This window comes from Paracoccus sp. pheM1 (genome assembly GCF_018499825.1).
GTDB lineage: Bacteria > Pseudomonadota > Alphaproteobacteria > Rhodobacterales > Rhodobacteraceae > Paracoccus > Paracoccus versutus.
In genome coordinates this window covers 330,027-553,929 of sequence record NZ_JAGXCX010000001.1, presented here as the reverse complement: position 1 = coordinate 553,929, position 223,903 = coordinate 330,027, and the positions used below count along the sequence as shown (strand labels likewise).

Below are 223,903 nucleotides of genomic sequence, written 5' to 3'. Positions count from 1 at the left end.
GCCCGCGCCACCGGCGCCGATTGCGTGGCGCTGGACAATTCGGTCAGCGCCGACTGGGCGGCGGCCGAGGTGCAGAAGGACGGCTGCGTGCAGGGCAACCTGGACCCGCGCCTGCTGGTGACGGGCGGCGACGCCCTGGTGGCCGAGACGCGCCGGATCGTGCGGGCCTTCTCGCAGGGGCCGCATATCTTCAACCTCGGCCACGGCATCACCCCCGAGGCCGACCCCGAGAACGTCACGCGGATGCTGGAGGCGATCCGGGGCTGATGGGCGAGGCCGGGGCTTGAGCTGGATCCTCGCCACGCTGCTCGCCGCCGCGGCCCAGACCGGGCGCAACGCGGCGCAGCGGCGGCTGACCGCGGAACTCGGCACCATGGGCGCGACCGCGGTGCGCTTTCTCTTCGGCCTGCCCTTTGCCGCGCTGGTCCTGGCCGGCATGGCGGTGCTGGTGCCAGTGCCCATGCCCGATGCGGCGGTGCTGGGCTGGGCGGCGCTGGGGGCGGGTTCGCAGATCGCCGCCACCGCGCTGATGCTGCTGACGATGGAAAGCCGCGGCTTCGGCGTCACCACCGCGCTGATCAAGACCGAGCCGGTGACGCTGGCGCTGATCGGCGCCCTGCTGCTGGCCGAGCCGCTGGGCCCGGCGCGCATGGCGGCGATCGCCACGGCCACGCTGGGCGTGGTGCTGATGTCGGGGGCCGACTGGCGGCGCGGCGGCTGGCGCGCGGGCGGCCTGGGCATCGCGGCCGGGGCGCTCTTCGGCCTCTCGGCCATCGGCTTTCGCGGCGCGATCCTCGCCCTGCCCTTCGGCGCCGAGCCGGTGCGGGCCGCGACCGTCCTGCTGCTCAGCCTGGCGCTGCAAAGCGCGATCATGCTGGCCTGGCTGGGCGCCGCCGACCGCAGGGCGCTGGCGGGCATCGCCCGGCACTGGCGCGGCTCGCTGGGCGCGGGCGCCCTGGGGGCGCTGGCCTCGCTCTTCTGGTTCCTGGGCTTCGCGCTGACCGCGGCTGCCAATGTCCGCACGCTGGCCCTGGTCGAGGTGGTGATGGCGCAGCTCGTCTCGGGCCGGCTGTTCCGCGAAGGCATCTCGGGGCGGCAGATGGCGGGCATGGCGCTGATCGTGCTGGGCGTCGCCGCGCTGATCGCGGCAAGCCACGGATAAGCCCGCCCGCCTGCGCCCCGAAAGACCCCTGCGCATGACGAACGCGCGCGCGCCGCATGGGTATTTGGAGAACAGAGAAGATCGGGGCCGCACCCGGCTTCTTCTTCTTCGTTGCACAAATACCCAAATCGCGGCGGCGCCACCGGATCGGCCTTTCCGCCCCTCGCGCCGCGGGCTAACAAGGGCGCATGACCCTGCCCGCCCTTTCCCCCGATCAGGCCGAAGCCTGGGATGCGCTTGCCGCCGCGCTCGAGGAGTCCGGCATCGACCTCGTCTCGGAAGAGATCGCGCCGCCGAAGCCCGGCAAGGGCCGGGTCATGGCGGTGATCGGCAAGGCCGGCTCGGGCAAGACCCTGCTGCTTGCCGAGCTGACCAAGGCACTGAAGGCGGCCGGGGTCGATGTCGTCTCGGGCGACTACGAGGGCAAGAAGCGCAAGGACCGCCGCACCGTCGCCATCCTGGCCCCCACCAACAAGGCGGCCTTCGTGCTGCGCATGCGCGGCGTGCCGGCGACCACCATCCACCGCATCCTCTATACCCCGGTCTACGACCCGGAATACGAGCGCATCGCCGACTGGCTGACCGGCGTGGGCGAGCGCCCTTCCGTCGAAGGGTTGATGGAGGGGCTGACCGAGGCGGCGCTGGACCGGGCCAAGGCCTTCTACGACCAGCATGCCTCGATCCCCGGCGCCCTGGCCGCGGCCGGCCTGCGCGGCTCGGACTTCATCCGCGGCTGGAAGCGGCGCGAGGACGGGCTGGACATCGGGCTGGTCGACGAGGCCTCGATGCTGGACGAGCGCCAGTTCGAAGACCTGCGCGAGATCTTTCCCCTTCTGATCCTGTTCGGCGATCCGGCGCAGCTGGCCCCGGTCGGGCAATCGGGCGAGATGGTCTTCGATCGGCTCGCGGCCTCGCAGCGGCTGATGCTGAGCCGCATCCACCGGCAGGAGGGCGACAGCCCGATCCTGGACCTGGCCCATGCGCTGGCCGATCCCAGGCTGGAGTTCGACGCCTTCGAGCGCATGATCCGCGAGGCCGCCGCCCGCGATCCGCGCGTGACCTGGGCCGAGCGGGTCGAATCCGACCTGATGGCGCAAAGCCCGGTCCTGGTCTGGCGCAACATCACCCGCATCAAGCTGATCCAGGCCTTTCGCTCGGCCTATGGCGCGCCGGGCGATGCGCTGCTGCCGGGCGAGCCCCTGATCTGCGACGGGCTGGAACTGCCCTTGAAGCACCGCAAGAAGCGCATCGACCTGGAGGCGCGCGGGCTGATCAAGGGGGCGCAGGTGGTCTATCTGGGACCGGGGCGCAAGCCCGGCTTCTCGCGCCTGCATGTCGTGGGCGCCGAGGAGCCGCGGCTTTCCGCCGCCAGCATCGTCAAGATCGAGATCCCGGATGTCGAGGAGCCCTTCATCCCCTTTGCCGCCCGCATGGGCGCGACCTTCCTGCATGGCGCGGCGGTGACGATCCACAAGGCGCAGGGCAGCCAATGGCCCGACGTGCAGGTCTTTGCCCCCGACATCGCCGCCGCCGCCTGGTCGGGCCGCTCGGAAGCCGGCATCGCGCTGTGGAAGCGGCTGGCCTATGTCGCCATCACCCGCGCGCAGGAGCGGCTGCATTGGGTGGTGAAATCGCGCCTCGCCCGGCCCTCGGCACCGCTGGGCATCGAGCACCTTGAGGCGCCGGCGGCCGTGCTGGAACTGGCCGCCGAGCCCGAGGCCTAGGCGCGCCGCGACAGCTTGCGCGCCGCCGTGTTCGGGCGCAGCTGGATCATGCGCAGCTCCAGCGCCTCGGCCAGCGCCTCGCGCGGGATGCCGGTTTCCTGCGACAGCCGCAGCAGGCCGAAATGCACCCGCGCCAGTTCCTGGTAGTAGCGGGTGAAGCTGTAGTTGATCGAGGCCCCGGCAAGCGCGCCCAGCACCGGCACGGCCTGCGCCGCCAGCTTCTGCGCCAGCGAGGCGGACAGCCGCGGCGCCACCCGCGCGATCAGCGCCTGCACGGTCTGGCCGGTGATGGTCATCCGCGCGGCCAGCAGCCCCAGGTCGGTGCCGTCGTCATCCGAAAGCGGCCCGGCCGAGGCAAAGACATGCAGCGCCTCGCGCCGGGCCTCGTCCGAGACCGGGTCGAAGCCGTGCTCGGCGGCGATGTCCATGATCGCACGCAAGAGCAGCGTCACCGTCACCGGCAGTTCCAGCGCCGCGCCGCCGATCCCGGCCAGCCCGCCCACCGCGCCCGAGGTGGTCGAGAGCAGGCGGTTGAACAGGTCGCCCCGGTCCCGCAGCACCCCGCGCGACCGCGAGGCGGCGTCGAAGGCGCGGTTCAGCGCCGCCAGCGTAAGCCGGTCCATGCGCCCGCGCACCGGGGCCGGAAGGCGTTCCAGCAACCCCTCGGCCTTGCCGCCGATGGCGGTCAACAGCTCCATCGCCACGCCGCCCGCCTGGAGATAGCGCCGCGCCAGCCGGTCGATCGCCGCATGCACGGTCGGGTCGTCGATCGGCGGCAGGACGGTTTGGCGGACGGGGATCTGGCTTTGTTCGGTCATCCTGTGGATACCCTACGATGTCATGGCTGTGCTAGAACTGGGCACTGGCAAAGGAACCCGCAACCCGTGCCGCGGGTTCCTGTGGCGAATCGGCAGCCCGCCGCCGGAAGAACGGGACGCAAGAACGACGCAAGAACAAGGACAAGGAAGACCGCCATGAACATCCGCCGCACGATCCCGGCCGTGACCCTGACCGCCGCATTGATGCTGGGGCCGGCTGCCCTGGCGCAGGAGAGCGGGGCGCAGGAGACGGGAACGCAAGACACGGGCACGCAAGCGACGGCCGAGCAGCCGGCAGAGCAGGCGACCGCCCAGGCCGCGGCGCCCGAGATGGGGCTGACGCTGGCCGATCTGGGCAAGGACCAGGGCCTGACCGCGGCGGTCGAGAAGATGGCCGAGGGCCACCAGATGCCCGAATGGCTGCGCGAGGGCGCGGTGATCTCGCCCAGCCAGAAGGTCGCCTTCGGCGGGCAGGAATACCTGGCCATGACCGCCTGCAAGCAGCACGACTGCGGCGAAAACCAGTTCGCGGTGCTTTACGCGCCCGCCGGCGGCACGGCCTATGGCGTGCTTTCGGTGCGCGATGGCGAGGGGGCGGAGCTGCTGACCTGGCTCGGCATGGCCGGCGGGCCCGAGACCATCGACGGCCGCACCATCCTTTATGCCGCGCTGACCGGCAGCCTGGCCAATCACCCGCAGGATTTCCTCTATGCCGAGTGATCGGGCGGCGCGACCTGGGCGCAGCCCTCGCGGCGCATCTCGCGCTGGCCGGGCGCGGATTCGCCGGTCTCGCGCTCGACCAGGCCGGTGACGCCCGCCCAGGCGCCGGGCACCAGCTCCAGCCCCAGCACGCGGTCGGGGTTGGTGGGCGGCGGCATCTCGACATCTTCGAGCTTCCAGAAGTCAAAGCGTTGATAATAGGGCAGATCGCCGACCAGCATCACCCGCTGCCAGCCCATCTCGGCCGCGCGGGTCAGGCTTTCGCGCATCAGAAGCGCGCCCAGCCCCTCGCCCTGCGTCGTCGGATGCACGGCGACCGGGCCCAGCAGCAGCACCGGCCGCCCGGCCACGCGCACCGGCCAATAGCGGATCGCGCCCATCAGCGCGCCGAAATCGTCGCGCAGCATCAGGCACAGCGGCCCGACCGGCGCCACCCCCTCGCGCAGCCGATAGGAAGACAGCGCCGTGCGCCCCGGCGCAAAGCACAGGTCCAGAAGCGCCTCGACCTCGGGCGCGTCGGCGGGGGTTTCGGGGCAAAGTTCGTACATCCTGCCTCCGGTGCTGGGGTCGGGATTCGGGTGGTCTGGGCGCGGCGCAGGGACCGCGTAACATGCAGGCGCGGCCGCGAAAACCGCCTGCGGGACCGGGGCGGCAAAATTCGCCGGACTGTCGCAAGGGCGGGCGGGGGCGGGCGGGCAAGGCGGCAAGAACGCTTGACGCGCCGCGCGCATGGGGTCACTTCTGGGCCCCGCATCACTGAGCGACCAGCGAGGCACGCCATGTTCTACCGACCCCAGGACGGCCACGGGCTGCCGCACAATCCGCTGAACGCCATCGTCGCGCCGCGGCCGATCGGCTGGATCTCGACCCGCGGGCGGCAGGGCGACAACCTGGCGCCCTATTCCTTCTTCAACCTGACCGCCTATGTGCCGCCGCAGGTCATGTTCGCCTCGACCGCGGCCAAGCCGGACCGGAACGGCACCAAGGACAGCGTGGCCCAGATCGCCGAGTCGCGCGTCTTCTGCGTCAACATCGCCGACGGGCCGCTGAAGGACCAGGTCAACGCCAGTTCCGCCGCCCTGCCCGCCGGGGTGAACGAATTCCAGGCCGCCGGCATAGAGCCCGCCGAATGCCACAGCATCGACTGCCCGCGCGTGGCCGGCGCCGCCGCGGCGCTGGAATGCCGCGCGACCCGCATCCTGCGGCTGGCGGGCGAGGCGAACTACATGGTGCTGGGCGTCGTCACCGGCATCCACCTGCGCGAGGATTGCCTGAAGGACGGCCGCTTCGACCTGCGCGCCACCGGCTGGCTGTCGCGCATGGGCTACAAGGACTACACCATCACCACCCAGACCTTCGAGATGGAGCGCCCCTGATGGAGAACCGGCCCGAAAAGCGTCGCCGCGACACCCGGACGGTGCGCGACTATATCCGCACCATCGTCGATTTCCCGCATGAGGGCATCCTGTTTCGCGACGTGACCACGCTCTTTGCCGATGCGCGCGGCTTTCGCATGGCGGTGGACCAGATTCTGGCCGCCTATGCCGGCGAGGCCATCGACAAGGTGGTCGGGCTCGAGGCGCGCGGCTTCATCCTGGGCGGCGCGGTGGCGCATCAGCTTTCCGTGGGCTTCGTGCCGATCCGCAAGAAGGGCAAGCTGCCCGGCGCCGTCATCAGCCAGGCCTATGCGCTGGAATATGGCGAGGCGGTGATGGAGATCCATGACGACGCGCTTCGCCCCGGCGAACGGGTGCTGATCGTGGACGACCTGCTGGCCACCGGCGGCACCGCCGCGGCCGGGATCTCGCTTTGCGAGCGGCTGGGGGCCGAGGTCGTGGGCTGCGCCTTCGTGATCGAGCTGCCCGAGCTGGGCGGGCGGGCGCTGCTGGAGGGGCTGGGCCACGAGGTCCATGCCCTGACCAGCTTCGAGGGCGCCTGATCCCTTGCGAGGCGCCCCTGCCGGGGTTAGGTGAAGCCCATGGACAAGAAACCGCCCCTGATCCTTTACCTGGCCGCGCCGCGCGGCTTTTGCGCCGGCGTGGACCGCGCCATCAAGATCGTCGAGATGGCGCTGCAGAAATGGGGCGCGCCGGTCTATGTGCGCCACGAGATCGTGCATAACAAGTTCGTCGTCGACAGCCTGCGCGACAAGGGCGCGGTCTTCGTCGAGGAGCTGGACGAGTGCCCCGACGACCGGCCGGTGATCTTTTCCGCCCATGGCGTGCCCAAGGCGGTGCCGGCCGAGGCGCGGCGGCGCGAGATGGTCTTCGTCGACGCCACCTGCCCCCTGGTCAGCAAGGTCCATGTCGAGGCCGAGCGCCACCACGCCGAGGGCCTGCAGATGGTGATGATCGGCCATGCCGGCCACCCCGAGGTGCTGGGCACCATGGGGCAATTGCCCGAGGGCGAGGTTCTGCTGGTCGAGACGGTCGAGGACGTGGCCGGGATCGAGCCGCGCGATCCCAAGCGGCTGGCCTTCATCACCCAGACCACGCTGTCGGTCGACGACACCGCCGCCATCGTGGCCGCCTTGCAGGCCCGGTTTCCCGGCATCAGGGGGCCGGCCAAGGAGGACATCTGCTATGCGACGACCAACCGGCAGGCCTCGGTCAAGGCCATCGCCGGGCAGATCGACGCGCTTCTGGTGATCGGGGCGCCGAACAGTTCCAACTCGCGCCGGCTGGTCGAGGTGGGCAGCGCCGCCGGCTGCGCCTATTCCCAGCTGGTGATGCGCGCCGACCAGATCGACTGGCGCGCCATCGAAGGCGCGCGGGCGGTGGGCGTGACCGCCGGCGCCTCGGCCCCCGAGGTGCTGGTGGACGAGGTGGTCGCGGCCTTTCGCGAACGCTACGACGTGACGGTCGAGATGGTCGAGACGGCGCGCGAGAATGTCGAGTTCAAGGTGCCGCGGGTCTTGCGCGAGGCCTGAGCCGGGCTTGCCGGGCGGTGCCGTCGCGGGGGGCGCTGCCCCCGGCCCTGCGGGCCTCCCCCGGAGTATTTTGGGAACGAAGAAAGGGTCGGGATGAAGCTCTGGTCGATGCCGTCATCCGGCAACAGTTACAAGGTTCGGCTGGCCCTGGCGCTGCTGGGGCGCGATTGCGAGATCGTGGATGTCGAATATCTGACCGAGGCGCTGGCGGCGGCCAAGGCGACGGGGCGGCTGCCCTTTGGCAAGGCGCCGGTGCTGGAGCTGGACGACGGGCGGCTGTTGCCGGAATCGAACGCGATCCTGTGCTGGCTGGGCGAGGGCACGCGCTTCGTGCCGCAGGACGCCTTCGAGCGCGCCGCCATGCTGGGCTGGATGTTCTGGGAGCAGAACCAGCACGAGGGCGTGATCGCCGTGCGCGCGGCCTTGCAGGTCTATCCGCAGCGCCGCGCGCAGGCGACGCCCGAGCACATGGCCGAATTGCTGGAGCGCGGCCATGCGCTGCTCCAGGTGATGGAGGACCGGCTGGCCGGGCATGACTGGCTGGTGGGCGATGCCGTCAGCCTCGCCGATATCTGCCTTTACGGCTATACCCACACGGCCGGCAGCCTGGGCGGGTTCGACATGGCGCGGTTCCCCGGCATCGGGCGCTGGCTTGGCCGCATCGCCGCCCTGCCCGGCTACAAGGGACTGGAGGCATGAGCGCGCTGTTCGCCTGGACCGACGGCGCCTGCAGCGGCAATCCCGGCCCCGGCGGCTGGGGGGTGCTGATGCGGGCCATGGAAGGCGAGACGGTGCTGAAGGAGCGCGAGCTGTCGGGCGGCGAGGCAGAGACCACCAACAACCGCATGGAGCTGATGGCGGCGATCTCGGCCTTGGAGGCGCTGACCCGGCCGAGCGAGATCACCGTGACCACCGACAGCGCCTATGTGAAGAACGGCGTCACGCAATGGATCCACGGCTGGAAGAAGAACGGCTGGCGCACCGCCGACCGCAAGCCGGTGAAGAATGCCGAGCTGTGGCAGCGGCTTGACGCGGCGCAGGCGCGCCACAAGGTGCGCTGGGAATGGATCAAGGGCCATGCCGGCCATCCCGAGAACGAGCGCGCCGATGCGCTGGCGCGGGCGGGCATGGCGCCCTTCAAGCCGGCCAGGGCCGCGGGATGAGCGTCGAGGCGCTGGTCCCGCTGCTGGATTATGCCAGCGTGCTGGTCTTTGCGCTGACCGGCGCGCTGGTGGCGAGCCGCGGGCAGCTGGACGTCGTCGGCTTCATCTTCTTCGCCACGCTGACCGGGATCGGCGGCGGCACCCTGCGCGACCTGGTCCTGGGCCGGGCGCCGGTGTTCTGGGTCGGGCGGCCCGAGCTGCTGCTGCTGACCGCCGGCGCGGCGATCATGGTGTTCTTTACCGCGCATCGGCTGGAGAGCCGCTACCACGCCATCCTGTGGCTGGATGCCTTTGCCCTGGCCGTGGCGGTGCCGGCCGGGGTCGGCGTGGCGCTGGAGGCGGGGGTGAGCCCCGTCGTCACCGTGCTGATGGGGGTGATGACCGGCACCTTCGGCGGGCTGATGCGCGACGTGGTCGGGAATGAGGTGCCCCTGGTGCTGAAGCAGGGCGAGCTTTACGTCACCGCCGCCTTTGGCGGGGCGGTAGCGGCGCTGCTGTTGCTGGCGCTGGGTGCCGGGCGCGGCTGGGCGCTGATCGGCTGCGCGGCGGTGGTGCTGCTGCTGCGCGCCGGGGGCCTGGGCTTCGGCTGGCGGCTGCCGGTCTACAAGGCGCGGCCACCGCGGACGTGACCGGCCTCAGCGGTCGGACCAGATTGCCATCTCGGTGCCGCCCGGCTCGCGGAACTGGAAGCGGCGGCCGCCGGGGAATGCGAAGATCGGCCGGGTGATCGCAGCCCCCGCCTCGGTCACGCGGGCCAGCGCGGCTTCGAGGTCATCGGTGCGCAGGATCACCAGCGGCGGCGCCGGGGGACCGGCGGCGATGCCGCCCGCAAGGCCGGCATCGGCGAGTTCCTGGTAGTCGGGACCGTAGTCGTTGAAGCGCCAGCCGAAGGCTTGGCCGAAGAAGGCTTTCGTGGCCGGCAGGTCGGGCGAGCTGAATTCGAGATAGTCGATCTTCATCGGGAAGCCCTTTCGGATGTTCCCGTTTTGTTTACACCTGCGCGCGGCCTAGCGCAAGACCGGGGGGCCGGGACGGCGTTCGCGCAGATCCTCGACCCCCATGCGCAGCCCGGCGCCGATGCGATGCGCAAGCGCCGACCAGGCTTTGGCCGTCTCGAGCGGAAGGGTGCGGCGCAGGGTTTCGTCGAAAAGCATCAGCCAGGGCGCGAAATGCTGCGCCTTCACGTCGCCCGTGCGCATGTGGACCTGCATCGGATTGCCGTCATAGCCGCGCTCGTAAAGGATGGCATTGCGCCAGAAGCGGGCGATCTTGGCCTCATGCTCGGGCCAGTCGGCGACATGGGCGGCGAAGACCGGGCCCAGCACCTCGTGCCGGCGCACCGCGGCGTAGAAGGTGGCGACGACGCGGTCGATCTGTTCGGGTGTGACGTCGAAACGGGGCGGGATCATGCGCCGGATATGGACCCCTGCGGCCCGCGCTGCAAGCCTGTCACGGATCGCGCGTGCCCGAAAGCGGCGGGATCATGGTGCCGGCGACCAGATGCGTCAGCCCGCGCCGCAGCAGCGGCAGGGTCGAAAGCGGCGCCAGGACCAGGTCGCGCAGCCAGGGCAGGCCGCGGCTGCCCGACTGATACATCGGCGTGAAGGCCGCGCTCATCGCCTGGTAGATACGCACATGCCAGCGGCGCATGGCGGCGTAATCCGGCAGGGCTTCCGCCAGCGGGCGGCGCAGCGCATGGGCCAGCGCAAAGGCGTCGAGCAGCGCCATGTTCGCCCCCTGCCCCAGCTGCGGGCTGGCGCGATGGGCGGCATCGCCGATATGGACCAGGCCCGGCGCAAAGGGCCGGCGCAGGGTGCCGTGGCTGTAGCGCGCCGGCGTCATCTGCGCATGGTCGCGGATGGTTTCCAGGAAGGGCGCCATCTGCGGCCAGAGCGCGGCGACCTGGGCGCGCCAATCCGCGACCGGGGTTTGCGGCCAGCGGTCCAGCTCGGCCAGCGGCATGGACCAGAAGACGGCCGCGCGCAGCGTCGGGTCGCCGGGCAGGCAGCCGATGGGCAGCACGCCAGCCATGCGGCTGGCGGCGCGGTAGCGCTGGCGCAGCTGGTCGCGGGGGAAATCCGTCTCGGGCCAGGGCACCGTGCCCCAGATCGCGCCATAGCCCAGCGGCCGCGCCCGTAGCGGCGACAGGCGCGAGCCGGCGCCGCTGGCATCGACGACAAGGTCGAAGGGGCCGAAATCGCGCCCATCCGCCAGCGCAAGGCGCCGTCCCGCCCCGTCCGGCGGCGCCGCGGCGATCTCGGCCCCGGTCACCACCGGCAGGCCGAGCGCGGCGACCCGGTCCCAGAGCAGCCCGAACAGCGTGGCGCGATGGATGCCGCGGCCCGGCGCCGCGGCGGGATAGGAGACGTCCAGCACCTTGCGGCCCCGCGCCTCGTGCCCGAGCATCCGGGCGATGGGGCTGGAGAGGCGGCGGGTTTCCTCGCCCGCGCCGATCCGGTCCAGCACGGCCAGCCCGACCGGCTGGACCACCAGGCCCGAGCCCAGCGGGCGCGGCGCGGCAAAGCGCTCGAACAGGGTGACGGCATGGCCCTCGCGGGCCAGAAGGGCGGCAGAGGCCAGGCCGCCGATCCCGGCGCCGGCGATGGCGATCCTGTAGCTCATGGCCGCTTGCTGCCCGAGCCGGGCCGCGGGTGCAAGCCGCGCTTGCAGGGTTCGGGGCGGTTTCCTATAACCCGCGCATGTTCAGCAGGGCGCGGATCTTCCGAATTATTCGCCCGGCGGCGTAGGGAGCCCTCGCCGCCGGGTCATGCATGCCTGCCCTGCCACCGAAGGATTCCCGCCAGATGAGCGACACCACGACCGAGACCCAGGCCGCGACCGATTACCGCGACACCGTCTTCCTGCCCCAGACCGATTTCCCGATGCGCGCCGGCCTGCCGCAGCGCGAGCCCGAATGGCTGGCCCGCTGGGAGCGCATCGGCATCTACGACCGGCTGCGCGAGAGGGCGGCGGGGCGCGCGCCCTTCATCCTGCACGACGGCCCGCCCTATGCGAACGGCAACCTGCATATCGGCCACGCGCTGAACAAGACCATCAAGGACATCATCGTGCGCAGCCACCAGATGATGGGCCGCGATGCGCGCTACGTGCCCGGCTGGGACTGCCACGGCCTGCCGATCGAATGGAAGATCGAGGAGAAATACCGCAAGGAAGGCCGCGACAAGGACGCGGTCGACGTGGTCGAGTTCCGCCAGGAATGCCGCCGCTTTGCCGAGCATTGGGTCGATGTCCAGCGCGAGGAGTTCAAGCGGCTGGGCATCACCGGCAAATGGGACGATCCCTACCTGACCATGGACCATCACGCCGAGGCGGTGATCGCGGCCGAGTTCATGAAGCTGCTGATGAACGGCTCGCTCTACCAGGGCTCGAAGCCGGTGATGTGGTCGCCGGTCGAAAAGACCGCGCTGGCCGAGGCCGAGGTCGAGTATCACGACCATACCAGCCACACCATCTGGGTGCGGTTCCGGGTGGAATCGTCGCAGGGTATTTGGGCAACGGAGAAACCCGCCAGCGTGGTGATCTGGACCACCACGCCCTGGACCATTCCGCAGAACCGGGCCGTGGCCTATAATCCGGGCGTCGCCTACGGGCTTTATCGCGTGGGCGCGGTGGCCGAGAATGCGACGGCGAAAAGCGGCGAGTTGCTGGTGCTGGCCGATGCGCTGGCCGAAAGCGTGCGCGCTGCGGCCAAGGTCGAGGAATGGGAGCGGGTCCGCGACGTGACCGCGGCCGACCTGGAGGGGCTGGTGCTGGCCCATCCCCTGCGCGGCGTCGAGGGCGGTGCGGGCGAATGGGACTATGACGTGCCCATGCTGCCGGGCGAGCATGTGACCGAGGATGCCGGCACCGGCTTCGTCCATACCGCCCCCAGCCATGGCGACGACGACTATCAGCTTGGGCTGCGCTTCAAGCTGCCGATGACCTATAACGTCGAGCCGGACGGCTCCTATCGCGCCGACCTGCCGCTGTTCGGCGGCCAGGCGATCATCGGTGCGGACGGCAAGGAAGGCCCGGCCAATGTCAGCGTCATCAAGCAGCTGGCCTGGGCCGGCGCGCTGCTGGCCAAGGGCAAGATCAAGCATTCCTATCCGCACAGCTGGCGGTCCAAGGCGCCGCTGATCTATCGCAACACGCCGCAATGGTTCGCGGCCATCGACCATGCGCTGGCCGACGGCATGGGCGAATATGGCGACACCATCCGCACGCGGGCGCTGACCAGCATCGACAGGCTGGTGAAATGGTGGCCGCAATCGGGCCGCAACCGCATCCACGCCATGGTCGAGAACCGGCCCGACTGGGTGCTGTCGCGCCAGCGCGCCTGGGGCGTGCCGCTGACCTGTTTCGTGAAGAAGGGCGCGAAGCCCGGCGACCCGGAGTTCCTGCTGCGCGACCAGCGGGTGAACGACCGCATCATCGAAGCCTTCGAACGGGACGGCGCCGATGCCTGGTATCGCCCCGGCTTTGCCGCCGAGGTGCTGGAGGGCGTGGCCGATCCGGCGGATTACGATCAGGTCGTGGACGTGCTGGACGTCTGGTTCGACAGCGGCTCGACCCATGCCTTCGTGCTGCGCGACCGCGCCGACGGGGCGCCGGACGGCATCGCCGACGTCTACCTGGAAGGCACCGACCAGCATCGCGGCTGGTTCCAGTCCTCGCTCTTGCAGGCCTGCGCGACCAGGGGCCGGGCGCCCTATCGCAACGTGGTCACGCACGGCTTCACGCTGGACGAGAAGGGCATGAAGATGTCCAAGTCGCTCGGCAATACCATCGTGCCGGCCGAGGTCATCAAGCAATACGGCGCCGACATCCTGCGGCTCTGGGTGGCGCAGACCGACTATACCGCCGACCAGCGCATCGGCCCCGAGATCCTCAAGGGCACCGCCGACAGCTATCGCCGGCTGCGCAACACGCTGCGCTTCATCCTGGGCAACCTGGCCGGATTCGACGAGGCCGAGCGGGTCGAGGCGGCCGAGATGCCGGAACTGGAGCAATGGGTGCTGCACCGGCTGGCGCAGATCGACCAGCAGCTGCGCAAGGGCTATGACGGCTTCGATTTCCAGGGCGTGTTCCAGACCGTGTTCCAGTTCGCCACCGTGGACCTTTCGGCCTTCTATTTCGACATCCGCAAGGACGCGCTTTATTGCGACGCGCCCGATGCGCTGCGCCGGCGGGCGGCGCGCACGGTGCTGGACCTGCTGTTTCACCGGCTCGTCACCTGGCTGGCGCCGATCCTGCCCTTCACCATGGAGGATGTCTGGCTGAGCCGTTTCCCCTCCGAGGATGACAGCGTGCATCTGCGGGACTTCCCCGTCACCCCGGCGGAGTGGCTGAACGAATCCCTGGCGGCGAAATGGGACACCATCCGCCGCATCCGCCGCACCGTGACCGCCGCGCTGGAGATCAAGCGCACGGACAAGGTGATCGGCGCCAGCCTGGAAGCCGCGCCGGTGGTGCATGTCGAGGAGCCCGAGGATCTGAAGGCGCTGAAATCGGTGGATTTCGCCGATATCTGCATCACCTCGGACCTGAGCCTGACCGCCGATCCGGCGCCGGGCGAGGCGTTCCGGCTGTCGGACGTGCCCGGCATCGGCGTGGTCTTCGAGGCCGCGGAGGGCGAGAAATGCCAGCGCTGCTGGAAGATCCTGCCCGATGTCGGCAGCCACCGCCATCCGGGCACCTGCGCCCGCTGCGATGCGGTGCTGGCCAAGGGGTGACGGTCCCGCCGATGGTTCCCGGCAGCGCCCTGCCGGCCGGGAACCGTCGCTCGCGGCTAGCGCAGCCAGAGGCCGGCCTTCTTCAGGATTTGCCGCGTGCGGCCTTCGTTCAGCGGCATGCGGCGGTCAAACATGGGGCGGATGCGGTCCCGGCCGGTTCCCTCCAGCACGATCTGCCGCGAGGGCGCCCATGCCTCGGCCAGCGGGGCCAGCCGCGGATCGCGCAGCAGCGTCTCGACCGTCTCGACGACCAGGTCGCTTTCCCTGGCATAAAGCAGCGGCAGGTCGCGATAGTGACAGGTCACGTCGCCGTCGAGCCCGGCGAGGCCGGGGCCCGGCCGCCCGCCACCGAGTGCGTGGATCACCAGCGGAAGCGCCACCTGGTCCAGCAGCACGTCCAGCTTCTGGCTGGCCAGCGCCTCGCCGGGATCCTCGCGGATCGCCAGCGCCCAGTCCAGGAAGCGGCGGCCGAATTCCTGCGGGTCGGCGCCGAAGAACCAGCCGGCGTTGAAATACAGGTAACGCTCCCAATGCTCGTCGGGCTGGCTGGTGTCCAGCGAGCTTTCGTAATCCAGCCCGAAACGGTCATAGAGCGACTTCCAGATCGCGCCATAGCCCGGACCGTAAAGCGGCGGCTCGGGCCATGTCGCGCTGCGGCGCATCGAGGCCGAAGGGCGCGAGAAGTCGAAGGGCAGCCGGTCCAGCGGCCCGGTCACCAGCGTATCGCTGTCGAAGAAGACGAAGGGCTCGCCGGGCGGCAGCACCGACAGCGCCTCGATCTTGTTGCCGAAGGGATAGCTGGCGCCGAAATGCCGGGCGGTGAAGGGCAGGATCTCGGCTCCGAAATCCAGCAGCGCCAGGCGGATCGGGGCCGGTATCTTGGTCCGCGCCCCGGTCCAGGCACCCTCGGCACTAGGTTCCGCGACGATCAGCCGGCCGCGCCAGTCGGGAGCGTGGTGGCGCAGGCTGGCGGCGAACAGCGCCGCCTCCATGCCCAGGCGGATGTCCTGGCCGATCAGCAGGATATTGAAGGGGCCGGCCGGCACCGGCGCGGGGGCCCTGGTCTCGGCCTTGGTCTTGACTGCCGGCTTTTTGCGCTTCGCGGCGCGTTCGGCCTGGCGCAACTGGCGCTGGGCTTCGCGCTGGGCGCGGTTGGCGGCCTGCTGTGCGGCCCGCCTGCTCGTCGGGGGCGGGTCCTCCCGGTCCTTGTCTTTTCCCTTGTCCTTGACCACGTCACACATACCCATCTTGCGAATCTTTACCGCGACGGGTTTAGCAACAGGACGGGGTTTCGTTCCAGAGGTGAATTCGGTTTTCCCTATTCAACCACCATGCGATATGGCGGGGAAAGAATAGGGAACGGAAACACCCTTGAATTGCACGAAATGCAGAAACTCGGCAGAAACCTCACCAAAAAGGCAGGTTCCCGCTCAACGGCTTTCATTGCAGGGTGACTTCAGCCGTTGAACGATTTCCACTTTTACAGGTACGGCAAGACCGGGTGAGACGTGGGCACCGTGCTCATCCGGTCGCTCTTTATTCGAATTTGACATTCTACCCGAGACTTGTCGATCATTTCGATAAAACCATGGCGCTTTTCCGCCGATGCTCTTGTGCAGGTTTATTGAATCGCGCGCCCTGCAACCGCACCGGCCAAGGATGTGTCGCGCGCATCGGCCGGGGCCCGGCACCGCCTTGCAGTTGAAATGACGGCATTCGGCTCGCCTATCGTCGGCCGGCAGTCCCTGCCCGTTGCCCAAGGCCGGTTTCCGCCATTTCCCGGCCGGGCATTTTCCCTTTCCAGATCAGCCCGTTTTCCCGGAATCCGGCGGAGGCACAGCAGAGAGGCGGCGAATCCTGCGGCAGATTTCCGGCCGCATGCGGGAACCTCCTGCACGGAACGGTCGTTCAATTCCCACATGCAAACCTAATCCGCTCGAAAGGAGTGCCGATGAACTGGGATATCATCGAAGGCAAATGGAACCAGCTCAAGGGCAGCGTCAGGGAAAAATGGGGCGACCTGACCGATGACGAACTGACCGAGATGGCGGGCAGGAAGGACAAGCTTGCCGGCAAGCTGCAGGAAAAATACGGCTGGACCAAGGAAAAGGCGGAAGAGCAGATCGACCACTTCTTCCGCGACAAGGTCTGACCCCGCTTTCACCCAGGTCCGACGACCCTCGGGGCCTCCGGTTCGCGCCGGGGGCCCTTTTCTTGCCACGGCCCGGCGGGATCAAGAACAAAATGCGAACAAATCCCCCATTGAACCTCTTGCGCGGGCTTCCTATCTTGTCTGCCAGCAGGGGGCGCAGACTGCCTGTCTTTAGGGGTTGCGCCTCTTGGCGAGAAAGGACTGATTCCATGAACGAATTCGCCCAAACCACCCATCCGGTCCTGCCCTTGCGGGACATCGTGGTGTTTCCGCACATGATCGTGCCGCTGTTCGTCGGGCGCGAGAAATCGGTGCGGGCGCTCGAGGCCGTGATGGAGCAGGACCGCCCGATCCTTCTCGCAGCCCAGAAGGATGCCGCGGTCGACGAGCCCGCCGCCGAGGGGATCTTCCGCACCGGCGTTCTGGCCAATGTGCTGCAATTGCTGAAACTTCCCGACGGGACCGTCAAGGTCCTGGTCGAAGGGCGCGAACGCGTCACCATCACCGATTTCGTGCCGAACGACGCCTATTTCGAGGCCCGCTGCGAGATGCTGCCCGAAGAGCCGGGCGACGAAGAGACGCTGGCCGCCCTGACCCGCGCCGTCGCCGAGGAGTTCGAGCGCTACGTGAAAGTGCGCAAGAACATCCCCGAAGAGGTCGTCTCGGCCGTAGCCGAGGCCCGCGATGCGGCGCGCCTGGCCGACCTGGTCAGCGGCCATCTGGGCATCGCGCTGGACAAGAAGCAGGAACTGCTGGAAACGCTGGTGACTGCCGAGCGGCTGGAAAAGGTCTATGGCCTGATGCAGGGCGAGATGTCGGTCCTGCAGGTCGAGAAGAAGATCAAGTCCCGCGTCAAGACACAGATGGAGAAGACCCAGCGCGAATACTACCTGAATGAGCAGATGAAGGCCATTCAGAAGGAGCTGGGCGACGGCGAGGACGGCTCGAACGAGATCACCGAGCTGGAAGAAAAGATCGCGGCGACCAAGTTCAGCAAGGAGGCCCGCGAAAAGGCCGAGGCCGAGCTGAAGAAGCTGAAGTCGATGTCGCCGATGTCGGCCGAGGCCACGGTCAGCCGCAACTATCTCGACTGGCTGCTGGCGCTGCCCTGGGGCGTGAAATCGCGCATCCGCAAGGATCTCGGCAAGGCCGAGGAGGTGCTGGACGCCGATCACTACGGCCTGGAAAAGGTCAAGGAGCGGATCGTCGAATACCTGGCGGTGCAGAACCGCTCGGCCAAGCTCAAGGGGCCGATCCTGTGCCTCGTCGGGCCTCCGGGCGTCGGCAAGACCTCGCTGGGCCGTTCGGTGGCCCGCGCCACGGGGCGCGAGTTCATCCGCATCAGCCTTGGCGGGGTGCGCGACGAATCCGAGATCCGCGGCCACCGCCGGACCTATATCGGCTCGATGCCCGGCAAGATCATCCAGGCGCTGAAGAAGGCCAAGACCACGAACCCGCTGATCCTGCTCGACGAGATCGACAAGATGGGCCAGGATTTCCGCGGCGATCCGGCCAGCGCGATGCTGGAGGTGCTGGACCCCGAACAGAACGCGACTTTCGTGGACCACTATCTCGAGGTGGAATACGACCTGTCGAACGTGATGTTCGTGACCACGGCCAACAGCTACAACATGCCGGGGCCCCTGCTCGACCGGATGGAGATCATCCCCCTGGCCGGCTATACCGAGGACGAGAAGCGCGAGATCGCGCGCCAGCACCTGCTGCCCAAGCAGATCAAGGCGAACGGGCTGCGCAAGGGCGAGTTCTCGGTCAGCGACGAGGCGCTGACCCATGTGATCCGCTACTACACCCGCGAGGCGGGCGTGCGGTCGCTGGAGCGCGAAATCGCCAAGCTGGCCCGCAAGGCGGTGACCGAGATCCTCAAGGGCAAGGTCAAGTCGGTCGAGGTGACGCCCGAAAAGGCCGAGGAATACCTGGGCGTGCGCCGCTATCGCTATGGCCTGGCCGAAAGGGACGACCAGGTCGGCGTGGTGACGGGCCTGGCCTGGACCCAGGTCGGCGGCGACCTGCTGCAGATCGAGGCGCTGAAGCTGCCCGGCAAGGGCCGGATGAAGACGACCGGAAAGCTGGGCGAGGTGATGAAGGAATCGATCGACGCCGCATCCTCCTTCGTCCGCTCGATCAGCCCCGAGCTGGGGGTGAAGCCGCCGAAGTTCGAGAAGGTGGACATCCACGTCCACGTCCCCGAAGGCGCGACGCCCAAGGACGGGCCGTCCGCGGGCATCGCCATGGTGACCTCGATCGTGTCGGTGCTGACGCAGATCCCGGTCCGCAAGGACGTGGCCATGACCGGCGAGGTCACGCTGCGCGGCAACGTGCTGGCCATCGGCGGGCTCAAGGAAAAGCTGCTGGCGGCGCTGCGCGGCGGCATCAAGACCGTGCTGATCCCGGCCGATAACGAAAAGGATCTGGCCGAGATCCCGGCCAACGTCAAGGAAGGGCTCAGGATCATCCCGGTCAGCCATGTGCGCGAGGTGTTGCAGCAGGCGCTGGTGCGGATGCCCGAGCCCATCGAATGGGACGAGGCCGCCGAGGAAGCGGCCGAGGCCAGCCGGCTGGCCGCGACCCGTGACCAGGGCAGCGGCGGCGCGGCGGTCGCCCATTGACACAAGCAACCGCGCGGGCCATCCCGCGCGGTTTTTTCTTGACCGAGGCTCCATCAGAAAGGAGTTCGCTCATGGCAAGATCGGAGGGAAAACCGAAAAGGGAAAGCACCGCCGAGCCTGAGCCGGCAAGGGTTCTGCAAAAGCGGCAGCTTCTGGCCCAGGTCGCGCGGCGGACCGGCCTGCGCAACAGCGAGGTCAAGGCCGTCGTCGAGGCCACCCTGGCTGAGCTGGACGAGGCGATTGCGGCGGGCATGACGCTGGCGCTGCCGCCCTTGGGCCGGGCGCGGATCAGCCGGCGCAACGACAGATCGGGCGGCGAGGTCATCACCCTGCGCCTGCGCCGCCGCGCCGCCGGCGAGGCATGATTTTTCGTCCAAAGCCTCTTGCAGCCCGCCGCGGCTGCGGCTATCTAGCGCGCATCGGGCGATTAGCTCAGCGGTAGAGCGCTTCGTTCACATCGAAGATGTCAGCGGTTCAAATCCGTTATCGCCCACCATGATTCCCAGCGACTTAGGCCAGCGCATACGAAGCGCGCCTAGGTCGGCTGGATCCCTCCTCCCCCAGGCAGCAGGACGGCCGCGCATTTTCGCAGCCCCCGCCGGTTGTTGACGGCGGCGGCTCTGTCTAGCATCGCCGCGGACGATCGGGGCAACAGGGGCATGCCATGAAGCTAGGGACAATGTTCGCGGCCTTCGCCATCGCCGCCGGCCTGGGCCAGGCCGCGACGGCGCAAGAGATCGCGTTCTTCCGCATCGGCACCGGCGGCACCGCCGGCACCTATTACCCGATCGGCGGGCTGATCGCGAATGCGATCTCGAACCCGCCCGGCTCGCGTGCCTGCGAGGAAGGCGGCTCCTGCGGGGTGCCGGGGCTGGTGGCGACGGCGCTGGTCACGAGCGGCTCGGTCGGCAATGTGAAGGCCATCGACGGCGGCAGCCTGGAGGCCGGCTTCAGCCAGTCCGACGTGGCCTATTGGGCGCAGACCGGCACCTATGAGGGGCAGGATGCCGATGTCGCCACGCTTTCGGTCGGGGCGCAGCTGGTGACAAGCGCCGACCAGCCCGAGGTGCTGGTCCACGGCATCACCCAGGCGCTTTACAACCAGACCACGCAAAGGCTGCTCGCCGCCGGCCATCCCAGGGGCAGGCTGATCACGCTGGAGAATGCGACCCAGGGCGCGGGCATCCCCTTCCATCCGGGCGCCGAGCGTTTCTACAGGGAAGCCGGCCAGCTGGAATGAACCGGGTCGCGAACGGCGATGCCCGCGTCCGTGGGCCGGCGTTTGCCTTGCCAAATTATTTCCATTATACATGAATAATGGAAAAGAATCGCGTTCTCGACACGCTCGCCGCCCTGGCCCATGACATCCGGCTGGATGTGTTTCGCTTGTTGGTCCAGGCCGGTCCCGAGGGTCGGACGGCAGGCGAGATCGCGGATATGCTGAACATCCGCGCCAATACGCTGTCGAACAACCTGACCGTCCTTGCCGCGGCGGGGCTGGTGCATTCGGCGCGCGAGGGCCGCTCGATCCGCTATTTCGCCGGGATCGAGGCGATGCGCGGGCTGCTGGCCTTCCTGATGCAGGATTGCTGCGGCGGCCGGCCCGAGCTGTGCCAGCCGGTTCTGGACCAGATCGCCCGCAACGGCCGGAGGCCCGCCATGACCGACCATCCCTATCACGTCCTTTTCCTCTGCACCGGCAATTCGGCCCGCTCGATCCTGGCCGAGGCCATCCTGAATGCCGAAGGCGAGGGCCGGTTCCGCGCCCATTCCGCCGGCTCGTTTCCCAAGGGCACGGTCCATCCCCTTGCCCTGCAACTGCTCGAGCGGCGGGGGCATGACACGGCCGGGCTGCGCTCGAAAGGCTGGGACGAGTTTGCCGGTCCCGAGGCGCCGCAGATGGATTTCGTCTTCACCGTCTGCGACGATGCGGCCGGAGAGATCTGCCCGGTCTGGCCCGGCCAGCCGATGACCGCGCATTGGGGCCTGCCCGACCCGGCCGCCGCCACCGGCACCGAGGCCGAGCGGCACTTGGCCTTTGCCCAGACCTATCGCGCGCTGAAGAACCGCATCTCGGCCTTCGTCAGCCTGCCCATCGCCTCGCTCGACCGCCTGTCGCTGCAAGGCCATGTGGACCGGATCGGCCGGGCCGCCGATACCCGCGCCGAAGGCTGATCGCCGGCCTGTCGCAGCGCGGGCCGGCGGGGCCACGATCGTCGCAATCGGCACCCCGCGCCGCCATAGCCTGGCCCCGGCGGATGCGCGGCGCATTGGTGAACGGCCCCGGCGACCTTCGCGTCCATCGCCAGGAACACCCGTCGGCGTGCGGACGAACGGCCGGTGACGCTGGCGCCGGTGGCCATCGCCCGAACGCCTTGCCCCAGGGGACCGGGATCGCCATCCGTCACGGTCCCGCCGGCAGCCCGCGCCGGGGTTCAGAACCGCCAGCCCCCGGCAAGCCGGATGCTGCGCCCCATCTCGTAAAGATTGGTCACGCCGCCCGACACGCTGTAGGGGGTGGAGTGATCCAGATAGCGCTTGTCGAAGATGTTCTGGATCGCCAGGCTGTATTCCTGCCCTTCCGCCGGCCGCCAGACCACCGACAGGTCATGCACGGCATAGCCCGGCAGTTCCTCGAGCGCGGTGAAGGTGGCGGGCAGGTCGTCCTCGGCCAGGACCAGGATGCTGGTCCAGGCGAATTGCAGGTCATGCGCGGCCATGGCATGGGCAATGTCCAGCACGAGCTTGTCGCCCTGGGGCGCCACGCCGTTCGACCAGTCGCCCGGCCCGACCGGAACGCCGGCGTAATCGACATCGGCGCGGGAATAGCTGAGGTCCAGGCTCCAGTCGCCCCAGTCCCGGCCAAGCCGCGCGGTAAAGCCCCGGCTGTCGATGTCGCCGCCGCGCGTCCGGGCATAGGGCATGCCGCGCTGCCCGCCGTAAAGGATCGAACCCTCGATGCGGGTGTCGAAGAGGGTCAGCCCCGCGCGCCATCCATTGGCGTCGAAGGCGGCGCCGATCTCGGTGGTGCGGGCGCGTTCGCCCTCCAGCGTCGGGTCGGTGGCGGCGGCGTTGATCCCGCTTGTCAGCTGCGTTCCCGGCACCGGACGGACGCCGCGATGCGCCTCGGACCACGAGGCGAAAAGCGACAGCCCCTGCGCCGTTTCAAAGCGCAGCCCGACATTCGGGCTGAGGTGGTCGCCGTCATAGACGTTCCCCGCCAGATCGGCCAGCGAGGTGCTGTCATAGCGCAGCCCGCCCGAGGCCAGCCAATGCCCGGCAAAGCCGTATTCGGCCTGCAGATACAGGCCATGCGTCTCGCCCGTCTCCGAGACGCGCGGGCCCGAGCCGGCGCGGCCGCGCGACTGTTCCCTCGTGTAGTCATAGCCATAGGTCAGCACCAGCGCCCCCAGTTCCGAACGGTTGCGGATATCCAGGCCGCTGGTCAGCCACTCGCCCTCGGACGGCGAGGCGGTCACCCGCTTCAGCGCGCTGCGGTTGTCATAGGCGCGCAATTCCAGGTCGATCAGCGGGTTGCCCGCCGGAGCATAGGAATAGCGCAGGCTGGTGGTTTCGCGGGTGAACTCCTGGTCCTGCGGCTCGGCATCCGGCAGGCCGAAATTGGCCTGCGTGGCGCGCATGCCGTTATCCTCGCGCCGGTTGTGGGTCAGGGCGATCTCGTGGTCCGGGGCGGGACGGAAGCGCAGCTTGACCAGGCCCTCGGCGGGTTCGTCGTCGCTATAGGGAACCGCGTTGCCGCCGCCGTCCTTGTAATTGCCGGCCCAGGTCTTGGACCCATAGACCAGATAGGAAAAGCGCTCGTCCGGCCGGCCGTAGAAGCCCAGGGACGGCGAAAGCCGGTCGCCATTGCTCTGCCCGGCGAAACGCAGCATCACCCCCTGCCGCTGCCCCGGCAGAAGCAGATCCTCGGCATCCTTGGTCTCGTAGCGGATGGCGCCGCCCAGGGCGCCCGGACCGGCCAGCGCGCCGCCGGTGCCCGCCTCGACCTCGACCCGCTTCAGCATGAAGGGGTCGATGCCCATGTTGCCGTTGTGGCGAAACAGGTTGCCGCTTTGGCGGGCGCCGTCCACGGTGACGTTGAGGCTGGTTTCCTCGATCCCGCGGACATAGACCCTTTGCGCCGTGCTGCGGTCGGCGCCGCTGACATGGACCTCGGGCTCGGCGGCATAGAGATCGTTGAGCGTCAGCGGCTGGCGCTGCGCGATCCTTTCATCGGTCACCGTCTCGCCGTCCGCGTCGGTTCCGGCCTTGAGATAGATCGTTTCCAACCGCACCGTGTCCTCCTGGGCCGCGGCAGAGGTCATCGCCAAGGCCGAAGCCGTGGCCAGCCCGGCGGCCAGGGCAACCCGACACCCTTTTCCCGAAATCAACCTTTTCACAATCATCTGTTCCTTCGCCTCCGGCAAACCCGATAAATTTTCTTGGGTATGCAGGCTTGTATCAGCCGGGCGGGGGGCGGTCTGTTTCGCCCCGGCCAAAAGCCGTCGAGAAACGGACAGGGCGCGATCAGGATCCCGGACGGCGGCCGCGCCCGGTCGGGGCGGCGCTGTCGCGCAGGAAGTCCGAGGGGGTCATGCCCGTCACCTTGCGGAACATGGCGGTAAAGGCGCTCTGGCTGGCATAGCCCAGGTCCAGCGACACGGCCAGCACCGACTGCCCCTCGGCCAGGCGCGCCATCGCCTCCATGATCCGCAGCCTTTGCCGCCATTGCCCAAAGGACAGCCCGGTTTCGCGCAGGAACAGCCGCGCGAGCGTGCGCGCGCTCATATGCGCGGCATCGGCCCATTGCTCCAGCGACCGGCCGTCCTCGGGGTGACGCACCATCCGGTCGAGCAGCGGCCCCAGCCGGTCGTCTCCGCTTAGCGGCAGGTGCATCGCCGCCACGTCGCGGGCGCTGCGGATCTGGTCGGCGATCACCTGATGCACCCGCGCATCCGCCCCGACCGGCAAGGCCTCCGCCCCGCGGCCAAGCGCATAGGCGATCAGCTCGGCCAGCAGCGGCGAGACGGTCATCACCTTGGCCCGGCCCGGCATGTCGCGGCAGATCCCGGCATCGACATAGGCGTTATGCACCTCGGTCGCGGCAATCCCCTCGACATAATGCAGCACGCCGGAGGGGATCCAGATCGCCTGTCGGGGCGAGGCGGTCCAGATCTCGCCCTCGGTCCAGATCCGGCAGCGGCCGCTGCGCGGGAACAGGAACTGGCCGCGGGCATGGGCATGGGGCTTGCAGGCCTGGCCCTCGCGCAGGCGGGTGATGCGCAGCAGCAGCGGCGCGCTCCAGCTGTCGATCTGGCGCAGGCGCCCGAGTTCGGGGCCGGCAAAAGCGGTCGTCCGGTCCTGGGCAAAGCCTGGCATGGTCGCGGGATACCTCCTGATCCGCCATGCCTAGAATACCTGAGTGTTAAGGTGAATCATTTCGGGCAGCGATGACTTGTCGCGCCCCGGCAGCCCCCGCCTAGTTCGATCCCAGGTGGCGCAGCCCGTGGGTCACGTCGGCGCGCACGGCAAGCCGCAGCCCCGGCTCGTCCCCCGCCCGCAGCGAGGCCAGGATCATGCGGTGATGGCGCGGCGGCTCGTTGCGCTTCATCCGCCCGTAAAGCGCCCGCATGGTCGGGCCCAGCTGCAGCCAGACCGTCTCGACGATGGCCAGCATCGCCGGGGCTTGGGCGCGCAGGTAAAGCAGGCGATGAAACTCCAGGTTGGTGCGGATATAGCCCACGGCGTCGTGCCGTTCGGCCGCCTCGCCGATGGCGGCGTTGATGACGGCCATGCGCTCGATAAGGGCCTGGTGGGCGCGCGGCAGGGCGCGGGCGGCCAGTTCCGGCTCGATCAGCCCGCGCAGGGCGGCAAGCTCCTCGATCCGCTCGACCGACAGTTCCGGCGTGGCGATACGCCCCGAAGAGGACAGCGACAGCGCCCCCTCGGCCCCCAGCCGCCGCACCGCCTCGCGCGCGGGCGTCATCGAGACGCGATGCTCGGCCGCGATGCCGCGCAGGGTCAGGGGCAGGCCCGGCGGCAGCTCGCCCAGCATGATGCGCTGGCGCAGGTTGCGATAAAGCCGCTCATGGGCCGAACTTTCCGAGGAACGCGAAGCTGTCATGCGCCATCTGTGATCACAAATGCCGTCGTCGTCAAGCCGCCTCGATCAGGAACGAAAGCGCCAGGCCAGCAGTTCATGCCCGTGCCGGCGCAGCCAGTCGCGATGGCGGGCGTAATCGGGCATCAGCCGGCCGGTTGCGGTCCAGAAGGCGGCCGAATGGTCCATGTGCAACAGATGCGCCACCTCATGCGCGGCGACATAGTCCAGCACCTCGGGCGGCGCCATGGCCAGCCGCCAGGAAAACATCAGCCGCCCGTCATGGGTGCAACTGCCCCAGCGCGAGCGCGTGTCGCGCAGCGCCAGCGCGCGAAACCCGCGCCCCAGCGCCGCGGCATGGCGGTCGCAGGCCCGGCTTAGCCGCGCCTGCGCCAGGTGCTTCAGCCAGGCCTCGACCAGCAGGCCGGCGGGACGGCCCTGCGGGACCAGCAGCAGCGCCTCGGTCAGTTCCACCCGCCGCCCGTCATGGGGCACGATCCGGCGCGGGCGCCCCTCGACGGGCAGCAGGGCACCCGGTTCGACCACGCAGAGCGGCGGCATCCCGGCGCGGGTCTGCCGCAGCCATTCGGCCCGCGATTCGGCAAAGGCGCGGCCGTCCGACAGGCTGGTGCGGCTGGGCAGGGTCAGCACCACCTCGCCCCCCGCGCGCGCTACGCGCAGGGTCATGCGCCGCGCCCTGGACGAGCGCCGCAGCGTCACCGGAATGTCGCCTCCGACCAGAATCCTGTCCATCCGTTCCCCCATCTTGCGAAGGGCCGCGCCTCTGCCCATCTTTCCCCCGCACCGCCGGCCGGCCGCAAGGGGGAAAAGGCTTTGACACCCTGCCCCGGCTGTGGCAGGGGACAGCGGATTTAGCTGAACGCGGCAGAAAGAGAACAACCATGCCCAAAGAGGAATGGGGCACGAAACGCCTTTGCCCCCATTGCGCGACGCGCTTTTACGACCTGATGAACGACCCGATGACCTGCCCGGCCTGCGGCGCGGAATTTACCGTGGAAAGCCTGACCAACGGTCGCTCGCGCTCGCTGATCTCGGAAAAGACCGCTGCGCGCGACGCGGACCAGGCCGACCTGGCCGAGGACGAGGATCTGGACGACGACGCCGACACCGGGGATCTGGACGACGATCTGCTGGACGATGACGACGACGATGGCGACATGTCGCTGGACGACATCGCCGACGTGCCGGACAGCGACGACGAATAGTTCCGCGTCCTGACCAACCAGAAGGCCCCGGAGCGCGACCGCGCCGCCGGGGCCTTCCTCTATTGGGCCATGGCAGGCTCCGGCGGGTATCGTCGATCTTGGCCCGGCCTTCGCCGGGCGGTGCGGCCATAATGAGGGCACGCGCCCGCCCAGGGGCTGGCGTAGGCTTAGCGGCAGGGATCAGCCGTTGCCTTCGCCACCATCGCCGCCGGAATCACCGCCATCGGAGCCGCCATCCGAACCGCCGTCGGAGCCGCCGTCCGCGCCGCCATCTGCGCCCCCGTCAGAGCCCCCGTCAGAGCCGCCGCCATCCGCCCCGTCGGAGCCGCTGTCGGAGCCGCTGTCGGAGCCGTCCGAACCATCGCCATTCTCTCCGGTTCCGTCGCCAGTCCCGTCGCCGGTCCCGTCACCCGTATCGCCGCCCGTATCACCCCCGGCATCCTCGCCGGGTTCATCACCGGCGCCGGGCCCATCCTGGGTTTCCGAGGCGGTCGGCCCGCCCTTGCCGCTTTCGTCCGGTTCGGCGCGAAGTTCCACGCCGTCCACAGAGATCAGGCTGCCATTGGCGATGCTGTAGACCAGTTCGGTGGGCTGGCCGTTGCGCTGCGCATTGATCGTCAGGATCGGGCCCTCGCGCAGGATATGCACATCGCTGAAGCCCTGCGCGATCAGCGTCCGCGCAATCTCCTGGTCATTGTCGAGCTGCTCCAGCAACGGGTAATCCGGCTCGAGAACCGCGCCCACCGGGGCGCTCGGCTCGACCGCAGCGCCCGGCGCGATGGCGGTGTTGCCCGAGGGCGTCTCGATGACGGTGGTATCGCCTTCGATCACCTCGCCGCTTTGCGCAAGCGCGGTGGAGCCCATGATGGCGCCAAGCGCCAATGCCTTGCCGCCGACCAGGGCGGTCGTCAAACTGCGTTTCAGCATGACTCTTACCTCCTTCATGCTCATCGGGTCTAAACCCCGGCAAGCGGGAAAGGGTTTCGTCGCGCCGGATCGCATCCGCGTCATCCCGCGCAGCTGCGTATCGTTGTCGCACCCCCTTGAAACCGTTTTCGAGAATCGCCGACCGGGGCGAAAATACCCTCGACGGCGCGGCGCCCGGAGCGGTTGGCAGCGCCGTCACCCCTGCCGATCCGCCAATCCGGCAGCGGGCGGGAAATCCGTCCATATCGTGGAAATATCAGGCGCCTGACGCCAATTCTCTGCAGAATTCGGGCAATAACTGCCCAAAAAGTCAGCTTCTCATGCAGCACCCCGTGGGGCATCACTGGGCCTGTTCGCGTTCCGATTGTTGTCTCTGGCGGATTGCAATCAGTTATCGATTGCCTGGGAGGTTTGTTGTGAAAAGTATTCTGTTTGGAATGAAGGCCGACTGGTCGGCAGCTTTGGAGCGCAGCGCGCAGGCCATCGGCATCCAAAGCCATATGGCGGATCTTCGCCATGCCGATCTGTCCAGCTATGACGCCGTGGTCCCGCTGACCCTGTGGGACCGCGATTTCCTGGATCAAAGGCGTGCCGGGGGCGAGATGTTCAACGCCCTGTTCCCCAGCGCCACGGCGCAGGAAAACTGCCATGACAAGCTTGCTTTCAACCGGCTGATGGCCAGCGCCGGCCTGGGTGATTACGTCCCGGCCATGTTCGCCGATCCCGGCAACCTTCCGATTGGCGAGCCCATCATCGTCAAGCGCCGCAAGGACGAATGGGGCAAGCTGTCGCGTATTTGCTGCCTGACCCCGGATTCGCCGCTGGTCTACGATCCCGAGCAGGAATTCCTGCAGGAATATATTCCCGGCACGACCGAATTATCCGCATATCTGCTGATGCGCGACGGCCGGATCGCTTTTTCCCGCACGGCCACATTCGACATGCCGGACATGCCGCATGTGAAGGGGATCAATACCGGGCACAAGAGCCTGGTATGGCAGGAAGGTTCGCGCCATGGGGATCTGTTCACGGAAATCCTGGACAGGGTGGGGTTTGCGAATGGCGCCTGCTGCATCGACTATCGCGAAGTGGACGGCAAGCCCAAGATCTTCGAGATCAATCCACGGCTCGGCGGGTCCATCACCGGAAATGCGGGCAGCTATTTGCAGCATTACCTGATTGCAGCTTGCGGCAAGCGCCTGCTGCCTGCGCCCGCCCCCGAGCCGCTGCAAGCGGCGGCGTGACCGGCCGCCCGCTTCTGCATATCCCTGCCCTCGGCCGTTTGTTTCGGCCGGGGGATCGCCGTCAGATCGCGAAGATGTCGTCCGCCACCTGGGCCACGGTCAGGTTCTGGCCGTTGACCACGATCCGGTCGCCGTCGCCGAAGTCGATGACCACGCCATTCGCTGTCTTTTGCATGTGGTCGCGGATGAAGGCGGCGGGGTTCGCGTCCAGCATGGCATCGTCGATCAGCAGCCGGTCGATGCCACGCTGATAGCCGTTGATCGTATCGGCGCCATGGCCATCCTGGAAGATGAAGACATCGGCCCCGGCCCCGCCGACCAGAACGTCGTTGCCATAGCCCCCATGCAGCGTGTCATTGCCATCGCCGCCGATCAGGCGGTCGTTGTCTCCTTCCCCCCTGAGCCAGTCATTGCCTGCACCGCCGTCCAGCCTGTCAGCACCGGTTCCACCCAGCAATGTGTCGAAACCCGCCCCACCCAAAAGCGTGTCATTGCCGGCATCCCCACGAATCTGGTCATGTCCGGCGGCCCCATCCAGGGTGTCGTTGCCGTTGCCACCTTGCAGGGTATCGTTGCCGTAACCGCCATGCAGGGAATCGAAGCCTTCGCGACCGATGAGCCGGTCGTTACCCCCGCTACCGTTCAGCGTGTCATGCCCCGCCTTGCCGTCCATCCAATCGTGACCGTCCCCGCCCGACGCAACATCATGCCGGGCCGTCAGGCGATAATCGTCGTTGCGCGGCGTGCTTTGCGTCGGGCCGGGGGTGACGAAGACCTCGCCGTTGAAGCTTGCCAGCCAGTCGGCGCGGGACTGCATCGACAGGTCCGCGCCGGGATTGGCGACGCGGGTGAAGGTGCCGGTGTCGACGCGCACCTGCCCGTCCGTATCGGCAAAGTTCTGCGTCGCCATCAGCACCTTGTAGTCGCGGCCGTTCACCGTCAGATAGCCGACCTCCAGCCCGATGCCGATAAAGGCCGCATCGCTCATGATGTTCTGATAATGGCCGGAACTGTTCATCAGGTTCTGGTGCAGCTGGCGGATCTCGTCGCGCAGGTCGGCCTCGCCCTGGATGGACACATAGGCGATGTTCTCGGCCGTCATCCAGTTGCCCGCCAGGTCGAAGCCCGCCGCCTCCATCCGCTCGCGCGAGGAAGAGCCGCCGCGGCCGGTATGCGAGAACACATCCGTCTCCAGCATCCAGCGGCTATGGCCCTCGGCCGAATCGTTGAGCCGTTTTTCGATGGACAGCGCGGGAAGCCCTTCGGCCCGGCGAGCCTGGTTGACCAGGCTGACGAAGTAGCGCTCGTTTGCAGATGCAAAGGACATGGTCGTTATCCGCCTAGCGAGAATTCATCTCATGAAATGCAGCTTCAGGGAGCATATCAGAGCCTGGGCGGAATCAGAACCACCGCCAGGGCAGGACGGCGGATATCAGCCAGCCGCCCCGCCGCCAGGGCCGGGCGCGCAGGCATCGCCCGGACCTGCGCCGCCCGAACGCCGCAACCGGCGGACCCGTTTGATCTGGACCAAGGCCGGGGCTAAGCTCGCCACGCGCACCGTCACCTGGACATGAGAAATGATGACCGATCCCTCCAAGCCCGTTGTCGCGGTGACCGGCGCCAGCCGCGGCATCGGCCATGCCATCGTGCGCCACTTCCACCGCCAGGGCTGGAACGTCATCACCCTGGCGCGCACGCCCTTCTCGACCCAGTGCCCCTGGGCCGAAGGCATCATCCATCACATCGAGGTCGACCTGTCCGATCCCGGCTCGATCACCGACGCCGCCGACAGGCTGAAACGGATGCTGGACGGGCACGGGCTGTCGGCCCTGGTCAACAATGCCGGGATTTCCCCGAAGTGCGGGGACGGCGGGCGCATGGGGGCCTTGGTCACGCCGCTGGCAACGCTCCTGAGCGTGCAGCAGGTCAATCTGGTCGCCCCGCTGCAGCTTTGCCAGGAGCTTCTGGAGCCGCTGAAGGCAAGGCAGGGCGCGGTGGTCAACATCACCTCGATCGCGGGCAGCCGGGTGCATCCTTTCGCCGGCGCGGCCTATGCCGTTTCCAAGGCCGCGCTCTCGGCCCTGACCCGCGAGCTGGCCTATGACCTTGCCGAATACGGGGTGCGGGTGAACGCCGTCGCCCCCGGCGAGATCGAGACCTCGATCCTGTCGCCGGGCACCGACAGGATCATCGAGGCGCAGGTGCCGATGAAGCGCCTCGGGCGCCCGGAAGAGGTGGCGGAGGTGGTCTATTTCCTCGCCAGCGGGCAGGCGTCGTATGTCACCGGCAGCGAGATCCACATCAACGGCGGCCAGCATGTCTGATCCGGTCGCGGGGGGCTGCCGGACAGGCGGAAACCCCTGGGCTCCGGCCGTCACACCCCGGCCCGCGCCTCGGGCAAGACCCTGATCCGGCGGCGCTTGGCGTCGGTTTCCGGCGGCAGGCCGCCATGAAAGACAAGCGCGGGCAGTTCGGCCCCCAGTCGCCGCGCCAGCCCGGCCAAGCTGGTTCGCAGCGCCGGCTCGACACCCGGCGCGGCTGCGTCCAGCCACAGGTGCAGCATCCTGCCCTGCTGGACGACCCGATAGTCGCGCAAGGGCTGCGGCAGGCAGGCGATGGCGGTTCGAATCGCCTCGGACGCGACCATGCGCGGCCCCGTGGCCGAGGGCCACCACAAGACATCGTCCTCGCGGCCTTCGATCCGGGCGATGCGCTGGCTGGCGCAGCCGCAGGGGCAAGGCTCGGGATCGGGAATCAGCACGTCGTCCAGGCGATAGTTCAGGATCGGCAGGCTTTCGCGCGTGAAATCATGGATGACCGGGCAGAAGGCGCCGCTTGCCGCATCGATCACGTCGCGGTCGATGCGCAGCCAGCGTTCGTTCAGGTGCAGGTGGCCCAGCCGGCAGGTCATCGCCAGGACGCCCTCGGTCGCCTGGTAGACCTGGTGGACGCGGGTGCCGAAGGCGCGTTCGATCAGCGCCGCATCCTCGGGGGACAGCGTCTCGGCGACCGAGATCACCCGCCGCGGCGACAGGGCCAGCCCGCCCGCCGCCTGCCGCTCGGCCAGCATCGCCAGGATGCGCGCGGGCGCGATCAGGACGCTGGGGTCCAGATCGGCCAGCCGGGCCAAGTGGTCCTCGAAGGGCGACAGCAGGTCGAAGAAGGCAAAGCGGACCAGCGGATTCGACAGGCTGCGATAAAGCGCATTGTCGGCGCGCATGAAGAACGCCACGCGCTGGCGCCGCCACAGTTCCGGCCAGTAGCGCCCCAGCATGATCGCGGCCCAGAGCCGCCTTTCCCGCGGCGTCGCCAGGAACAGCCCGCGCTGGCCCGAGGTGCCGGTGGACAGCCCGACCGAGACCTTTCCGATCAGCGGGCGAAAATCGCGGCTGGCCTCGGCCCGGATGGCCACCTGCATCGCCGCGTCATGGTCGATGCCGCAGGTGTTGATGGCCGAGAAATTCGCCATCAGCCGCGCCTTGTCCATGCGCGGCAACGCCTTTAGCGGCAGGTCGGCCATGCCGCGATAGAAGGGCGAGCGCGGCATGACCCGCGCGCGGAAGCGGTGAAAGGCGGCGGCGTGATGCGCCTCGATCTCGGCGCGGCAGGAAAAGCCGCGGCCATGGCGGCTGTGCAGGAATGCGGTCAGGCTCATCTGGCGGTCTCGGGGCAATGCGAGGGGTCGATGGTGATGTCGGGGCGGCGCAGCATCAGCGCGCGCAGCCGGGCGAAGGTCCGGCGATAGGCGGGGGCATCGCCCAGGCGCGCCAGCACCGAGCCGGGCGGCAGCCGGTTTGCGCGCAGCTGCGCCCGGCCATAGGCGGCATCGGCGACCAGGAAGCGCGCGGCCTCGGGCAGCCAAATCCCCATCTGGCCGGTGCCGTGGCCCGGCAGCGGCACGGCGATCAGCCGGCCGTCGCCCAGCAGGTCATGGCCTTGCGGAAATTCGGGCAGGCCCGTCGGGACCGCCACGCATGCCTCGACCGGCTGCGGATCGCGCGCCAGGATCGCGTCGCGCAAAAGCGGCGGACAGGCGGCGCGGATGCTGGCCAGATCGCCGAGCGCCCGCAATTCGGCAATCGCCGCGGCCGAGGCCGTGACCGGGATGCCGGCCGGCAGGTCGATCAGCCCGGCGCTGTGATCGGCATGCATATGGGTCAGGAACACCAGATCCGGCAGGCGCGGCAACCGGCGCAGCAGCTGTTCCTGCGCCGGCAGCCGGACGGGGGTCAGCCAGCGATAGAGCCGGGCCGGAAAGCCCCGCGTCGCCGCGAAGAAGGCCGGCCCATAGCCGGTATCGACCAGCACGCAGGCGCTTTCCGTCTCGACCAGCGTGGCCAGCGCCGGGAAGGTGGCGCCGCCCAGGCCCGGCAGTCCCGCGCCCCAGGCCGGGGCGCGGCATTCGCCGATCTTCAGCGTGGTCAGGCGAAGCATTCCGCCACCCCCTCCTGGAAGCCGACCCGCGGCCGATAGCCCAGATCCCGCCGCGCGGCCGAGATGTCCAGCGTCAGGCTGCTGCCCAGGGACGCCACGGCCTGCAAGGTCAGCCGCGGCTCGGCCCCGCCGCGCATCCGGGCCACGGCCTCGGAGGCACCGGCCAGCCAGCGCGCCGGCCCCTGCGGCAGCGGCATGCCGCGCAGGCGCAGCCCGGCGCGATGCGCGATGATCTCGGCCAGGTCGCAGAACCGGAAAGCCTCGCCCGAGGTGATGTTCCACACGCCCCCGCGCGGACCCGAGGCGGCCAGGATCATCCCCCGCGCCGCATCGTGCCGATGCGTCAGGTCGATCAGCGCCCGCCCGCCCCGGATCATCGGCAACCGGCCGCGCCGCATCGCCTCGATCACCCGCGGCAGCAACGCCCGGTCGTGGCGGCCGTAGATGGCACGCGGGCGGATCGCCGTGCAGCCCATGGCCCCGGCATGGCCCAGCACCATCCGCTCGGCCATAAGCTTGCTTTCGGCATAGAGCGACAGCGGGCGCGCCGGCAGCGGCGCATCCTCGGCCACGTCCAGCCTGTCGGTGCCGTCGGCATAGATGCTGGGCGATGAGGCAAGGACGAAGCGCTTGACCCCTGCCCGCTCGGCCGCGTCCAGCAATCGCTGGGTCGCCAGCACGTTGTCGGCATGGAACTCGGCCCGCGTGCCCCAGGCCGAGCTGCGCGCGGCGCAATGGAACAGCACGTCGATGCCGTCGAGCAGCGGGCCCAGATCGGCGCTGACCAGATCGGCGGCGCGAAAGCCGGGCAGCGCCGCGGGCTGGCGCGCGGTGGTGCTGACGTCCCAGCCATGCATCGCCAGCTGCTCGACCAAGGCGCGGCCCAGGCAGCCGCTGGCCCCTGTCACCAGCGCGCGCATCAGAACCGCACCATCGTGCCGCCGAGCGAGATGCCGGCCGAGGTGCCCATCAGCAGCGCCGTATCCCCGCGCATCAGCCGCCCCGAGCGCACCGCATGATCCAGCGCCGTCGGGATCGAGGCCGCGATCTGGTTGCCGGCATGGGCAAAGATGTCGATCACCCGCTCGGGCGGCAGCCACAGGTTGCGGGTCGCGTGCTGCAGGGCCTGGGCGCTGGCCTGGTGCGGGATGACGCAGGCGATGCCGTTCAGCCCCACCTCGGCCTTTTTCAGCAGCCTTTGCAGAAAGCGCGGCAGATAGCGCGAGGCGACCTTGAACGCCTTGCCCCCGTCCATGTGAAAGCGGTCCTGGCCCGGCGCGATGCCGCGGGCCGGATTGACCCGCGTGCCGCCCGCCGCCAGCACGCAGGCGTCATGGCCATGGGCATAGGTCTGGAAATCATGCGCCAGCACCGCGCCCTTGCCGCCCGCCTCGACCACCACGGCCGCGGCGCCGTCGCCAAAGATCGCGGCAGCCTCGGGCCGGTTCCAGTCCAGCCCGACCGAGGCGATGTCCGAGGAAAACACCAGCGCCCGCCGCACCCGGCCGCATTGGACATGCATGGCCGCAAGATCCAGCGCCTGCAGGAAGCTGAGGCAGGTCGCGTTCACGTCGAAGGCCGGAATGCCGGACCGGCCCAGCCCCAGCCGTTCCTGCACCAGCGTCGCGGTCGAGGGGATCGGCTGTTCCATCACCCCGCAGGCGCCCAGGATCATGTCCAGATCCTCGGGCTTGCAACCCGCCATCTCCATGGCGCGCCGCGCCGCCTCGGCGCCCATGAACGAGGTGGTTTCCTCGGGCATGGCGACATGGCGCGAGGCGATGCCGAAGCGCGCCTGGCATTCGCCCTGCGCCCATCCCATGCGGTCGTCGATATCGGTCGAAGGCAGGACCGTGGCGGGCAGGTAGCTGCCGGTCCCGGTGATTGTGAGATTGATCGGAGACATGTGAGGCACCATTATTGAACGATGTTCATTAACATTGACAATCGCCCCGATTCCTGTCAAGCATATTTTTGAACATAGTTCAGGAACACCATGGCCAGACCCAGACGATATGATCACGACGCCCTGCGGACCCGTACGATCGAGGCGGCGAAGCTGCTTTTGGAGGAAGGCGGGCCGGCGGCGCTGACCGCCCGTGCGCTGGCCAGTGCGGTCAAGACGACGCCCGGCACCATCTACAACCTCTTCGACAGCATGAGCGCGGTGCTGCAAGAGGTGAACCGGCAGGCGCTGGTCGATCTGGCGATCGCCGTGGATGCGGTGCGCGAGACCGAGCCGCGCGAACGCCTGCTGGCGCTGGCCGAGGTCTATGTGACCTTCATGCTGGATCGCCGCGCGGTCTGGCGGGCGCTGTTCGAGGGGCCGCGCATCTCGAACAATTTTCCCGACTGGTATCTGGCGCAGATCGACGGGCTGATCGGCCGCATCACCCAGCCGGTGGCGGCGCTGAAGCCCAAGGGCGACCCGCGCCTGCTGGCCGAGCAGCTGCTGCTGTCGGTGCATGGCATCGTCGCCCTGGCGGCCATCGACCGGCTGGACCTGATCACCAGGCAAAAGCCCATGGACCTGGCGCATGCCGCGGTCGAGCGCATGATCGCCGCCATCCGTGCCGGGGCCGAATGATGCCCCGGACGAGGTTGCAGAACCGGCCATGCGCGGGGCGCTGATCCTGGGCTCGGCCCGCTGCGGCTCGACGCTGGTGTCGCAGATCCTGAACGCGCATCCGGCCGTCCTGTCGGTCTCCGAGCTTTTCGCCGCCGCCGGGCATAACGCCTTTCGCCCGCGACATCTGGACGGCGCGCGGTTCTGGGCGCATATGGCCCGGCCCTCGCGCGCCATGGCGCAGGTGGCGAACCCCGATGCCGCGCCCTCCGAGTTCCTTTACGGCCGCGTCCCGCACCCCGCGCATGACCCGTGGCATTGCCCGCCGATCCTGGCGGTCACGCTGCCGCATCTGAGCGAAAACCCCGATGCCCTGTTCGATGCGCTGGCCGGGCAGATGCGCGCGCGGGCCCCGGCCCCGCTGGCCGCGCATTACCGCGCGCTTTTCCAGGCGATGGCCCAGCAGATCGGCGGGCGCGAGATCTGGGTGGAACGGTCAGGCGGGTCGGTGGTGGCCGCGGCGACGCTGCGCGAGATGTTTCCCGATGCAGCGCTGGTGCTGCTGGCGCGCAACGGGCCGGACACGGTGCTGTCGATGCGCGACTATCCCGCCGCGCGGCTGGCGATCTGGTGCTGGCGCAGGCTCGGGCCGCTGGGCCTCGACCTGCTGCACCCGCGCCGGCATTTCGGGCGCGGCGCCCTCTGGCCACTGGTCGCGGCGATCAGCGGGCCGTCCGGCGTCCGGCGCATCGTCGCCCGCCGTCCCGGCCTTGCCGAAACCGGGGCCTTCTGGTCGGCCCTGACCATCCGCGGCCTGCAAGGGCTGCGCGGCGCCCGGCCGATGATCCTGCGCCACGAGGATCTGTGCCGCGACCCCCGCACCTGGATCGAAAGGCTGGGCGCGCATCTCCAGGCCGGCGCCCCCGCCGCATGGCTCGACCGGGCCGCCGCCATGCCGCAGCTGCGCCCGTCGCGCCTGGCCGCCCTTTCCCCTGCCGAGCGCGAGGCGCTGGAACGCGCCTGCGCCCCCGGCGAGGCGGCGCTTGCCGCCTTCCGCTCCGGCGCGGGTGCTGAAGCGGCTTCGCCCTCGTCCTAGCCGGGAAAGCCAAGGGCGGCCGCCTTTGCGGCGGCAAGAATGGTTCGCCGCCTGTGGGCGCCCGCCCGGCATATCGGCAAGGCCGGATGCTCGACCGGCCTAGGTTTGCAGCCCGTGCGGTGGCCGCCCCGTCACCTTCCGCCAATATTCATCGGCCCGCTTCTCGAAGGTCGCGGCGTCGCGGGCATCGCTTTGGTAAAGCGTGCCGGGCGGGATCGGGGAATAGTCCTGCTCGACCCAGCCGCGCGGGTCGTCGTGGGGCAGGACATAGCCGGTGTGGCCAAGCGCCTCGGCCCCCTTGTAATGCGCGTCGCGCAGGTGCAGCGGCACCGGGGCGGGCGGGGTCGAGGCGACCAGTTGCAGCGCCGCCATGATGCCGCGGCAGGCCGAGGCCGATTTCGGCGCCCGCGCCACATGCAGCGCGGCATGGGCCAGCACGATCTGCGCCTCGGGATAGCCGATCTTCTCGACTGCCTGCGCCGCGGCCACCGCCGTCTGCAGGGCGGTGTTGTCGGCCAGCCCGACATCCTCGGACGCATGGATCATGATGCGCCGGGCGATGAAGCGCGGATCCTCGCCGCCATGGATCAGCCGCGCCAGCCAGTAAAGCGTCGCGTCCGGGTCCGAGCCGCGCATCGACTTGATGAAGGCCGAGACCACGTCGTAATGCGCATCGCCCGAGCGGTCGTGGTTGATCGGCGCTGCCGCATAGGCTTCCTCGATCATCGCCTCCGTGACCGGCCCGTCATGGCCAAGCGCCAGGCTTTCCAGCGTGGTCAGCGCGCGCCGCGCATCGCCACCCGAGCGGCCGGCGACCAGGCGGATCTGCTCGGGCGTCATCGCCACGCCGGGCAGGTGATCCAGCCCGCGCCGCACCACCTGTTCCATGTCCTCGATGGAGAGCGGCTCCAGCTTCAGGATGGTCGAGCGCGAGACCAGCGCCGGGGTCAGCACGTGATAGGGGTTGCCGGTGGTCGCGCCGATGAAATCGGCCGTGCCATCCTCGCAGATCGCCAGCAGGTCGTCGGTCTGGGTCGCGGAAAAGCGCTGCACCTCGTCGACGAAGATCAGCAGCGGGGTCATTCGCGCCTCGTCCGCCAGGCGGCGGATGTCGGCGACCCCGGCACGGGTGGCGTTCAGCGGCCGGAAGCTCTTGCCCAGCATGGCGCCCACCGCCCGCGCGATCGAGGTCTTGCCGATCCCCGGCGGCCCGTAGAGGATGACGCTGCCCAGCGCCCCGGCCGCGATGCGGCGGCGCAGGATCGAGCCGGGCGCGGTCAGCGCCTGCTGCCCGATGACCTCGTCCAGCGTGGCCGGGCGCAGCGCCGCCGCCAGCGGCATCCGGCCCTGGCGCGGGGCGGCGTCGAAAAGATCGCTCATGCGGATTCCACCATGTGCGTGTTTTGTTCCGGGTAACAGGAAGGCCAAGCGCTGGCAATGAAGCTTGCCCCTCGCCCTGCGGCTTCGACCGAGGCCACCCTGGACCCGGCCACGGACGATCCCGAGGGGAAAGCCCAGGGCCGCATGATCCGCAGACATCTTCGTCCCATTCCCGGCGCATGCGGGCCGAACGCCCGGAAAGCCTGTCAGGCCCGGCTCAGCTTTCCTCGGTCAGGGCGGCCACCGGATCGGCACCCTCCCTGCGCTGCTCGGCCCACACCTGCCGATGCTCGATGATCCGGCTCACCGTCAGGCGGCAGGCCTGGTCGGAGGCGTGCAGCGGCCGCGCCGCCCGTATCTTCAACGAGGCCATCGCCCCGCCGGCCGGCAGGACCTGCCGCTTGTGGGCGGCGACAAGGCCGATGGGCCGGTTCTCAAGCAGGAATATCTCGAGCCAGGCGCCGTTATACGCATTCTCGAAGCCGATGACCGCACGGTCGGCGCCAAGGGGATAGACCGCGATCGCGTCCCCCTGACCCGTCTGCGCCGCTGTCGTCGCAGGGACCAGCGCATCCGCGATCTCATAACGCCCGAGCAGCCAGCGCATGACCAGTTCCGGCTCGGCCCGCAGGGCGGCGGGCAGATCCTCGGCCCTGCCCGACAGGAACGCGGGAAGCAGCGCGGTGTCGAGGCAACGCCATTGGCCGGTCGCCTCGCAATGGAATGTCAGCAGAAAACGCATCGTCAGCATGCCCTTTGTTCTGTTTTCGCTGCCGGCGGGTCACGGGCAGGACTTAGGCACGGGGACCGGCGCCCGCAAGGGGGCGGCCGCGCCGTTGCGACATCCTGCCCGAATCGGGTCGGACAGCGCCGGCAGATGCGGCACCCGGCGACGAACACGTCGGGCCGGGTGGCCGACAGTAGCGTGACGGGAGGGGACAGGCGGCTTTCCCCGTGATAGTCACGCCTTCCAAGGAGCAAGGCGGAATGCAGGACAGCACAGCGGAAAGCCCCGACCAGATCCCGGCGGTCATGGCCGCGCTGAAGGACGTGTGCGGAGAGGCGCTGCTGGCGCTTTACCTGCACGGATCGGCGGTGTCGGGCGGGCTTCGCCCGCAAAGCGACATCGACCTGCTGGCCATCGTCGCCCAGGGCCTGGCCGGGGATCGGCGGGCCAGGCTGCTGGCGGCCCTGCTGCGGATTTCCGCCCGCCATCCCGCCAGGCCCGGCGGGCCGCGTTGCATCGAGCTGCTGGTGGTCCGCGCCCCGGACCTTGCCCATGGCTTTCCGGCCAGGGCCGAGTTCCTCTATGGCGAATGGCTGCGGGGGGATTTCGAGGCGGGCGAAAGCCCCCTGCCCAGCCGCGATCCCGAATACACGCTGCTGCTGGCGCAGGCGCAACGGCAGGCCAGGCCGCTTTTCGGCCCGCCCGCAGCCGAAATGCTGCCCGAAATCCCCCTGGGCCATATCCGCCGGGCCATGCGCGATGCGCTGCCGGCGCTGCTGGCGGGACTGCCGGGGGACGGGCGCAACGTGCTGCTGACGCTGGCCCGCATGTGGCACACCGCCAGCACCGGGGCATTCGTCGCCAAGGACGCGGCCGCGGCATGGGCGATGCCGCAGATCCCCGACCCGCAGGATGCCGCGGTGCTGGATCATGCCCGGCGGGCCTATCTGGGCGAGGCCGCGGAGGAATGCTGCCTTAGCGGCAACGAAGCGCGGCGGCTGGCGCAGCACCTGCGGGATCGCATCCTCGCATTGCTGTGATCGCGGGCGACCCGTCCCGCGGCCCCCGAGATGCGGCCTTGCCCGGTTTCGGGGTTGACCGGCGGCCTCGGCCGCGGAAATCCTGCGCGGGTGAACCAGTCGCCGCTTGCAGGAATCCCCATGACCAATTGCCGCCCCATCTTGCTGTCGGACGATCACGTCGCCCGCGTCGCCTCGGCCCAGGGGCCGCTGCACGATCCGCGCTGGCGCATGCTCGAGGATGCCGATCTGGACCTGCTGGCCGACCGGCTTACGCAGGACCGGCCGCGGCCGATCCCGGTCTTTGCCTATGGCTCGCTGATCTGGAACCCCGGCTTTGCCGTCGGCGCCCGGCGCCGCGCCACCGCCATCGGCTGGCATCGCCGCTTCTCGATCTCGCTCGAGCATTTCCGTGGCACGCCCGAGCGGCCGGGGCTGATGCTGGCGCTGGCCTCGGGCGGCAGTTGCGAGGGGCTGGTCCTCGACATCGCCCAGGGGACCGAGGCGCAGTCGCTGCGCGCCATCCTGCGGCGCGAGCTTGTCGCCCATGAACTCTCGGCCAACGCCTGCTGGATCGAGGTCGAGACCGCCCGCGGCCGGGAAGAGGCGCTGACCTTCTATGCCGACCCGATCGGCACCCAGCTTGCCGAGCTGACGGTCGAGGATCAGGCGCGGCGGCTGGCCCGCGCATCGGGGGCCGCGGGATCGGGCGCGGAATACCTGCTGCGCACCGTCCGCGGGCTGGCGGAACACGGCATCCATGACGACTATATCTGGACGCTCCAGCAGCTCGTGGCCGAAGAGATCGAGGCCGGGGCGGATGGCGCGGACGAATGACCGCCGGGCGCTGGCGGCGAACCCGCGCGCGACGGGCGGCCGCGGTCAGCGCAGCAGCCGCCGCTGGAACGCCGGGTCCGGCAAGGCGCACATGTCCGCCCTGCCGAACAGGCGATAACGGTTGCGCGCAAAGCGCCGATAAAGCCAGTTGCGCAGCCCGCGCGGCAGGATCCGCAGCGGCGCGGCCAGCCTGCCGGGCCCGCCAAGCCGCCGCCCGGCATAGAGGACCGCATCGCAATCGGCATGGGCGATGCCGTCCTCGATGAAAAGCCAGCTTGCGGGGTCTTCTGCCTCCAGCCCGTAATGGCGCAGGAGCGCCGCGCCAAGCGGGGTCTGGACCGGGCATATCCGCACCTTGCCCGAACGGTCGAGCCGGTGGATCATCCGCGCACCCCAGCTGCAAAGCGCGCATTCCGCATCCATCACGGCCAGGGGCGCGGAAGCGTCGAAACGCGGCACCAAGGGATCGTCGCGAAAGGAATAGGGCGCGGTCATGCCGCCAGCATCGGCCAGGGACGGCGGCCGGGCAAGCCCCTTCGTGCCCGCCGGTCGTCCAGCCGCGGAGGGATGCCCAGGGGGCCGGACCATGGCCCTGCCGGCGGGCATGAAAAAACCCCGCGGCAAAGCGGGGTCCGTTCATCGATGGCAATAGCCTCAGGCGCCGCGGGCGATCCGCTCGATATCGCCGCGGGTCAGGCCGATATCGTTCAGTTCGCGGTCGGTCAGCCGGGCCAGTTCGCGGCGGGTGATGCGGGCGTCGTTCCAGGCGGCGATCATTGCGGTCGCGCGGGCAAAGACCTGGCCCAGGCCACCGGCAGCATGGTTATGGCTCATTTCGACAGCGGACATCTCGGCACCTTTTTCATCTTGCCCATCCAGCGGGCATGTTGCGGACAAGGCGGATATAGGCTGGGCAAATCGCGGAAAGTAGCCGTGATCCCGGCAAAGCCGCTATGCATTCTGCGCCGCAGCATAGACACCCAGCGCAGGGCCATGACCCCTGCCGAAGGCGCGACCCGGCCGCAGCCCAAGCCGCAGCCGGATCGCGGGCGGCGCTACTGCGACGCGCCCTTCAGCCTGGCCGCGAAGAACGGCGCCAGCACCGAGATCGCCTCATCGACGTATTCCCGGCCGTCATAGAGATCCATGTGGTTGGCGCCCTCGACCACGTGGAAGGCCTTGTCGGCGCTGGCGGCGCGGCCGAAAAGATCCTCGCTCATCCATTTGCTGCCGGCCTTGCTGCCCGCCACGATCTGCATCGGCTGGGTCAGGTAGATGTCGGCCATGTGATAGGCGTCATAGGGGATGATCTGGTTCAGGCTGCGCAGGGTGGCGAAGCCCGGCGCGGTCGGGCATTGCGCGCGCGGGGTGTGATAGTATTCCCAGGCTTGGCGCAGTTCCTCGTTCGGCGCATCCGCTTCCTGCAGGGGCGCCAGCGGCATCGTGGCGCTACCGCCCGCGGCGTCCGAGGTCCGGGCGTTCGAGCCCGCCTCGATCAGCGGCAGCGCGTCGCTGGACTGGACGTCGTTGTCCCAGCCGTTGCGGAACATCGCGCCGATATTGACCGCGCCGACCGTGCCGATCGCCTTGATGCGGCGGTCCTGGATCGCGGCATTGGCGGTATAGCCCGCGCCCGCGCAGATCCCCATCGCGCCGATCCGCGCCCGGTCCACATAGGGCAGCGTCACCAAGTGGTTGATGACGGCGCTGATGTCCTCGGTGCGGATATGCAGGTTTTCCAGCTGGCGCGGGGTGCCGCCGCTTTCGCCCTGGTAACTGGCGTCATAGGCGATGGCGATGAAGCCCCTCTCGGCCAGCCGGGCGGCATAAGTGCCCGCCGCCTGCTCCTTCACCCCGCCGCCGGGATGCGACACGACGATGGCAGGCCATGTCCTGGCCGCGTCGAAGCCTTGGGGAAAGTGGACGACCGCCGCCATGGTGATCGCCGGGTTGTTGCTGTTGGTGAAGCTGATCCTGGTTATTGTCCGGTTCCTTTCGTGGTCGAGATCACCCTCGATTACGGCCTGGCCGATGTGGTGGCGGATCGCTTCGACGCAGGCGGCCGGCTGGGCGGCGAGATCGCCAGGGACATGATCGCGGTGCGGATCGGGCCGGACATTCCCATGGCCATCGTAGGGTCGCCCGACTACTTTCACCGGCACGCGCCCCCGACCGCTGCGGCGCAGCTGGTGGACCACCGGGCGATCAACCTGCGGCTGCCGACCAGCGGCACGCTGAACGGCTGGCGGCGGCCGGGAAACCCGCGTCCGGGTCGAGGGCCCGCTGGTCCTGACCAGCATCGACCTGATCCGCGATGCGGCATTGGACGGCCACGGCCTGGCCTATCTGCCGCTGGACCAGGTCCGGCAGGATCTGGACGACGGCCGCCTGCGGCGCGTCCTGGCCCGGCTGACGCCCGACCTGCCGGGCTATCACCTGTATTATCCCCGCCGCCGCCATGCCTCGTCGGCCTTCACCCTGCTGGTCGAAACCCTGCGCTGGCGCGGGTGATGGCGTATCGACGCCCCGAAAGCCGCACGCCGGACGATCCGGGCCCATGCCGTTGCCACAGGCAGCAGGCCCGTCACGGCCCCTGATCCCCGGCCGCTTCGTTTAGCAGGCAATCGGCCACCTCCGGCGAGAAATACCGGCGGCGGCCTTCCAGAAGCAGCGCGTCCGGCGTCGCGGGATCGCGGCCGAAGGGCGCCATTCCATGCCGGGCCAGCACCCTTGCGCAGCCGATCCAGTCGCCCTCCGGCACGGGCCGGTTCAAGGACGCCCAGCCCAGGGTGCCGGACACATCGTCGCCGAACCCCTGCCCGGCCCGCCAGGACGCGCCATGCTGCAGAAGGAATTCGGCAAGGGCGCTATCGCCGCGGAAGACGGCGTGGTTCAGCGCGCTTGCGTTCCAATCCCCGCCGCGCGCCTCGATGGGCCAACCCAGCTCGACCATCAGCCGGACGGCATCGCCGGCGCCCTCGGCCGCCAGATCCGGCAAAAGCCGCAGCCGGGCCGGGTCCAGGCGGGCGACCAGTCCGGGGTCTTGCGACAGCATCCGCCGGGCCTTGGCCGCATCGGCGCTGGTGCAGGCGGCGATGAAGCGCTCTTCAGGCGACAGCGCGTCCGGCCGGCCCAGCAGGGACGCGACCTCGGGCAGGCCATAGCGCAGGGCCAGCGCGGCCGCATCGGTGCCATCCCCGGTCCGCGCTCCGGGATCGACGCCTGCCGCAAGCAGCGCCCGGACATGCGCGGGCGAGCGGCGCCGGCGGATGGCATGGAACAGCAGGGCGCCGCCGCGCAGCTCGGGCGCGGCGGCGGCATGATCCAGCAACAGCCGAAGCCGCGCAATATCGTCGAAATCAAGGCAGCGGAACAGCGCATTGGTGCCGGTGACGACCGCCCCCGCCGCCAGCAGCAGATCGGTGCAGCCGAGGCCCTCGAGCGAATGGTAAAGCGACTCGCCGTCATTCGGATCGGCGCCGGCCTCCAGCAGCAGGCGCGCAAGATCGGCGTCGTGATTGCGCCCCACGGCGCCGTAAAGCGCGGAAAGCGGCAGGCCGGCGTCCGGTTCCCGGACCGAGGCGGGCGGCCAGCGGCTGCCGACCCGCTGGTCGGGATCGGCACCGGCGGACAGAAGCAGCCCGACCACAGCGTGGATGCGCGGGCGGAATGCCGGCAGCTGCAACAGCCCCGAATGGGTCGCGGCAACCAGAGGCGGCAAGGACAGCGGCCCCGCCGGCCGATGCACCCAGCCCGCATCGGCAAGGATCGCGCGGCGCACCGCGGCGACATCCCCCGCGGCACAGGCGATGATCGGGAAATCCAGCGGCAGCCGGGGCTGGTCCTGCAGCAGCCGCGCCGCCAGTTCCGGGCGCGCATTGCCGGTGCCGCCGGCAATATCCCCGGCATAGGCGAAGCGCGCGAAAGCCTCGGCAAGCGCGCCGGGCTCCAAACCGCGCGGCCGCGCCGCCTCGACAAAGGCCTTCAGCGCCGCCCAGGACGCGAAGCCATGTTCCCGCGCGATGCAGGATTGCGCATCATGCAGCCGGCAGCCTGCCGCCGCGACCTGCGCGTCGCCGCGCCCCCTTGCCGCAGGCAAGCCGCGGCGCAGGCGGTCAAGCGCGCCGCCATCGCCCGCGCGGCAAAGCCGCAAAAGCTCCTTAGCCTGCCGTTTCAATTGATCAAGATCGGGTCGTTCGGGAAGAACGCTCATGGAACCCTCGGTGCATCCGATGCCGACGACCCGCAATCCGGCAGCACAAAGGTTCGTTCGACGATCAGGCGTCGGGTCAAGTGAGCTCGGCCCTTTCCGCGGGTCTGGAAGCGGCTTGGACCGCTGGCCGCAGATTAGGTCGCGCAGGCGGGGCTGTCAAACGGCGGGAAATCCGCCGCACCCCTTGCGACGGCGCGTGGACTGGCATCCCGCGGGAAATCCGCCGCACCCCCTGCGACGGCGCGTGGACTGGCATCCCGCGGGAAATCGGGCTAGAGCGGCAGGCGTGCGGCAGGCAGCTTCCGGCCCCTGGACCCAAGGGCAAGGCCACCACCCGGATGCAAGGAAAGGGCGGCGGCCCGATCCGCAAGACTCCCGGAAAAACGGAAGGAGACCTCATGCGACATTCATCCCTGCGACTGGCCACCGCCCTGGCCGCATCGCTGCTTTGCGGCCTTGCCGCCCATGCCGAACAGGCGACCCCGGCGCCGCAGGCCGATCCGGCCGCGGTCCGGCAGGACGCCCGGATCAGGACCGCCGCCCTGGAGCAAGGGCTTTACGAACTGGTGCATTCACCCCGCCAGGGCGCGCTGTTCGCGGCCTCCGCCGGCGGCTTCGGCGAGAATGCGGCGCCTTCGCGCATCCTGCGCCTCGACCCCGAGACCCTGGCCGTCCAGGCCGAGATCCCGCTGGACCGGAAGGGCTTCGGCCTTGCCAACGACGACGCGGCCGGTCGGCTTTATGTCGGCGCCGGGCTGGACGCCGCCGTCATCGTCATCGACACCGCCGACAACAAGGTCGTCGGCACCATCCAGCTTGCCGAGAAGATCAAGGACGAGAAAGGCGAGGGCGCCTATCCCCACCATTTCCGCGAACTGGCGCTGGACCCGGCGAACCATCGCCTCTATGCGCCGGGCCTGCACCCCACGGGCTCCAGCCTCTATGTCGTCGATACCGAGGCGATGAAGGTGGAAAAGGTCGTGCCGGGCTTTGGCTACAACGCCACCGGCATCGCCATCGACCCCGCGGCGGGCCGGGTCCATGTCTCGAACCTGCAAGGCCAGCTCTTCGCCGTCGATACCGGGACGCTGGAGATCGTCAGCACGGTCGAGACCGGGGCGGACCAGCTGCTGAACCTTGCGCTCGACGCCGAGGGCGGGCGGCTTTTCGCCACCGACCAGGGCCATCCGCGCGTCATCAAATACCGCGCCGAGGCGCTTCCCGACTACCAGCCCAGGGGCGAGGGCAACCAGGTCTTCGTCTTCAGCACCAGGGACGGCAGCGAGATCAGGCGCATGGCCAGCGGCGAGGGGCCGGTCGCCCTGCGCTTCGACGGCGAGCACCGGCGGCTTTACGTCACCAACCGGGCCGAGGGCAGCATCAGCGTCTTCGACACCGACAGCTATGACCTGCTGGAAAAGCTGGAGACGGGCGCGCATCCGAACAGCCTGGCCTTCGACGCCGGGCAGAACGCGCTGTTCGCGACGGTGAAATCCGCAGAGGGCGCGCCCAAGAACAGCGACGAGAGCGTGGCGCGCATCGACCTGTGACCGTCCGCGCAAGGGCATCGGGGGCCGGATCATCCCGGCCCCTTTCCATTGGGCTTGGCCGGCACGAGATCCTGGAACCTTGCGTGCAGGGTCAGCCTGCGCAGACCCCGCCGTCCGAAGAACGCCTCGCGCGATGCGCGTCAGGCCGGCGGAGCCCGCAAGATCGCCAGGGCATTTTCCGACGGAAACCTTCGAAATCGACGCCAAAGAACCACAGTCCGGGAAAGGATGCGGCGCAGGATCGCCCCACCGTTCAGCGGGGATCGGCGTCGATGGCCGCCAGCACCGCATCCGCGCTTTTGCTGTTCACGGCCAGGCGCACATCGTAAAGGATCGCCAGCCGCAGCAGCGATTTCACGTCCACGTCATGGGGCAAGGCGGACAGCGGGTCGATGAAGAAGATCAGGTTCTTCAGCCGCCCTTCGGAAATCATCGCCCCCAGCTGCGCATCGCCCCCCAGCGGGCCGCTGAGAAGCCGGGTCACATCAAGCCCCGTCGCCGCATGGATCCGCGCTCCGGTGGTGCCGGTGGCGACCAGCGACAGCGGCCGCAGCCGGTCGATCCGCTCTTCGACCCAGGCAATCAGGTCGTCCTTCTTGCCGTCATGCGCGACAAGGGCCAGGTCGGCGTGAATATCCATGCAGGCTCCGCGAGATAGCTGTTGTTAGCGCAATCATATTGGTTTGCCCGCCGCAAGTCGAGTTAATGATGGCAAGCACTTTCAGGGGCGAGCGGTGATGCAGATCTTCCTCGGCGACAGCCATGCCTATCCGGGATGCCGCGCGACATTGCCGGGCGATCTGCCCGCGGCCGGGACCGATGTCGTCATATGCCTTGCCGACGGGATCGAGGTGCCGGGCCGCCTGTCGCCTTGCCCCGAAGGATTCCGGCTGGAAATCGCCAGCCATCGCACCGCGGCAGGAACCTCCATCGCGCGCAAGTCCTGGCTGCTTGGGCGGGACGATGCCGGCTGGAAGATCAAGGCAAGGCTCGCGGACCCCGCATGATCGCCGCGCAGGGATGCAGGGATGCAGGGATGCAGGGATGCAGGGATGCAGGGATGCAGGGATGCAGGGATGCAGGATCGGCGTGACGCCGATCGCCGTCCAGCCCGGCCGACGGCGACCGGAGGCAGTGGAGAGCCGCGGGCGATAAGGCCCGCACCGAGGCCACCATCGCCGAAATCGCCCCGAAAATCGTGGCGCGGGCCGGGCCGCGTTGCGTGCTGGACGCGGGCTCGGCACGCTGGATCAGCGGGTCGCGCTGAAACCCCCGCCGCGGCGTCCGGCATCTGCCGGCCCGGCTCGTCCCGGCGGCGGAGAGCTTGTCGAAGGCCGGGCAAGCCGATCCGTGCCCGGCGGTGTCGAAATCCGCCTGGACAGGACGCCCGGAAAAGACCCTTCCCTGCCCGGCCCTTTCACCCTCGGCTGCGGCGGACCGGATGTCCTGCCGGCGCCGTCACCAGCCGCTCCTTGCACCGGCAAGGAAAGGGCGGCTGGTCGTCTCTTGCCGAATGAGGCGCTCAGCTCAGGTGCTTGCCCTTGGTTTCCGGCGCCCACATGATCGACAGGACCAGGCCCAGCAGCGGGAAGCCCGCCATCATCGTCAGCGTGGCCGAGAAGCCGAAGGTCTGCATCAGCCAGGGCAGCAGGAAGGTCACGCCCGCCGCGGAAATGCGCGAGAAGGCGGCCGAGAAGCCGACGCCGGTAGCCCGGACATGGGTGTCGAAGATCTCGGGCGGATAGACATACTGGATGTCGTTGGCGGCCGGGGCCACGAACATGTAGATGCCGAACAGGCCCAGCACGATCCAGGCGGGCGCTTGTGGGAACAGGCCCAGGCCCAGCAGCGTCAGCAGGATGATGGCAAACGTCCAGATGACGAAGCCGCGCCGGCTCATCCAGTGCAGCAGAAGGATGCCGGCGAACGCGCCCGCGATCTGGATGGCGTTCAGCCACATGTCGACCGAGCCCGATTCCTCGACGCCCAGGGATTGCAGCACCGGCATCATGAAGGTGAAGATGCCGAAGAACGGGCCGACCTGGCAGAACCAGAAAAGGCCCGAATACAGCGATTGCCGCCAGGTCCGGGCAGTGAACAGCTCGCGCGGCGAGGCGTGTTCCGCGCCCAGCTCGATTTCGGGGATGTAGAACTCCTTGCCGAAATGGCGGTCGACGACAGCGCGCGCCTCGGCCTTGCGGCCCCTGGCTTGCAGCCACATCGGGGTTTCCGGCAGGGTCATCCGCAAGACGAAGGTGATGATCGCCGGCACGGCACTGGTCGCCAGCAGCATGCGCCAGTTGTCGCCCTGGTAAAGCGCGCCCACGATGAAGGCGAGCGTGAAGCCCACCTGCCAGCCGATCGAGAAGCTGCCCAGCAGCATCCCCCGCCCCCTGCGGCGCGAGAACTCGGCCAGCACCGACGAGCCGACCGCATATTCGACGCCGACGGCTAGGCCCAGCGCCAGCCGCAGCGCCACCAGTTGCCAGACGTCCTGGACGAACAGTTGCATCAGCGACAGCAGGATGAAGGCGGCAAGGTTCCAGCCGAACACCGGCCGGCGGCCGAAGCGGTCGGCCAGGTTGCCAAAGAACAGCCCGCCCACGAAGATGCCGATCAGCGCGCTCGATGCGATCAGGCCCTGGGCCAGCGCGGAAAGCTGCATCTCGTTTCCGGCCAGCGACAGGGCCGGGCCGACGATGCCCAGGACATAGCCGTCCAGCACCGCGCCGCCCAGAACGGCGGCGGCGGCCAGGACGTGAATGGTTTTCAGCGGCGCCTCGTCGACAGGCAGGCGCCCCTGGGCGTCCCGCACCGCCGGCCCGCCCGACAGTATTGCAATGGCCATCTATCCTCCTCGTTCCGTTCAAGCCCGAGGCTTCCGCTGAAGAGCGGCGGAACCTCGCAAATCCGCATGATCCATGGCTTGCCCACGATGTGGCTCCTCCGCAGGCCATGAAGGCGGTGGCTGGCGCATGGCTTGCCGGCGAATGCCTGGCACCTGGCCGCCAAGGCTATCCCGGCGCCGCTTTCGACGCGCGTCGCCGGCTGCATCCCCATGGCGCACAGGCCGCCCAGCCAGGGTTTTTTCAGCGGATCGGGCGCGAAACCCGCAAGCAATCCCGCTCAAATTTGCCGCGGTTCTTTCGCATCCGTTCTGTCGGATTTGCGCGGTTCGGCGGCAAGCCCCCTATCAGCCAGCATCGTGTCGCCGTCATGCCGGGCCAGAATTGCGAAGATGCGCTCCTCGACCTCGCCACTGGCCGAGCGCAAAGGAATGCCGAGGAAATCCAGCGCCGCCACGTCCTCGGCGAGTCCCGCAAGGATGACGCATCCATCCAGCGGCTGGCGAAGAAGCTGGCCCGCCCAGGCGCCGCGCTCCGCTTCCGCCATGAGGCGGGGTCCGACCGGCTAGGCCTCGAACGCCTGATCGAGACGCTCGGCAGCTGCGCGGCCGTCGCCCCGTCGCCGATCCCAGCCGCCCCGGCGATTGCAGGAAGACCAACCGCCGGCAGCCGGGCGCTTGGCACGGCTGCCGGCGGGCGGGGAAACTCACGCAGATGCGGAGGTGGGCGCTGGCCCATGAGGCCGGCTGACCCGGTTCGGAGACCCCGCAATGGGGCGGAATGGAATAGGGCAATGCGGCTGTATTCTTTCGAAACGCATTGCGTGCGGACAAGGGGATACGCCTTCCCCGCTGCAAATACCTACACGATCGCCCCGGACAGCTCGACCGCAATCGCTGTGCTGCTACGCATAATCAGTTCCAATTCAATCTTGCTATGAACCATGTAATTGGGATCGGGCGCGCCAATCATCGCAAGAATCTCTCGCCCCGCGGTGGCCCCCAATTTCTGCGCGGGGATGCGCACTGTGGTGAGCGCCGGTTCCATCTGCGCCGAGCCGGCAAAGTCGCCGATGCCGATCACCGACAAGGTGGTGGGAATGGCGATCCCCAGCCGCGCCGCCGCATAGATCGCCCCCTGCGCGATCACGTCATTGGCGCAAAGCAAGGCGCTCGGCCGGTCCTGTCCCGCCAGTAATTCCAGGCAGGCGGCCTTGGCCTGGGCGATGCTGTAGGGCACCTCGACCTGCCAGCGATCCTGCAACACGATGCCGGCATCGCGGAAAACAGCCGTCGCCGCCGTCTTGCGGTCACGTGCCCGGTCGTTGTCGAAGGTGGTGGGAAAGACCATGCCGATGCGGCGATGCCCCAGTGCGATCAGATGTTCGGCTGCCATCCGCCCCGCCTCGCGGTTGTCCACCCCGATGCAGGGCAGCGCCGAATCCGGCAGGTAGTTCCAGAGCGCCAGCAATGGCACGCGCTGTTCGGCGATCAGACGGAAGGTGCCGGCGCTGTGATCCAGCCCGACCACCGCCAGCGCATCGACGCGATGCTCCAGCAATTTGCGAACCAGCCGATATTCGGTCTCCAGATCGTAGCCATGCGAGGCCAGGAGCAGGGTGAAGCCCTGCTCGCTGACCGTGTCGTTAAAAGCCTGGACCACTTCGGCGAAGATGGTGTTGGCGACGGTCGGCACCACCAGACCGATGGTGGCGCTGCGCTTGCCATGCATGGCCTGCGCGGCGCGGTTGCGGATATAGCCGGATTTCTCGATCGCCAGTTCGACCTTCTTGCGCGTCGCCGGATGCACCAGATCCGGGTGATTCATCACCCGCGACACCGTCGCCGGTGAAACGCCTGCAAGATTGGCTACGAAAACAATATCTGGCTTAATCATCAGATTTTCCACATATATTTTTGTGAATCATAAAATTTAATGAAAACAGTTGCAAGACTGTTTTCATGGCCTAGGGTCGAAAACCACGGCAAGAGGAGGCCGTGCCAGACCAACATTGCAGACAGGGCGAGCCCCGGTTTTTCCGGGCTGCTGACCTATTCACCTTCCCGGCGGGCGGACTGCCGGGAGCAGGAGCAAATGACAGGTATGAACATCTCGAACGATATTCTTTCGGTCGACGCGGCGATGGTGCGGGCGCGCAGCGCCCAGGCCGGATACGAGGCGGGGGGCAGCCAGAGCCGCTATGACCGGGCTGCCCTTGCCGTCGGCTGGGCCATCATGCAGCCCGAACGCAACCGGCAACTGGCGGAACTGGCGGTCCGCAGCACCGGGCTGGGCAATGTCGCCGACAAGATCGTCAAGAACCATCGCAAGACGCTGGGTCTTTTGCGCGACATCCGTGGCGTGGCCACGCATGGCATCCTGTCCGACGACCCCGAAACCGGCATCGCCGAGATCGCGCGGCCCATCGGCGTGATCGGCGCGGTGGTGCCCTCGACCAACCCGGCCGCGACGCCGGCGAACAACATCATCAACGCGCTGAAATGCGGCAATGCCATCGTTCTGTCGCCCTCGCCCAAGGGGGTGGCCTGTTGCGAGATGCTGCTGGGGTTCATCCATGCCGAGTTCGACCGCATCGGCGAGGACCGCGACCTGGTGCAGATGCTTCCAGGGCAAGGCAGCAAGGCCAAGACCCAGCGCCTGCTGGAGACCGCCGACCTGGTGGTCGTGACCGGCAGCCAGGACAACGTGCGGCGCGCCTATGAAAGCGGCACCCCCGCCATCGGCGTCGGCGCCGGCAATGTGGCGGTGATCGTGGACGAGACCGCCGACCTGGCCGATGCGGCGGGCAAGATCGCCGCCTCCAAGACCTTCGACAATGCGACATCCTGTTCGTCCGAAAATGCGCTGATCGTGGTGGATGCGGTCTATGACGCCTTCGCCGCTGCACTTGCGGCCGAAGGGGGCGCGGTCCTGCCGCCGTCCGAAGCGCCGGGTATCGTGGCCCGGCTCTGGCAGGACGGGCATATGAACCGCGAGATCATCGCCAAGGATGCCGAGGTGATGATCGACCGGCTGGGGCTGGCCGGCAGGGTGCCGCCCGGTACCCGGCTGATCGCGGTCGAGACCGAGGGCATCGGTCCCGACCATCCGCTGTCGGGCGAAAAGCTCAGCCGCATCGCCGCGCTTTACCGCGCGCGGGATTTCGAGCACGCGGCGGAACTGGCGCGCCGCATCCTGAGCCATCAGGGCGCCGGCCATTCGGTCGGGCTGCATTCGCGCGACGCGGATCGCCCGCTGGCGCTTGGCCGCGACCTGCCGGTCTGCCGGGTCATCGTCAACCAGGCGCATTGCTTTGCGACCGGCGGCGCCTTCGACAACGGCCTGCCCTTTTCGCTGTCGATGGGGTGCGGAAGCTGGGGCGGCAACTCCATCGACGCCAATTTGAACTGGCGCCATTTCATGCAGCGCACCCGCGTCGTGCGGCCAATTCCCCCGCGCGAGCCGGCGCTTGACGAGATCTTCGGCAGCTATTGGCAGGAGGCGGGGAAATGAGGCTGGATCCGCTGAACCCGCCGCAGGGCACCACCCGCGACTGGCTGGACCATCGTGCCGCCGACCAGGGCCGGACGATCAGCCATGTCTTTCCCGAGGACGGCTCGGTCCTGACCTGGCGCGAATTGCGCGACGAGGCCGCCCGCATCGCCGGGCATCTGGCCGGGCTGGGCCTGGAGCGCGGCGAAAGCGTCGCGCTGATGATGCCCAATGGCCGCAATGCGGTGCTGGGCCTTTACGGCGCGCTTTACGGCGGCTTTCGGGCCACCATGATCAACCTGATCGCCGGCGCCGATGCCATCGGCTATGTGCTGTCGCATTCCGGCGCCCGCGCCCTGCTGGTCGATCCCGGCCAGCGCGCGCTGCTGGAGGCGGCGCTCGCCGCCCATCCTGCCGCGCCTGTGGTGATCGAGGCGGGTGCCGGCTTCGACTGGCCCGCCGGCTGCGCGCCGGCCGAGCCGCATCCGCATGGCGCCGCGGACGATGCGCTGCTGATGTATACCTCGGGCACCACCGGCCGGCCCAAGGGCGTGGTGCACAGCCATGCCAGCCTGCTGGCCGGCGGCTGGACCACGGCGTTGGCGCATGAGCTGCGGCCCGAGGACCGGGCCTTGTGCGTGCTGCCCATCTATCACATCAACGGGCTTTGCGTGACCATCCTTGGCCCGCTGCTCTCGGGCGGTTCGGTGGTGGTCTGCGACCGCTTTTCGGCCAGCCGGTTCTGGGGCCTGTGCGACCGGCACGAGGCCAGCTGGTTCTCGGTCGTGCCGACGATCATCTCGCATCTGCTGCATGGCGAGGGCGAGCCGTCGCCGGCTGCCCGAGCGCGGCTGCGCTTCGGCCGCTCGGCCTCGGCGGCTCTGGCGCCCGAGGTGCAGTCGAGCTTCGAGCGCCGCTTCGGCATTCCCATCGTCGAGACCATGGGCCTGACCGAGACGGCGGCCCAGATCCTGTCGAACCCGCTGCCGCCGGGCCTGCGCAAGATCGGCTCGCCCGGCCGGGCGGTGGGCAACCAGGTGGCGATCCTGTCGCCCGACCTGCGCCCGCTGCCGCCGGGCATCGAGGGCGAGATCGCCGTGCGCGGCGCCAATGTCATGCGCGGCTATCTGGGCGACCCGGCCGCGACCGCCGCCGCGCTGACCCCGGACGGCTGGCTGCGCACCGGCGACCTGGGCCAGATGGACGAGGAAGGCTACGTCTTCGTCACCGGCCGCCTGAAGGAGCTGATCATCAAGGGCGGCGAGAACATCGCCCCGCGCGAGATCGACGAGGCGCTCTATACCCATCCCGACGTGATCGAGGCCGCGGCCTTCGCCCGCCAATGCGCCCGCTACGGCGAGCGGGTCGAGGCGGCCGTCACCCTGCGCCCCGGCTCGCCGCTTGGCGCGCCCGAGCTGATCTCGATCTGCGAGGAGCGGCTGGGGAAGTTCAAGTCGCCCGAGGTGATCCACCTGATGGCCGAGCTGCCCAAGGGCCCCTCGGGCAAGATCCAGCGCCTGAAGCTGGCGCAACTGACACAATAGCGCCCGAGGGGCAGGAAGGAGGCGTCGTTTCCCAAGAACACGGCCCGCCGCCAGGAGCCCGAAGACCCGCCGGAGGAGGGCGGAGCTTCAACAGAGGACCGCGCAACGGGCCGCAAACGGACGTGCCAACACATCCAGCATAATCCAGGGAGGAGACATGCTAAGGCTTACCCGATTCAGGACGACGGACCGCGTTCTGTTCGTCATCTGCCTGATGTATCTGGTCACCTATATCGACCGGGTGAACATCAGCACCGCCGCCCCCGCCATGCAGGCCGAGCTGGGCCTGTCGAATTTCGAGTTGGGGCTGGCGTTTTCCGCTTTCGCCTATCCCTATGCGCTGTTCCAGATCCTCGGCGGCCGGCTGGGCGACCGGCTGGGACCGCACAAGACCCTGATCATCTGCGGCACCGTCTGGTCGGCCGCAACCGTGATGATCGGCTTCGTCGAGGGCGCGGTCTCGCTCATCATCGCGCGCGTGCTTCTGGGCATGGGCGAAGGCTCGGCCTTCCCGACCGCCACGCGGGCGCTGTCGAACTGGATGCCGGCCGAGAAGCGCGGCTTCGCGCAGGGCATCACCCATGCCTTCGCCCGTTTCGGCAATGCGCTGACCCCGCCGCTGATCGCCTTCCTGGTCATCGCGCTGTCCTGGCGGCATGCCTTCGTCATCGTCGGCCTGATCAGCTTCCTATGGGTGGCGCTGTGGTGGTGGTATTTCCGCGACGATCCCCGCAGCCACAAGGGCATCACGCCCGAGGAACTGGAGGCCCTGCCGGACCAGAGGATCGTGGGCGAGCGCAAGACCCTGCCCTGGGGCCGGCTGCTCAAGCGCATGCTGCCGGTGACGATCACCGATTTCTGCTATGGCTGGACGCTGTGGCTGTTCCTGAACTGGATCCCGTCCTATTTCCTGCACCAGCACGAACTGGACCTGAAGAAATCCGCCATCTTCGCGGCCGGCGTCTTCCTGGCCGGGGTCGTGGGCGACCTGGCGGGCGGCTGGCTCAGCGACGGCATCCTGCGCCGCACCGGCAATGTCGCCCTGGCGCGGATCAGCGTGATCATCCTGGGCTTCCTGGGCGCCTTCGCCTGCATGTTGCCGGTGATGTTCTCGACCGATCTGGTGACGGTGGCGATCAGCCTCAGCGCCGCCTTCTTCTTCGCCGAGCTGATCGTGGCGCCGATCTGGGCCACGCCGATGGATATCGCGCCGCAATACTCCGGTACTGCCAGCGGTTTCATGAACTTCGGCTTTGGCCTGGCCGGGATGATCTCGCCTATCGTCTTCGGGCTGATCATCGACCTGACCGGACGCTGGGATCTGCCCTTTGCCGCCTCGCTGGTCTTGCTTCTGCTGGGCGCGGGCATGGCACTGTTCATCCGGCCTGACCGTCCGTTTCTCGACGATCCAGCGAACGAGGACGCGAACGAAGACAAGGATCTGGACTGCGATCCGCAGATCGCCGGCGCAGTATCGAAATGAAGAAGGGACCTGCCCTGCCGGGCAGGTCCGATCCCCCCGCCACGCCAAACCAAGCCAAGCCAAATGGCATGCGAAGGATCACCCGGAGCAGTTCGATCGATGCCAGGGCCGATGCGAAATGTCTTTCCTTGGGATCGGCATGTTCCCGGTCTGGTCCGGCAGCGAATTATGCGCGTCGCCGTTGGATAATATACTGAAAATGCAAGGAAAATAGAATGAGAATGACCACTGAGGAGTCTTTTGTGAAAGTTCTCCAGCTTCACGGGATCGAGCATGCGTTCGGGATCATCGGCTCTGCGATGATGCCTGTGTCGGACCTGTTTCCCAGGGCTGGGATCACGTTCTGGGACTGCGCGCACGAGACGAACGCCGGGATGATGGCGGACGGGTTCACCCGCTCGACCGGCCGGATGTCGATGGCGATCGCGCAGAACGGCCCCGGCGTGACCGGCTTCGTCACGCCGGTCAAGACCGCCTACTGGAACCACACCCCGCTGCTCTTGGTCACGCCGCAGGCGGCGAACCGCACCATCGGCCAGGGCGGCTTCCAGGAGATGGAGCAGATGCGCATCTTCGCCGATTGCGTCTGCTACCAGGAAGAGGTGCGCGACGCCTCGCGCATCCCCGAGGTCTTGAACCGGGTGATCATGCAGGCCTGGCGCAACTCGGCCCCGGCGCAGATCAACATCCCGCGCGACTTCTGGACCCAGGTCATCGACGTGGAGCTGCCGCAGGTGGTCGCCTTCGAGCGGCCCGCGGGCGGCGAGCAGGCGGTGGCCGAGGCGGCAAAGCTGCTGTCCGCGGCCGAGTTCCCGGTGATCCTGTCGGGCGCCGGCGTGGTGCTGTCGGGCGCGATCCCGGAGCTGGCCAGGCTGGCCGAGCGGCTGGATGCGCCGGTCTGCTCGAACTACCAGCACAACGACAGCTTCCCCGGCTCGCACCCGCTGGCCATGGGCCCCTTGGGCTACAACGGCTCGAAGGCGGCGATGGAGATCATCGCCAGGGCCGACGTGGTGCTGGCGCTGGGCACGCGATTGAACCCGTTCTCGACCCTGCCGGGCTATGGCATCGACTACTGGCCGAAGGACGCCAGGATCATCCAGGTCGACATCAACGCCGACCGCATCGGGCTGACCAAGAAGGTCACGGTCGGCATCCAGGGCGACGCGGCCAAGGTGGCGCGCGGCATCCTGGCGCAGCTCGCCCCCACCGCCGGCGATGCCGGCCGGGCGGAACGCAAGGCGCTGGTGGCGCAGACCAGGTCCCGCTGGGCGCAGGAACTGTCGAGCCTGGACCACGAGGAGGACGATCCCGGCACCGAATGGAACGAGGACGCGCGCAGGCGCGACGCCGGGCTGATGAGCCCGCGCCAGGCCTGGCGGGCGATCATGCAGGCGGTGCCGAAGGAGGCGATCGTCAGCTCGGACATCGGCAACAACTGCGCCATCGGCAATGCCTACCCGAGCTTCGAGGCCGGGCGGAAATACCTGGCGCCGGGGCTGTTCGGGCCCTGCGGCTACGGCTTCCCGGCGATCCTGGGCGCCAAGATCGGCAATCCGGACGTGCCGGTGATCGGCTTTGCCGGCGACGGCGCCTTCGGCATCTCGATGAACGAGATGACCGCCTGCGGCCGCGAGGACTGGCCGGCGATCACCATGGTGATCTTCCGCAACTACCAGTGGGGGGCGGAAAAGCGCAACACCACGCTGTGGTACGACAACAACTTCGTCGGCACCGAGCTGGACCGCGACACCTCCTATGCGAAGATCGCCCAGGCCTGCGGGCTCGTCGGCGTGCAGGTGAAGAGCCAGGAGGAACTGACCGCGGCGCTGCACGATGCGGTCGAGCGGCAGATGAAGAACCGCGAGACCACCTTCATCGAGGTGCTGCTGAACCAGGAACTGGGCGAGCCCTTCCGCCGCGACGCGATGAAGAAGCCGGTGGTGGTCGCCGGCATCGACCCGGCCGACATGCGCCCCCAGCAGGGCGCGGCCTGAGGCGGGACGGCGGCGGAAGGCCGGGGCGTCCCCTGCCTTTCTCCGTTTCCCAAATACCCCGGGGGGGCGCTTGCGCGGCCCCATCGAGGGGCCGCGCAAGCGCGAGGGGGGCAGGGCCCCCCTCGGCGCCCCCGCCCCGCCCGCGGCCCCCATGACACCCCCCGGCGCGCAGCAACAAGCGCCCCGGCCCATCCCCGCATCCCGGTGAGGACGATGATTTCCACCATGATCCCTTCGCGCGGCCTGATCGAGGAAGCCTTTCCGGGCTTCGCCGTCTCGGCGCTGGTCGCGGCCACGGCGCAGTTCCTGTCGGATCATTACGGCGCCCCCGCCATGCTGCTGGCGCTGCTTCTGGGCCTGGCGCTGAACTTCCTGGCCGAGGAGGGCACCCGCACCGCCCCCGGCATCGCCTTTACCGCGCGCACCGTGCTGCGGCTGGGGGTGGCGCTTCTGGGCGCGCGCATCTCGGCCGGCATGCTGGCGGCGCTGGGGCCGGGCGCCATCGCGCTGGTGGCGGCGGGCGTGGTGCTGACCATCCTGTTCGCCCTTGCCGCCAGCCGGCTGGCCGGCCGCGGCTGGCGCTTTGCGCTGCTGACCGGCGGCTCGGTGGCGATCTGCGGCGCCTCGGCGGCCATGGCCATCGCCGCCGTCCTGCCCCGGCACGAGAAATCCGAACGCGACCTGGTCTTCACCGTGCTGTCCGTCACCGTGCTTTCGACCGTGGCCATGGTGCTCTACCCGATGCTGGCCGGGCTTTTCGGCTTCACCGCCCGCGATTCCGGCGTCTTCCTGGGCGGCACCATCCATGACGTCGCCCAGGTGGTCGGCGCCGGCTTCTCGATCGGCCCCGAGGCGGGCGAGACCGCGACCCTGGTCAAGCTGATCCGCGTCGCCATGCTGGCGCCGGTGGTGCTGTGCTTTTCCCTGGCGATCCGGGCGCGCGGGCTTTCGGACCGCCGGGGCGGCAAGGCGCCGCCGCTGCTGCCGGGCTTCGTCATCGGCTTTCTCGCGCTCGCCACGCTCAACAGCCTGGGGCTGGTGCCGCCGGCGGTCTCGGACTTCGCCGGGCAGCTGTCCCGCTGGGCATTGCTGATCGCCATCGCCGCCGTCGGCATCAAGACCTCGCTCGGCAAGATGCTCGAGGTCGGCGCCGGCGCCATCGGGCTGATCGTGGCCGAGACCGTGTTCCTGGGCGTCTTCGTCGTCGCCGGCCTGCATTTCCTGGGGTAAGAGATGAAACCGCTCGAGCGCATCCACCAGACCGCCAAGGCGCTGGACCGCCACATCATCCTGTCCGAGGGCGACGACCCGCGCGTGGCCGAGGCCGCCCGCCGGCTGCTGGCCGAGGGGCTGGCGCGCGTCACCCTGATGGGCGGGCCCGAGATCCCCGGCGCCCGCCGCATCGACCCGGCCGGCGCGCCCGACCTGGCGGAACTGGCCGACCATTGGCACCGCATGCGCGCGGCCAGGGGCATGACCGGCGAACGCGCGCTGGCCGAGATGCGCGACCCGATCCGCCAGGCGGCGATGCGGGTGCGGCTGGGCCAGGCCGACGGCACGCTGGGCGGCGCCGTCGCCACCACCGCCGACACCGTCCGCGCCGCATTGCAGATCATCGGCCGGGCCCCCGATGCCGGCATCGTGTCGAGCTTTTTCCTGATGCTGTCCTGCGGGCCGGGCGCGCCGATCAGGGGCGGCATGATCTTTGCCGATTGCGGGCTGGTGATCCAGCCCGACGCGCAGGAGCTCGCCGCCATCGCGCTTTCGGCCGCCGGAAGCTGCCGCCGGCTGCTGGCCGAGGAGCCGCGGGTGGCGCTGCTGTCCTTCTCGACCGCGGGCTCGGCCGACCACCCGAGCCTCGGGCGGCTGCGCGAGGCGCTGGCGCTGATCCGCGCCGCGGCCCCGGATCTCGAGGTGGATGGCGAGATGCAGTTCGACGCCGCGCTGGACGAGGCGATCCGGGCGAGGAAGGCGCCGGCCAGCCGGCTGTCGGGGCGGCCGAACGTCTTCGTCTTTCCCGACCTCGCCGCGGGCAATATCGGCTACAAGATCGCCGAGCGCCTGGGCGGCCTCACCGCCATCGGGCCCATCCTGCAGGGACTGGCAAAACCCGCAAACGACCTCTCGCGAGGATGCTCCGTCAAAGACATCGTCGACGCAGCAGCCGTAACCGCCGTCCAGACAGCAGAAGCCGGCAATGTCGTTTTTCAGCCATATAGAATACGCAAGCCAGTAGGGAGGTGGCCTTGTGAAGATCGGCGGATTGAAGGAGATTTTTGAGGGGGAGGCTCGGGTCGCCATCACTCCGTCCTCTGCGGGGCATCTGCGCAAGCTGGGGCATGACGTGCATGTCGAGACTGGCGCGGGGGTTCGTGCGGGGTTTTCGGATGCGGCCTACGAGGCGGCGGGCGTCACCGTGCATCCCAATGCCGCGGCGCTGGTCGGGGCGGTGGAGGTGGTGGTCAAGGTCCGGCCGCCGAGCGAGGCCGAGCTGCGGCAGATGCGGCGCGGGCAGACCCTGATCTCGCATTTCTGGCCGGCGCAGAACCCCGACCTCCTGGAGCTGGCGCGCGAACAGGGCGTCACCGCCATCGCCATGGACATGGTGCCGCGCATCAGCCGCGCGCAGAAGATGGACGCGCTGTCCTCGATGGCCAATATCGCCGGCTACCGGGCGGTGATCGAGGCGGCGAACAACTTCGGCCGCTTCTTCACCGGCCAGGTGACGGCGGCGGGCAAGGTGCCGCCGGCCAAGGTGCTGGTGGTGGGCGCGGGCGTCGCCGGGCTTGCCGCCATCGGCGCGGCGGTCAGCCTGGGCGCGCAGGTCCATGCCTTCGACGTGCGCCCCGAGGTGGCCGAGCAGATCGAATCGATGGGCGCGGAATTCGTCTACCTGGACTTCCAGGACCAGGTGCAGGACGGGGCCGCGACCGGCGGCTATGCCGCGCCCTCGAGCCCCGAGTTCCGGGAAAAGCAGCTCGAGAAGTTCCGCGAACTGGCGCCCGGGATGGACATCGTCATCACCACGGCGCTGATCCCCGGCCGCGATGCGCCGAAGCTCTGGACCCGCGACATGGTCGCGGCGATGAAGACCGGCTCGGTCATCGTCGACCTGGCGGCCGAGCGCGGCGGCAATTGCGAGCTGACCGTGCCGGACGAGCGCATCGTCACGGAAAACGGCGTGGTGATCATCGGCTATACCGACTTCCCGTCGAGGATGGGCGCGCAAGCCTCGGAGCTTTACGGCAACAACATCCGCCACATGCTCTCGGACCTGACGCCGGGCAAGGACGGCGTCATCGTGCAGAACATGGAGGACGACGTGATCCGCGGCTCGACCGTCGCCCATGACGGCGACGTGACCTGGCCGCCGCCGCCGCCCAGGGTCGCGGCCATCGCCGCCCAGAAGCCGCGCGAGAAGCCCAGGGAGCCGACCCCCGAGGAGCGGCGCGCGCAGGAGATCGCCGCCTTCCGCGCCCAGACCCGCAGCCAGGTCACGCTGCTCGGCGCGGGCGCGGCGGCGATGCTGCTGGTGGGGCTGTTCGCGCCCGCGAGCTTCCTGTCGCATTTCATCGTCTTCGTGCTGGCGGTCTTCGTCGGTTTCCAGGTGATCTGGAACGTCAGCCATTCGCTGCACACGCCCCTGATGGCGATCACCAACGCGATCTCGTCGATCATCATCGTCGGCGCGCTCCTGCAGATCGGCTCGGGCGGCTGGCTGGTGGTGTTCCTGGCGGCGCTGTCGGTGCTGATGGCGGGCGTCAACATCTTCGGCGGCTTCCTGGTCACGCGCCGGATGCTCGCCATGTTCCAGAAGTCGTAAGGGGAGAGGGCGCATGGAATACGGATTCACCACCGCCGCCTATGTGGTCGCGGCCGTGCTGTTCATCCTGTCCCTGGGCGGGCTTTCCGGCCAGGAAAGCGCCAAGCGCGCGGTCTGGTACGGCATCGCGGCCATGGCGCTGGCGGTGGTCGCGACGCTGATCGGGCCGGGCTACGGCAACTGGGGGCTGACGCTGGTCATGCTGGCCATCGGCGGCGCCATCGGCTGGGTCGTGGCCAAGCGGGTGCAGATGACCGAGATGCCGCAGCTGGTCGCGGCCATGCACAGCCTGGTCGGCCTGGCCGCGGTGCTGATCGGCTTCAACGCCCAGTTCGAGCTCTCGCGGGTGCTGCGCGCCCGCGCCGCCGACGCGGCGGCCGAGTTCCACGGCTTCGCCGCCGTGCTGGCGCACAAGACCCCGGCCGAGATCGCCATGCTCAAGGTCGAGGTGGCGCTGGGGATCTTCATCGGCGCGGTGACCTTCACCGGCTCGATCGTGGCCTTCGGCAAGCTCGCCGGCAAGATCGACGGCAAGCCCCGCAAGCTGCCGGGCGGGCACATGCTGAACGCGGCTGCGGCGGCGCTGTCGCTCTTGTCGGTGATCCTTTACTGCACTGCCGGGGCGCCGGTGCTGTGGCTGGTGCTGATCACGCTTCTGGCCTTCTTCATCGGCTATCACCTGATCATGGGCATCGGCGGCGCCGACATGCCGGTGGTGGTGTCGATGCTGAACAGCTATTCCGGCTGGGCGGCGGCGGCGATCGGCTTCACCCTGGGCAACGACCTCCTGATCGTGGTGGGCGCGCTGGTCGGCTCCTCGGGTGCGATCCTGAGCTACATCATGTGCAAGGCGATGAACCGCAACTTCGTCAGCGTGATCCTGGGCGGCTTCGGCGGCGAGGCGGGCCCGGCGATGGAGATCGAGGGCGAGCAGGTGGCGATCGACGCCGACGGCGTGGCGGCGGCGCTGAACGAGGCGGACGAGATCGTCATCGTGCCGGGCTACGGCATGGCGGTGGCGCAGGCGCAGCAATCGGTCAGCGAGCTGACGCGCAAGCTGCGGGCGCGCGGCAAGAACGTGCGCTTTGCCATCCACCCGGTGGCGGGGCGCCTGCCGGGGCACATGAACGTGCTTCTGGCCGAGGCCAAGGTGCCCTACGACATCGTGCTGGAGATGGACGAGATCAACGAGGATTTCCCCTCGACCGACGTGGCGATCGTGATCGGCTCGAACGACATCGTGAACCCGGCGGCGCAGGAGGATCCGAACTCGCCGATCGCGGGCATGCCGGTGCTGGAGGTGTGGAAGGCCAAGCAGGTGTTCGTCTCCAAGCGCGGCCAGGGCACCGGCTATTCGGGCATCGAGAACCCGCTGTTCTACAAGGAAAACACCCGCATGTTCTACGGCGACGCCAAGAAATCCATCGACCAGCTCCTGCCCATGATCGAGTGAGCGGGCGATCTCGCTGTTGGTGGCGGCGATGCAGCTCGATGCCCTCAGGTGTCTCCGATATATTCTAATAAACACAACGAGTTGCTGTTGTTATGGCTTTGCCGATGGGCAATGCTTTCCCGAAATGAAGTTGCAAGGCGCGTCCTGGAGGAGGGCCTTGCGGACAGCCGGTTGCGCGCAAAGCGCACCAAGCCACGGAGGAAACCCATGTCCGATAGAACCGATTCCACCTCGATCCCGCAGGATGCCGAGGCCCCGAGCGGATCGCGGCGCCGCTTTCTGAAAACGACGGGGCTGTCCGCGCTTGGCGCCATGCTGGGCATGGCCGTCCCGTTCGAGCGCAACCTGCCCGCCGGCTTCGTGCCCGCCGCCCTGGCCCAGGATACCGGCCTGGACCTGATGGCCGGCAAGCAGGGGCTCATCGTGCTGGGCGACCGGCCGCTGAACGCGGAGACCCCGGCGCATCTGCTGGACGACGACGTCACCCCCTATGAGCGGCTGTTCATCCGCATGAACGGCCTCGTGCCGCAGACGGCGCTGGACCAGGATGCCGAGGGCTGGGTGCTGACCGTGGACGGCGAGGTCGAGACCCCGCTGGAGCTGACCATCGACGATCTGAAGTCGCGCTTCGAGACCGTCACCCGCCGGCTGGTGATCGAATGCGGCGGCAACGGCCGGGCCTTCTTCCAGCCCGGAACCTCGGGCAACCAATGGACCGTCGGCGCGGTCGGCTGCCCGGAATGGACCGGCGTGCGGCTGGCCGACGTGCTGAAGGCGGCGGGCGTCAAGGAAAGCGCCGTCTATACCGGGCATTACGGCAACGACGTGCATCTGAGCGGCGACGAGGAGAAGGAGGTGATCTCGCGCGGGGTGCCGATCGAAAAGGCGCTGGAGGAGGACGCGGTCATCGCCTGGGCGATGAACGGCGAACCCTTGCCGGCGCTGCACGGCTTTCCGCTGCGGCTGGTGGTGCCGGGCTATCCGGCCTCGGCCTCGCAGAAATACCTCGACCGCATCCGGGTCCGCGACAGGGAACATGACGGCGCCAAGATGACCGGCGATTCCTATCGCATCCCGGCCTATCCGGTCGCCCCCGGCACCGAGGTGCCCGAGGAGGACATGGTGGTGCTGACCGAGATGCCGGTGAAGTCCATCGTCACCTTCCCGCAGACCGGCGCCGAGGTGAAGGCGGGCGAGGCGGTCGAGGTCCGCGGCCATGCCTGGTGCGGCAAGGGCGACGTGGCCGCGGTGCATGTCTCGCTGGATTTCGGCCAGACCTGGCAGGACGCGGAACTGGAGCCGGCGGCGAACCGCTTTGCCTGGCAGCGCTGGCGCGCGACGCTGACCCTGCCGCAGCATGGCTATTACGAGGTCTGGGCGCGGGCCACCGACCAGGACGGCATCGGCCAGCCGCCGCTGTCGCCGGTCTGGAACCCGCGCGGCTATGCCAACAACATCCAGCACCGCATCGCGCTGGTCGCGGTCGGGTGAGGGGTGATGGCGATGCGCATTATTCTGACGACCGTGGCTGCGACCCTGGCCGTGCTGGTGCTTGGCGCCGGGCTGGCCGTGGCCGAGGCCAGGCTTGACCCGATGCAGGCGCTGGCGGGCCGGCCCGCCGGCGCGAACCCGCTCGACCCGATGACGGCGATCCGTGCCAAGGCGGATGCGGGCGAGGCGCGGGCGGGGAACGAGGAATTCGGCGGCCTGCCCGACGGCGCGGGCGCCGAGGAGACCTATTACCAATGCGTCGCCTGCCATTCGACCGAGATCATCAAGCAGCAGCGCGTCACCGACCACCGCTGGGACGAGCTGTGGCGCTGGATGGTCGAGGCGCAGGGCATGGTCGAGCCCGAGCCGGAAACCAAGGCGCTGATCCTGGCCTATCTCAAGGCGAACTTCTCATCCGAGCGGTAAGGAGATGGGGGCGGACGCTTAAAGGCCGCTGCCATCGCCTGCAGGCTGATCAAAACGGCCAAGCTGAACGCCACAGTCGATCCCCAGGCCTAGGGTCAGGACAGGTTCTCGGGTCAGGTCCAGAAGATCATGGTCGCGGCGAAGGCTAGGGCGAAGAGGGAAACCTTCGGGCAGCGGTCATAACGGGTGACGACCCGTCGCCAGTCCTCGAGTCTGCCGAAACGGGATCTCTCGATCCTGTTTCGGCGTCTGCAGCGTCGCTTATCGTGTTTGACGGGCTTGCCGCCAGACTTCCGGCCCGAGATGCAGGTGTCGCCAAAGCGTTTCCCGGCGGTGTGTAAGCCGGCATGGCCAACTGCCCCCGTAACGGGGGTGATCGGCTTGCCAAACAGCCCCCCCTTTACACTGATGGTCATGATGCCCCCGTAGTCATCGGGGGCACAGTGCGGGATGCTGGTTGTGGAGAGAGTTGCGAAGATCCGTCGGGCGGATTTCCAGGAGCAGAAGACGATCAAGCAGATCTGCCGGGAGTCTTCTTCGGGGCCTGCGTTCGTGGGATCTACGACAACATGAAGACGGCGGTGGATACGATCTTCATCGGCCGCGACCGCGCCTGCAATCGCGTTCGCCTGTTCTCTCGAACCGCTGGCGTTCACAGGCTCACTCCGGCAGATGTGCGGGCACTACCTGGTCGAGCCGCCGTCCCTTGGGCTTGAACCAATGGCGCCTCAATGAATGGCCCTGCACCCCGGCCTCTGGCTGGGACTGCGCCTGCGTGGCGCCATCGGTTCGAGCCCGCTGGCGCAGGGACAGGTCGAGAACCAGGTCGGCGTTGTCCGGCGGCGGTTCTTCGTGCCTCGACCGAAGTCCAAGAGCCATGCCGAACTCAATGCCTGGCGCGAGGATCGCTGTGTTGCATGGGCCAGGTCGCATCCGCACCCGGAGCTTCGCGATCGCACGATCTGGGAGATTCATTTCGGCCATCACGCTGGAGAGGAAATTCTTGTCGATCGAAACCGCCTTGCGCTCTTCAAGCCCGGTTTCGTCGGGCCGCGCTGTGAAGTCGCCGAGAACCACCATCTTCAGAGGCAGTTCAACCTCTGCTTGCCGATCGCCGGTTCCGGGGACAAACTTGGCGTTGATTCGCTCCTTGAGAGCGACCGACACGCCCTTTAACCATTACACATCTCCTCGGAACCCATGCATGCGCATAACGATAGTTAACGCGCCGGCAAGTCGGCCTTGAGTTGCACGAAGCCCGACTTTCCTGTTGATCCGCACCCATCCGCTCGCATGGGCAGATCGAAGGAAACGCTACATATTGTCGTCATACTGAAGATAACTGCATAAATACACCACACATATGGCATACGATGGCATGCAGCCAGTTGCCCGCCCCTGCGCGCTTGCACCGCATCTTCCCATGGGCAGGACGCCTTCCGACGCTTCCGGCGATCATGTCGCCGACTCAGCTTCGATAGCGATGAACCGGATCACCTCGCCTGCTTCGTCAGGCGCAGGAAGTCCGACCCGCGGCGGCCGTAGCCCTCGCGCTTGCGCTCCTCGGCACGCACCAGCGCGAAGAGACAAGCCTCGGCATCCTCATGCTATCGGAACAGGAAGGCTCGAATCTTCCGGTCGTGGCCGCCGATATGGCCGTAATGCCCGGTCAGCGCCCCGTCCCGCGTGATCGAGGGCAGTCAGGAGGGATAGGTCGCGTGAGCCTCGTCGGCGTCGGGATGGGGTCGATCCCCATCTGCTCATGGAAGAAGGCGCGCATCGGCAGGGGCGGATTCGAGATAGCCGACGAGATCAGCTATCAGCGCGTCGTCGCGGTCGCAGCGCTGCTCCAGCAGGAGATGGCCGTGATTTCGGACATCGCTCAGGAGTGCTCGAACCAGCGTTTCAGCGCATCCGGCGGGCGCGGACGGATATGCACGGTCAACGCGGAATTCCCCAGCACCTGTTTGGGAAACTCGTCCGCCTGCATAAAATGCTGATGCATCCAGGAAGCTGGCCCGCCATCCCGCGCCCCAGGCCCCCGCTGCAAAGGGTCCATGCTCCGAAGGGCGCGGACGTTCGGGCGGACGGATCAAAGCCCCAGGCACCAGCGCATGACGGCCTTTTGCGCATGCAGCCGGTTCTCGGCCTCGTCGAAGATGACCGAGTTCGGGCCGTCCATCACCGCGCTCGTCGCCTCGTCGTCGCGATGCGCGGGCAGGCAATGCATGAACAGCGCATCGGGCTTGGCGCACGCCATCAGCGCCTCGTTCACCTGGTAGGGACGCAACTGGTTGTGCCGCCGCTCGCGCGCCGATTGCGGGTCGTGCATCGACACCCAGGTATCCGTCACCACCAGGTCGGCGCCCTCGACCGCCTTGGCCGGGTCGCGCTCGATCACCGCCTGCACGCCCTGGGCGCGGGCGAAGTCCAGCGCCTCGCGCTCGGGGTCCAGCGTCGGCGGGCCGGTAAAGGTGAAGTCATAGCCGAACTGCCCGGCGGCATGGATCAGCGAGCAGCAGACATTGTTGCCGTCGCCCGACCAGACCACTTTCCTGCCGGCGATGGGGCCGCGATGTTCCTCGAAAGTCATCACGTCGGCCATGATCTGGCAGGGATGGGTGCGGTTCGTCAGCCCGTTGATCACCGGGACGCTGGCATATTCCGCCATCTCCAGCAGCGTCGCCTCTTCGAAGGTGCGGATCATGATCAGGTCCACATAGCGCGACAGCACCCGCGCGGTGTCGGCGATGGTCTCGCCGTGGCCCAGCTGCATCTCGCTGCCCGAGAGCACCATGGTCTGCCCGCCCATCTGCCGCACGCCCAGGTCGAAGCTGACGCGGGTCCGGGTCGAGGGCTTTTCGAAGATCAGCGCCACCATGCGGTTCCTGAGCGGCAAATCGGCGTCGGGCGCACCCTTGGGCTGGCCGTTGCGCGCATCCTTCATCCGGCGCGCAGCGTCGATCATGCCGCGCAGGTCTGCCTTGTCGGTGGTATGGATGTCGAGGAAACTGTTCATTTGTGACTGTCTTTCGGATTGATCTGGCAAGCAAGCCGCTTTGCCTGGGGGAGGTCAAGGCCAAAGGCCCCGCGTCGTGGCGGAAATCGACCTCTCCTCATCGGTGCCGCGTCATGATGCGCGCCAGGGTTCCGTCTTCCGAAGGGCGCAGTTCCTCGCCGCGGAAGCCGGCCTTTTCATAGGCGCGGATCGCGCGCAGGTTTCCCGGCTCGGGGTCGATGACCAGGACCGGCGCCTCGGCTAACAATGCATCGGACAGGGCGCGCAGCCAGAGCCCGCCGTGGCCGAACCCCCGGGGGCCGGAAAAGCAGTCGATCGCCAGCGCATCGCCGGGCAGGCCGGCGAAATGCGGCGCGCCCCAGTGATGCGCCGGGTAATACTGGGCATAGGCGATGGGCGCGCCGTCGCAAAGCGCGATGACCTGCCGCATCGCCGGCTCGTCCAGATCCTCCGCGATCCCGGCCAGCTCCGCCTCGGCCCCGCGCCACCAGCGCGCGACCTCGGGTTGGCGCAGCCAATCCGCCAGCATGGGCAGGTCGGCGCGCGTGACCGGCCGGAAGCCGAACCTATCCATCCAGCCTGCCGGCGGCCCGGTCCAGCCGGGCGACCGCCTCGGCGATCTCCGCGTCGCTGATGGTCAGCGGGGGCAGCAGGCGCAGGGTGTTGTCGGCCGCGGCCACGGTCAGGATGCGCTCGGCATAGCCAGCATTGACCAGATCGCCCGGCGCGACCTTGCATTTCAGGCCCAGCATCAGCCCCTGGCCGCGCACCGTTTCGAAGACCTCGGGATGCGCCGCCACCAGCCCCTCCAGCTTCTGCCGGAAAAGCGCGGCCTTGCGGTTCACCTCGGCCAGGAATTCGGGCTGGGCGATGATCTCCATCACCTTGGCGCCCACCGCGCAGGCCAGGGGGTTGCCGCCATAGGTCGAGCCATGCGTGCCCGCCACCATGCCGGCAGCCGCCTTTTCGGTCGCCACCACCGCGCCCAGCGGGAAGCCGCCGCCGATGCCCTTGGCGATCATCATGATGTCGGGGGTGATGCCGGCATATTCATGCGCGAACAGCTTGCCGGTGCGGCCCATGCCCGATTGCACCTCGTCCAGCACCAGCAGCGCGCCGGTCTGGTCGCAAAGCGCGCGGATCGCTGCCAGGTCGGCGTCGGGCAGCGGACGGATGCCGCCCTCGCCCTGCACCGGCTCCAGCATGACGGCGGCGGTGCGGTCCGAGATGGCGGCCTTCAGCGCCTCCATGTCGCCCCAGGGCAATTGCCGGAAACCGGGCATCAGCGGGCCGAAACCCTTGACCATCTTTTCCGAACCCGCCGCCGCGATGGCGCCGGTCGAACGGCCATGGAAAGCGCCCTCGAAGGTCAGGATCTCGTAGCGGTCGGGGTCGCCCTGCTCGCTCCAATACTTGCGCACCATCTTGATCGCCAGTTCCGCGGCCTCGGTGCCGGAGTTGGTGATGAAGGCGGTGTCGGCAAAGGTATGCTCGACCAGCAAATCGGCGAGCCTTTCCTGCTCGGGGATCTGGTAGAGGTTCGAGACATGCCAGATCCGGCCCGCCTGTTCGGTCAGCGCGGCGACCAGGTCGGGATTGGCATGGCCCAGCGCATTCACCGCGATGCCCGCGCCCAGGTCCAGGTATCGCGTCCCGTCCGTCGCGATGGCCCAGGAGCCCTCGCCCCGCTCGAAGGCGATGGGGGCACGGTTATAGGTCGGCAGGACATGCGAAATCATGGAGTTACCCTCTCTGGGAACGGCCGCGCGGCGGCACCATGGCTGACGGAAAGGCAGGCGGGATCGGACGTCGAAAGCGTCAACGTCGGGGACGGGCGATATGGGCGGTCCGAGCGATCATGCCCGTTCGCATAGCGCGGAAGCGGCCCCCGTGCAACGGGGATTTCAGGGCTTCATGCGATAGCCCGAGGCCAGCCAGCGCCAGGCGGTGAACAGCACCAGCGCCACGGCCAGCCCGCAGACCGCCAGCCCGCGCAGCACCGGCGCGTCGGAAACCCCGGCGATGCCGTAGCGCGCGCCGTCGATCAGGTAGAAGATCGGGTTCCAATGCGCCAGCGCCCGGAACGGCTGGGGCAGCGCCTCGACCGAATAGAAGGTGCCCGACAGGAACGACAGCGGCGTGACGATGAAATTGGTGATGACCGCCATCTGGTCGAATTTCTGCGCCACGATCGCGGCCAGCAGCCCCAGCCCGCCCATCAGCAGCGCGCCCAGCACCACGAAGGCCAGCGCCCAGAAGGGATGCGCCACCCCCTGCCCCAGGACCAGCGCCATGCCGGTGGCGATGGCGGCGGCGACGATCAGCGCCCGCGTCACCGCCCCGGTCAGGTAGCCTGCCAGGATCTCGCCCGCCGACAGGGGCGGCATCAGCGTATCGACGATATTGCCCTGCATCTTGGCCGAGATGATGCTGGACGAGGTATTGGCGAAGGCGTTCTGGATCACCGTCATCATCAGGATGCCGGGCCCCAGGAAGGCCAGGTAGGGCAGGCCCATCACCTCGCCCCGGTTTTGCCCCAGCGCCAGCGCAAAGACGATCACGAACAGCGCCGAGGTCATCAGCGGCGCGAAGATGGTCTGCTGCCAGACGCTGAGGAAGCGCATGATCTCGCGCCGGCTGAGCGTGTATAGGCCCAGCCAGTTCACCCGGCCAAAGCGGCGCACGCCCATCTGGCGAAATCCGGGGCGGGACTGGATCGGCTGCATCGGGGCTCCTTGAATTTGCGGGCTCGGATGGGTAAATCTGGCTATCCCCGGATTTAAGGCCGGGTCTTGCGGAATTGAAGCCACTAGCACGAAGAGCGCCGGGACGCATCCCGGTGCAGGAAAGGCAAGCCATGTCCTGGACCGACGAGCGCGTCGAGACGTTGAAACGCATGTGGGCCGAAGGCCAGTCGGCCAGCCAGATCGCCAAGGAGTTGGGCGGCGTGACCCGCAACGCGGTGATCGGCAAGGTCCACCGCCTGGGCCTGTCGAATCGCGCCGAAGAGGGCGCGGACCCAGCGCCCGAACCCGTTGCCGCCAAGCCCGCCCCCGCGCCTGACCCGCGGCCCGCCGCGCCCGAGCCGGCACCAGCGCCCCAGCCCAAGCCGGCCGCGGCGGCCGCCCCTGCGCCCGAGCCGGCACCCGAACCCGCGCCGCAGCCGGCCAGCTTCAACCGCCGGCCCATCGTGCCGGCCGGCCAGCCGCTGCCGCCGCAACCCTCGGCCAACGAGATCAGCCCCGAAGCGCTGGCCTCGGTCCGCGAGGTCGAGAAGCGCGCCCGCAAGCTGACGCTGATGGAGCTGACCGAGCGCACCTGCAAATGGCCGATCGGCGACCCGGCGACCGACAAGTTCTGGTTCTGCGGCCTGCCCTCGATGCCCGGCAAGCCCTATTGCGAGGCGCATGTCGGCGTGGCCTTCCAGCCGATGAGTTCGCGCCGCGACCGTCGTCGCTGAGGTGCCCGATTTCCCCCGGCTCGCCGCGCTGGCCGTCACGCTGGACGGCTGCGGCGATGCGGCCCGCGCGCTGCTGGTGCGCCGCCGCAACCCGCCCGACGCCGGGCTCTGGGGCTTTCCCGGCGGCCATGTCGAGCCGGGCGAGACCGCGCTTGACGCCGCCGTGCGCGAGCTGGCCGAGGAAACCGGCGTCACCGGCCGGCCGCGTGCCTATCTGGACAATATCGACGTGATCGAGCGCGGCGCGGATGGCGCGCTGCGCTTTCACTTCCTGCTGGCGGCAGTGCTGTGCGACCATGTCGCGGGCGAGCCGGTGGCGGCGGACGATGCGCTGGACGCGCGCTGGGTGGCGGTGGGCGACATCCTGGCCGGCCGCCTGCCGCTCAGCGCCAGCGTGCCCGATGTCATCCGCAAGGCGCTGGCCTGCCGGGACGCCTCCTGCTGACCCCGCGGCCCGGCCCGCGGCGAAAACCGTGCGAACCGCTGGCCTTCGCCGCCGGTGCTGGATAAAGAAGCGCCAGAGAACAACAGGACCGGATCATGGCGCGGCATCTCATCACCTCGGCGATCCCTTACATCAACGGGATCAAGCACCTCGGCAATCTCGTCGGCTCGCAGCTTCCGGCGGATCTCTATGCCCGCTACCTGCGGGGCCGCGACCACGAGGTGATGTTCATCTGCGCCACCGACGAACACGGCACCCCGGCCGAACTTGCCGCCGCCAAGGCCGGCAAGCCCGTCGCCGTCTATTGCGCCGAGATGCACGAGATCCAGGCCGAGATCGCGCGCAACTTCGGCCTGTCCTTCGACCATTTCGGCCGCTCGTCCTCGGAACGCAACCACGTGCTGACCCAGCATTTCGCCGGCAAGCTGGACGAGAACGGCTATATCGCCGAGGTCGAGGAGCGGCAGGTCTATTCCATCGACGACGGCCGCTTCCTGCCCGACCGCTATATCGAGGGCACCTGCCCCAACTGCGGCTATGACAAGGCCCGCGGCGACCAGTGCGAGAACTGCACCAAGCAGCTGGACCCGACCGACCTGATCGAGCCGCGCTCGGCCATTTCCGGCTCGACCAACCTGGAGGTGCGGGCGACCAAGCACCTCTACCTGCGCCAGCGCGCGCTGAAGGACCAGATCGCGACCTGGATCGACAGCAAGACCGACTGGCCGATCCTGACCACCTCGATCGCCAAGAAATGGCTGAACGACGGCGACGGCCTGCAGGACCGCGGCATCACCCGCGACCTCGACTGGGGCATCCCGGTGAAAAAGGGCGACAAGCCCTGGCCGGGGATGGAGGGCAAGGTCTTCTACGTCTGGTTCGACGCGCCCATCGAATACATCGCCGCCACCGCCGAGGGCGCCGACAAGCGCGGCCAGCCCGACAGCGCCTGGCGCCGCTGGTGGCGTCTGGACGAGGGCGCCGGGGACGTGACCTATACCCAGTTCATGGGCAAGGACAACGTGCCCTTCCACACCCTGTCCTTCCCGGCCACGATCATCGGCTCGGGCGAGCCCTGGAAGCTGGTCGATTACATCAAAAGCTTCAACTACCTGACCTATGACGGCGGCCAGTTCAGCACCTCGCAGGGGCGCGGCGTGTTCATGGACCAGGCGCTGTCGATCCTGCCCGCCGACTACTGGCGCTGGTGGCTTCTGTCCCACGCCCCCGAATCGGGCGACAGCGAGTTCACCTGGGAGAATTTCCAGCAGTCGGTGAACAAGGATCTGGCCGACGTGCTGGGCAATTTCGTCAGCCGCATCACCAAGTTCTGCCGCTCGAAATTCGGCGAGACCATCCCCGAGGGCGGCAGCTACGGCCCCGAGGAAGAGGCGCTGGTCGAGGCGCTGACCGCCCGCGTCCGCGCCTATGAAGGCTTCATGGACCATGTCGAGGTCCGCAAGTCGGCGGCCGAGCTGCGGGCGATCTGGGTTCTGGGCAACGAATACCTGCAATCGGCGGCGCCCTGGTCGACCTTCAAGACCGACCCCGACCGCGCGGCGATGCAGGTGCGGCTGGGGCTGAACCTGATCCGGCTTTACGCGGTGCTGTCGGCGCCCTTCATCCCCTTTGCGGCCGATGCGATGCTGGCGGCGATGCGGACCCAGGACCGCACCTGGCCGGACGATGTCCGCGCCGCGCTCGAGGCCCTGCCCGCCGGCCACGCCTTCACCGTGCCCGAGGTGCTGTTCGCCAAGATCAGCGACGAAAGCCGCGACGAATGGCAGGACCGCTTCAAGGGCATCCGCGGCTGAAATCACCCCGACGGCCTGCGACAAAATGCCGTAGGCTTGTTGCATTCATGCCACAAACCTTTCCACGGGCGGGCTGACGTCTTGTCCCGTGGTATGGCGGCTGGTTAATCGCCCGCAGTTTACCCAGGTCATGGCGATCCCCCTTGCCCTCTCGGCCCAGGCAAAAAACCGTTCCTGTTGTCGAGAGGTGACGATGCCGTCCTATCAAACGAACTCCCCTGCCCGGCTGCGAGCCAATCGCAGCCTGCGCGCAGCGCTGCTGTCGCTGACGGCGCTTTGCGCCCCTGCCCTGGCCCTGGCGCAAGAGGAAAACGCCGATGTCGTCGTGCTGGACAACATCGTCATCACCGCAGCCGGTTTCGAGCAGAACATCAAGGAAGCGCCCGCCAGCATCTCGGTCATCACCGCCGAGGAACTGCAAAAGGGCAATTTCACCAGCCTGACCGATGCGCTGAAAGAGGTGCAGGGCGTCGTCACCACCGGAACCGCGAACGAATCCGACATCTTCATCCGTGGCCTGCCGGGGCAATACACCCTGATCCTGGTGGACGGAAAGCGGCAAAGCACCCGCGATTCGCGGACCAATGGCAATGCCGGCTATGAGCAAAGCTTCATCCCGCCGATCGCTGCCATCGACCGGATCGAGGTCGTGCGCGGGCCGATGTCCTCGCTTTACGGCTCGGACGCCATGGGCGGTGTGATTAATATCATCACCAAGCCGGTCGCCGACACTTGGACCGGCTCGGTCTCGGTCGAGACGGTTCTCCAGGACGAGGAAGGCTTCGAAAACAGCCGGCAGACCTCGTTCTACGCCTCGGGCCCGCTGGTCGCCGACGTGCTGGGCCTGCAAGTCTGGGGCCGCAAGTTCGACCAGGACGCCTCGTCGATTTCGGGTGGCCCCGGCGGATCGGACGATTACGACTTGGGCGCGCGGCTGACCTGGCATGCGGATGACCAGAACCAGGTGCTGCTGGAGGCCGGCCGCACCCAGATCACCAGCGAAGATTATGGCGACCTGGGTTATCGCGACCATGACCGCGACCACTGGTCGCTGACCCACAAGGGCAGCTACGCGGATCTGGATACCGAACTCAGCTTCTCGCAGGAAACCGGCGAACGCACTTCCTACAGCAGGACCGCGGCCGGCACCGATTTCGTCGAGAACCTGCGTTCGCCGGAAGTGCGCAATTCGGTCCTGGACGGCAAGGCGACCCGGACCCTGTCCTGGAACGGCGAACACCGGCTGACCATCGGCGGCCAGTTCATGCGCACCGAGATCACCGACCAGAACCCCGGCGCCGTGGCTCCGGGCGCGGAACCCCGTGACGAGAAGTTCCAAGGCGACGAATGGTCGCTTTATGTCGAGGACGAGTGGCGCCTGCGCGACGATTTCGCCCTGACGCTGGGGCTGCGCTATACCGACAACGAATTCTATGGCGGCCATGTCGCGCCCCGTATCTACGGGGTCTGGAACGCGACCGAGAACCTGACCGTCAAGGGCGGCATCTCGACCGGCTACAAGACCCCCGAGCTGCGTTCGATCATTCCAGGTTACGCCTATACCAGCGGCGGCGCCGGCTGCGCCAGCAACACGCCGCCTTCCTGCGCCGTCATCCTGGGCAACCCGAACCTGAAGCCGGAAGAAACCCTGAACTTCGAGCTGTCCACCGTCTATGAAGCCGACGCCTTCACCCTGAGCGCCACGGCCTTCCATACGAAGTTCGACAACAAGCTTCAGCAGAAAAGCCTGGGCGTCGGCGACAACGACCCGGCCAACGGCATTGAAGACGGATACTGGACTGGGGGACCGCAGTATCGCGGGACCGACGGCGGGCTGTATTACCGCCGCGTTATCCAGAACTTCAACGTCGATGAGGCCGAGATCAGCGGCCTGGAACTGGCCGGCGATTGGGACATCACCCCGACCCTGTCGGCGCGCGCCTCCTATACCTACACGAAGTCCGAGCAGAAGACCGGCGAATTTGCAGGCTTCCCGCTGGCGCGCACGCCGGAACACATGGCCAGCCTGCGTTTCGACTGGATGACCCCGGTGGAAGGGTTGGATAGCTGGCTTTCCGCCAATTACCACGGCTCGGAAATCGCCTCGGGCCTGCGTATCGGCAGCAACGGCCGCGAAGTCGAGATCGACGGCCAGACGGGGCGCAAATATTCGCCCTACACCACGGTCGACATCGGCGCGAACTACAGGATCAACGAGATGGCCACCCTCAACGCGGCCGTCTACAACGTCTTCAACGAAGAGGTTCGTGAGACCGAGTTCAACACCGTCCAGGAAGGCCGTCGCCTCTGGCTGGGCCTGACGGCGAACTTCTAGGCGTCCCTTTTTCCCGAAACACCTGCCTGCCCGGCTGTGGACTTTCCACGGCCGGGCATGTTCTTTTCGAAAAGCAGGAGACAGGAAGGAACGCGCATGACCCATTGCATCCTGATCGGCGCCCCGGTGGACGAGGGGCAGCGGCGGCCCGGCTGTCTGATGGGCCCGGCCGCCTATCGCGTGGCGGGGCTGGCCTCGACGCTTGCCGAGCTGGGCCACACGGTCGAGGATCGCGGCGACCTTCTTCCCGCCGCCGGCCGCGGCCAGACCTGCGCCAATCCCGCCGTGCATCACCTGCCCGAGATCGTCGCCTGGACCGAGGCGCTGCGCGCCGCCGGCTGCGCCGCGATGGAAGAGGGGATGCCGATCTTCCTGGGCGGCGACCACGCGCTGGCCCTTGGCACGCTCGCCGGGGTGGCGGCCCATGCCCGCGCGGCGGGGAGGCCGCAATTCGTGCTGTGGCTGGACGCGCATAGCGATTTTCACACCATCGAGACCACGGGCTCGGGCAACCTGCACGGCACGCCGCTGGCCTATGCCTCGGGGCGGCCGGGATTCGAACCCTTCCCCGCCTTTCCCGCGCCGATCCCAGGCCGCAACATCTGCATGTTCGGCATCCGCAGCGTGGACGGCCCCGAGCTGGCCGCGCTGCGCGAGACCGAGATCGTCGTGAACGACATGCGCGTGCTGGACGAACGCGGCATCATTGCGCCCCTGCGCGAATTCCTGGACCGGGTCCGGGCCGAAAACGGCATGCTGCATGTCAGCCTGGACGTGGATTTCCTCGACCCCTCGATCGCGCCGGCCGTCGGCACCACCGTCCCCGGCGGCGCCACCTTCCGCGAGGCGCATCTGGTCTGCGAACTGCTGCACGAAAGCGGGCTGATGACCTCGCTCGACCTGGTCGAGTTGAACCCGTTCCTGGACGAACGCGGCCGCACCGCCAAGCTGATGGTGGACCTGGTCGGCTCGCTGATGGGGCGCAAGGTCTTCGACCGGCCGACCCGCAGCTTCTGAGCCCGCAACCTGCGGCCCCCGCCGCGCCCCCGTCGCGACGGAGGCTTGCCAATCCCCCGCCCGCCCGCTAGCCAATTCCCCGGCGCGGGCGTGGCGGAATGGTAGACGCATGGGACTTAAACTCCCTGGGGCGCAAGCCTGTGCGGGTTCGAGTCCCGCCGCCCGCACCATATTCCCGCATATCCTTCCCCCCATGGTCCGGCGGCCTATAGCCTGATCCGCACCACCAATCCCTTCCGGCCCCTGCCGGCGGCATATCCCTTTGCCAGCACCAGTCGCCGCCTGGCCCTCGAAAAGGGGCAAGGAAAAGCGCACCGGTTCGCCTTTCCCTGCCGCCCGAAAGGCCCTTACCACCACGCTCGGGCCTGTCCGGGGGTGCCGCTTGCACCGCATGCCATCCCTACCCCGGCGGCCCTTTCGCGGCAAACGCCAACCACGCGCGATTTTAAACAAATCGCCTTGGTTCCCCCGCCCGGCTCGGCTAGGTTCGCGCCGGAATCCGAACCCAGGAGAACATGATGGCACAGCGCCTCCACCTCGTTTTCGGTGGTGAACTTGTCGATCCCACCCGCACCGAGTTCCGCGACACCAGGGACATCCATATCGTCGGCATCTTCCCGGACTACGCCCAGGCCCATGCCGCCTGGAAGGCCGAGGCGCAACGCACCGTGGACAGCGCCCATACCCGCTATTTCATCGCCCACCTGCACCGGCTGCGCGACGAAGAGCGCGAGGTCAGCCCGACCGAGGAACTGGGCAGCTAGGCCCCCGCGAATCGCGATGCTTCCCGCCGATGCAACCGCGTCCCTGGCGCTTTGGCTGCACCTGCGCCGCCGCGCGGCGCTGGCCGGCGGCCCGGTCGAACTCCCCGAGGCCCCGCCGGGCGAGGGGCCGCTGGTCATGGTGCATCTGGCGGAACAGGCCGAAGAGCCGCCGCAGCCGGGCGCGCTGGTCAGGGCGCTGCTGGCCCGGCGGCCGGGGCTGCGCTTCGCCTTCCTCGGCGCGCCCTTGGCCCCGGACACCCTGCCTGCCGGGCTGCGCGCCGTGACCCTGCCCCGGCCGCAGGATCCGGCCGCGGTGCGCGAGGTGATCCGGGCGCTGCAGCCGCGGGCGCTGCTGGTCCTGGGCGACCAGCTTCCGGCCGCGCTGATCTCGGGCGCGGCCGAGCAGAACCTGCCGGTCATCCTGTGCGAGGCGCGGCTCGTGGCCCATGCCCGGCGCGGATCGTGGCGCGGCGCGGTCAATCGCGGGCTGATGGGCAAGATCGCCCGCATCCTCGCCCCCGACCCGACCGCCGCCGCCGCCGCCCGGCAATTGGGCGCCCCGCCCGGCCGGATCGAGCTGACCGGCCCGATCACCGAGACACGGCCGCCCTTGGCCGCCAACGAGGCAGAGCGGCGCGCACTGGCCCAGATCCTGGCCGGCCGCCACATCTGGCTGGCGGCCTGTCCCACGCTGCCCGAGGCCAAGGCGGCGCTGGCCGCGCACCAGGCCGCGCTGCACCACAACCACCGCGCCTTGCTGATCCTGGCCGGGCTGCCGGCCGAGACGATCCCCCAGGTCCGGGCCGAGGTCGAGGCGCTTGGCCTGGCCGCCGTGCTGCGCTCGGACGACGAAGACCCCTCGCCCGACGATCACGTGCTGATCGCCGAGGACACGCAGGAGATGGGCCTGTGGTATCGGCTGGCACCGGTCTGCTTCATGGGCGGCACGCTTCTGCCCGGTCCGGGCCTGGCGCCGCGCCACCCGTTCGAGCCGGCGGCGCTTGGCTCGGCCATCATCCACGGCCCGCTTACCGAGGCGCATGGCCCGGAATGGACACAGCTCGACGGGGCCTCGGCCGCGCGGCTGGTGACCGAGGCGGCCGGGCTGACGCGCGCGGTCGCAGATCTCTCGGCGCCGGATCAGGCGGCGATGCTGGCCGGCAACGCCTGGTCGGTCAGCACCGGCGGCGCCGCCGTCCTGGGCCGCATCGCCGATACCGTCCTCGAGGCCATGGAGAACCCGCAATGAGCCGCCGCGCCCCCGATTTCTGGTTCCGGCCGCCGGGGCTCAAGGCGCGGCTGCTGGCGCCGCTGGGCGCGCTTTACGCCGCGGCCACCGCCCGCCGCCTGGCGCGGGGGCCACGCACGCGGCCGGGGGTGCCGGTGATCTGCATCGGCAACCTGAACGCCGGCGGCACTGGCAAGACGCCCACCGCCATCATGCTGGCCCAGTTCTTGCAGGACCGCGGCATCGCCGTGCATGTGGTCTCGCGCGGCTATGGCGGCAGCGAAAAGGGACCGCTGCGGGTCGAGGAATCGCGCCACAAGGCGGCCGAGGTCGGCGACGAGCCGCTGCTGATGGCCGCCTTCGCCCCGGTCTGGGTCGCGGACGACCGGCAGGCGGGCGCAAGGGCGGCGGTCGAGGCCGGGGCGCAGGCGATCCTGCTCGACGACGGCTTCCAGGACCCGGCGCTGGCGCATGACCTGGCGCTGGTGGTGGTCGATGCGGCCAAGGGCTTCGGCAACGGGCTTTGCCTGCCCGCGGGGCCGCTGCGCGAGCCGGTGGAACGCGGCCTCGCCCGCGCCGACCTGCTGCTTTCGATCGGCGAGGCCCCGGCCCAGGCGCAATTCGCCGCGGCCTGGGGGGCGCATCTGTCCCTGCCGCACCTGACCGGCCGGCTTGTGCCCCTGCAGACCGGCATGGACTGGCAGGGCCAGCGCGTGCTGGCCTTTGCCGGCATCGGCCATCCCGAGAAATTCTTCGCCACCCTGCGCGACCTCGGCGCAGAGGTGGCCCGCGCCGAGGCGCTGGAGGACCACCAGCCCTTCACGCCGCAGCTGCTGACCCGGCTGGAAACCGAATCGCGGCTGATCGGCGCGCAGCTGGTGACGACGGAAAAGGACGCGGTGCGGCTGCCGCGCGGCTTCCGGCCCAAGGTGCTGGCCCTGCCGGTGCGGCTGCAACTGGAGGACCCGGCGCCGCTTGCCGACCGGCTGGCCGCGCTGGGATTGTGAAAGGCCCCGAAACGGGTCCGGGGCCTTCCGCTTTCTCCGTTCTCCAAATACTCCCGCGGCCGCGCCGCCCGGAGATCGCTCAGCCTTTCTCGGCCAGCTTGGCGTCGATGATCTTCTTCAGCTCTTCCCAGGGCTGGTTTTGCACCTTTTCGCCGGCGATGATGAAGGTCGGCGTGCCCTCGACCTGGTCGGCGGTGGCATGGGTCTGGAAGGTGGCGACCAGGTCCGCGACCTTCTGCTTGTCGTTCCAGCAGGCATCCATCTGCTCGGTCGTCATCCCGGCCTTGGCGCCGATCTTGCGCAGGTTCGCCGCGATCTCGTCGCCCGATTTCGCGTTCAGCCAGTTCTTCTGGTCGTCGAAGATCAGGTCCGAGACGGCATAGTATTTCTCGTCCCCGCCGCAGCGGGCAAGGATGCCGGCCCAAAGCCCGACCGCATCGAAATAGACGTCGCGCTGGATGAAGCGCACCTTGCCGGTATCGATGTATTCCGCCTTCAGCCTGGGCAGGTTCTCGTCATGAAAGACCGCGCAATGGCTGCAGGTGAAGCTGGCATATTCGATGATCGTGACCGGCGCGTCGGCCTGGCCCAGCGCGATGTCGGGCAGAACCTTGCCCTCGGGCGCCGGCTCGGCGGCATTCTCGGCGGGTTTCGCCTCTTGCGCCATCGCGGGCAGCGCGGAAAGGGTCAGCGCGGCCGTGGCGGCGGCGATCAGGGAGCGGCGAAGCAGCATCATGGATTGGCCTTTCGGTCGTTGGCGTCCCGGCGGGACAGGATGTTCAGCGCCAGCCGCCGCATGGCGGCGGACAGCGCGGGATTGTCGAAGCCCGAGGCGATGGCCTCGGCCTGGGCGAGGTCTTGCGGACCCGGCGCGGCGGCGCGGCGCGGCGCGGCAAGGAACGCGGCCTGCCCCTCGGCAAAGCCTTCCGCCCCTTGGGCATCGGCCCCTTCGGCAAAGCCGACGGGCGCGGTCTGGGTCAGCACGATGCGCGAGACGGCGTTGAAGCCGTAGCAGGCGTTCACCCGCGCGCGGATCTGTTCCAGCTGCATGCCGATCAGCGGCGCCTGCGCCCCCGGCACCAGCAGCGTCAGCGTGGCGCCCATGGACTTGCCATGGCTGATCCTGACCGGGCGGGTATGGGCGGCAAGCTCGGGGCCGACCACCTCGGGCCAATGGGTCAGCAGCCGGGTCGCGGCAAAGCCCCGGCCCTCGCCCACCGCCTTGACCCGATGCGCGACCAGCTGGGCCGCGGCCTCGAAGCCGCGCATCCGGCGGCGGGGCTGGGTTTCGGGTTTCTTCTGGGCCATCGGGCGACCATATGGTTTATCTGGCGCGCAGTCTGGACCGCGGCGCGCCCGGATACCAGAGAGACGAGGCTGAAAATTGCGTGACCCCAGGGTGATCCCGACCGAGCTGCTGGCATGGTACGACCGCCACGCCCGCGTGCTGCCATGGCGCATGCCGCCGGGCGGCGGCGCGGCCGACCCCTATCGCGTCTGGCTGTCCGAGGTCATGCTGCAACAGACCACCGTCGCCGCGGTAAAGTCCTATTTCCAGCGCTTCACCAGCCTCTGGCCCACGGTCCACGACCTTGCCGCGGCCGAGGACGCGCAGGTCATGGCGGAATGGGCCGGGCTCGGCTATTACGCCCGCGCCCGCAACCTGGTCGCCTGCGCCCGCGCGGTCGCGGCCATGGGCGGATTCCCCGACACGCGCGAGGGGCTGGCGGCCCTGCCCGGCATCGGCGCCTATACCTCGGCCGCCATCGCCGCCATCGCCTTCGACCGGCCCGAGACGGTGGTGGACGGCAATGTCGAGCGCGTGGTCGCACGGCTTTTCGCGGTCGAAACCCCGCTGCCCGCCGCCAAGCCGGAACTGGTCGCGCTGGCCACCCGCCTGACCCCGCCCCGGCGGCCGGGCGATTTCGCCCAGGCCATGATGGACCTGGGCGCGACCATCTGCACGCCCCGCAGCCCGGCCTGCGGCATCTGCCCGATCATCCCCCATTGCGCGGCCCGCGCGCAGGGCATCGCCGCGGACCTGCCGCGCAAGGCGCCGAAGAAGGCCAAGCCCCTGCGCCGCGGCATCGTATGGATCGGCTTTGCCGAGGGCGCGGTCCTGGTCGAGACCCGGCCGGACAGGGGCCTGCTGGGCGGCACGCTGGCCTTTCCCTCGACGGGCTGGGACGGCTCGGACCTGCCGCCCCCGGCGCCCGCGGACTGGCAGGAGATCGGGCTCGTCCGCCATGTCTTCACCCATTTCGCGCTGGACCTGACGGTGATGTCCGCCCCCTTGACCGCGGCGCCGCAGCGCGGCAGTCTGGCACCGTTCAGCGAGTTCAGACCTTCCGCCCTGCCAGGGCTGATGCGCAAGGCCTGGGCGCTTGCCCGCCCCGAAACCGCAACCGGGTCTGCGACAACCGGTCGCCGTGGCAAGCCATGGCGAAACCCGCCACAGTCCCCCGCGTGACACGCATTTCTCCCGGCTGCTCAAGCCCCGTATCAAGACCGATTATTTCGTTGCCCCCATGCAAACCGCTTTTCGTTCCCGTCTGATCGACGCCCTGCCCTTCTGGCTTTCGCTGGGCATGGTTCCCCTTTTCCTCATCGCCGCATATTTCGGCGGCTGGTGGTTCCTGCTGATGCCGCTCTACGCTTGGTATCTGATGACCATGCTGGACGCGATCCTGGGCCTGAACGAGGAAAACCCCGACACCGAAACACCCGAGGCGCAGCTGTTCTGGTATCGCGCCATCACCGTGATCTGGTTCCCGATCCAGGCGGCGATGATCTTCGGCGCGATCTGGTATTCCGCCCGCAGCGGCCTGACCGGCTGGGAAAGGCTCGGCCTGTTCTTCGGCATCGGCGTGGCATCGGGCACCATCGGCATCGTCTATTCCCATGAATTGCTCCACCAGAAGAACCGGCTGGAGCGCTGGATGGGCGACCTGCTTCTGGCCTCGACGCTTTATTCGCATTTCCGCACCGAGCACCTGCTGGTGCATCATTCCTGGGTGGCGACGCCGCGCGACGCGGTTTCGGCCCGCTACAACGAAGGGTTCTTCCGCTTCTTCCTGCGCGTGCTGGCCGAATGCCCGAAAAGCGCCTGGCAGGCCGAGGCGCGGCGGCTGACCCGTGCCGGCCGGTCGAAATTCGACCGCCGCAACCCGTTCTGGCGCTATGGCGCGCTGCAACTGGCGATGCTGGCCCTGGCGGCGGCGCTTGGCGGCTGGCAGGGGATCTTGCTGTTCCTCTGGCAGGCCTTCGTCGCCGTCTGGCAGCTGGAACTGACCAATTACGTCGAACATTACGGGCTGACCCGCAAGCATCTGGGCGAGGGCCGCTATGAACATGTGCTGCCGCGCCACAGCTGGAACAGCGCGCACACGGCGACGAACTGGCTGCTCATCAACCTGCAACGCCATTCCGACCATCACTACAAGCCCGACCGCCGCTTTCCGCTGCTGCAAAACTATAGCGAGGAAGAGGCGCCGCAATTGCCGATGGGCTATCCGGCCATGACCTTCCTGGCCATGGTCCCGCCCCTGTGGCGGCGGCGGATGAATCCCCGCGTCCGGGCCTGGCGGCGGCAATTCTATCCCGAGATCACCGATTGGCAGCCCTATAACCGCGGCAAGCTGCCGATGCCGCGCGGGGCGCTCTAGCGCCGCCTGCGCAGGCCGCCCCGCCGGTTCCGGCAAAGCTGAAAAGGCCCCGCCCGGCGGCATGCCGCAGGACGGGGCAAGGCGGTCCCGGCCGCACCAGAGCTTGCGGAGCCTCGGGACTTGGCGAAAGCGGAAAACTCAGTGGGCGCGGCCTTCCTCGGCCTCCATCTCGGCGCGGATCTGCTGGCGCAGGATGTCGATGGGCACCATCCGCCCCTCGCGCCGGAAATGCCAATAGGTCCAGCCGTTGCAACTGGGCGCCCCTTCCAGCGCGGCGCCGACCTGGTGGATCGAGCCCTTCACGTCATTGCCGATCAGGCTGCCATCGGCGCGCACCTTGGCCTTGTGGCGGTTGTTGAGCGAATAAAGCTCCTCGCCCGGCCGCAGCATCCCGCGCTCGACCACCTGGCCGAAGGGCACGCGCGGCTCGGCGCGCTTGGGCTTGATGGTGGCGATGGCCTCGCTGTCGAACTTGCGGATGCGGGCAAGGCGCTTTTCGGCCACCTCGCGATAGGCCTGCTCGCGCTCGATGCCGATGAAGTCGCGGCCCAGCATCTTGGCCACGGCGCCGGTGGTGCCGGTGCCGAAGAACGGGTCCAGCACCACGTCGCCGGGGTTCGTGGACCCGACCAGGATGCGGTGCAGCAGCGCCTCGGGCTTCTGGGTCGGATGCGCCTTGGCGCCCTCCGCGTCCTTCAGCCGCTCGCCGCCGGTGCAGATCGGCAGCACCCAGTCGGAACGCATCTGCACGCCCTCGTTCAGCGACTTCAGCGCCTCGTAGTTGAAGGTGTATTTCGCGCCCTCGGACTTGCTGGCCCAGATCATCGTCTCATGCGCATTGGTCAGCCGCTTGCCGCGGAAATTCGGCATCGGGTTGGCCTTGCGCCAGACCACGTCGTTCAGGATCCAGAAGCCCTGGTTCTGCAATTCGGCCCCGACGCGGAAGATGTTGTGATACGAGCCGATGACCCAGATCGCCCCGTCGGGCTTGAGGATGCGCCGCGCCGCCGCCAGCCAGTCGCGGGTAAAGCGGTCATAGGCGGCGAAACCGGAAAACTGGTCCCAATGGTCGTCCACCGCATCGACGCGGGAATTGTCCGGCCGGTGCAGCTCGCCCTTCAGCTGCAGGTTATAGGGCGGGTCGGCAAAGATCAGGTCGACGCTGGCCTCGGGCAGCGCGTTCATGATCTCGATGCAATCGCCGGCGAGAATCTGGTTAAGCGGAAGCGTTCGCGCCGCAGCGCGGGATTTGGTGTCAAGCTTGGTCATCACTGCCTCGGGTTTCGGCTATTGGTTTGCCGATTTGCTGGGGCCGATAATGAGTCACAGCCGATTCGCCGTCAAATTCTTTTTCGAATCAACAGCTTGCAGTTTCTTCTTTACACAATATCTTGTGGACCGGGGCAAAGCTGCGCCTATGATATGGGGTCACGCCCAGATCTAGCAGCGCCTGGCGATGCGCCGGGGTCGGATAACCGGCATTCGCCTCCCAGCCGTATCCGGGATGCTGTTGCGCCAAATCCACCATGATGCGATCGCGCAACAGTTTGGCCAGGATCGAGGCCGCGGCGATCGACAGGCAACGCGCATCGCCGCCGACCACGGCCTGCCCCGGCAGGTCCAGCTCGCGCGGCAGCATGTTGCCGTCGACCAGCACCAGGCAGGGCCGCCGGCGCAGCCCGGCGATGGCCCGGCACATCGCCAGGTGCGAGGCGCGCAGGATATTCAGCCGGTCGATCTCCTCGACGCTGGCATGGCCGACGGCCCAGTCGCAGCGCGCCATGATCAGCTCGGCCAGCACCTCGCGGCGCTTCGCCGTCAGCTTCTTGGAATCGTTGAGCCCCTCGGGAATGCAGGTGACATCCAGGATCACCGCCGCCGCCGTCACCGGCCCCGCCAGGGGTCCGCGCCCGACCTCGTCGACGCCGGCGACGAACCGCGCGCCCTCGCGCAGCGCGGCCTCCTCCAGGGCATAGTCGGGCAGGCTCATGCCTCGACGGTGACGGGGGCGATCGCGACCTCCTCCAGGTTCACGCCCCCGCCCTCGCGATCCACGACCAGAAAATCGGCCGGCCGGTCCAGCGGCGTCAGCACGCCGTGCCAGACCCCGGCGCGCAGGTTCACCCCCATGCCCGCCGGCACCAGGAAGGCGATGGGCGCGCCCGGCCGCCCGCCCTCGTCCGGGGCGACGATCGACAGCCAGGGATCGGGCCCCAGCGGCACGAAGGCCTGCGAGCCCAAGGGATGCCGCTCCAGCAGCGCGCAGTCATAGGGCAGGCTCACCGGCTCGGACCGGAAGATCGAGATGATCGCCTCGCCCCCGCCGCGCTCGACCGTGGCCAGCGCGTGATGGCGCTCGCAGCGCCCGGCGTTGATCATCTTGCTGGGTGCCTCGCGCGGGGTCAGCAACTCGCCGAAAGGGGCGAACTCATCGGCCGTGATCGGCCTTGCCTTGATCGTCGTCATGTTTCTTTCGTGCCCAAATATCCCGGGGGTCCGGGGGCAGCGCCCCCGGCCCGAACTCTACAACCGCCCCATCCGCGGCAGGAAGATGGTCAGCAGGCCCATCAGCGGCAGATAGGAACAGACCTGATAGACGAATTCGATCCCCCTGGCATCGGCGATCACCCCCAGCACCGCCGCGGCGATCCCGCCCATGCCAAAGGCGAAGCCGAAGAAGATGCCGGCGATCATCCCGGTCCGCCCCGGCACCAGCTCCTGGGCAAAGACCACGATGGCCGGAAAGGCCGAGGCCAGGATCACCCCGATCACCACGGTCAGAAGCCCGGTCGCGACCAGCCCGACATGCGGCAGCACCAGGGTAAAGGGCAGGATGCCCAGGATCGAGAACCAGATCACCTTCAAGGGCCCGACCCGGTCGCCGACCAGCCCGCCCAGCATGACGCCCGCCGCCATCCCGCCCAGGAACAGGAACAGCATCACCTGCGCATGCTGGGTGCTGAGCCCGAATTTCTCGATCAGGAAGAAGGTGTAATAGCTGGAAATGCTGGCGGTATAGATGTTCTTGGTGAATGTCAGCAGCGCCAGCACCACGATGGCCAGCGCCACCCGCTGGCGGGTGAATGGCAGGGCCTCGGCGGGACGCGCCGAAGCGGCCTTGCGCCGCCCGTCGGCCCAAGTGCCGATCCGCCACAGGATCGCCGATCCCGCCATGGCCGCGATCGAGAAGATCGCGACCGAGGGCCGGCCCAGCGGCACCACGATGAAGGCCGCCAGCAGCGGCCCCAGCGCCGCCCCGAAATTGCCGCCCAGCTGGAACAGCGACTGCGCCGTGCCGAATCGCCCGCCCGAGGCGATGCGGGCCACGCGCGAGCTTTCGGGATGGAACACCGCCGAGCCGATGCCGATCAGCATCGCCCCCGACAGGAGCACCCAATATTCATGCGCCAGCGCCAGCAGCAGCACCCCGACGAAGGTCGAGCCCATGCCGACGGCCAGCGAACGCGGCATCGGGTTGCGGTCCGTGACCATGCCCACCACCGGCTGCAAAAGCGAGGCCGTGACCTGGAAGGCAAAGGTCATCATGCCGATCTGCCAATAGGACAGCGCGAATTCCTCGCGCAGCAGCGGATAGATCGCGGCCAGCATGGACTGCATGATGTCGTTGATCATGTGGCACAGGCTGATCGCGACCAGAACCGTCCAGGCCGTGGCGGAAACGCCCTGGCCGCGGAACATCGAAGCTTCCGACACGGCAACACCTCTTGAGAATCGCCCGATTTGTCCCGTCCGGCCGGCAAAATGTCAACCGTGGCAGGCGGAACACGGCCGGCCGGCGCGATTGTCCTTGACCCTCACGGGAATTTGCTCTCAAAAACTAAACCAATAAGTTTACTTAAGCCTCTGGTCGGGCGAGACATGTGGCACGGCCTTGTTGCAGCCTCGGTGCCGCGAACCGTTTGATCCAGACGTATCGAGTTCTGCCGCCCCCTCGACGCAAAGACATATTCCAGAGATGATTGAACTTCCCCGCCACCTTGCCCAGGCACTTTCGGCCGAACAACAAGAGCGCAAGCGTCGGAACATGACCTGGCAGGCCGTCCAGGAAGAGGTTCTGACCCGGATCCACGACGGCCATTGGCCCGAGGGCGAACTGATCCCGACCGAGGCCGAGCTGGCGACCGAATTCGGCTGCGCCCGCGCCACCGTGAACCGCGCCCTGCAGACCCTGGCGCAAAGCGGCGTCCTGGAGCGCCGGCGCAAGGTCGGCACCCGCGTCGCCCAGCACCCGCGCGTGCAGATGGTGCGATTCCTGCTGCGGCGCGAGATCGAGGCGGCGGGCAAGGCCTATGGCTATGCGCTGCTGGACTACCAGGAATGTTCGCCCCCGGCCGACGTGGCGCAGGCCATGCTGCTGCGCACCGACGACAGCCTCTTGCGCATCAAGGCCCGGTTCAGCGCCGACGAGGCGCCCTATTGCTGCGAGGAACGCTGGATCAACAGCTACGCCACCCCCGGCCTGACCCGCGAGGCGCTGTTGCAGATGAGCCCCTGCGAATGGCTGCTGGGCCATGTGCCGATCAACCGCGCCAGCATGGCGATCGGGGCGACGCTGGCCGGCTCGGGCTTCGTGGCCGAGGCGCTGGGACTGGCGCCGGGCGATCCGGTCCTGGTCACCGAACGGATCGACTGGCTGAACAACATGCCGGTTTCGCTGACGCGGCGCTATTTCCCGCAACACCACCGCTTCGCCGCCACGATCTGAGCCGGGCGTTCAACCCGAGTTGACCGGCTCTTGCTTGCCTTGCGCGGCACATTTGGCCAAATGTGCCCGACAAAAGCAAAAGACCACAGGCAAACAGAACGGTTCCGAGCATGTTCCCGACCCGACCCCGCACGGGCCTTTTTCCGCATCTCGCGCTGGCCGCGGCCACCCTTGTGCTGCCGCTTTCCGCCGGCTGGGCGCAGACGGCAGCGCCCGCCTCCGGCACCTCGGCGCAGGTCGCGGCGCCCAAGCCCAGGGCCCTGGCCTCGATCACCCCGGCCGAGATCGAGGCGGCCGTCTATGACGGCACCGACCTGCCCGCGGGCCAATCCGCGCTGACCGCCAAGGTGCAGATCCTGCTGGACCGCGCCGGCATCTCGCCCGGCGTGGTGGACGGCTGGCGCGGCGGCATGAGCGAAAGCGCCATCATGGCCTTCCAGCGCCGCTCTGGCCTGCCGATGACGGGGCGCATGGATCACGCGGTCTGGGATCTGCTCCAGGGCTATGCCGCCGCGCCGCTGACCATGGCCTATACCATCACCGAAGAGGACGCGACCGGCCTGGTGGACCGCATCCCCTCGGATTATGCCGAAAAGGCGGCGATGAGTTCGCAGGGCTATACCAGCGTGCTGGAAAAGCTGGCCGAACGCTTCCACATGGACGAGAAGTTCCTGGCCAAGCTGAACCCCGGCGCCCGCTTCCAGCCCGGCGAGACGATCCATGCCACCGTGCCCGCCAAGCCGATCCGCGCCAGCGTCACCCGCATCATCGTGGACAAGGAAACCCGCCGCGTCGCCGCCTATGACGCCAAGGGCAACATGGTCGCGGACTACCCGGCCACCGTCGGCTCGGCCGACACGCCCTCGCCCCACGGCAACCACGTGGTCGATGCGGTGGCGCTGAACCCGACCTATACCTACAATCCGCACCGCAACTTCAAGCAGGGCGAGAACGACCGGGTGCTGATCATCCCGCCGGGGCCGAACGCGCCGGTCGGCAATGTCTGGATCGACCTGTCCGAGCCGACCTATGGCATCCACGGAACCGCGACGCCGTCGCAGCTGTTCCTGAACCAGTCGCATGGCTGCGTGCGGCTGACCAACTGGGACGCATGGGAGCTGGCGCATATGGTCAAGCCCAAGGTGACGACGGTCGAATTCCTGCCCCCCGGCGTGCGGATCGCCGATGTGACCGGGATCTCGCCCGTGGCGGCGGCAACGCAGACGGCGGCGGTCGCGGCCATCGCCAGCACGCGCCCGCCGGCCCGCGGCGACCGGCTGCCGCCGGCCGCGCCCGCGGCAGTCGCCATCCCCGCCGCCGCGACCATGGCCGAGGCCGCCGCCGCGACCGCCGCCGCCGTGGTCACGCCCGAGCCGCTGGTCATCACCCCCGACGTCCCGGCCTCGAACGAGCCGCTGGTCCCCGAGGCGGCCCCCGCCCTGCCCGTCCAGGAAGAGCCGGAATATCCCTCGGACGCGGTGCTGCCGGAAAGCCTGCCCGGACAGGCGCCGGGCAGCGTGACGCTGTATCCCCAAGCCGGGCAGCCCTGAGGATGCGCTGGCTGGCGCCGATTCTGGTGGCGATGGCGGCGCTGCTGACCGCCCCCGCATCGGCGCAGGACGCCCCCGCGCCGCGTCCAGACCACCCCGCCGCCGACCGCCCCGCGCCCCGCCCGGAGGCGGAGGCAGAGCCCCAGGCGGAGGCAGAGGCAAAGGCAGCGCCCGAGCCGCCCGCCGAGGCCGCCCCGGATCCCGAAACCCCGGAGAAAGCCGAGGCCGAGCCCCCGCCCGCAGCCCCCGTCCCGACCGGCCCGCCGGTTCATGCGACCCTGCGCGAAAGCGACTTCGACCATTCCGCCTGCCTGCTGGAGCTGACGCTGCTGGGCGCCGATTACAGCGAGGCGCCGCCGATCCTCGACCCCGATCAGCGCGATTGCGGCATCGACCGGCCGGTCCTGCTGCGCCAGCCCCTGCCGGGGATCGAGATTCCGGGCGGCGCACCCATGCGCTGCGACCTGGCGCGGCACCTGGCGCATTGGCTGCGCGATTTCGTCCGCCCCGCCGCGGCGCTGCTGCCGGGCCAGCCGCGGCTGGTGGCGCTGGAGCCGGGCTCGACCTATCAATGCCGGGCGACCGTCGGGACCGCGGGCGAGAACCTGTCCGAACATGCCTTCGGCAACGCCTTCGACATCGCCGCCTTCCGTTTCGAGGACGGCTCCCGCATCGAGATCGGCCCGCGCCAGGACAACGGCGACTTGCAAGAGGCCTTCCAGCGCGCGGCGCGCGGCACCGCCTGCCTGCATTTCACCACCGTCCTCGGCCCCGGCGCCAATGCGGCGCATGACGACCACCTGCACCTGGACATCAAGGCCCGGCGCGGCGGCTTCCGGCTGTGCCAATAGGGCCTAGCGCCGGGCCCGGCCCAGCTCCAGATATTCGGGATCGAACCGCGCCAGCCGCGCCAGCCTTTGCCAATCGAGAATCTCGACCTCGGCGCCGTTCCAGCGGATCAGCCCGTCCGCGCGCAGGTCGCGCACGGCGCGGTTCACATGGATCGGCGTATAGCCGAGGATGTCGGCCAGTTCCTTTTGCAGCAACGGCAGCACGAAGCGGTGGTCCTGCGCCGCGCCCACGCTGGCCAGCCGCGTGTAAAGCTCGCACAGAAGATGGGCCAGATGCGCGCTGGAGCGCAGCGAGGCCGCCGCGACCAGCCATTGCCGGTGGATCGCCGCGTCGATCGCGGTGGACATCCACAAGAGCCGGGTCAGATGCGGAAAGTTCTGGGTGATCTGCCGCAGCTCGGCGTGATCGACGAATTCGACCTCGGATTCCCCGACCGAGATCACGTCATGTTCCAGCCCGGCCAGCACGAAGGCGTGCAGGTCCACGAAATCCCCCGGAACGTGCAGGGCGGTGATCACCCGCTCGCCCGGACGGCCGACCAGCTCGTGCTGGCGAGCCGACATGCCGCGCAGCATCATGCAGCTGCGCGTGGCCATCCGCCCGCGCGGCACGATCACCTCGCCGGGGCGAAAACAGGCATGCTGGGTCGGAATCGCGCGCAGGCAGGCAATATCGCATTCGGAAAGCAGGTCTCGTCTTTGCAAATATCGGACAAAATATTCGGTGATGGCCATGACGCTCCTCGGCTCGACCGCAGGAGATTGTCAACGCGCCGCGGGCTGCGCAATGACCTCGGGACTCCGGTTAACATTCATCAATCATGCCATAACCCCGCCGGATTCATAGACTTCTTTCGCGTTCAGCCCGGTTTCGGCGCCGCAACGCCCAAAGCCTCGGCCAAAAGCGCGAAGCTTTGCGTCGCATCGGCACCTTGCCGGGTGAAGAAGGCGTCCAGGGCCGGGTAAAGCCGCACCGCCTCGTCCAGCCTGGGGTCCGAGCCCGGCGCATAAAGCCCGGCGCGGATCATCAGCTCGGATTCGGCATAGGTGCCCAGCGTCGCCCGCGCCCGCGCGATCAGCGCGTTCTCGGCCGCGCTTGCCGCCTGCGGCAGGGACCGCGAGACCGAGCGCAGCACGTCCACCGCCGGAAACCGCCCGCGCTCGGCGATGGCCCGGTCCAGCACGACATGGCCGTCCAGCACCCCGCGCAGGATGTCGGCCACCGGCTCTTCCATGTCGGAACCGGCGACCAGCACGCTGAAGATCGCGGTGATGTCGCCCGCCCCCTCGGGGCCCGGCCCGGAACGCTCGGCCAGCGACATGATCAGATGCGAGGTCGAGGGCGGAAAGCCGCGATAGCTGGGGCTTTCCCCCGCCGCCAGCGCGATTTCCCGATGCGCCTCGGCAAAGCGGGTGATCGAATCGGCCAGGAACAGCACATGCCGGCCCTGGTCGCGGAAATACTCGGCCACGGTCATCGCCGCCCAGGCGCAGCGCCGCCGCATCAGCGGCGACTGGTCCGAGGTCGCCGCGACCACGACCGCGCGCGCCATCCCTTCCTTGCCCAGCGTCTCCTCGACGAATTCGCGCAGCTCGCGCCCGCGCTCGCCGACCAGCGCGATCACCACCACATCGGCCGAAACCCCCTTGGCCAAGGCCGAAAGCAGCGTGGACTTGCCCACGCCGGAACCCGCAAACAGCCCCATCCGCTGGCCGCGCACCAGGGGCAGCAGCGTGTCGAAGACCGCAAGCCCCGTATCCAGCCGCCCGCCCAGCCGGTTGCGCAGCGCGGCCGGCGGCGGGGCGGGACGAAAGCCGCGCTCCTCTCCGCCTGCGACCAGGGGGCGGCTGTCGAGCGGCCTGCCGAAAGGGTCGATGATTCGCCCGATCCAGGCATTCGCCGGCGCCAGCATGGGCGCAAAGACCAGTTCGACCCGCGTGCCGATCGACAGCCCGTCCATCGGCCCCTCGGGCAGGATCGCCGCCTGGTCGGAATGCAGCGCAATGACCTCGCCGCGCAGGTTTTCGCCGGAACGCATTGAAAAGACAACGCGATCACCCAGGGACGCGTGGCTGTTCAACCCGCACGCCAGGATCACCCCCGCCTGGATCGCGCTGACCTGGCCGAAATGCCGGGTCAGGCGGACCCGCCGTATCCGCGTCGCGATAGATTGCATTTTATCCATTTCGTCCTCGCTTTTTCCGGCCGGCGCCCCTGCCTCGAAAGGGTTTCTAAACCAGTCGAGGTTAAGACCGGGTTTATCGGAACCTGAGGAGAAGCCTCGATGTTTGACCGTATCGACACCCTGCGGATGGCCAGTTCGCTGACGGCCCATGCCGCCGAACGGCAGAAGCTGATCGCCCGGAACGTCGCCAATGCCGACACGCCCGGCTTCCGGTCACGCGATCTTGCCGGCTTTGCCGAGACCTATCGCAGCCAGGGGGCCATGGGGATGCGCGCCTCGCGGCCGGGCCATCTGGCGGGGGCCGGCTGGGGCGCAGGCTCCGCGCGCGTCGCCGATGCCGGCGGCGAGCCCGCGCCCAACGGCAACTCCGTCTCGCTCGAGGACGAGATGTTTCGCAGCGCCGCCGCCAAGCGCCAGTTCGACCTGTCGCTGGCGGTGACCAAATCCTCGCTTTCGCTGGTCCGCACCAGCCTTGGCCGCCGCAGCTGAGGGGGGCGATCATGACCCAGCCGCTTTCCGCCACCGAACTGGCCGTGTCGGGGATGAAATCCCAGGCCGTGCGCCTGCGCCATATTTCGGAAAACATCGCCAATGCCGACACGCCCGGCTATCGCCGCAAGCTGGTGGCGTTCCAGGAACAGGTCGATTTCGGCCGTCCGACCGGCGCGGTCAGCGCGGGGCCGACCCGGCTGGACCGGCGCGAATTGCCGCGCGTCTACGACCCCGCGCATCCGATGGCCGACGACGAAGGCTATTACGCGGGCTCCAACGTGGACCTGATCGTCGAAATTGCCGACGCCAAAGAGGCCAGCCGCAGCTACGAGGCCAATCTGCGCGTCTTTGAACAATCCCGCCAGATGGGCAGTTCGCTGCTGGATCTGATCCGCCGCTAAGGGGCAATGCCATGATTTCACCGACAATCGCCGCAACCGCCTATGACCGCGCCCGCCATGCCGTCGCCCCGGCCGAGGGGCTGCCGCAGGGCGTGACCAACGCCGCGGCGGATTTCGCCCGCGTGATGGAGCAGGTCGACCTCGCCGCCACCGGCGCCATGACCGGCAAGACCGAGACGCATGAGCTGGTCCACAGCATCGCCCAGGCCGAGATCGCGCTCGAGACCGTGGTGGCCATCCGCGACAAGGTGGTCGAGGCCTACCAGGAAATCCTGCGCATGCCGGTCTGAGGGGCAATCATGGACGAGAACCTGATCTTCGACCTGACCCGGCAGGCGCTGTGGATCGCGGTGCGCATGTCGGCGCCGCTTCTGATCGTGGCCCTGGTCGCCGGCGTCGTGATCGGCCTGTTCCAGGCGCTGACCTCGGTGCAGGAGATGACGCTGACCTTCGTGCCCAAGATCGGCCTGATGCTGGTGGTGTTCTGGGTCAGCATGAGCTTCATGACAGCGACGCTGACCAGTTTCTTCACCGACCAGATCCTGCCGCAGATCGCGGGGTCATAGGCCATGGACAACGCGATCTATGCCGCCCTGACCCGGCAATCCGGCCTGATGCGCGAAATGCGCACCGTCGCCAACAACATCGCCAACGCCAATACCGCCGGCTTCCGGCGCGAGGGCGTGGTGTTCTCGGAATACATGGTGCCGCTGGACGGGCGCGGCGAAACCCTCGCCATGGCCAATGGCCGCGGCCGCATGGTCGATCTTGCCCCCGGCGGCATGACCCAGACCAACGGCCAGTTCGACCTGGCCATCGACGGCGAGGGCTTCCTGATGGTCCAGACCCCGCAGGGCAACCGCCTGACCCGCGCCGGCGCCTTCATGACCAATGCCGAGGGCGAGCTGGTCAACCCCGACGGCTACCCGCTGCTCGACGACGGCGAGGCCCCGATCGTGATCCCGGCCGGGGTCGGCAGCGTCGGGATCGGCATCGACGGCACCATCTCGGCCGACGGCAACCCGATCGGCCGGATCGGCGTCTTCGCCAGCCCCGACCCGGCAAGGCTGCGCCATACGGCAGGCACGCTCTTCGACCCCGGCGGCGCGGTCGAGCCGCTGGACCAGGCGGTGCTGCGCCAGGGCTTCCTGGAGGAATCCAACGTGGATCCCGTGCTGGAGGTCGCCCGCATGATCGAGGTCCAGCGCGCCTATCAGCTGGGCCAGAGCTTCCTTGACCAGGAAGACCAGCGCATCCGCCAGACCATCTCCTCGCTGACCCGGTGAAAGGACAAGCCATGAGGGCACTTCAAATCGCGGCATCGGGCATGAGCGCGCAACAGATGCGCGTCGATGTCATCTCGAACAACCTCGCGAACATGTCCACCACGGGCTACAACGCCCGGCGGGCAGAGTTCGCCGACCTGCAATACCAGCAGGCCACCCGGCCCGGCACGCTGACCGCCGCCACCGGCACCATGGTCCCGGCGGGCGTGCAGCTTGGCCTGGGCGTGCGCCCGGCCAGCGTGGCGGTCATGCTGGCGCAGGGCACCCCGGTCCAGACCAACGGCGACCTCGACATCGCCATCGACGGCAACGGCTACCTGGAGGTCACGATGCCGTCGGGCATCTCGGCCTATACCCGCGACGGCAGCCTGAAACGCTCGGCCGAGGGGCAGGTCGTCACCTCGGAAGGCTATCCGCTGGTCCCCGACATCACCATCCCCGAGGACGCCCGCAGCATCGCGATCAATGCCGACGGCCAGATCTTCGCCTATTTCGACGACCGGGTCGAGCCCGAGAACCTGGGCCAGATCACGCTGGCCAATTTCGTCAACGCCAAGGGGCTCGAGGCGATCGGCTCGAACATGTTCCTGGAAACCCCGGCCTCGGGCGCGGCCCAGGTCGCCACGCCGGGGCAAGAGGGGCTGGGCACGATCCGCGCCGGCTTCCTCGAGGAAAGCTCGGTCGATCCGGTGCGCGAGATCGCCGAGCTGATCAAGGCGCAGCGCGGCTACGAGCTGAACTCCAAGGTGATCACCGCCGCGGACCAGATGCTCGGCACCACGGTGCAGGTGCGCTGATGCGGGGCCTCGTCCTTTTGCTGATGCTGCTGCCGCAAGGGGTGCTGGCCGGATCGGTGGTGGCCAACCGCACGCTGCCTGCCGGCACGGTGATCGCGGCCGGCGACGTCACGCTGGTCCCGGACCAGCAGGGCGGCATCGAGGATCTCGCGCCGGTCCTGGGCCAGCAGTTGCGCGTCATGGTCTACCAGGGCCGCCGCATCGACCCCTCGGCCCTGACCGCGCCGACCCTGGTCGGGCGCAACCAGATCGTCACCATCGCCTATGAAAAGGCCGCCCTGCGGATCGAGGCCGAGGGCCGCGCGCTTTCGGCAGGCAGCGCCGGGCAGGTCATCCGCGTCATGAACAACACCTCGCGCGTGACCGTCTCGGGGCGCGTGGCCCCCGACGGGACGGTCATCGTCCGGCAAAACTGAAAGGCAGCCCATGCCCAAGCACATGTTCCCCCGCCCCGCCCCGCTGATCGGCGCCCTGGCCCTTGCCCTGTCGCTTTCCGCCTGCGGCCGGGTCACGCAGATCGGGCAGGTGCCCGACATGACCGCCCCCGAAAGCAGCGTCGAATTCCAGGCCATGACCTCGTCGGGCCATGGCGTGCAGGAACTGCCCTACAGGGCCGACAGCACGGCCTCGCTCTGGCGCGTGTCGCAGAATTCGCTGGTGGCGGACCGGCGTGCCTCGGACCGCGGCGACATCCTGACCGTGGTGATCGAGATCGACGACAGCGCCGAAATCCAGAACAGCTCGGGGCGCAGCCGCAGTTCGGCCGACAAGGTCGGCATCCCCTCGCTGGCGGGCCTGCCGCAGCGCATCGACCGCATCCTGCCCGAAGGCGCCAGCATGGAGGAACTGGCCGAGGCCAAGGCATCCTCGAGCTACAAGGGCAGCGGCAATATCTCGCGCCGCGACAAGCTGACCCTGCGCGTCGCGGCGACCGTGGTGGACCGGCTGGCCAACGGCGTGCTGCGCATCCAGGGCACGCAGGAGGTGCGGGTGAACTACGAGGTGCGCGAACTGACCGTCAGCGGCTTCGTGCGCCCCTCGGACATCGGGCGGCGCAACGAGATCGCCTATGACCGCATCGCGGGCGCGCGCATTTCCTATGGCGGCCGCGGCCAGATCAGCGATGTCCAGCAGCCGCGCTATGGCCAGCAGCTTGCCGACATCCTCCTGCCTTACTGAAAGGGGGTCGCGGTGAAAAAGCTCCTGCTTATCCTGGTCCCCCTGCTGGCCTTCTTGGGCGGCGCGGTCGGGGGCGACATGCTGGGCGGCTCGAAACCGGCCGAGCCTGCCCAGGGCGATGCCGCCACGGCGGCCGAGCCGGGCGCGGCGGAGACCGGCGATCCCGCCCCAGACCACGGCAGCGAGGACGGCGGCGGCGAGGCGGCCGACACCGGGGCCAGCCTCGACTGGTTCGCCTTTCCCAACCAGTTCTTCGTGCCGATCCTGCGCAACGGCACGCCCTCGGCCATCATGATCCTGTCGCTGAGCGTCGAGATGCCCGCCTCGGCCCGCGCAGAGATCGAGGCGCAGGAACATCGGCTGCGGGACGCCTTGCTGAACGCGCTGATGATCGAGGCGAATACCGGCGGCTTCGACGGCAATTTCACCGCCGAACCGGCCATGCAACGCCTGCGCGCAGCCCTGCTTGCGGCAGGCCGGAAAGCCGCGGGGCCGAATGTCAGGCGCATCCTGATCGAGGATATCGGCCAGCAGATCCAGTAAGGCTCGGCAATCCGGGCCGGCAGCCATGGCCGGACCGTTTCACGCGGGCGCCCAGCCGGCAGCCTGTTTTCGCATCTTCTGGACCCCCTGCACTCGGGCGATGCCTTCCACGACAGCCGGGGCAATGCATTTTTCGGCCGCCAAGTGGTCCTGCAACGGCACGGGATCCGCCAAGCCGGGGCCGGAGAGCGGCTTCGGATAGCCGAGCGGCTCAGCGCTCGTCGCCGGCGGCGGCCGGGCCGGTGCCGGCGCCATTGGCCGGTGCGGCGGCCGTTCCGGCACCATTGGCCAGGGCCATGATCTGGGCATGGCTTCGCGCCAGCTCGCCGCGAAAGGCGTCCCGCACCGCCAGGCGAATCAGCCGGCGGCAGATGCGCCGCTCGGCCGGTGGCAGCAGGCGGCCCTTGCGCAGCCATTTCAGCAGCATCAGCGCCATCAGCGGCGGAAAGAACAGCCGCCCTGCGACCCGGCGATAGACGAACCAGGCGTTGCGATGCAGGTAATACACCTTCCACAGCGGCTGGGGCATCGCCCCCACCGTCTGCGTCGCGCAATCATGCTCGAACTCCAGGTCCGGGGCGAAAAACAACCGCCCGCCGGCCTGGGTCAGCCCCAGCGAATACAGAACGTCGTCGCCATAGATGAACAGCCGGCCATCGGGATAGCCGGCGCGGGCCACCCCGGCGCGGGACACGAAGAAGCCGACGAAGGAGGTGCCGTCCAGGGGCCGCGGCGCCTGCACATCGTAGTCGCTGTCGGGAATGTGAAACGCCGCCCGGCCGCCCCCTGCCAGCACGCGCAGGAAAACCGGCAGGTCGCCGAAGGGGTTGACCCAGGGCCGGTTCATCTCGCAGATCCGGCCGCCGGGAAAGCGCACCGCCGCCGCCAGCGCCTCGGCGCCGGGCCAGCGGCCCTCGGCCAGGCCTTGCCGGAACCGGACGATGGCGCCGGTCGCCGGGCGGGCGTCGTCGTCCATCAGCACCATCCAGTCGGGGTCCAGCCTGCGGCCGGTCTCGCGCATTCCGACCTCGAACCCCAGCGCACCGCCGCCGTTCTGCGGCATCTCGATGACGAGCAGCCGCGGGTCGTCCTGGCCGGCCAGCCATTCGCGCGTGCCGTCGGTCGAGCCGTTCTCGACCACCACGACGTGATCGAGCGGTTCGGCCAGCAGGCGGGTCAGGGTCTTTTCCAGATGCGCCAGCCGGTTGAAGGTGACGACGACCGCCGCGACGACCGGAGGGGAAGGATCAGGCTGGATCAAGACGGGCTCACGGGTTGGCTGGCGGAAGGGGCGCAGAACCGGGGCTTCTTAGCAAGAGACGCGGCGGGGATAAAGCAGCGGCCTGGGCGGCAGGCGGCCGATCCGCGGCAAGCCGCGCAACGATCCGAACGCCGCGGCAGGCGGCCTGCCCGGCAAGCTTTGCCCCGGACAGGCGCCGTCGGGATCGCGGGCCAGCTACTCCGCCTCGCCCAGCAGGCGCAACAGATAGCGGCCATAGGCATTCTTGGCGCATTGCCCGGCCCTGGCCCGCAGCTCATCGGCGGAAATCCAGCCGGCCTGGAAGGCGATCTCCTCGGGGCAGCCGGTTTGCAGGCCCTGGCGGTTTTCCAGCGTGCGCACGAAATTCCCCGCATCCAGCAGGCTGGCATGGGTGCCGGTATCCAGCCAGGCAAAGCCGCGGCCCATCTTCTCGACGCTCAGCTGGCCGTCGTGCAGATAGCTTTCCAGAAGCGTGGTGATCTCCAGCTCGCCCCGGTCCGAGGGACGGACCTCGGCCGCGCGCCGCGGCGCCGTGCCGTCCAGGAAATAAAGCCCGGTGACGGCGAAATTCGACGGCGGCTGGGCCGGTTTCTCGACGATGGCGCGCGCCCGGCCCGCCTGGTCGAAATCGACCACGCCATAGCGCTCGGGGTCGGAAACCTGGTATCCGAAGACCGTGCCGCCCGTGTCCCGCCGGTCCGCCGCCTCTAGCAGCAAGGGCAGGCCGTGGCCGAAGAAGATATTGTCGCCCAGCACCATGGCCGAGGGCGCGCCCGCCAGGAATTCCTCGGCCAGAAGATAGGCCTGCGCCAGCCCGTCGGGCGAAGGCTGCACCAGGTAGTCGAAGCTGAGCCCCCATTGGCTGCCGTCGCCCAGCAGGCGGCGGAACTGGTCCTGGTCCTCGGGCGTGGTGATGATGGCGATCTCGCGGATGCCCGACAGCATCAGCACGGTGATCGGGTAATAGATCATCGGCTTGTCATAGATCGGCAACAGCTGTTTCGACACGCCCATGGTGATCGGATAAAGCCGGGTGCCCGAGCCGCCGGCCAGGATGATGCCCTTGCGGCGGCTGGGTGGGGTCTGGGATTGGGTCATGGTTTCAGCTCCTGCAAGACCTTGGCGAGACCGGCACGCCAGTCGGGGCGACTGATGCCGAAATCCCGCTGAATGGCGGCGCAGTTCAGGCGCGAATTGGCCGGGCGCCGGGCGGGGGTGGAATAATCCGCCGTTGAAATGTCGCTGACGCGGCAGGACAGGCCCGCCTGCGCCATGATCTCGCGCGCAAAGCCGGCCCAGCTGGTGTCGGGGCTGCCCGCGAAGTGATAGATCCCCCCGCGCGAGGCGTCGCCGCGCATCGCGCCCAGCATGGCCAGGCAGGCGGCCGCGATGTCGGCGGCCGGGGTCGGGCCGCCCTGCTGGTCGGCGACGACGCGCAATTCCTCGCGCTCGGCGCCCAGCCGCAGCATGGTTTTGACGAAATTCGCCCCATGGGCCGAAAAGACCCAGGAGGTGCGCAGCACCGCCCATTGCCCGCCGGCGGCGGCGATGCCCTGCTCTCCGGCCAGCTTGCTGGCGCCATAGACGCCCAGCGGGCCGGTCGGGTCGGTTTCGACCCAGGGCCGCTCGCCCGAGCCGTCGAAGACGTAATCGGTCGAGATATGCAGGAAGGGCAGGCCCAGTTCCGCCGCCGCCCGCGCCATGGCGGCCGGCGCATCGGCATTGACGGCGCGGGCCAGGTCGGGTTCGGATTCGGCGCGGTCCACGGCGGTATGGGCGGCCGCGTTCAGCACCGCCGCGCAGCCCGAGGCGCGGATCGCCGCGGCGCAGGCCGCGGAATCGGCCAGGTCGGCCCGATCGCGGCCCAGGAAGCGCGCCTCGGGCGCCAGCCGCGCAAGCTCGGTCGCGACCTGCCCGCTGCGGCCAAAGACCAGCAGGCCCTTCATGCCCTGCCGAGCCTTTCGCCGACACCCTGGCGGGACAGAAGCGGCCGCCACCAGTCCTCGTTTTCCAGATACCATTCGACGGTGCGTGCCAGCCCCTCCTCGACCGTGACCGAGGGGCGCCAGCCCAGTTCCTCGCGGATGCGGGTCGGGTCGATGGCATAGCGCCGGTCGTGGCCCGGCCGGTCGGTGACGAAGGTGATCAGCCGGTCATGCGGCGCGGCATCCGGGCGCAGCCGGTCCATATGCGCGCAGATCGTGCGCACCAGGTCGATGTTCTTCGCCTCGTTCTCGCCGCCGATGTTGTAGCTGCGGCCGATGACGCCCTTTTCCAAGACCAGCAGCAGCGCGTCGGCGTGATCCTCGACGTAAAGCCAGTCGCGGATATTGCCGCCATCGCCATAGACCGGGATCGGCCGGCCGTGCAGCGCGTTCAGGATCACCACCGGCACCAGCTTTTCCGGGAAATGGAACGGCCCGTAATTGTTGGAACAATTGGTCAGCACCACCGGCAGGCCATAGGTCTCGTGCCAGGCGCGGACCAGGTGGTCCGAGGCGGCTTTCGAGGCCGAATAGGGGCTGCGCGGGTCATAGGGGGTGGCTTCGGTGAACTGCCCGGCCTCGCCCAGCGAGCCGAAGACCTCGTCGGTCGAGATATGGTGGAAACGGAACCCCTCGGGCCGGCCCTGCGCGGTCCACCAGGCGCGCGCCGCCTCGAGCAGGTTGTAGGTGCCGGTCACGTTGGTCTCGATGAAGGCGCCCGGTCCGTCGATCGAGCGGTCCACATGGCTTTCGGCGGCCAGGTGCATGATGGCGTCGGGCCGGTGCGCGGCCAGGATGCGGTCCAGCGCGGCACGGTCGCGGATGTCGGCCCGCTCGAAGGCATAGAGCGGGCTGCCGGCAACCGAGGCCACGTTTTCGGGATTGGCGGCATAGGTCAGCGAATCGAGGTTCACCACCGAATGTCCCCGCGCCACCGCCAGCCGGACCACCGCCGAACCGATGAAGCCCGCGCCGCCGGTAACCAGAATCTTCATAATCTCGCCTCGTAATCAAAAGGCCCTTCATAGGTGAAAGGGCTGTCGAACTCGTTCAAAGACGGGGCGGCGGCGTCCTTGGCCGACAGGATCGGCCGGCCGGCGATGCCCCAGTCGATGCCGATACTGTCCCAGACCACCGATCCGTCGCAATCCGGCGCATAATAATCAGTACATTTATACAGGATTTCCGTGTCCGGCTCGCGGGTGACGAAGCCGTGCAGGAAGCCCGCCGGTATCCACAGCTGCCGGCCGTTTTCAAAGGACAGCTCGCAGCCGGTCCATTGGCCATAGGTCGGACTGCCCTTGCGGATATCGACCGCCACGTCGAAAAGCCGCCCGCGCCCGCAGCGCACCAGCTTGCCCTGGGCATGGGGCGGGGCCTGGAAATGCAGCCCCCGCAAGGTGCCCGCCGCCGCCGACAGCGAGTGGTTGTCCTGCACGAATTCCGGCAGGTCCAGCCCCGCTTCGTGCAGGGTCTTGCGGCTCCAGCTTTCGCAAAAGAACCCGCGATCATCGCCGAACCGCCGCGGAACAAGGACCAGGACGCCCGGAAGCGAGGTCTTTTGGATCTGCATCTGTCTCTACCAGATTTGCCTTGCGCAGGATGCGTATGGAGGAACTCCCAAAGGCGCGCAAGCGGCGCGCTGGCGCCGAACCTATGCCTGCGGAGATTAAAATGCACGGGGAATTGCGCGTGACTTCGCAGGCCGGTTCGGCACCTTGTCGGGACAGGAACCAGACCCGCCACCAACGAAGCCCGCGATGCGATACCGTCACGTTGCCACCTATATCGGCCCTCAGGCCCCCTTCGTGACCAACATCACGAATCTGCGGAGTTTTTCCGGGCCGGACGGGCATGCGCTCTACAGCATCACCCATGTCGGCGGCGGCATCGCGGCCTATCGCGTCACCGCGGCCGACCTGCCGATCGAGATGATCGGCGCCCAGCCCCATGCCGCCTCGCTGAGCTACGGCGGCACCCCGGACGCCAGCATCGTCACGCTGAAGGACGGGCCGGTGCTGTTCGGCACCGGGCTGCGCGATGCGCTGGGCGCCGGCATCCGGCTGGACGACCAGGGCGGGTTTCGCGCCGAGGCGCCCCTGGCCGGGCCGGCCGGCCTGCCCGGCGACGTGATCCGGCTGGGCCAGTTCCAGACGACGCAGGGCAATTTCCTGTATTCGGCCCGCGACGGGCAGACCGCCTTCGACATCTGGCGGCAGGCCGCGGACGGCACCATCGCCCATGTCACCCAGGCGGCACTGCCGCTCGGCTCGGGCGTGCAGGGGACCGAGATCGACGACATGCTGGTGGCCACGCTGGCCGACCGCAGCTTCCTCATCTCGGCCTCGGCCACGGGCAATTACGTCGCGGTGCAGATGATCCATGCCGACGGCTCGGTCGGCACGGCGCATATGCTGTGGTCCTGGCACGGCCTTGGCATGGACCAGCCCAGCCACCTGGCCACGGTCGCGGTGGGCGGCGTGACCTATCTGGTGGTCGCGGCGGCGCAAAGCTCGTCCCTGACCACCATGCGCCTGACCTACGAGGGCGAGCTTCTGCCGGCCGATCACGTCATCGACGAACGCAGCACCCGCTTTGCCGGCGCCACCGCGCTTGCGACCGCGACCCTGGACGGCCGCGCCTTCGTCTTCGTGGGCGGGGGCGACGACGGCCTCAGCGTCTTCACCGTCCTGCCCGAGGGGCGGCTGATGCATCTGGCCACGCTGGTCGATACCGACGACCGGGCGCTGGCCGATGTCTCGGCGCTTTCGGCGCTGGTGATCGAGGGCAAGATCGCGCTTTTCGCCTCGTCGCGGCGGGAAAGCGGCATCACGCAATTCGTCTTCGAACCGGGCGGGATCGGCCTGACGCGGGTGGTCGGCGCAGGCTGGCAGTCGGGAACCGAGGGCAACGACATGATGCAGGCCAGCGCCGAGACGCGCGGCCTGGACGGCGGCGCCGGCGACGACATCCTGATCGCCGGCGGCAGCCCGGTGCAGATGACCGGCGGCGCCGGCGCGGACATCTTTGTTGCGGCCGAGGTCAACGGCAAGATCACCATCACCGATTTCGAGCCGGGAGTGGACCGGCTGGACCTGTCCTTCCTGGGCATGGTCCGCAATGTCGGGCAGCTGGGGTTCCGGCCGGAAAGCTATGGAATCAGGATATTTTACGGAAATTCGGTTATCTGGGTCATGACACGGGACAACACGATGCTGCAGGCGAGCGCCTTTGACAATTCGCTTTTCCCCATCGCGCATTACGCGGCCCCCGACATGCGCACGACGGTGGCCGGCACGGCGGGAAACGACACGCTGAACGCGAGCCGCAACGGCTCGGACGTCTTCGGCCATGCCGGCAACGACCTGCTTCTGGGCGGACCGGGGGACGACAACCTCCAGGGCGGGGCGGGCAACGACACGCTGAGGGCAGAGGCCGGTGCCGACACGCTCATGGGTCATGAAGGCAACGACCTGCTCTTCGGCGGAGACGGAAACGACAGCCTCGTCGGGGGGCCGGGCGACGATACGCTCTGGGGCCAGGTCGGAAACGACCTGCTCTACGGCGACGACGGAAACGACTTGCTCTGGGGCGGAGATGGAAACGACCTGCTCTGGGGCGGAAACGGCAATGACAACCTGGCCGGGGGCGCCGGCAGCGACACATTGCGAGGCGACGCCGGCAACGACACCCTCATCGGCCATGAGGGCAACGACCTGTTCTTCGGTGGGAACGGAAACGACAGCCTCGTCGGGGGGCCGGGCGACGATACGCTATGGGGCCAAGTCGGAAACGACACGCTAAGTGGCGACCACGGAAACGACCTGCTCTGGGGTGGAGACGGAAACGACCTGCTCTGGGGCGGAAACGGCAATGACAACCTGGCCGGGGGCACCGGCAGCGACACATTGCGAGGTGATGCGGGCAAAGACACCCTCATCGGCCATGAAGGCAACGACCTGCTCTTCGGCGGAGACGGAAACGACAGCCTCGTCGGGGGAGCGGGCGACGATACGCTCTGGGGCCAGGTCGGAAACGACACGCTAAGCGGTGACGACGGAAACGACCTGCTCTACGGCGGAGACGGAAGCGACCTGCTCTGGGGCGGAAACGGTGACGACCTCATCTATGGAGGCGATGGCAACGATACGCTGCGAGGCGACGGCGGCGATGATCTGCTTCGTGGCGATGCGGGCGATGACCTGCTCTTCGGCGGAGACGGAAACGACAGCCTCGTCGGGGGAGCGGGCCACGATACGCTCTGGGGCCAGGTTGGAAACGACACGCTAAGCGGCGACGACGGAAACGACCTGCTCTACGGCGGAGACGGAAGCGACCTGCTCTGGGGCGGAAACGGTGACGACCTCATCTATGGAGGCGATGGCAACGATACGCTGCGAGGCGACGGCGGCAATGATCTGCTTCGTGGCGATGCGGGCGACGACATCCTTGAAGGAGGATCGGGAAACGACACGCTCCTCGGCGGCAATGGGTACGATATGCTTTGGGGTGGCGACGGCAATGACACGCTCAACGGCGGGGCCGGCCATGACACGCTTTACGGCGATGCAGGGGCGGATGTACTTCATGGCGACGAAGGCCACGACCTGATCCATGGCGGCGACGGAGACGATACGCTGCTTGGCGGGGCAGGCCATGACAGCCTGTTCGGCGATCTCGGCGCCGACCTGCTCGACGGCGGCCCAGGCAACGACGACGTTTTCGGCGGTGAGGGCAACGACACCCTGATCGGCGGGGCCGGCCATGACAGTCTGTTCGGCGGGGCGGGCGACGACTTGCTTCAGGGCGGCGACGGCAGCGACACGTTGGCTGGCGGGGCGGGTTCCGACACGCTGGCCGGAGGGCTTGGGGCCGATGTGTTCGTGTTCTCGGCCGCCGAGGATCTGGACGGCAGCATCGATGTCATCCTGGATTTCCAGTCGAACGAGGACAGGATCGACCTTTCTGGCCTGTGGCTGACCTTCATCGGCACCGATGATTTTTCCGGGCTGGGGCAGGTTCGCGCCGACTGGTCGCAGGCCGGCGCGCATCGGCTGCTGGTCGACCTGGACGGCGATGGCACGGCCGAGTTGACGATCGCGCTGGGCGGGCTGGAGCAGTTGAACGCCTCGGACCTGCTTCTCTAGCGGTCGCGGGGCGCAGCGCATTGCCCCGTGATCGGAGAGGCGCTCAGCAGCCGGTCGACAAGGTCGGGGTGGCGCGCCCTCGCCCCCTCGGCAGCGCATCGCCCGGCCCTGCTGGCCAAGGGATGTCGCGGTCGGCGGCCTGCACGGCGTGTTCCAGCATCATGCGGCGATGATCCCGGAGGCGCTGCGCGCCGTCCTGCACGAATGCCGCATCCGCTTTCCGGTGGCGGTCGGGGGGCGCAGCGCATTGCCCCGTGATCGGCGCCGGGCCTGGAGCCTGCGGTTCAAGCCTGGGCATGGCCGGATGCAGAGGCGCTGCCGGTGCCGGCGGGCCTGGAGCCGATGGGTTCGTGCTCTCGGCGGGGCCGATGCCTGTGCGCCTGCCTGGTGCGCGCTCCGATCCGGCCCTGGGCGGCGAGGGCACGGCACAGGACATGGCGTGCGTCACGGCCCGGATCACGGCCCGGATCACGGAAAGGCGGCGGGCCGGGGCGACGCCGCCCCCGCGCATCATCGTTCGAGGAGTTTCTGGTGGTTTCTCTCGAGCAGGGCGAGGCCGGCGAGCAGGAAGACCAGGGCGATGGCGACGACATAGGCCTGGCTGACATAGCTGGCCTCGTAGGTGGCGTAAAAGCCGCGGCGCATCAGCCCGGTGCAATGGATCAGCGGGTTGTACCACAGCAGGTCCTGCGCCCGGACCGGCATCATGTCGTAAAGGAAGATCACCCCCGAGATCAGGAACAGCGGCCGGGTCAGGATGTGCCAGATCCGCTCCCAGACCGGGAAGGCGTTCATCAGGTAGCAGTTCAGCGTCCCCACCCCGGTGCCCAGCAGCGCCACCAGCAGCAGCGCCTCGAAGACCCCGGCCATGTCCACCGGCCCCGGCAGCTGGTAGGCCAGGAAGATGCCGCCGATCACGATGGCGATCACCGCGACATGGGTCAGCGCGTTCAGCACCACCCGCGCCAGCAGCGCATCGAGGAAAGTCACGCTGGGATAGGCCAGGAAGGGCCGCGAGAAGCGGATCGAGGCGGCGGTCTTGTTGGCCAGGTCGGTGAACATGGCAAAGGGCAGGTAGCCGGTGGCATAGAACAGCGGGAAGTTCGAGCCGAGGCCCGGGCTGCGCAGCGCCATGCTGAACAGCACCGACAAAAGCGCCACGCCCAGCACCGGCTCGAGCACCGCCCAGACATAGCCGCCGGCCGAGCGGCCGTAGCTGGTGGCCATCTCGCGCAGCATCAGGGCCACCACGGTGCGCGGCATGCGAAAGCGCGGCCCGTTGCGCGACGGGCGCTGCGGCCGGCGGGTCGGGCCCGCATGGGCTGCGCCGGCTGGGCTTTCGTCGGCTGGGCTTTCGCCGGCACGGGTCTGGCCGGCACGGGCCTGGCCGGCCGGGCCTTGGGGGTGGCGGATTTCCGGGGCGGTATCGGACATGTGAACGCAAACACTGGTCTGGACGGGCGGCAATATGTAACAACTGCGCCCGAAAGGTAAACCAGCGAAAGCGCACCTGCCCGTGACCACCCCCTCCACACCGGCCGGCGGCAAGGCCGGCCAGCCCGCCGAGCCCGCCACCCGGCAGCCGGGCGCCGCCCTGCCGCGGCAGGCCGAGGCCGAGGCTGTCGCGCCCCGGCCGGCCGCGCCCGCACCGCAATCCGCAACCCAGGCCGCATCCCGGCCGGGGCCGCAAGCTGTCTCGCAGACTACCGCCCAGGCTGGCCCGCAGCGCCCCTTCCAGAACCGGCAGGGCTTGGGCGTGACGCCGCCGAAGCCGCCGGAAGGGGCACGGGAAGGGGCACGGGCGGAGACGAAGCGCCAGCCCGAACCGGCGCAGGACCCGGCGCAGGCGAAGCCGGAGCCACCGCAGGAGGCCGCCCAGGAAAAGACGGCGCAGGAGAGGACGGCGCAGGAACTGGCGCGGGAGCGCAGGGCGGCGCGGGCGCGCCGGCTGGCGGCGCAGTCCCAGGCCAAGCCGCCGGCGCTGCGCCCGCAGGGCCAGCCGATCCCGGTCCGGCCCATGCCGCCGGCCCAGCCCGCCGCCCAGCCTGCCGCCCAGCCGCCCGCGCGCCGGCCGGCGGCCCCCGCCCCGGCCCAGCCCCTGCGCCCGCCCGCCCGCATGGCCGAGCCGCGGCGCCGGCACTGGCTGATCCTGGGATCGTTCCTGGCGCTGGTGGTGCTGCCGAGCCTCATCTGGGCCGGCTATCTCTGGCTGCGCGCCGAGGACCAGTATGTCTCGACCGTCGGCTTCTCGGTGCGCAAGGAACAATCCACCCCCGCCATCGACCTCCTGGGCGGGCTGGCGCCGCTGGCCAGCGCCGGCGGCAGCGCCTCGGACACCGACATCCTCTACGAATACATCCGCAGCCAGGACATGGTCGAAAGGATCGACGCCCGGCTCGACCTGCGCGCCCGCTACGCGCGCGCCTGGCCGCATGACTTCGTCTTCGCCTTCGACCCCGAGGGCCATGTCGAGGAGCTGACCGACTACTGGCAGCGCCAGGTCAAGGTGCTCTACGACAGCGGCACCCAGCTGATCACGCTCAAGGTCAGCGCCTTCACCGCCCAGGACGCGCAGGAGATCGCCGCCGCGGTGTTCCAGGAAAGCTCGGACAAGATCAACGCGCTCTCGACCATCGCCCAGGACGACGCCACCCGCCTGGCCAAGGCCGAGCTGGACAAGGCCCGCGCCGAGCTGACCGAGACCCGCCAGGCGATGACCGCCTTCCGCATGCGCTCGCAGATCGTCGACCCCGAGGCCGACCTCGCCGGGCAGATGGGGGTGCTGAGCGGGCTGCAGGCGCAGCTGGCCGAGGCGCTGGTCGCCCACGACCTGCTTCTGGACAATGCCCAGCCCACCGACCACCGCGTCACCCAGTCCCAGCAGAAGATCGACGCGCTGCGCCGGCTGATCGAGGCCGAGCGGGCCAAGTTCGGCGCCGAGGGCCAGGGCCCGGCCGGCGAAAGCTATGCCCAGCTGATGGCGGAATACGAAAAGCTGGCCGTGGACCGCGAATTCGCCGAGGGCGCCTATCGCTCGGCCCGCATCGCCCATGAGACGGCGCTGGCCGAGGCGCAGCGCCAGGCCCGCTACCTGGCCGCCCATATCGAGCCCAAGGTGGCGCAAAGCGCGACCGAGCCGAACCGGCCCTGGCTCTGGGCGATGATCACCGGCATGCTGCTGGCCGGCTGGTCGATCCTGGTGCTGGTCTATTACAGCGTCCGCGACCGCCGCTAGCGCGATGATCCGGCTCGAGAACCTGACCAAGATCTACCGGCTCAAGGGCCGCGAGACGCTGGTGGCGGACAACCTGAACGCCGAGTTCCCGACCGGGGCCTCGGTGGCGCTGCTGGGCCGCAACGGCGCCGGCAAGTCGACGCTCTTGCGGATCATCGCCGGCACGGTGCTGCCCACCGCGGGCCGGGTGCTGTCGGACGGCACGATTTCCTGGCCGGTGGGGTTTTCGGGCAGTTTCCACCCCGAGCTGACCGGGGCGCAGAACGTGCGCTTCGTGGCGCGGATCTACGGCGTGGACACCGACGAGCTGGTCGATTACGTCGCCGATTTCGCCGAGCTGGGCCAGCATTACCACCAGCCTTTCGGCAGCTATTCCTCGGGGATGCGCTCGCGGCTGGCGATGGGCACCTCGATGGGCATCCATTTCGACACCTACCTGGTGGACGAGGTCACCAGCGTCGGCGACGCCAATTTCCGCGCCAAGTCCCAGCGCGTCTTCGCCGAGCGCATGGCCCGCTCCTCGGCCATCGTCGTCAGCCATTCCATGCCGATGATCCGCTCCATGTGCTCCATGGGCGCCGTCCTGCACAACGCAGGCCTCATCCTCTTCGAAAACATCGAGGACGCAATCAAAACGCACGAGGAAATCCTCAGACTCCCTCAAGCAAGGTGAAAAGGGGGCCATCTCCGCCAAAGGGCGGAGGTGACGACAGGCACCCGGCGCGCTAGAGGGGGGACCAAAGAAGGAGACCGCCATGGATACCAAGGCCCTGATCGCCGCCTATTACGACGCCTTCAACGCCGGCCGCACCGACGAGATGCTGGGCTATCTGCATGACGAGGTCGAGCATCACGTCAACGAGGGCGGCATCCGCCGCGGCAAGGCCGCCTTCGCCGCGTTCAACGCCCACATGACCCGCAGCTATCGCGAGGAACTGACCGACATGGTGATCTTCGCCAACGAGGCGGGCGACCGGGCGGCGGCCGAATTCGTGGTCAACGGCACCTATCTGGCGACCGACGAGGGCCTGCCCGAGGCGCAGGGCCAGACATACGTCCTGCCCGCCGGCGCCTTCTTCACCATCCGCGACGGCCGGATCGCGCGGGTCACGACCTATTACAACCTCGCCGACTGGACGCGCCAGGTTTCGGGGGAGGTTTCGGGGCAGGTCTCGGCGTGATCCGCACCGAATGCCTGACCGGAGAGGCGGTCGCCGCCGCGCTGGACGACCTGGCGCGGCTGCGCATCGCGGTGTTCCGCGACTGGCCCTATCTCTACGACGGCGACCTGGATTATGAACGCGACTACCTGCGCGCCTATCAGTCGCCCGGCGCGGTGGTGGTCGCGGCCTGGGACGGCGACCGCATGGTCGGCGCCGCGACCGGCGCGCCGATGGAGGACCATGCCGGCGATTTCGCCGCCGCCTTCGCCAACCGGCCCGAGCGGCTGGACGAGATCTTCTATTGCGCCGAATCGGTGCTGCTGCCCGAATATCGCGGCCATGGCCTGGGCCACGCCTTCTTCGACGGGCGCGAGGCGCAGGGCCGGGCGCTTGGCCGCCGCTACAGCGCCTTTTGCAGCGTGATCCGCCCCGAGGACCACCCGCTGCGGCCCCAGGGCTATCGCCCGCTGGACGGGTTCTGGCTGAAGCGCGGCTATGCGTCCTTGCCGGGCGCGGTCGCCGGCTTCGAATGGAAGGACATCGGCGAGGCCGAACCTTCCCGCAAACCCCTGCAATTCTGGATGAAAACCCTGTGAGTCGGATCGTGAAAATCGCCGCCGCCGCCTATCCCTTCGACTGGCTGGCGGATCTGGACGCCTATCGCGCCAAGATCTCGGCCTGGGTCGAGCAGGCGGCCGATTGCGACCTGCTGGTCTTTCCCGAATATGGCGCGATGGAGCTGGCCTCGCTGGGCGGGCCGCTGGTCGCGGGCGACCTGGAAGCCTCGCTGCACGAGGTCGCCCGGCACGAGGCCGCGCGCGACGCGCTGCATGCGGACCTGGCGGCGCGGCATGGGGTGCATATCCTGGCCGCCTCGGGGCCCTGTTTCGACGGGCCGCGCCCGGTCAACCGCGCGGTGCTGTTCGGGCCGCGAGGGCGGATCGGCCATCAGGACAAGCAGGTCATGACCCGGTTCGAGCGCGAGGACTGGGACGTGGTCGGCGCCCCCGGCCTGCGGGTCTTTGACACCGAGGTCGGGCGGCTGGGCGTGCTGATCTGCTATGACAGCGAGTTTCCGCTGCTGGGCCGCGTGCTGGCCGAGGCGGGGGTCGAGGTGGTGCTGGTGCCCTCTTGCACGGACACGGTGGCGGGGTTCAACCGGGTCCGCATCGGCGCCATGGCCCGCGCGCTGGAAAGCCAATGCGTCGTGGTGCAGGCGCCGACCGTGGGCGATGTGGACTGGAACCCCGCCATCGACGAGAACCGCGGCGCCGCGGCGATCTATGCGCCCCCGGACGGGCTGTGGCCCGAAAGCGGTGTCCTGGCCGAGGGGCTGATGGACGTACCCGGATGGGTCAAGGCCGAGGTGGACCTGGACCTCGTGGCCGAAAGCCGCCGCAACGGGCGGGTGCTGCCCTTCGCGCATTGGGGCGAGAGTGCAGCGATGCGGCTGGTGGATTAGAACGGGCCGCAACGCCCGCACCATTAACCGAATCTTGGCAGTTTCTGTTGGAGTATCCCCGGCGACACGGGGGTTCTCTGGCATGAGCATGATCTATACGGAAGCGTATCGGACGGCGTTCGATGCTTATCTGCGCAAGGGCATTCCGATTCGGCTGACCCTGAAGCACAGGCTGGGCCGGCAGAGCAATACGTCTGGCGCAGCCGGAACGACGATCGGGTGCGGACGACCCGTCGCGCGAACGATGCCGGGTGTTTTCATGGAACGATCCGCCTGACACCGGCCATCCGGGCGAGGATTACAACTGCCGCTGCGAGGCCGTGCCCTATATGCCCGGCGAGACAGAGTTCGCGTCTCACGAGTTCACGTCCGGTTTCCCGCGCAGTTCCGTTCGGTAGGTAGACCTGGATTTCGTGTTCCACTACTGTTTTGGCGGCGGCCGCGCCGTGACCCTCGATGAGATCGGGCATTTGCGCGGGATTGTCGAGCAGTAGGCGTATCGCGATGGCGCAGAAGGTGCTTTTCGCAGACTTTCGGGGCAGATTGCTGATGCCGCCAGAAAGCAGGGAGCCGGACCAGTTGCTTACGATTTCCGGTTTACTTACGATTTTGGTAGTGTCGCGTTTTCCCATGGCGACGGGACCGTCAAAGGATTGTTCATAGGATGGGCCGAGGATTATGGCGATATCTTCCGTATTTCCGGCGACATCAGTTTCGAATTCACTGACGATTTCGTCGATCCGCTGGATATGAATTTCGAACCTGGGGGCACGCCCTATCACATCAGCGGAAGGTGGTGCACGACTTTCTCGGCAGAAGTGCTCAAGGACCGCAAGCGCAGCATTTACTTTGATCCCAAGGAATCGCGATAATGCTGCGCAAGTTTGGCCGCCACCTGCTTTTGCTTCCGGTCTTTCTTTTCCTGCTGTGGGCGCTGGTCGCCGGTGTGCAATGGGTCAGACACGCGCCCAAAAGCGTGACGTTGCCAAATGGAATGATGTTCAAGCTGGAATACTACTTTCCCGGAGCGCCTATCGCATTGTTCGCTACCGATGGCAGAAAGATTCTGGCGCGCGATATCGAGTTCGTTTGCTTCGATGATCGCTATGTCAGCATCACATCCTACAAACTCGGTGATTCCGGCATTTACGATGCCCAGACCAACGCCAAGGTTCGAGAGGAAGAACAGGACTCCGTGGAATATCTCCTGATGCACGCGCGCCGCAAAGCGTGCAACGGCTATTACACCGGCCTCCTTGGTGCCGTTTTTCTGCTCGATGGCCAGAAATACTCGTCGCTCCTGCCGCCCTGCGAATGGCGAAATCTCGACAATCCGGCGCTGAAGAACCGTGCCTGGTTCGACCGGCCCTGCGATGACAGATCATGGCGGGAGCCGCCCGCCTCATCCGACGCGAACAAGGCGAAGGCGGACGGCCGCCCCGAACCCTAGCCTATTCTGCCACGGCCGGCTCGGCCGGCACCGCCCCTTCGGGCGTCTCGGCGCCCTCGGGCACTGTCGCGCCCTCGGCGGGCACGGCCAGCCGGTTGTCTTCCCACTCGCCCGAGGCGACCTGGCCGGTGGCATAGCGCATCACGCCCGCGCCCTGGCGCTTGCCCATGACGAAATGGCCGGTATAGACGTCGCCGTTGGCATAGGTCGCCACCCCTTCGCCGTCGATCTCGCCCTGCTTCCAGCTGCCTTCGTAGCGGAAGCCGTCCGGCGCGATCAGCCGGCCCTTGCCGTGGCGCAGCCCGTCCACGAACGAGCCGTCATAGGTGGTGCCGTCGGGATAGGTCGCCTGCCCCTGCCCGTGCCGCTGCCCGTCGCGCCAGGCGCCGTTATAGACATAGCCGTCGGGATAGGTCATCCGGCCCTGCCCTTCGTTGCGGCCGCGCTTGAAGCCGCCCTCGTAGACCAGGCCGTTGGCGTATTTGGCGACGCCCTGCCCCTCGATCACGCCCGCGACCCATTCGCCGTCATAGCTGGCGCCGTCCGGGTAGGTGATCAGGCCGCGGCCATGCGGCAGGTCGGCCATCAGCGCACCCTCATAGACCGAGCCGTCGGGATAGGTGATGCGGCCCAGCCCCTCCATCCGCCCCTCGACCCAGTCGCCGGTATAGACATAGCCGTCGGTGCCGGTGAAGGTGCCGACGCCCCAGCGCTTGTCGGCGCGGAAATCGCCCTCGTAGCGGTCGCCGTTGGCATAGGTGGCGACGCCCTTGCCCTCGCGCTTGCCATTGGCAAAGCGCCCCTCGTAGCCGTCGCCCGAGGGCTGGGTCAGCTTGCCCTGCCCGGCCATCTGCCCCGCCGACCAGCCGCCCTCGTAGACCAGCCCGTCCGGCATGGTCAGCTTGCCCTGGCCGGAGCGCTGGTTCGCCCGCATCTCGCCTTCGTAGCTGGCGCCGTCGGGATAGGTGATCTTGCCGAAGCCTTCCTTGACGCCCTGCTTCCAGTCGCCCTCGTAGCGATAACCGTTGGGCTGGGTCAGCACGCCCTTGCCGTCATGCAGCGCGTTCAGGAAGCCGCCCTCGTAGACCGAGCCGTTGGCATAGCGCGCCACCCCCTGCCCGACGATCTGGCCGTCCTGCCAGTCGCCCTCGTAGCTGCCGCCGTCGGCATAGGTGATCTTGCCCTTGCCATGCGGCTTGCCGCCGGCGAAAGCGCCCTCGTAGACCGAGCCGTTGGGGAATTTCGCCACGCCCTGGCCCAGGATCTCGCCCTCGACCCAGTCGCCGGTATATTCATAGCCCGAGGGCAGCCTGTAGGTGCCGCGCCCGTGCTGCTTGCCGTTGCGGAAGGTGCCCTCGTAGACGCCGCCGTCGTCATATTGCTTGGTGATGACCGCCTGCGCGCCGGCCATGCCCGCGCCGGCCAGGATCACCGCGCAGGCGACAAGGGCTGCCTTCATGGGTGCTGCACTCCGCCTCGTTGCTGCTTTTGCCATCGGTTTATCGCAAGGGGCGCGCCGGCGCAAAGCCCGACTTTTCCTTTGCCGCGCCGTCGCCTATCAACGGGGGCAAGATCCGGTAAGGAAGCGCCATGACCGACACGTTCCGCATCACCCTTGGACAGCTGAACCCGACCGTGGGCGACCTGCCCGGCAATGCCGCCAAGGCGCGCGAGGCATGGGCCAGGGCGCGCGAGGCCGGCGCCAACCTGCTGGCCCTGCCCGAGATGTTCATCACCGGCTACCAGACCCAGGACCTGGTGCTGAAGCCCGGCTTCACGCAGGAAGCCATGGCGCATATCGTCGATCTGGCGCGGGATTGCGTCGACGGCCCCGCCATCGGCATCGGCGGCCCCTATGCCGAGGAGGACCGGCTCTACAACGCCTATTGGATCCTCAGGGGCGGCCGGGTGGCGGCGCGGGTGCTCAAGCACGAATTGCCGCACAAGCAGCTCTTCGACGAATGGCGGCTGTTCAACGTCGGCCCGATCTCGGGGCCCTACAGCCTGGACGGCCTGCGCATCGGCAGCCCGATCTGCGAGGACGCCTGGTGGCCCGAAGTGGCCGAAACCCTGGCCGAAACCGGGGCCGAGATGCTGCTGGTCCCGAACGGCAGCCCCTATCACCGCAACAAGCTGGACCTGCGCATGGGCCATATGGTCGCCCGCGTGGTCGAGACCGGGCTGCCGCTGATCTACCTGAACTCGGTCGGCGGGCAGGACGACCAGGTCTATGATGGTGGCAGCTTCGTGCTGAACCCCGGCGAGGACGGCGGCGCGGTCAAGGTCATGCAGCTGGCCCCCTTCGACGAAATGCTGGCCCATGTCGATTTCGCCCGCACGCCCGCCGGTTGGCGCGCGGTGCCCGGGCGCATGGACCACCAGCCCGACGAATGGGAACAGGATTATCGCGCCATGACGCTGGGCCTGAGCGACTACATGCGCAAGTCCGGTTTCCGCAAGGTGGTGCTGGGGCTGTCGGGCGGCATCGACTCGGCGCTGGTCGCCACCATCGCCGCCGACGCCATCGGCCCGGAAAACGTCCGCTGCGTCATGCTGCCCAGCGAATACACCTCGCAGGCCAGCCTGGACGATGCCGCCGATTGCGCGGCGCGGCTGGGCACGCGGCTGGACACGGTGCATATCGAGGGCGCCCGCGACGCGGTGGGCGACGCGCTGGCGCATCTGATGGCGGGCACCCAGCCCGACGCGACCGAGGAAAACATCCAGTCCCGCCTGCGCGGCGTGATGCTGATGGCGCTGTCGAACAAGTTCGGCGAGTTGCTGCTGACCACCGGCAACAAGTCCGAGGTCGCGGTGGGCTATGCCACGATCTATGGCGACATGGCCGGCGGCTACAACCCGATCAAGGATCTCTACAAGACCCGCGTCTTTCAGACCTGCCGCTGGCGCAATGAAAACCACCGCGACTGGATGCTGGGCCGCGCGGGCGAGGTGATCCCACCGCAGATCATCTCGAAGCCCCCCTCGGCCGAGCTGCGCCCGAACCAGAAGGACCAGGACAGCCTGCCGCCCTATGAGGTGCTGGACGCGATCCTGGAAGGGCTGGTCGAGAAGGACCTGGCGCTCAGGGATCTGGTCGCGCAGGGCTTCGAGCCCGAGACGGTCAAGAAGGTCGAGACCCTGCTTTATGGCAGCGAGTGGAAGCGCTACCAGGCCGCGCCGGGGCCGCGCATCTCGACCAAGGCCTTCTGGCTCGACCGCCGCTATCCGCTGGTGAACCGCTGGCGAGACCGGCTCTAGCGCGGCGCGACCGCCCTGCCCCAGCCGCCGAAACCGGGGGCTGGCGCCGCTGGCGCGCAATTAGCCGGGTCTTGCTGCAAGACGACGGTGACGACGGCGCGATCTCGTTCGACGGCATCCGGCGCCTCGGGCAAGGAATATGCGACGGCAGCGGCAAGGCACCGACCGAGCTGGCGGATCAGACCACCACCGCCATGCGCTGCTGCTGGCCGACGCCGAAGACGCGCTTGTAGCGCTCGATCTCGTCCTGCGGGCCGGTGGCCTTTTCGGGATTGTCGGACAGCTTGACGGTCGGGCGTCCCTCGGCCGCGACCGCCTTGCAGACCAGCGAGAACGGCGCCAGCCCGTCGCCCGGCACCAGCCCGCGGAAATCGTTGGTCAGAAGCGTGCCCCAGCCGAAGCTGATCTTGGCCCGGCCGTGGAAGCGTTGGAACAGATCCCGGATCTTGTCCACGTCCAGCCCGTCCGAAAAGATGATCAGCTTGTCGCGCGGATCCTCGCCGCGGTCCTGCCACCAGCGGATCGCGGTCTCGGCGCCCTCGGCCGGGTCGCCGCTGTCGACGCGGATGCCGGTCCAGCCGGCCAGCCAGTCCGGCGCATGGTCCAGGAACCCCTTGGTGCCATAGGTGTCGGGCAGGATGATGCGCAGCATCCCGTCATGTTCCTCGTGCCAGTCGGCCAGCACGCGATAGGGCGCCTGGCGCAATTCCGCGTCGCTGTCGGCCAGCGCGGCATAGACCATGGGCAGTTCATGGGCATTGGTGCCGATGGCCTCGATGTCGCGGCGCATGGCGATCAGGCAGTTCGAGGTGCCGATGAAGCGCTGGTCGCCCAGGCCCTCGACCATGGCCTGCACGCACCAGTCCTGCCACAGGAAGCTGTGCCGCCGCCGCGTGCCGAAATCGGCGATGCGCAGGTCGGGGCCGAGCTTGCGCAATTCCTCGATCTTTTCCCAAAGCCGGGCCATGGCGCGGGCATAAAGCACCTGCAATTCGAACCGGCCCATGTCCTTGAGGACGGCGCGGCTTCGCAGTTCCATGATGATCGCCAGGGCCGGGATCTCCCACAGCATGACCTCGGGCCAGCGGCCCTCGAAGATCAGCTCGTACTGGCCGTCGCGCTTTTCCAGGTGATAGGCCGGCAGGCGCAGGTTCTCCAGGAACTCCATGAAATCGGGGCGGAACATCTGCCGCTTGCCGTAGAAGGTATTGCCGCGCAGCCAGGTGCTTTCGCCCCGCGTCAGCGTCAGGCCGCGCACATGGTCCAGCTGCTCGCGCAGCTCGCCCTCGTCGATCAGCTCGGCCAGGCGGATGCGGCTGGTGCGGTTGATCAGGCTGAAGGTGACTTGCGTGTCGGGCCGGTTGCGGAACACCGACTGGCACATCAGCAGCTTGTAGAAATCGTCGTCGATCAGCGAGCGGACGATCGGGTCGATCTTCCACTTGTGGTTATAGACGCGGGTGGCGATGTCGACGGTCGGGATCATCATGCCAGCACCACCCCCGCCTTGCGCATGTCCTCGCGCGCCGCCTCGCGCGAGCCGTTCAGGTCGATGGCGCGGGTGGCATCCTCGATCACGGTGGCGCGAAAGCCCAGCTTGGCCGCGTCGATGGCCGACCAGGCGACGCAGAAGTCATGCGCCAGCCCGACGAAGGCCAGATCCTCCATGCCGCGGTCGCGCAGGTATCCGGCAAGGCCGGTGGGCGTGCGGTGGTCGTTCTCGTAGAAGGCGGAATAGCTGTCGATCTGCGGCCGGAACCCCTTGCGGATCACCAGGTCGGCGCAATCGGCGGCCAGCGCCGGGTGAAAGCCCGCGCCCTCGGTCCCGATCACGCAATGCGCGGGCCACAGCACCTGCGGGCCATAAGCCATGTCCACGACCGAAAAGGCCGCCGCGCCGGGATGGTTGTCGGCAAAGCTGGCATGGTCGTGGGGGTGCCAGTCCTGGGTCAGCACCACGGCGTCGAAATCGGCCATCAGGTCGTTGATCGGTGCCACGATCTCGTCCCCGCCGGCGACGGCCAGTCGGCCGCCGGGACAGAAATCCAGCTGCATGTCGATGACGATCAGGGCCTTTGCCATGGCGCCTCTCCTGTTATCCCAGGAAAATTGGTAGGCGCAGGCGGCGGGGGCGTCAATGCGGCAACTTGATTGCACCCCCGCGCGGCGCTATGGCCAGCCCATGCTGATCGTCGCCGCGCTTTACCATTTCACCCCCTTTCCCGACCCGCAGGCGCTGAAGCCGCCGCTGGCGAAATGCGCCTGCGCGAACGGGGTCAGGGGCACGCTGCTGCTGGCGGCCGAGGGGATCAACGGCACCATCGCCGGCACGCGCGAAGGCATCGACGCGGTGCTGGCCCATATCCGCGCCCTGCCCGGCTGCGCGGGCCTGGAATGGAAGGAAAGCACGGCCGAGGCCATGCCCTTCGGCCGCATGAAGGTGCGGCTGAAGCGCGAGATCGTCACCATGGGCCAGCCCGACGTGGACCCCACCGCCGCCGTCGGCCGCTATGTCGCGCCGCAGGACTGGAACGCGCTGATCAGCGCGCCGGACGTGGCGGTGATCGACACCCGCAACGACTACGAGGTCGAGATCGGCACCTTCGCCGGCGCCGTCGATCCGGGCACCCGCAGCTTTCGCGACTTTCCCGCCTGGTGGCGCGAGAATGCGCATCGCTTCCACAACAAGCGCATCGCCATGTTCTGCACCGGCGGCATCCGCTGCGAGAAATCCACCAATTTCCTGCTGGGCGAGGGCGTGCCCGAGGTGTTCCACCTGAAAGGCGGCATCCTGAAATACCTCGAGGAAGTGCCGGAACAGGACAGCCTGTGGCGCGGCGAGTGCTTCGTCTTCGACAAGCGGGTCAGCCTGGGCCACGGGCTGCGGCAGGGCCGCCACGAGCTTTGCCATGCCTGCCGCCGGCCGCTCGCGCCCGAGGATCGCGCCCGCCCGGAATACGAGCCCGGCGTCTGCTGCCACCGCTGCGCGGGCGAATATACCGAGGCCGACCGCGCCCGTTTCCGGGAACGCCAGCGCCAGGCCGAGCGCGGCGAGTGCTTTGGCGACACCGTCGAAACGGAAAGCTGAAAAAACATCGTTATCAGTGCGTTAGGGAATATCTCCGTTCCCGCATCACGCCCCATCACGCTGGCTTGAGCGCGAAGCCCCTGTATCGGCGGGCTTTTTTTCGCGCCCCGCATCCCTGCGGCTAACGGGCCGTCACTTGTCCGTGCCGCGACGCCGGCAAGCCTTCCAATCCGGGCGCCGGGTGGTAGGCAGGCGGTCCGAGTTAAATGGAGAACTCACCATGAAGAAAGTCGGATACGCAGCTTTGGTTTCGCTGGTCGCCGGTGGTGCCTATGCGGGTGGCTATGTCCCCCCCGTGGTCGAGCAGCCGGTCGCGGTGCCGCCGCCCGTGACGACCGTTTCGGACAGCGACTGGACGGGCTTCTATGCCGGTCTGCAATACGGCAAGGGCAGCGGCGATCTTGGCAATCGCGGCGCGCTGGCCGATTTCGGCGATTACGACGGCTATGGCCTGCATGCGGGCTATCAGCGCGACCTGGGCCGCTTCGTCCTGGGCGGCGAACTGGACTACAACAAGATCTCGCCCGACGAGAACTATGACGACGGCGACCTGACCCGGCTGCGGCTGCGCGCGGGCGCCGACATGGGCCGTTTCCTGCCCTATGTCACGCTGGGCGCGGCCAAGATCTCGGTCGACGATTTCTCGGAAACCGGGCTGACCTATGGCCTCGGCGCCGATTTCAAGGTCACCGAGCGCTTCACCGTCGGCGCGGAATACAGCCGCAGCGACTTCAAGGACGTGCTGGAAGACGAAACCGGCATCAGCGGCCGCGACCTGGACACCGACCTGGTGCAGCTGCGCGCCTCGTATCGGTTCTGATCCTGCCGCAAGAAGCAAGGCGCCCCCGCTTCGGGGGCGCCTTTCGTTTAGCCGGGCGGGTTATTTCACCTGCCCCAGCCGGCCCGCGGCGATGGCGGCCATGTTCAGGATGTCGTTCACCGTCGAGCCGGTCGAGCAGATCTGGATCGGCAGCGGCACGCCGGTCAGGATCGGGCCGATCACCGTCGCCCCCGCCATTTCCTGCAGCAGCTTGACCGAGATCGAGGCCGAGTGCCGCGCCGGCACCACCAGCACGTTGGCCGGCCCCTTGAGCCGCGAGAACGGGTATTTCGCCGCCTGCGACGGGTTCAGCGCCACGTCCACGGTCATCTCGCCCTCATATTCGAAATCGACGCGGCGCGCGTCCAGCACCTCGGTCGCATGGGCCATCTTCACCGCCCGCTCGCTGATCGGATAGCCGAAGTTGGAAAACGACAGGAAGGCCACCCGCGGCTCCAGCCCCAGCCCGCGCGCGACATGGGCGCCGCGGGTGGCGATGTCGGCCAGATCCTCGGCCTCGGGCCATTCATGGACCAGCGTGTCGCCCATCAGGATGACGCGGCCATTGTGCAGGACCGCGGTGATGCCCACGGCGCCGTCGGCCGGGGTCACGTCGAAAACCGTGCCGATCTGGGCCAGCACATGCGCGTTCTTGCGCGTGGCCCCCGTCACCAGACCGTCGCCATGGCCATGCGCCAGCATCAGCGAGGCAAAGACATGGCGGTCGCGATTGGCCAGCTTGACCGCATCCTCGCGGTCATAGCCCTTGCGCTGCAGGCGGGCATAGAGCGTCTCGTGATATTGCTCCAGGTGGCGGGAGTTGCCGGCATTGACCACGGCGACCTCGCGCGCGGCTTCGCCCAGGCCCGCCGCCTCCAGCTTTTCGCGCACGTCGCTTTCGCGCCCGACGACGATGGCCTGGCCCATGCCGCCGCGCTGCCAGGCCACGGCGGCGCGCAGCACGCGCAGGTCGTCCCCCTCGGCAAAGATCATCCGGGCCTGGGCCTGGCGGGCGCGGGCATGGATGCCTTGCAGGATGGCCGCGGTCGGGTCCATGCGCGCCTTGAGCGACTGGACATAGCCCTCCATGTCGATGATCGGGCGACGGGCGACGCCGGTATCCATCCCCGCGCGCGCCACCGCCGGCGGCACGACATGGATCAGCCGCGGGTCGAAGGGCGTCGGGATGATGTAGTCGCGGCCGAATTGCAGCTTGCGGCCGTAAGCCACAGCAACCTCGTCCGGCACGTCCTCGCGCGCCAGTTCCGCCAGCGCGCGGGCGCAGGCGATCTTCATCTCGTCATTGATGGCGCGGGCATGGATGTCCAGCGCGCCGCGGAACAGATAGGGAAAGCCCAGGACGTTGTTGACCTGGTTCGGATAGTCCGAGCGGCCGGTGGCGACGATGGCGTCGGGGCGGACGGCATGGGCCTCTTCCGGGGTGATCTCGGGGTCCGGGTTGGCCATGGCGAAGATGACCGGGTTCTCGGCCATGCCCCGCACCATCTCCTGCGTCACCGCGCCCTTGGCCGAGACGCCCAGGAACACGTCGGCGCCCTTCATCGCCTCTTCCAGCGTGCGGGCCTCGGTCACGACGGCATGGGCGGATTTCCACTGGTTCATGCCTTCGGTGCGACCCTGCCAGATCACGCCCTTGGTGTCGCACATGATGCAGTTCTCATGCCGCGCGCCCATGGATTTCAGCAGCTCCAGGCAGGCGATGCCGGCGGCGCCGGCGCCGTTCAGCACGATGCGCACATTCTCGATCCGCTTGCCCGACAGCTCCAGCGCGTTTATCAGCCCCGCCGCGCAGATCACCGCCGTACCGTGCTGGTCGTCATGGAAGACCGGAATGTCCATGACCTCTTTCAGCCGCTGCTCGATGATGAAGCATTCCGGCGCCTTGATGTCCTCGAGGTTGATGCCGCCGAAGGTCGGGCCCATCAGCCGCACCGCGTCGATGATCGCCTCGGGGTCTTCGGTGTCCAGCTCGATGTCGATGGCGTTCACGTCGGCAAAGCGCTTGAACAGCACCGCCTTGCCCTCCATCACCGGCTTCGAGGCCAGCGCGCCCAGGTTCCCCAGCCCCAGGATCGCCGTGCCGTTCGAGATGACCGCGACCATGTTGCCCTTGACGGTATAGTCATAGGCGGTCTCGGGCCGTTCGGCGATGGCCTCGACCGGGACCGCCACGCCGGGGGAATAGGCCAGCGACAGGTCGCGCTGCGTCGCCATCGGGGTCGAGGCCACGATGTCGTATTTGCCCGGACGGGGTTCCAGGTGATAGGCCAGAGCCTCTTCCCGCGTGATGCGGGACTTGCGCGGGGTGTTGTCGTCGCTCATCCGGTGCCTCCTCCTCGTGACGTTCCGGCAGCAATAGCGCCAGCCCAAGCGGAACCGGAAGGGGTAAAATGCCCGGCGGCGCGGCTCAGGGTATCATGGCGGCCAGCACCGCGTCGCGATGGCCGTTCAGCGCCGTCGCCGCCGCGACGATGGCAAGCGTGGCGGCGACCAGGTCGTGGCGCGGATCCCAGCAGCCATGCCGACGCGCCAGCCAGACCGTCGCCGGATAGCACAGCACCTGCGCCAGCGCCTGCCCGATCAGCAGCCCCGGCAGGCCGTAAAGCACCGCGCCCCCGGCGACCAGCGCGGAATAGATCGCCGCGCGGGTGGATTGCACGACGAAGAAGCCGCGCGAATCCCCCGCCGCCAGCGCCGCGGATTCATAGCTCAGCGGAATGACCTGCAGCATCTGGATGCAGGCGATGGCGACCAGGATGCCGCCCGCCGCGGCATAGCGCGGGTCATAGAGCAGCTCGACCAGCGGCGGCCCGGCCCAGGCCAGAATCACCGCCACGGCCAGCAGCAAGGCCGTCAGCCCGCCGCGGGTGCGGGCCAGGATGCGGGTGTTCTCGGCGCTTTCGGCCGGCGGGTGCTGGCGATACATCGGGATGAACAGCCGCCCGGCGATGGAGGATCCCAGCATGGCCGGCACCGTCGCCAGGAACAGGCCGATATTGTAGATGCCCAGCTGGTTCAGCGTCAGCACCCGGCCCAGGATGATCCGGTCGCCCTGGAACAGCAAGAAGCCGCAGATGGTGCTGAAAAAGATCCACTTGCCGAATTTCATCACCTCGGCGCGGGCCTCGGGCTCCATCCGCAGCCGGTTGCGGTGTCCGGGCAGGAACAGCCGGAACATCAGCAGCTGGACCAGGGCGCCCAGCACATTGCCCCAGACCAGCGCCCAGACCGATTGCAGGACCAGCGCCGCGGCGATGGTCAGCAGGATGCCGATCAACTGGTTGCCAAGCTCGATCACCGTCAGCCGGCCCAGTTGCAGGTGGCGCGCGGCGGTGTCGATCCGGGTGGGAAGGAAGCCGCCCACGATCATCGAGCAGGCCGCCGCCGGAAACACCCAGCCGAACAGCGGCGCGTCGTAGAACAGCGCCAGCGGCCAAGCCATGACCATGGCCGCGCCGAAGATCATGAAGCCGCGGATGATCTTGAGCGTCCAGATCGTGTCGAGGAAATCCGGCTCGTCCCCGCGCTTGCTTTGCATGATCGAGGGGCCGAATCCCATGTCGCTGAACATGGTCAGCCCGATCAGGAAGCTTGTCACCAGCGCCATCAGGCCGAAATCGTCGGGGCTGAGGATGCGGGTCAGGATCAGGTTCGAGCCGAGCCGCATGATCTGGCCCAGGCCGAAATTGGCCATGGACCATGCGCCGCTGCCCAGGGCCCGCGAGGCAAAGCTGCGACCCGGCGCGGCGGCGGCGGCCTCGCTTCCGCCCTCCTGCCCGCTCATCAGCCCATCCCGTCGGTCGGCATCGGCACGACGCCGGGCGAGGGCAGGCCGGGAACCTTGCCGATCATCCACAGGGCGACCAGCACGCCCAGCACCAGAACCACGACCATGTAGAGGTTGCGCAGCCGGCGCCGGCGCAGGTCGGCCGCCGTCTGGCGATAGGGCAGCGAGATCACCGGCCGGGTGCCGGTGGCGCGGGCGAATTGCTCGCTGCGCCGCAGCACCGGATTCAGCAGCTCCAGCGCAAAGGCCGCGACCAGCGCCAGCCCGACGCTGACCCCCGCCCCCATCACCGCGCTTTTCTTGCGGTTCGACATGGCGGGATATTCCGGCGGCAGGGCGCGCTCCAGCATCACGAAACGCTCGGTCTGGTCGTTTTCCATCAGCATCTGCTGGGTTTCGACCTGGGCCAGCTGGCGCGAGATCTCGTTGTAGCGGTCCTGCAGGCGGCGCTGCTGGCGGGTCATCGCCTCAAGCTCGCGGCTGACTTCGGGGGCGCGGGCGCGGGCGCGGCCGATCTCGGTGCGGCGCAGCGCGATCCCGGCCTTCTGCTCGTTCAGCTTGGTCAGCTGGGCCTGGATCAGCTCGGTCTGGCGGCGGATCACGTCGGGCCCGCCGCTGCCGGTGCCGCTGTTCAGCAGCTTCAGGTTCTCTTCCAGCCGCCGGATCTCGGGATGGTCGGGCGCCAGCGTCCGGCGCGCCTGCGCCAGTTCGATCTCGGCGGTGCGGATCTGCTGCACCAGCGAGGCCGGGGGCCGCATCTCGGCCGCAAGCCCCCCCGCCTCCAGCGACAGCCGTTCGCGCTGCAGGGTCATGATGTCGCGGTCCAGCGCCGTCTCGGTCTCGGTCAGCTGGGCAAGCTGGGTTTGCAGGAACTCCTGCGAGCTGGGCAGCGCATCCTCGTTGCGGGCGCTGAACTCGACCAGCTTGCGTTCCTGTTCGGAAAGCTGCTCGTTCAGGCGGCGTTCCTCGCTGCGCAGGTATTCCTGCGCCTCCAGGATGCGGGCCTGGCGATTCTCGCGGTCGCGGTTGACGACGCTGTTGGCGAAGTCGTTGGCGATGGCGGCCGCGGTCGCCGGCGTCTCGGCCTGGGCGGTGATGACGATGGCGGCCAGGGACATGCGGGAATCGACGGAAACGCCGGGGGCGGCGATGCTTTCGATCCGCGTCGAGCTGCGCAGCGCCACCAGCTTTTCCGACTCGCTCAGCGGGGTGTCGGCGAAAAGCCCCAGCCGCTCGATCACCTCGCGCAGGTTGGCGCGTGCCATCAGGCGCTGTTCGATCAGCTGCACCCGGCGCGAGGCGGGCAGCGAGCTGTCGGTGCCCTGGTCGATGGCGGCCGGCATGTCCAGCTGGATCACCGCCGACGCCTCATAGACGCGGGGCGAGGAAACGATCATGTAGAACGAGGTCAGCACGCCCAGGACCACGATCGTCAGCACCAGCGGCAGCCGCCGCCAGAGCATCGAGATCAGATCCTGCAAGGATTGAATCGGTCCCAAATCTTGAACCCTGTCTTTCGTTGTTCAGTCTTCCGACTTGTTCAGGACCACGCCCATCACCGGCGGCATGCCGACCAGCAGCCTTTCGCATTCCGCCATGTCCGAGGCGGTGCCGCTGCGCCCGTCGGCGACCAGCAGCAGCGCATCGGCCAGCGGCAGGGCGGCCAGCGCCGCATCCTCGCCCAAAAGGGCGGCGGTGTCGATGACCGCGATCCGGGCGGGGTGGCTGTCGTGCAGCTGCCGCATGGCCTGGGCCAGCGCCTCGTCCTGCAATAGCTCGGCCGCGTCCGGCTCGGCCCGGTCGGGGGCCAGGACCGACAGGTTCGGCGCCTCGTCCACGCGCGAGACCAGCGCGCCCAGGCCGCCGCCGCCCTCGCGCAACGCGGCCGAGACCGCCGTACAGCCCGGAATGCCCAGCTGGCCGGCCACGCTGGGCTTGCCCAGGTCCAGGTCGATCAGCGTCACCTGCGTATGCGGCTGGCGGGCCAGCGCCAGGGCCAGGTTCACCGCGACGAAAGTGCCGCCCGCGCCCGGCGTCACCGGCACCACGGCAAGCCTGCTCCAGCCGCGGCTGCGCATCTCGCGCAGGATGCGGGTGCGCAGCAGCGAGAAACGCTGCGCGCTGATCTTGGCATGTTTCGCGTCCATGGCGGCCAAGGCCGCCTCGCGCCGGATGAACTTGCTGGAGACATGGCCCTGCGCCGCATCGGGCGCAGCCTGTCCAACCGGCGTCCTGTCCGGGTCGTTCCCTGTCGCGGGCGTCAAACCTGTTGCCCCTCTGCCTCTGGTGAAACGGCGCCGCCCACGGGGGCGGCGGCCTGCCGGTGACTTTCCCGGCAGCGGCATGGTAGCGTCGGCGCCATGAACGCGACAACCCAAAACCGGCCCGATCCCGACAATGCCCCGCATTTCCCGGTGTCGCGGTGCCGTTTCCCCCCGTTCCGGCCGGCGACCGGCGCCGGCGCGCGATTCTCAGCCGCCGATTGCCCTGCCGCTCGATTCGGCAGCGGCCCATCCGAAGGCCCGGTGCCGGCCCGATGACGCCCTGCACCATCATCCTGCCCGCCCATGACGAGGCCGGCTATATCGACGCCTGCCTCGACCATGTGCTGGCGCAGGACCATGCCGGCCCGGTCGCGCTGGTCCTGGTCGCCAACGGCTGCCGCGACGACACCGCCGCCCGCGCCCGCGCCCATGCGCCGGCCTTTGCCGCGCGCGGCTGGCGGCTGCGGGTCGAGGAACTGGCGCAGGGCGGCAAGATCGGCGCGCTGAACCACGGCGACGCCTGCGCCGGGCCGGGCGTGCGGCTGTATCTGGACGCCGACATCCGCATGGGACCGCGGCTTCTGTCGGGGATCATGCGGGTGCTGGACGTGCCCCGGCCGCGCTATGCCGGCGGGCGGCTGGTGGTGGCGCCTGCCCGCAGCGCGGTGTCGCGCGCCTATGCCCGGTTCTGGCAGAAACTGCCCTTCGTGGCCCAGGGCGTCACCGGCGCCGGGCTTTTCGCGGTCAACGAGGCCGGGCGCGCGCGCTGGGGGGCCTTTCCGCAGGTCATCTCGGACGACACCTTCGCCCGGCTGCAATTCGCGCAGGACGAGCGTTTCCTGGTGGACGAGCCCTATGAATGGCCGCTGGTCGAGGGGTTCGGGCCGCTGGTCCGGGTCCGGCGTCGCCAGGACGCGGGCGTGGCCGAGATCGCCCGGCTGTTCCCCGACCTGCCCCCGCGACAGGGCCATGTCCGCCCCGGCAGGGCGGAACTCGCCCGCCTTGCCGCCGCCGATCCGCCGGGCTTTGCCGCCTATGCCGCCGTCGCACTGGCGGTGCGGCTGGGCCGCAACAGCCAGGAATGGGCGCGCGGCCGCTAGTCGGCGCCGAATTCCTGCACCACCTGCCAGGCAAGCTCCTGCAGCACGGCCGCCTGCTCCTGGGGCACCTGGGGATAGGGGCCGCCGCCGCCGGGGATCCGGTTGGTCAGCCCGACCGGGCTTTTGCCGGTCAGGGTCGCGTAATTGATCATGGCGATGTAATAGCACCCGCCCTTCTCGGTCGGGTGGATGTCGTCGAGGAAAAAGTCGCGGATCGAGGTCGCGCCGGGAACCTTGCCCGCTTCGGCGGCGTCATGCAGCCGCACCATGCCCAGCCCCACCGGGACCAGCCGCATCGGCTCGGCCCCCTCGGGCAGGTCGCGGTTCACATGGTCGGCGATCGCCTGCCACTGCGGCAGATCCGCCAGGATGCGGTCGCGCCAGGCCCTGGTCGAGCCCGGCTCGATGTAATCCCAGGTCTGGTAGAGATAGGGCTTGACCCTGGGGTTCGACTGCCGCGCCAGTTCGACCCATTTCGCGGCATAGCCAAGGCTGTCGTGGTATTCCATCGCCGGGGCCAGCGGCACGCGCTCGGTGATGACCAGCGCCTCGACGGCATGGCCGGGCAGCCATTTGCGCCCGTTCACCCCTTGCGCGTGATGCGCCTCCTTCCACTGCCATTCCAGCGGGGCGCCGTTGAGGATCTGCATTTCCACCGGCTCTTCCAGCAGGCCCTGCATCATGCCGGGCACCGTCGTGCCCATCAGGCTGTGGCCGATGTAGAAAGCCGAGACGCTTTCAATTAAAAATTGCAGGACACCCGCCATATCGACAACCCTCGATTGTGAAATGCTTTTGCCCAGCATCGCATCCCGGCATCGCGAATTCCACCCAATTCAACCGACAGTTGCCAATATAGCGCTGCGACAACCAATACGCCGCACGACCAGCAAAACTCTCGGGTTTCGCCCAATATGTTTACCCTAGGTAAAGGCGGTTCCGCCCGGCCGAGAACCTGCTGTAAAGCATTGTTTTCAAATGAACCTATACTTTTCGTCAGTGTCCAAATTCGTTCTAGTTTTATTCAAATGCCCGGCTATACTGCGAGGGTAGTGATGAGGGCGGGTTTTCAAATGCGGCACACCACGGATTTCGATATCGAGACAATCGACTCGGTCCTGCAAACGGTCGCAAAAGGAAACACCAATCAGCCCCTGGGCGCCCGATCCCTTTACTCCCGCTTTATCAAGCGTCCGCTGGACATCACCGCCGTGCTTCTGGCGGTGCCGATCATCGTGCCGGTGGTGCTGATCCTGGCGCTCGTCATCCTGTGGCACGGCGAGAAGCCCTTCTACACCCAGCTGCGGGTCGGCCGTTCCGGCCGCAGCTTCCGGCTGTGGAAGCTGCGCACCATGGTCGAGGATGCCGACCGGCGGCTGGAGGAATACCTGGCCGCCAATCCCGAGGCCAGGGCGGAATGGGATCTGACGCAGAAGCTGAAGAACGATCCGCGCATCACCTCGACCGGCCGCTTCCTGCGCAAGACCTCGCTGGACGAGTTGCCGCAGCTGTGGAACGTGCTGCGCGGCGACATGAGCATCGTCGGCCCGCGGCCGATGATGATCGAACAGGCCCCGCTTTATCCGGGGGCGGATTACTATCACCTGCGGCCGGGCGTCACCGGGCTGTGGCAGATCTCGGATCGCAACGACAGCACCTTCGCCGCCCGCGCGACCTTCGACGCGCGCTATGCAGCCGATCTGAGCTTCAGCGGCGATGTCGCCATCATCGCCAAGACCGTGGGCGTGGTTCTGCGCTGCACCGGCTACTGAATGGTGCGGCCGCGTCCGGCCCCTATTTCGGCCTGCATCTCGTGCCGCTCGATACACCGGAAACGCCGCCAGGCGACGAAAAGGGTGGCGGCCGTCCCGCTGACGATATAGATCAGCAGCGCGGCCCAGAACGACAGATCGAAGGCAGCAAACCCGATCAGCGCGCTGGCCAAGGCAATTGCGACACCAAGGGTCAGGATGCCAGTCAGAGGCTTTCTCCTCAAATGTACAAATCCTCAGAACAATAGTGCCAAAGAAACCGGAAATCGCTAGACAAACTTTGGTGCGTCTTGCGGTAATATGGCATATCCGCCCATTGTTCAGCAAAAATAGGCGCCAACCAGCCGAAATCTCGGGACGATAACGGGGCGCAAGGGCTTTTCTTCATGGATTAGGGACCGTCAGCTTGCGAATCGGTTATTTGATCAATACCTACCCTCGCCCCTCGCACAGCTTCATCCGGCGGGAAATCGCGGCGCTTGAGAACGAGGGGCTCGAAATCCACCGATTCGCCATGCGCGGCGACGGCGGCGCGCTCAGCGATCCCGCCGACCTTGCCGAACATGCCCGCACCGAGCGGGTGCTGGAGGCCGGGGCCGCGCGGCTTCTGGCCGATCTGGCCGGACGCGGCGCGGCAAGCCCCGCGCAATTCGCCGCCGCCCTGCGGCTGGCGCGGCGCCGGGCGCGAGCCGGCGAAGGCAGCCTTGCCCGGCAGCTGATCTACCTGGCCGAGGGCGCGCGGGTGGCAGGCCGGGCACGGGCGCTGGGGCTTGCGCATGTTCACGCGCATTTCGGCACCAATTCGGCCAGGGTCGCCGCCTATGTGCGCCTGCTCGGCGGTCCGCGCTTCAGCTTCACCGTCCACGGCCCCGAGGAATTCGACAATCCCCAGGCGCTGGACCTGGGCGGCAAGCTGGCCCTGGCCGAGTTCTGCGTCGCCGTCAGCAGCTATGGCCGCTCGCAGCTTTGCCGCTGGGCCGCGCCCGGCGACTGGGACAAGGTCCATGTCGTGCATTGCGGCCTGGACCTGGCCCGCTGGGCCGAACCGCAGACCCTGCCGGCAGGCCCCTTCCACATGGTCGCCGTCGGCCGCTTTGCCGAGCAGAAGGGCTTCGGCCTGCTGATCCGCGCCTTCGCCCTGGCCTGGCGCCGCAATCCGGCGCTGCGCCTGTCGCTGGTCGGCGACGGCGAGCTGCGCCCGCAGGTCGAATCCCTGATCGCCGCCGAAGGCATGGGCAATGCCGTCCGCCTGCTCGGCTGGCAGGACGAGGCCGGCGTGCGCGCCGCCATGGATGCCGCCCATGCCCTGGTCACGCCCAGCTTCGCCGAGGGCCTGCCGGTGGTCATCATGGAGGCCATGGCCTGCGCCCGCCCGGTGATCGCCACCTATATCGCCGGCATCCCCGAGCTGGTCCGTCCGGGCCTGGAAGGCTGGCTGGTCCCCGCCGGCGACGCCGCGGCGCTGGCCGAGACGATGCTGCAAGCCGCCGAGGCTGCGCCCGAGGCCCTGGCAGCCATGGGCGCCCGCGCCCGCGCCCGCGTCATGGAACGCCACGACATCCGCGAATCCGCCCGGCGGCTGGCGGCGCTGTTCAGCCGCGCCACAGGCTGAGCGCCAGCCAGCAGCCCGCCGCCTGCCCCCAGCGCCCGCCGATCAACCGCTCGCCCATACAGGCGCGGAATCGCCGGGGTCCGACCACCGCCGGCACCGCGCGGAAATCCAGCATTTGGCCGGTCAGCGGATATTGCGCCTTGAACATCGCCTCCTTGGCGCAAAAGGCCAGCAGGGCATCCCCCGCGCCCTGCAGGCGAAAGGGCATGACCGTCTCGGCCAGGCCCTGCGGGACGGAGCGGTCGCAGGGTTCCAGATCGACGCCCACGCTGGCCCCGCCCGGCGGGGCGGCGATGGCGATGCAGTAATCGCCGCTATGCGACAGGCTGGCGCGCAGGCCCGGCGGCAGGTCCGGCTGGCGGTCCGGCCGCGCCGCGATCGGCCGGCCGGCGGGCAGGTCGTGCCCCGCCTCGCGGATCGCCGCCCGCAGCGCCATGCGGCCCAGGGCGAACTCGCGCCGCCGCTTGGGAACGGCGCGGGCGATGGCCTCGGCCTCCTGGGGCAAAAGCGGCGCGGGCTCCGCCGCCAGCGGCAGCACCGCGCAGCCGTAGCCCGCAGGCAGCAGGCGCCGGGCCAGCGCGTCGAGCGCGGCGGTCCCGCTCACCGCCCGCCGCGCAACTGCGCCCGCAGCGCCCGGCGCCGGGCCATGGCATCCTCGGCCGCCAGCACAGGCTCGGGCACCACCGCTGCCGGCGTGGGCGCGGGCGCAGGCGCGGGCGCCACCGGGGCGGCGACCGTGCCGAGCGGCGCCAGCGAGGCGACATGCTTCAGAAAATCCGCCATGACCGGGAAGCGGAAGATGTCCGTCACCCCCAGCCGCGGCAGCGCCAGCCGGTCGCGCATGGTCCGGTGCAGCTGGATCGCCAGCAGCGAATGCCCGCCGAGCGCAAAGAAATTGTCGCGCGGGCCGATCTGCTCGACGCCCAGCACCTCGGACCACAGCACCTGCACCGCCTGCGCCAGATCCTCGGTCGGGGCGGCGCTTGCGGCGACAGCCGCAGCGGCGGTGGCGGCCTCGATGGCCGCCGCCGGCGCCGCCCCCGCCGGAGCCTGCGCGACGGCCCCCGGCACCGGCAGATGCTTGCGGTCGATCTTGCGGTTCGGCGTCAGCGGCATCTTCTCAAGCCGCAGGATCCGCCCCGGCACCATATGCGCCGGCAAATGCGCAAGCAGCGCCTCGCGCAGCGCCTTTTCGCACAGTTCGGCCACGCCGGTGACATAGGCCACCAGCCGCTTGTCGCCGGGCACGTCCTCGCGCACCAGCGCCACCGCCTCGCGCACGCCGGGCAGGCTGGCCAGCTGCGCCTCGATCTCGCCCAGCTCGATGCGGAAGCCGCGCAGCTTCACCTGGTGGTCGGCCCGGCCGATATAGTCCAGCCCGCCGTCCTCGCGCCAGCGCACCAGGTCGCCGGTGCGATAGATGCGCGCGCCCCAAGGCGCGGCGCGATCCGCCGGCACGAAGGGATCGGGGCGAAAGGCCGCCGCGGTCAGATCCTCGCGCCGCCAATAGCCGCGGGTCACGCCATGGCCGCCGATCCACAGCTCGCCCTGCGCGCCGGGGGGCACCGGTACGCCGTCGCCGTCCAGCACATAGACCTGGGTATTGGCGATCGGCCCGCCCAGCGTCACCGCGCCGCCGTCGCTCAGGTCGGCCACCGTGGACCAGATCGTCGTCTCGGTCGGGCCATACATGTTCAGCACCCGCGCCCGCGTCGCCGCCTTGATCTCGGCCAGCAGCGAGGGCGGCAGCGCCTCGCCGCCCACCATCACGCATGTCAGCCCGGCCATGGCCGCCGCCACCTGCGGGTCCGAAACCAGGATGCGCGCCATGCTGGGGGTGCATTGCAGATGCGTCACCTTCCAGCGCCGGATCTGCGCCGCGATCGAGAAATCGCCCTCCTCGGGCTCGGCGCCATGCGGGTTCACCTCGGCCCGCAGCCGCGCCAGCAGCGGAAAGCCGGCCATCACCTGCTCGGGCGCGATGCCATAGTCGATCAGGCAGGCGATCTCGCCCACGCCGATGGCCTTCAGCTGCTCGACCCGCGCGATCCCATCCTCGAGGGAGCCGAACAGGCCCGAATCCTCGAAATAGCGCAGGAAGGCGAATTCCAGGATGCCGTCCAGCTCTTCCTCGGAGAGCGAGCCCAGGTCGATGGCCATCGGGTTGGTCATGCCCGCCGGGCGACGGAAGGCCGGGAAGTCCCAGGCATATTGCTTGACCAGCGCCGCGGCGCTCTTCAGGTAGTTCTTCATCGGCTCGCGGGCGATCTCGCGCGCCGTCTCGCGATCCTCGGCCAGGCAGGTATGCAGCATCAGCGTGACGGTGAAGCGCGCCGGATCATGGCCGGCCTCGCGCAGCGCGGCGTGGTAATCCTTGATGCGGCTTTCCACCGTGTCGATGCTTTGCCCCAGCAGGTGGGTCAGCACGTTCATGCCCAGCCGCCCGGCCTCGATCCAGGTTTCCGGGTTGCCGGCGACGGTCAACCACAGCGGCAGTTCCCTTTGCACCGGGCGCGGCTGCGTCACCACGCCGAACAGACTGCCGTCCTTGCGCGGGAACTCGACCGCCTCGCCGCGCCACAGCCGGCGCAACTGCTCGACGCCCTGGGCCAGCGCCGCCTTGTTGTTCGGCGGCGCGTTTTCCGGGCGCAGCACGAAATCGTCCGGCTGCCAGCCCGAGGCGATGGCCAGCCCCGCCCGCCCCGAGGTCAGGTTGTCGATCACCGCCCATTCCTCGGCCACGCGGGCCGGGTGGTGCAGCGGCAGCACGCAGCTGCCGGCGCGCACCGAGATGTTCTTCGTCACCGCCGCCACCGCCGCGCCCGAAACCGCCGGGTTCGGATAGGGACCGCCGAAGGCGTGGAAATGCCGTTCCGGCGTATAGACCGCGACGAAACCGTTCTGGTCGGCAAAGCGCGCACCCTCCAGCAGCAGCTGGTATTTCTTCGGCCCCGGCCCGTCGTCGTTGCCCCAATAGAACAGGCTGAAATCCATGCCGCCCGAAACCTCGCGCCGCGGCTGGGCGGGGACCGAGGACACCGCCAGCCGCGATTCCTCGCCCGCGATCACCAGCCGGAGGCCGCGCGCCAGCGACCAGAAGATCTCCAGCACCGAGATGTCGAAGGACAGGCTCGTGACTGCCAGCCAGGCATCGCCCGGCCGGTGCGGGATCACCGCGTCCATGCCGGCGAAGAAATTGGCGACGTTGCGATGCTCGACCATCACCCCTTTGGGCCGGCCGGTCGAGCCCGAGGTATAGATCAGATAGGCCAGGTTCTGCGGCCCGACGGCGCTGACCGGCGCCGCCACCAGCCCATGCGGCAGGTCGGTCGGGATGCCCACCACCTGCGCGCCATGCGCCGGCAGCCGGTCGGCCAGCCCGTCCTGCACCAGCACCACCCCGGCGCCGCTGTCCTGAATGTAAAGCTCGATGCGGTCGGCGGGATAGTCCGGGTCCAGGGGCACATAGGCGCCGCCCGCCTTCCAGATCGCCAGCGCGCCGATCACCAGTTCGGGCGAGCGGCGGGCGAACAGCCCGACCGGCTGGTCCGGGCCCACGCCCATCGCCACCAGCTTCGCCGCCAGCGCATTGGCGGCGCGGTCAAGCTGGCCGCGGGTCAGGGTGCGATCCTCGAAGGCCAGCGCCACGGCATCCGGGTCGGCCGCGGCCGTCTCGGCGATCAGCCCGTGGATGCAGGCCAGCCGCACCTCGGCTTGGGTGGCGTTGCGGGCGACCAGCAGCGCCTCGCGCTCATCCGCGTCCATCAGGGGGATGTCGCGCAGCGTGGTGGAGCCGGGCAGTGCCAGGCCGCCGTCCAGCGCGCGGGCCAGCCGCTGCGCCTGCGCGGGCGTGACGCGGGCCGGATCATGGTCCAGCCAGGCGCCGGTTTCGGTCAGGGTCACGCACAGCGCCGCATCCCGGACCGGGCCGCGGGCATCCAGGCTGATCGCCAGGTCCGGCGTGGCCATGTCGCGCAGTTCGGGCGCGCGGTGCAGCAGGTCGGCCATGAAGAAGCCGCGCCTGGCCTGTTCGGCGATCTGCGCCGCCAGCGCCTGCCCCAGATCGGCCAGCGTCCGCTCGCCCGGCGCCTCGACCGCCAGGGGCTGCCAGTCGGCGACGATCCCGGCCGCCTCGGGCTGGGCTGCGGGCCGCAGCGCCAGGTCGAAGGCGGCCTGCCCCGCCAGCCGCGCCATCAGCGAGGCGGCCAGCGCGATCCGCGCGGGCCCCGCGCCGGGCATCAGCTGCACGCGCTGGCTGGAACCGGAGCCCTCGCCCGGCAGCACCGCCGGGTTCATCCGCGCCAGTCGCGCGCGCCAGAAACCGTCATGCTTCGCCGCCTGCCCGGCCAGGTCGGTCAGCCGCGCGGCCTCCTCGCTGGAAAGCGGCGGGATCACCGTGCCCACCGGGGGCAAGTCGCCGGCAAAGCGCAGCCGCACCGCCGCGTCCGCCGCCGCGATCAGCGCCGAGGCGCCGTCATGGGACAGCACCGTGCCGGGCGGGGCCACGGCGGGCTCGATGCCCTCGAAACCCGCGACCAGCAGCACGCGGTCGGCCAGCCGGACCTTGGGCATGGCCAGCGGGTTCCAGTAGCCGCCATGGTCAAGGCCGCGCACCAAGGCGCCGATGCGCGCCGCGGCAGCCGTGAAGTCCAGCACCGCCGCCGCCTCGGGGCGCTTGTCGCGGCCGACATAGGTCCGCTGCGACAGATCCTGGCGCTGCCGCTGCGGGCCGGCGCCCTCGAGCTGCGCCACCACATCGGCAAAGCTTTCGGCACCGCGGGCAAAGCAGCGCGCGTTCAGCGTCAGCGCGGTGTCATCCTCGCGGATCTCGAACAGGCGCTGGGTCAGGATGTCGCCCTCGTCCACGCCGCCCTCGATCATGTGCCAGGTGACGCCGTGCTGCGGCTCGGCCCCGATGATCGCCCAGACCGGGGCGTTCAGCCCCGCCAGCCGCGGCAGCGGCCCATCGTGGAAGTTGATCGCGCCCAGCCGGCCGCGCGCCAGCATCTCGGGGCGCAGGATCGACAGGTTGGCGACGCTGAACAGCCAGTCGGCCGCGGGCGCATCGGCGGGCAGCGGCGCATCCTGGTCCTCGACCGCCAGCCCGGCGCCCTGCGCCCAGTCGCGCAGGTCGGGATTGCGCGTCACCACGGCATTGATGCGATGCCCGCGCGCCAGCAGCGTCTCGGCCGCGTGGCGCAGCAAGGATTCGTTACCCACCAGAATCGCGGAAAATTGCGTCATGGCTTACCCTTTTCAACATGAACGGGCTTTGGTTGCGGGCGAAAGGCGTGGCGCGTCAACTGCGCCAGATGGCCCGGCGGCCCATCCGGCTTGCGCCCCGACATAAGGCAGCGCAGGCGGAACACCCCCGCGCCCCCCAGATGGGCGACCGTGGCCCAAAGCGCACCCAGCCGCCCATGATGTTTCTCGAAATAGCGCCGCCGCGAATCGTACCAGTAATCCGGCGCGCGCTTCCATTCCTTCATGCCGGTGCTGACCGATCCGATATGCAGCACCAGGCTTTCGACCACGTAATGCGTCTGCCAGCCCGCCCGCGCCGCGCGGCGGCACAGGTCGGTTTCCTCGTAGTAGAGAAAGAACCCCTCGTCGAAGAGCCCGATGCGGTCCAGCACCTCCATGCGGATCATCATCGAGGCCCCCGCCGACCAGTCCACCCGCCCCGAGACCTGGGGCTGGGGCAGCGAGACGACCTTGCGGCTGAGCAGGCGCGAGATCGGCCCGGTGCGGCTCATCGATTCGAACTCGCCCAAGGCCGAGGGAAAGCGAAAGGCGGTGCTGTGCGGCATGTCGTCGGTGCCGCGCAGCCGCGAGCAGGCGATCCCGACCCGCGGATGCGCGCCCAGGTAATCGACCAGCGCCCGGATCGCACCGGGCTGCGGGATGGCGTCCGAATTGAGCAGATAGACCAGGTCGGCGCGGCGCCCGTCCGGCAGGCCCTGGCGGATGCCATGGTTGTTGCCGGCGCCAAAGCCGCCGTTCCAGCCCGATTGCACCACCGCGACGCGACCCGAAGGCCAGCCGCGCGCCTGCACGCCCGCCTGCATCCGTTCAAACGAACCGTCCCCGGAATCGTTGTCCACGATGGTCAACCCGCCGTCGATGCCCTGCATTTCGCGCAATGCGGCCTCGGCGGCCTGCAAGGACATCTCTGGCGTGCGCCAGTTCAGCACGATGACATGAACGCTGGGCGGGGCTGCATCGGGGTCCATGGTCACTCTGCCGCCTTGATCCTTGCCGGGGCGTCCGCATCGGCATCGCGCAGGATCTCGCGCAGGACCGAGGCAAGGCGGCGCACGTTCGGCTCCAGCACCATGGAATCGTGGTCGCCCGGCACCTCGATCACCCGCAGGTCGGGCATCCAGGGCGTCCAGCCGTTGTCCTCGACCACATAGTCGCGGCCGGAATTGATCCAGCGCCCGCCCGTCACCTTCCAGCGCTTGTCGAGCGGCGGGCGGAACATCGCCACCGGCCCGTCCCAGACCGAAAGCCGCATCCGGGGCAGCGCCGCCAGGAAGGCCGCCTCGATGGCCAGGTCGTGGAAGGCGCCGGTCGCCTCGGCGCCGACCTCGGCCTCGACCGCCTTGGCCTTGCTGCGGCGCTGGAATTCATAGGCCACGCGGTCGCGCAGCCATTTCCAGACGAAGCCCGCGCCCCCCTCGCGCAATTCGCCCAGGCGGATCATCAGCCGGTCCTTGCGGCCGACCGGCTCGCGCAGCGGCAGGGGCGTGTCGAGCATGACCAGCATTGCCACCTCCTCGCCCGCCGCGCGCAACTGCCGCGCCATCTCATAGGCGGTCAGCCCGCCGCCCGAGAAGCCGCCGATCAGATAGGGGCCGGTCGGCTGCACCTGGCGCAGTTCCGCGATATAGTCGCGGGCGGCCTCGGCGAAATCCTCATGCGGCTTGTCGTCGCCCAGCAGGCCGCGCGCCTGGATGCCCCAGAAGCGGCGATCCGGCCCCAGCCGCTGCGCCAGCTGGCGCAGGTTCATGATATTGCCGAACATGCCGGCGACCATGAAGAAGGGCGTGCCCTCGCCCCGCCCGCCCATGTCGACGAGAAAGCGGAACCGCGGCCGGGCCGCGACCGGCAATTCGCGCACGTTGTCGGGCGAGACCAGCTCGCGCGGGCCGGTGCGTTCCTCGACCAGCGCGGCCAGCTGCGCGATGGTCGGCGCCTCGAACAGGGTCGAGATCGGCAGGTCGACGCCGAACGCCTTGCGCAGTTGGCCGAACATGCGCACCGCGATCAGCGAATGCCCACCCAGGTCGAAGAAGCTGTCCGCCGCGCCGACCTGGGCAATGCCCAGCAGCCCGGACCAGATCGCGGCCAGTTCCGCCTGGATGCCCGGCGCCGGGGCGACGAAATCGCTGTCGAGGTCGGGACGCTCGAACCCGCCCTCGGCGGGCGCGGCATCCTCGACCACCCCCGCCTCGGCGATCAGCGCCGGCAGGTCCAGCGACGAGACATAGACCTGAGAAAGCCCGGTCGAGATCGCCCGGCTCAGCATCGCAGGCCCGATGGCGGCCGGGATGCCCTGGCTGATGTTGTGCTGCAAGCGGCGCTCGGCCGGGGACAGGCTGCACGGCGGCTGGCTGCGCGCGGGCGTGGCGGCGATGGCCGCCGCCAGCTTGCGCAGGGCAAAGCCGCGGATTTCGGCGACGACCGTGCCGTCGGGCGCGGCCAGGGTGATGTCGAATTGCGCCATGCCCTGCGCATCGGTGTTTTCGCCCGCATTGCGGATGCGGCTGACCACCTGCGCCGGCAAGGGCGCGTAAAGCCGGATCGCGCCATAGCCCATCGGCACCCATAGGTTCTCGGGCGTCCAGCCCTTGATCAGCTGCATGGCCCAGCCGGTCGCGATGTCCATCAGCGCCGGATGCGCCAGCCATTCCCCGGCCTCGGCGGCGTATTCGGGCGCAAGCGACAGTTCCGCCACGCCCTCGTCGCCGGTGACGCGATAGCGGCGCAGCACCTGCCAGCGCGGGCCGAACGCCATCCGGCCTTCCTGCGCCGAAGGCAGCGCCGCGCCCTGCCCGTCCCGGTCCCACGGCCCGCCGACGGCCAGCGGCTCGGGCGCCGGTTCCTGCAAGCCCGCGACCAGGGCCGAAACATTCGGCTCGCCCTGCGGATCGTCCAGGATATCGATGCGCATGGCATCGCCCTCGGGCGAAACGCGGGTGCTGACCAGCGCGGTGTCGGAAACCAGCACCGGGCGGCGGAATTCCAGGTCGCGGATCGCCAGCGGCAGGCTCAGCCCGCATTCCAGCGCGGCCTCGGCCACCAGCTCGATCCAGCCGGTGCCGGGCATCAGCGCCTGGCCCTGGGCGGTCTTGTGGCCGCCGATGATCCAGTCCTGCATCTTCAGCGCGGTGCGGAACTCGCGCCCGCCCGGCATGGGCAGGCTTTCGTCCAGCAGCGGCCGCCCTTGCGGCACCGCCACGGCCGAGGCCGTGTCCAGCCCCATCGCCCGCGCCGCCATGCCGGCATCGGCCCAGACGCCCCAGTTGACCGCGACAACCCGGCCCAGCGCCTGCGGTGCCGAGCGCGCCACCGCGTTCAGGTATTCGTTGGCGGCGACGTAATCCGCCTGCCCCGCCGGCGCGATCGCCGAGGAGGTCGAGGAGAACAGCACCGTCAGCTTCGCGGGATTGTCCGCCAGCCCCTCGATCAGCGCGCGGGTGCCCAGCAGCTTCGGCGCCAGCACGTCCCAGGCCTCGTCGTCGGTCTTGGCCGCGATCAGGCTGTCGCGGATCACGCCCGCGGCATGCAGCACCACGTCCAGGCTGCCGAAGCGCGCCCGCGTCTCGGCCACGGCGCGGGCCATGTCCTCGGGGCTGGTCACGTCGGCGCGGATCGCCAGCACCTCGGCGCCCAGCGATTCCAGTTGCCGGACCGAGGCCATGACGGCGGGCGAATCCACCCGGCCGCGCGTGGTCAGCGCCAGTTTCGCGCCGCCGCGCTGCGCCAGTTCGCGCGCGATGGCCTGGCCGATGCCGCCGAAGCCGCCGGTGATCAGGCAGGCCGCGCCCTGCGGGATGGCGGCCATGCCGTCATCCTCCAGCGCCACCCGCTCCAGGCTTTGCTCGAACCGCCGCCCGTCGCGCCATGCGGCGACGGCGGCGCCCGAGGGGGCCAGCGCCTCTTCCAGCAGGTTGGCGGCCAGCGCGTCCAGGCCCTTCGCCGGCAGGCGGATGTCCACCAGGCGGGCGCGGATATTCGGCATCTCATGCGGCATGACGCGGATCGGCCCGGCTGCGGTGGCCTTTTCCGGCACCGGGGCGGGTTCGTCCGCGACGCGCAGCGCGTCGTTGCAGATGGCGATCAGGTCCAGCTTTGCATCCGGCAACTCGGCGCCGATGGCCTGGGCCAGGTGCAGAAGGCCGAAGAAGCCGCGCTCCAGCTGGCTGTTGAGCAGGCTGGAGCCGGGGCGGAACTTAGCCCCCTGCGTCACCGACCACAGGTGCAGGATGCGGTCGGGCACCATGTCCTGCCCGGCCAGCGCGGCCAGCAGCATCTCATAGCCCTCGCGGTCGGATTCGACCGGCAGCAGGAAACGGCCGTCGCCGCCCGCAACCGTCTTGTCGGCGAAGGTATCGCCCACCTCGACCACGGCGACGCGCTGGCCGCGGGCGCGCAGCGCCTCGGTCAGGCGCGCGGCAAGGCCCAGCTCGTCGGCAAAGACCAGCCAGGTCCGCGCGCCCTGCGCCACCGGCCCCTGCGGCCCGATCTCGATATTCGGCGAGGCGAGTTTCCACGCCGGACGCCAGCCCCAATCGGCGGGCGCGTCGATCCGGGCCAGTTCCGAGGCCGCCTCGGTCGCGGCATGGGTGGCGCGTTCGATGAAATAGCGCTTGCGCTGGAAGGCATAGCCCGGCAGCGACAGGCGCTGGCGCCGCGCGCCGCCCCAGACCTGGTCCCAGTCGATCTGCCCGCCGCAGGCCCAGAACCGCGCCAGGGCGCCCATGAAATAGCTGTCGTCGCTGGTCGCATGGTCGCGGTGGCGCAGCGTGGAAATCACCTGGTTGGCGGCGACCGCCGGATGCGCCTTGGCCATGGCCTGCATGGCGCGGCCCGGCCCGACCTCGACGAACACCCGCCCCGGCACCTGCGCCAGATGGGCGATGCCATCGGCAAAGCGCACCGTGCCGCGCAGATGCGCGACCCAATAGTCGGGGCTGGTCGCCTCGGCCGCCGTCAGCGGCTGGCCCGAGCGGTTCGAGATGATCGGGATCTGCGGCGCATTCAGCGGGATCGAGGCGAGATAGGCGCGGAATTCGGCCAGGATCCCGTCGAGCAGCCGCGAATGCGCCGCGATCGAGATGGCGATGCGCTGGCATTCCACCTCGCGCGCCGCCATGCGCTCGGCAAAGCGGTCCAGCGCGGCATCGGGGCCCGAGACCACCGACAGGCCCGGCCCGTTCACCGCCGCCAGGTCCAGCCCCAGCTCGGCCAGCTCGGCCGCGAAATCCTCGGGCGCCAGCGGCACCGACAGCATGCCGCCCGCCGGCACCCGGTCGAACAGCAGGCCGCGCAGGCGCACCAGGCCGATGCAATCCTCGAAGCTCATCACCCCGGCGATGCAGGCGGCGGTATTCTCGCCCATGGAATGGCCGATCAGCGCGGCGGGGGTCACGCCCCAGCTGATCCACAGCTGCGCCAGCGCATATTCGGTGATCATCAGCAGCGGCAGCTGCAGCGAGGGCTGCAGGAGCCGCCGGTCCGCCTCGGCCTCGGCCCCCGGCTGGGGCAGCCACAGCGCGCGCAGGTCGGCGCCATGCGCGGCCGCCATGTGGTCGAGGCCGCGGTCCATCCATTCGCGGAACACCGGCTCGGTTTCGTAAAGCCCGCGCGCCATGCCGGCATATTGCGCACCGCCGCCGGGCAGCATGAACACCGCCTCGGCCGGGTCGCCGGCTTGCTGGTGGTCGAAGACCAGCAGCGGGTCGGGATCGGCCAGAAGCCGCGCCGCCTCGGCCGCATCATGCGCGACCAGCACGCGCCGGCGGTCGAACTGCCGCCGGCCCTGCGTCAGGGTAAAGGACAGATCGGCCATGTCCACGGCCGGGTTGGTCGCCAGCCAACCCGCCAGCGCGGCCGAATTGGCGTCCAGCGCCGCCTTGCTGCGGCCCGAGACGGCGATGATGTGGAACGGCCAGTCGGATTCCCCCGACGCCTCGGCCAGGGGCGGCTCTTGCACGATCACATGCGCATTGGTGCCGCCGACGCCCAGCGAGTTCACCCCGGCACGGCGCGGCCCCGGCACCGGCCAGTCCGACAGCCGGTCGTTGACCTGGAACGGCCCGCCCTCGAAGTCGATGGCGGGGTTCGGCGCCTCGTAGCCAAGGCTGGCCGGGATCTGCCCGTGATGCACCGCCAGGGCCGACTTGATCAGCCCGGCGCTGCCGGCGGCGGTGTCGAGATGGCCGATATTGGTCTTGACCGAGCCGATGCGGCACGGCCCCTGCCGCGTGCCGTCCGAAACCCGCGCATAGGCCTGGTTCAGCGCCGCGACCTCGATCGGGTCGCCCAGCGCAGTGCCGGTGCCGTGGCATTCGACATAGCCGATGCTGTCCGAGGAAACCCCGGCCATGACCAGCGCCTCGGCCACCGCCTGCGCCTGGCCCTCGACGCTGGGGGCCAGGTAGCCGGCCTTGGCCGCGCCGTCGTTGTTGATGGCCGAGCCCTTGATGACCGCCCAGATATGGTCGCCATCGGCCAGCGCGTCGCGCAGCCGGCGCAGCGTCACCACCGCCGCGCCGCTGCCGAAGACGGTGCCCTGCGCGCGATGGTCGAAGGCATGGCAATGGCCGTCGGGCGACAGGATCTCGTTTTCCTTGTAGAGATAGCCAAGGCCATGCGGCAGCTCGATGGTCACGCCGCCGGCCAGCGCCATGTCGCATTCGCCCGAGTTCAGCGACTGGCAGGCCATGTGGATCGCCACCAGCGAACTGGAACAGGCGGTCTGCACGCTGATGCTGGGCCCCTTGAGGTCGAAGACATGGCTGACGCGGGTGGACAGGAAATCCTTGTCGTTGCCGGTGTGGCGCAGCAGGAAATGGCCCACGCCATCGACCAGGTCGCGGTTCGAGCAGACGTTCCAGTAGTAATAGCTGCCCATGCCGCAGCCGGCCCAGACGCCGATATTGCCGGCGAAACGCTCGGGCGGATGCGCCGCATCCTCCAGCGCGTGCCAGCAGGTTTCCAGGAACTTGCGGTGCTGCGGGTCCATGATCGCCGCTTCCTTGGGCGAAAGCCCGAAGAACTCGGCGTCGAACTCGTCGAACTGCTCCAGCACGGCGGCCGAGGGGACGTAGTTCGGGTCCGACAGCCGCGCCCGCGACTCGCCCCGCGCGATCAGCTCGGCCTCTGGGATGCGGCGGATCGCCTCGACGCCCCGGCACAGGTTGTCCCAGTATTCGGCGATCCCCGCGGCCCCCGGCAACTGGGCGGCCATGCCGATGATAGCGATATCACCGTCTTCGACGGCGGGTTTGTCAAAGGCCATGCGGTGCCTCATTGAACTCGTGGAATGCCCCTGTGGGCAGCAATGACTTAACAACTGGCGCGCGTATCCGGCATAGCGAATCCCGCGCTTCGGACCAACCTATAAAACCGTCCGCAGGCCTGCCTTTTTAGGCAGAATCCGCTGGACCGCCGGCAGATCGGCCGACTCGCCCGCGCCCTGCCGCAGCCGGCGGGCATTGCCCAGCAGCGCCCCGGCGGTCAGCCAGGTCAGCGGCGTCAGGGTCGCATTCGGGATCAGGTCCAGCATGTTCATCGCCAGCATCAGCGAGATCGCGCCAAGCACCACCATCTCGGCCTTGCGCGGCGGATGCCGGCCGCCCGGCATCGCCCGCAGCAGCGCCAGGATCGGCGTCAGCAGCAGCAGGAACTGCGCCAGGTAGCCGAAGATGCCCCGCGCCCCGATCAGGATCACCCATTGCCCGTCCGGGACCGAGGTCAGCCGGCCGTTATAGGGATCGTAGAACAGCGACCGCCCCCAGCCGCCCCAGCCGAAGGCCGGCCGCTCCATCGCGCGCTCCAGCAGCTCCTCTTCGTTCATCAGCCGGAACTCGAGCGAGCGCCCCCGCTCGGGCGAGATGGACATGGCCAGGTTGACGATGCCCTGCAGCGGCATCCACGAGGTGGTGCGCAGCGTGGGATAAGAGACGGCGGCGGTGGCCACCAGCGCCGCCACCAGCACCATCGTGCGCGGCCGCGCAAAGGCCACCAGCGGCGCCGCCATCAGCGATTGCACCAGCGCCCCCGCCGATTTGCACAGAAAGACGATGCAGGCCAGGTAGACCGCAATCAGGATGTTGCGCCGCGTCGGCTCGTTGCGGGCAAAGGCGATGGCGGCCAGGAAGGCGGTCATCGTCATCAGCGCCACCCACAGCGGATGCTCCAGGAAGACGATGGGGCGATAGCCGCCATAGCGGATGGTCTGGACGAAATCGTGCTGGAAATAACCATAGACCCAGACGTTGATCTGCGGGCTCATCCGCAGTTCGATCAGCATGGGAACGGTATAGCACAGGACGCCCAGCAGCAGGCTGCGCGCCCAGAGCTGGGCGCCCCTGGCATTCCACAACAGCTTGTAGCCCAGGAAGAAGGGCAGCAGCAGCAGCGTCTGCACGATCAGGTCGGCCACGCCCTGGCTGATCGACATGGCCGGCCGATAATTGACGCCGTCGATCAGCGGATCGGGATTGGTCAGCGCCGACAGGATGGGCGCGGCGAAGTTCATCGCCAGAAGCAGCATCACCCAGGGCCCCATGGGCGGCGGCGCGGGCTCGTTGCGGGCGCGCTCCTTGGTGACGAAATAGACCATGATGGCGGCGGCCAGCGCCGGGACCATGTGCTTGTTCAGGCCGGGAAAGGCGGGCACGTCGATCTCGACCAGCTGCGGCAGCAGCAGGTAGCCGGCAAAGATCGACCAGATCATCGCCTGCGCCCGCTCCATGCGCTGGAACAGCACCGCCACCACCACCGGCCAAGTCACCAGCACCATGAAGGCCAATATGGGCATGGCCCGACTCCCGTCCCCGCCTTGTCGACCGGCGGTGCGAAGGACGTTGCAATCCCCTCGCCGCCAACACATCCTGCCGTCGATTCCGGCCGGACCCGAGGGCTTATCATGCATTTCAGCTTTCCCGACGGCAATGCCGTCCGCGTCAATTGTCGGGATTCTTCCGCGCTGCTGGCCGCGGTGCGGCAGCGGCTGGCCGAGAGGCGCGGCTTCGCCATCGCCACGATCAACGTGGACCACCTGCAAAGGCTGGGCGAGGACGCCCGCTTTCGCAGCGCCTACGGGGCGCATGACCTGGTCTGCGCCGACGGCAACCCCATCGTCTGGCTGTCGCGCATCGCCGGCCGGCCGGTGGCGCTGGCGCCCGGCTCGGACCTGGTGCTGCCCCTGGCCGCCGAGGCGGCGCGGGCCGGCCTGCCGGTGGCGCTGATCGGCAGCAACGACGAATCGCTGGCGCTGGCCGCGCGCAGCATGCAGGCGGCGGTGCCGGGGCTGCGCGTCGCGCTGACCCATGCGCCGGGCTTTCCCTTCGACCCGACGGGCGAGGAAGCGGCCCAGATCATCGCCCGCATCCGCGCCTCGGGCGCCCGGCTGTGCTTCCTGGCGCTCGGCGCCCCGCGGCAAGAGCTTTTCGCCATCCGCGCCCGCGACGCGCTTGGCGATGTGGGCTTCGCCTCGATCGGGGCCGGGCTCGACTTCCTGTCGGGCCACCAGCGCCGGGCGCCGCAATGGGTGCGGCGGATCAAGCTGGAATGGCTGTGGCGGATGCTGTCCAACCCGCGCCGGCTGTTCCTGCGCTATGCCAAGGGCTTCGCCATCCTGCCCGGCCACCTGCGCCGGGCACTGGCCATCCGCGGCGAAAACCGGAAATAGGCCCGGCCCCTCAGCCCGGCAGGACCAGCCATCCGGCCTGCGCGGCCGCCAGGCGCACCTGCGCGCCGGGCTGGGGCAATGCCACCCCCGGTTCGTTGAAACGGTCCAGCACCACCTCGCGCCCCGCGGCCCGTGCCCGCAGCCGCTGGACCGAGCCCAGGAACTCGACGCCGGTGATCTCGGCCGGGATGCCCTCGGCGGCGATGCGCAGGCTTTCCGGTCGCGCCGCCAGGGTGATGCGGCCGGCGGGCAAGGGGCGGTCCAGCGCGATCTCGGCCCCCTCGACGCGGACGAGGCCGCGGGCCGGGTCCAGCACCTCGGCTTCGAAACGGTTCAGCGTGCCGACGAAGCCGGCCACGAAATCGGTCGCGGGCTGGTTGTAGATCTGCGCCGGCGTGCCGGTCTGGTCGGCGATGCCCTTGTGCATGACCACGATGCGGTCCGAGATCGACAGCGCCTCTTCCTGGTCATGGGTGACGAAGATGGTGGTGATGGCCAGCTGCTGCTGGATCTCGCGGATCTGGTTGCGCAGGCTGACGCGGATCTTGGCGTCCAGCGCCGACAGCGGCTCGTCGAGCAGCAGCACGCGCGGGCGCGGCGCCAGCGCACGGGCCAGCGCGACGCGCTGCTGCTGGCCGCCCGAAAGCTGCCAGGGATAGCGCCCGCCCAGGTCCGGCAGGCCGATCAGCGCCAGCATCTCGGCCACGCGGCCGGCGCGTTCGGCGCGTGGCACGCCCGCGGTGCGCAGGCCGAAGCCCACGTTCTCGGCCACGGTCAGGTTCGGAAACAGCGCATAGGACTGGAACACCATGCCAATCTGGCGCTGGTTCGGGCGCAGGCGCGTCACGTCCCGCCCGTCGATCACCACCCGGCCCGCCGTCGGCGTCTCGAACCCCGCGACCATGCGCAGCACCGTGGTCTTGCCGCAGCCCGAGGGGCCCAGGAAGGACACGAACTCGCCCTTCTCGACGCCCAGGTCGAAGTCGTGGACCACCCTGGTCGGGCCAAAGGATTTCTGCAGGTGGTCGAGGGTCAGGAAGGTCATTTCGCTTGCATCCGTGTGCCGAACAGGCGGGAGATCAGCTGCATCACCCCCATGCAGCCCCAGGTGACGGCAAAGGCGATCACCGCCAGCGCCGCCGGCTCATAGGCGCGGTTCGCGCCCAGGAGCTGCATGTAGGGGCCGAAGGCGGGACGGTTCAGCAGCGCCGCCATGGTGAATTCGCCGATGACGATGGCGAAGGACAGGAAGGCGCCGGACATCACCGCGCCCAGCACGTTGGGCAGGATCAGCCGGCCGATGATCCGCGCCCAGCCGGCGCCCAGCGATTGCGCCGCCTCGGTCAGCGAGCGCACGTCCAGCGTGGAAAGCCCGGTATCGACGGCGCGATACATATAGGGCAGCGCCAGCGTGGCATAGCCGCAAAGCAGCAGCAGGTTGGTGCCCGACGCGGTGCCGGTCAGCGGCAGGATCGAGCTGGTGTTGTAGAGCCGGATATAGCCGAAGGCCACGACGATGGCCGGAATGACCAGCGGCAGCAGGGTGATGAACTCGATCACCGGGCGCAGCCGCGGCAGGCGCAGCCGCACCCAATAGGCGGTCGGCACCACGATCAGCACCCCCAGCAGAATGGTCAGAGCCGCCATGGCCACCGAATAGCTGAAGGTGGCGCGGAAATTCGGGTCCGACAGCACCGAACGATAGGCATCCAGCGAATATTCCCCGCGCCGCATCCGCAGCGAGAACTCGATGGTGCCGATCAGCGGCAGCAGGAAATACAGCCCGCCGACGATCAGCGCCGCCCAGGACCAGACCCGCCTCATCGCATCCACCGCTCGGCGCGGGCGCGCATGACGACATAGGCGAGGTTCGCCAGCCCGGTGACGACGATCATGCCGAAGGCCATGGCATAGCCCAGGTGCGGGTCTTGCAGCACGTCGCCGCGGATCTGCGCGAACAGCATGATCGGCACGATGGACAGCGACGAGCCGGTCAGCGCATAGGCCGTCGCCACCGCGCCGAAGCTGTTGGCAAAGAGCAGCGCGAAGGTGCCCAGAAGCGACGGGAACAGGATCGGCAGCGCCACCATGCGCCAGTATTGGAAGGTGCTGGCGCCCAAGACCTCGGCCGCCTCGCGCCATTCGCGCTTGAGCCCCTCCAGCGCCGGGGTGATGATCAGGATCATCAGCGGGATCTGGAAGAACAGATAGGTCAGCGTCAGGCCCCAGAACCACAGCAGGTTGAAGCCCATGGCATAGATGTTGATGCCGAACCATTGCCGCAGCAGCATCGTGACCAGCCCCACCCGCCCCAGCGTGGCGATGAAGGCAAAGGCCAGCGGCACGCCGGCGAAATTCGAGGCGACGCCGGAAAAGGTCATCAGCGGCCCCTTGATCCAGCCCGGCACGCCCCCCATCACCACCGCCGCCGCCATGGCAAAGCCGATCAGGCAACCGAGCAGCGCCGAGGCCAGCGAGATCTTGATCGAGATGGCAAAGCTCGACACGATCCGCGGCGAGGCGAGCCCAGCCAGGTTGGCCAGCGTGAACTCGCCCTGCGGGTTCTGGAAGGCGCCGATGACGATGTTCATCGTCGGCAGCACCAGAAACAGCAGCGCGAAGGCGAAAAAGGGCAGGACGCCCAGCCAGTTCCAGCCGATCTGTCTCATTCCGCCTCGCCCGTTCGGGGCGGCCCCGCCGGTGCGGGCGGGGCCGCCGCGCCTTATTCCTGGACCGCCGCGCCGACGGTGGCGTCCCAGCCCTCGGTCACGACCTTCTTGTTGGCCTCCTGCTGCTCCAGCGTCGGGAAGATCGCCTTTTCATAGGCGTCCGCCGGGGGCAGCGCGTCCAGCAGCTCCTGCGGCACCTTGCCGCCCGCAACCAGGTCGTTGAAGCGGATCGGGTGGCAATAGCCTTTCAGCCAGCCCAGCTGGCCCTCGTCCGAATACAGGTATTCCATCCACAGCTTGGCCGCGTTCGGATGCGGCGCATAGGCCGAGATCGCCTGGACATAGACGCCCGCGACCACGCCGTCCTCGGGGATGACGACCTCGACCGGCGGGTTGCCGTTCAGGCTGTCGCGCCAGGACAGCAGGTTGTAGTCCCAGGCGGTGACGATCGGCGTCGCGCCCTGGGCGATGGTCGCCGACTTGCCGATGACGGGGACGAAATTGCCGGCCTTGTTCACCTCGGCCATCAGTTCCATGCCCTTCTGGCCCGAGGCCTCGCCCGGCTCGCCGCCATTCGCGATGCCGGCCGCCATGACCGAGATGATCGCCTGGGCCGAGGCGCGCGGATCGCCCGCCAGCGCAAAGGCGTTCGCGTATTCCGGCTTGGTCAGGTCTTTCCAGCTTTTCGGCGCCGCGTCGATCAGGTCGCTGTTCACGCCAAAGGCCATCACGCCGTAATAATCGCCATACCAATAGCCCTCGGCGTCCTTGGCATCGTCCGGGATCGTGTCCCAGGTCGCGACCTTGTAGGGCTGGATCAGCCCCTCGGCCTTGGCCTGCGGGCCGAAGGACAGGCCCACGTCGATCACGTCGGGCGCCTGCGGGCCCTTGTTGTCCTTGTTGGCGCGGATCGCCTCCAGCTCGTCGGCCGAGCCCGCGTCGGGGTTCAGCTCGTTGACCTGGATCTCGGGGTATTTCGCCTTGAAGCCCTCGATCACGCCGCCATAGTTGCACCAGTCATGCGGCAGGGCGATGGTGGTCAGCATGCCCTCGGCCTTGGCGGCCTCTTCCAGCGCCGCCAGATCCTGCGCCGAGGCGACACCCGCACCCGCCAGCAGGCTCAGCGCGGCCAGCCCCGCCGCGGTCGATTGAATGGTCATTGGTCAACTCCGTTCCAGAACACGCCCCATAGGCGGCTGGATGCCACCTAGCGGCCCCCCGTGACAGTCTTGCGACGGAACTCCCCTGTTGGCAAAGGTTTTTTTCCAGCCTGCCCTAGCCGCCCGGTCAGGGCACCAGCGCCAGCCCCACCTTCATGGCCCGGCCGCCGATGCGATATTCGGCCTCGATCCGGTGGCCGGGCCGGGCGGGATGCAGGCCGCCCAGCGAGCCCAGCGAGATCACCGAGCCAGGCTTCAGCTCATAGCCGCCCTGCTGGACCAGCCACAGCACCACGTCCAGCGGATGGCCCAGAAGCATCTCGCCCGAGCCGGTCGCGACGCTCTTGCCGTCGAGCTTCAGGTTCACCGTCAGCGCCGCCAGGTCGGCGACCGGATCGCGCAGATCCGAGATCGGGATGCCGCGGCCCAGCACGCCGCGCCAGGGCGTCACGCCATAGGCCACCATCAGGGGCCCGGTCGGCACCACGTCCTTTTGCAGCGCCAGGTCGGGCAGCTCGATGAAGGGCCGCACGTCCCGAAGCGCGGCCGCCACCTCTTCGCGGGTGCGGGCCTGCATAATGGCGGAACTGCCCACGGTCACGACCAGGTCGGCCTCGAAGAACGGCTCGCGGCTGCCCGCAAGGCTCAGCCGCGCCCCGTCCGGCAGCAGCATGGGCGCAAACAGCGCGCCCGCCACCGGCTCGGTCACGCCGAAGCGTTCCTGCACCGGCTTCGAGGTGAAGCCGACCTTCACCCCCACCGGCGCGCCCAGCTCGGCCTCCAGCACGCTGCGGAAGCTGGCATAGGCGCAGGCCCCCTCCTCGAGCGTGCGCACCAGGGGGTCGGGCAGGCGCTGGCCGGCGATCCAGCCGCGCGCGGCATTCTGCATCAACGAGACATCCGGGCAGGCCGCGACGGCCACGCCCGCCAATGGCAGCATGATTGCGCCCAGAATCAACGATTTCATCGCCTCGCCCCAAAGACTGTTTTCCGCCAGACGATGCCGCAACAAAGGGCGGCTGTCACCGGGATTCTTGCGTCACCGGCGCAACTTGCCCGCATCCTGTTTGCATCGGCCCGCGCATCCCCTAGAAGAACGGGACCGCAGGCGACAAGGCTGGACATGAGCGACCAACCCACCCCGATGATGGCGCAGTATCTTGCGATCCGCGACGCCAACCCCGGCGCGCTGCTGTTCTATCGCATGGGCGATTTCTACGAGATGTTCTTCGAGGACGCGGTGGCCGCCGCCGCCGCGCTCGACATCGCGCTGACCAAGCGCGGCACGCATCTGGGCGAGCCGATCCCGATGTGCGGCGTGCCGGTCCATGCCGCTGAGTCCTACCTGCTGACGCTGATCCGCAAGGGCTTCCGCGTCGCCATCGCCGAGCAGATGGAAGACCCGGCCGAGGCCAGGAAGCGCGGCTCGAAATCCGTGGTCGCCCGCGACGTGGTCCGCCTCGTCACCCCCGGCACCCTGACCGAGGAATCGCTGCTCGAGGCGCGGCGGCACAATTTCCTGGCCAGCTTCGCCACGGTGCGCGAGGAATCGGCGCTGGCCTGGGTCGATATTTCCACCGGCGCCTTCCGCGTCATGCCCTGCCCGCCGGCGCGGCTGGGCCCCGAACTCGCCCGCCATGCCCCGCGCGAGTTGCTGGCCGCCGAGGGTTCGCGGCTGGACGAGACCGCCGCCGAGGCGGGCGCGGCGCTGACCGAACTGCCGGCGATGAGCTTTGACAGCGCCGCCGGCACGCGCCGGCTCTGCGCGCTGTTCCAGGTCGAGACGCTGGACGGTTTCGGCCAGTTTTCCCGCGCCGAACTGGCCGCCATGGGCGCCATCGCCGATTACCTGGAGCTGACGCAAAAAGGCCGGATGCCGCTGATCCGCCCGCCGGTGCGCGAGGCGCTTGGCGGCGCCATGCAGATCGACGCCGCCACCCGCCGCAACCTGGAACTGACCCAGGCGCTGTCGGGCGGGCGTGAGGGGTCGCTGCTGGCCGCCATCGACCGCACGGTGACGGCGGGGGGCGCGCGGCTCTTGGAACGCCGCATCAGCGCACCATCGCGCGACCTGGGCGAAATCCACGCCCGCCAGGCCGCGGTCGCGCATCTGGTGGACGACCCGCGCCTGACCGCCGACCTGCGCGAGGCGCTGTCGCGCGCCCCCGACATGGATCGAGCGCTGTCGCGGCTGGCGCTGGAGCGGGGCGGGCCGCGCGACCTGGCCGCGATCCGCGCCGGGCTGACGCAGGGCGCGGCCATCGCCGCCATGCTGGGCTGCGACCAGATCGCCGTGCTGGCCGAGGCGGCGCGCGACCTGACCGGCCATGACGCGCTGATCGACCTGCTCGACGAGGCGCTGGTGGCCGAGCCGCCCTTGCTCGCCCGCGACGGTGGCTTCGTTGCGCCGGGCTATGACGACGACCTGGACGAGACCCGCCGCCTGCGCGACGAGGGCCGCGGCGTCATCGCCCGGATGCAGGCCGATTACATCGCCGAGACCGGCGTCCAGAGCCTCAAGATCAAGCACAACAACGTGCTGGGCTATTTCATCGAAACGACCTCGACCCATGCCGAGCGGATGCTGGCCCCGCCGCTGAACGGGCGCTTCATCCACCGCCAGACCACCGCGAACCAGATCCGCTTCACCACGGTCGAGCTGTCCGAGCTGGAAACCCGCATCCTCAACGCCCGCGACCGCGCGCTGGAGATCGAGCGCGAGATCTTCGCCCGCCTGGCCCGCGCCGTGCTGGACCAGGCCGGCCCCGTGGGACAAGCGGCCCGCGCCCTGGCCGAGATCGACCTGACCGCCGGTTTCGCCGACCTCGCCTCGGGCGAGGGCTGGGTGCGCCCCGAGGTCGACGCCAGCCGCGCCTTCGTGATCGAGGGCGGCCGGCATCCGGTGGTGGAGCGTGCGCTCAAGCGCAAGGGCGAGGCTTTCGTCGCCAACGACTGCGCCCTGACCGAGGGCGAAACCCCGGCGATCTGGCTGCTCACCGGGCCGAACATGGCCGGCAAATCGACCTTCCTGCGCCAGAACGCGCTGATCGCCATCCTGGCGCAGGCCGGGGGCTTCGTGCCCGCCCGCCGCGCCCATATCGGCCTGGTCAGCCAGCTCTTCAGCCGGGTCGGCGCGGCGGACGACCTGGCGCGCGGGCGGTCCACCTTCATGGTCGAGATGGTCGAGACCGCGGCGATCCTGAACCAGGCCGACGACCACGCGCTGGTGATCCTGGACGAGATCGGTCGCGGCACCGCGACCTGGGACGGGCTTTCCATCGCCTGGGCGGTGATGGAGCATCTGCACGGCAAGAACCGCTGCCGCGCGCTCTTCGCCACGCATTACCACGAAATGACCAGCCTGTCGGCCCGCCTGCCCGGCGTCGAGAACGCCACCGTCGCCGTGCGCGAATGGGAGGGCGAGGTGATCTTCCTGCACGAGGTCAGGAAGGGCGCCGCCGACCGCTCCTATGGCGTGCAGGTGGCGCGGCTGGCGGGGCTGCCGCCCGCGGTGGTCGAGCGCGCCCGCGACATCCTGCACCAGCTGGAAAGCGGCGAGCGGCAGGGCACCGGCAAGCCCGCCGCGCTGCTCGACGACCTGCCGCTGTTCCGCGCCGCCCCCGCGCCGGCGCCCGCGGCCAAGGCCAAGCCCTCGGCGGTCGAAGACCGCCTGCGCGGCCTCAACCCCGACATGATCAGCGCGCGCGAAGCGCTGGACCTGGTCTATGAGCTGCGCGGGATTCTGGAGGGCGAGGCGTAAACGGCGGGGGCCGGACCGGCGGGCCCGATCCGCTTCCTCGGGTTTTCCCGACCGGGCCGGTGCCGGTCGCAAGGATCATGAAAATGCGCCCTATTTTCGCGTCTTCCGGCGCGAAAATCCGTGCGACGCTTACCAGCCGGTAACGATTGCCGGTCTAGAACGGGGGCGAGCATACAGAAAACAGCGGAAGCCAGAATGCAACTGACATTGCTGCCCCAGCCCGACGGGCTGACGATCCGCGTCGATGAAAAACGCCTCGACGCCGCCATTGCCACCGCCTTCAAGGACCGCGTGCGCGGCATGATCGCCGGCGGCGGCGCGCAGGTGACGCTGGACCTGCGCGGGGTCGAGTTCATGGACAGTTCCGGCCTTGGCGCGGTGATCGCGATCTACAAGGCCATGCCCGCGGGGCGAAAGCTGACGCTGACCGGGCTGACCCCGAATGTCGAGCGGGTGTTCCACCTGACGCGGATGGACACCGTGCTGACGATCCGCAAGTCTGCCGAGATCCCCGCCGCGCGCCCCGAAGGCCCAGAAAGATGAGCGTTTCGCCCGAACCGGCCGGAAAGCGGCTTCGCCAGCCCCCGCCACCCCGCCAACCGATGTTCCACCGCATCTTCCGCGCCGATCCCGCCACGGTGCGCGCCGCGCTGCTGTTCCTGCGCGAAAGGTTCGACGGCAGCGCCGGGGACGAGGTCATCGCCAAGCTGGAACTGGCGTTGGCCGAGGTGCTGAACAACATCTGCGAACACGGCACCCGATACGAGGCGCTGCGCCTGGGCGGCCGGCCGCATGCGCCGCTGATCCACCTGTGCGTCGCGCGCCATGTCGGCGGCATCGCCTGCGCGGTGACGGATGACGGCCGGCCGCTGCCCTCCTCCTGCCTCGACATGCACGACCTGCCCTGGACCGGCCCGCCGCCCCAGGATGCCGAGGCGATCCTGCTGCTGCCCGAGGGCGGCTTCGGCTGGTTCCTGATCCAGGAACTGACCGCCTCGCTGTGCTATTTCCGCGAGGGGCGGCGAAACTTCCTGGCCTTCGTCGTTCCGGTAGCCGATCCGGGGCCGCAAGCCGCGCCCGCCCCCCCGGACGCCTGACCTCAGTTCAGGCCGAATTGCAGCGGATAGCGGCCGTCCTGGAATTCGCCGAACATCTCCGTCACCTCGGGATGTTCCAGCGGCTCGCCGGAATGATCCGGCACCAGGTTCTGCTCGGAGACATAGGCGACGTAATAGGTCGCCTCGGTTTCGGCATAGAGGTGATAGAACGGCTGGTTGCGCGAGGGGCGCGATTCCTCGGGGATGGATTCGTACCATTCCTCGGTGTTGGAAAACTCCGGGTCCACGTCGAACACCACGCCGCGGAACGGATGTTCGCGATGGCGCACCACCTGGCCCAGACTGTATTTCGCGCTCTTGGACGGAATCCGCATCTCACCGTTCCTGTTTGGCGCGGCTCTTACAACCACCGGGCGCCGCTGTCCACCTGTGGGGCCGCAAACCACCTGCCCGCCCTGGCGTTGACGCGAGGGCCGGGACATTCCGCATCGGGACGGGGCCGCAGCGCCGGGCCACAGTGCCCGCCCTATCGACGGCCGTGCCCGCGCTGCGGCTTGGCCCCATCGGCCAGGCCCGCGCGAACCGGCGCTGCGGGCTGCGGGCTGCGGGCTGCGGGCTGCGGGCTGCGGGCTGCGGGCTGCGGGCTGCGGGCTGCGGGCTGCGAATGCCGCAGTTTCACCGGGCCGGCAAGGCCTCGCCCGGCTCCAGCGCCACGGTCGAGATCGACATCTTGGCCGAGCCTTCCTTCACCTGATCGGCATGGGCAAGATAGACCAGCACCTGGTTTTCCTCGTCATAGATCCGCTTGACCCGCAGCGACTTGAAGATCAGCGAGCGCGAGGCGCTGAACACGTCCTCGCCCTTCGGCCCCCGGCGGATGTCGCCGATCGTGACCGGGCCGGTCCGGCTGCATTCGATGGCCGAGTTCGACGGATCCTCGAACCAGTTGCCCTGGCTCAGCCGGTCGATCACCGAACGGTCGAAATAGGCCAGGTGGCAGGTCACGCCCTGCACCTGGGGATCGGCGATGGCCTCGACGATGATGTCGTTGCCGACCCAATCCACGCCGACCTTGCCGACCACCTCGGCCGAAACGGGCGCGGCCATCAGCGCCAGGGCGGCAATCCATGTCTTCATCTCGTTCTCCGGGGCAGCGAAACCGGACCAAGCATGGCAAGCCCGCACCGCCGCCGCAAGCCCCGCTGCCCGCGGCACCCCCAGGCATGGGCCCGGCACCGCGGGCGAATCGCGCCACCCGCGGCGCCCCGGCAAAGCGCGGCGCAAAAGCCGCCCGTCCCCTGCCGGCAGGATCGCCATGCCGGCCCCCGAGAACCGGCCCGCGCAAGACCGGGGCTGACCCGTGCCGGCCGCGCGGGATCCCTGGACACACGCCGCACAAAATCCAAAGGCCGCGCACCGAAACGCCCACCCCGCCGGATAAGGGTTTCCCGCGCTCGGCCGATGAATCTCCACCACCCGGCACGGCGGGCCATCCAGCCGGTCCGGGCCGCGCGGCTCGCCGGACAGCGGCTTCCGCCAGGACCGAAACCCGCGATGCGCTCGCGAACGGTCCGGCCGCGTCAGCCCGATGGCTTCGCCCGATCCGGCCGTCAGCCCCGCTTGAGCCGGCTTTCGATCAGCAGGTCGGCCTCGTCCAGGATCGGATGCGCGACCGAGACGATATGCGCATTCACCCGCTTCAGGTCGCGCAGGATGTCCAGGTGCAGCGAAGAGGTCTGCTGGCTCTCCGCCCGCCCCTCGCGCAGCCGCATCAGGTGGCGCTGCGCCGACATGCGCTCCAGCCGGCGGATCTCGACCTTCTCCTCCATCAGCTGCCGCGCCAGGTCGCGGTCGCGGGTCATGAAGACGGTCTGGGCCAGCCGCAGGTTCTCGATGGTCATCAGGAACAGCCCGTCGAGTTCGCGATAGCCCTCGTCGGAAAAGCGCAGGGCCAGCGCCGCCTTCTTGCGGATCTCGGGGCCGAGCCCCTTGTCGATGATGTCGCCGACATGTTCCAGGTTGATGACGTAATCCAGGATGGTGATGGCCTGGCGCCGCTGATCCTCGCCCGCCTCGCGGCCCAGGCGGGAGAGAAAGCTCTTCACCTCCTGCTGCATGCGATCCACCCGCTCTTCCAGCACGGAAACCTCGGCCAGCGGCGCATCGTCGCCGCGGTCGAAGGCGGTGTGGGCTTGCTGCAGCATCCGTTCGACCACATCGCCGATGGCCAGCGCCGCGCGGCTGGCGCGGGCCAGCGCCACCGCCGGCGTGTCCAGCGCCTGCCCGTCGAGCAGCTGCGCCTCGATCGGCGGCGGCGCCTCATCCTCGTGCAGGATGAGCCCGGTCAGCCGCGTGACCAGCCCCGAGAAGGGCCAGATCGCCGCGGCCAGCACCAGGTTGAAGGCCAGATGCGCCTCGACCGCCAGCCCGGTTTCCGGCAGGGGCACGGCGGTCAGCACCTGCGCCGCCTGGCCCGCCAGGGGCAACGCGACAAGGCAACCGACGGCGCGCACGACCAGGTTGCCCAGGGCGACGCGGCGGGCGGCGATGCCCTGCCCGGCCGTGGCCAGCACTGGCGGGATCGCCCCGCCCAGGTTGGCGCCCAGCACCAGCACCACGGTCAGCGCCGGCTCCATCCCCAGCGACAGCACCAGCATCACCACCGCCAGCGAGGACGAGCAGATCACCGCCAGCCCCGCCGCGATGGCCAGCGCCACCGGCCAGGCATTGCCCAGCATGGCCAGGAAGGTCGCCATGGCCGCGGATTCCCGCAGGGGCTCGGTCGCATGGCCCAGCAGGCCCAGCGACAGCAGCATCAGCGCGATGCCGATCAGCGCGAGCCCGCCGCCCGACCAGCCGCGCCGGGACTGGCGGCGCATGGCATAGCCGGCCAGCAGCAGCACCGGCACCAGCGCCTCGATCCCCGAGGCGACGATCCAGGCGGTCAGCGCCGTGCCCAGGTTGGCGCCCAGCAACACGATCTGGGCCATGCGCGGCCGGATCATGCCGCGATCCACGAATGAGGCCGTCATCAGCGCCGTCGCGGTCGAGCTTTGCAGCCCCAGCGTCGCCACCAGCCCCGAAGCAAAGGCCCGCAGCCCGGTGCGCGTGCCCCGCCCCAGCGCCATCTTGAGCCTGACGCCAAAGGCGCGCACCATCCCGTCGCGGACCAGGCCAAGCCCGAAAAGCAGCAGCGCCACGGCCCCGGCGAGCTGGAAGATGACGGAAAGGGACTGCACGGCGCCTCACCTCCTGACACGCCACGCATGGCGCATAGGGCTGATATTTGGCCCCTCGTGCCAAGGGGTCAATGGATGCGTAGGATTTGAGACATTTCCCGCCGGTGCCCTGGCAAGCCTGCCACAGGGCCGGGCTCAGGGGGCCGGGCTCAGGGGGCCGGGCTCAGGGGGCCGGGCTCAGGGGGCCGGGATCGGCTCGCGCCCCGCCTCGGTCAGCAGATGCAGCCCGGTTTCGTCGAAGACGACCACGCTCAGCGGCCCGCCATAGGCCGCGCCGGTGTCGATGGCCAGGCGGTTGCCGAAATGCGTCACCTGCTTGACCGGGCTGTGGCCATGCACCACCAGCAGGCCGTGATCGCTGGCATCGTCCAGGAAACCCTTGCGGATCCAGACCAGGTCGTGCTCGGTCTGCCGGGCCAGGTCGACGCCGGGGCGGATGCCGGCATGGACGAACAGCGCCTGCGGGACCAGGTGCCACAGCGGCAGCGCATCCAGCCAGCGCAGATGCGCCTCCGGCACGGCGCGCAGCACCTCGGCATGGGTGCGGGCGGGGTCGCGGATCTCGACGCCGTAGGAGGCCAGCGTCTCGGCCGCGCCCAGCGAGGGATGCTCGAGCCAGTGCCGCCCCGAGGCCAGTCCGGGGTCGATCCATTCCGGCTGCCAGGCAAAGCGCGGCAGGAAACGGTCGTGATTGCCCTTGAGGACGATCCAGGGCAGCCCCTCGGCCTGGCCGCGCATCAGGTAGTCGACCACGCCGCGCGAATCCGGGCCGCGGTCCTGCAGGTCGCCGACATGGACCAGCCTGCCGCCGCCGCCATGCGCGGCATCGTCGCGCGCAATCAACTCATGCGCCGCGCGCAGCAGGTCGAGATGGCCGTGAATGTCGCCGATGGCATAGGTCCGCATGCAAGCCCCGCAAATGAAAACCCCCGGAGCCTAGTCCGGGGGTTCGCAAGGTTCAAACCTCGAATTGCAGCGGCCGCACCTGCAGGAACTTGCCGGTGGCGCGCAGCGCCTCCAGCGCCTCGGGCTTCAGCGTCTCGTCGAGGTAGAGGATGGCGATGGCATCGTCCCCGGTCTTGGTCCGGCCCAGGGTGAAATTGGCGATGTTCACGCCCAGGTCGCCCAGGGTCATGCCCAGCGCGCCGATGACCCCCGGCACGTCGCGGTTGCGGGTGTAAAGCATATGCTCGCCGATCTCGGCATCGACATTGATGCCGCGGATCTGGATGAAGCGCGGCTTGCCGTCGCTGAACACGGTGCCGGCGATGGACCGCTCGCGCGTGTCGGTGACGACGGTGGCCTTGATATAGCCGTCGAAGACGCCCGACTTGGCCTGGGTGGTGGTCGCCACCTGCACCCCGCGCTCGGCCGCCATGACCGGGGCCGAGACCATGTTCACGTCCGGGTTCGTGGCCTTCATCACCCCGGCGATCACCGCGGCGTTCAGCGCCTTGAGGTTCATCTCCGAGGCGACGCCGTCGTAAAGCACGTTGATCGCCTTGATCGGCTCGTCGGTCATCTGGCCGATGAAGGCGCCCAGGTGCCCGGCCAGCTTCAGCCAGGGCCCCATCACCGCCGCTTCCTCGGCCGTGACCGAGGGCATGTTCAGCGCATTCTGCACCGCGCCGGTCAGCAGGTAGTCCGACATCTGCTCGGCGACCTGCAGGGCGACGTTCTCCTGCGCCTCGGTGGTCGAGGCGCCCAGGTGCGGCGTCACCACCACGTTCGGCAGGCCGAACAGCGGGCTCTCGGTCGCCGGCTCGGTGGCGAACACGTCCAGCGCGGCGCCGGCGACATGGCCCGATTTCAACAGCGCGGCCAGCGCCTCCTCGTCGATCAGCCCGCCGCGGGCGGCATTGACGATGCGCACGCCCTTCTTGGTCTTCTCCAGGTTCTCGCGCGACAGGATGTTGCGGGTCTTCTCGGTCAGCGGCACGTGCAGGGTGATGAAATCGGCGCGGGCCAGCAGCTCGTCCAGCTCGACCTTCTTCACGCCCAGCTCCTTGGCCCGCTCCTCGGACAGGAAGGGGTCATAGGCCAGCACCTTCATCTTCAGCCCCAGCGCCCGGTCGATGACGATGGAGCCGATGTTCCCCGCGCCGATGACGCCCAGGATCTTGTTGAAGACCTCGACCCCCATGAAGCGGTTCTTCTCCCACTTGCCCTCATGGGTCGAGACGCTGGCCTCGGGCAATTGCCGCGCCACGGCGAACATCAGCGCGATGGCGTGCTCCGCCGTCGTCACCGAGTTGCCGAAGGGCGTGTTCATCACGATGACGCCCTTCTTCGAGGCGGCCGGAATATCGACATTGTCCACCCCGATCCCGGCGCGGCCGATCACCTTCAGGTTGGTGGCGTTCTCCAGCAGCTTCGCCGTCACCTTGGTGGCCGAGCGGATGGCCAGCCCGTCGTACTGGCCGATGATCTCGGCGAGCTTTTCCTTGTCCTTGCCGACATCCGGCAGGTAGTCCACGTCGACGCCGCGGTCGCGAAAGATCTGGACGGCGGTTTCCGAAAGCTTGTCCGAAACAAGAACCTTGGGCATTTCTCTATCCTCTGGATATGCGGGGGCCGGCAGCGCGCCGCAGGCGCTGCAACTCGGCTTCTTTCGTGTCCAAATATCCCGGGGTCCGGGGCAGCGCCCCGGCCCGGCAGCGCGCTCAGGCGACTTCCGCCTGCGCCTCGATCTCGGCCTCGAAGGCATGTTCGATCCAGGGCATCAGCGCCGCGACATCGGCCGTCTCGACGGTCGAGCCGCACCAGATGCGCAGGCCGGGGGGCGCGTCGCGATAGGCGCCGGCATCCAGCGCCACCCCTTCCTTCTCCAGCCGCTTGGCGACGGCCTTGGCGAAGGCGGCGCCGTCCCGGATCCGCGGATCGGTGAACTTCAGGCAGACCGAGGTGGTCGAGGCCGTGGCCGGATCCTCGGCCAGGTCGGCGATCCAATCCTTGCCGGCGATGAAGCCGCGCACGGCCTTCGCATTGGCCTCGGCGCGGGCGACCAGCGCCTTGCGGCCGCCAAGGGATTGCGCCCATTTCAGCGCCACCAGGTAGTCCTCGACGCACAGCATCGAGGGCGTGTTGATGGTCTCGCCCTTGAAGATGCCCTCGATCAGCTTGCCGCCCTTGATCATGCGAAAGATCTTCGGCAGCGGCCAGGCGGGGGTATGGCTCTCCAGCCGCTCGACGGCGCGCGGGCTCAGGATCAGCACGCCATGCGCGCCCTCGCCGCCCAGCACCTTCTGCCAGCTGAAGGTCACCACGTCGAGCTTGTCGAAAGGCAGCTCCATCGCGAAGGCGGCCGAGGTGGCGTCGCAGATGGTCAGCCCGGCGCGGTCCGCGGGGATCGCGTCGCCGTTCGGCACCCGCACGCCCGAGGTGGTGCCGTTCCAGGTAAAGACCACGTCGTTGTCGAAATCGACCTGGGCGAAATCCACGATCTTGCCGTAATCGGCCTTGCGGACCACCGCATCCAGCTTGAGCTGCTTCACGACATCCGTGACCCAGCCCTCGCCGAAGCTTTCCCAGGCCAGCATCTCGACCTTGCGCACGCCCAGAAGCGACCACAGCGCCATCTCGACGGCGCCGGTGTCCGAGGCGGGAACGATGCCGATGCGGTAATCCGCCGGCACGCCCAGCACGTCGCGGGTCAGGTCGATGGCCTCGGCCAGCTTGGCCTTGCCCACGGCGGCCCGATGCGAGCGGCCCAGCGGCGCGTCGGCAAGCATGTCCAGCGAGAAATTGGGGATCTTGGCGCAGGGGCCCGAGGAAAAGCGCGGATTGGCCGGCCGCGCGGCCGGAGCAGTCTTGCCCATGATGTTAGCCTTCCAGCTATGAAGCGCCGCGTTGGGGCGGCGTGTCCCGCTGATGGCCTTAGCGCCGCCGAAGGATTCCCGCAAGAAAAAATTGCAAGCCATGCATGCGACAGTTTTTCGGCATGAATCCGACTGATTGATCCCCCGCGGCGCTTTGGCTAGTGCTGCCGGAAACAACCGCCAAGGGGGCCAGCATGTTCACCGTCACCATCCTTGCCGCGCCCAGCCGCGCGGACCTGTCCGCCGCGCTGGTCGACGACCTGCGCCGCGCCTGGGATGGCGGGCATGTCATCTGGCTGGCCCAGGGCATCGCCGCCGAATTTCCCCTCGCCGCCGAGCCGGCGGATTTCTGGCAGACATGGGAACGGCTGCAGGCCGAGGGCTTCGACCTGGCGATCCAGCCCACCCGCGGCCGGCGCAAGGCGGTGCTGCTGGCCGACATGGATTCGACCATGATCCAGCAGGAATGCATCGACGAGCTGGCCGATGTCGCCGGCGTGGGCGAGCGCGTCGCCGCCATCACCGCCCGCGCCATGAACGGAGAGCTGAACTTCCACGAGGCCCTGCTGGCCCGCGTCGGCCTGCTGGCCGGCCTGCGCGAATCGGCCATCGCCGAGGTGCTGGACAGCCGCATCACCCTGGCCCCCGGCGGCCGGCAGCTGGTGGCGACGATGCATGCGCAGGGCGGCTATGCCGCGCTGGTCTCGGGCGGGTTCACCGATTTCACCGGCCCCGTCGCCCGCGCGCTCGGCTTCGACGAGCATCGCGCCAACACGCTCCTGGCCGAGGAAGGCGTGCTGACCGGCCATGTCGCCCTGCCGATCCTGGGCCGCGAGGCCAAGGTCGAGGCGCTGCGCGACATCACCGCCGCCCGCGGCCTGGCCCCCGCCGACGTGCTGGCGGTGGGCGACGGCGCCAACGACCTCGACATGCTCAAGCTGGCCGGCATGGGCGTCGCGCTGCACGCCAAACCCGTGGTCGCAGCCCAGGTGGGCTTGCGAATCAACCACGGCGACCTGACCGCGCTGCTCTATCTGCAAGGCTACGCGGCCGAGGAATTTGCCGCATAGGGCCGTCGGCCGCCCGCATCACCCCGCGGCAAAAGCGCAGGGCACGGACCCGCACGAACTTGCGATCATGACCCATCGGTGACAGAAGCAGGGGATGAATCCGCGCCTCAAAGCCCTGACCGTCCACCTGCTGACCGCGACCGGAGCGGTGCTGTCCATGCTTGCCCTGCTGGCCGCCGTCCGGGGCGAATGGTCGCAGATGTTCTTCTGGCTGGTCATTGCGCTGATCGTGGACGGCGTCGACGGCCCGCTGGCGCGGCGCTATCACGTCAAGACCAACTGGCCGACCTATGACGGCGTGTTGATGGACCTGATCATCGACTACCTGACCTATGTCTTCATCCCGGCCTATGCGCTGTTCATGTCGGGGCTTTTGCCGGGCTGGACCGGCTGGATCGCGATCATCGCCATCACCTATGGCAGCGTGATCTATTTCGCCGACACCCGGATGAAGACCCGCGACAATTCCTTTGCCGGCTTCCCCGCCTGCTGGAACATGGTGGTGCTGGTGCTGTTCGCGATCAAGCCGGATTTCTGGCTGACGCTGGCCATCGTCGTGGCGCTGGCGATCGCCATGTTCACCAATCTCAAGTTCATCCACCCGATGCGCACCGAACGCTGGCGCCTGGTCTCGCTGCCCGTCACCGTGGCCTGGGTGGGGTTCTCGGTCTGGGCGGTGCTGGTCGATTTCCACCCCGAAAGCTTTGCCCGCTGGGGGCTGCTGCTCAGCTCGCTGTGGCTGATGTTCGCGGGCCTCGCCCAGCAGCTGACCGAGCGGCGGGCTTGATCGCCGGCCGTTTTGCCGGGAAGCTGCGCCCAGGGATCAGCCCAAGGGGGACGGGGATGCTTGCGAAACTGATGCAGACGGCCGCGCTGGCGGCGATTCTGGCCACGCCGGCGCTGGCGGCGCCGGATTCGATCACGCTGGCCATGGTGCTGGAGCCGCCGAACCTGGACCCGACCGGGGGCGCCGCCGCCGCCATCGACGAGGTGGTCTATGCCAATGTCTTCGAGGGCCTGACCCGCATCGCCCCCGACGGCAGCGTCAAGCCCGGCCTGGCCGAAAGCTGGGACAGCGCCGACGGCCAGACCTACACCTTCCGCCTGCGCCCCGGCGTGACCTTCCACGACGGCGCCGCCTTCGACGCGCAGGACGTGGTCTTTTCGCTCGACCGCGCCCGCGCGCCCGACAGCACCAACGCCCAGAAGGCCCTGTTCGAGGGCATCGAGACGGTCGAGGCCCTGGACCCGCTGACCGTCCGCGTCACGCTCAAGGCGCCGGACGGCGGCTTTCCGTTCAAGATGGCCTGGGGCGACGCGGTGATGGTGGACGAGGCCAGCGTGGCAGGGATCGCCACCAGGCCCGTCGGCACCGGCCCGTTCCGCTTCGGCGAATGGCGGCAGGGCGACCATATCCGGCTCGACGCCTTCGAGGGCTACTGGGGCGAAAAGCCGGCGCTGAAAACCGCCACCTTCCGCTTCATCGCCGATCCCAGCGCCGCCTTCGCGGCGATGATGGCGGGCGACATCGACGCCTTCCCGATCTATCCCGCCCCGGAAACCCTGGCGCAGCTGCAGGCCGATCCACGCTTCAAGGTGCTGGTCGGCACCACCGAGGGCGAGACGATCCTGGCCATGAACCACAAGCACCCCGCGCTGGCCCAGGCCAAAATACGCGAGGCCATCGCCCATGCCGTCAACCGCCAGGAAATCATCGACGGCGCCATGTTCGGCTATGGCACGCCCATCGGCACGCATTTCGCCCCCCACCATCCCGATTACGTCGACCTGACCGCGAAATCGCAATACGATCCCGAACTGGCGAAAACGCTGCTGGCCGAGTCGGGCACCCAGATCCCGGCCCTGCGCCTCGCCCTGCCGCCGACGCCCTATGCCCGCCGCGGCGGCGAGATCGTGGCGGCCGAATTGCGCGCCGTGGGCATCCAGACCCAGATCACCAACATGGAATGGGCGCAATGGCTGGAACAGGTGTTCAAGAACGCCGATTACGACCTGACCATCATCAGCCATGTCGAGCCGATGGACATCGGCATCTACGCCCGCAAGGATTATTACTTCAACTACCAGAACCCGGCCTTCGACGAAACCATGGCCCGGCTCGACGCCGCCACCGACCCGGCGGAACGCTCGGCGCTGCTGAAACAGGCGCAGGAAATCATCGCCGGCGATCATGCCAACGCCTTCCTGTTCCAGCTGGCGAAGACCGGCGTCGCCAAGGCGGAAATCGAGGGGCTGTGGGAAAACGCCCCGATGCCCGCAAACGACCTGACCCAGGTGCACTGGACGAAATAGGGGCGTCGAGTCCGGCTTCTTCGTTCCCCAAATACCCAAGGAACGCCGCCACCCGCGCGGCGTTTCAGTTCTTCAGCACCAGGCACCGCCCGCCCAGGCCCCGCAGCCGGTTGCAGAAGGCATGGGCCTCGGACTTCGAGGAATAGCCGATCTGCGCGGTGAAAAGCTTCCTCGGCCCGCCCGAGATCTTGCGATGCACATAGCTCACGCGCTTGCCGCCCAGGATCGGCCGCAGCTGCCGGTTCAGCCGCGCGACCTGCGCGCTGGCCCCCGACTGGCTGGGATGGGTGGCGACGATCACGCCCCAGGGCCAGGGATGGTCGGGGGTCTGGAACTCGCGCAGCTTGCGTGCGCTGGCCAGGTCGATGCAGGCCTGGCGAAAGGGCCGCTCCTTGTCCAGCCGCACGTCCAGCCGCTGGGGCGGATCGTCGCGCCAGATCCAGGCGGTCTGGCCGGTGATCGCCTGGACATAGTCCTGCGTCTCCCAGGGCAGGCCGCCCCCCTGCGAGACGAAGCGCGCGGCACGGTTCTCGCCGCCGTTATAGGCCACCGCGGCCAGGCCGACATTGCCGAAGCTCGCCGTCAGCGTCGCCAGGTAGCGCGCCGAGGCCTCGATGGCCTTGGCCGGGTTGAAGGGATCGTCCAGCCCGACCATCTCGGCGGTGCCGGGCATGAATTGCGCGATGCCCATGGCGCCGACCGGGCTGATCGCGCCCGGCTCGAACAGGCTTTCCTTCCACAGCAGCCGGGCGAGGAAATGCGGGTCGAGCCCGTTCTTCCCCGCCGCCCGCTCGATGGCCGAGCAGACATCGGGCACATAGGCGGCGACCGAAATGCAATAGGTGCCGTCATCCGTGCAGCGCAGCTGGTCCGGGGGCGGCGGCGGGCCATGGACCGCGTCCTCCGCCGCCTGGACGGGGAGGGTAAGGAAAGCGGCGGAAACGGCGGCGGCAAGGGCCAGAACCGGACGGCGCATGGTGAACCCGGATGGAGTGGTCGGATGTCCAATAGCAGGCAAGGCGCGGCTTGGGAACCGTGCCTGCGCGCTTACTGGGCCTTCTTGCCCTTGCCCTTGCCGCCCTGCCCGTTGCCCTTCGCGGCGGGTTTTCCGGCTTCCGCCGCCCTGGCCGATTTGCGCGCGGCGCGGGCGGCCTCTTTCTCGGCCGCCTTGGCCGCCTGTTTCGCGGCCTTGCGCTCGGCCTTCTCGGCCTCCTTCACCCGCTTCTTCTCGGCCCTCTCGGCCTCCTTGATGCGCTTCCTCTCGGCCTTGTCGGGCAGCGGCCGCACCGGGCGCGGGGACTTGGACGGCGCGGCAGAAGCGGGGGCGGCAGGCTCGGCAGCCACATCCGCGGCGGGCTCGGCCTGTTCGGCGCGGCGGCGCTTTTCGGCGGCGGCGCGGCGCATCGCCTGGGCCAGCGCCTTGCGCACCGCCTCGTCCTGTTCGCTTTGCTTCATCGCGCGCAGGTCGCGCTGCAAGGCGGCCAGCGCGGCCTGATCCAGCAGGCGCAGCGCCGCGGTCTGGGTCTGCTCGGCAATCGCATCCAGGTCGCGCGAGGCGGAGGCGGTCGGATCGGCGGGCTTGGCCATGGGCTCTCTCCTTTCAGGCTGGGCGGATCAGGGCGGAATCTGCCACGCCCGGCCGGCGCTGGCCAGAAAAAGAACGCCCCGGCCGTGGACGGGCCGGGGCGGGCATGGGGTCGGAACCGGAAGGCGCGGTTATTGCGCGGCCTGGGCCTCGGCGGTCTGCACCTCGCCCGCGGGCGCCAGGTAGCCGTTGGGCAATTCGACCAGCGGCCCTTCCAGCGCCAGGCTTTCGGCGCGGGTGCGGACCTTGACCGCGGTGCCGCTGGGGATCTCGTCGAACAGGTCCATGATGTCCTGGTTGAACAGCCGGATGCAGCCGGCCGAGGTCGCCTTGCCGATCGAGGACGGGTCCATCGTGCCATGGATGCGATACATGGTGTCGCGCCCGCCCTTGTAGAGATAGAGCGCGCGCGAGCCCAACGGGTTGTCCACCCCGCCGCGCAGCCCGCCCTTGAGCGGGCCGTAAAGCTCGGGCTGGGTGCGGACCATGTTGGCGGTGGGCGTCCAGCTGGGCCAGGCATGCTTGCGGCCGATGGTTGCGCTGCCCTGGAAGTTCTTGCCCGCCTGGCCGACCGCGACGCCATAGCGCATGGCCTCGCCACTGCCCAGCACGTGATAAAGGAAGCGCGCATAGGGATCGACGACGATGGTGCCGGCGCCTTCGGGGCCGTTGTAGGGCACGCGCTGGCGGCGGTTGCGCTCGGTCAGATAGGCGGGGCGGACGGCGTTGATCTCGATCGGCTCGCCGTTGGGGCCGGTATCGGTCCGCGCGCCATAGACGCCGTGGTCGGGCGGCGGTTGGGTCGGGGTCTCGGCGGCAGGCGCACAGGCGGCAAGGCCAAGGCCCACCACCAGCAAAAGCGGAACAAGGCGCATCGTTTTTCCCTTCATAGCGCACCGCGCCCAGGGGCGCGGCGGTGGCAGCTGTGAGATTGCGTCGAATGACGCGCCCGACCCGAGCAGAGGGCGGGCAAGAGTTGCAACCCCTTATCAGCCCTTCCGGTTCTGCGGCGTCAAGCCTTGGACCCGCCGGACATGCGCAATCGTTGCCGAACTGTTGCCCAAACGCGCGATTTTCCGCGCCTGCCGGGCCCGATCCGCGGGATTCGGAACCGGCGCGGGGCCAGCGACGTTGGCTTGCCGATCGGCCAAGCGCCGCAAACCCGCAAGGAAAGGAAGCTTTTCATGACCCTGACCGCCTTGCTCATCACGCTCATCATCGGGGCGATCGCCGGCTGGCTGGCCGGGCTGATCGTCAAGGGCCATGGCGAGGGGCTGCTGATGAACATCGTCATCGGCATCCTGGGCGCCGTGATCGCCGGCTGGCTGTTTCCGATGCTCGGCCTGGGCATGAGCGCCTCGGCCCCCATCCTCGGCACGATCATCTTCGCCACCCTGGGCGCGGTGATCCTGCTGGTGGTGCTGCGCCTCGTCAAGCGGGCCTGACACCGCGCCGCACGGCGAAAGGGGGCCTTTGAAAGGCCCCCTTTTTCCATGCTTGCCGCGATTTTCAGGCGCGGGCGGGTTGCAGCGCCGGCCGGCCCGCGGCCTTGGCGCCGCGCAGGTAACGGGCATAGCCCAGATCCTCGGCCGCGATGTCGGGCTTGCGCCCCGAGATCAGGTCGGCGATCAGCCGCCCCGAGCCCGCCGACATGGTCCAGCCCAGCGTCCCGTGGCCGGTGTTGAGGTAAAGGTTCGGGATCGGCGTCGCGCCGACGATGGGCGTGCCGTCCGGCGTCATCGGCCGCAGCCCGGTCCAGAACAGCGCCTTTTCCGCATCGCCCGCGCCGCCGAACAGCTCGCCCACCGATTTCGCCAGCGTTTCCTTGCGCCGCGGATTCAGGCTCAGGTCGTAGCCGGCGATCTCGGCCAGCCCGCCGACGCGGATTCGGTCGCCCAGGCGGGTGATCGCGACCTTGTAGGTCTCGTCCATCACCGTCGAAACCGGGGCGCGGCTTTCGTCCTGGATGTCGATGGTCAGCGAATAGCCCTTGAGCGGATAGACCGGCAGCTTCAGGCCCAGATGCCGCACCATGCGCGGCGAATAGGAGCCCAGCGCCAGAACATAGCGATCCGCGGTCAGCCGGCCCTTGTCGGTGCGCACGGCGCTGATGCGGCCGCCCTCGGCCTCCAGCGCCTCGATGCCGACGCCCCAGCGGAAGGTCACGCCCGCCGCCACGGCCATCTCGGCCAGGCGGTTGGTAAAGAGGAAGCAGTCCCCGGTCTCGTCCCCCGGCAGGCGCAGCCCGCCGACGATCCGCTCGGCCGAACCGGCCAGCCCCGGCTCGGCGGCGACGCAGCCGTCGCGGTCCAGAACCTCGAAGGGCACGCCATCGGCGCGCAGCACCTCGATGTCCTTGCCGGCCGCATCCAGCTGCTGCTGCTTGCGGAAGACCTGCAAGGTGCCCTGCGTGCGCTCGTCATAGCGGATGCCGGTTTCGGCCCGCAGCTCGCCCAGGCAGTCGCGGCTGTATTCGGCCAGCCGCACCATGCGGCTCTTGTTGACGGCATAGGCCGAAGAGGTGCAGTTCCCCAGCATCCGCGCCATCCAGGAAACCCGCTGCCAGTCCAGCCTGGGCTGGATCACCAGCGGCGCATGGCGCTGGAACATCCATTTCAGCGCCTTCAGCGGCACGCCCGGCGCCGCCCAGGGCGAGGAATAGCCGGGCGAGATCTCGCCGGCATTGGCAAAGCTCGTCTCCAGCGCCGGCCCGTCCTGCCGGTCGATCACCGTCACCTCATGCCCGGCCTTGGCCAGATACCAGGCCGACGTGACGCCCAGGACACCGGCCCCAAGAACGATGATCTTCATAGTCGCGCACCCCCCAAAATCCGAGTCGAGGGCAAGGATAGCAGCCGGCGCGGAAATGAAATCCCGATTCCGGCGGAAAATAGGCTTCATGCATCACATAATCATCGTATCTACGGTATTTTCTCGAATATTCTTCGATCATATTGCGGATAGACGAAAGATCGCCGCGATACGGCAAGAATCGGCCGGCCGGATTGCGGCCCGGCGGGGCTCTGCCTAAGCTTGGCCGGATTGTCCCAGGTTTTTCGGATCATGCCAGCAACAGCCCGCAAGAGCCCCTTTGCCCCGTTCCGCCACCGCGACTTCCGGCTGCTGTGGTCGGCGACGCTGATCTCGAACTTCGGCGGGTTGGTGCAGGCGGTGGGCGCGGCCTGGATGATGACGCAGCTGACCGATTCGGCGACGCTGATCGCGCTGGTGCAGGCGTCGAACACGCTGCCGATCATGCTGTTCGCGCTGCTTTCGGGGGCGCTGGCCGACATCTTCGACCGCCGCACGCTGCTGCTGGGGGCGCAGGTCTTCATGGCCGCGGTCTCGGTGCTGCTGGCGGTGCTGACCTGGCAGGGCTGGATGACGCCCTTGCTGCTCTTGTCGCTGACCTTCCTGATCGGAGTCGGGCAGGCGATCTACAACCCGCCCTGGCAGGCCAGCATGCAGGACCTGGTGCCGCGCGACGACCTGCCGGCGGCGGTGTCGCTGAACTCGGTGGGCTTCAACCTGATGCGTTCGGTCGGGCCGGCGGTGGGCGGGATCATCACCGCCGCCTTCGGCGCGGCGGCGGCATTCGCGGTCAATGCGGCAAGCTATATCCCGCTGCTCGGCGCGCTGATCCGCTGGCATCCGGTGACGCCGCCCCGCACCACCACGCCCGAGCCCTTCGTCGCCGCCGTGGGCGCGGGCCTGCGCTATGTGGCGCTGTCGCCGAACCTGATGCGGGTGCTGTCGCGCGGGGCGCTGTTCGGCTTTTCGGCCATCGTGGTCATGGCGCTTCTGCCGCTGGTGGCCAAGCAGAACCCCGCCGGGGGCTCGCTGCTGTTCGGGCTGCTGCTGGGCTGCTTCGGGCTGGGCGCGATCGCCGGCGCGCTGATCAACCCGCTGGTGCGCGAGCGGCTGGACAACGAGAACGTGGTCCGCGTCGCCTTTGCCGCCTTCGGCGCCTCGGCGCTGATGCTGGCGCTGACCGAAAGCACCTGGCTGCACGCGCTGGCCATGCTGCCCGCCGGGGCCAGCTGGGTGCTGGCGCTGTCGCTGTTCAACGTCACCGTGCAGCTTTCGACGCCGCGCTGGGTGGTGGCGCGCGCGCTGGCGCTTTACCAGACCGCGGTCTTCGGCGGCATGGCGGCGGGGGCCTGGATCTGGGGCTCGGTCGCCAACAACTACGACGTGAACACGGCGCTGATCGCCGCCTCGGTGCCGCTGTTCCTGGGCGCGGTGCTGGGCCATTGGCTGCGCATCCCCGAATTCGGCACGCTGGACCTGGACCCGGTGAACCGCTTTCGCGAGCCCGAGCTGGCGCTGGACCTGCGCGGCCGCTCGGGGCCGATCATGGTGATGATCGACTATGAGATCGACCAGCTCGACGTGCCCGAGTTCCTGCGGCTGATGGCCTTGCGCCGCAACATCCGCCGCCGCGACGGCGCGCGCAACTGGGCGCTGTTGCGCGACCTGGAACATCCCGAGCGCTGGACCGAAAGCTATCACATCGCCACCTGGGACGAATATGTGCGCCACAACCTGCGCCGCACCAAGGCCGATTTCGAGACCTACCAGGACTTGAACAAGCTGCATCGCGGGACCGAACCGCCCGTGGTCCACCGCATGATCGAGCGCCACACCGTCAGCCTGGACGACGACGTGCCGCTGATCGGCAAGCTGGAAGTGCCCTGAGCGCAAAGGCCGCTTTACCGCGCCCCGGCGCCGCACTAGCGTTTCCCCATGCTGCGCTATGTGATCCGCCGCCTGATCTCGCTTGGCCTGAGCCTGCTTTTGGCCTCGGCGCTGATCTTTTCGGTGGTCGAGCTGGTGCCGGGCGACCCGGCCAGCTTCATGCTGGGCACCGGCGCCCAGCCCGAGACGGTGGCGGCGCTGCGCCAGCAGATGGGCTTGGACCTGCCCTTGCCGCTGCGCTACCTGCATTGGCTGGGGGGCGTGCTGGCGGGCGACCTGGGCCACAGCTTCACCTACAAGACGCCGGTGGCGGGGATGATCCTCGACCGGATGCAGGTCTCGCTGCCGCTGGCGCTGATGGCGCTGGCGCTGGCGGTGCTGATCGCCTTGCCCATCGGCATGTTCGCCGCCGCAAGGCGCGGCCGGGCGGGCGACACCGGGGTCATGGCGGCGACGCAGGTCGGCATCGCGCTGCCGAATTTCTGGTTCGCCATGCTGCTGGTGCTGCTGTTCGCGGTGAAGCTGCGCTGGCTGCCCGCCGGCGGCTTTCCCGGCTGGGACCATCCCGCGGCGGCGCTGAAATCGCTGCTGCTGCCCGCCGTGGCGCTGGCCCTGCCGCAGGCGGCGATCCTGGCGCGCGTGCTGCGCTCGGCCCTGGTCGAGACGCTGGGCCAGGACTACATCCGCACCGCCCGCGCCAAGGGGCTGAGCGCCGGGCAGGCGCTGTCGCGCCACGCGCTGCGCAATGCGCTGATCCCGGTGCTGACCATCATGGGGATGCAGTTTTCCTTCCTGCTGGCGGGGGCGATCATCATCGAGAACGTGTTCTACCTGCCCGGCCTTGGCCGGCTGATCTTCCAGGCCATCACCCAGCGCGACCTGATCGTGGTGCAGGGCGCGGTGCTGGTGCTGGTGGCGGCGGTGATCCTGGTCACTTTCCTGGTGGACCTGTCCTATGCGCTGGTCGACCCGAGGCTGCGCAGATGAGGGCATCGCTGATCCTGGGCGCGCTGCTTTCCGGGCTGGCGCTGGTCGCGGCGCTGGTCTCGTTCCTGTGGACGCCGGCCGACGTGACGCAGCTTGCCATCGCGCAAAAGCTGCTGCCGCCCTCGGGCCAGCATTGGCTGGGCACCGACCATTTCGGCCGCGACATGCTGTCGATGATCATGGTCGGCGCGCGCACCTCGATCGCGGTGGCGCTGGTCGCGGTGGGCATCGGCATGGGATTCGGCGTGCCGCTGGGCCTGCTCGCCGCAGCGCGGGGCGGCTGGATCGACGAGGTGGTCATGCGCGGCAACGACCTGGTCTTTGCCTTCCCCAGCCTGGTCATCGCCATCCTGATCACCGCTGCGCTGGGGCCCTCGGCGCTGAACGCGATCATCGCCATCGGCATCTTCAACATCCCGGTCTTTGCCCGCGTCACCCGCGGGGGCGCGCTGCCGATCTGGACGCTCGACTATATCCGCGCGGCGCAGGTGGCCGGCAAGGGCGCCAGCCGCATCAGCATCCAGCACATCCTGCCCAATATCGCCAACCTCTTGATCGTGCAGGGCACCATCCAGTTCAGCCTGGGGATTTTGGCCGAGGCGGGGCTGTCCTATGTCGGCCTTGGCGCGCAGCCGCCGACGCCCAGCTGGGGCCGGATGCTGGCCGAGGCGCAGACCATGGTGGCGCTGGCCCCGCATGTCGCCGTCATCCCCGGCCTGGCCATCGTCGTGACCGTGCTGGGGCTGAACCTGCTGGGCGACGGGCTGCGCGACGCGCTGGACCCCAGATCGCGCAGGTCGCCATGATCAGGACCGGCAGGCTGGCCGTCGGCATCGGCGGGCATGACATCCTGCGCGGCATCGACCTGGCGCTGCCGCCGGGCCGCATCACCGGGCTGGTCGGCGAAAGCGGCTCGGGCAAGTCCATGGCGGCGCTGGCGATCATGGGCCTGCTGCCCCAGGGCATGGCCGCCGAGGGCCGGGTGGAGCTGGACGGCCAGAACCTGCTGGAACTGCCCGAGCGCGAGCTGTGCCGCATCCGCGGCAAGCGCATCGGCATGATCTTCCAGGAGCCGATGACGGCGCTGAACCCGCTGATGACCATCGGCGACCAGGTGGCCGAGGTGCTGCGCATCCACCAGGGCCTGGACCGCAAGACGGCGCAGGAGCGTGCCCGCGACCGGCTGGACCGCGTCGGCCTGGCCGCGCCGCGCTTTCCGCTGACGCTTTACCCGCACGAGCTGTCGGGCGGCCAGCGCCAGCGCGTCGCCATCGCCCTGGCCATCGCGCTGCGTCCCGACCTGCTGATCGCCGACGAGCCGACGACGGCGCTGGACGTGACCACGCAGGCCCGCATCCTCGACCTGCTCAAGGGGCTGGTCCGGGACGAGGGGATGGCGCTGCTGCTGATCACCCACGACCTTGCGGTGGTCGCGGGCATCGCCGACCATGTGGCGGTCATGCAGCGCGGCACCATCGTCGAGGAAGGCCCGACCGAGCAGGTGTTCCGCCAGCGCCGCCACGCCTATACCCGCGCGCTTTTCGCCGCCTCGACCCACCAGCCGCGGCTGGTGCTGCCCCCGGCGCAGCCGCGGCCGCTGCTGCAGGTCGAGGGGGCGGTGCGCGAATACCCCCTGCCCCGCCGCGGCCTGGCCGCACCGCGCGAAACCCTGCGGGCGGTGGACGGGGTCGGCTTTCGCCTCGACGCCGGGGAATCGGTCGGGCTGGTCGGCGAATCCGGCTGCGGGAAATCGACGCTGACGCGGGCGATCCTGGGGCTCGACCCGCTGCAGGGCGGCCGCATCCTGCTGGACGGGCAAGAGGTGCGCGCCGGCCGCGCTATGGCCGCGGGGCTGCGCGCCAGGATGCAGGTGGTGTTCCAGGATCCCTTCGGCAGCTTCGATCCGCGCTGGCGGGTCGAGCGGCTGGTGGCCGAGCCCTTTCACCTGACCGGCCTGCCCCGCGACTGGCGCGAGCAGGTGGCCGAGGCGCTTTACGAGGTCGGCATTACCGGCGACGCCATGCGCCGGCACATCCACGAATTTTCCGGCGGCCAGCGCCAGCGCATCGCCATCGCCCGCGCGCTGATCATCAAGCCGCGGCTGATCGTGCTGGACGAGGCGGTCAGCGCGCTGGACGTGCGGGTGCGGGCGCAGGTGCTGGACCTGCTGGCGCGGCTGCGGGGCAGCCACGGGCTGGCCTATCTGTTCATCAGCCACGACCTGTCGGTGGTGCGCCAGATCACCGACCGGGTGCTGGTGATGGAAAAGGGCCGCATCGTCGAGGCCGGCCCCACCCACCAGGTGCTCGGACAGCCGCAGCATCCCTATACGCAAAGCCTGCTGGCGGCGACGCCCCGCATCCCGGCGGCGTGGCAGGCTCACATTCCGGTCAACGGCCTTGCGCTTTCGCCGCCCGCTCCATAACTGCTGCGGACTTGTTCTAAGCGAGACGGGACATGACACGCGAAGATCACGGCAAGGGCCCCGCCGCCGGCCGCAGGAATCGCCCGGCTTCCGCGGGAAAGCCCGCCTTCCGTTCCCTGATGGGCAGCGGCCTGCCGGCCATGCCCGAATCACCGATTCCCGACCTGGCCCGGCGCAACCGCACGCCCGATCCGCTGCAGCCGCGCCCGGCCATGGACGGCGCGGGAAGCCGAACCCCTGCCGGCGCGCGGGGAACGCTGCGGCAACCGCATTGAATCTGCATGAAAATCGGCGAAATCCCAGCCGCGGGGCCTGAATGACAACAGGCCCCGCGCAGCCGCAGGGCCTGTTGCTCCTCCCCTGTCATGGCGGCCAGCCTCCCCGCGTAGCCGCCCAGGTATCTCTTGCCGATCAGGCTTCGATCAACTCTGCCTGACGCACGATCACTTGTGCCTGACGGATGGACGCTATGTCAACCAGTCTACCTTTGTATACCGTCGCGCCGGCGCCGGTCCGCTTGGCTTCCTCCATCGCGGCCAGGATCTCGCGCGCCTCGGTCACGGCCTTTTCGCTGGGCGAGAAGACCTCGTTGGCCAGCGCCACCTGCTTGGGATGGATCGCCCATTTCCCGACCATGCCCAGCGTGGCCGAGCGGCGGGCCTGCGCCCGGAAGCCCTCGTCGTCGCTGAAATCGCCGAAGGGGCCGTCCACCGGCAGCACGCCATGGGTGCGGCAGGCGGCGACGATGGCGGTCTGCGCCCAGTGCCAGGGGTCGGACCAGTATTTCGCGCCCTCATGCAGCATGTAGTAGTTTTCCTGGGTGCCGCCGATGCCGGTGGTGGCCATGCCCATGCTGGCGGCGAAATCCGCCGCGCCCAGGCTCATCGCCTGCAGGCGGGGCGAGGATGCCGCGATCTCCTCGACATGGGCGATGCCGGCGGCGGATTCGATGATGACCTCTAGGCCGATGCGCTTCTGCCGGCCCTTGGCCGCCTCGATCGCCGTCACCAGCGCGTCCACCGCATAGATGTCGGCGGCATTGCCGACCTTGGGGATCATGATCTGGTCCAGCCGCTCGCCGGCCTGCTCCAGCAGGTCGACCACGTCGCGATACCACCAGGGCGTGTCCAGCCCGTTGATCCTGACCGACAGGGTCTTGGTCCCCCAGTCGATGTCGCCGACGGCCTGGATCACGTTGCGGCGCGCCTGCTCCTTGTCGTCGGGGGCGACCGAATCCTCCAGGTCCAGGTTGATGACGTCGGCGGCCGAGCCGGCCATCTTTTCGAACAGCGCCGCGCGCGAGCCGGGGCCGAAAAGCTGGCAGCGGTTCAGGCGGGCGGGCGCGGGGGGTTGCGTGCGGAAGGACATGGCTTGCCTTTCGGGTAAGGATGTTTCAAACGGCGCTGCGAAACTGATAGATAATTGCTGCGGCTGCATCAAGCTGATTTTGCACCTGCGAAAACCCCCGCATCTTGACGCCCTGCCGCTTTCGGCGCAGGACCGCGCTAGCAGGCCCTGGGACAGGAGAAACGACATGACCCGCACCGTCTATCTGAATGGCGACTATCTGCCGGAAGCCGAAGCCAAGGTGTCGATCTTCGACCGCGGCTTCGTGATGGGCGACGGCGTCTACGAAGTGACCAGCGTGCTGGGGGGCAAGCTGCTGGACTTTGCCGGCCACATGACGCGGCTGACCCGTTCGCTGGCCGAACTCGGCATGGGCAATCCGCTGGGCGACGACGAATGGCTGGCCGCGCATCGCCAGCTGGTGGCGCTGAACGAGGTGGTCGAGGGCATGGTCTACCTGCAAGTCACCCGCGGCAATCCCGGCGACCGCGACTTCGCCTATCCGCCCGAGGACACGCCGCAGACCGTGGTCATGTTCACCCAGTCCAAGCCCGGCCTTGCCGACAATCCGCAGGCCAAGACCGGCATCCGGGTGATCTCGATCCCCGACCTGCGCTGGCACCGGCGCGACATCAAGACGGTGCAGCTGCTCTATCCCTCGATGGCCAAGATGGAGGCCAAGCACCAGGGCGTCGACGACGCCTGGTTCACCGAGGACGGCTTCGTGACCGAGGGCACCTCGAACAACACCTATATCGTCAAGGACGGCCGGATCGTCACCCGCCCGCTGTCCAACGACATCCTGCACGGCATCACCCGCGCCTCGCTGCTGCGCTATGCGGCCGAGGCGCAGATGCAGATCGAGGAACGCCCCTTCACCATCGCCGAGGCGCAGGCGGCGGACGAAGCCTTCTTCACCTCGGCCTCGGCCTTCGTGATGCCGGTGGTCGAGATCGACGGCGTGGCGCTGGGCAGCGGCCGGCCCGGCCCGGTGGCGACCCGCCTGCGCGAGATCTACCTCGAGGAATCGCGCCAGTCCGCGATCTGACCCCCTGGGCGCAGATAGTCGAAAAGGCGCACGGGCCGGCCCCGCGCGCCTTCTCCATGACCCCTGCCCCCGATCAGGTCGCCGCGCCCTTGCGTCCAGGGTGATCGCGCCCACGTCGCGGACCAGGGTATCGCGCAGGATGGCCATGTCCTCGCCATCCAGCACCACGCGCATATCGTCGCCGTCCTGCACCAGCACATATTCCTCGGCGCCTGCATAGTCCTCGGCCAGGGTGATGGCGATGGTGTCCCCGCCGGCATAGGCGATGTCGGCCGCACCGCCCGCATCGCTGCGCAGCACGATCAGGTCGGCGCCATCGCCGCCCTCGACCAGATCGCCCGCCCCGGCATGGATCGTATCGTCGCCCGTGCCGCCCAGCAACGTGTCGGGCCGCTCGGGGTCCGAGGCGTCGGACGACAGGATCAGGTCGTTACCATGCTCGCCCTCGATGAAGACCGCGCCGCCGTGATCCTCGATCCGGTCGCGGCCCGCACCGCCGATGATCTCGTGATTGCCCGAGCCGCCGTCGAGGGCGCCCAGGTCATGGGCGCCGTAAAGATCGTCGTCGCTCCCCAGGTCGATCTCGTCATTCCCGGCGCCGGCCCGCCCGCCTGGCATTCTTCCGTGGAGAAATATCCCGCAGGGGGAGTCCGCCGCGCCCGCGGCGGACGGGGGACGCGAAGTCCCCCGCGGCCGCGCCGCTTGCGCCGCTCAATGCCCCAGGATCTGGCTCAGGAACAGCTTGGTGCGTTCGGACCGGGGGTTGTTGAAGAACTCCTTCGGCGTGTTCTGCTCGACGATCTGGCCCTGGTCCATGAAGATCACCCGATGCGCCACCGCCTGCGCAAAGCCCATCTCATGGGTCACGCAAAGCATGGTCATGCCGTCCTCGGCCAGTTCGATCATCGTGTCCAGAACCTCCTTGATCATCTCGGGGTCCAGCGCCGAGGTCGGCTCGTCGAACAGCATGATCCGCGGGCGCATGCACAGCGCGCGGGCGATGGCCACGCGCTGCTGCTGGCCGCCCGACAGCTGGCCGGGGTATTTATGCGCCTGCTCGGGGATCTTGACCTTGGTCAGGAAATGCATGGCCGTCTCCTCGGCCTCGCGCTTGGGGATCTTGCGCACCCAGATCGGCGCCAGCGTGCAGTTCTCCAGGATGGTCAGGTGCGGGAACAGGTTGAAATGCTGGAACACCATGCCGACCTCGGAGCGCACCTTGTCGATGTTCTTCAGGTCGTGGGTCAGCTCGGTCCCGTCCACGATGATCTTGCCGGACTGGTGTTCCTCCAGCCGGTTGATGCAGCGGATCAGCGTGGACTTGCCCGAGCCCGAGGGCCCGGCGATGACGATGCGCTCGCCCTTGCCGACGACCAGGTCGATGTCGCGCAGCACGTGGAAGGTGCCATACCATTTGTTCAGCTTGACGATCTCGATCGCGGCTTCGTCGCTTGCGGCGGGGATCGCGGTGGTTCGGGTGGTCATATGCGCCTCCTCAGCGGTGGTCGCGCTTCAGCCGGCGTTCCAGATACATGGAATAGCGCGACATGCCGAAGCAGAGGATGAAGAAGATCGCGCCGACGAAGATATAGGGCTCCCAATAGGCACCCTTCCATTCGAAGCTTGCGCGGATGGTGTCGGCCATGGCCTTCAAGGGGTCGAACAGCCCGACGAAGACGACCAGCGTCGTGTCCTTGAACATGCCGATGAAGGTCGAGACGATGCCGGGAATGCTGATCTTCAGCGCTTGCGGCAGCACGATCAGCCGCTGCGCCTTCCAGTAGTCCAGCCCCAGCGCGTCGGCGGCCTCGTATTGGCCCTTGGGCAGGGCGGCCAGGCCGCCGCGGATCACCTCGGCCATATAGGCGGCGGCAAACAGCGTCACCATGATGATGACCCGCAGGATGATGTCGAAATTCGTCCCCGGCGGCAGGAAATAGTTCAGCAGCAGCGAGGCCACGAACAACAGCGTGATCAGCGGCACGCCGCGGATGAACTCGATGAACATCACCGCCAGCAGCTTGATCACCGGCAGGTCAGAGCGCCGCGCCAAGGCCAGGATCACCCCCAGCGGCAGAGAGAGCGCGATGCCGGCGACGCCGATGGTGATCGACAGCACGAAGCCGCCGAACTGGTCCGAAGACACCGGACGCAGCCGCAAGGGCAGCACCCCGGCCAGCGCCGAAGCCAGCGGGCCGGCCAAGAGCAGCCACCAGGCCGCCGTCGCCACCACCGCCAGCGCAAAGGCCAGCAGCCCGAACCGCGCCGCCAGCAGCCGCCAGACCACGAACCCCAGGCAGAAGCCCGCCAGCACCATCGCCTCGCTCCACAGCGAGCCGCCCCAGAGCAGCCAGACGGCGATGAAGGGATAGGCCAGGCTCGCCAGCAGCGACCAGCGCGGGCGCGTCTCGATCAGCGCGGCCCAGAGCAGCATCAGCACCGCCATGCCCAGCAGCGCGCCCATGGGCGCCCCGAGCAGCGCGGCAAAGACGAAGGTCAGCGCCAGCGACAAGCCCAGCACCACGCGCCGCGCCCTGGTGCTTTCGGAAAACAAGACCGGCGCCAGCGCCAGGAACAGCAGGCCGAAGGCCAGCACCGGCCGCCAGTAAAGCGCCTGCGGATAGAAGCCGAACAGGAACTGGTTCCAGCGATGCTTGATCAGGGCGAAGCAGGCACCCGTGGCGCCTTCCCCCCAGGTCTGGGCGATGATCTGGCGGCACTCGGCCATGCTGCCGGCGTTCCAGACCGAATGCGACAGCCACGGCCCCACGGTGCTGACCACCAGCCAGACGATGCCCAGCCCGACGAAGGTCAGCGCGATGTTCAGCGGCCCGGAAAACAGGTTCTCGCGCAGCCATTTGATCGCGCCGGTCTCGGCCAGGGGCGGCGGCTCGGGCGGCAGCATCGTCTCGCGCACATAGGCGACGGTTTCGGAATGCGTCTCGCTCATCTCACCGCTCCTTCAGCTTGACGCGGGCGTTGAAGATGTTCATCCCGGCCGAGATGATCAGGCTGAGCGCCAGGTAGATGCCCATCATCAGCACCATCGCCTCCATCTCGCGCCCGGTCTGGTTCAGCGTGGTGCCGCCCAGCGTGCCGCGCAGGTCCATGTAGCCGACGGCGATGGCCAGCGAGCTGTTCTTGGTCAGGTTCAGGTATTGCGAGATCAGCGGCGGCACGATCACCCGCAGCGCCTGCGGCAGCACCACCAGCGACATCGTCCGGCGCGGCCGCAGGCCCAGGGCAAAGGCCGCCTCGGTCTGGCCCTTGCTGACGGCCAGGATGCCGGCGCGCACGATCTCGGCGATGAAGGCGCCGGTATAAAGCGTCAGCGCCAGCCACAGCACCACCAGGGCGTTGTCCAGGTTGATGCCGTCGGCAAAGTTGAAGCCGCGCAGCACCGGCGGGATCAGGTGCAGGCCGAAATACCAGGTCAGGAACAGCACCGGCAGCGCGAACATCGCCAGGCTGATCCACCAGGTCGTCGGCCGCTTGCCGGTCCGGTCCTGGATGCGCTGCGCCCGGCTCCGCAGCAGCCGGCGCCCGACGAAGGCGGCGGCGATGACCACGACGAAGGCGACGAAGGCCCAGCTGATCCCCTCGCGCCCCAGCGAGATGGTGCCGGGCGGGTTGGTCATGCCGATCGAGGGGATGGCGGTATAACGGTTGGTCGGCGCGATGGTGTCGAACAGGATCATGCTCGCGGCCGGGTTCTCGCCGCGATAGGCGTTGGGCGGCGGCATCACCTCGGTAAAGATCGCAAGGCAGACCAGGATCCACAAAAGCAGGGGAATGTTGCGGAAGACCTCGACATAGACCGTCATCAGCCGCGCGATCAGCCAGTTCGAGGACAGCCGCAGCACGCCCACGATCACGCCCAGGACCGTCGCCGCGATGCAGCCCAGCACCGAGACGAGCAGCGTGTTCAGCAGCCCGATCACGGTCGCGCGCAGATGGGTGTCGTCGGAATTGTATGGGATCAGCTGCTGCGGGATGTCGTATCCGGCGCGCCGGAACAGGAAATCGAAGCTGAGCGTCTTGCCCATGGCGGACAGGTTGCGCAGCGTGTTGTCGATCAGCCAGCTCGCCGCCAGCATCACCAGGATGAAGACGATGGCTTGCAGGGTCAGCGAGCGATAGCGCCGATCATAGATCAGCATCGACAACCGGAACGGCGGATTGTCCGCCCCCGTATAAGCGACCATGTAGTAACCCCCTGTGACCGGCGGAAATGTCGGGCCTTTGGCCTCTGGCTTGCCGGTTTTCGTTCGGGGGCGCGCGGAGGGCACGCGCCCCCGCACGCCCTTGTTCAGATGCGATTACCGGAAGGGCATCGCATACATCAGACCGCCCTGGGTCCATTGCGCGTTCAACCCGCGCGCCAGCCCGATCGGGGTCTGTTCGCCGATGGTGGCGGCGAAGATCTCGCCATAGTTGCCGCCGGCCTTGATGGCGCGCCTAGCCCATTCGGCGTCAAGCCCGATCATCGTGCCCAGCTCGTCGGTGGTGCCCAGCAGGCGCTGGACCTCGGGGTTGTTCGAGCTTTTCGCCAGCTCGTCGATATTGGCCGAGGTGACGCCGTATTCCTCGGCCGCGATCAGCGCGTAAAGCGTCCAGCGCGTGATGTCGCCCCAGTTGTTGTCGCCATGGCGCACCGCCGGGCCCAGCGGCTCTTTCGAGATGATCTCGGGCAGGATGATGTGGTTTTCCGGGTCCGCGAAGCTGGCGCGGGTCGCGGCCAGGCCCGAGGCGTCGGTCGTATAGGCATCGCAGGCGCCGGCCATGTATTGCTGTTCGCCCTCGGCGTTGCTGTCGATGTTGACCGGCTGATAGTCCATGTTGTTGGCCTTGAAGTAATCGGCCAGGTTCAGTTCGGTCGTGGTGCCGGTCTGGATGCAGATCGTGGCCCCGTTCAGCTCCTTGGCCGAGGAAACGCCCAGATCCTTGCGCACCATGAAGCCCTGGCCGTCGTAGTAGTTGACGCCGATGAAATCCAGCTTGAGGTCGGTGTCGCGCTGGAAGGTCCAGGTGGAGTTGCGGGCCAGAAGGTCCACCTCGCCCGAGGAAAGCGCCGTGAAGCGGGTCTGGCCGGTGGTCGGCACGTATTTCACCTTGGTCGCGTCGCCCAGCACCGCCGCGGCCACGGCCTTGCAGAAGGCGACGTCGAAGCCCGACCAGTTGCCGTTCGCGTCAGGGGCGGCAAAGCCGATCAGGCCGGTGTTCACGCCGCAGTTCAGCACGCCGCGGGCCTTGACCTCTTTCAGCGTGTCGCCCTCTGCGGCCAAAGCACCCGAGGCCGCCAGCGCGACCGCCGTCACAGAGCCGAAGAATACAGATTTCTTCATTGATTTCCCCACTGTTGTTCCGGGTCTCGCCCAGGAATGCGCCGTCTATAGGGCCGTTGGCGAGCCCGTTTGAGCAAGGGGCATTCGTTACCCCCATAAGCGGCATTGTGCCGATGGAGGCGGATGCGTCAAGAAAGAACCAAAACGCGCCCGTCAGCCGCGGCTGAGAAGCCAGAACCGCTCAGAATCGCGCATCGCGGCCAGCCGGCCGGCGGCCGCCTCGTCGGCCTCGTCGTCGCGGCCCCAGCGTTGTGCCTGAAATTCTTCGTCAATCCGGGACAGGGCATGGGCGGCCTCGGCGTCGATGCGGCCGCGGATCACCGCCAGCCCCAGGACCAGCGAGCCGGGCAAGGTCACCAGATCGTGCAAGGCCGTCAGGCCGAAGGGATCGAGGGCTGCGACCTCTGCGCGCAGTTTCAGCAGCGCGACCGGATCCTGCGGCACCGGGATCACGCCATGGGTGATGCGCAGCGGCGCGCGAAGCTCGGTCGCCGCCCAGTCGATCAGCGGATCCCAGCCCTCGGCCTGGGCGCGCACCAGCGCCTCGGGCGCATCGGCGCGATAAGACAGCAGGTCGGTGCCGCCATATTCGCCCAGCATCGCCGCCACCGCGTCGAATTGCGGCATGACCTTTTCGATGGCGGAATTGGCCGCGCGGGTCAGCGGCATGGCGTTGGGGTCGATCACATCCCGCACCGCCTGCCATTCCTCGGCCACGGCCAGCGCCAGCGCCTCGGTCGGCAGGCGCAGCGGCTGCTTGCCGGGCGTGCGCAGGGGGCGTTCGTCCAGAAGCACGCTCCAGCCGCCGTCCGCTTCCTTGTGGATCGCGACGGATGCCCAGAAACGGCGCGCCTTCCATTCACTCATCGGCCCACTCCAGCAGCGCGCGAGTCAGCGCGGGATAGTCGGGCGCGACCAGATGCGCGCCGGCGGCATGCAGTTCCTCGGCCGGGCAAAAGCCCCAGCCGACGCCGTAGCCGGCAACCCCGGCCGCCCGCGCCATTTCCATGTCGAAGGTGGAATCGCCCACCATGACCGCACGTCCCGCCGCGACGCCGGTTTCCGACAGCGCGCTTTCCAGCATCGCCGGATGCGGCTTGGATGGATGGCCGTCGGCCGATTGCCGGGTGATGAAGCGCCGGGTCAGCCCATGCGCGTCCAGGATCGCCGCCAGCCCGCGCGCCGGCTTGCCGGTGGCGATGCCCAACAGCATTTCGTCGCGCGCGGCCAGCGCGTCCAGGCAGTCCAGCGCGCCCGGATAAAGCGGCGGCAGCGCCCCCGCCGCGCGCGAGGCGATGAAGGATTCGCGATAGCCGGCCACGACGCGCTCGTGCAGGTCGGGACCGGCGCCGGGCAAGAGCCGCGCCACCGCAACCGGCAGCGACAGGCCGACGATGGAGAGGATGCGGGCCGGCTCCATCTCGGGCAGGCCCGCGCCCTGCATGGCGCGGTTCATCGCCTGGGTGATCTCAAGCTGGCTGTCGACCAGCGTGCCGTCGATGTCGAAGATGACCAGTTTCATGCTGTCTCGGCAAAGGGGTCTTCGGGCACGTCGTTTTCCGACCAGCCCAGCGTCTTCCAGGTGCGGCTCATGTGATCGGGCAAGGGCGCGGTCACGGTGATCAGCTTCTTGGTGATCGGATGCTCGAAGCGGATCATGCGCGCGTGCAGGTGCAGCTTGCGGCTGATCTCTCCGCCCAGCTGGGCGCCCCAGCCGTCGCCCAGGTTCTCTTGCCCCGAGCCGCCGTATTTGCCGTCGCCGACGATGGGATGGCCGATCTCGGCCATATGGGCGCGCAGCTGGTGGGTGCGGCCGGTGACGGGCACCATGGCAACCCAACTGACGCGCCCGCCGAGCGCATCCAGCACGGCATAGTCGGTATGGGCGCGCTTGGCACCCTCGGTCGTGGCGACGGCCGAGGGGTGGACGGCCATCATCTTCTCGCCCTCGCCGCCCCTGCCGCGGCCGGGCGCCTTGACCAGCCCGTATTTGATCGAGCCCATGCGCGGATGCGGCACCCCGGCCACGGCGGCCCAGTAGATCTTGCGGGTCAGCCGGTGGCGGAACGCCTCGGAAAGCGCCCGCGCGATCCGGTCGGTGCGCGCCAGCAGCAGCACCCCCGACGTGTCCTTGTCCAGCCGATGCACCAGCTTGGGCCGGTCCTTGTAGCCGAACATCAGCGCCGCGGTCAGCCCGTCCACATGCCGGTCGCCCTGCCCCGAGCCGCCCTGCGAGGGCAGGCCCGGCGGCTTGTTCAGGGCGATGATATGCTCGTCGCGCCACAAGACGCAGGACTGGATCATCTCGGCATCGGACTGCTTCACCGACGCTTTCGGCTGGGCGGGCGGCGGCGCGCCCTCGGGCAGCGGCGGCACGCGCACCTCCTGCCCGGCCTCGATGCGGGTATTGGCCTTGACCCGGCCGCCGTCGACGCGCAACTGGCCGGTGCGGCACCATTTCTCGACCGCACCCTGGGTCAACTGCGGGAATCGCTTCTTGAGCCAGCGGTCGATGCGCTGCTCGCCCTCGTCCGCGCCGACGCGGATGGTCTGCACGCCGCTCATGCGAAAAGCCCCCGGCCGATGGCCAGCCCGGCGATCACCGCCGCCAGCGACAGCAGGACCGAGCCCAGCACATAGCCAAGCGCGGTGGCGGCGGCGCCGCGCTCCCACAGCGTCATCGTGTCCAGCGCGAAGGCGGAGAAGGTGGTGAAGCCGCCCAGCACCCCGGTCAGCAGAAAGGGCGCCAGGTGCTGCCCGCCCCGATGCGCCAGCAAGGCCGCCAGCAGCCCCATGGCCAGGCAGCCGGCGATGTTCACGCTCAGCGTGCCCAGCGGAAAGCCGGGGGTCAGCCGCCCGGCCAGGATATTGACCCCATAGCGCGCCGCGGAGCCCAAGGCCCCACCCAGCGCGACCTGAAGGAAGGTGTGTTTCATGCTTTGTCCTCTGCCCGCCGCTTCTGACGCAGCCCGGCGAACCATTCAACGCGCTTTTTCAGCTCGCGCTCGAATCCCCGCTCGACGGGCAGGTAGAAGACCGGGCGCTTCATGCCGTCGGGGAAATAGTTCTGGCCCGAAAAGGCGTCCTCGGCATCGTGGTCATAGGCATAGCCGGCGCCATAGCCCTGTTCCGACATCAGCCCGGTCGGCGCGTTCAGGATATGCTTAGGCGGCATCTGGCTGCCCGAGCGCCGCGCCAGGGCGCGCGACGCCTTGTAGGCGGCATAGCCGGCATTCGACTTGGGCGCCAGCGCCAGATAGATCGTGGCCTGGGCCAGCGCCAGTTCGCCCTCGGGGCTGCCCAGCCGCTCGTAAAGCGCCCAGGCGTCCAGGCAATGGCGCTGCGCGGCCGGATCGGCCAGGCCGATGTCCTCGATCGCCATGCGGGTCAGGCGGCGGGCGAGATAGCGCGGATCCTCGCCCCCCTCCAGCATCCGCGACAGCCAGTAGAGCGCCGCGTCCGGGTCGCTGCCGCGCACCGATTTGTGCAGGGCCGAGATCAGGTTGTAATGCTCGTCGCCCGACTTGTCGTATTTCGCCGCGCGCCGCATCAGCCGCTGCGCCAGCGCCTCGGGGTCGAGCTTGCCCTTGACCTTCCAGGCCATCACCTGCTCGATCAGGTTCAGCACCGCGCGGCCGTCGCCGTCGGCCATCTCCAAGAGCCGGTCGCGGGCCTCGCCGGTCAGCGGCAGGGCGCGGCCCAGTTCCTGCTCGGCGCGCTGCGCCAGACGCTCGAGGTCCGCCAGGCCCAGCCGCTCCAGCACGATGACCTGGGCACGGGACAGAAGCGCGGCGTTCAGTTCGAAACTGGGGTTTTCGGTGGTGGCACCGACCAGGGTGATGGTGCCGTCCTCCATATGCGGCAGGAAGCTGTCCTGCTGCGCCTTGTTGAAGCGGTGGATCTCATCGACGAAAAGCAGGGTGCCGCGGCCCTGGCTCCGGCGCAGGCGGGCGGCGTCGAACACCTTGCGCAGTTCCGGCACGCCGGAAAAGATCGCCGAGATCTGCACGAAGGCCAGGTCCGTCTCTTGCGCCAGAAGGCGGGCGATGGTGGTCTTGCCGACCCCCGGCGGGCCCCAGAGGATCAGCGAGGACAGGCTGCCGGCGCCCAGCATGGCGCCCAGCGGGCCGTCGGGGCCAAGAACCTTGTCCTGGCCGATGACATCGGACAGCCTGGCCGGGCGGATCCGGTCGGCCAGGGGACGCGCCACCGGGCGCGCAGCTTCGCCCGAGGCGGGCGCGGTGTCGAATAGGTCTGCCATGCGGGCGACATGTTACGCCGCCCGCATCATGCGCGAAAGGCCCTCCACCCTGCGCGCCGCATCAGTGCATCTTGGCCGCCAGGTTGATCGAGACGCATTGGAAATAGCCGTCGTCGATCCAGACCACCGGGCCCATGGCCTGCGCGTCCAGCCCGCAGGGCACCAGCCAGCGCGGCCAGGTCGAGGCGACCAGGCACACCAGACGCGAGGCGCCGAGTTCGCGCGCCGAATTGGTCATCTCCTGCACCAGGTTGAAATGCACCCGCCGGCGTTCGCGCTGCGGGATGGTGTGGTCGACGAACAGCCGGCTGGCTTCCCAGGTGCCCGGCTCGACCGGCGCCTGTTCGTCCAGCAGGTTCTGCGGGATCGAGCCGCCCAGCAGGTCAAGCTGGGCATCGCGGATCATGTAGGAATACATGCCGCAGCGCGCCGTGGTGGGGGTCAGGCGCACGCCGGCCAGAACCCGGCCGTTTTCGTGGATCGCCACCCAGCGGCTCATCGGCGTGTCGTACTGGTCGAACTCCATGTCGTCGGTCTGGGGCAGGTTCCAGCGTTTCTGGACGATGAAGCTTTGCTTGCGGGCGCGGAAGATGTTGGCGAACAGCTCGCCGTGGTTGTGGAGGTTGGCGAAGGAAAGTGTGGTGGTCTGCATGGTCTTCTCCTGGGGTTCTTGGTGGTGGTGGCCCCCAGGTGTAAACCGCAACGGCGGACGAACCGTATTACAGCAAGCGGTAATCCTTGGCCCGTTGCAGCGCCTCGGCCGTCGTGCGCGCCATGAGTCGTTCGCGTGCCGAGATGAGACGTGCCTTGAATGCGCTTTCCGTTATACCAAGCTTGGCAGCCGCCGCTGCATGACGATCCCCCTCTGCGATACACCGAAGGGCCTCTTGCTGAGCCTTCGTCAGGCTCTCCGGCGGCTCCGTGATTTCGTGAAGCCGTCGTAGCGTTGCCGAGATCACATCGATCTCGTCATCCGTGAATTCCCGCTTGTCATGGGCGAAGGCCGCGATGGTGCGCGACTTGATCGGCCCATGCGCCACGACCAGACCATAGTGCAGCCCGTGATCGGCCGCGTCCTGGAGAATCGAAAACGGGTCTGGAATGGGCAGCACGCTCCAGCGGCAGGCGCCGGTGGTCGAGAAGCCCCAGGCGATGGTGGGGTCGCGCAGGGCATAGGCCCGTTCGGAATAGCGCTGGGCCCATTCCTTGTTATAGGTCTGGAACTGCATCAACGGTGCAGCGAAACGAATGTGCAGCCCGATGAAATAGCCCGCCGGAGCAAGCTTTTTCAGCTTGGCGAGTGCTGCATTGATTTCCGCGCGAGACGACATGACTTTTTGGACAGATTGCGTTTTCTTCGGGTTACAACGAAAAATGGCACGGTTCTCAGTGTATTCAAGCAATACCGTGCTTGCGAGCGACGTTTTTCGGAATGCCGTCGGGTCAGCCCGTCGGCACGGCAAGGCATAGCCGTCTTTGCCCTCCGGGCGCAAGCCGTCGCGCTTGCTGCAATTCCCGTGCGTTTCCTAATGGACGGTGCAACTTTCGCACGAAAATGAACGGATTCGTTCCCTTTCGCCGCCGATCACATGAATCGTGGACTGTTGCAAAAAGCCCGCAGCCATGGCGATGGCTGCGGGCGTCAATGATCGCTTAACCCTAAGAAAGGGTTAAATTTCTTACGATTCGTCGGCAGCCGATTCGGCTTCCAGGCGGGCACGGTCGGCCGCGCCTTTGGCGCTGGTGTCGCGCTCGACGAATTCGATGATCGCCATCGGGGCCATGTCGCCATAGCGGAAGCCGGCCTTCATGATGCGGACATAGCCGCCCTGGCGGTCCTTGTAGCGGGCGCCAAGCACGTCGAACAGTTTCGCGACATGGGCGTCCTGCTTCAGCTGGGCGGCGGCCTGCCGGCGGGCGTGCAGATCGCCGCGCTTGGCCAGGGTGATCAGCTTCTCGACGATGGGGCGCAGTTCCTTGGCCTTGGGCAGGGTGGTCTTGATCTGCTCATGCTCGATCAGCGAGCCGGCCATGTTGGCGAAAAGCGCCTTGCGGTGCTCGTGGGTGCGGTTCAGGCGGCGATAGCCGCGGGCGTGACGCATGATGATCTCCTATGACGTCTTTTTGCTTTGTCCGGCGGCCCATGCGTGCGGGCCGCTCTCCTTGGGGCGGGATGCCCGGTCTTGCGGGGGCGTCGCCGCCCCCGGAACTCAGAACTGGTCGTCGAAACGCTTGGCCAGATCCTCGATGTTTTCCGGCGGCCAGTCCACGACATCCATGCCGAGGTGCAGGCCCATGCCGGACAGCACTTCCTTGATCTCGTTCAGCGACTTGCGGCCGAAGTTCGGCGTGCGCAGCATCTCGGCCTCGGTCTTCTGGATCAGGTCGCCGATATAGACGATGTTGTCGTTCTTCAGGCAGTTCGCCGAACGCACCGACAGCTCCAGCTCGTCGACCTTCTTCAGCAGGCGCGGATCGAACTCCAGCCCGTCCTCGGCATCCGAGCGGGTGGCCGTTTCCGGCTCGTCGAAGTTGACGAAGACCGACAGCTGGTCCTGGATGATGCGGGCGGCATAGGCCACGGCGTCTTCCGGGGTCAGCGAACCGTCTGTCTCGACCTTCATGGTCAGCTTGTCATAGTCCAGCACCTGGCCCTCGCGGGTGGGCGTGACTTCGTAGCTGACGCGCTTGACCGGCGAGAAGATGGCGTCGATCGGGATCAGGCCGATGGGCGCGTCCTCGGGGCGGTTCTTGTCGGCGGCGACATAGCCCTTGCCGTTGGCGACGGTCAGTTCCATGTGCAGCTCCGCCCCCTCGTCGAGGTGGCAGATGACATGGTCGCGGTTCAGGATGGTGATGCCGGCGGTTTCCTGGATGTCGCCCGCCTTGACCTCGCCCGGACCCTTGGCCGAAAGCGTCAGGCGCTTGGGCGCATCGACGTCCATCTTCAGCGTCACGCCCTTGAGGTTCAGCACGACATCGGTCACGTCCTCGCGCACGCCGGGGACGGACGAGAATTCGTGCAGCACGTTGTCGATCTGCACCGAGGTGATGGCCGCGCCCTGCAGCGACGACAGCAGCACCCGGCGCAGCGCATTGCCCAGCGTCAGGCCGAAGCCACGCTCCAGCGGTTCCGCGACCACGGTGGCCACGCGGGACGAATCGGCGCCCGGCTTGATTTCAAGCTGGGTGGGCTTGATGAGTTCGGCCCAGTTCTTGTGGATCATGCGTTTGCCTCCATACCAGTTCCCGCCCCATGACCGTGGCCGGAAACGCCCGAGGTGAAATGCGTAAAGCGCGCCCCGCACGGGACAGCCCCGCGCAGGACGCGTCAAAATCCCAAAGGATCAGACCCGGCGGCGCTTCGGCGGGCGGCAGCCGTTATGCGCGATCGGGGTCACGTCACGGATCGCCGTGATGTTGAAGCCGACCGCGGCCAGCGCGCGCAGCGCCGATTCGCGACCCGAGCCGGGGCCCTGCACTTCGACTTCCAGCGTGCGGACGCCGTGTTCCTGCGCCTTCTTGCCGGCGTCTTCGGCGGCCATCTGCGCGGCGTAGGGGGTCGATTTGCGCGAGCCCTTGAAGCCCATGGTGCCGGCCGACGACCACGAGATCGCATTGCCCTGCACGTCCGAGATCAGGATCTTGGTGTTGTTGAAGGACGAGTTCACATGCGCCACGCCGGTGGCGATGTTCTTGCGTTCCTTGCGCTTGATACGGGTTTTATCGCGTGCCATGTCCGTTCCCCCTTACTTCTTCTTGCCGGCGATGGGCTTCGCCGGGCCCTTGCGGGTGCGGGCATTGGTGTGGGTGCGCTGGCCGCGGACCGGCAGGCCGCGACGGTGGCGCAGGCCACGATAGGAACCCAGGTCCATCAGGCGCTTGATGTTCATCTGCGTCTCGCGGCGCAGGTCGCCTTCGACGGTATAGTTGGCGTCGATGTATTCGCGGATCTTCAGGACTTCGGCATCCGAGAGCTCGTTCACGCGGCGGGTCGGGTCGATGCCGACGGCGGTGACGATCTCGTCGGCGAATTTCGAGCCGATCCCGTGGATATAGGTCAGGGCGATCGGGACGCGTTTCCCGGTCGGAATGTTGACGCCAGCAATACGAGCCACGCGTGTTTCCTTTTCCATGTTGCGGTTCCGTAGCGCCGGAACCTTTTTTCACAACCAAAGACCCGAAAGCCAAGCCTCCGGGCCTTGAAGCGACACCCAGGACATCCGGGTGATTCTCTTGCGAGATGCTGCGAAATAAGGGATTCGCCGTCCGAGGTCAAGCCTAGGACGGGATCTTGTCCATCACCTTGGCGACCTGGGCGGCCACCTCGTCGATCTCGGCCAGGCCATCCACCGGGTTCAGGTTGCCCTTGACATAGTAATAGCCGATCAGCGGCGAGGTCTTCTTGTAATATTCCATCAGCCGGGTCTTGAGGCTTTCCTCGTTGTCGTCGGCCCGGCGGCGCAGGTCGGTCGAGCCGCAGACGTCGCATTTGCCCGGCTCCTTGGTCGGCTTGGTCACGTCGTGATAGACCTCGCCGCAATTGCCGCAGGTGAAGCGGCCCGAGATGCGCGAGACCAGCGCCGCATCGTCCACCCGCATCTCGATCACGGCATCGATGCGCTGGTCCATCTCGGCCATCAGCGCCTGCAGCGCGTCGGCCTGCGCCAGGGTGCGCGGGAAGCCGTCGAAGATGAAGCCCTTGCCGCCCTGCCCCAGCTTTTCGCGGATCAGGCCGATGACGATCTCGTCCGTCACCAGCTCGCCGCGGTCCATCACCTCGGCCACGCGCTTGCCCATCTCGGTGCCCGAGTTGCGGGCCTCGCGCAGCATGTCGCCGGTCGAGAGCTGGACGAGCCCGCGCTCCTCGATCAGCCGCCGGGCCTGGGTGCCTTTGCCTGCGCCGGGCGGGCCCAGCAGAATGATGTTGATCGCCATGTCGTCGTCCCTCTCCTACCCTTTTTGGTGGGTTTACCCCTTAACGGCGCGCCGGCGCCTTGCGCGGCTTGGCCGCCGCCCCGGCCTTGCCGCGCTTGCCGCGCAGTTGCGATTTCTCGATCAAACCTTCGTATTGATGGGCGAGCAAGTGGCTTTGCACCTGGTTGATCGTGTCCATGACGACGCTGACCACGATCAGCACCGAAGTCCCGCCGAAATAGAACGGGATCGCCAGCTGGTCGCGGATGATCTCGGGCAGAAGGCAGACGAAGGCCAGGTAGGCCGAGCCGATCACCAGCACCCGCGTCACCACATAGGTCAGGTAATCCTCGGTGCGCTTGCCGGGCCGGATGCCGGGGATGAAGCCGCCCTGGTTCTTCAGGTTCTCGGCCACGTCCTCGGTCTTGAAGCTGACGTTGAAGGTGTAGAAATAGGTGAAGAACACGATCATCGCCGCGAAGAACAGCAGGTAGAGCGGCTGGCCGGGGCCGAAATAGGCCAGGATCGTGGACATGATCGGGCCGGTCTGGTTGCCCGAGAAGGTCGAGATCGTCACCGGCAGCAGCAGAAGCGAGCTGGCGAAGATCGCCGGGATCACCCCAGCCGGGTTCACCTTGATCGGCAGGTGCGACGATTGGCCGTCATAGACCTTCATCCCGACCTGGCGGCGCGGATACTGGATGTGGATCTTGCGCAGCGCGCGCTCCATGAACACCACGAAGGCGATCACCGCGGCGACCATGAGGATCACGCCCAGAATCACCGGGGTCGAGACGGCGCCCGAACGGCCCTGCGCCAGGAACTGCGCCAGGCTGCCGGGGATCTCGGCCACGATGCCGACGAAGATGATCAGCGAGATGCCGTTGCCGATGCCGCGGGCGGTGATCTGCTCGCCCAGCCACATCAGGAACATGGTGCCGCCGACCAGGGTGATGACCACCGAGGCGCGGAAGAACATCCCCGGCTCATGCGCCAGGTTGCCGTGTTCCAGGCTGACGGCCAGGCCCCAGGCCTGGAACAGCGCCAGCGCCACCGTGCCGTAGCGGGTATACTGGTTGATCTTCTTGCGGCCCTGCTCGCCCTCTTTCTTCAGCTGCTCCAGCGCCGGCACCATCGAGGCCAGCAACTGCACGATGATCGAGGCCGAGATATAGGGCATGATGCCGAGCGCGAAGACGCCCATCCGCCCCAGGGCGCCGCCGGTGAACATCGACAGGATGCCGCCGATGCCGGCCTGGGCCTGCTCCATGAAGTTGCGCAGCGCGGCGCCGTCGATGCCAGGCACCGGGATATAGGTGCCGAGACGATAGATGATGAGAAGTCCGAGCGTGAACCAGATCCTCTGGCGCAACTCGGTCGCCTTGCCGAGCGCGCCCCAGGAAAGGTTCGCGGCCATCTGTTCTGCGGCTGACGCCATGCTTGTGCCCCTTCGTGGCAGCGCCGCCGGATCGTTTCCCGATCCCGCGGCGCCTGGAAAACTTGACAGCTATCTATGGGGCGCGGGCGCGCCCTTCAACAACTTATTCGGCCGCGGCTGCTTCTTTGGCCGGGCGGGTGACGGTGATCTTGCCGCCGGCCTTCTCGATGGCCTCGACCGCGGCTTTCGACGCACCGGCCACGGTCAGGTTCAGCGCGGCCTTGATCTCGCCCTTGGCCAGCACGCGCACGCCGTCCAGCTTGCGGCGGATGACGCCGGCGGCGACCAGCGCGTCCTCGGTCACGTCGGCTTTCGCATCCAGCTTGCCCGCTTCGACGAAGGCCTGCAGCTGGCCCAGGTTCACCACCGCGAATTCCAGGCGATTCGGCTTGCTGAAGCCACGCTTGGGCAGGCGGCGATACAGCGGCATCTGGCCGCCTTCATAGCCGTTCAGCGCCACGCCCGAACGCGAGGTCTGGCCCTTGATACCACGGCCGGCGGTCTTGCCCTTGCCCGAGCCGGGGCCGCGCGCCACGCGCTTTTTCTTGCGGTTGGCGCCGGGATTGTCGTGCAGTTCATGCAGTTTCATGTCGCTTCTCCTTGGCCGGAAACGCCCCATGAAGCGAAAGGGGGCGAACGCGGCGTTTCTTGCTTGTTCGAGTCGTGATCCCAACGGAACACCGGCGGCTTCTATCGGCTGTTCACGGCTGGGTCAAGTTGGCATGGCCGAAGCGCCCGCGCCCCGCCGCTCCGGCAAGCCCATCGCCCGCTCAGCGCCGCGGCCAGCCCGTTGCGCGGGCCCGGGCCGTCTCAGAACTCCACCCACAGCCCCAGCCTGACCGCGCGCTCGCCCGGTCCCGACAGCGGCTCGACCAGGCCCAGTTCCAGCTTCGCAGGCCCGAACAGGTCGCGCACCGCCGAGACCGCGAGCTTGGCGGAAAAGCCGGTGTCCTCGCGATCCTCCAGCCGCAGCTGATGGATCAGCATCAGCGCCTCGGTCATGTGCCACCCCACCGTCACCTCGGCCTTGGTCGTCGCCTCGGCCGTCAGATAGCTCAGCGCGCTGGCACCCCGAGCGGCCAGCGCAGCCATTTCCTCTTCATCCCTGAGCGCGCCCGCCAGCTTGTGGCGCAGCTCGGCCGATACCCAGCCCCCGCCCCGAACGTGCCGCAGCAAGGGCAGGTCGTCAAAAACCCTGCCCCAACCCAGCGCGGCCTGGGCCACCGGCATCGGCTGGCCGCGACGTTCCACCGCACCCAGGCCCAACGAGGCGACCCAGCGGTCCGGCCCCCTGCCCCGGTCCAGCGCGCGCTGCAGCCAGACCAGGCTGCTGGTCTCGCCGGCGCTGGAGCGGCCCAGTTCGACCCCGACCGTCAGCCGCGGCCGACGCCCCAGTTCAGCGTAAAGCCCGGCATAGCTGTGCCCGGCGGCGTCGCGTTCGCCCGACAGCGCCAGGAACACGCCATTCACCGCCCGCGGCCAGGGACTGGCCGAGGCCGCGCCGGCCAGCAGCAGGACGGCAAGCGCAAGGCAGAGCAGGGGGCGCGGCACATCTGGCTCCTTTCCTGCGGGCGCGGTCCTGGCGGCAGCCTAGGGACAAGCCGTTAGCAAAGGGTTAACCGGCCAAGAAAAAACGCCCCGGAGCTGCTCCGGGGCGTTTTCGATGCAATGCCTGGGAAGGGCGTGGCGGGATCAGCCGCGCTCTTCCACGATGGTCACCAGATGCGGGATCTTGGCGACCATGCCGCGCACGGCCGGGGTATCTTCCAGCTCGCGGGTGCGGTTCATCTTGTTCAGGCCCAGGCCCTTCAGCGTCTCGCGCTGGACGGCCGGGCGGCGGATCGGCGAGCCGATCTGCTTCACGACGATGGTTTTAGCCATATGCCTGTCTCCTTACGCTTCGACGGCGGCTTCGGCCGGCTTGTCGTTGGACGGCAGGATCTCGGCCACCTTCTTGCCGCGGCGCTGCGCGACGTTGCGGGGCGAGGCTTCCTTCTTGAGACCGTCGATGGTGGCGCGAATCATGTTGTAGGGGTTCTGCGACCCCAGCGACTTGGCCACGACGTCCTGGACGCCCAGCATCTCGAACACGGCGCGCATCGGGCCGCCGGCGATGATGCCGGTCCCCGGAACCGCGGTCCGCATCACCACCCGGCCGGCGCCATGACGGCCCTCGATGTCGTGATGCAGCGTGCGGCCATCGCGCAGCGGCACGCGAACCAGCGAGCGCTTGGCCTGCTCGGTCGCCTTGCGGATCGCCTCGGGCACTTCCTTGGCCTTGCCCTTGCCGAAGCCGACGCGGCCACGCTGGTCGCCGACGACCACCAGAGCGGCGAAGCCGAAGCGCTTGCCGCCCTTGACGGTTTTCGACACGCGGTTGATCGCGACCAGACGGTCGGCGAATTCCGGGGTTTCCTCGCGCTCTTCGCGGCGACCCCGACGGTTTTCACGTTCTGCCATAAGGCATTCCTCATACGCTGGCGCGCGTTCCGCGCCGTTGAAGCCAATCCTGGTGGGCCGCCGACGGATCGGACGGCCCCCGGATCATCGGGGTGGCGCTGCCGCCACCCGCATTCGTCAGAACTTCAGGCCGCCTTCGCGGGCCGCATCGGCAAGCGCCTTGATCTTGCCGTGGAACAGGAAGCCGCCACGGTCGAAGATCACCTCTTCGACACCGGCCTTCTTCGCGCGTTCCGCAATGGCCGCGCCGATCTTGGCCGCGGCCTCGACGTTGTTCTTGCCGACCACGCCCAGATCCTTCTCGAGCGACGAGGCGGCGGCCAGGGTGACCCCCTTCACGTCGTCGATCACCTGGACGCTGATGTTCTTGGAAGAACGGTGGACGGACAGCCGCGGACGGCCGTCCGAGATCTTCCGCAGTTTGTTCCGCACGCGCAGGCGGCGCTTCAGGAACAGCTCTCTCTTGTTCAGTGCCATTTCTCGCGCCCCTTACTTCTTCTTGCCTTCCTTGCGGAAGACGACCTCGCCCTTGTAGCGGATGCCCTTGCCCTTGTAGGGCTCGGGGCGGCGCCACTCGCGGATGTTCGCGGCGACCTGGCCGACCAGCTGCTGGTCGATGCCTTCCACCACGATCTCGGTCTGCTTCGGCGAGGTGATCGTCACACCGTCCGGCGCTTCGAAGTTCACGTCATGCGAATAGCCCAGAGCCAGCTTCAGGGTCTTGCCCTGCATGGTGGCGCGATAACCCACGCCCTGGATCTCGAGCTCTTTCTTGAAGCCTTCCGACACGCCGACGGTCAGGTTCTCGACCATCGAGCGGGTCATGCCCCACTGCTGGCGGGCGCGCTTCGAGGTGCCGCGCGGCGTCACCTTGACCGAACCTTCTTCCACCGACAGGGTCACGTCGTCGGTCGCGGTGAACGTGCGGGCGCCTTTCGGCCCCTTCACCTCGATCGTCTGGCCCTTGATTTCGGCCGTCACGCCCTTGGGGAGGGCGACCGGTTTCTTACCAATCCGAGACATCTCTGCCCTCCTTAGAACACGGTGCAGAGGACTTCGCCGCCAACATTGGCGTTGCGAGCCGCTGCGTCCGACATGACGCCTTTCGGCGTCGAGACGATGGAAACGCCCAGGCCGTTGCGGACCATCGGGATTTCCTTGGCGCCGGCGTAAACGCGGCGGCCGGGTTTCGACACACGGGCCAGTTCGCGGATGACCGGAGTGCCTTCGTAGTACTTCAGGCTGATTTCCAGTTCCTTGTGACCGGCTTCGGTCGTGGTTTCTTCATAGCCGCGGATGTAACCTTCGGCTTTCAGCACGTCCAGGACCCAGGCGCGCAGCTTGGAGGCCGGAGTGCGGACGGTCGATTTGCCGCGCATCTGCGCGTTGCGGATGCGGGTCAGCATATCGCCGAGAGGATCGTTCATCGACATATTGCCCCCTTACCAGCTGGATTTGACCATGCCGGGGATCTGGCCGAACGAGCCAAGCTCGCGCAGCATGATCCGCGACAGTTTCAGTTTACGGTAATACGCATGCGGACGGCCGGTCAGTTGGCACCGGTTGTGCAGACGCGTGGCCGAGGAGTTGCGCGGCAGTTCGGCCAGTTTCAGGCTGGCCTTGAAGCGCTCTTCCATCGGACGGGACTGATCGTGGACGATCTCGTTCAGCGCGGCGCGCTTGGCGGCGTATTTCTGAACCAGACGCTCGCGCTTCTTCTCGCGCTCGACCATGGATTTCTTTGCCATATCTTCTTCCCTCCGCGATCAGCCGTTGAAAGGCATGTTGAATGCCTTCAGCAGCGACTTCGCTTCCGCGTCGGTCCGCGCGGTGGTGCAGATGATGATGTCCATCCCCAGAACTTCGTCGACCTTGTCGAAGTTGATTTCCGGGAACACGATATGCTCCTTCAGGCCCATGGCGTAGTTGCCGCGGCCGTCGAAAGCCGTGCCCTTGACGCCGCGGAAGTCGCGGACGCGGGGCAGCGCGATGTTGACCAGGCGATCCAGGAATTCATACATCCGGTCGCCGCGCAGCGTGACCTTGCAGCCCAGCGGCATCTCTTCCCGGACGCGGAAGCCGGCGATCGACTTCTTGGCCTTGGTGATGACGGCTTTCTGGCCTGCGATCAGCGACAGTTCCTCGGCGCCCTGCTTGACCTTCTTGGTGTCCTTGACGGCCTCGCCGATGCCCATGTTCAGGACGATCTTGTCCAGGCGCGGGATCTGCATGTCGTTCTTGTAGCCGAACTCTTCCTTGAGCGCGGCGCGGATCTGGTCCTTGTAGAGCGACTTGAGGCGCGGGGTGTAATTGGCTTGGTCCAGCATCAGATCACGTCTCCCGTGGTCTTGGCGAAACGGACCTTCTTGCCGTCTTCCACGCGGAAGCCGACGCGGGTCGCTTTGCCGTTCTTGTCCAGCAGCGCCAGGTTCGACAGGTCGATCGGCATGGCCTTGGCCACGCGGCCGCCCTGGCTCGTCTGGGTCTGGCGCTGGTGACGGATCGCGATGTTGACGCCGTCAACGACCGCCTTGTTCTCTTTCGGGAACACTGCGGCGATCTCGCCCTGCTTGCCCTTGTCCTTGCCGGTCAGCACGACGACCTTGTCGCCCTTCTTGAGCTTCGCAGCCATCACAGCACCTCCGGCGCAAGCGAGATGATCTTCATGAAGTTCTTGGCCCGCAGCTCGCGCACGACCGGCCCGAAGATACGGGTGCCGACCGGTTCGCCCTGGTTGTTCAGGATGACGGCGGCGTTGCGGTCGAAGCGGATCGAGGTGCCGTCCTCGCGCTTCACTTCTTTCGCGGTGCGCACGACGACGGCCTTGCGGACGTCGCCCTTCTTCACGCGGCCGCGCGGAATGGCTTCCTTGACGGAGACGACGATGATGTCGCCCACCGACGCATAGCGACGGTGCGAACCACCCAGAACCTTGATGCACTGCACCCGGCGTGCGCCGGAGTTGTCAGCGACATCCAGATTGGTCTGCATCTGGATCATTTGGTTACTCCCGACCTTTGGGGACCGGCACGACCTTGATCATGGGCCGGCCCCAGGGTATCGATTAAACTGGGCCTCAGGCCGAAACCTCGGTGGCTTCGGTCAGCACGGTCCAGCGCTTGGTCTTCGAGATCGGCGCGCATTCGACGATGCGAACGATGTCACCCACCTTGAACTGGTTCTGCGCGTCATGCGCGCGGTATTTCTTGGACGAACGCACGGTCTTGTGCAGCAGCGGATGCTTGAAGCGACGCTCGACCAGAACGGTGACGGTCTGTTCGTTCTTGTCGCTGACGACCTTGCCTTGCAGGATGCGTTTGGGCATGGACCGGGCTCCTTAGTTCGACGCCGCGGCTTCAGCCGCTTTCTGGTTCAGAATGGTTTTCACACGGGCCACGTCGCGGCGGACGGAGCGCATGCGGGCGGTCGATTCGAGCTGGCCGGTGGCCTGCTGGAAGCGCAGGTTGAACGCTTCCTTCTTCAGCGCGAGCAGCTGTTCCTTCAGCTGGTCGGGCGTCTTGTCTTTCAGTTCCTGCGCTTTCATGCGCCTTTTCCTTTCAACATCACCGGCGAGCCCCTGCCATGCAGGGCCACCCTGATTCCGGTGGAGTTTCATGATGAAGGCCTGCCCATACAGGCTCGGCCGGATTTTGGCAACCCCGATTGTCCCGAGGAGGCCGGAAATGCAGCGCCCCGCCACTGTCGCGGCGGGGCGCAATCTGGAAGCGGTGGCGAATTACCAGTCTTCGCGCGCGACGATGCGGGTCAGCACCGGCAGCTTCTGCGCGCCCAGGCGCAGCGCCTCGCGGGCGATGACGTCGTTCACCCCGTCGATCTCGAACATGATCCGGCCGGGATGGACGCGGGCGGCCCAGTAATCCACCGAACCCTTGCCTTTACCCATCCGCACTTCGGTCGGCTTCGAGGAAACCGGCACATCCGGGAAAATCCGGATCCAGACCCGGCCCTGACGCTTCATGTGGCGGGTGATCGCGCGGCGGGCCGCCTCGATCTGGCGCGCGGTGACGCGCTCGGGCTCGATGGCCTTCAGCGCATAGGAGCCGAAGTTCAGGTTGAACCCGCCCTTGGCCTCACCGTGGATGCGGCCCTTGTGCTGTTTGCGGAACTTGGTCCGTTTCGGTTGCAGCATTGCTTCTTCTCCTTAGCGCGCGTCGCGGTCGCGATCACGGCGCGGGCCGCGGGGCGACGGGCCGTCCTGCGCTTCGGTCGCGCGGCGGTCGCGGGCCTGCGGATCATGCTCCATGATCTCGCCCTTGAAGATCCAGACCTTCACCCCGATGATCCCGTAGGGGGTCGAGGCTTCCGACAGCGCATAGTCGATGTCGGCGCGCAGCGTGTGCAGCGGCACCCGGCCTTCGCGATACCATTCGGTCCGGGCGATCTCGGCGCCGCCCAGGCGGCCCGACACGTTCACCCGGATGCCCAGGGCGCCCATGCGCATGGCGTTCTGCACCGCGCGCTTCATGGCGCGGCGGAACGACACCCGACGCTCGAGCTGCTGGGCGATCGACTCGGCCACCAGCTGGGCGTCCAGCTCGGGCTTGCGGACCTCGACGATGTTGAGGTGCAGTTCCGAGGCGGTGTAGTTCGCCAGCTTCTTGCGCAGGGTCTCGATGTCGGCGCCTTTCTTGCCGATGATGACACCCGGACGCGCGGCATAGATCGTCACGCGGCATTTCTTGTGCGGACGCTCGATCACCACGCGGCTGACGCCGGCCTGCTTGGCTTCCTTGTGGATGAAGTCGCGGATCTTCAGGTCTTCCAGCAGCAGATTGCCGTAATCCTTGTCATCCGCATACCAGCGGCTGTCCCAGGTGCGGTTGACCTGGAGACGCATCCCGATGGGGTTTACCTTCTGACCCATTACGCGCGCTCCCCGGCTTCGATGGCCTCGACCTGACGGACCTTGATGGTGATTTCCGAAAACGGCTTCATGATCTTGCCGTAACGACCACGGGCGCGCGGACGGCCACGCTTCATGACCAGGTTCTTGCCGACCCAGGCCTCGGCAACGATCAGGTTGTCGACGTCGAGGTTATGGTTGTTCTCGGCGTTGGCGATGGCCGACTGCAGGCATTTCTTGACATCGCCGGCGATGCGCTTGGACGAGAAGGTCAGGTCGGCCAGGGCCTTGTCCACCTTCTTGCCGCGGATCATCGCCGCAACCAGGTTCAGCTTCTGCGGCGAGGTGCGAAGCATCTTGGTCTTCGCAAACGCCTCGTTCTCCGCCACGCGGCGCGGATTTTGTTCCTTACCCATGACGCTTACTTCCTTTTCGCTTTCTTGTCGGCGGCGTGACCGTAATAGGTCCGCGTCGGCGAGTATTCACCGAACTTCTGGCCGATCATCTCTTCGGTCACCGAGACCGGGATGTGCTTCTGGCCGTTGTAGACGCCAAAGGTCAGGCCGACGAATTGCGGCAGAATGGTCGAACGACGCGACCAGATCTTGATGACGTCCGACTTGCCGGACTCGCGGGCTTTCTCGGCCTTGCGAAGCACATAAGCATCGACAAAGGGGCCCTTCCAAACAGAACGTGCCATGGATTAACGCCCCTTCTTCGCGTGACGCGACCGCAGGATATACTTGTCGGTCGATTTGTTCGTGCGGGTGCGGTTGCCCTTGGTGCCCTTGCCCCAGGGAGTAACCGGGTGACGACCGCCCGAAGTCCGGCCTTCACCACCACCATGCGGGTGGTCGATCGGGTTCATGGCCACGCCGCGCACGCTCGGGCGGATGCCCAGGTGCCGGTTGCGGCCGGCCTTGCCGAGGTTCTGGTTCGAATGGTCGGCATTCGACACGGCGCCGATGGTGGCCATGCATTCCTGGCGCACCAGGCGCAGCTCGCCCGAGGACAGGCGGATCTGGGCATAGCCGCCGTCGCGGCCGACGAACTGGGCATAGGTGCCAGCCGAGCGGGCGATCTGGCCGCCCTTGCCGGGCTTCAGCTCGACGTTGTGGACGATGGTGCCGATCGGCATGCCGCTGAAGGGCATGGCGTTGCCGGGCTTCACGTCCACCTTGGCGCCGGCCACCACCTTGTCGCCGACAGCCAGACGCTGGGGCGCGATGATATAGGCCTGCTCGCCGTCTTCATATTTGATCAGCGCGATGAAGGCGGTGCGGTTCGGGTCGTATTCGATCCGCTCGACGGTCGCCGGGACATCGAACTTGGTGCGCTTGAAATCGACGATGCGATAGAGACGCTTCGCCCCGCCGCCCTTGCGGCGCATCGTGATCCGTCCGGTGTTGTTCCGGCCGCCGTTCTTGGTCAGCCCCTCCGTGAGGGACTTGACCGGGCGCCCTTTCCAAAGCTCCGAACGGTCGATCAGAACCAGCCCACGCTGGCCAGGCGTCGTCGGCTTATACGACTTGAGTGCCATGCTTTCTGTCTTCCGTTGCTTTGGACCAAAGCTAGGTCCGTTTCAGTCAAATGGCGACGGCCCCGCTGCCGGGGCCGTCGATTCGCAGGCTTCTATCAGAGGCCGGTCGAGACGTCGATGCTGTTGCCAGCTTCCAGCGTCACATAGGCCTTCTTCACGTCCGAGCGGACGCCGGGGCGGCCGCGGAAACGCTTGGTCTTGCCCTTGGTGATGGTCGTGTTCACGGCCTTCACCTTGACGTTGAACAGGGCCTCGACGGCCTGCTTGATCGCCGGCTTGGTCGATTCCTTGGCCACCTGGAAGACATAGGCGTTCGCATCGCCCACCAGGGTGGCTTTTTCGGTGATGACCGGCTTGACGATCACGTCGTAATGTTCGGGTTTCACGCTCATTTCAGGCGAGCCTCCAGAGCTTCGACACCGGCGCGCGTCAGCACGAGCGTGTCGCGACGCAGGATGTCATAGACGTTGGCACCCATCGAGGGCAGCACATCGACGCCTTCCAGGTTGCGGGCGGCGCGGGCGAAATTCTCGTTCACCTCGGCCCCGTCGATCACCAGGACGCGCTTCCAGCCGTTTTCCTTGACCGCCTTGGCGACGGCCGCGGTCTTGGCTTCCGCGATGTTCAGGCTCTCCACCACGACCAGCTCACCCGCCGCGGCCTTGGCCGACAGCGCGTGCTTCAGGCCAAGCGCGCGAACCTTCTTGGGCAGGTCGAAGGCGTGGCTGCGCGGGGTCGGGCCCTTGTAGACGCCGCCGTGACGGAAGATCGGCGCCTTGCGGGAACCGTGGCGGGCGCCGCCGGTGCCCTTCTGGCGATAGATCTTCTTGGTCGAGTAGCTGACATCCGACTTGCCCAGCACCGAATGGGTGCCCGCCTGCGCCTTCGCACGCTGCCAGCGCACGACGCGGTGCAGCAGGTCCGCACGCGGTTCAAGCCCGAAGATGTCATCGCTCAGGTCGATGTCCCCGGCCTTGCCGGCATCGAGCGTGATAACGTCGAGTTTCATCAGTTGTCTCCTTCGGGCGCAGCGGCCTCGGCAGGGGCGGCAGCCTCGGCCTGGGCAGCTTTCGAACGGGTCGCGGCCGGGAAAACGGTGTTTTCGGCCAGCGGCTTCTTCACGGCGTCCTTGATCGTGACCCAGCCGCCCTTGGAGCCCGGAACCGAGCCCTTGACCATGATCAGGCCACGTTCGGCATCGGTCTTGACGACCTGGAGGTTCTGGGTGGTGACGCGCACGGCACCCAGGTGGCCGGCCATCTTCTTGCCCTTGAACACCTTGCCCGGATCCTGGCACTGGCCGGTCGAGCCGTGCGAGCGGTGGCTGATCGACACGCCGTGCGAGGCGCGCAGGCCGCCGAAATTGTGCCGCTTCATCGCACCGGCAAAGCCCTTGCCGATCGAGGTGCCGGCGATGTCGACATACTGGCCCTCGAAGTAGTGGTCGGCGACGATCTCCTCGCCCACCTCGACCAGGTTCTCGGCCGAGACGCGGAATTCCGCGATCTTGCGCTTGGGCGCGACATTCGCCTTGGCGAAATGGCCGCGCAGCGCGGCGGTCGTGCGCTTGGCTTTCGCCTCGCCCGCGCCGAGCTGCAGCGCCACGTAGCCGTCTTTCTCGGCGGTGCGCTGAGCGATGACCTGCACGTTGTCCACGTGCAACACGGTGACGGGCACCTGACGCCCGTCCTCCAGGAACAGCCGGGTCATGCCCAGCTTCTTGGCGATAACACCAGTCCGCAGCATGATGGCCTCCTTAAACCTTGATCTCGACATCCACGCCGGCGGCGAGGTCGAGCTTCATCAGGGCGTCAACGGTCTGCGGGGTCGGGTCGACGATGTCCAGCAGGCGCTTGTGCGTGCGGATTTCCCACTGGTCGCGGGATTTCTTGTCGATGTGCGGACCGCGCAGAACGGTGAATTTCTCGATCTTGTTGGGCAGCGGAATCGGGCCGCGGACCTGCGCGCCGGTGCGCTTGGCGGTGTTGACGATTTCCTGCGTGCTGGCATCCAGGACGCGATAATCGAACGCCTTCAACCGGATGCGGATATTCTGGCTTTGCATTCTCATCCCTCTTGCGGGGAGTTCAAGTTGAGAGGCTGACGACACACCACGCACCGCCAGCGTCGAACCGTATAAACAAGAGCAGGCCGCCTTGCGTGGCGGCCCGGCCCTGACAAGCCGATTCTTGGAAAACCGGCGATGATTGCGGGGATTTATCCGGTTCACGACCTGCGGTCAAGCTATCTTCACGCCGAACTCTGCCCTCATTGCGCGGGCTATCAAGGCGCTCTTGATCTGTCCCGGCACACGACGTGGCCATGCCGGAGAGCGCCCGCCGGTCGAAGCCATGTCGCGGGCGGGCGTCGCCATCCTGGATCCAGGAAAAGAAACACTGATGCGGCAAATGGCGCTCTACGCCGCCGCTCGGCTCCTGATCTTCGCCGAGGGATCGGCGATGCATGGGCGCCAGCTGTTGGGACGCGTCGACCAGAAGATCCTTGTCCTTCGGCGGCGCCCACAATCCCGGATGGCTTGGGCACAGTTGGAGCCGAGGTGCCGTAAGCTGGAATACGCGCCGATCATCAAGGCCTTTGCTATGCCCCTCCCCCTCAGGGCGTCCCCGTCCATCCCTACGGTATTGCCTTTTATAACAAGGATCCGCTGCTTAATACGCTGCGACGCAACGGCATCGACATTACGCCATATTGGGACGAAGAAGCCTATCGGCAGGCCATGAAGGTGGATGCTCATGCATGGTATCGGGGCGTCATGAGGCGGAGAATCATTCACCGCAAGAAGACCCTAGCGCATATCAGGACAGCATTCGATACGGCGGGCATCCCTGTTCCCTCCTGACGCTTTGCGGCACCTTCGGCAGGGCCCCTCCAAGCGCCCGGCGCGGCGTGCGCTGCTTCTTTCGTGCCCCAATATCCCGGGGTCCGGGGCAGAGCCCCGGCAGCCGCGCCCGGCAAGCAACCCCGCGGCCACCACCCCCGCGGCAAGGAAAAAGGCCGCCCCCTGCGGAGCGGCCCCTCATCGCGATATCCCTCGCGGGATCACCCGATGCTCATCACCCGATGCTCCCGGAAGGGCCGCGGCTGGAAGCCGCCGCCCCAAAGGATCACTTCAGGATCTTCGACACCACGCCGGCGCCGACCGTGCGGCCGCCCTCGCGGATGGCGAAGCGCAGCTTCTCCTCCATCGCGATCGGCGCGATCAGCTCGACCGTGAACTTCAGGTTGTCGCCCGGCATCACCATCTCGGTGCCCTCGGGAAGCTTCACCGTCCCGGTCACGTCCGTCGTGCGGAAGTAGAACTGCGGACGGTAGTTCGCGAAGAACGGCGTGTGACGGCCACCCTCTTCCTTGGTCAGGATATAGGCCTCGGCCTCGAACTCGGTATGCGGCGTCACCGAGCCGGGCTTGGCCAGAACCTGGCCGCGCTCCACCCCGTCGCGCTCCACGCCGCGCAGGAGCGCGCCGATGTTGTCGCCGGCTTCCCCGCGGTCCAGCAGCTTGCGGAACATCTCGACACCGGTGCAGGTCGTCTTCTTGGTCGGGCGGATGCCGACGATCTCAAGCTCGTCGCCCACGTTCACCGCGCCGCGCTCGACACGGCCCGTCACCACCGTGCCCCGGCCCGAGATCGAGAACACGTCCTCGATCGGCATCAGGAACGGCAGGTCCACCGCGCGCTCGGGCGTCGGGATGTATTCGTCCACGGCGGCGATCAGCGCGCGGATCGAATCCTCGCCGATCTCCTTGTCGCGGCCTTCCAGCGCCGCCAGCGCCGAGCCCTTGATGATCGGGATGTCGTCGCCGGGATAGTCGTAGGACGACAGCAGTTCGCGCACCTCCATCTCGACCAGTTCCAGCAGTTCCGCGTCGTCGACCTGGTCCACCTTGTTCAGGTACACCACCATGTAGGGGATGCCCACCTGGCGGCCCAGAAGGATGTGCTCGCGCGTCTGCGGCATCGGGCCGTCGGCCGCGTTCACCACCAGGATCGCGCCGTCCATCTGCGCCGCACCCGTGATCATGTTCTTCACGTAGTCCGCGTGGCCGGGGCAGTCCACATGCGCGTAGTGCCGGTTGGCCGATTCGTATTCCACATGCGCGGTCGAGATCGTGATCCCCCGGGCACGCTCCTCAGGAGCCCCGTCGATCTGGTCGTAGGCCTTGAATTCACCGAAATACTTCGTGATCGCAGCCGTCAGCGTCGTCTTGCCGTGGTCAACGTGACCAATCGTCCCGATGTTGACGTGCGGTTTCGTCCGTTCAAACTTTGCCTTTGCCATGGGCATGGCTCCTTATGTTGACGGTGCGTGCAGCCACGCACCCTACGGGGTTGGTAGGGTGCGCGGTTTCCCACGCACCGCCGGGATTACGCGTATTTCTTCTGGATCTCGTCCGAGATGTTCTGCGGCACGGCCTCGTAATGGTCGAACTGCATCGTGAACACCGCGCGGCCCGAGGACATCGAACGCAGGTTGTTGATATAGCCGAACATGTTGGCCAGCGGCACCATCGCGTCGATGACATTGGCATTGCCGCGGGTGTCCTGGCCGCGGACCATGCCGCGACGGCTGGTCAGGTCGCCGATGATCGAGCCGGTATATTCCTCCGGCGTGACCACTTCGACGCGCATGATCGGCTCGAGCAGCTTGGCGCCCGCCTTCTTCAGCCCTTCGCGCATGGCGGCGCGGGCGGCGATCTCGAAGGCCAGGACCGAGGAGTCGACGTCATGGAAGGCACCGTCGATCAGCGCCACCTTGAAATCGATCACCGGGAAGCCGGCCAGCGGACCCGAATCCATCACCGACTTGATGCCCTTCTCGACGCCCGGAATGTATTCCTTGGGCACGGCACCGCCGACGATCTTCGATTCGAACGAATAGCCCTCGCCCGGCTCGGTGGGCGTGATGACCAGCTTGACGCGCGCGAACTGGCCGGTACCGCCCGTCTGTTTCTTGTGCGTGTAGTCGATCTCGGCTTCGCGCGAGATGGTCTCGCGATAGGCCACCTGCGGGGCGCCGATATTCGCCTCGACCTTGAACTCGCGCTTCATGCGGTCCACCAGGATGTCGAGGTGAAGTTCGCCCATGCCCTTCATGATGGTCTGGCCCGATTCCAGGTCGGTCTCGACGCGGAAGGACGGGTCTTCGGCGGCCAGGCGCTGCAGGGCAAGGCCCATCTTTTCCTGGTCGGCCTTGGACTTCGGCTCGACGGCGATCTCGATCACCGGCTCGGGGAAGGTCATGGTTTCCAGGACCACCGGTTTCGCCGGGTCGCACAGCGTGTCGCCCGTGGTGGTTTCCTTCAGGCCCGCCAGGGCGATGATGTCGCCGGCGAAGGCTTCGTCGATCTCTTCGCGGTTGATGGCGTGCATCACCATCATCCGGCCGACGCGCTCGCGCTTGCCCTTGGTCGAGTTCAGCATCTGGTCACCCTTCTTCAGGGCGCCGGAATAGATCCGCGTGAAGGTCAGCGAGCCGACGAAGGGGTCGTTCATGATCTTGAACGCCAGCGCCGAGAACGGGTCCGAATCCGCGGCGTGACGGGCGATGTTGCGCTCTTCCGTCTCGTCGCCGGGGGCGAAGCCCATGTAGGCGGGAACGTCGGTCGGCGCCGGCAGGAAGTCCACCACCGCGTTCAGAAGCGGCTGCACGCCCTTGTTCTTGAAGGCCGAGCCGGCCATGACCGGGAAGAAGGACAGCGACAGCGTGCCCTTGCGGATCAGCTTGCGCAGCGTCGCCTCGTCGGGCTCGTTGCCTTCCAGGTAGGCTTCCATCGCCTCGTCGTCCTGTTCGACGGCGAGTTCGATCATCTTGCCGCGCCATTCCTCGGCGACGTCCTGCAGATCCTCGCGGATCGGCTGGCGAATCCAGGAGGCGCCCAGATCCTCGCCCCTCCAGACCCATTCTTCCATCTTGATCAGGTCGACGATGCCTTCCAGCTTGTCCTCGGCGCCGATCGGCAGGGCGATCGGGCAGGGGGTGCCGCCGGTGCGGTCCTTGATCATGGCGACGCATTTGAAGAAATCGGCACCGATCTTGTCCATCTTGTTGACGAAGACGATCCGCGGAACCTTGTAGCGGTCGGCCTGGCGCCACACCGTCTCGGTCTGCGGCTCGACGCCGGCGTTGCCGTCTAGCAGGCAGATCGCGCCGTCGAGCACGGCCAGCGAACGCTCGACCTCGATGGTGAAGTCGACGTGGCCGGGGGTGTCGATGATGTTGAAGCGGCAACGCTCCTTGTCATCGGGGGTGAAGTCCGCATCCTCGTGGCGCTGCCAGAAGGTGGTGGTCGCCGCCGAGGTGATGGTGATGCCGCGCTCGGCTTCCTGCTCCATCCAGTCCATGGTGGACGCACCTTCGTGCGTCTCGCCCATCTTGTGGTTCTTGCCGGTATAGAACAGGATGCGCTCGGTCGTCGTGGTCTTGCCCGCGTCGATGTGGGCCATGATCCCGAAGTTCCGGTAGCGCTCCAGCGGATATTCGCGTGCCATAAAGGGCCTTCCTTCCGGTTACCAGCGGTAGTGGCTGAACGCCTTGTTGGCGTCGGCCATCTTGTGCGTGTCCTCACGCTTCTTGACGGCGGTGCCGCGGCCGTTCACCGCGTCGGCCAGCTCGCCCGCGAGGCGCTCTTCCATGGTGTGTTCGTTGCGCTTTTTCGAAGCGTCGATCAGCCAGCGGATCGCCAGGGCCTCGCGGCGCGAGGGGCGAACCTCGACCGGAACCTGGTAGGTGGCGCCGCCGACCCGGCGCGAACGCACCTCGACCGAGGGCTTCACGTTGTCGAGCGCCTCGTGGAAGACCTCGATGGGCTCGCGCTTGAGCTTGCCCTGGACGCGGTCGAGGGCGCTGTAGACGATGCGTTCGGCAACCGATTTCTTGCCGTCGATCATCAGGTTGTTCATGAATTTGGTCAGCACGCGATCGCCATACTTGGCGTCGGGCAGGACTTCGCGCTTCTCAGCGGCGTGACGACGAGACATATGCGGATCTCCTTACTTCGGACGCTTGGCGCCGTATTTCGAACGACGCTGGCGACGGTCTTTGACGCCCTGGGTATCCAGCACACCGCGCAGGATGTGATAGCGGACACCCGGAAGGTCTTTCACCCGGCCGCCGCGGATCAGCACGACGCTGTGTTCCTGCAGGTTGTGCTTTTCGCCCGGAATGTAGGAGATGACTTCGAAACCATTGGTCAGGCGGACCTTGGCCACCTTACGCATGGCCGAGTTCGGCTTTTTCGGCGTCGTGGTATAGACGCGCGTGCATACGCCCCGCTTCTGCGGGCAGGATTGCAGATGCTGCGACTTCGAGCGCTGCACCTTGGGCTGCCGCGGTTTGCGGATCAGCTGTTGGATCGTCGGCATTCGGTTCCCCGTCTTGCTTTCGTCAATACTCGCAGCCATCGGCTGCGCCACTTCTCGACGGCGAATCACGCCTATCGTGAAACGCCACAACCCATCCTGTCCCCGAAACCGGGGAGGACGGGCTGAATTACCAGAGGATCGGGGCATTCGGCCCGGATCATGACCACAGAGGTTCTGGGCCCCGATCAGATTCCTGACGGGTGAAGGCGCGTATATGGGCAAACCGGGGGTGAGTCAACAACCCCGCCGCCGCTCTTCACCCCGGCCACAGGCGCCGCGCGCCCTCGTCCAGTCCGGGCAGGTCGATGCGGAAACGGTCGGCCAGCAAGGCGGGCATCACGGCCCCCTGCCCCTCGATCGGATAGCCCGCGCCGACCGCGCCGGAATCGTTGTCGCGGTGCAGCATCCGCGCATACATCACCTTGCCGGGCATGGTCACGCCGGGCATGGACATCGCCACCTTCCAATGCGGGAAATGCAGCGCGCAGCGCCCGGCATCGGGCGGCAGGTAGATGGTCAGCGCCGCGCTGGCATTGTGGATCATCCGCAGTTCCGCGCCGATCCCCCCTGCCCCCGCGCGCAGGACCACGCCGCGGGAATAGTCGCAGGACAGCCGGCGCCTTTGCCGCCAAAGCGGCTGCATCGCCGCGAAATCGCGGCGGGCGTCGCGGATATAGTCCACCGCCACCGCATCGTCGTCGTCATGGCGGAAATGGCCGACGACATCGGCCCCCGGCTCGACATGGGGGGCGACGGCGGCCATGCAGGCCTCCACATGCCGCTCCATCGGCGGGACCAGGGCCAGCCGCGCCTGCGGCATGATCCCGGCCAGTTCGCGCAGCCGCGACAGCCAGGGCTCGGGCAGGTCCGGCCCCGTCATCAGCACCAGGGTGAAATCCGGATCGGTCTGGGCCAGCCAGCCGGGCAGCGCGACATGCTCGAACCAGAACCAGCGCCGCGCCAGCCGCGCGGGGTCATAGAGGAACGCCCGCCGCTCCTCCAGCGACTCGTGCGCGACCTGGAAGCCGCGCCCGCCGAGATAGGAAAACCGGCACAGGCCCAGCATCTGCACCCGCATCACCCCCTCCCCTGCAACCGTCGCTCGCGCAGGATGGTATAGATGCCCGCCCCCACCACCAGCGCCGAGCCGGCCCAGGTCCACAGGTCCGGCCATTCGCCGAAGATCGCCAGCCCCAGCACCACCGCCCAGACCAGCGAGGTATAGCGGAAGGGCGCGACGACCGAGATCTCGCCCACCCGCATGGTGGCGACGGCGGTGATATAGCCCACGGTCAGGAACCCCGCGGCCATCGCCAGCAGCGCGAACTCGGCCAGGGTGGGGATGCGCCAGCTTTCCGTCCAGCCCAGCACGAAGCCCGACAGCATCACCGCCAGCGCCGCGTAAAAGGCGATGGCCGAAGAGCCGACCCCGACCGAGAAGGTCCGCGTCACCAGGTCGCGCAGCACGATCAGCAGCATCGCCGCCAGCGCCACCGCCGACCACAGGTCGAAAGCCCCGGTCCCCGGCCGCAGGATCAGCAGCACGCCCAGAAAGCCGATGCCGACCGCCAGCAGCCGCCGCCAGCCCAGCCTTTCGTGAAAGAACAGCGCCGCCGCCAGCGTCACCGCCAGCGGCAGCGCCTGCATGATCGCCGAGATGTCGGCCAGCGCCATGCGCCGCAGCGCCAGCAGGTAGAACACCGTCGAGATCACGTCGGCCACCGTGCGCAGCGCCAGCGGCCAGACGTCGCCGCGCGGCACCCGCAGCCGGACGCCGCCCTGCGCCCGCGCGATCAGCACCATGGTCAGCAGCACCATGGCGCCGCGGATGGCGATGGATTCGTAGAGCGGCAGGCTTTGCGTCACCGCCTTCATCAGCGCGTCGTTGCAGATAAAGGCCGCCATGCTGAGCATCATCAGCGCCGAGCCGCGCAGGTTGTCGGCGGCACTGGCCGAAAAGACCTGCGGCTCGGCGGGCGGCCGACCCTTTCGACCCGATGAAAGAAGCGGCGTGCGCATGGCGATTCCCGGCGGTTTTCCAATGCTTAGGAAAGCCGCAGAAAGAAAGCCATAGCCTGTCAAGCGCACCCGCAGCCGGTCGGCGGTTCCGCGGCCTTTTGGCCACGAACCGCCCTGGCACCCCGGCCGCGAGCCGCTGTCCGGCCCATGGGAAACCGCGATCAGGCGTTGCGCCTGTACCACTGCTTCTTCCAGCCCGATCGGAATATCAGATAGCCGACCAGAACCAGAACGCCGCCGATGCCGCCATTCCTCAGCGCCCAGGAGAAGTTGGAGGTCAAGGCCAGCAAGGCGTCCAGCAGCATGGCCACGCCGAAAACCACCGCAAGCCCGCCGATGATGATCGGCCACAGGCTGCGTCGCAGGTTGGCCCCGCAGCCGGCGCAAACCGTAAAACCTTCCTTAACCTCCGAGCCGCAATGCCCACACAGCTGCATGGATGTTCCTCCTCGACAATCGTTACCCTGGCGTTACCCCGGCCGGCCGAAGCCCGGAAACGCAAGGGACATCGGCAGGACGGCGGGCCGTTCACCGCAAGAAGGCGCCCAGGCAACCTTCGGCGGATAATGCCCGTGCCATGCAATCCCAGATTGCCGAAACGGAGGCAAGCCCGCCCCAGCAAAAAGGCCCGGCATCGCTGCCGGGCCTTTCCAGTTTCATCCGCGGGCGATCACTCGTCGCCGCCGACCTCGGCCGGGGTGTCTTCCGGCGCGATCAGCGCGGCGGCGGCTTCCGCCTCGGCGCGGCGCGCCTCGATCACCTCGTGGTCGCGATCGGTGGCGATGCGGCGCACGCGGGCCGTGGCCCCGCCGGTGCCGGCCGGGATCAGCCGGCCGACGATCACGTTCTCCTTGAGCCCGACCAGCTTGTCGCGCTTGCCCTGGACGGCGGCCTCGGTCAGCACGCGGGTCGTCTCCTGGAACGAGGCGGCCGAGATGAAGCTGCGGGTCTGCAGCGACGCCTTGGTGATGCCCAGCAGCACCGGCTCGCCGGTGGCCGGACGGCCGCCCTTGGCTTCGATCTTGGCGTTCTCTTCCTCGAACTCGTCGCGGTCGACATGCTCGCCCTTCAGCAGCGTGGTGTCGCCGCTGTCGAGGATCTCGATCTTTTGCAGCATCTGGCGAACGATCACCTCGATGTGCTTGTCGTTGATCTTCACGCCTTGCAGCCGGTAGACGTCCTGCACCTCGTCGATCAGGTAATCGGCCAGAGCCTCGATCCCCATGATGCGCAGGATGTCATGCGGCGCCGGGTTGCCGTCCATGATGTAGTCGCCCTTCTGCACGAAGTCGCCTTCCTGCACCGGGATGTGCTTGCCTTTCGGCACCATGTATTCGACCGGCTCCAGCGTGTCGTCGGCGGGCTGGATGGCGATGCGGCGCTTGTTCTTGTAGTCCTTGCCGAAGCGCACATAGCCGTCCAGTTCGGCGATGATCGCGTGATCCTTGGGACGACGAGCCTCGAACAGTTCCGCCACGCGGGGCAGACCCCCGGTGATGTCCTTGGTCTTGGCGCCTTCGCGCGGGATACGCGCCACCACGTCGCCGGCGCGGATCTCCTGGCCTTCTTCGACCGACAGGATCGCCTCGACCGACATCGGATAGGTGACCGGGTTGCCCTGTTCGTTGCGCACCGGCTCGCCATCCTGGTCGACGATGATGATCTCGGGCTTCAGCTCGTTGCCCTTGGGGGCCGAGCGCCAGTCCGTCACGATCTTCTGCGTCATGCCCGTCGCGTCGTCGGTCTCGTCGCGGACCGAAATGCCGCTGATGAGGTCGACATATTTCGCGATGCCCGCCTTCTCGGCGATGATCGGCAGGGTATAGGGGTCCCATTCGAACATCTTCTGGCCGCGCGCCACGGCATCGCCTTCGCGCACGAACAGTTTCGAGCCGTAGAACAGCTTGTGGCTGGCCAGCGTGTCGCCCGTCGCGCCCTTGATGTGCAGCTGCATGTTGCGGCTCATCACGATCAGCTCGCCATTGGCGTTTTCCAGCGTGCTTTCGTTCTCGAAAGCCACCGTGCCCTCTTGCGCCGCGGCGATGAAGGACTGCTGGCCGCCCTGGGCGATGCCGCCGATGTGGAAGGTCCGCATCGTCAGCTGCGTGCCCGGCTCGCCGATGGACTGGGCGGCGATGATGCCGACCGCCTCGCCGATGTTGACCAGCGTGCCGCGGGCCAGGTCGCGGCCATAGCACAGCGCGCAGACCCCGTCGTCCGATTCGCAGGTCAGGGCCGAGCGGATGCGCACGTTCTGCACGCCCGCCACCTCGATCTCGTCGGCCTTGCGCTCGTCGATCAGCTCGTTCTTGCGCACGATGACCACGTCCTCGCCCGGAACCAGCACGTCCTCGGCCGCGACGCGGCCCAGCACGCGCTCGGAAAGCGGGCTGACGACTTCGCCGTCGTTGACCGCGGCCGATGCGGTGATCGCCCGCTCGGTGCCGCAATCATGCTCGCGGATGATGCAGTCCTGCGCCACGTCCACCAGGCGGCGGGTCAGGTAGCCCGAGTTCGCCGTCTTCAACGCGGTGTCCGACAGGCCCTTGCGCGCGCCGTGGGTCGAGTTGAAGTATTCAAGAACGGTCAGGCCTTCCTTGAAGTTCGAGATGATCGGCGTCTCGATGATCTCGCCGTTCGGCTTGGCCATCAGGCCGCGCATGCCGCCCAGCTGCTTCATCTGGCTGACCGAGCCCCGCGCGCCCGAATGCGCCATCATGTAGACCGAGTTCGGCTCCAGCTCGGCGCCGTTTTCGTCCTTCTTGGTGGCCGAGATGGTCTTCATCATGGCGTCGGTGACGCGGTCGTTGCATTTCGACCAGGCATCGACGACCTTGTTGTATTTCTCGCCCTGGGTGATCAGGCCGTCCAGGTATTGCTGCTCGAACTGCTTGACCTGGTCCTGCGTCTCCTCGACCAGGTCCCATTTCGTCGGCGGCACGACCATGTCGTCCTTGCCGAAGGAAATGCCGGCGCGGAACGCCTCGCGGAAGCCCAGGCCCATGATCTGGTCGCAGAAGATCACCGATTCCTTCTGGCCGCAGTAGCGGTAGACGGTGTCGATGACGTTCTGGATGTCCTTCTTGCGCAGCAGGCGGTTGACCAGCTCGAAGGGCGCCTTGGCGTTCTTGGGCAGCAGCGCGCCCAGGCGGATGCGGCCGGGCGTGGTCTCGAAGCGCTTGATGACCTCGTTGCCGTTCTCGTCGATCTGCGGCAGGCGGGCGGTGATGCGGGCATGCAGATGCACCGCGCCCGAGGCCAGCGCGTGTTCCACTTCCTCGAGGTTGGCAAAGACCATGCCTTCGCCCTTCATGCCCTCGCGCTCCATGGTCGTGTAGTAGAGACCAAGGACCATGTCCTGCGACGGCACGATGATCGGCGCGCCGTTGGCGGGCGACAGCACGTTGTTCGTGGACATCATCAGCACGCGCGCTTCCAGCTGCGCCTCAAGCGACAGCGGGACGTGGACGGCCATCTGGTCGCCGTCGAAGTCGGCGTTGAAGGCCGAGCAGACCAGCGGGTGCAGCTGGATCGCCTTGCCTTCGATCAGGATCGGCTCGAAGGCCTGGATGCCCAGGCGGTGCAGCGTCGGCGCACGGTTCAGCAGCACCGGATGCTCGCGGATCACCTCGTCCAGGATGTCCCAGACCTCGGGACGCTCTTTCTCGACCAGCTTCTTGGCCTGCTTGACGGTGCTGGAAAGCCCCTTGGCCTCAAGCCGCGAATAGATGAAGGGCTTGAACAGCTCCAGCGCCATCTTCTTCGGCAGGCCGCATTGGTGCAGCTTCAACTCCGGCCCGGTCACGATGACCGACCGGCCCGAGAAGTCGACCCGTTTCCCCAGAAGGTTCTGGCGGAACCGGCCCTGCTTGCCCTTCAGCATGTCCGACAGCGATTTCAGCGGGCGCTTGTTGTTGCCGGTGATGACGCGGCCGCGGCGGCCGTTGTCGAACAGCGCATCGACCGATTCCTGCAGCATCCGCTTTTCGTTGCGCACGATGATGTCGGGCGCACGCAGCTCGATCAGCCGCTTCAGGCGGTTGTTGCGGTTGATCACCCGGCGATACAGGTCGTTCAGGTCGGACGTGGCAAAGCGGCCGCCGTCCAGCGGCACCAGCGGGCGCAGTTCCGGCGGGATGACCGGGATCACCGTCAGCACCATCCATTCGGGACGGTTGCCCGACTCGAGGAACGATTCAACGATCTTCAGCCGCTTGATGATCTTCTTCGGCTTCAGCTCGCCCGTCGCTTCCTTCAGCTCCTCGCGCAGCTGTTCGGCGGTGGCGGCCAGGTCGATGTTGGCCAGCATCTCGCGGATCGCCTCGGCGCCGATATTGGCGGTGAAGGCGTCGGCGCCATACTGGTCCTGCGCGTCGAGGAATTCCTCTTCGGTCAGCAGCTGGCCATAGCTCAGGTCGGTCAGGCCCGGCTCGATGACGACGTAGTTCTCGAAATACAGGATGCGCTCAAGGTCGCGCAGCGTCATGTCCAGCATCAGGCCGATGCGCGAGGGCAGCGACTTCAGGAACCAGATATGCGCGACCGGGGCGGCCAGCTCGATATGGCCCATGCGCTCGCGCCGGACCTTTTGCAGCGTCACCTCGACGCCGCATTTCTCGCAGACCAGGCCGCGATACTTCATGCGCTTGTATTTGCCGCAGAGGCATTCGTAGTCCTTGATCGGGCCAAAGATGCGCGCGCAGAACAGACCGTCACGCTCGGGCTTGAACGTGCGGTAGTTGATGGTCTCGGGCTTCTTCACCTCGCCATAGGACCAGGCGAGGATTTCCTCGGGCGAGGCCAGCGAGATCTTGATTTCGTCGAACTGCCGCGGCGCAGCCAGCGGGTTCAGGGGATTGGTGGCGAGTTCCTGGTTCATTTTCAAATCCTAATGAGGGGCGCGGGGGCGTGGCAACGGACCGGCGGGGTGCGCCCTGGCGCACCCCCGAAGCGATCCGTCACTCCTCGTCCTCCGCATCCAGGAGTTCCATGTTGAGGCCCAGACCCCGGACCTCCTTGACCAGGACGTTGAACGATTCCGGCACGCCGGCCTCGAAATTGTCCTCGCCCTTGACGATGCTCTCATAGACCTTGGTCCGGCCGGCCACGTCGTCCGACTTGACCGTCAGCATCTCTTGCAGGGTATAGGCGGCGCCATAGGCTTCCAGCGCCCAGACCTCCATCTCGCCCAGACGCTGGCCGCCGAACTGCGCCTTGCCGCCCAGCGGTTGCTGCGTGACAAGCGAGTAAGGCCCGGTCGAACGCGCGTGCATCTTGTCGTCGACAAGGTGGTGCAGCTTCAGGACGTATTTCATCCCGACGGTGACCGGGCGCGCGAACTGCTCGCCGGTGCGGCCGTCGAAGACGATGGACTGGCCCGAGGTGTCGAAGCCCGCACGGCGCAGCGCGTCGTTCACGTCCGCCTCTTTCGCGCCGTCGAAGACGGGCGTCGAGATCGGAACGCCGCCGCGCACCGCATCGGCATGCTCCAGCAGGGTCTCGTCATCCATGCCCTCGAAGGTCTCGGCATAGAAGTCGTCGCCATAGCCGTTCCGCATCGCCTCGCGCACCGGGCTCATGTCGCCGTTGCGGCGATAGTCCTGCAGCGCCTCGTCGATCTTGATGCCCAGGCCGCGCGACGCCCAACCCATGTGGGTTTCCAGGATCTGGCCCACGTTCATCCGCGAGGGCACGCCCAGCGGGTTCAGCACCAGGTCGACCGGGGTGCCGTCGGACAGGAAGGGCATGTCCTCGATCGGCACGACCTTGGAGACGACGCCCTTGTTGCCGTGACGGCCGGCCATCTTGTCGCCCGCCTGCAGCTTGCGCTTCACCGCGACGAAGACCTTGACCATCTTCATCACGCCCGGAGGCAGGTCGTCGCCCTGGCGCACCTTTTCGACCTTGTCGTCGAAACGGTTGTCCAGCGCCCGCTTCTGCGCGTCGAATTGCTGGTTCAGCGCCTCGACTTCCTTGGCGGTGTCCTCGTCGGCGACGGCAAGCTGCCACCACTGGCCCCGGCTCAGCTGGCCCAGCAGGTCCTCGTCCACCACGGCGCCGGCGCGGATGCCTTTCGGCCCCTTGACGACTTCCTTGCCCATGATCAGCGATTTCAGGCGCGCATAGATGTTGCGCTCCAGGATCGCCAGCTCGTCGTCGCGGTCGCGGGCCAGGCGCTCGACTTCCTCGCGCTCGATCTGCAGCGCGCGCTCGTCCTTGTCGACGCCGTGGCGGTTGAACACCCGGACCTCGACGATGGTGCCATAGGCCCCCGGCGGCAGACGCAGCGAGGTGTCGCGCACGTCCGACGCCTTTTCGCCGAAGATGGCGCGGAGCAGTTTCTCCTCCGGCGTCATCGGGCTTTCGCCTTTCGGGGTGATCTTGCCGACCAGGATGTCGCCCGGACCCACTTCGGCGCCGATATAGACGATGCCGGCCTCGTCGAGGTTGCGCAGCGCCTCTTCACCGACGTTCGGGATGTCGCGGGTGATCTCTTCCGGGCCCAGCTTGGTGTCGCGCGCCGCAACCTCGTATTCGTCGATATGGATCGAGGTGAACACGTCGTCGCGGTGGATCCGCTCGGAGATCAGGATCGAGTCCTCGTAGTTGTAGCCGTTCCAGGGCATGAAGGCCACGACCACGTTGCGGCCGATCGCCAGTTCGCCCTGGTCGGTCGAGGGACCGTCGGCCACGACCTGGCCCTTGACCACCCTGTCGCCTACCTTGACCAGCGGGCGCTGGTTGATGGTCGAGGACTGGTTCGAACGCTTGAACTTGCGCAGGCGATAGATGTCCACGCCCGCATCGCCCGCGCCCAGGTCCTCGGTGGCGCGGATAACGATACGCTGCGCGTCGACCTGGTCGATGATGCCGCCGCGACGGGCCATGATGGCCGCCCCGGAATCGCGCGCCACGGTCGCTTCCATGCCGGTGCCGACGAAGGGCGCCTCGGCCCGCAGCAGCGGAACCGCCTGGCGCTGCATGTTCGAGCCCATCAGCGCGCGGTTGGCGTCGTCGTTTTCAAGGAAGGGGATCAGCGCCGCGGCGACCGAAACCAGCTGTTTCGGCGACACGTCGATCAGGTCCACCGCCTCGACCGGGTTCAGCATGAAGTCGCCGGCCTGGCGGGTCGAGACCAGCTCCTGCACGAAGCGGCCTTCGCCGTCCAGCTCGGCATTGGCCTGGGCGATGGTGTGGCGCATCTCCTCGGTGGCGGACATGTAGATCACGTCATCCGTCACCTGGCCCTCGACCACCTTGCGATAGGGGGTCTCGATGAAGCCGTATTTGTTCACGCGGGCAAAGGTCGCGAGGCTGTTGATCAGGCCGATGTTCTGGCCTTCCGGCGTCTCGATCGGGCACATCCGGCCATAATGGGTCGGATGGACGTCGCGCACCTCGAAGCCGGCCCGCTCGCGGGTCAGGCCGCCCGGCCCAAGCGCCGACAGGCGCCGCTTGTGGGTGACTTCCGACAGCGGGTTGGTCTGGTCCATGAACTGCGACAGCTGCGAGGAGCCAAAGAACTCGCGCACCGCGGCCGCGGCCGGCTTGGCGTTGATCAGGTCCTGCGGCATCACCGTGTCGATCTCGACGCCCGACATGCGCTCGCGGATCGCGCGTTCCATGCGCAGCAGGCCGATGCGATACTGGTTCTCCATCAGCTCGCCGACCGAGCGCACCCGGCGGTTGCCCAGGTGGTCGATGTCGTCGATCTCGCCCTTGCCGTCGCGCAGTTCCACCAGCCCGCGGATACAGGCGATGATGTCCTCCTTGCGCAGGGTGCGCTGGGTGTCCGGCGCATCCAGGTCAAGGCGCATGTTCATCTTGACCCGGCCCACGGCGGACAGGTCATAGCGCTCGCTGTCGAAGAACAGGCTGCCGAACAGCGCCGAGGCGGCGTCGACGGTCGGCGGCTCGCCGGGACGCATGACGCGATAGATGTCCATCAGCGCGCCTTCGCGGCTCATGTTCTTGTCGGCCGCCATGGTGTTGCGGATATAGGGGCCGACGTTGACATGGTCGATGTCGAGGACCGGGATCTCCTCGATGCCGTTGTCCAGCAGCACCTTGAGCAGCCCGCCCGAAATCTCGCCGTCGCGGTCGTATTCGACGGTGATCTCGTCGCCGGCCTCGGCATAGATCAGGCCGGTCTGCTCGTTGATGATGTCCTTGGCGACGAAGCGGCCGATGATCTTTTCGAACGGCAGCAGCAGGTTCACGTCGCCCTGTTCGATCAGCTGCTTGACCAGCCGCGGCGTCACCTTGTCGCCGGCCTTGGTGATGACCTCGCCGCTCTCGGCGTTCACCAGGTCATAGGTCGGGCGGGTGCCGCGCACGCGCTCGGGGAAGAACTTCGTGACCCAGCCCGCGGCCTGCCCCTTGCCGGCGCGCTGCAGCTTGTAGTCCACGGTATTGTAGAAGGCATCCATGATGCCCTCCTGGTCCATGCCGAGCGCATAGAGCAGCGTCGTCACCGGCAGCTTCCGGCGGCGGTCGATGCGCGCAAAGACCAGGTCCTTGGCGTCGAATTCGAAGTCCAGCCACGAGCCGCGATAGGGAATGATGCGGCAGGCGAACAGCAGCTTGCCCGAGGAATGGGTCTTGCCGCGGTCATGGTCGAAGAACACGCCGGGCGAACGGTGCATCTGCGACACCACGACGCGCTCGGTCCCGTTCACGATGAACGTCCCGTTCTGCGTCATGAGCGGCATGTCGCCCATGTAGACGTCCTGTTCCTTGATGTCCTTGACCGATTTGGCGCCGGTCGCCTCGTCGACATCGAACACGATCAGACGCAGCGTCACCTTCAGCGGCGCGGCATAGGTCATGTCGCGGCTCTGGCACTCGTCCACGTCGTATTTCGGCTTTTCCAGCTCGTATTTCACGAATTCCAGCGTCGCCGTCTCGTTGAAGTCCTTGATCGGGAACACCGACTGGAAGACGCCCTGGATGCCTTCGCCGTCCTGATGGCCCTCGGCGTCGCCGGAGCGCAGGAACAGGTCATAGGAGGATTTCTGAACCTCGATCAGGTTCGGCATCTCCAGAACTTCGCGGATATTGCCATAGTAACGCCGGATGCGTTTCTGGCCGACATAAGCTTGCGCCATAGAGGGTCTTACCTTTCGTCTTTCGCTTGCAGCGGCCGTCGGGGCCCGACCGGCGCAAGGCGGCGAATGAGGGGCGGGGTTCCATTCGTGCCGCGCGTCCCACCGCGAGGCTCCCGAACCCCGAACATGCCCTGAAGGAAGGTCTGGCGGACAAACCGCCCTTCAAGACAGGTTCGGCAGGGTCCGGGAAAACCCCGGACCCTGCCCATTTCTTGCAGTCAATCGGCCGAAACGGCCAATTACTTCAGCTCGACCTTGGCGCCAGCCGCTTCGAGCTTCTTCTTCATTTCCTCGGCGTCGGCTTTCGAGGCACCCTCTTTCACCTTGCCGCCGGCTTCGACCAGATCCTTGGCTTCTTTCAGGCCCAGGCCGGTGATGCCGCGCACTTCCTTGATCACGTTGATCTTGTTGGCGCCGGCGTCCAGCAGGACGACGTCGAATTCGGTCTTTTCCTCAGCGGCTTCGGCGGGGGCGCCGGCAGCCGGACCGGCCATCATGACCGCGCCGCCAGCGGCGGGCTCGATGCCGTATTCGTCTTTCAGGATGTTTTTCAGTTCCTGGGCTTCCAGCAGGGTCAGGCCCACGATTTCTTCGGCGAGTTTCTTCAGATCAGCCATTTTTCCGTTCTTTCCATTAAGTGTTCCAACGTCGGGGTTTCAACCCCACGACGGAATGGGGATTGCCTCAGGCGGCCTCGCGCTCTTCCAGAGTCGAGAGGATGCCCGCGATGTTGCTGGCAGGTGCGCCGATCGCGCCCGCGATGTTGGAAGCAGGGGCACCGATGCAGGCCACGATCGAAGCGATAAGCTCCTCGCGCGACGGCATCTGGGCCACGGCTTTCACACCGGCAGGGTCAAGCGCCGTGTCGCCCATGGCACCGCCCAGGATCACGAACTTGTCGTTCCCCTTGGCGTATTTATCCGCGACCTTGGCGGCAGCCACCGGGTCTTCGGAAAAGGCGAGCACGGTCATACCCGTCAGATAGTCGGCGATGCTTGCGCAAGGCTTCCCATCCAGGGCGATCTTGGCGAGCCTGTTCTTGGCAACGCGAACGGACCCGCCGGCTTCGCGCATCTGCGCGCGCAGGTCCTGCATCTGGGCAACCGTCATTCCCTCGTAGCGGGCAACCACCACGACGCCAGAGGCTTCAAAGATCTGGCCGAGTTCTTCGACCACCTGTTCTTTTTGCGCTCTATCCACGGTTTCACTCCAAGTTGGGGGTTTCCCCCCGGCTCTCACTTTCCAGCCGCCCGAACAGCGACTGGAGGGTCCGTGACGGTCCCAAGATCACCCGGAGCGAGGCCCGGAAAATGGTCTTGATCCCATCTCAGGAAGGACGATTAAGCGGCCCGGATCAATGATCGCGTCCCGCACCCTCCGTCTCGGACAGGACGGGGCATCGCTGCCCCGCCATCCGCCGGCGCCCTGTTGAAGGAAGCCGGCGAAATTCCTGCCGCGTCACTGCGCGGCGGTCGAAGCCAGGTCCAGCGACACGCCCGGACCCATGGTCGAGCTGATCGAGACCTTCTTGACATAGGTGCCCTTGGCGCCCGAGGGCTTGGCCCGGTTCACCGCATCCACGAAGGCGCGGATGTTCTCGGCCAGCTTCTCGGCGTCGAACGAGGCCTTGCCGACGCCGGCATGGACCACGCCCGCCTTCTCGGCCTTGAACTGGACCTCGCCGCCCTTGGCGGCCTCGACGGCACCCTTCACGTCCATCGTCACCGTGCCGACCTTGGGGTTCGGCATCAGGTTGCGCGGGCCCAGGATCTTGCCCAGACGGCCGACCAGCGGCATCATGTCCGGGGTGGCGATGCAGCGATCGAACTCGATCTTGCCCGACTGGATCGTCTCCATCAGGTCTTCCGCACCGACGATCTCGGCGCCGGCGGCCTTCGCCTCGTCAGCCTTGGGGCCGCGGGCGAAGACGGCGACGCGCACGTCCTTGCCGGTGCCGTTGGGCAGGGTCACGACGCCGCGGACCATCTGGTCGGCATGGCGGGGATCGACGCCCAGGTTCATCGCGATCTCGACGGTCTCGTCGAATTTCGCGCTGGCGTTCTCCTTGACCAGCTTGACGGCTTCCTCGACCGCGAGGTTGGCCTTGCCGGCAAAGGCGGCGCGGGCGGCGGCTTGTTTTTTCGACAGTTTAGCCATGGCTTAGCCTTTCACCTCGATGCCGATCGAACGCGCCGAGCCCAGGATGATCTGCATCGCGGCCTCCACGTCGTTCGCGGACAGATCCTTCATCTTGGCTTCGGCGATCTCGCGGACCTGCTTGACGGTCACGGTGCCGGCGACCTGGCGGCCGGGCTTTTCCGAACCCTTGGCCCGGTTGCGCTTGCCCTGCGGCTTCAGGCCGGCGGCCTTCTTCAGCAGGAACGAGGCCGGGGGCGTCTTGGTCTCGAAGGTAAAGGACTTGTCGGCGTAATAGGTGATCACGACCGGAACAGGCGAGCCCTGCTCCATCTCCTGCGTGCGCGCGTTGAACGCCTTGCAGAATTCCATGATGTTGATGCCGCGCTGACCCAGGGCCGGGCCGACGGGCGGGGACGGGTTCGCCTGACCCGCCTTGATTTGCAGCTTGAGGCTGCCGACAACTTTCTTGGCCATCTGGCCCTCTCCTTATCATCACGCCCCGAAAAGGGGCCGACTTAGCGGTGCGGCTGGGCCCCGAAGGGCCGGCGCCTCCCGCAGACGATCACGCGGTCTTGGAGACCTGCGTGAATTCCAGCTCGACCGGGGTCGGGCGGCCGAAGATGGACACCGTGACCTTGATGCGGTTCGCGGCCTCGTCCACTTCCTCGACCATGCCCGAGAAGCCCTCGAAGGGCCCGTCGGTCACGTTCACCTTTTCGCCCACGTCGAACCGGATCAGGTTGCGCGGCGCCACCTCGGCCCCGCCCTCGCCGGTGCGATGCAGGATCGCGTTCACCTCGTCGTCGCGCATCGGCATCGGCTTGCCCTGCGCGCCCAGGAAGCCGGTGACGCGGTTGATCGAGTTCACCAAGTGATAGGTCTTGTCCGACAGCTCCATGCGCACCAGCACATAACCGGGCATGAAGCGGCGCTCGGACGTGACCTTCTTGCCGCGGCGGATCTCGATCACTTCCTCGGTCGGGACCAGCACTTCGTCGATCTCGTCCTCGAGGCCCTTCTCGACCACGGCCTGGCGAATCGCCTCGGCGACCTTCTTTTCAAAGTTCGACAGGACGCTGACCGAATACCAACGCTTTGCCATGTCTCGATCGACCCCTGTTTCCTTCCGGGCGAGCCAAGGCCAACCCATTGAATTCCTTGTCCGCCCCGGCCTACCCCTTGGCAATCGCCGCAGGCGCCGGCCAAATTGAAATCGGCGCGCACGACCG

214 protein-coding genes, 2 tRNA genes and 3 pseudogenes (1 of these 219 running past the window's edge) are annotated in these 223,903 nt (G+C 68.1%); 89 read left to right on the top strand and 130 right to left on the bottom strand.

What is annotated here, in order from left to right; translation table 11 throughout:
- From hemE to KF941_RS02805, 3 genes are all read left to right on the top strand, one after another.
- On the top strand, positions 1-267 hold the final stretch of the coding sequence (gene hemE / locus KF941_RS02815) for a uroporphyrinogen decarboxylase (protein ID WP_214272491.1). 762 nt of this gene lie to the left of the window's left edge; 267 of the gene's 1,029 nt are visible here — the last part of the coding sequence; its start codon lies beyond the left edge, outside the window; its stop codon occupies positions 265-267.
- Positions 268-283: 16 nt separating this feature from the next.
- Positions 284-1,162 (top strand): EamA family transporter, encoded by an 879-nt coding sequence (locus tag KF941_RS02810; RefSeq protein WP_214272490.1) that lies wholly within the window; start codon positions 284-286, stop codon positions 1,160-1,162.
- A gap of 188 nt (positions 1,163-1,350) precedes the next feature.
- Positions 1,351-2,886 carry an AAA family ATPase gene (locus KF941_RS02805; RefSeq protein WP_036759760.1) on the top strand — a complete coding sequence of 512 codons (1,536 nt, stop codon included), beginning with the start codon at positions 1,351-1,353 and terminating at the stop codon, positions 2,884-2,886.
- On the opposite strand, the gene KF941_RS02800 is transcribed toward KF941_RS02805, so the two are convergent.
- Entirely contained in the window at positions 2,883-3,704 is an 822-nt protein-coding gene (locus KF941_RS02800) for an EcsC family protein (RefSeq protein ID WP_114536686.1), read from the bottom strand. The two genes, KF941_RS02805 and KF941_RS02800, sit on opposite strands and share 4 nt — an antisense overlap.
- 156 nt (positions 3,705-3,860) lie before the next feature.
- Here KF941_RS02800 and KF941_RS02795 point away from each other — a divergent pair, with 156 nt between their 5' ends.
- On the top strand, positions 3,861-4,424 hold the full coding sequence (locus KF941_RS02795) for an Ivy family c-type lysozyme inhibitor (protein WP_214272489.1): 564 nt from the start codon (positions 3,861-3,863) through the stop codon (positions 4,422-4,424).
- Here KF941_RS02795 and KF941_RS02790 read toward each other — a convergent pair.
- Positions 4,412-4,972 (bottom strand): N-acetyltransferase, encoded by a 561-nt coding sequence (locus KF941_RS02790; RefSeq protein ID WP_214272488.1) that lies wholly within the window; start codon positions 4,970-4,972, stop codon positions 4,412-4,414. The genes KF941_RS02795 and KF941_RS02790 overlap by 13 nt on opposite strands.
- Positions 4,973-5,203: 231 nt before the next feature.
- Here KF941_RS02790 and KF941_RS02785 point away from each other — a divergent pair, with 231 nt between their 5' ends.
- The 6 genes from KF941_RS02785 to KF941_RS02760 all read left to right on the top strand — a co-directional run bounded on the left by KF941_RS02785 (position 5,204) and on the right by KF941_RS02760 (position 9,145).
- Positions 5,204-5,800, top strand: coding sequence for a flavin reductase family protein (locus KF941_RS02785; RefSeq protein WP_214272487.1), 597 nt, complete (start codon positions 5,204-5,206; stop codon positions 5,798-5,800).
- Positions 5,800-6,363, top strand: coding sequence for an adenine phosphoribosyltransferase (locus KF941_RS02780; protein WP_214272486.1), 564 nt, complete (start codon positions 5,800-5,802; stop codon positions 6,361-6,363). The genes KF941_RS02785 and KF941_RS02780 overlap by 1 nt, the downstream gene beginning before the upstream one ends.
- A 39-nt stretch (positions 6,364-6,402) precedes the next feature.
- A complete protein-coding gene (gene ispH, locus KF941_RS02775) occupies positions 6,403-7,353 on the top strand; it encodes a 4-hydroxy-3-methylbut-2-enyl diphosphate reductase (RefSeq protein ID WP_214272485.1) in 951 nt (316 codons plus the stop codon).
- 93 nt (positions 7,354-7,446) lie between these two features.
- Positions 7,447-8,052, top strand: coding sequence for a glutathione S-transferase family protein (locus KF941_RS02770; protein ID WP_214272484.1), 606 nt, complete (start codon positions 7,447-7,449; stop codon positions 8,050-8,052).
- Positions 8,049-8,516 carry a ribonuclease HI gene (gene rnhA / locus KF941_RS02765; RefSeq protein ID WP_072462013.1) on the top strand — a complete coding sequence of 156 codons (468 nt, stop codon included), beginning with the start codon at positions 8,049-8,051 and terminating at the stop codon, positions 8,514-8,516. The genes KF941_RS02770 and rnhA overlap by 4 nt, the downstream gene beginning before the upstream one ends.
- Positions 8,513-9,145 carry a trimeric intracellular cation channel family protein gene (locus KF941_RS02760; RefSeq protein WP_214272483.1) on the top strand — a complete coding sequence of 211 codons (633 nt, stop codon included), beginning with the start codon at positions 8,513-8,515 and terminating at the stop codon, positions 9,143-9,145. The genes rnhA and KF941_RS02760 overlap by 4 nt, the downstream gene beginning before the upstream one ends.
- Positions 9,146-9,151: 6 nt before the next feature.
- Here KF941_RS02760 and KF941_RS02755 read toward each other — a convergent pair whose 3' ends face one another.
- Genes KF941_RS02755 through KF941_RS02745 form a run of 3 tightly spaced genes read right to left on the bottom strand, consistent with a single transcriptional unit; the run spans position 9,152 to position 11,138 of the window.
- Entirely contained in the window at positions 9,152-9,475 is a 324-nt protein-coding gene (locus KF941_RS02755; RefSeq protein WP_072462015.1) for a VOC family protein, read from the bottom strand.
- A gap of 48 nt (positions 9,476-9,523) precedes the next feature.
- Complete coding sequence (locus KF941_RS02750; protein WP_036758087.1) at positions 9,524-9,925, bottom strand: group III truncated hemoglobin; 402 nt, start codon at positions 9,923-9,925, stop codon at positions 9,524-9,526.
- A 40-nt stretch (positions 9,926-9,965) separates the two neighbouring features.
- A complete protein-coding gene (locus KF941_RS02745) occupies positions 9,966-11,138 on the bottom strand; it encodes an NAD(P)/FAD-dependent oxidoreductase (protein WP_214272482.1) in 1,173 nt (390 codons plus the stop codon).
- A gap of 182 nt (positions 11,139-11,320) precedes the next feature.
- On the opposite strand from KF941_RS02745, the gene ileS reads away from it, so the two are divergent.
- Positions 11,321-14,251, top strand: coding sequence for an isoleucine--tRNA ligase (ileS, locus tag KF941_RS02740; RefSeq protein ID WP_214272481.1), 2,931 nt, complete (start codon positions 11,321-11,323; stop codon positions 14,249-14,251).
- Between the two features lie 56 nt (positions 14,252-14,307).
- Here the strand turns inward: ileS and KF941_RS02735 are convergent, their stop codons facing one another.
- Complete coding sequence (locus tag KF941_RS02735) at positions 14,308-15,492, bottom strand: hypothetical protein (protein WP_240540331.1); 1,185 nt, start codon at positions 15,490-15,492, stop codon at positions 14,308-14,310.
- A 710-nt stretch (positions 15,493-16,202) separates the two neighbouring features.
- Between KF941_RS02735 and KF941_RS02730 the strand changes: the two genes are divergently transcribed.
- The 6 genes from KF941_RS02730 (at position 16,203) to KF941_RS02705 (ending at position 21,205) form a co-directional block, all read left to right on the top strand.
- Positions 16,203-16,403, top strand: a complete 201-nt coding sequence (locus tag KF941_RS02730) for a CsbD family protein (protein ID WP_116222244.1) — start codon at positions 16,203-16,205, stop codon at positions 16,401-16,403.
- Positions 16,404-16,612: 209 nt separating this feature from the next.
- Positions 16,613-19,030 (top strand): endopeptidase La, encoded by a 2,418-nt coding sequence (lon, locus tag KF941_RS02725; RefSeq protein ID WP_036758095.1) that lies wholly within the window; start codon positions 16,613-16,615, stop codon positions 19,028-19,030.
- A gap of 71 nt (positions 19,031-19,101) precedes the next feature.
- Positions 19,102-19,395, top strand: coding sequence for an HU family DNA-binding protein (locus tag KF941_RS02720; protein ID WP_072462018.1), 294 nt, complete (start codon positions 19,102-19,104; stop codon positions 19,393-19,395).
- A 56-nt stretch (positions 19,396-19,451) separates the two neighbouring features.
- Positions 19,452-19,526 (top strand) — tRNA-Val (locus KF941_RS02715).
- Between the two features lie 168 nt (positions 19,527-19,694).
- Entirely contained in the window at positions 19,695-20,270 is a 576-nt protein-coding gene (locus KF941_RS02710; protein ID WP_214272480.1) for a TAXI family TRAP transporter solute-binding subunit, read from the top strand.
- A gap of 77 nt (positions 20,271-20,347) precedes the next feature.
- On the top strand, positions 20,348-21,205 hold the full coding sequence (locus tag KF941_RS02705; RefSeq protein WP_214272479.1) for a helix-turn-helix domain-containing protein: 858 nt from the start codon (positions 20,348-20,350) through the stop codon (positions 21,203-21,205).
- 260 nt (positions 21,206-21,465) lie between these two features.
- On the opposite strand, the gene KF941_RS02700 is transcribed toward KF941_RS02705, so the two are convergent.
- The 4 genes from KF941_RS02700 to KF941_RS02685 form a co-directional block, all read right to left on the bottom strand.
- Complete coding sequence (locus KF941_RS02700; protein ID WP_214272478.1) at positions 21,466-23,430, bottom strand: TonB-dependent receptor; 1,965 nt, start codon at positions 23,428-23,430, stop codon at positions 21,466-21,468.
- 127 nt (positions 23,431-23,557) lie between these two features.
- A complete protein-coding gene (locus KF941_RS02695) occupies positions 23,558-24,409 on the bottom strand; it encodes a helix-turn-helix transcriptional regulator (protein WP_214272477.1) in 852 nt (283 codons plus the stop codon).
- Positions 24,410-24,509: 100 nt separating this feature from the next.
- Positions 24,510-25,154: a GntR family transcriptional regulator gene (locus KF941_RS02690; protein ID WP_036758106.1), complete on the bottom strand. Its 645-nt coding sequence runs from the start codon at positions 25,152-25,154 to the stop codon at positions 24,510-24,512.
- A 45-nt stretch (positions 25,155-25,199) separates the two neighbouring features.
- Entirely contained in the window at positions 25,200-25,883 is a 684-nt protein-coding gene (locus KF941_RS02685; RefSeq protein ID WP_072462056.1) for a SprT family zinc-dependent metalloprotease, read from the bottom strand.
- A 149-nt stretch (positions 25,884-26,032) separates the two neighbouring features.
- Between KF941_RS02685 and KF941_RS02680 the strand changes: the two genes are divergently transcribed.
- Positions 26,033-26,356 carry an FYDLN acid domain-containing protein gene (locus tag KF941_RS02680; RefSeq protein WP_036758107.1) on the top strand — a complete coding sequence of 108 codons (324 nt, stop codon included), beginning with the start codon at positions 26,033-26,035 and terminating at the stop codon, positions 26,354-26,356.
- 180 nt (positions 26,357-26,536) lie between these two features.
- Here the strand turns inward: KF941_RS02680 and KF941_RS02675 are convergent, their stop codons facing one another.
- Positions 26,537-27,307, bottom strand: a complete 771-nt coding sequence (locus KF941_RS02675) for a hypothetical protein (RefSeq protein WP_214272476.1) — start codon at positions 27,305-27,307, stop codon at positions 26,537-26,539.
- 92 nt (positions 27,308-27,399) lie between these two features.
- On the opposite strand from KF941_RS02675, the gene KF941_RS02670 reads away from it, so the two are divergent.
- Positions 27,400-28,527, top strand: a complete 1,128-nt coding sequence (locus tag KF941_RS02670; protein ID WP_214272475.1) for a hypothetical protein — start codon at positions 27,400-27,402, stop codon at positions 28,525-28,527.
- A gap of 61 nt (positions 28,528-28,588) precedes the next feature.
- Here KF941_RS02670 and KF941_RS02665 read toward each other — a convergent pair whose 3' ends face one another.
- Positions 28,589-29,854, bottom strand: coding sequence for a CAP domain-containing protein (locus tag KF941_RS02665; RefSeq protein ID WP_072462025.1), 1,266 nt, complete (start codon positions 29,852-29,854; stop codon positions 28,589-28,591).
- A gap of 253 nt (positions 29,855-30,107) precedes the next feature.
- Between KF941_RS02665 and KF941_RS02660 the strand changes: the two genes are divergently transcribed.
- Positions 30,108-30,851, top strand: a complete 744-nt coding sequence (locus tag KF941_RS02660) for an SDR family oxidoreductase (RefSeq protein ID WP_139293956.1) — start codon at positions 30,108-30,110, stop codon at positions 30,849-30,851.
- A 50-nt stretch (positions 30,852-30,901) separates the two neighbouring features.
- On the opposite strand, the gene KF941_RS02655 is transcribed toward KF941_RS02660, so the two are convergent.
- Genes KF941_RS02655 through KF941_RS02640 form a run of 4 tightly spaced genes read right to left on the bottom strand, consistent with a single transcriptional unit; the run spans position 30,902 to position 34,867 of the window.
- Complete coding sequence (locus KF941_RS02655; RefSeq protein WP_214272474.1) at positions 30,902-32,182, bottom strand: F390 synthetase-related protein; 1,281 nt, start codon at positions 32,180-32,182, stop codon at positions 30,902-30,904.
- Positions 32,179-32,961 carry an MBL fold metallo-hydrolase gene (locus tag KF941_RS02650; RefSeq protein WP_214272473.1) on the bottom strand — a complete coding sequence of 261 codons (783 nt, stop codon included), beginning with the start codon at positions 32,959-32,961 and terminating at the stop codon, positions 32,179-32,181. Before KF941_RS02650 ends, KF941_RS02655 begins: the two co-directional genes overlap by 4 nt.
- On the bottom strand, positions 32,949-33,881 hold the full coding sequence (locus KF941_RS02645; RefSeq protein ID WP_214272472.1) for an NAD-dependent epimerase/dehydratase family protein: 933 nt from the start codon (positions 33,879-33,881) through the stop codon (positions 32,949-32,951). Before KF941_RS02645 ends, KF941_RS02650 begins: the two co-directional genes overlap by 13 nt.
- Positions 33,881-34,867, bottom strand: a complete 987-nt coding sequence (locus KF941_RS02640; RefSeq protein WP_072462030.1) for a 3-oxoacyl-[acyl-carrier-protein] synthase III C-terminal domain-containing protein — start codon at positions 34,865-34,867, stop codon at positions 33,881-33,883. Before KF941_RS02640 ends, KF941_RS02645 begins: the two co-directional genes overlap by 1 nt.
- A 90-nt stretch (positions 34,868-34,957) precedes the next feature.
- On the opposite strand from KF941_RS02640, the gene KF941_RS02635 reads away from it, so the two are divergent.
- Together KF941_RS02635 and KF941_RS02630 are read left to right on the top strand one after the other, a co-directional pair.
- Positions 34,958-35,548: a TetR/AcrR family transcriptional regulator gene (locus KF941_RS02635; RefSeq protein ID WP_072462031.1), complete on the top strand. Its 591-nt coding sequence runs from the start codon at positions 34,958-34,960 to the stop codon at positions 35,546-35,548.
- Between the two features lie 28 nt (positions 35,549-35,576).
- Positions 35,577-36,623, top strand: a complete 1,047-nt coding sequence (locus KF941_RS02630) for a sulfotransferase (RefSeq protein WP_214272471.1) — start codon at positions 35,577-35,579, stop codon at positions 36,621-36,623.
- Between the two features lie 99 nt (positions 36,624-36,722).
- Here KF941_RS02630 and KF941_RS02625 read toward each other — a convergent pair whose 3' ends face one another.
- Positions 36,723-38,003 carry a replication-associated recombination protein A gene (locus KF941_RS02625; protein ID WP_214272470.1) on the bottom strand — a complete coding sequence of 427 codons (1,281 nt, stop codon included), beginning with the start codon at positions 38,001-38,003 and terminating at the stop codon, positions 36,723-36,725.
- Between the two features lie 217 nt (positions 38,004-38,220).
- The gene (locus KF941_RS02620) at positions 38,221-38,754 is read right to left on the bottom strand and encodes a hypothetical protein (protein ID WP_214272469.1); all 534 of its coding nucleotides are present in this window, start codon (positions 38,752-38,754) and stop codon (positions 38,221-38,223) included.
- 236 nt (positions 38,755-38,990) lie between these two features.
- On the opposite strand from KF941_RS02620, the gene KF941_RS02615 reads away from it, so the two are divergent.
- Complete coding sequence (locus KF941_RS02615) at positions 38,991-39,770, top strand: aminoglycoside adenylyltransferase domain-containing protein (RefSeq protein WP_214272468.1); 780 nt, start codon at positions 38,991-38,993, stop codon at positions 39,768-39,770.
- A 120-nt stretch (positions 39,771-39,890) separates the two neighbouring features.
- Positions 39,891-40,586 (top strand): gamma-glutamylcyclotransferase, encoded by a 696-nt coding sequence (locus KF941_RS02610; RefSeq protein ID WP_036758126.1) that lies wholly within the window; start codon positions 39,891-39,893, stop codon positions 40,584-40,586.
- A 45-nt stretch (positions 40,587-40,631) separates the two neighbouring features.
- Here the strand turns inward: KF941_RS02610 and KF941_RS02605 are convergent, their stop codons facing one another.
- From KF941_RS02605 to KF941_RS02595, 3 genes are all read right to left on the bottom strand, one after another.
- Positions 40,632-41,081: a DCC1-like thiol-disulfide oxidoreductase family protein gene (locus tag KF941_RS02605; protein WP_214272467.1), complete on the bottom strand. Its 450-nt coding sequence runs from the start codon at positions 41,079-41,081 to the stop codon at positions 40,632-40,634.
- Positions 41,082-41,240: 159 nt separating this feature from the next.
- The gene (locus KF941_RS02600; RefSeq protein WP_214272466.1) at positions 41,241-41,435 is read right to left on the bottom strand and encodes a DUF1127 domain-containing protein; all 195 of its coding nucleotides are present in this window, start codon (positions 41,433-41,435) and stop codon (positions 41,241-41,243) included.
- A gap of 206 nt (positions 41,436-41,641) precedes the next feature.
- The gene (locus tag KF941_RS02595; protein ID WP_346428955.1) at positions 41,642-42,784 is read right to left on the bottom strand and encodes an alpha/beta hydrolase; all 1,143 of its coding nucleotides are present in this window, start codon (positions 42,782-42,784) and stop codon (positions 41,642-41,644) included.
- Between the two features lie 85 nt (positions 42,785-42,869).
- Between KF941_RS02595 and KF941_RS28275 the strand changes: the two genes are divergently transcribed.
- Positions 42,870-43,097, top strand: coding sequence for a LysR substrate-binding domain-containing protein (locus tag KF941_RS28275; protein WP_338117758.1), 228 nt, complete (start codon positions 42,870-42,872; stop codon positions 43,095-43,097).
- 73 nt (positions 43,098-43,170) lie between these two features.
- Here KF941_RS28275 and KF941_RS02585 read toward each other — a convergent pair whose 3' ends face one another.
- Entirely contained in the window at positions 43,171-44,799 is a 1,629-nt protein-coding gene (locus KF941_RS02585) for an ankyrin repeat domain-containing protein (protein WP_214272465.1), read from the bottom strand.
- A gap of 398 nt (positions 44,800-45,197) precedes the next feature.
- On the opposite strand from KF941_RS02585, the gene KF941_RS02580 reads away from it, so the two are divergent.
- Positions 45,198-46,349: a YncE family protein gene (locus KF941_RS02580; RefSeq protein ID WP_214272464.1), complete on the top strand. Its 1,152-nt coding sequence runs from the start codon at positions 45,198-45,200 to the stop codon at positions 46,347-46,349.
- A 253-nt stretch (positions 46,350-46,602) separates the two neighbouring features.
- Here the strand turns inward: KF941_RS02580 and KF941_RS02575 are convergent, their stop codons facing one another.
- On the bottom strand, positions 46,603-46,989 hold the full coding sequence (locus KF941_RS02575) for a methylglyoxal synthase (RefSeq protein WP_072462041.1): 387 nt from the start codon (positions 46,987-46,989) through the stop codon (positions 46,603-46,605).
- 97 nt (positions 46,990-47,086) lie between these two features.
- Between KF941_RS02575 and KF941_RS02570 the strand changes: the two genes are divergently transcribed.
- Positions 47,087-47,356, top strand: a complete 270-nt coding sequence (locus KF941_RS02570) for a hypothetical protein (RefSeq protein ID WP_036758138.1) — start codon at positions 47,087-47,089, stop codon at positions 47,354-47,356.
- Positions 47,357-47,871: 515 nt separating this feature from the next.
- Here the strand turns inward: KF941_RS02570 and KF941_RS02565 are convergent.
- From KF941_RS02565 to KF941_RS02555, 3 genes are all read right to left on the bottom strand, one after another.
- Positions 47,872-49,197, bottom strand: coding sequence for an MFS transporter (locus KF941_RS02565; protein ID WP_036758140.1), 1,326 nt, complete (start codon positions 49,195-49,197; stop codon positions 47,872-47,874).
- Between the two features lie 278 nt (positions 49,198-49,475).
- Positions 49,476-49,742 (bottom strand): hypothetical protein, encoded by a 267-nt coding sequence (locus KF941_RS02560; RefSeq protein WP_214272463.1) that lies wholly within the window; start codon positions 49,740-49,742, stop codon positions 49,476-49,478.
- 314 nt (positions 49,743-50,056) lie between these two features.
- Positions 50,057-51,091 (bottom strand): LacI family DNA-binding transcriptional regulator, encoded by a 1,035-nt coding sequence (locus KF941_RS02555; RefSeq protein WP_036758153.1) that lies wholly within the window; start codon positions 51,089-51,091, stop codon positions 50,057-50,059.
- Between the two features lie 207 nt (positions 51,092-51,298).
- Here KF941_RS02555 and KF941_RS02550 point away from each other — a divergent pair, with 207 nt between their 5' ends.
- From KF941_RS02550 to KF941_RS02505, 10 genes are all read left to right on the top strand, one after another.
- Entirely contained in the window at positions 51,299-52,708 is a 1,410-nt protein-coding gene (locus tag KF941_RS02550) for an aldehyde dehydrogenase family protein (protein WP_214273629.1), read from the top strand.
- Complete coding sequence (locus tag KF941_RS02545; protein ID WP_214272462.1) at positions 52,705-54,231, top strand: AMP-binding protein; 1,527 nt, start codon at positions 52,705-52,707, stop codon at positions 54,229-54,231. Before KF941_RS02550 ends, KF941_RS02545 begins: the two co-directional genes overlap by 4 nt.
- A gap of 157 nt (positions 54,232-54,388) precedes the next feature.
- On the top strand, positions 54,389-55,714 hold the full coding sequence (locus KF941_RS02540; RefSeq protein ID WP_036758144.1) for an MFS transporter: 1,326 nt from the start codon (positions 54,389-54,391) through the stop codon (positions 55,712-55,714).
- A gap of 215 nt (positions 55,715-55,929) precedes the next feature.
- The gene (gene xsc, locus KF941_RS02535; RefSeq protein WP_072462046.1) at positions 55,930-57,711 is read left to right on the top strand and encodes a sulfoacetaldehyde acetyltransferase; all 1,782 of its coding nucleotides are present in this window, start codon (positions 55,930-55,932) and stop codon (positions 57,709-57,711) included.
- Between the two features lie 213 nt (positions 57,712-57,924).
- Positions 57,925-58,941 carry a putative sulfate exporter family transporter gene (locus KF941_RS02530; RefSeq protein ID WP_214272461.1) on the top strand — a complete coding sequence of 339 codons (1,017 nt, stop codon included), beginning with the start codon at positions 57,925-57,927 and terminating at the stop codon, positions 58,939-58,941.
- A gap of 3 nt (positions 58,942-58,944) precedes the next feature.
- Positions 58,945-59,991 (top strand): phosphate acetyltransferase, encoded by a 1,047-nt coding sequence (locus tag KF941_RS02525; protein ID WP_240540196.1) that lies wholly within the window; start codon positions 58,945-58,947, stop codon positions 59,989-59,991.
- Positions 59,960-61,534 carry a Re/Si-specific NAD(P)(+) transhydrogenase subunit alpha gene (locus KF941_RS02520; protein ID WP_214272460.1) on the top strand — a complete coding sequence of 525 codons (1,575 nt, stop codon included), beginning with the start codon at positions 59,960-59,962 and terminating at the stop codon, positions 61,532-61,534. The genes KF941_RS02525 and KF941_RS02520 overlap by 32 nt, the downstream gene beginning before the upstream one ends.
- A gap of 13 nt (positions 61,535-61,547) precedes the next feature.
- The gene (locus tag KF941_RS02515; RefSeq protein ID WP_114536335.1) at positions 61,548-62,987 is read left to right on the top strand and encodes an NAD(P)(+) transhydrogenase (Re/Si-specific) subunit beta; all 1,440 of its coding nucleotides are present in this window, start codon (positions 61,548-61,550) and stop codon (positions 62,985-62,987) included.
- Positions 62,988-63,194: 207 nt separating this feature from the next.
- Complete coding sequence (locus KF941_RS02510) at positions 63,195-64,478, top strand: sulfite oxidase (RefSeq protein WP_114536160.1); 1,284 nt, start codon at positions 63,195-63,197, stop codon at positions 64,476-64,478.
- Positions 64,479-64,490: 12 nt separating this feature from the next.
- On the top strand, positions 64,491-64,904 hold the full coding sequence (locus KF941_RS02505; protein ID WP_116222450.1) for a cytochrome C-552: 414 nt from the start codon (positions 64,491-64,493) through the stop codon (positions 64,902-64,904).
- Positions 64,905-65,017: 113 nt separating this feature from the next.
- Here the strand turns inward: KF941_RS02505 and KF941_RS02500 are convergent.
- Positions 65,018-65,212, bottom strand: a pseudogene (locus KF941_RS02500) (IS5/IS1182 family transposase); the annotation flags it as partial.
- A 225-nt stretch (positions 65,213-65,437) separates the two neighbouring features.
- Here KF941_RS02500 and KF941_RS27775 point away from each other — a divergent pair.
- A pseudogene (locus tag KF941_RS27775) lies at positions 65,438-65,876 on the top strand (hypothetical protein); the annotation flags it as partial.
- Between the two features lie 54 nt (positions 65,877-65,930).
- On the opposite strand, the pseudogene KF941_RS28485 reads toward KF941_RS27775, so the two are convergent.
- Positions 65,931-66,071: pseudogene (locus tag KF941_RS28485) on the bottom strand (type VI secretion system contractile sheath small subunit); the annotation flags it as partial.
- A 551-nt stretch (positions 66,072-66,622) separates the two neighbouring features.
- On the opposite strand from KF941_RS28485, the gene KF941_RS02490 reads away from it, so the two are divergent.
- Entirely contained in the window at positions 66,623-66,904 is a 282-nt protein-coding gene (locus tag KF941_RS02490) for a hypothetical protein (protein WP_214272458.1), read from the top strand.
- Between the two features lie 92 nt (positions 66,905-66,996).
- Here the strand turns inward: KF941_RS02490 and argF are convergent, their stop codons facing one another.
- From argF to KF941_RS02470, 4 genes are all read right to left on the bottom strand, one after another.
- Positions 66,997-67,923, bottom strand: coding sequence for an ornithine carbamoyltransferase (gene argF / locus KF941_RS02485; RefSeq protein ID WP_036760744.1), 927 nt, complete (start codon positions 67,921-67,923; stop codon positions 66,997-66,999).
- Between the two features lie 97 nt (positions 67,924-68,020).
- Positions 68,021-68,497, bottom strand: coding sequence for a GNAT family N-acetyltransferase (locus KF941_RS02480; protein ID WP_214272457.1), 477 nt, complete (start codon positions 68,495-68,497; stop codon positions 68,021-68,023).
- Positions 68,490-69,662, bottom strand: coding sequence for an aspartate aminotransferase family protein (locus tag KF941_RS02475; RefSeq protein WP_214272456.1), 1,173 nt, complete (start codon positions 69,660-69,662; stop codon positions 68,490-68,492). The genes KF941_RS02480 and KF941_RS02475 overlap by 8 nt, the downstream gene beginning before the upstream one ends.
- 165 nt (positions 69,663-69,827) lie before the next feature.
- On the bottom strand, positions 69,828-70,649 hold the full coding sequence (locus tag KF941_RS02470) for an ABC transporter permease (protein ID WP_072463669.1): 822 nt from the start codon (positions 70,647-70,649) through the stop codon (positions 69,828-69,830).
- A gap of 131 nt (positions 70,650-70,780) precedes the next feature.
- Here KF941_RS02470 and KF941_RS02465 point away from each other — a divergent pair, with 131 nt between their 5' ends.
- From KF941_RS02465 to lpxK, 9 genes are all read left to right on the top strand, one after another.
- A complete protein-coding gene (locus tag KF941_RS02465) occupies positions 70,781-71,383 on the top strand; it encodes a GcrA family cell cycle regulator (protein ID WP_214272455.1) in 603 nt (200 codons plus the stop codon).
- Position 71,384: 1 nt separating this feature from the next.
- Entirely contained in the window at positions 71,385-71,828 is a 444-nt protein-coding gene (locus tag KF941_RS02460; RefSeq protein ID WP_036760754.1) for an NUDIX hydrolase, read from the top strand.
- 95 nt (positions 71,829-71,923) lie between these two features.
- A complete protein-coding gene (gene metG / locus KF941_RS02455; RefSeq protein ID WP_036760756.1) occupies positions 71,924-73,642 on the top strand; it encodes a methionine--tRNA ligase in 1,719 nt (572 codons plus the stop codon).
- A 193-nt stretch (positions 73,643-73,835) separates the two neighbouring features.
- Complete coding sequence (locus KF941_RS02450) at positions 73,836-75,977, top strand: TonB-dependent receptor (RefSeq protein WP_214272454.1); 2,142 nt, start codon at positions 73,836-73,838, stop codon at positions 75,975-75,977.
- Positions 75,978-76,073: 96 nt separating this feature from the next.
- Positions 76,074-76,994: an arginase gene (rocF, locus tag KF941_RS02445; protein WP_214272453.1), complete on the top strand. Its 921-nt coding sequence runs from the start codon at positions 76,074-76,076 to the stop codon at positions 76,992-76,994.
- Between the two features lie 84 nt (positions 76,995-77,078).
- Positions 77,079-77,164 (top strand) — tRNA-Leu (locus tag KF941_RS02440).
- A gap of 348 nt (positions 77,165-77,512) precedes the next feature.
- A complete protein-coding gene (locus KF941_RS02435; RefSeq protein ID WP_036760816.1) occupies positions 77,513-77,758 on the top strand; it encodes a DUF4170 domain-containing protein in 246 nt (81 codons plus the stop codon).
- A gap of 16 nt (positions 77,759-77,774) precedes the next feature.
- Positions 77,775-79,007, top strand: a complete 1,233-nt coding sequence (locus KF941_RS02430) for a glycosyltransferase N-terminal domain-containing protein (RefSeq protein WP_116222191.1) — start codon at positions 77,775-77,777, stop codon at positions 79,005-79,007.
- Positions 79,004-79,993 carry a tetraacyldisaccharide 4'-kinase gene (lpxK, locus tag KF941_RS02425; protein WP_214272452.1) on the top strand — a complete coding sequence of 330 codons (990 nt, stop codon included), beginning with the start codon at positions 79,004-79,006 and terminating at the stop codon, positions 79,991-79,993. Before KF941_RS02430 ends, lpxK begins: the two co-directional genes overlap by 4 nt.
- 79 nt (positions 79,994-80,072) lie before the next feature.
- Here lpxK and KF941_RS02420 read toward each other — a convergent pair whose 3' ends face one another.
- Both KF941_RS02420 and KF941_RS02415 read right to left on the bottom strand, forming a co-directional pair.
- Positions 80,073-80,729 carry a DsbA family protein gene (locus KF941_RS02420; RefSeq protein WP_214272451.1) on the bottom strand — a complete coding sequence of 219 codons (657 nt, stop codon included), beginning with the start codon at positions 80,727-80,729 and terminating at the stop codon, positions 80,073-80,075.
- Positions 80,726-81,301 (bottom strand): DciA family protein, encoded by a 576-nt coding sequence (locus tag KF941_RS02415; protein WP_036760800.1) that lies wholly within the window; start codon positions 81,299-81,301, stop codon positions 80,726-80,728. Before KF941_RS02415 ends, KF941_RS02420 begins: the two co-directional genes overlap by 4 nt.
- 151 nt (positions 81,302-81,452) lie before the next feature.
- On the opposite strand from KF941_RS02415, the gene KF941_RS02410 reads away from it, so the two are divergent.
- Together KF941_RS02410 and KF941_RS02405 are read left to right on the top strand one after the other, a co-directional pair.
- Complete coding sequence (locus tag KF941_RS02410; RefSeq protein ID WP_214273628.1) at positions 81,453-82,463, top strand: A/G-specific adenine glycosylase; 1,011 nt, start codon at positions 81,453-81,455, stop codon at positions 82,461-82,463.
- A 58-nt stretch (positions 82,464-82,521) separates the two neighbouring features.
- A complete protein-coding gene (locus tag KF941_RS02405) occupies positions 82,522-83,658 on the top strand; it encodes an alkane 1-monooxygenase (RefSeq protein WP_072463673.1) in 1,137 nt (378 codons plus the stop codon).
- A gap of 138 nt (positions 83,659-83,796) precedes the next feature.
- Here KF941_RS02405 and KF941_RS02400 read toward each other — a convergent pair whose 3' ends face one another.
- The 4 genes from KF941_RS02400 to KF941_RS02385 form a co-directional block, all read right to left on the bottom strand.
- Positions 83,797-84,927, bottom strand: a complete 1,131-nt coding sequence (locus KF941_RS02400) for a site-specific DNA-methyltransferase (protein WP_072463664.1) — start codon at positions 84,925-84,927, stop codon at positions 83,797-83,799.
- Between the two features lie 88 nt (positions 84,928-85,015).
- Complete coding sequence (locus KF941_RS02395) at positions 85,016-85,648, bottom strand: ribonuclease HII (protein WP_036760808.1); 633 nt, start codon at positions 85,646-85,648, stop codon at positions 85,016-85,018.
- Positions 85,645-86,124: an ureidoglycolate lyase gene (locus KF941_RS02390; RefSeq protein ID WP_036760810.1), complete on the bottom strand. Its 480-nt coding sequence runs from the start codon at positions 86,122-86,124 to the stop codon at positions 85,645-85,647. Before KF941_RS02390 ends, KF941_RS02395 begins: the two co-directional genes overlap by 4 nt.
- Positions 86,125-86,181: 57 nt before the next feature.
- Positions 86,182-87,357, bottom strand: coding sequence for an MFS transporter (locus KF941_RS02385; protein ID WP_072463661.1), 1,176 nt, complete (start codon positions 87,355-87,357; stop codon positions 86,182-86,184).
- A 277-nt stretch (positions 87,358-87,634) separates the two neighbouring features.
- Here KF941_RS02385 and KF941_RS02380 point away from each other — a divergent pair, with 277 nt between their 5' ends.
- The 3 genes from KF941_RS02380 (at position 87,635) to KF941_RS02370 (ending at position 90,785) form a co-directional block, all read left to right on the top strand.
- Positions 87,635-88,384: a GntR family transcriptional regulator gene (locus KF941_RS02380; protein WP_214272450.1), complete on the top strand. Its 750-nt coding sequence runs from the start codon at positions 87,635-87,637 to the stop codon at positions 88,382-88,384.
- Positions 88,385-88,494: 110 nt separating this feature from the next.
- On the top strand, positions 88,495-89,934 hold the full coding sequence (locus KF941_RS02375) for a L,D-transpeptidase (RefSeq protein WP_214272449.1): 1,440 nt from the start codon (positions 88,495-88,497) through the stop codon (positions 89,932-89,934).
- Positions 89,935-89,936: 2 nt separating this feature from the next.
- Positions 89,937-90,785 (top strand): extensin family protein, encoded by an 849-nt coding sequence (locus KF941_RS02370; protein ID WP_214272448.1) that lies wholly within the window; start codon positions 89,937-89,939, stop codon positions 90,783-90,785.
- A gap of 3 nt (positions 90,786-90,788) precedes the next feature.
- Here KF941_RS02370 and KF941_RS02365 read toward each other — a convergent pair whose 3' ends face one another.
- Together KF941_RS02365 and KF941_RS02360 are read right to left on the bottom strand one after the other, a co-directional pair.
- Complete coding sequence (locus tag KF941_RS02365; RefSeq protein WP_072463657.1) at positions 90,789-91,520, bottom strand: Crp/Fnr family transcriptional regulator; 732 nt, start codon at positions 91,518-91,520, stop codon at positions 90,789-90,791.
- A gap of 125 nt (positions 91,521-91,645) precedes the next feature.
- The gene (locus KF941_RS02360) at positions 91,646-92,962 is read right to left on the bottom strand and encodes a FliI/YscN family ATPase (protein ID WP_214272447.1); all 1,317 of its coding nucleotides are present in this window, start codon (positions 92,960-92,962) and stop codon (positions 91,646-91,648) included.
- Positions 92,963-93,070: 108 nt separating this feature from the next.
- On the opposite strand from KF941_RS02360, the gene KF941_RS02355 reads away from it, so the two are divergent.
- The 9 genes from KF941_RS02355 to KF941_RS02315 are packed head-to-tail and all read left to right on the top strand — an operon-like array spanning position 93,071 to position 97,669.
- Complete coding sequence (locus KF941_RS02355) at positions 93,071-93,460, top strand: FlgB family protein (protein ID WP_214272446.1); 390 nt, start codon at positions 93,071-93,073, stop codon at positions 93,458-93,460.
- An 11-nt stretch (positions 93,461-93,471) separates the two neighbouring features.
- The gene (flgC, locus tag KF941_RS02350; protein ID WP_036760486.1) at positions 93,472-93,864 is read left to right on the top strand and encodes a flagellar basal body rod protein FlgC; all 393 of its coding nucleotides are present in this window, start codon (positions 93,472-93,474) and stop codon (positions 93,862-93,864) included.
- Positions 93,865-93,875: 11 nt separating this feature from the next.
- Positions 93,876-94,154 (top strand): flagellar hook-basal body complex protein FliE, encoded by a 279-nt coding sequence (locus KF941_RS02345; protein ID WP_036760483.1) that lies wholly within the window; start codon positions 93,876-93,878, stop codon positions 94,152-94,154.
- Between the two features lie 9 nt (positions 94,155-94,163).
- The gene (locus tag KF941_RS02340; protein WP_036760481.1) at positions 94,164-94,430 is read left to right on the top strand and encodes a flagellar biosynthetic protein FliQ; all 267 of its coding nucleotides are present in this window, start codon (positions 94,164-94,166) and stop codon (positions 94,428-94,430) included.
- 3 nt (positions 94,431-94,433) lie between these two features.
- Positions 94,434-95,150: a flagellar hook-basal body complex protein gene (locus tag KF941_RS02335; RefSeq protein ID WP_036760479.1), complete on the top strand. Its 717-nt coding sequence runs from the start codon at positions 94,434-94,436 to the stop codon at positions 95,148-95,150.
- An 11-nt stretch (positions 95,151-95,161) separates the two neighbouring features.
- Positions 95,162-95,947, top strand: coding sequence for a flagellar basal-body rod protein FlgG (gene flgG, locus KF941_RS02330; protein ID WP_214272445.1), 786 nt, complete (start codon positions 95,162-95,164; stop codon positions 95,945-95,947).
- Positions 95,947-96,363: a flagellar basal body P-ring formation chaperone FlgA gene (flgA, locus tag KF941_RS02325; RefSeq protein ID WP_214272444.1), complete on the top strand. Its 417-nt coding sequence runs from the start codon at positions 95,947-95,949 to the stop codon at positions 96,361-96,363. Before flgG ends, flgA begins: the two co-directional genes overlap by 1 nt.
- A 10-nt stretch (positions 96,364-96,373) precedes the next feature.
- Positions 96,374-97,126: a flagellar basal body L-ring protein FlgH gene (gene flgH / locus KF941_RS02320; RefSeq protein WP_072463650.1), complete on the top strand. Its 753-nt coding sequence runs from the start codon at positions 96,374-96,376 to the stop codon at positions 97,124-97,126.
- Between the two features lie 12 nt (positions 97,127-97,138).
- Positions 97,139-97,669, top strand: a complete 531-nt coding sequence (locus tag KF941_RS02315; RefSeq protein ID WP_214272443.1) for a hypothetical protein — start codon at positions 97,139-97,141, stop codon at positions 97,667-97,669.
- A 211-nt stretch (positions 97,670-97,880) separates the two neighbouring features.
- Here the strand turns inward: KF941_RS02315 and KF941_RS02310 are convergent, their stop codons facing one another.
- From KF941_RS02310 to rfbC, 5 genes are all read right to left on the bottom strand, one after another.
- Entirely contained in the window at positions 97,881-98,930 is a 1,050-nt protein-coding gene (locus KF941_RS02310) for a glycosyltransferase (RefSeq protein WP_240540194.1), read from the bottom strand.
- A gap of 195 nt (positions 98,931-99,125) precedes the next feature.
- Positions 99,126-100,028 carry a glucose-1-phosphate thymidylyltransferase RfbA gene (gene rfbA / locus KF941_RS02305; RefSeq protein ID WP_214272442.1) on the bottom strand — a complete coding sequence of 301 codons (903 nt, stop codon included), beginning with the start codon at positions 100,026-100,028 and terminating at the stop codon, positions 99,126-99,128.
- On the bottom strand, positions 100,025-100,876 hold the full coding sequence (rfbD, locus tag KF941_RS02300) for a dTDP-4-dehydrorhamnose reductase (protein WP_214272441.1): 852 nt from the start codon (positions 100,874-100,876) through the stop codon (positions 100,025-100,027). Before rfbD ends, rfbA begins: the two co-directional genes overlap by 4 nt.
- Entirely contained in the window at positions 100,873-101,910 is a 1,038-nt protein-coding gene (rfbB, locus tag KF941_RS02295; protein WP_072463645.1) for a dTDP-glucose 4,6-dehydratase, read from the bottom strand. The genes rfbD and rfbB overlap by 4 nt, the downstream gene beginning before the upstream one ends.
- The gene (rfbC, locus tag KF941_RS02290) at positions 101,907-102,488 is read right to left on the bottom strand and encodes a dTDP-4-dehydrorhamnose 3,5-epimerase (protein ID WP_072463644.1); all 582 of its coding nucleotides are present in this window, start codon (positions 102,486-102,488) and stop codon (positions 101,907-101,909) included. Before rfbC ends, rfbB begins: the two co-directional genes overlap by 4 nt.
- 235 nt (positions 102,489-102,723) lie before the next feature.
- On the opposite strand from rfbC, the gene KF941_RS02285 reads away from it, so the two are divergent.
- Complete coding sequence (locus KF941_RS02285) at positions 102,724-106,062, top strand: calcium-binding protein (protein WP_346428954.1); 3,339 nt, start codon at positions 102,724-102,726, stop codon at positions 106,060-106,062.
- Between the two features lie 510 nt (positions 106,063-106,572).
- On the opposite strand, the gene KF941_RS02280 is transcribed toward KF941_RS02285, so the two are convergent.
- The gene (locus tag KF941_RS02280; RefSeq protein WP_214273626.1) at positions 106,573-107,325 is read right to left on the bottom strand and encodes an ABC transporter permease; all 753 of its coding nucleotides are present in this window, start codon (positions 107,323-107,325) and stop codon (positions 106,573-106,575) included.
- Between the two features lie 253 nt (positions 107,326-107,578).
- Between KF941_RS02280 and KF941_RS02275 the strand changes: the two genes are divergently transcribed.
- The 6 genes from KF941_RS02275 to KF941_RS02250 all read left to right on the top strand — a co-directional run bounded on the left by KF941_RS02275 (position 107,579) and on the right by KF941_RS02250 (position 112,199).
- Positions 107,579-109,297, top strand: coding sequence for a capsule biosynthesis protein (locus KF941_RS02275; protein WP_214272439.1), 1,719 nt, complete (start codon positions 107,579-107,581; stop codon positions 109,295-109,297).
- Positions 109,298-109,301: 4 nt separating this feature from the next.
- On the top strand, positions 109,302-109,970 hold the full coding sequence (locus KF941_RS02270) for an ABC transporter ATP-binding protein (RefSeq protein WP_036753211.1): 669 nt from the start codon (positions 109,302-109,304) through the stop codon (positions 109,968-109,970).
- Positions 109,971-110,052: 82 nt separating this feature from the next.
- Positions 110,053-110,478: a ketosteroid isomerase-related protein gene (locus tag KF941_RS02265; RefSeq protein WP_072462355.1), complete on the top strand. Its 426-nt coding sequence runs from the start codon at positions 110,053-110,055 to the stop codon at positions 110,476-110,478.
- Positions 110,475-111,056, top strand: coding sequence for a GNAT family N-acetyltransferase (locus KF941_RS02260; protein ID WP_214272438.1), 582 nt, complete (start codon positions 110,475-110,477; stop codon positions 111,054-111,056). The genes KF941_RS02265 and KF941_RS02260 overlap by 4 nt, the downstream gene beginning before the upstream one ends.
- Positions 111,057-111,064: 8 nt before the next feature.
- Positions 111,065-111,922, top strand: a complete 858-nt coding sequence (locus KF941_RS02255; RefSeq protein WP_072462400.1) for a carbon-nitrogen hydrolase family protein — start codon at positions 111,065-111,067, stop codon at positions 111,920-111,922.
- Between the two features lie 82 nt (positions 111,923-112,004).
- Positions 112,005-112,199 (top strand): hypothetical protein, encoded by a 195-nt coding sequence (locus KF941_RS02250; protein WP_139293975.1) that lies wholly within the window; start codon positions 112,005-112,007, stop codon positions 112,197-112,199.
- Here the strand turns inward: KF941_RS02250 and KF941_RS02245 are convergent.
- Positions 112,180-112,704, bottom strand: coding sequence for a hypothetical protein (locus KF941_RS02245; RefSeq protein ID WP_139293976.1), 525 nt, complete (start codon positions 112,702-112,704; stop codon positions 112,180-112,182). The genes KF941_RS02250 and KF941_RS02245 overlap by 20 nt on opposite strands.
- A gap of 89 nt (positions 112,705-112,793) precedes the next feature.
- On the opposite strand from KF941_RS02245, the gene KF941_RS02240 reads away from it, so the two are divergent.
- On the top strand, positions 112,794-113,372 hold the full coding sequence (locus KF941_RS02240) for a hypothetical protein (protein ID WP_214272437.1): 579 nt from the start codon (positions 112,794-112,796) through the stop codon (positions 113,370-113,372).
- 1 nt (position 113,373) lies between these two features.
- Here the strand turns inward: KF941_RS02240 and KF941_RS02235 are convergent, their stop codons facing one another.
- The gene (locus KF941_RS02235) at positions 113,374-114,831 is read right to left on the bottom strand and encodes a 2-isopropylmalate synthase (protein ID WP_114535457.1); all 1,458 of its coding nucleotides are present in this window, start codon (positions 114,829-114,831) and stop codon (positions 113,374-113,376) included.
- A 131-nt stretch (positions 114,832-114,962) separates the two neighbouring features.
- Between KF941_RS02235 and KF941_RS02230 the strand changes: the two genes are divergently transcribed.
- Positions 114,963-116,633: an NAD+ synthase gene (locus KF941_RS02230; protein ID WP_036760127.1), complete on the top strand. Its 1,671-nt coding sequence runs from the start codon at positions 114,963-114,965 to the stop codon at positions 116,631-116,633.
- Between the two features lie 178 nt (positions 116,634-116,811).
- Here KF941_RS02230 and pncB read toward each other — a convergent pair whose 3' ends face one another.
- Complete coding sequence (pncB, locus tag KF941_RS02225; protein ID WP_181180902.1) at positions 116,812-118,122, bottom strand: nicotinate phosphoribosyltransferase; 1,311 nt, start codon at positions 118,120-118,122, stop codon at positions 116,812-116,814.
- Positions 118,119-118,715: a bifunctional nicotinamidase/pyrazinamidase gene (gene pncA, locus KF941_RS02220; protein WP_116222174.1), complete on the bottom strand. Its 597-nt coding sequence runs from the start codon at positions 118,713-118,715 to the stop codon at positions 118,119-118,121. The genes pncB and pncA overlap by 4 nt, the downstream gene beginning before the upstream one ends.
- 100 nt (positions 118,716-118,815) lie before the next feature.
- Between pncA and KF941_RS02215 the strand changes: the two genes are divergently transcribed.
- Positions 118,816-119,721 carry a rhodanese-related sulfurtransferase gene (locus KF941_RS02215; protein WP_214273625.1) on the top strand — a complete coding sequence of 302 codons (906 nt, stop codon included), beginning with the start codon at positions 118,816-118,818 and terminating at the stop codon, positions 119,719-119,721.
- A 220-nt stretch (positions 119,722-119,941) separates the two neighbouring features.
- Positions 119,942-120,541: a porin family protein gene (locus KF941_RS02210; protein ID WP_036760122.1), complete on the top strand. Its 600-nt coding sequence runs from the start codon at positions 119,942-119,944 to the stop codon at positions 120,539-120,541.
- Between the two features lie 60 nt (positions 120,542-120,601).
- On the opposite strand, the gene KF941_RS02205 is transcribed toward KF941_RS02210, so the two are convergent.
- The 4 genes from KF941_RS02205 to KF941_RS02190 all read right to left on the bottom strand — a co-directional run bounded on the left by KF941_RS02205 (position 120,602) and on the right by KF941_RS02190 (position 126,613).
- A complete protein-coding gene (locus tag KF941_RS02205; RefSeq protein WP_214272436.1) occupies positions 120,602-122,884 on the bottom strand; it encodes an NADP-dependent malic enzyme in 2,283 nt (760 codons plus the stop codon).
- Positions 122,885-122,969: 85 nt separating this feature from the next.
- On the bottom strand, positions 122,970-124,346 hold the full coding sequence (locus KF941_RS02200; RefSeq protein WP_214272435.1) for an oligosaccharide flippase family protein: 1,377 nt from the start codon (positions 124,344-124,346) through the stop codon (positions 122,970-122,972).
- Complete coding sequence (locus KF941_RS02195) at positions 124,346-125,848, bottom strand: Wzz/FepE/Etk N-terminal domain-containing protein (RefSeq protein ID WP_240540193.1); 1,503 nt, start codon at positions 125,846-125,848, stop codon at positions 124,346-124,348. Before KF941_RS02195 ends, KF941_RS02200 begins: the two co-directional genes overlap by 1 nt.
- Positions 125,849-125,872: 24 nt before the next feature.
- Positions 125,873-126,613 carry a chromosome partitioning protein gene (locus tag KF941_RS02190; RefSeq protein WP_036760114.1) on the bottom strand — a complete coding sequence of 247 codons (741 nt, stop codon included), beginning with the start codon at positions 126,611-126,613 and terminating at the stop codon, positions 125,873-125,875.
- A 272-nt stretch (positions 126,614-126,885) separates the two neighbouring features.
- On the opposite strand from KF941_RS02190, the gene KF941_RS02185 reads away from it, so the two are divergent.
- Entirely contained in the window at positions 126,886-127,713 is an 828-nt protein-coding gene (locus tag KF941_RS02185) for a glycosyltransferase (protein ID WP_214272434.1), read from the top strand.
- Here KF941_RS02185 and KF941_RS02180 read toward each other — a convergent pair.
- Positions 127,710-128,480 (bottom strand): hypothetical protein, encoded by a 771-nt coding sequence (locus tag KF941_RS02180; RefSeq protein ID WP_072462403.1) that lies wholly within the window; start codon positions 128,478-128,480, stop codon positions 127,710-127,712. The genes KF941_RS02185 and KF941_RS02180 overlap by 4 nt on opposite strands.
- A gap of 306 nt (positions 128,481-128,786) precedes the next feature.
- Here KF941_RS02180 and KF941_RS02175 point away from each other — a divergent pair, with 306 nt between their 5' ends.
- The gene (locus KF941_RS02175) at positions 128,787-129,485 is read left to right on the top strand and encodes a sugar transferase (protein WP_114535465.1); all 699 of its coding nucleotides are present in this window, start codon (positions 128,787-128,789) and stop codon (positions 129,483-129,485) included.
- On the opposite strand, the gene KF941_RS02170 is transcribed toward KF941_RS02175, so the two are convergent.
- The gene (locus KF941_RS02170; protein WP_240540192.1) at positions 129,479-129,658 is read right to left on the bottom strand and encodes a hypothetical protein; all 180 of its coding nucleotides are present in this window, start codon (positions 129,656-129,658) and stop codon (positions 129,479-129,481) included. The genes KF941_RS02175 and KF941_RS02170 overlap by 7 nt on opposite strands.
- 233 nt (positions 129,659-129,891) lie before the next feature.
- Here KF941_RS02170 and KF941_RS02165 point away from each other — a divergent pair, with 233 nt between their 5' ends.
- Positions 129,892-131,097, top strand: coding sequence for a glycosyltransferase (locus KF941_RS02165; protein ID WP_214272433.1), 1,206 nt, complete (start codon positions 129,892-129,894; stop codon positions 131,095-131,097).
- On the opposite strand, the gene KF941_RS02160 is transcribed toward KF941_RS02165, so the two are convergent.
- The 5 genes from KF941_RS02160 to KF941_RS02140 form a co-directional block, all read right to left on the bottom strand.
- Positions 131,078-131,701 (bottom strand): 4-phosphopantetheinyl transferase, encoded by a 624-nt coding sequence (locus KF941_RS02160; protein ID WP_214272432.1) that lies wholly within the window; start codon positions 131,699-131,701, stop codon positions 131,078-131,080. The genes KF941_RS02165 and KF941_RS02160 overlap by 20 nt on opposite strands.
- Positions 131,698-136,341, bottom strand: coding sequence for a MupA/Atu3671 family FMN-dependent luciferase-like monooxygenase (locus KF941_RS02155; protein WP_214272431.1), 4,644 nt, complete (start codon positions 136,339-136,341; stop codon positions 131,698-131,700). Before KF941_RS02155 ends, KF941_RS02160 begins: the two co-directional genes overlap by 4 nt.
- Positions 136,338-137,330: a glycosyltransferase family 2 protein gene (locus tag KF941_RS02150; RefSeq protein WP_214272430.1), complete on the bottom strand. Its 993-nt coding sequence runs from the start codon at positions 137,328-137,330 to the stop codon at positions 136,338-136,340. Before KF941_RS02150 ends, KF941_RS02155 begins: the two co-directional genes overlap by 4 nt.
- 2 nt (positions 137,331-137,332) lie before the next feature.
- Complete coding sequence (locus KF941_RS02145) at positions 137,333-143,626, bottom strand: type I polyketide synthase (RefSeq protein ID WP_214272429.1); 6,294 nt, start codon at positions 143,624-143,626, stop codon at positions 137,333-137,335.
- Between the two features lie 99 nt (positions 143,627-143,725).
- Positions 143,726-145,150: a hypothetical protein gene (locus KF941_RS02140; RefSeq protein ID WP_214272428.1), complete on the bottom strand. Its 1,425-nt coding sequence runs from the start codon at positions 145,148-145,150 to the stop codon at positions 143,726-143,728.
- Positions 145,151-145,258: 108 nt separating this feature from the next.
- Here KF941_RS02140 and KF941_RS02135 point away from each other — a divergent pair, with 108 nt between their 5' ends.
- Entirely contained in the window at positions 145,259-146,023 is a 765-nt protein-coding gene (locus tag KF941_RS02135) for a WecB/TagA/CpsF family glycosyltransferase (RefSeq protein WP_214272427.1), read from the top strand.
- Between the two features lie 10 nt (positions 146,024-146,033).
- Here KF941_RS02135 and KF941_RS02130 read toward each other — a convergent pair whose 3' ends face one another.
- From KF941_RS02130 to KF941_RS02110, 5 genes are all read right to left on the bottom strand, one after another.
- Positions 146,034-147,068: an ATP-binding cassette domain-containing protein gene (locus tag KF941_RS02130; protein ID WP_036754284.1), complete on the bottom strand. Its 1,035-nt coding sequence runs from the start codon at positions 147,066-147,068 to the stop codon at positions 146,034-146,036.
- Complete coding sequence (locus tag KF941_RS02125) at positions 147,065-147,847, bottom strand: ABC transporter permease (RefSeq protein ID WP_214272426.1); 783 nt, start codon at positions 147,845-147,847, stop codon at positions 147,065-147,067. Before KF941_RS02125 ends, KF941_RS02130 begins: the two co-directional genes overlap by 4 nt.
- Positions 147,844-148,692: an ABC transporter permease subunit gene (locus KF941_RS02120; RefSeq protein WP_214272425.1), complete on the bottom strand. Its 849-nt coding sequence runs from the start codon at positions 148,690-148,692 to the stop codon at positions 147,844-147,846. Before KF941_RS02120 ends, KF941_RS02125 begins: the two co-directional genes overlap by 4 nt.
- 53 nt (positions 148,693-148,745) lie before the next feature.
- Positions 148,746-149,852, bottom strand: coding sequence for an ABC transporter substrate-binding protein (locus KF941_RS02115; protein WP_116222161.1), 1,107 nt, complete (start codon positions 149,850-149,852; stop codon positions 148,746-148,748).
- 127 nt (positions 149,853-149,979) lie between these two features.
- Complete coding sequence (locus tag KF941_RS02110; protein WP_072462375.1) at positions 149,980-150,819, bottom strand: fumarylacetoacetate hydrolase family protein; 840 nt, start codon at positions 150,817-150,819, stop codon at positions 149,980-149,982.
- A 156-nt stretch (positions 150,820-150,975) separates the two neighbouring features.
- Between KF941_RS02110 and mutS the strand changes: the two genes are divergently transcribed.
- From mutS to KF941_RS02095, 3 genes are all read left to right on the top strand, one after another.
- Complete coding sequence (gene mutS, locus KF941_RS02105; protein WP_214272424.1) at positions 150,976-153,612, top strand: DNA mismatch repair protein MutS; 2,637 nt, start codon at positions 150,976-150,978, stop codon at positions 153,610-153,612.
- A 195-nt stretch (positions 153,613-153,807) separates the two neighbouring features.
- Positions 153,808-154,155, top strand: a complete 348-nt coding sequence (locus tag KF941_RS02100; RefSeq protein WP_036754272.1) for an STAS domain-containing protein — start codon at positions 153,808-153,810, stop codon at positions 154,153-154,155.
- A 59-nt stretch (positions 154,156-154,214) separates the two neighbouring features.
- On the top strand, positions 154,215-154,709 hold the full coding sequence (locus tag KF941_RS02095) for an ATP-binding protein (protein ID WP_240540191.1): 495 nt from the start codon (positions 154,215-154,217) through the stop codon (positions 154,707-154,709).
- Positions 154,710-154,711: 2 nt separating this feature from the next.
- On the opposite strand, the gene hspQ is transcribed toward KF941_RS02095, so the two are convergent.
- The 6 genes from hspQ to KF941_RS02065 form a co-directional block, all read right to left on the bottom strand.
- Positions 154,712-155,044, bottom strand: coding sequence for a heat shock protein HspQ (gene hspQ / locus KF941_RS02090; RefSeq protein WP_072462378.1), 333 nt, complete (start codon positions 155,042-155,044; stop codon positions 154,712-154,714).
- A 301-nt stretch (positions 155,045-155,345) separates the two neighbouring features.
- A complete protein-coding gene (locus KF941_RS02085) occupies positions 155,346-155,807 on the bottom strand; it encodes a CreA family protein (protein WP_072462379.1) in 462 nt (153 codons plus the stop codon).
- 473 nt (positions 155,808-156,280) lie between these two features.
- Positions 156,281-157,909 carry a Na/Pi cotransporter family protein gene (locus KF941_RS02080; protein WP_214272423.1) on the bottom strand — a complete coding sequence of 543 codons (1,629 nt, stop codon included), beginning with the start codon at positions 157,907-157,909 and terminating at the stop codon, positions 156,281-156,283.
- A 177-nt stretch (positions 157,910-158,086) separates the two neighbouring features.
- Positions 158,087-158,815 (bottom strand): metallophosphoesterase, encoded by a 729-nt coding sequence (locus tag KF941_RS02075; protein WP_036754262.1) that lies wholly within the window; start codon positions 158,813-158,815, stop codon positions 158,087-158,089.
- A 52-nt stretch (positions 158,816-158,867) separates the two neighbouring features.
- Positions 158,868-160,457 (bottom strand): phosphoglycerate dehydrogenase, encoded by a 1,590-nt coding sequence (gene serA, locus KF941_RS02070; protein ID WP_214272422.1) that lies wholly within the window; start codon positions 160,455-160,457, stop codon positions 158,868-158,870.
- A gap of 115 nt (positions 160,458-160,572) precedes the next feature.
- Entirely contained in the window at positions 160,573-161,727 is a 1,155-nt protein-coding gene (locus KF941_RS02065) for a phosphoserine transaminase (protein ID WP_214272421.1), read from the bottom strand.
- 194 nt (positions 161,728-161,921) lie between these two features.
- Between KF941_RS02065 and serB the strand changes: the two genes are divergently transcribed.
- From serB to KF941_RS02050, 3 genes are all read left to right on the top strand, one after another.
- A complete protein-coding gene (gene serB / locus KF941_RS02060; protein WP_214272420.1) occupies positions 161,922-162,797 on the top strand; it encodes a phosphoserine phosphatase SerB in 876 nt (291 codons plus the stop codon).
- A 94-nt stretch (positions 162,798-162,891) separates the two neighbouring features.
- Positions 162,892-163,584 (top strand): CDP-alcohol phosphatidyltransferase family protein, encoded by a 693-nt coding sequence (locus KF941_RS02055; protein WP_036754257.1) that lies wholly within the window; start codon positions 162,892-162,894, stop codon positions 163,582-163,584.
- A 56-nt stretch (positions 163,585-163,640) separates the two neighbouring features.
- Positions 163,641-165,110 (top strand): ABC transporter substrate-binding protein, encoded by a 1,470-nt coding sequence (locus KF941_RS02050; RefSeq protein WP_214272419.1) that lies wholly within the window; start codon positions 163,641-163,643, stop codon positions 165,108-165,110.
- A 64-nt stretch (positions 165,111-165,174) separates the two neighbouring features.
- Here KF941_RS02050 and KF941_RS02045 read toward each other — a convergent pair whose 3' ends face one another.
- The 3 genes from KF941_RS02045 to KF941_RS02035 all read right to left on the bottom strand — a co-directional run bounded on the left by KF941_RS02045 (position 165,175) and on the right by KF941_RS02035 (position 167,570).
- The gene (locus KF941_RS02045) at positions 165,175-166,086 is read right to left on the bottom strand and encodes a lytic transglycosylase domain-containing protein (protein ID WP_214272418.1); all 912 of its coding nucleotides are present in this window, start codon (positions 166,084-166,086) and stop codon (positions 165,175-165,177) included.
- Between the two features lie 71 nt (positions 166,087-166,157).
- Entirely contained in the window at positions 166,158-166,697 is a 540-nt protein-coding gene (locus KF941_RS02040; RefSeq protein ID WP_214272417.1) for a hypothetical protein, read from the bottom strand.
- A 129-nt stretch (positions 166,698-166,826) separates the two neighbouring features.
- On the bottom strand, positions 166,827-167,570 hold the full coding sequence (locus KF941_RS02035; RefSeq protein WP_072462386.1) for a L,D-transpeptidase: 744 nt from the start codon (positions 167,568-167,570) through the stop codon (positions 166,827-166,829).
- A gap of 309 nt (positions 167,571-167,879) precedes the next feature.
- Between KF941_RS02035 and KF941_RS02030 the strand changes: the two genes are divergently transcribed.
- Positions 167,880-168,140 (top strand): GlsB/YeaQ/YmgE family stress response membrane protein, encoded by a 261-nt coding sequence (locus KF941_RS02030; RefSeq protein ID WP_024844092.1) that lies wholly within the window; start codon positions 167,880-167,882, stop codon positions 168,138-168,140.
- Positions 168,141-168,204: 64 nt separating this feature from the next.
- Here the strand turns inward: KF941_RS02030 and KF941_RS02025 are convergent, their stop codons facing one another.
- The gene (locus tag KF941_RS02025; RefSeq protein ID WP_036754241.1) at positions 168,205-169,506 is read right to left on the bottom strand and encodes a D-amino acid dehydrogenase; all 1,302 of its coding nucleotides are present in this window, start codon (positions 169,504-169,506) and stop codon (positions 168,205-168,207) included.
- Between the two features lie 252 nt (positions 169,507-169,758).
- Between KF941_RS02025 and KF941_RS02020 the strand changes: the two genes are divergently transcribed.
- Genes KF941_RS02020 through KF941_RS02005 form a run of 4 tightly spaced genes read left to right on the top strand, consistent with a single transcriptional unit; the run spans position 169,759 to position 174,805 of the window.
- Entirely contained in the window at positions 169,759-171,393 is a 1,635-nt protein-coding gene (locus KF941_RS02020) for an MFS transporter (protein ID WP_036754237.1), read from the top strand.
- A gap of 48 nt (positions 171,394-171,441) precedes the next feature.
- Complete coding sequence (locus KF941_RS02015) at positions 171,442-172,380, top strand: ABC transporter permease (RefSeq protein ID WP_036754233.1); 939 nt, start codon at positions 171,442-171,444, stop codon at positions 172,378-172,380.
- Positions 172,377-173,186, top strand: a complete 810-nt coding sequence (locus KF941_RS02010; RefSeq protein ID WP_214272416.1) for an ABC transporter permease — start codon at positions 172,377-172,379, stop codon at positions 173,184-173,186. The genes KF941_RS02015 and KF941_RS02010 overlap by 4 nt, the downstream gene beginning before the upstream one ends.
- Entirely contained in the window at positions 173,183-174,805 is a 1,623-nt protein-coding gene (locus tag KF941_RS02005; protein ID WP_214272415.1) for a dipeptide ABC transporter ATP-binding protein, read from the top strand. The genes KF941_RS02010 and KF941_RS02005 overlap by 4 nt, the downstream gene beginning before the upstream one ends.
- A 411-nt stretch (positions 174,806-175,216) precedes the next feature.
- Here the strand turns inward: KF941_RS02005 and KF941_RS02000 are convergent, their stop codons facing one another.
- A complete protein-coding gene (locus KF941_RS02000; RefSeq protein WP_036754223.1) occupies positions 175,217-176,173 on the bottom strand; it encodes an L-malyl-CoA/beta-methylmalyl-CoA lyase in 957 nt (318 codons plus the stop codon).
- Positions 176,174-176,339: 166 nt separating this feature from the next.
- Here KF941_RS02000 and KF941_RS01995 point away from each other — a divergent pair, with 166 nt between their 5' ends.
- The gene (locus tag KF941_RS01995; RefSeq protein ID WP_072462389.1) at positions 176,340-177,200 is read left to right on the top strand and encodes a D-amino-acid transaminase; all 861 of its coding nucleotides are present in this window, start codon (positions 176,340-176,342) and stop codon (positions 177,198-177,200) included.
- Between the two features lie 711 nt (positions 177,201-177,911).
- On the opposite strand, the gene KF941_RS01990 is transcribed toward KF941_RS01995, so the two are convergent.
- From KF941_RS01990 to nusG, 53 genes are all read right to left on the bottom strand, one after another.
- On the bottom strand, positions 177,912-178,685 hold the full coding sequence (locus KF941_RS01990; RefSeq protein ID WP_036754218.1) for an amino acid ABC transporter ATP-binding protein: 774 nt from the start codon (positions 178,683-178,685) through the stop codon (positions 177,912-177,914).
- Between the two features lie 10 nt (positions 178,686-178,695).
- On the bottom strand, positions 178,696-180,150 hold the full coding sequence (locus KF941_RS01985) for an amino acid ABC transporter permease (RefSeq protein WP_072462390.1): 1,455 nt from the start codon (positions 180,148-180,150) through the stop codon (positions 178,696-178,698).
- Position 180,151: 1 nt separating this feature from the next.
- A complete protein-coding gene (locus KF941_RS01980; RefSeq protein ID WP_072462391.1) occupies positions 180,152-181,405 on the bottom strand; it encodes an ABC transporter permease subunit in 1,254 nt (417 codons plus the stop codon).
- Positions 181,406-181,519: 114 nt separating this feature from the next.
- Positions 181,520-182,545: an amino acid ABC transporter substrate-binding protein gene (locus KF941_RS01975; RefSeq protein WP_116222149.1), complete on the bottom strand. Its 1,026-nt coding sequence runs from the start codon at positions 182,543-182,545 to the stop codon at positions 181,520-181,522.
- A gap of 153 nt (positions 182,546-182,698) precedes the next feature.
- Positions 182,699-183,412, bottom strand: a complete 714-nt coding sequence (locus KF941_RS01970) for an ATP12 family protein (protein ID WP_036754208.1) — start codon at positions 183,410-183,412, stop codon at positions 182,699-182,701.
- A complete protein-coding gene (locus KF941_RS01965) occupies positions 183,405-184,067 on the bottom strand; it encodes an HAD-IA family hydrolase (protein WP_072462393.1) in 663 nt (220 codons plus the stop codon). Before KF941_RS01965 ends, KF941_RS01970 begins: the two co-directional genes overlap by 8 nt.
- Positions 184,064-185,110, bottom strand: coding sequence for an RluA family pseudouridine synthase (locus tag KF941_RS01960; RefSeq protein WP_114535283.1), 1,047 nt, complete (start codon positions 185,108-185,110; stop codon positions 184,064-184,066). The genes KF941_RS01965 and KF941_RS01960 overlap by 4 nt, the downstream gene beginning before the upstream one ends.
- The gene (gene crcB, locus KF941_RS01955; protein ID WP_036754200.1) at positions 185,107-185,481 is read right to left on the bottom strand and encodes a fluoride efflux transporter CrcB; all 375 of its coding nucleotides are present in this window, start codon (positions 185,479-185,481) and stop codon (positions 185,107-185,109) included. The genes KF941_RS01960 and crcB overlap by 4 nt, the downstream gene beginning before the upstream one ends.
- Complete coding sequence (locus KF941_RS01950; protein ID WP_116222145.1) at positions 185,478-186,806, bottom strand: replication-associated recombination protein A; 1,329 nt, start codon at positions 186,804-186,806, stop codon at positions 185,478-185,480. Before KF941_RS01950 ends, crcB begins: the two co-directional genes overlap by 4 nt.
- Before the next feature lie 61 nt (positions 186,807-186,867).
- Positions 186,868-187,458 (bottom strand): acyl-homoserine-lactone synthase, encoded by a 591-nt coding sequence (locus KF941_RS01945; RefSeq protein ID WP_036754195.1) that lies wholly within the window; start codon positions 187,456-187,458, stop codon positions 186,868-186,870.
- A 67-nt stretch (positions 187,459-187,525) separates the two neighbouring features.
- The gene (locus KF941_RS01940; RefSeq protein ID WP_011747126.1) at positions 187,526-188,137 is read right to left on the bottom strand and encodes an autoinducer binding domain-containing protein; all 612 of its coding nucleotides are present in this window, start codon (positions 188,135-188,137) and stop codon (positions 187,526-187,528) included.
- Between the two features lie 348 nt (positions 188,138-188,485).
- A complete protein-coding gene (rplQ, locus tag KF941_RS01935) occupies positions 188,486-188,908 on the bottom strand; it encodes a 50S ribosomal protein L17 (protein ID WP_072462395.1) in 423 nt (140 codons plus the stop codon).
- Positions 188,909-189,016: 108 nt separating this feature from the next.
- Positions 189,017-190,033 (bottom strand): DNA-directed RNA polymerase subunit alpha, encoded by a 1,017-nt coding sequence (locus tag KF941_RS01930; protein WP_036754191.1) that lies wholly within the window; start codon positions 190,031-190,033, stop codon positions 189,017-189,019.
- A 120-nt stretch (positions 190,034-190,153) separates the two neighbouring features.
- Positions 190,154-190,543 (bottom strand): 30S ribosomal protein S11, encoded by a 390-nt coding sequence (rpsK, locus tag KF941_RS01925; protein ID WP_011747123.1) that lies wholly within the window; start codon positions 190,541-190,543, stop codon positions 190,154-190,156.
- Between the two features lie 12 nt (positions 190,544-190,555).
- Positions 190,556-190,924 carry a 30S ribosomal protein S13 gene (gene rpsM / locus KF941_RS01920; RefSeq protein WP_036754304.1) on the bottom strand — a complete coding sequence of 123 codons (369 nt, stop codon included), beginning with the start codon at positions 190,922-190,924 and terminating at the stop codon, positions 190,556-190,558.
- Between the two features lie 163 nt (positions 190,925-191,087).
- Positions 191,088-191,744, bottom strand: coding sequence for an adenylate kinase (locus KF941_RS01915; RefSeq protein WP_036754188.1), 657 nt, complete (start codon positions 191,742-191,744; stop codon positions 191,088-191,090).
- A 40-nt stretch (positions 191,745-191,784) separates the two neighbouring features.
- Complete coding sequence (gene secY, locus KF941_RS01910; protein ID WP_072462396.1) at positions 191,785-193,161, bottom strand: preprotein translocase subunit SecY; 1,377 nt, start codon at positions 193,159-193,161, stop codon at positions 191,785-191,787.
- Between the two features lie 103 nt (positions 193,162-193,264).
- Positions 193,265-193,750, bottom strand: coding sequence for a 50S ribosomal protein L15 (gene rplO, locus KF941_RS01905; protein WP_214272414.1), 486 nt, complete (start codon positions 193,748-193,750; stop codon positions 193,265-193,267).
- A 221-nt stretch (positions 193,751-193,971) separates the two neighbouring features.
- A complete protein-coding gene (locus KF941_RS01900; protein ID WP_214272413.1) occupies positions 193,972-194,712 on the bottom strand; it encodes a hypothetical protein in 741 nt (246 codons plus the stop codon).
- 141 nt (positions 194,713-194,853) lie between these two features.
- A complete protein-coding gene (gene rpmD, locus KF941_RS01895) occupies positions 194,854-195,042 on the bottom strand; it encodes a 50S ribosomal protein L30 (protein WP_036754182.1) in 189 nt (62 codons plus the stop codon).
- A gap of 12 nt (positions 195,043-195,054) precedes the next feature.
- Entirely contained in the window at positions 195,055-195,621 is a 567-nt protein-coding gene (gene rpsE / locus KF941_RS01890) for a 30S ribosomal protein S5 (protein ID WP_036754180.1), read from the bottom strand.
- Between the two features lie 117 nt (positions 195,622-195,738).
- Positions 195,739-196,098 (bottom strand): 50S ribosomal protein L18, encoded by a 360-nt coding sequence (gene rplR / locus KF941_RS01885; protein ID WP_036754177.1) that lies wholly within the window; start codon positions 196,096-196,098, stop codon positions 195,739-195,741.
- A 12-nt stretch (positions 196,099-196,110) separates the two neighbouring features.
- Positions 196,111-196,644, bottom strand: a complete 534-nt coding sequence (rplF, locus tag KF941_RS01880; RefSeq protein WP_214272412.1) for a 50S ribosomal protein L6 — start codon at positions 196,642-196,644, stop codon at positions 196,111-196,113.
- Positions 196,645-196,655: 11 nt separating this feature from the next.
- Positions 196,656-197,054: a 30S ribosomal protein S8 gene (rpsH, locus tag KF941_RS01875; RefSeq protein ID WP_114535287.1), complete on the bottom strand. Its 399-nt coding sequence runs from the start codon at positions 197,052-197,054 to the stop codon at positions 196,656-196,658.
- A 9-nt stretch (positions 197,055-197,063) separates the two neighbouring features.
- Positions 197,064-197,369 carry a 30S ribosomal protein S14 gene (rpsN, locus tag KF941_RS01870; RefSeq protein WP_024844062.1) on the bottom strand — a complete coding sequence of 102 codons (306 nt, stop codon included), beginning with the start codon at positions 197,367-197,369 and terminating at the stop codon, positions 197,064-197,066.
- Positions 197,370-197,387: 18 nt separating this feature from the next.
- On the bottom strand, positions 197,388-197,948 hold the full coding sequence (rplE, locus tag KF941_RS01865; RefSeq protein WP_036754171.1) for a 50S ribosomal protein L5: 561 nt from the start codon (positions 197,946-197,948) through the stop codon (positions 197,388-197,390).
- On the bottom strand, positions 197,948-198,253 hold the full coding sequence (gene rplX / locus KF941_RS01860) for a 50S ribosomal protein L24 (RefSeq protein WP_036754169.1): 306 nt from the start codon (positions 198,251-198,253) through the stop codon (positions 197,948-197,950). Before rplX ends, rplE begins: the two co-directional genes overlap by 1 nt.
- Complete coding sequence (rplN, locus tag KF941_RS01855; protein ID WP_010400243.1) at positions 198,253-198,621, bottom strand: 50S ribosomal protein L14; 369 nt, start codon at positions 198,619-198,621, stop codon at positions 198,253-198,255. Before rplN ends, rplX begins: the two co-directional genes overlap by 1 nt.
- Positions 198,622-198,697: 76 nt before the next feature.
- Entirely contained in the window at positions 198,698-198,946 is a 249-nt protein-coding gene (gene rpsQ, locus KF941_RS01850) for a 30S ribosomal protein S17 (RefSeq protein ID WP_036754166.1), read from the bottom strand.
- A gap of 12 nt (positions 198,947-198,958) precedes the next feature.
- Positions 198,959-199,165 carry a 50S ribosomal protein L29 gene (gene rpmC, locus KF941_RS01845; RefSeq protein WP_036754163.1) on the bottom strand — a complete coding sequence of 69 codons (207 nt, stop codon included), beginning with the start codon at positions 199,163-199,165 and terminating at the stop codon, positions 198,959-198,961.
- A gap of 192 nt (positions 199,166-199,357) precedes the next feature.
- Positions 199,358-199,771 (bottom strand): 50S ribosomal protein L16, encoded by a 414-nt coding sequence (gene rplP / locus KF941_RS01840; RefSeq protein ID WP_036754161.1) that lies wholly within the window; start codon positions 199,769-199,771, stop codon positions 199,358-199,360.
- A gap of 12 nt (positions 199,772-199,783) precedes the next feature.
- Positions 199,784-200,506: a 30S ribosomal protein S3 gene (rpsC, locus tag KF941_RS01835; RefSeq protein WP_036754157.1), complete on the bottom strand. Its 723-nt coding sequence runs from the start codon at positions 200,504-200,506 to the stop codon at positions 199,784-199,786.
- On the bottom strand, positions 200,506-200,901 hold the full coding sequence (gene rplV, locus KF941_RS01830) for a 50S ribosomal protein L22 (RefSeq protein WP_024844055.1): 396 nt from the start codon (positions 200,899-200,901) through the stop codon (positions 200,506-200,508). The genes rpsC and rplV overlap by 1 nt, the downstream gene beginning before the upstream one ends.
- 5 nt (positions 200,902-200,906) lie before the next feature.
- The gene (gene rpsS / locus KF941_RS01825) at positions 200,907-201,185 is read right to left on the bottom strand and encodes a 30S ribosomal protein S19 (protein ID WP_010400236.1); all 279 of its coding nucleotides are present in this window, start codon (positions 201,183-201,185) and stop codon (positions 200,907-200,909) included.
- 3 nt (positions 201,186-201,188) lie between these two features.
- Positions 201,189-202,025 carry a 50S ribosomal protein L2 gene (gene rplB, locus KF941_RS01820; protein ID WP_036754154.1) on the bottom strand — a complete coding sequence of 279 codons (837 nt, stop codon included), beginning with the start codon at positions 202,023-202,025 and terminating at the stop codon, positions 201,189-201,191.
- 95 nt (positions 202,026-202,120) lie between these two features.
- A complete protein-coding gene (locus KF941_RS01815) occupies positions 202,121-202,417 on the bottom strand; it encodes a 50S ribosomal protein L23 (protein ID WP_024844053.1) in 297 nt (98 codons plus the stop codon).
- Positions 202,414-203,034: a 50S ribosomal protein L4 gene (gene rplD / locus KF941_RS01810; protein ID WP_036754151.1), complete on the bottom strand. Its 621-nt coding sequence runs from the start codon at positions 203,032-203,034 to the stop codon at positions 202,414-202,416. Before rplD ends, KF941_RS01815 begins: the two co-directional genes overlap by 4 nt.
- On the bottom strand, positions 203,034-203,771 hold the full coding sequence (gene rplC, locus KF941_RS01805) for a 50S ribosomal protein L3 (RefSeq protein ID WP_214272411.1): 738 nt from the start codon (positions 203,769-203,771) through the stop codon (positions 203,034-203,036). Before rplC ends, rplD begins: the two co-directional genes overlap by 1 nt.
- 10 nt (positions 203,772-203,781) lie before the next feature.
- Positions 203,782-204,090, bottom strand: coding sequence for a 30S ribosomal protein S10 (gene rpsJ, locus KF941_RS01800; protein WP_010400227.1), 309 nt, complete (start codon positions 204,088-204,090; stop codon positions 203,782-203,784).
- Positions 204,091-205,150: 1,060 nt separating this feature from the next.
- On the bottom strand, positions 205,151-206,326 hold the full coding sequence (gene tuf, locus KF941_RS01795) for an elongation factor Tu (protein ID WP_036754146.1): 1,176 nt from the start codon (positions 206,324-206,326) through the stop codon (positions 205,151-205,153).
- Between the two features lie 86 nt (positions 206,327-206,412).
- A complete protein-coding gene (gene fusA, locus KF941_RS01790) occupies positions 206,413-208,536 on the bottom strand; it encodes an elongation factor G (RefSeq protein WP_072464173.1) in 2,124 nt (707 codons plus the stop codon).
- An 18-nt stretch (positions 208,537-208,554) separates the two neighbouring features.
- On the bottom strand, positions 208,555-209,025 hold the full coding sequence (rpsG, locus tag KF941_RS01785; protein WP_036754140.1) for a 30S ribosomal protein S7: 471 nt from the start codon (positions 209,023-209,025) through the stop codon (positions 208,555-208,557).
- A 12-nt stretch (positions 209,026-209,037) separates the two neighbouring features.
- Entirely contained in the window at positions 209,038-209,409 is a 372-nt protein-coding gene (rpsL, locus tag KF941_RS01780) for a 30S ribosomal protein S12 (RefSeq protein WP_010399029.1), read from the bottom strand.
- Positions 209,410-209,665: 256 nt separating this feature from the next.
- A complete protein-coding gene (locus KF941_RS01775) occupies positions 209,666-210,487 on the bottom strand; it encodes a putative rhamnosyl transferase (RefSeq protein ID WP_214272410.1) in 822 nt (273 codons plus the stop codon).
- Positions 210,487-211,428, bottom strand: coding sequence for a DMT family transporter (locus tag KF941_RS01770; RefSeq protein WP_083539324.1), 942 nt, complete (start codon positions 211,426-211,428; stop codon positions 210,487-210,489). The genes KF941_RS01775 and KF941_RS01770 overlap by 1 nt, the downstream gene beginning before the upstream one ends.
- Positions 211,429-211,589: 161 nt before the next feature.
- The gene (locus KF941_RS01765; protein WP_114536197.1) at positions 211,590-211,865 is read right to left on the bottom strand and encodes a hypothetical protein; all 276 of its coding nucleotides are present in this window, start codon (positions 211,863-211,865) and stop codon (positions 211,590-211,592) included.
- A gap of 233 nt (positions 211,866-212,098) precedes the next feature.
- Positions 212,099-216,307 (bottom strand): DNA-directed RNA polymerase subunit beta', encoded by a 4,209-nt coding sequence (rpoC, locus tag KF941_RS01760; RefSeq protein WP_036754126.1) that lies wholly within the window; start codon positions 216,305-216,307, stop codon positions 212,099-212,101.
- 79 nt (positions 216,308-216,386) lie between these two features.
- Positions 216,387-220,535: a DNA-directed RNA polymerase subunit beta gene (gene rpoB / locus KF941_RS01755; RefSeq protein ID WP_214272409.1), complete on the bottom strand. Its 4,149-nt coding sequence runs from the start codon at positions 220,533-220,535 to the stop codon at positions 216,387-216,389.
- 239 nt (positions 220,536-220,774) lie between these two features.
- On the bottom strand, positions 220,775-221,152 hold the full coding sequence (gene rplL, locus KF941_RS01750; protein ID WP_036754120.1) for a 50S ribosomal protein L7/L12: 378 nt from the start codon (positions 221,150-221,152) through the stop codon (positions 220,775-220,777).
- A 67-nt stretch (positions 221,153-221,219) separates the two neighbouring features.
- Complete coding sequence (gene rplJ / locus KF941_RS01745; RefSeq protein WP_036754117.1) at positions 221,220-221,735, bottom strand: 50S ribosomal protein L10; 516 nt, start codon at positions 221,733-221,735, stop codon at positions 221,220-221,222.
- Between the two features lie 258 nt (positions 221,736-221,993).
- Positions 221,994-222,692, bottom strand: coding sequence for a 50S ribosomal protein L1 (rplA, locus tag KF941_RS01740; protein ID WP_036754114.1), 699 nt, complete (start codon positions 222,690-222,692; stop codon positions 221,994-221,996).
- Positions 222,693-222,695: 3 nt separating this feature from the next.
- The gene (gene rplK / locus KF941_RS01735) at positions 222,696-223,148 is read right to left on the bottom strand and encodes a 50S ribosomal protein L11 (protein ID WP_036754111.1); all 453 of its coding nucleotides are present in this window, start codon (positions 223,146-223,148) and stop codon (positions 222,696-222,698) included.
- An 88-nt stretch (positions 223,149-223,236) separates the two neighbouring features.
- The gene (gene nusG, locus KF941_RS01730; protein ID WP_036754109.1) at positions 223,237-223,776 is read right to left on the bottom strand and encodes a transcription termination/antitermination protein NusG; all 540 of its coding nucleotides are present in this window, start codon (positions 223,774-223,776) and stop codon (positions 223,237-223,239) included.
- Between the last annotated feature and the right edge of the window lie 127 nt (positions 223,777-223,903).

Bases quoted from the DNA above. Each gene is read 5' to 3' on its own strand.
- KF941_RS02805 (WP_036759760.1), top strand. From the start codon at position 1,351: ATGACCCTGCCCGCCCTTTCCCCCGATCAGGCCGAAGCCTGGGATGCG.
- KF941_RS02800 (WP_114536686.1), bottom strand. From the start codon at position 3,704: ATGACCGAACAAAGCCAGATCCCCGTCCGCCAAACCGTCCTGCCGCCG.
- KF941_RS02795 (WP_214272489.1), top strand. From the start codon at position 3,861: ATGAACATCCGCCGCACGATCCCGGCCGTGACCCTGACCGCCGCATTG.
- KF941_RS02790 (WP_214272488.1), bottom strand. From the start codon at position 4,972: ATGTACGAACTTTGCCCCGAAACCCCCGCCGACGCGCCCGAGGTCGAG.
- KF941_RS02785 (WP_214272487.1), top strand. From the start codon at position 5,204: ATGTTCTACCGACCCCAGGACGGCCACGGGCTGCCGCACAATCCGCTG.
- KF941_RS02780 (WP_214272486.1), top strand. From the start codon at position 5,800: ATGGAGAACCGGCCCGAAAAGCGTCGCCGCGACACCCGGACGGTGCGC.
- ispH (WP_214272485.1), top strand. From the start codon at position 6,403: ATGGACAAGAAACCGCCCCTGATCCTTTACCTGGCCGCGCCGCGCGGC.
- KF941_RS02770 (WP_214272484.1), top strand. From the start codon at position 7,447: ATGAAGCTCTGGTCGATGCCGTCATCCGGCAACAGTTACAAGGTTCGG.
- rnhA (WP_072462013.1), top strand. From the start codon at position 8,049: ATGAGCGCGCTGTTCGCCTGGACCGACGGCGCCTGCAGCGGCAATCCC.
- KF941_RS02760 (WP_214272483.1), top strand. From the start codon at position 8,513: ATGAGCGTCGAGGCGCTGGTCCCGCTGCTGGATTATGCCAGCGTGCTG.
- KF941_RS02755 (WP_072462015.1), bottom strand. From the start codon at position 9,475: ATGAAGATCGACTATCTCGAATTCAGCTCGCCCGACCTGCCGGCCACG.
- KF941_RS02750 (WP_036758087.1), bottom strand. From the start codon at position 9,925: ATGATCCCGCCCCGTTTCGACGTCACACCCGAACAGATCGACCGCGTC.
- KF941_RS02745 (WP_214272482.1), bottom strand. From the start codon at position 11,138: ATGAGCTACAGGATCGCCATCGCCGGCGCCGGGATCGGCGGCCTGGCC.
- ileS (WP_214272481.1), top strand. From the start codon at position 11,321: ATGAGCGACACCACGACCGAGACCCAGGCCGCGACCGATTACCGCGAC.
- KF941_RS02735 (WP_240540331.1), bottom strand. From the start codon at position 15,492: ATGTGTGACGTGGTCAAGGACAAGGGAAAAGACAAGGACCGGGAGGAC.
- KF941_RS02730 (WP_116222244.1), top strand. From the start codon at position 16,203: ATGAACTGGGATATCATCGAAGGCAAATGGAACCAGCTCAAGGGCAGC.
- lon (WP_036758095.1), top strand. From the start codon at position 16,613: ATGAACGAATTCGCCCAAACCACCCATCCGGTCCTGCCCTTGCGGGAC.
- KF941_RS02720 (WP_072462018.1), top strand. From the start codon at position 19,102: ATGGCAAGATCGGAGGGAAAACCGAAAAGGGAAAGCACCGCCGAGCCT.
- KF941_RS02710 (WP_214272480.1), top strand. From the start codon at position 19,695: ATGAAGCTAGGGACAATGTTCGCGGCCTTCGCCATCGCCGCCGGCCTG.
- KF941_RS02705 (WP_214272479.1), top strand. From the start codon at position 20,348: ATGGAAAAGAATCGCGTTCTCGACACGCTCGCCGCCCTGGCCCATGAC.
- KF941_RS02695 (WP_214272477.1), bottom strand. From the start codon at position 24,409: ATGCCAGGCTTTGCCCAGGACCGGACGACCGCTTTTGCCGGCCCCGAA.
- KF941_RS02690 (WP_036758106.1), bottom strand. From the start codon at position 25,154: ATGACAGCTTCGCGTTCCTCGGAAAGTTCGGCCCATGAGCGGCTTTAT.
- KF941_RS02685 (WP_072462056.1), bottom strand. From the start codon at position 25,883: ATGGACAGGATTCTGGTCGGAGGCGACATTCCGGTGACGCTGCGGCGC.
- KF941_RS02680 (WP_036758107.1), top strand. From the start codon at position 26,033: ATGCCCAAAGAGGAATGGGGCACGAAACGCCTTTGCCCCCATTGCGCG.
- KF941_RS02675 (WP_214272476.1), bottom strand. From the start codon at position 27,307: ATGAGCATGAAGGAGGTAAGAGTCATGCTGAAACGCAGTTTGACGACC.
- KF941_RS02665 (WP_072462025.1), bottom strand. From the start codon at position 29,854: ATGTCCTTTGCATCTGCAAACGAGCGCTACTTCGTCAGCCTGGTCAAC.
- KF941_RS02660 (WP_139293956.1), top strand. From the start codon at position 30,108: ATGACCGATCCCTCCAAGCCCGTTGTCGCGGTGACCGGCGCCAGCCGC.
- KF941_RS02655 (WP_214272474.1), bottom strand. From the start codon at position 32,182: ATGAGCCTGACCGCATTCCTGCACAGCCGCCATGGCCGCGGCTTTTCC.
- KF941_RS02650 (WP_214272473.1), bottom strand. From the start codon at position 32,961: ATGCTTCGCCTGACCACGCTGAAGATCGGCGAATGCCGCGCCCCGGCC.
- KF941_RS02645 (WP_214272472.1), bottom strand. From the start codon at position 33,881: ATGCGCGCGCTGGTGACAGGGGCCAGCGGCTGCCTGGGCCGCGCCTTG.
- KF941_RS02640 (WP_072462030.1), bottom strand. From the start codon at position 34,867: ATGTCTCCGATCAATCTCACAATCACCGGGACCGGCAGCTACCTGCCC.
- KF941_RS02635 (WP_072462031.1), top strand. From the start codon at position 34,958: ATGGCCAGACCCAGACGATATGATCACGACGCCCTGCGGACCCGTACG.
- KF941_RS02630 (WP_214272471.1), top strand. From the start codon at position 35,577: ATGCGCGGGGCGCTGATCCTGGGCTCGGCCCGCTGCGGCTCGACGCTG.
- KF941_RS02625 (WP_214272470.1), bottom strand. From the start codon at position 38,003: ATGAGCGATCTTTTCGACGCCGCCCCGCGCCAGGGCCGGATGCCGCTG.
- KF941_RS02620 (WP_214272469.1), bottom strand. From the start codon at position 38,754: ATGCTGACGATGCGTTTTCTGCTGACATTCCATTGCGAGGCGACCGGC.
- KF941_RS02615 (WP_214272468.1), top strand. From the start codon at position 38,991: ATGCAGGACAGCACAGCGGAAAGCCCCGACCAGATCCCGGCGGTCATG.
- KF941_RS02610 (WP_036758126.1), top strand. From the start codon at position 39,891: ATGACCAATTGCCGCCCCATCTTGCTGTCGGACGATCACGTCGCCCGC.
- KF941_RS02605 (WP_214272467.1), bottom strand. From the start codon at position 41,081: ATGACCGCGCCCTATTCCTTTCGCGACGATCCCTTGGTGCCGCGTTTC.
- KF941_RS02600 (WP_214272466.1), bottom strand. From the start codon at position 41,435: ATGTCCGCTGTCGAAATGAGCCATAACCATGCTGCCGGTGGCCTGGGC.
- KF941_RS02585 (WP_214272465.1), bottom strand. From the start codon at position 44,799: ATGAGCGTTCTTCCCGAACGACCCGATCTTGATCAATTGAAACGGCAG.
- KF941_RS02580 (WP_214272464.1), top strand. From the start codon at position 45,198: ATGCGACATTCATCCCTGCGACTGGCCACCGCCCTGGCCGCATCGCTG.
- KF941_RS02575 (WP_072462041.1), bottom strand. From the start codon at position 46,989: ATGGATATTCACGCCGACCTGGCCCTTGTCGCGCATGACGGCAAGAAG.
- KF941_RS02570 (WP_036758138.1), top strand. From the start codon at position 47,087: ATGCAGATCTTCCTCGGCGACAGCCATGCCTATCCGGGATGCCGCGCG.
- KF941_RS02565 (WP_036758140.1), bottom strand. From the start codon at position 49,197: ATGGCCATTGCAATACTGTCGGGCGGGCCGGCGGTGCGGGACGCCCAG.
- KF941_RS02560 (WP_214272463.1), bottom strand. From the start codon at position 49,742: ATGGCGGAAGCGGAGCGCGGCGCCTGGGCGGGCCAGCTTCTTCGCCAG.
- KF941_RS02555 (WP_036758153.1), bottom strand. From the start codon at position 51,091: ATGATTAAGCCAGATATTGTTTTCGTAGCCAATCTTGCAGGCGTTTCA.
- KF941_RS02550 (WP_214273629.1), top strand. From the start codon at position 51,299: ATGAACATCTCGAACGATATTCTTTCGGTCGACGCGGCGATGGTGCGG.
- KF941_RS02545 (WP_214272462.1), top strand. From the start codon at position 52,705: ATGAGGCTGGATCCGCTGAACCCGCCGCAGGGCACCACCCGCGACTGG.
- KF941_RS02540 (WP_036758144.1), top strand. From the start codon at position 54,389: ATGCTAAGGCTTACCCGATTCAGGACGACGGACCGCGTTCTGTTCGTC.
- xsc (WP_072462046.1), top strand. From the start codon at position 55,930: ATGAGAATGACCACTGAGGAGTCTTTTGTGAAAGTTCTCCAGCTTCAC.
- KF941_RS02530 (WP_214272461.1), top strand. From the start codon at position 57,925: ATGATTTCCACCATGATCCCTTCGCGCGGCCTGATCGAGGAAGCCTTT.
- KF941_RS02525 (WP_240540196.1), top strand. From the start codon at position 58,945: ATGAAACCGCTCGAGCGCATCCACCAGACCGCCAAGGCGCTGGACCGC.
- KF941_RS02515 (WP_114536335.1), top strand. From the start codon at position 61,548: ATGGAATACGGATTCACCACCGCCGCCTATGTGGTCGCGGCCGTGCTG.
- KF941_RS02510 (WP_114536160.1), top strand. From the start codon at position 63,195: ATGTCCGATAGAACCGATTCCACCTCGATCCCGCAGGATGCCGAGGCC.
- KF941_RS02505 (WP_116222450.1), top strand. From the start codon at position 64,491: ATGCGCATTATTCTGACGACCGTGGCTGCGACCCTGGCCGTGCTGGTG.
- argF (WP_036760744.1), bottom strand. From the start codon at position 67,923: ATGAACAGTTTCCTCGACATCCATACCACCGACAAGGCAGACCTGCGC.
- KF941_RS02480 (WP_214272457.1), bottom strand. From the start codon at position 68,497: ATGGATAGGTTCGGCTTCCGGCCGGTCACGCGCGCCGACCTGCCCATG.
- KF941_RS02475 (WP_214272456.1), bottom strand. From the start codon at position 69,662: ATGATTTCGCATGTCCTGCCGACCTATAACCGTGCCCCCATCGCCTTC.
- KF941_RS02470 (WP_072463669.1), bottom strand. From the start codon at position 70,649: ATGCAGCCGATCCAGTCCCGCCCCGGATTTCGCCAGATGGGCGTGCGC.
- KF941_RS02465 (WP_214272455.1), top strand. From the start codon at position 70,781: ATGTCCTGGACCGACGAGCGCGTCGAGACGTTGAAACGCATGTGGGCC.
- metG (WP_036760756.1), top strand. From the start codon at position 71,924: ATGGCGCGGCATCTCATCACCTCGGCGATCCCTTACATCAACGGGATC.
- KF941_RS02450 (WP_214272454.1), top strand. From the start codon at position 73,836: ATGCCGTCCTATCAAACGAACTCCCCTGCCCGGCTGCGAGCCAATCGC.
- rocF (WP_214272453.1), top strand. From the start codon at position 76,074: ATGACCCATTGCATCCTGATCGGCGCCCCGGTGGACGAGGGGCAGCGG.
- KF941_RS02435 (WP_036760816.1), top strand. From the start codon at position 77,513: ATGGCACAGCGCCTCCACCTCGTTTTCGGTGGTGAACTTGTCGATCCC.
- KF941_RS02430 (WP_116222191.1), top strand. From the start codon at position 77,775: ATGCTTCCCGCCGATGCAACCGCGTCCCTGGCGCTTTGGCTGCACCTG.
- lpxK (WP_214272452.1), top strand. From the start codon at position 79,004: ATGAGCCGCCGCGCCCCCGATTTCTGGTTCCGGCCGCCGGGGCTCAAG.
- KF941_RS02420 (WP_214272451.1), bottom strand. From the start codon at position 80,729: ATGATGCTGCTTCGCCGCTCCCTGATCGCCGCCGCCACGGCCGCGCTG.
- KF941_RS02415 (WP_036760800.1), bottom strand. From the start codon at position 81,301: ATGGCCCAGAAGAAACCCGAAACCCAGCCCCGCCGCCGGATGCGCGGC.
- KF941_RS02410 (WP_214273628.1), top strand. From the start codon at position 81,453: ATGCCGCCGGGCGGCGGCGCGGCCGACCCCTATCGCGTCTGGCTGTCC.
- KF941_RS02405 (WP_072463673.1), top strand. From the start codon at position 82,522: ATGCAAACCGCTTTTCGTTCCCGTCTGATCGACGCCCTGCCCTTCTGG.
- KF941_RS02400 (WP_072463664.1), bottom strand. From the start codon at position 84,927: ATGACCAAGCTTGACACCAAATCCCGCGCTGCGGCGCGAACGCTTCCG.
- KF941_RS02395 (WP_036760808.1), bottom strand. From the start codon at position 85,648: ATGAGCCTGCCCGACTATGCCCTGGAGGAGGCCGCGCTGCGCGAGGGC.
- KF941_RS02390 (WP_036760810.1), bottom strand. From the start codon at position 86,124: ATGACGACGATCAAGGCAAGGCCGATCACGGCCGATGAGTTCGCCCCT.
- KF941_RS02385 (WP_072463661.1), bottom strand. From the start codon at position 87,357: ATGTTCCGCGGCCAGGGCGTTTCCGCCACGGCCTGGACGGTTCTGGTC.
- KF941_RS02380 (WP_214272450.1), top strand. From the start codon at position 87,635: ATGATTGAACTTCCCCGCCACCTTGCCCAGGCACTTTCGGCCGAACAA.
- KF941_RS02375 (WP_214272449.1), top strand. From the start codon at position 88,495: ATGTTCCCGACCCGACCCCGCACGGGCCTTTTTCCGCATCTCGCGCTG.
- KF941_RS02370 (WP_214272448.1), top strand. From the start codon at position 89,937: ATGCGCTGGCTGGCGCCGATTCTGGTGGCGATGGCGGCGCTGCTGACC.
- KF941_RS02365 (WP_072463657.1), bottom strand. From the start codon at position 91,520: ATGGCCATCACCGAATATTTTGTCCGATATTTGCAAAGACGAGACCTG.
- KF941_RS02360 (WP_214272447.1), bottom strand. From the start codon at position 92,962: ATGCAATCTATCGCGACGCGGATACGGCGGGTCCGCCTGACCCGGCAT.
- KF941_RS02355 (WP_214272446.1), top strand. From the start codon at position 93,071: ATGTTTGACCGTATCGACACCCTGCGGATGGCCAGTTCGCTGACGGCC.
- flgC (WP_036760486.1), top strand. From the start codon at position 93,472: ATGACCCAGCCGCTTTCCGCCACCGAACTGGCCGTGTCGGGGATGAAA.
- KF941_RS02345 (WP_036760483.1), top strand. From the start codon at position 93,876: ATGATTTCACCGACAATCGCCGCAACCGCCTATGACCGCGCCCGCCAT.
- KF941_RS02340 (WP_036760481.1), top strand. From the start codon at position 94,164: ATGGACGAGAACCTGATCTTCGACCTGACCCGGCAGGCGCTGTGGATC.
- KF941_RS02335 (WP_036760479.1), top strand. From the start codon at position 94,434: ATGGACAACGCGATCTATGCCGCCCTGACCCGGCAATCCGGCCTGATG.
- flgG (WP_214272445.1), top strand. From the start codon at position 95,162: ATGAGGGCACTTCAAATCGCGGCATCGGGCATGAGCGCGCAACAGATG.
- flgA (WP_214272444.1), top strand. From the start codon at position 95,947: ATGCGGGGCCTCGTCCTTTTGCTGATGCTGCTGCCGCAAGGGGTGCTG.
- flgH (WP_072463650.1), top strand. From the start codon at position 96,374: ATGCCCAAGCACATGTTCCCCCGCCCCGCCCCGCTGATCGGCGCCCTG.
- rfbA (WP_214272442.1), bottom strand. From the start codon at position 100,028: ATGACCCAATCCCAGACCCCACCCAGCCGCCGCAAGGGCATCATCCTG.
- rfbD (WP_214272441.1), bottom strand. From the start codon at position 100,876: ATGAAGGGCCTGCTGGTCTTTGGCCGCAGCGGGCAGGTCGCGACCGAG.
- rfbB (WP_072463645.1), bottom strand. From the start codon at position 101,910: ATGAAGATTCTGGTTACCGGCGGCGCGGGCTTCATCGGTTCGGCGGTG.
- rfbC (WP_072463644.1), bottom strand. From the start codon at position 102,488: ATGCAGATCCAAAAGACCTCGCTTCCGGGCGTCCTGGTCCTTGTTCCG.
- KF941_RS02280 (WP_214273626.1), bottom strand. From the start codon at position 107,325: ATGCCGCGCACCGTGGTGGCCCTGATGCTGCGCGAGATGGCCACCAGC.
- KF941_RS02270 (WP_036753211.1), top strand. From the start codon at position 109,302: ATGATCCGGCTCGAGAACCTGACCAAGATCTACCGGCTCAAGGGCCGC.
- KF941_RS02265 (WP_072462355.1), top strand. From the start codon at position 110,053: ATGGATACCAAGGCCCTGATCGCCGCCTATTACGACGCCTTCAACGCC.
- KF941_RS02250 (WP_139293975.1), top strand. From the start codon at position 112,005: ATGAGCATGATCTATACGGAAGCGTATCGGACGGCGTTCGATGCTTAT.
- KF941_RS02240 (WP_214272437.1), top strand. From the start codon at position 112,794: ATGCTGCGCAAGTTTGGCCGCCACCTGCTTTTGCTTCCGGTCTTTCTT.
- KF941_RS02235 (WP_114535457.1), bottom strand. From the start codon at position 114,831: ATGAAGGCAGCCCTTGTCGCCTGCGCGGTGATCCTGGCCGGCGCGGGC.
- KF941_RS02230 (WP_036760127.1), top strand. From the start codon at position 114,963: ATGACCGACACGTTCCGCATCACCCTTGGACAGCTGAACCCGACCGTG.
- pncB (WP_181180902.1), bottom strand. From the start codon at position 118,122: ATGATGATCCCGACCGTCGACATCGCCACCCGCGTCTATAACCACAAG.
- pncA (WP_116222174.1), bottom strand. From the start codon at position 118,715: ATGGCAAAGGCCCTGATCGTCATCGACATGCAGCTGGATTTCTGTCCC.
- KF941_RS02215 (WP_214273625.1), top strand. From the start codon at position 118,816: ATGCTGATCGTCGCCGCGCTTTACCATTTCACCCCCTTTCCCGACCCG.
- KF941_RS02210 (WP_036760122.1), top strand. From the start codon at position 119,942: ATGAAGAAAGTCGGATACGCAGCTTTGGTTTCGCTGGTCGCCGGTGGT.
- KF941_RS02205 (WP_214272436.1), bottom strand. From the start codon at position 122,884: ATGAGCGACGACAACACCCCGCGCAAGTCCCGCATCACGCGGGAAGAG.
- KF941_RS02200 (WP_214272435.1), bottom strand. From the start codon at position 124,346: ATGAGCGGGCAGGAGGGCGGAAGCGAGGCCGCCGCCGCCGCGCCGGGT.
- KF941_RS02185 (WP_214272434.1), top strand. From the start codon at position 126,886: ATGACGCCCTGCACCATCATCCTGCCCGCCCATGACGAGGCCGGCTAT.
- KF941_RS02180 (WP_072462403.1), bottom strand. From the start codon at position 128,480: ATGGCGGGTGTCCTGCAATTTTTAATTGAAAGCGTCTCGGCTTTCTAC.
- KF941_RS02175 (WP_114535465.1), top strand. From the start codon at position 128,787: ATGCGGCACACCACGGATTTCGATATCGAGACAATCGACTCGGTCCTG.
- KF941_RS02155 (WP_214272431.1), bottom strand. From the start codon at position 136,341: ATGACGCAATTTTCCGCGATTCTGGTGGGTAACGAATCCTTGCTGCGC.
- KF941_RS02150 (WP_214272430.1), bottom strand. From the start codon at position 137,330: ATGGACCCCGATGCAGCCCCGCCCAGCGTTCATGTCATCGTGCTGAAC.
- KF941_RS02145 (WP_214272429.1), bottom strand. From the start codon at position 143,626: ATGGCCTTTGACAAACCCGCCGTCGAAGACGGTGATATCGCTATCATC.
- KF941_RS02140 (WP_214272428.1), bottom strand. From the start codon at position 145,150: ATGCCCATATTGGCCTTCATGGTGCTGGTGACTTGGCCGGTGGTGGTG.
- KF941_RS02135 (WP_214272427.1), top strand. From the start codon at position 145,259: ATGCATTTCAGCTTTCCCGACGGCAATGCCGTCCGCGTCAATTGTCGG.
- KF941_RS02130 (WP_036754284.1), bottom strand. From the start codon at position 147,068: ATGACCTTCCTGACCCTCGACCACCTGCAGAAATCCTTTGGCCCGACC.
- KF941_RS02125 (WP_214272426.1), bottom strand. From the start codon at position 147,847: ATGAGGCGGGTCTGGTCCTGGGCGGCGCTGATCGTCGGCGGGCTGTAT.
- KF941_RS02120 (WP_214272425.1), bottom strand. From the start codon at position 148,692: ATGAGACAGATCGGCTGGAACTGGCTGGGCGTCCTGCCCTTTTTCGCC.
- KF941_RS02115 (WP_116222161.1), bottom strand. From the start codon at position 149,852: ATGACCATTCAATCGACCGCGGCGGGGCTGGCCGCGCTGAGCCTGCTG.
- KF941_RS02110 (WP_072462375.1), bottom strand. From the start codon at position 150,819: ATGAAATCGTTGATTCTGGGCGCAATCATGCTGCCATTGGCGGGCGTG.
- mutS (WP_214272424.1), top strand. From the start codon at position 150,976: ATGAGCGACCAACCCACCCCGATGATGGCGCAGTATCTTGCGATCCGC.
- KF941_RS02100 (WP_036754272.1), top strand. From the start codon at position 153,808: ATGCAACTGACATTGCTGCCCCAGCCCGACGGGCTGACGATCCGCGTC.
- KF941_RS02095 (WP_240540191.1), top strand. From the start codon at position 154,215: ATGTTCCACCGCATCTTCCGCGCCGATCCCGCCACGGTGCGCGCCGCG.
- hspQ (WP_072462378.1), bottom strand. From the start codon at position 155,044: ATGCGGATTCCGTCCAAGAGCGCGAAATACAGTCTGGGCCAGGTGGTG.
- KF941_RS02085 (WP_072462379.1), bottom strand. From the start codon at position 155,807: ATGAAGACATGGATTGCCGCCCTGGCGCTGATGGCCGCGCCCGTTTCG.
- KF941_RS02075 (WP_036754262.1), bottom strand. From the start codon at position 158,815: ATGCGGACCTATGCCATCGGCGACATTCACGGCCATCTCGACCTGCTG.
- serA (WP_214272422.1), bottom strand. From the start codon at position 160,457: ATGCCCAAGGTTCTTGTTTCGGACAAGCTTTCGGAAACCGCCGTCCAG.
- KF941_RS02065 (WP_214272421.1), bottom strand. From the start codon at position 161,727: ATGGGCAAGACTGCTCCGGCCGCGCGGCCGGCCAATCCGCGCTTTTCC.
- serB (WP_214272420.1), top strand. From the start codon at position 161,922: ATGTTCACCGTCACCATCCTTGCCGCGCCCAGCCGCGCGGACCTGTCC.
- KF941_RS02055 (WP_036754257.1), top strand. From the start codon at position 162,892: ATGAATCCGCGCCTCAAAGCCCTGACCGTCCACCTGCTGACCGCGACC.
- KF941_RS02050 (WP_214272419.1), top strand. From the start codon at position 163,641: ATGCTTGCGAAACTGATGCAGACGGCCGCGCTGGCGGCGATTCTGGCC.
- KF941_RS02045 (WP_214272418.1), bottom strand. From the start codon at position 166,086: ATGCGCCGTCCGGTTCTGGCCCTTGCCGCCGCCGTTTCCGCCGCTTTC.
- KF941_RS02040 (WP_214272417.1), bottom strand. From the start codon at position 166,697: ATGGCCAAGCCCGCCGATCCGACCGCCTCCGCCTCGCGCGACCTGGAT.
- KF941_RS02035 (WP_072462386.1), bottom strand. From the start codon at position 167,570: ATGCGCCTTGTTCCGCTTTTGCTGGTGGTGGGCCTTGGCCTTGCCGCC.
- KF941_RS02030 (WP_024844092.1), top strand. From the start codon at position 167,880: ATGACCCTGACCGCCTTGCTCATCACGCTCATCATCGGGGCGATCGCC.
- KF941_RS02025 (WP_036754241.1), bottom strand. From the start codon at position 169,506: ATGAAGATCATCGTTCTTGGGGCCGGTGTCCTGGGCGTCACGTCGGCC.
- KF941_RS02020 (WP_036754237.1), top strand. From the start codon at position 169,759: ATGCCAGCAACAGCCCGCAAGAGCCCCTTTGCCCCGTTCCGCCACCGC.
- KF941_RS02015 (WP_036754233.1), top strand. From the start codon at position 171,442: ATGCTGCGCTATGTGATCCGCCGCCTGATCTCGCTTGGCCTGAGCCTG.
- KF941_RS02010 (WP_214272416.1), top strand. From the start codon at position 172,377: ATGAGGGCATCGCTGATCCTGGGCGCGCTGCTTTCCGGGCTGGCGCTG.
- KF941_RS02005 (WP_214272415.1), top strand. From the start codon at position 173,183: ATGATCAGGACCGGCAGGCTGGCCGTCGGCATCGGCGGGCATGACATC.
- KF941_RS02000 (WP_036754223.1), bottom strand. From the start codon at position 176,173: ATGTCCTTCCGCACGCAACCCCCCGCGCCCGCCCGCCTGAACCGCTGC.
- KF941_RS01995 (WP_072462389.1), top strand. From the start codon at position 176,340: ATGACCCGCACCGTCTATCTGAATGGCGACTATCTGCCGGAAGCCGAA.
- KF941_RS01990 (WP_036754218.1), bottom strand. From the start codon at position 178,685: ATGACCACCCGAACCACCGCGATCCCCGCCGCAAGCGACGAAGCCGCG.
- KF941_RS01985 (WP_072462390.1), bottom strand. From the start codon at position 180,150: ATGAGCGAGACGCATTCCGAAACCGTCGCCTATGTGCGCGAGACGATG.
- KF941_RS01980 (WP_072462391.1), bottom strand. From the start codon at position 181,405: ATGGTCGCTTATACGGGGGCGGACAATCCGCCGTTCCGGTTGTCGATG.
- KF941_RS01975 (WP_116222149.1), bottom strand. From the start codon at position 182,545: ATGAAGAAATCTGTATTCTTCGGCTCTGTGACGGCGGTCGCGCTGGCG.
- KF941_RS01970 (WP_036754208.1), bottom strand. From the start codon at position 183,412: ATGAGTGAATGGAAGGCGCGCCGTTTCTGGGCATCCGTCGCGATCCAC.
- KF941_RS01965 (WP_072462393.1), bottom strand. From the start codon at position 184,067: ATGAAACTGGTCATCTTCGACATCGACGGCACGCTGGTCGACAGCCAG.
- KF941_RS01960 (WP_114535283.1), bottom strand. From the start codon at position 185,110: ATGAGCGGCGTGCAGACCATCCGCGTCGGCGCGGACGAGGGCGAGCAG.
- crcB (WP_036754200.1), bottom strand. From the start codon at position 185,481: ATGAAACACACCTTCCTTCAGGTCGCGCTGGGTGGGGCCTTGGGCTCC.
- KF941_RS01950 (WP_116222145.1), bottom strand. From the start codon at position 186,806: ATGGCAGACCTATTCGACACCGCGCCCGCCTCGGGCGAAGCTGCGCGC.
- KF941_RS01945 (WP_036754195.1), bottom strand. From the start codon at position 187,458: ATGCAGACCACCACACTTTCCTTCGCCAACCTCCACAACCACGGCGAG.
- KF941_RS01940 (WP_011747126.1), bottom strand. From the start codon at position 188,137: ATGTCGTCTCGCGCGGAAATCAATGCAGCACTCGCCAAGCTGAAAAAG.
- rplQ (WP_072462395.1), bottom strand. From the start codon at position 188,908: ATGCGTCACGCCCGCGGCTATCGCCGCCTGAACCGCACCCACGAGCAC.
- KF941_RS01930 (WP_036754191.1), bottom strand. From the start codon at position 190,033: ATGATCCACAAGAACTGGGCCGAACTCATCAAGCCCACCCAGCTTGAA.
- rpsK (WP_011747123.1), bottom strand. From the start codon at position 190,543: ATGGCACGCGATAAAACCCGTATCAAGCGCAAGGAACGCAAGAACATC.
- KF941_RS01915 (WP_036754188.1), bottom strand. From the start codon at position 191,744: ATGGCGATCAACATCATTCTGCTGGGCCCGCCCGGCGCAGGCAAAGGC.
- secY (WP_072462396.1), bottom strand. From the start codon at position 193,161: ATGGCGTCAGCCGCAGAACAGATGGCCGCGAACCTTTCCTGGGGCGCG.
- rplO (WP_214272414.1), bottom strand. From the start codon at position 193,750: ATGAAACTGCATGAACTGCACGACAATCCCGGCGCCAACCGCAAGAAA.
- rpmD (WP_036754182.1), bottom strand. From the start codon at position 195,042: ATGGCTAAAACCATCGTCGTGAAGCAGATCGGCTCGCCGATCCGCCGC.
- rpsE (WP_036754180.1), bottom strand. From the start codon at position 195,621: ATGGCAGAACGTGAAAACCGTCGGGGTCGCCGCGAAGAGCGCGAGGAA.
- rplR (WP_036754177.1), bottom strand. From the start codon at position 196,098: ATGGCACTGAACAAGAGAGAGCTGTTCCTGAAGCGCCGCCTGCGCGTG.
- rplF (WP_214272412.1), bottom strand. From the start codon at position 196,644: ATGTCTCGGATTGGTAAGAAACCGGTCGCCCTCCCCAAGGGCGTGACG.
- rpsH (WP_114535287.1), bottom strand. From the start codon at position 197,054: ATGTCGATGAACGATCCTCTCGGCGATATGCTGACCCGCATCCGCAAC.
- rpsN (WP_024844062.1), bottom strand. From the start codon at position 197,369: ATGGCAAAGAAATCCATGGTCGAGCGCGAGAAGAAGCGCGAGCGTCTG.
- rplE (WP_036754171.1), bottom strand. From the start codon at position 197,948: ATGCTGGACCAAGCCAATTACACCCCGCGCCTCAAGTCGCTCTACAAG.
- rplX (WP_036754169.1), bottom strand. From the start codon at position 198,253: ATGGCTGCGAAGCTCAAGAAGGGCGACAAGGTCGTCGTGCTGACCGGC.
- rplN (WP_010400243.1), bottom strand. From the start codon at position 198,621: ATGATCCAGATGCAGACCAATCTGGATGTCGCTGACAACTCCGGCGCA.
- rpsQ (WP_036754166.1), bottom strand. From the start codon at position 198,946: ATGCCCAAACGCATCCTGCAAGGCAAGGTCGTCAGCGACAAGAACGAA.
- rpmC (WP_036754163.1), bottom strand. From the start codon at position 199,165: ATGAAAGCGCAGGAACTGAAAGACAAGACGCCCGACCAGCTGAAGGAA.
- rplP (WP_036754161.1), bottom strand. From the start codon at position 199,771: ATGCTGCAACCGAAACGGACCAAGTTCCGCAAACAGCACAAGGGCCGC.
- rpsC (WP_036754157.1), bottom strand. From the start codon at position 200,506: ATGGGTCAGAAGGTAAACCCCATCGGGATGCGTCTCCAGGTCAACCGC.
- rplV (WP_024844055.1), bottom strand. From the start codon at position 200,901: ATGGGTAAGGAACAAAATCCGCGCCGCGTGGCGGAGAACGAGGCGTTT.
- rpsS (WP_010400236.1), bottom strand. From the start codon at position 201,185: ATGGCACGTTCTGTTTGGAAGGGCCCCTTTGTCGATGCTTATGTGCTT.
- rplB (WP_036754154.1), bottom strand. From the start codon at position 202,025: ATGGCACTCAAGTCGTATAAGCCGACGACGCCTGGCCAGCGTGGGCTG.
- KF941_RS01815 (WP_024844053.1), bottom strand. From the start codon at position 202,417: ATGAGCGTGAAACCCGAACATTACGACGTGATCGTCAAGCCGGTCATC.
- rplD (WP_036754151.1), bottom strand. From the start codon at position 203,034: ATGAAACTCGACGTTATCACGCTCGATGCCGGCAAGGCCGGGGACATC.
- rplC (WP_214272411.1), bottom strand. From the start codon at position 203,771: ATGCTGCGGACTGGTGTTATCGCCAAGAAGCTGGGCATGACCCGGCTG.
- rpsJ (WP_010400227.1), bottom strand. From the start codon at position 204,090: ATGCAAAGCCAGAATATCCGCATCCGGTTGAAGGCGTTCGATTATCGC.
- tuf (WP_036754146.1), bottom strand. From the start codon at position 206,326: ATGGCAAAGGCAAAGTTTGAACGGACGAAACCGCACGTCAACATCGGG.
- fusA (WP_072464173.1), bottom strand. From the start codon at position 208,536: ATGGCACGCGAATATCCGCTGGAGCGCTACCGGAACTTCGGGATCATG.
- rpsG (WP_036754140.1), bottom strand. From the start codon at position 209,025: ATGTCTCGTCGTCACGCCGCTGAGAAGCGCGAAGTCCTGCCCGACGCC.
- rpsL (WP_010399029.1), bottom strand. From the start codon at position 209,409: ATGCCGACGATCCAACAGCTGATCCGCAAACCGCGGCAGCCCAAGGTG.
- KF941_RS01775 (WP_214272410.1), bottom strand. From the start codon at position 210,487: ATGCGGGTGCAGATGCTGGGCCTGTGCCGGTTTTCCTATCTCGGCGGG.
- KF941_RS01770 (WP_083539324.1), bottom strand. From the start codon at position 211,428: ATGCGCACGCCGCTTCTTTCATCGGGTCGAAAGGGTCGGCCGCCCGCC.
- KF941_RS01765 (WP_114536197.1), bottom strand. From the start codon at position 211,865: ATGCAGCTGTGTGGGCATTGCGGCTCGGAGGTTAAGGAAGGTTTTACG.
- rpoC (WP_036754126.1), bottom strand. From the start codon at position 216,307: ATGAACCAGGAACTCGCCACCAATCCCCTGAACCCGCTGGCTGCGCCG.
- rpoB (WP_214272409.1), bottom strand. From the start codon at position 220,535: ATGGCGCAAGCTTATGTCGGCCAGAAACGCATCCGGCGTTACTATGGC.
- rplL (WP_036754120.1), bottom strand. From the start codon at position 221,152: ATGGCTGATCTGAAGAAACTCGCCGAAGAAATCGTGGGCCTGACCCTG.
- rplA (WP_036754114.1), bottom strand. From the start codon at position 222,692: ATGGCTAAACTGTCGAAAAAACAAGCCGCCGCCCGCGCCGCCTTTGCC.
- rplK (WP_036754111.1), bottom strand. From the start codon at position 223,148: ATGGCCAAGAAAGTTGTCGGCAGCCTCAAGCTGCAAATCAAGGCGGGT.
- nusG (WP_036754109.1), bottom strand. From the start codon at position 223,776: ATGGCAAAGCGTTGGTATTCGGTCAGCGTCCTGTCGAACTTTGAAAAG.